Source organism: Pseudoalteromonas sp. DL-6 (assembly GCF_004328665.1).
Lineage (GTDB): Bacteria > Pseudomonadota > Gammaproteobacteria > Enterobacterales > Alteromonadaceae > Pseudoalteromonas.
In genome coordinates, this window is the sequence record NZ_CP019770.1 from 1,672,474 (window position 1) to 1,903,159 (window position 230,686).

Genomic DNA, 230,686 nt, shown 5'->3' on the forward strand with positions numbered 1-230,686 from the left:
CGCAAGTTAAATCTACATCAAGCTCTCGCGCTTTACGTCTAACCGCAGGTGAGGCAACTGCTTTTTCGTTAACAATCGCAGTTTGTGGTTGTGTTTGTTTAACCGGTGCATCGGTAGTTGCATTGCTTTGTGCTTTTACGACCGCTTGATTAACATCAACATATTCTTTTGCAGCTTGACCTGCTATGGTCATTTGAAACAACGGGCTGTGTACTTTGGCAATTTCACCTTTTTGATAATATAGCTTTTGTACAGTACCGGTATATTTAGCCGGTATCTGTACCAACGCTTTATCAGTCATTACATCACAAACAGCTTGGTCTTCTTCAATCTCATCGCCTTCTGCTACTAACCACTCTACAATTTCACACTCAACAATACCTTCACCAATATCGGGTAAGATAAAATCTTCTAAGTGTTCACGAGTAGATGTTGGTGCCGATGATGTTTCAGTCTTTTCGCTGGGTGCTTCCCCGGCAACATCCATTGCAAATAATGGCGCATGCACTTTAGCAATATCGCCTTTTTTGCAATGCAGCTTAGTGATCACCCCATCGTGTACCGCAGGAATTTGCACTAAGGCTTTATCTGTCATCACATCACAAATAGGCTGATCTTCTTTTACTGTATCACCTTCTTGTACCAGCCATTCGACTACTTCGCATTCAACAATGCCTTCACCAATGTCGGGTAATATAAAATCTTTAGCCATGGAAACCCCTAAAAGTTCACTGATTGTTTAATTGCGGCCATTACTTTCAATGCATCTGGAACATATTCTTTTTCAAGCGCCAGCGGGTATGGTGTATCTAAACCACAGACACGTAAAATAGGTGACTCTAAATGCAAGAAACACTCTTGAGCGATGGTTGCCGCAATTTCGGCGCCAAAACCATTAGTAATAGGTGCTTCATGACTAACAATAAGCCGACCCGTTTTTGTCACTGATTTAGCAATCGTTTCAACGTCCCACGGTAAAATACTACGAAGGTCAATCACCTCACAGCTAATACCTTGCTCGCTGGCTTGTTTAGCGGCTGCTTCTACGATTTCCATTTGTGCGCCCCACGCCAATAAAGTAACGTCAGTGCCCTCTTGAACTACCTCAGCTTTACCTAGTTCAATGCTGTAATCTTCTTCTGGCACTTCACCCGTAGATGCACGATATAAACGTTTTGGCTCAAAAAATAGCACTGGGTTATCGTCTTTAATACATGCGCGAAGTAAGCCTTTAGCTTGATAAGGGTTACGTGGCACGACAATTTTTAACCCTGGTGTATGGGCAAAATACGCTTCTGGCGATTGCGAGTGATACAAACCACCAGCAATACCGCCGCCGTAAGGTGTGCGTATTGTTAGATTACCCACGTTGAATTCATTACCACTACGGTAACGAAACTTAGCCGATTCATTCACTATTTGGTCAAACGCAGGAAAGATGTAATCAGCAAATTGAATTTCTGCAAGCGCGGGTGCACCAAATGCAGCCAAGCCATTAGCAAAACCTAGAATGCCTTGCTCTGTAAGCGGCGTGTTGAATACACGGTGCTTTCCGTATTTTTCTTGTAAGCCTGATGTTGCTCTAAAAACGCCGCCAAAATAACCCACGTCTTCACCAAAAATACACGCTTGAGGGTGTTCATTCATGGTGATATCTAAAGCAGAATTAATTGCATGTAGCATGTTCATTTTAGCCATTACTTAATTCTCCCTGCTGTTGTTGGATAGGCATCAGGATGAGCTTTTATATGTGTTTTAAGCTCATCATATTGGCGTTGTAAAGATGGAATTGGCGTGTCATACACATCAGAAATTAATTCTTCTAAGGCTGGTTTATCAATTACTTCAGCCCGTTTAAGCGCCGCTAAAATATCATCACGAATTGTTTCTTTGGCTTTTATATCTTCTGCATCATCTAACCAGTTTTGTTTCACTAGCCATTTTCTAAAGCGCTCAATTGGGCACGCTTTATAGTTTGCTTCTTCGTCTTTTGACCGGTAGCCACTAGGGTCGTCTGATGTTGAGTGCGCCCCTAAACGATAGGCTATCGATTCAATCAGTACAGGTTCACCTTGAGTTGCTGCAATTTCTCGGGCTTTTTTAGTTGCTGCATAAACAGCGAGTGCATCGCTGCCATCAACACGTATGGTTTTAATACCATACCCTACGCCACGCGATGCAATACCATCACCTTTAAATTGTTCATCAGCTGGGGTAGAAATAGCATAACCATTATTACGTGCAAAAAAGATAACCGGTGCCTTGTGCACTGCAGCCATGTTAAGACCTGCGTGAAAATCACCTTCTGAAGCGGCACCTTCACCAAAATAACAAATGGTGACGTTATCAATAGTGCTTGCTAGTTCACCTGTTTTAGCATCGATATGTTTTACTTTTTGACCGTATGCGTAACCGGTGGCCTGTGGAATTTGAGTTCCTAATGGCGATGAAATTGTCATGTAGTTAAGTGCTTTAGAACCATAATGGATCGGCATTTGACGGCCTTTACCAAGATCTAATTCGTTAGAAAACATCTGATTCATAAATTGGTCAAGCGTAAAACCACGGTAATGCAACGCCGCTTGCTCACGGTATTGCGCCATAATCATATCATCTTGATCAAGGGCTGCCGCAGAGGCTGTTACGGCAGCCTCTTCACCTAAACACTGCATGTAAAAGCTAACACGGCCTTGGCGTTGAGCACCCTGCATACGTTCATCCAATAAACGAATAAAACGCATGGTTTCGTATAATTTAATAGCGGTTTGTTTAGAAATGTCAGGTGCAGGAGCACTAGGATGAATGTCGCCGTCCTCAGTTAAAATACTAAGGGTTGGAATATTAAGCGCGTGGCCGTCGATGAACTCAAGCTCATGGTTAATATTCAGCGATACGTTATTGGGATTACTCATAACCTACCTTCTCTTGTTGTCGGTATCACAGTGCCCCTTTAAATTATTATTATGGGTGATTGTTGCTGAATAAACTTTGCAACATCTGCACTGTATTTAATTAAAGCTGCCAACACTTTACGTTAACGTAAAGTGTTATTCAACAAAACTGTGACCAAACAAAAGTAAATATTGAGCAAAAAACTGGCAAGTTAACTATACATAAAATTAACCACTTATTAATCAGTTGGTTAAACTTTAATAACAAGTGGTCTGATGTGTTGAATTAACTAAAGCGGCTGTCTACTTGCATAGGGACAACCGTTAATAGTGCACGTTGTCCAATAGCAACTTGTGCGTTAGGAAAAATAATCGCTTCCCCTTCTACGTCCGCATAAATTGCATTATCACCATCAGTTGCTAAAAGCTCACCCTTTGCAAAGCCTGTAAAGTTCTCGGCATCATCAGAAAACGGAAAGCTAAAGTTTTGTTCTGTTCGGTTAATTGTGCGATGAACAGAAAACAACTCAAAGTCATTTGCATTAAATTTAGGGTATTCCACTTCTTTTTGACTAATTAATGCAGTTAATGTTTGCTTGGTTTTTGCAAAGCGTGACATGTCGTTTTCACCAAAGGGTTTTACTTGCCCAAGCTCAACGGTAAACGAATCAGCCCCATGCACAAACGATGAATAGTAGCTAAACGTGGTAGCAGGTGATTTCATCATTAATACCGTATTCACACCACAACTTAATAAAAATTGCAGTTGCGACTTTTTCCACGGCTTACCATGTAAAAATGGGTAAACAGCAAACTTTTCATTTTTAGAACCACGAATAGCGGTATGTAAATCATAATGACAGCGATACGTGTCCTGCTCTGAGCGTGCATAAAAATCGCTAACGTAATGTTCAAGTTTTGCAGCACGAACACGTTCGTCGTTCATCGCAATGCCATCAACAGTATGGTAACCGTTAAACAAGCGGTTTAAGTTCTCTTCTACAAAGCGTTTACCAATATTAATTGACTGAGGGTTACCAAAAATAAATAAAACCCGTTGTTGTAATTCAAGTTGCCCACTAATAATGTGTTTAATCAGTTCATCGCAAATTTCAATGGGGGCTGTTTCATTGCCATGAATGGCACTTGAAAGCACCACATTCTTTGACGTTATACAATCAGGTTCAAACTCAATCACACCGGTATCATGCACAGTTACTTGCGTATTATTATTAAGGGTAAATTGGCCTGCATCCAAATGCCATTCATGGTTTCGAGAAAGGGTTAAAAAATCACCATCATGTTTTAATTGATTAATATATTCTGAAGTGGCTGACATCACTATAAAGCCCTTTTTGTTTTATAAATTGTAGATACAAAAACGGCTGAATAAATCAGCCGTTTTTAATTTTAATAGCAGATTAGCTAATTACTGAATCAACCAGTTTTTTAGCTTCTTTTTCTAATAAGGCTAAGTGCTCTTCGCCTTTAAATGATTCTAGATATATTTTATATATATCTTCAGTACCTGAAGGACGCGCTGCAAACCAGCCGCTTTCAGTTACTACTTTTAAACCACCAATTGCCGCATTATTACCTGGCGCATGAGTAAGTTTTTGTAAAATGGCTTCACCCGCTAAGGTATCTGCTTTTACGTCATTTGCACTGAGCGCTTTTAATCGTGATTTTTGCTCAGGCGTTGCCGGCGCATCTAAACGTTTATAAAGTGGCGCACCAAACTCTTGTTCTAGCTCTTTATATAACGCAGACGGTGTTTTACCTGTAACTGCAAGAATTTCAGCGGCAAGTAGCCCCATGATAAAGCCATCTTTGTCTGTACACCAAACGCTGCCATCAAAACGTAAAAAAGCAGCACCAGCACTTTCTTCACCACCAAAAGCCAATTTACCTTTATTTAACCCCTCAACAAACCATTTAAAACCAACCGGCACTTCTTTAACTTTACGGTTATTACGCTCAGTGACTTTATCAATCATTGAGCTAGAAACGAGGGTTTTACCAATTTCAACACTGGCATCCCAGTCACGATGTGTTAGCAAATAATCAATGGCTACCGCTAAAAAGTGATTTGGGTTCATTAATCCGTCTGGTGTTACTATGCCATGGCGGTCATAATCAGGGTCATTACCTATCGATAAATCAAAATCATCTTTAAGGGCAATTAAATTCGCCATTGAATAAGGCGATGAGCAATCCATACGAATTTTGCCATCTTTATCCAGCGGCATAAATGCAAAACGCGGATCAACACTGTCATTCACAACGGTTAAATCTAGATTATATTTTTTAGCAATCACTGGCCAAAAGTTAATGCCTGAACCACCTAATGGATCGATACCAATTTTAATACCTGCATCACTAATCGCTTTTAAGTTAACAATGTTTTCTAGATCATTAATGTACGGTGTCATTAAATCTTCATAGCGGATAAAACCAGAACGCGACGCTTTAGCAAACGGAAACAGTTCTACTTCAACTAGGTCTTCGAGTAAAAGCTGATTGGCTCTATCTTCAATCCATTTTGTTACATCTGTATCTGCAGGACCGCCGTTAGGTGGGTTGTATTTAAAACCGCCATCTTCCGGTGGATTATGAGACGGAGTAACAACAATGCCATCGGCTAATTCATTCGGGTGGTTTTTATTGTAGCTAACAATAGCGTGACTAATTACCGGTGTTGGTGTGAAGTCGCCATTTTCTTGGGTGATCACTTGCACTTCGTTAGCAACCAGCACTTCTATCGCTGAGTTAAAGGCCGCTTCGCTTAACGCGTGGGTGTCTTTACCTAAAAATAATGGACCAAATATATCGTTTTGCTTTCTGTAATCACAAATAGCTTGGGTAATTGATAATATATGTGACTCATTAAATTTCACATCATACGCACAACCACGGTGCCCTGAGGTTCCAAAGGCAACACAATGTTCTGGGTTTTGCTCTAGATCAGGCTCATTTAAATAATACGCAGACACTAGCTTTGGTACATTCACTAAAACCGATTGTGGTGCAGTTTTGCCTGCGCCGGAATGAATTGCCATGGTATTTCCTTAAAGATAATCACGAATTTTTTCAGCTTGCTCATTGCTATAGCCTAAGCTAAGTGCAACTTCATGCAGCATCATTTTTTTACGTGTAGTATTCGAATTGGTCATCACCCAATATTCACTGTCGGTGATGTTTTTAGGGTTCATACTACTGCCGCTATTGACTAAGTCTTCTTTACTGGTCGCAAAATAAACACGATCGCGGCCTTTTATATCTAGCACTGCTGAAAAGTCAGTTTTGTGCGTTCGGTAAAATGCACTTAATATAAATAAGAAACGACCAACAACACCTTTTTGCATTGCCAGTTCTTCTTTATTTAAAATATTAAATACGTTTGCATTCTTTTTATTTACTGGCGCTTTCGCCACAGAGGCTGGCTGTTCAACGACAGCTACTTGTTGTTCTTCAGATGAATTAGACACACTAACGGTTTCATTTTTATGATCAGTGTCTGATTTTGTGGTGTGAATTTTTTCGCCGCTGAGATTTAATAAACGACGTAAAATAGTCGATGCACTTTCACCAATACTCTGGGTATTGCTAGCAATGTACTGATATAACTCGTCGTCTATGTCGATTTGTTTCATGTTCTTCCTGTCATTACGGGTCACATTTTTCTTTCGATATGATTATACCCAATCCAGTTAGAAATGCGAGTTACAACCCACGCTACCCTAAACATATAATTAATAATGACCAAATAATCAGGGAGCTAGCTATCTTTGCATCCAGCGTTTAAATAATATCTGTATTTTTTGCTTTTTAAGTTAATGCTCGGCAAACTATGCGCAAAATTATGGGAGATGTTTATGCAATTAAATTACAAACAAATTGGTCAAGGTTCTGATGTTGTTTTGATCCATGGACTGTTTGGCTCTTTAGAAAATCTTAATGTGATTGCAAAGCCATTAAGTGAACACTTTCGCGTAACCAATGTCGATTTACGAAACCATGGTCTTTCCCCGCACAGTGATGAAATGGATTACTTAGCCATGGCCAATGATATTGTGCAATTAATGGCGACATTAAAAATACAAAAAGCACACCTTATAGGGCATTCTATGGGTGGTAAAGTGGCGATGCAAGTTGCATTAACCCATAGCGAGTTGGTTGACAAATTAGTGGTACTTGATATTGCCCCAGTTAGCTACCCGGCTCGTCATACCAAAATTCTTGAGGCATTAAATGCAGTAAAAAATACCGATATTGGTGATAGAAAGCAAGCTGATTTAATAATGCAACCGTATATAGAAGAGCTAGGAGTACGTCAGTTTTTATTAAAGAGCTTATATAAAAATGATGAAGGAAAATTTGTTTGGCGATTCAATTTATCAGTGCTTGATAATAAATATTCAACAATTACCGACAACATTAATGCAAATAATTCTTGTTTATGCGAAACTCTGTTTATTAAAGGTAATGACTCTGACTACATTTTAGCTGAGCACCGTGAAGCAATTAATTCGCTGTTTAAAAATGTAAGTGCAAAAATTATCCATGGTGCGGGTCATTGGTTGCATGCCCAAAAACCACAGGCTGTAAACAAAGCAATCAATGATTTTTTAACTGCAGTTTAATGTTATTTTTGTGGCGTGTTTTTGATTTATCACACTAAATAATTAAAGATTTATGTGCTATAGTACGCGCCGTTTAATTTAAAGGTTATACGTCGATGGTCAGTCAGTTTATTAACGAATTTGATACCTTAGGGTTGTATTTTGGCTTAGCAGGTATTTTTATTTTTATCGGCTTGGCAATAAAAGACGTACTGAAAAGCGGCAATGTGCCTAAATTTGGTCGTTATATTGTGTGGCTGGTACTTTTTTTAGGTTGCTCTGGCTTTATTGCCAAAGGACTTATTCAGGTATTTTGGCAAGGTGCGGGTGTAGGTTAAGCATGGCCAAGTCAGAAACAGATAGAACAACGCTTGATTTATTTGAATACGAGAAACGTCCAGGTAGACCAAAAACCAATCCCCTTCCACGGGATATGCAGTTAAAGGTCAATAAACGTAATCAAATAAAAAGAGATAAAGCACGTGGTTTAAAGCGTGTTGAATTTAAAGTTTCGTCACAGTTGTATCAGGCTTTGAGTGATATGGCAGATGCACAAAATATTAGCCGTAGTGCGTTGATCGAAACAATTTTACAAGAAAGATTGGCTATTGATAGATAAAAGGTTTAAATCCATGGCAAGTGTAGGCATTTTTTTCGGAAGTGACACAGGTAACACAGAACACGTAGCAAAAATGATCCAAAAAGAATTGGGTAAAAAGCTCGTTGCTGTGCATGACATTGCAAAAAGCTCTAAAGAAGAGATTGCTGAATTTGATCTGATCTTATTCGGTATTCCAACTTGGTACTATGGCGAAGCGCAGTGTGATTGGGATGACTTTTTTCCTGAGCTTGAAGAAGTAAGCTTTGAAGGTAAGCTAGTAGCTATTTTTGGCTGTGGCGACCAAGAAGACTATGCAGAATACTTCTTAGACGCTATGGGTATGATCAACGATATCGTAACAGAGCGTGGTGCCATTGTTGTTGGACATTGGCCAACAGACAGCTATGATTTTGAAGCATCAAAAGGTATGGCTGATGACAAGCACTTTGTAGGCTTAGGTATTGATGAAGACCGTCAGCCGGAACTAACAGAGCAACGTGTTAAACAATGGTGTGCTCAAGTATATGATGAGATGTGCTTAAGTGAGTTAGCAGATTAATCCCCCCTTTTTATGCTAACTGTTTAAAATATTATCAAACAGTTAGCATTTTCCGCGTTAATATTGATATAGATCAATTGTTCTTTGCACTTCCTGCTAAGGCACGTTATCCTAACTGTTATTGTGACGAGTACATCTTGCAAGATGTCTAGTATAACTAAATAAAATTGAGACAGATTTAATGACTGATCATAACTTGGAACTTAAAAAAGCCGGGCTAAAGGTAACTTTACCGCGTATTAAAATTTTAGAGATTCTTCAATCTCCAGATAACCAACACATAAGCGCTGAAGATGTTTACAAGGTTTTATTAGATCTAGGCGAAGAAATTGGTCTTGCGACTGTTTACCGTGTTTTAAACCAATTTGATGATGCGGGTATTGTAAGTCGTCATCATTTTGAAGGTGGTAAGTCTGTATTTGAACTTTCTGGTAGTACTCACCATGACCATTTAGTATGTTTAAAGTGTGGCAAAGTTGTTGAGTTTGAAGATGACTTAATTGAACGTCGTCAACTCGAGATTGCTGAAGAAAACGGTATTAAGCTAACTAACCACTCTCTTTACCTATACGGTGAGTGTGAAGATAAAGACGCATGTAAGGCGTTTGCACAAAACAACAGTTAATTTTTATTAATTGCATAAAAAAACCTGCTTTAAGCAGGTTTTTTTGTATCTAAAATAGAGCAGAATTACTTCTGTTCTATTTTAGCCCATGAGTCACGCAGACCTACAGTTTGGTTAAATACCACGCTCTCTGATTTAGTATCACGTGAAAAATAGCCGGTACGCTCAAACTGGAAACCTTGCGCAGGCTGTGAATTTGCCAGTGAAGGTTCTAGTTTTGCATTATTAATAACAACTAACGACTCTGGGTTTAATGTGCTTTCAAAATCTTCTGCTGCTGCAGGATTAGGAACACTGAATAAACGGTCATATAAACGTACTTCCGCCGTCACTGACTCAGGTGCTGACACCCAATGAATCACCCCTTTTACTTTACGCCCATCGCTTGGGTTTTTGCCCAATGTTTCAGGATCGTAAGTACAGTAAATAGTGGTAATTTCACCGTTATCATCTTTTTCAACACGTTCGGCTTTAATTACATAAGCACCACGTAAGCGTACTTCTTTATCAAGTACTAAACGTTTGAATTTATTGTTTGCTTCTTCGCGGAAATCTTCACGTTCAATAAAAATTTCACGGGTAAAAGGCACATCACGGCGACCCATTTCTTCTTTATTTGGGTGATTAGCAACAGACAATGTTTCAACGGTGTCGACTTGATAATTCTCAATCACGATTTTAACCGGATCAAGTACAGCCATCGCACGCGGTGCATTTTCGTTTAAGTCATCACGGATACACGCTTCAAGCATACCCATTTCAACCATATTTTCTTGTTTAGTAATACCAATACGTAAGCAAAATTCACGAATTGAAGCCGGTGTATAACCACGACGACGAAGACCCGCAATTGTTGGCATACGTGGGTCATCCCACCCTTCTACCTTATTATTTACCACTAAGTCATTAAGCTTTCGCTTTGACATAATAGTGTATTCAAGGTTTAAGCGTGAAAACTCAATTTGCTGAGGGTGACATTCAAGGCTGATGTTATCAAGTACCCAGTCGTAGAGACGACGGTTGTCTTGGAACTCTAATGTACATAATGAATGTGTTATGCCTTCAAGGGCATCAGAAATACAATGCGTGAAGTCGTACATTGGGTAAATGCACCACTTATCCGCTGTTTGGTGGTGATGAGCAAAACGAACGCGGTAAATAATTGGATCGCGCAACACCATAAATGAGCTGGCCATATCAATTTTAGCACGGAGAACACATTCACCCTCTTTGAATTCGCCGTTGCGCATTTTTTCAAATAATGCGAGGTTTTCTTCAACCGAGGTATCGCGATAAGGACTATTTTTACCTGGCTCTTTTAATGTGCCACGGTATTCACGTGCTTGATCGGCTGTTAAAAAACACACATACGCTAAACCTTTTTCAATTAGCTCAACTGCATAGCCGTAAAGCACATCAAAATAGTTTGACGAATATTTAATCTCACCATCCCAATTAAACCCTAACCACTGTACGTCTTCTTTAATTGAATTAACGTAGTTAATATCTTCTTTTTCTGGGTTTGTATCGTCAAAACGAAGGTTACATAAACCGTTATAGTCTTTGGCGATACCAAAATTTAGGCAAATTGATTTTGCATGGCCAATATGTAAAAAGCCATTTGGTTCTGGTGGAAAACGGGTATGCGTTGTGGCATGTTTTCCACTTGCTAAATCTTCATCAATTCGGGTTCTAATAAAGTTACTTGGGCGATTCTCGATTTCCGCCATAGGAGTATAAACCTCTGTATATTGCGTGATAACAAAACTAATGCATTATTACAAAAACCAAGCGTAACATACAGTAATAGATACGGGTTTATGCTGGTAATTAACAAAGTTTGTTTAATAAGGGATAGTTTATGAACAAAATTTGTTTTAGCGCAATATTTAAGTCATCAAAGCATTCTATAGTATAAAAATAAACCCAACTTACAGGAACGAAAGATGGCTTCATTAAATCAACACCGTGTTTATATCCCAAGCAACGCTAGAGCAAACCATTATTTATTAGCTGAAATCACGCCAAACGATGAGTTTTATAAGAGTTTTAGTAATATTAATGCGTGTTATCAGCGTATTGCTCGCCAACTATTTGCCGCTTGTGATGAATATGAACTTCACAATGTGCATTTACTCGCCAATGATAAACTGCCGGTCGTGCGATTTCATGATGAGTCTTATCAACTTGAAACCGATAAGCAAATGTTGTTTTTCTATAACCCTCGTTACCATGAAGCGCATAAACTTCATTACACAGAAGATCAGCAAAGCAAAAAGATTCGCTTACTGTTTTTAGCCACAGGGGATGATATTCGCGCTCACTCTGCACAATTTCATAATAATGTACAAAAAGTATTGGATCTTTTACAACAGCAATTATTTGTAGGCCAACCAAGCTTGAAATTGCGTGATCATCAGCATTTAACCTATGATTTATTCGCTAAAGAAAAAGGTAATAAAGAAAGTTACGGTTATAAATTAAGAAGTTTATATCCTCGTTATCAATCAAGACAATGCGAGATACCAAGTACACATGCAGAAATGACCTATGTTACGTTTTCGGTACCGGTAACACGTAATATTAAAACGCAGTTTCAAAGTGAAATTAACAGCCAAACTTACCAGCCGTTCTACTCTCACTTTTCAAAACTATTTACCCAGTTATGTGAAGATAATAAACTCACTCACGCTGCGATGGTTGCAAATGGCGCAATGCCAATAATTCGCAACAGCCAAGTAGATCGAAATGAGGGAAATGAGGAGCTACAAAAAATTAGTTTTGATATAGAAGATTCAACCCCGCAAATAAAAGTATTTTTTGAAGCCGATAAATTAGTCGAAACACTGCATTTTGTCATTGTGGCAGCTGAGCATAATAAACATGAAATTGGCTATGGTCGCTTTATGAACCAAGTAGAAAAAACTATTCATGGCTTATGTGATGAGTTAGCAATTAATAAGCAACGCCAAGACTTATCAGTACGCTTTTTTCAACATATAAGTTACCCGTTTTAAAATATCATAGGGCTATATGCTCTTGCTATAAATAACAAAAAGGCTCGCAATTGCGAGCCTTTTTTAAAGAATAAACGCTGATTACCAGCCTGTTTTCTCTTTAAGTGCTTTACCGATATCAGCCAGTGAACGTACAGTTTTTACGCCCGCAGCTTCTAATGCAGCAAATTTCTCGTCAGCAGTACCTTTACCACCAGCGATGATTGCGCCAGCGTGACCCATACGCTTACCTTCTGGTGCAGTAACACCAGCAATGTAAGAAACAACAGGTTTAGTTACGTTAGCTTTGATGTACTCTGCAGCTTCTTCTTCTGCAGTACCACCAATTTCACCAATCATTACGATTGCTTCAGTTTGTGGATCTTTTTCGAACAATTCTAGAACGTCGATAAAGTTAGTACCTGGAATTGGATCACCACCAATACCAACACAAGAAGACTGACCAAAACCAGCGTCTGTAGTTTGCTTAACTGCTTCGTACGTTAAAGTACCAGAGCGAGAAACAATACCTACTTTACCAGGCTTGTGGATGTGACCAGGCATGATACCAATCTTAGTCTCACCAGGAGTGATAACACCTGGACAGTTAGGACCGATCATACGAGTACCTGTTTGATCTAGTTTAACTTTAACGTCAACCATATCAAGTGTAGGAATACCTTCAGTGATACAAACAATTAGCTCGATACCTGCATCGATAGCTTCTAAGATTGCATCTTTACAGAAAGGTGCTGGTACGTAGATCACAGATGCAGTTGCACCTGTTGCTTCTACAGCGTCACGTACTGTGTTAAATACTGGAAGACCAAGGTGCGTTTGACCGCCTTTACCTGGGCTTACACCACCAACCATTTGTGTACCGTACTCAAGCGCTTGCTCTGAGTGGAAAGTACCTTGACCACCAGTGAAACCTTGACAGATAACTTTTGTATCTTTATTGATTAATACAGACATTATTTGCCCTCCGCAGCAGCAACAACTTTTTCAGCCGCGTCTGTTAATGATTCAGCAGCGATGATGTTAAGATCAGACTTAGCAAGTACTTCACGGCCTAATTCAGCATTAGTACCTTCTAAACGTACAACTACTGGAACTGTTACACCTACTTCTTTAACTGCGCCAATGATGCCTTCAGCAATCATGTCACAACGAACGATTCCGCCGAAGATGTTAACTAAAACAGCTTTAACGTTGTCATCTGAAAGGATGATTTTGAATGCTTCAGAAACACGTTCTTTAGTCGCGCCGCCACCAACATCTAGGAAGTTAGCTGGCTTGCCACCGTGTAGGTTTACGATGTCCATAGTACCCATTGCTAGGCCTGCACCGTTAACCATACAACCTACGTTACCATCTAGGGCTACGTAGTTAAGCTCGAAGCTTGCTGCGTGAGCTTCACGTGCATCTTCTTGAGATGGATCGTGCATTTCACGGATTTTAGGTTGACGGTAAAGTGCATTACCATCGATACCGATTTTACCATCTAGACAGTGAAGGTTACCTTCATCTGTGATTACTAGTGGGTTGATTTCAAGTAATGCGAAATCGAAATCGTTGAACATGTTGCCAAGACCCATAAAGATCTTAACGAACTGCTTCATTTGTGTAGGGTTAAGACCCAATTTAAAACCAAGCTCACGAGCTTGGTAAGCTTGAGGACCTACTAAAGGATCAATCTCAGCTTTGTGGATAAGTTCTGGTGTTTCTTCAGCAACCGTTTCAATTTCAACGCCGCCTTCAGTAGACGCCATGAACACAACTTTACGAGAAGCACGGTCAACAACAGCACCTAGGTACAGTTCGTTAGCGATGTCTGTACAGCTTTCTACTAAAATTTTAGCAACTGGCTGGCCTTTCTCGTCTGTTTGGTAAGTAACTAGGTTTTTACCTAACCAGTTAGCTGCAAACGCTTTAACTTCGTCGATAGTTTTAACTAGCTTTACACCGCCAGCTTTACCACGTCCACCTGCGTGAACCTGAGTTTTAACAACCCACATATCGCCGCCAATTTTTTCAGCAGCTGCTGCAGCTTCTTCAGGTGTATCGCAAGCGAAACCTTGAGAAACTGGTAAACCATATTCGGCAAAAAGTTGTTTTGCCTGATACTCATGCAAATTCATGATGCTTTATCCAATTTTTTATATTAAAAGAGCTGAATATTTATGCAAATAAACAACTATCCCAAATTGCGTGCCTAGTATAGATCTCATGGCGCTACATGAAAACCCCAGTATGACCTTAGGCGCAAAAAAAAAGCTGTGATTTTAACTCACAGCTTATATTTCATACTACTTAATTAAACATCTAGCAGTAAACGTGTTGGATCTTCAAGTAACTCTTTAATTGTTACTAAGAAACCAACTGATTCTTTACCATCGATTTGGCGATGATCGTAAGATAACGCTAAATACATCATTGGTAAGATTTCAACTTTACCATTTACAGCCATTGGACGATCTTGGATTTTGTGCATACCTAAGATTGAAGACTGCGGTAAGTTAATGATTGGTGTTGATAGTAATGAGCCGAATACACCACCGTTAGTAATAGTGAAATTACCGCCAGTCATATCGTCAAGTGTTAGCTTGCCATCACGACCTTTAAGGGCTAGTTCACGAATACCTTTTTCGATTTCTGCAACTGATAATTTGTCACAATCTTTAAGTACTGGCGTTACTAGGCCGCGTGGCGTAGAAACAGCAATACTGATGTCGAAATAGTTGTGATAAACAATATCATCGCCATCAATTGATGCATTTACATCTGGGAAACGCTTTAACGCTTCAGTTACCGCTTTCACATAGAAAGACATGAAGCCTAAACGGATACCGTGACGCTTTTCAAATACTTCTTGGTACTGCTTACGAAGATCCATAATTGGCTTCATATTAACTTCGTTAAACGTTGTTAACATTGCAGTTGAATTTTTCGCTTCAAGAAGACGATTAGCAATCGTTTTACGTAAACGTGTCATAGGCACACGTTTTTGAGTACGGTCACCCATTGGTGCTGCTGGTGCTGCTTCTGCTTTTGCTGCTGGAGCAGGTGCTTTTAAGAATTGATCTACATCTTCTTTAGTCACACGGCCATTTTTACCTGAACCTTTTATTTTTGAAGCATCGAGGCCTTTCTCAGCAATTAAACGACGCACTGATGGCGTTAACACATCTGAACTATCGCTTGAGCTTTCTTCTTTGGCTGCTGGTGCATCCGCTTTAGCTTCAGATTTAGCTGGTGCAGCGCCTGCTTTTACCTTACCAATTACTTGCTCACCAAGAACGGTATCGCCTTCGTCATGGATTATTTCACCCATAACGCCGTCTTCTTGGGCAACAACTTCAAGTACAACTTTATCTGTTTCAATATCTACCAAGTTTTGGTCGCGTGTTACCGCGTCACCTGGTTGAACATGCCAAGTAGCAATTGTTGCATCTGCAACTGATTCTGGAAGTACAGGTACTTTAATATCCACTTCTTTACCTTCTGATGCTGGTGCTGATTGCGCCGCAGGCGCGTCTTCTGATTTATCTGATGCTGAGTCATCTTCTTTTGACTCTTTAGTTGCCGGTGCTTCATCTGCATCGCCAATTAAACCGATCACTTGGTCGCCAAGTACCGTAGCACCCTCTTCTTGTGAAATTTCAGTGATTACACCATCGTTTTGTGCAACCACTTCTAAAACCACTTTGTCTGTTTCAATATCTACTAAGTTTTGGTCACGGCTTACTTTGTCGCCAACACTTACATGCCATGTAGCAACGGAAGCATCTGCAACCGACTCAGGAAGAACAGGAACTTTAATCTCTGTGCTCATTGCTTATCCTTTCTTTTCTATAGTAAGCGCGTCGGCAACGAGCGCTTGTTGTTCTTTAGTATGTACTGACATATAACCACATGCAGGTGATGCTGAAGCTTTACGACCAGCATATTTTAATTTTGCATCTTGTGGAATTGCATCAATAAAGTGATGTTGAGAACAATACCAAGCACCTTGGTTTTGCGGCTCTTCCTGACACCATACAAAATCAGTAACATGCTGATAACGCTCAATAATCGTCTTCATTTCGTCATGTGGGAACGGGTATAACTGTTCAACACGAACAATAGCAATGTTGTCTTGCTCAAGTTTACGACGCTCTTGTAATAATTCGTAGTAAACTTTACCACTACAAAATACAACACGTTCTACTTTCTTAGCATCAATATCATCAATTTCATCGATCACATTGTGGAATACGCCCTCTGATAGTTCTTCAAGCGATGATGTAGCTAATGGGTGACGAAGCAATGATTTTGGCGTCATAACAATCAATGGGCGACGAAGTGGTCTAACCGATTGACGACGCAGCATTGCATAAACTTGTGCAGGTGTAGATGGTACACATACTTGCATATTATGATCAGCACACAACTGTAAAAAGCGCTCAAGACGTGCAGAGCTATGCTCAGGACCTTGGCCTTCATAACCATGTGGTAGCAAACATGTCAGGCCACATAAACGACCCCACTTTTGCTCACCTGAACTTAAGAATTGGTCAAAAACTACTTGTGCACCATTGGCGAAATCACCAAATTGCGCTTCCCATAAAACAAGTGAGGTCGGCTCTGCTGTTGCATAACCATATTCAAACGCTAATACCGCTTCTTCAGATAGCACCGAATCAAATACTTCAAACGTACCTTGATCTTCACTAATGTTTTGTAGTGGCAAGTATGTTGCACCGTCTTGTTGACCGTGAACAACGGCATGGCGATGGAAGAAGGTACCACGGCCAGAGTCTTGACCTGTTAGGCGAATATCAGTGCCTTCAGCTGCAATAGTTGCATACGCTAAAGTCTCTGCCATACCCCAATCAAGTGCTTTTTCACCGGCTGCCATAGCTTTGCGATCATCGTATATTTTCTTAACACGAGATTGCGCTTTGTGGTCTTCAGGGTAGCTTGCGACAATGTTACCGAGCTCTTTAAGCTTCTCTACAGAAACGCTCGCGTCGTAGTCAACATTCCAATCATGGCCAACGTATTTAGCCCAATCAGAAGAATGTGACGTTTCTGGTTGAATTTCTTCAACTACACAGTTGCCATCATCTAAGCCATTACGATAATCATCAGCAAGTGCTTTCACTTCGTTTTCTGTGAAAGAACCTTCCGAAATTAACTGATCTGCATAAATTAAGCGAGGGACTGGATGTTTTTTAATCTTTTGATACATAACAGGCTGTGTAGCATTAGGCTCATCAGCTTCGTTATGACCATGGCGACGGTAACAAACAAGGTCAATCACAACGTCACGTTTAAACTGGTTTCTAAAATCAAGCGCTAACTGCGTAACAAACGCAACCGCTTCAGGATCATCAGAGTTTACGTGGAAGATTGGTGATTGAACCATTTTTGCAATATCAGTACAGTAATCAGTAGAGCGAACATCGTCTTGCTTGCTTGTTGTAAAACCAACTTGGTTATTAACAACAATACGAATGCTACCACCACAACTAAATGCATTAGTTTGTGATAAGTTAAACGTTTCTTGTACTACACCCTGACCTGCGATTGCAGAGTCGCCGTGAATAGTAATAGGAAGTGCTTTGCTGCCAGTTTTGTCGTTTAGACGATCAAGACGTGCGCGCACAGACCCCATAACCACAGGATTAACGATTTCTAAGTGCGATGGGTTAAACGCAAGTGCCATATGCACATTGCCACCTTTGGTCGCGAAATCTGAAGAGTAACCCATGTGATACTTAACATCACCAGAGCTTAAAGTATCTTTGTGTTTACCAGCAAATTCATCAAATAATTCTGATGGATTTTTACCAAGTACATTCACAAGTACGTTCAAGCGTCCGCGGTGAGCCATGCCGATTACGGCTTCTTTTTGGCCACTTTCACCCGCGCGGTGTATAAGCTCTTTAAGCATAGGAACTAACGCATCGCCACCTTCAAGTGAGAAACGCTTAGCACCCGGGAACTTAGCCCCTAAATATTTTTCAAGACCATCAGCCGCTGTCAATCCTTTAAGGATACGTAGCTTTTCATTTTTATCGAATTTTGGCCTAGACTGAACAGACTCTAAACGCTGTTGTAACCAACGTTTTTCTTCTGTTGATGTGATGTGCATATACTCTGCGCCAATAGAACCACAATAAGTAGTTTTTAGTGCTTGGTATAACTCACCTAAAGGCATAGTATCGCGGCCTACGGCAAACGATCCTACGTTAAATTCGCGGTCAAAGTCAGCATTTGATAAGTCGTGGTATTCTAGCTCTAAATCTCGTACACGTTCTCGTTGCCAAATACCTAGTGGATCTAGGTTTGCATTTTGGTGTCCACGAAAACGGAAAGCATTAATAAGTTGCAGAACTTTAACCTGTTTAAGGTCGCCGCCACTGCCCTCTGCTACCACTACTTCTCTATGCTTGTTTTTAGCAAGCGCCGCAAATTGTGAACGAACTTCTGAATGTTTTACTTCAACATCCACACCATCAACTTTTGGTAATTGTTCGAACACTTCTCGCCATTCTTCTGGCACCGAAGTCGCATCGTCTAAATACGCTTCATAAAGCTCTTCAACATAAGCAACGTTACCGCCGTTTAAATGTGAAGATTCTAGCCATGCCTTCATCACACCTTCGTGCATTTATAAGCCCTTTTTTTTAGCGCAGAAATTAATAGTTATATAACAAGATGGCTAATAAATATTAGCCATCTTTCGTCTACTAGAAATTAAACCGAGCGGTTTAATAACATAGATTTTATTTGCCCAATTGCTTTAGTCGGGTTAAGACCCTTAGGACAAACGCTAACACAGTTCATGATACTGTGGCAACGGAACACACTGAATGCATCGTCTAAGTCAGCTAAACGCTCTTCTGTTGCAGTATCTCGGCTATCAGCTAAGAAACGGTAAGCATGAAGAAGGCCTGCTGGACCTATAAACTTATCTGGATTCCACCAGAAAGAAGGACACGATGTAGAACAACATGCACATAAAATACACTCATAAAGCCCATCTAATTTATCACGCTCTTCAATAGATTGAAGACGTTCGCCTGCAGCAGGCTCGTCATTTATTAGATACGGTTTTACTTTTTCGTATTGAGTGTAGAACTGACTCATGTCAATAACAAGGTCACGAACAACAGGAAGTCCCGGTAATGGACGTACTACGATTTTACCTTTGCCATTTTTTTGTAGCGTAGATAAAGGAGTAATACATGCTAAGCCGTTCTTACCATTCATGTTTACACCGTCTGAACCACACACGCCTTCACGGCATGAACGACGGAATGATAATGTAGGATCTTGCTCTTTTAATAATAAAAGTGCATCCAATACCATCATGTCTTGGCCTTCCTCAGTTTGCAAAGTGTATTCTTGCATACGAGGTGCGTTGTCAACATCCGGATTGTAACGATAAACTGAAAATTGTACTTGTGCCATCGTCTCGCTCCTAGTAGGTACGTGCTTTAGGTGGGAATGCTTCACGTAGCTTAGGCTCGTAGTTTACTTTACGCTTGCTCATTTCATCCGTTACCGGATTAAATACTGAGTGACATAACCAGTTTTCGTCATCACGATCTGGGAAGTCAAAGCGAGAGTGTGCACCACGGCTTTCAGTACGGAAGTTTGCAGCTACTGCAGTTGAGTAAGCTGTTTCCATTAAGTTGTCTAATTCTAAACATTCAATACGCATGGTGTTGAAGTCTGATGATTTATCATCAAGACGTGCATGCTGTAAGCGTTCACGAATTTCTTTAAGCTCAGTAAGACCAGTTGCCATTGAGTCACCTTCACGGAATACCGAGAAGTTAAGCTGCATACACTGTTGTAGGTCTTTCTTGATTTGTACTGGGTCTTCGCCTTGACCAACTGTTGAGCTTTCCCAACGGTTAAAGCGAGCTAAAGACGCTTCTAAATCAGACTCAGAAGCCGCTTTAGAAATTTCAACGTCATTTAGGTATTTACCTAAGAAGTTACCAGCAGCACGGCCAAATACAACTAAATCAAGTAATGAGTTACCACCTAAGCGGTTAGCACCGTGAACAGATACACATGCAATCTCACCAACAGCAAATAAACCTTGTACTACTTTTTCGTTACCAGCGGCATCGATATTAAGTACTTGACCATTTACGTTAGTTGGCACACCACCCATCATGTAGTGACATGTTGGGATAACTGGAATTGGTTCTTTTGCAGGATCAACGTGAGCAAATGTTTTAGCAAGGTCGCATACACCTGGAAGACGTAAGTTAAGCGTTTCTTCGCCTAAGTGGTCAAGTTTCAACTTAAGGTGAGGACCCCAAGGACCATCACAACCACGACCTTCACGAATCTCTGTCATCATTGAACGGGCAACAACGTCACGAGATGCTAAATCTTTAGCGTTTGGTGCATAGCGTTCCATGAAACGTTCGCCATCTTTATTTAAAAGATAACCACCTTCACCACGACAACCTTCAGTTACTAGCGTACCTGCACCTGCAATACCTGTCGGATGGAATTGCCACATTTCCATGTCTTGCATAGAAATACCAGCACGAGTCGCCATACCAACACCGTCACCAGTGTTAATGTGAGCATTAGTTGTTGATGCGAAGATACGACCTGCACCACCAGTAGCTAACACAACTGCTTTTGATTTGAAGAAAGTGATTTCACCGGTTTCAATTTCAATCGCTGTACAACCTACTACATCGCCATTATCGTTTTTAACTAAATCAAGTGCATACCATTCAGAAAATACATTTGTTTTATTTTTAACGTTTTGTTGATAAAGAAGGTGTAATAATGCGTGACCAGTACGGTCAGCAGCTGCTGCGGTACGTGCAGCTTGTTCACCACCAAAGTTTTTCGATTGACCACCGAAAGGACGTTGGTAAACACGGCCATTTTCAAAACGAGAAAATGGTAAGCCCATGTTTTCTAATTCAGTAATAGCTTCTGGGCCTGTATTACACATGTATTCGATAGCGTCTTGGTCACCGATAAAATCGGAACCTTTAACGGTATCATACATATGCCATTCCCAGTTATCTTCATGCGAATTACCTAGCGCTACTGTAATACCACCTTGAGCAGATACAGTGTGTGAGCGTGTCGGAAAAACTTTAGAGATTAGTGCACATGTTTTGCCAGATTCAGTAATAGCAAGAGCAGCGCGCATACCTGCACCACCGGCACCAATTACTACGGCGTCAAATTCACGAACAGAATATTTCACTTAAACACCCCATAAAACGATTAAACCTACAGCTACGTAAGCGACAGCCATTAGGTTTAGTACAAAGCCTAAGAAAGCACGCAATTTAGCATTCTTTACATAGTCGGTTAGAACCTGCCAAAGGCCGATACGGGTATGAACCATAATGCAAACTAGGGTGATTAATGTCGCCCCTTTCATTGCTAGGTTAGAGAATAGGCCTGTCCAGGCGTCATATGTGACTTCTGGCATTGCTAAAAAATAGCCAATAATAAAAATTGCATATGCACTGATTATTAATGCCGTTGTGCGTAGAGATACAAAATCTTGTACGCCATCACGTTTAAGAGTTGCTTGATTTAAGACCATATCCACACCCCTGCCAATACAGCAAACACAACGCCAAGTGCCATCGCAATTTTAGCGCTAGTGTTGCCTGATTCAAGTTCTTCCCAATGCCCCATATCCATAATGATGTGACGGATACCACCGATAAGGTGATAACCCAATACAGAAAGGGTGCCCCAAGCTATAAATTTGGCAATGAATCCGTTAAACAGACCCTTGACGAATTCAAAACCTTCAGCTGAAGAAAGAGACTCTGACCAAGCCCAAATGACAAACGTTAAAGCAAAAAATAATGCAACACCGGTGACGCGGTGAAAAATTGAAGCTTTAGCCGTTGCCGGCATAGATATAGTTGTTAGATCTAGATTTACAGGTCTTTGCTTTTTCACAGTTACTTGCCCATCTTGCCCGCAGTGGGGCTCATCTACTTGTTTTTCTAAAACCCACCAAATGTTTCTGGTGGAACTATCAAAATAAACGTATTAATACTAATAAAGTTCACTTTTTATGAAAAATATTATGTAAAAAAAAGTTTACCCAAATACAAATCGGTTAAAAACCTCCGTTAGTATATATAGCCGGAGACTCTTTTACAATTCTTGTTTACTTTGAGTCGTTTGCGAATTAGCCAATGGTATAATATTCAATCTATACCGAATATTTATTATACATATGTGCATAATACTTATAAAAATTGACTTTATACCCCTCTTTCACGTTAAAATGTAAAGATGTGCTTAGAATAGATTTTAGAATATAAAAATCAGAATAGTTATCTTAATAGGAGATACATAGATGGCAGATAAGAAAGCCACAGTCCATATTGATGGGCTAGATCCAATCGAACTTCCAATTTATCAAGGTACTGCTGGCCAAGATGTAATTGATGTACGTACACTCGGCTCACATGGTCACTTTACTTATGACCCAGGTTTCATGTCGACTGGTTCTTGTGAATCTACCATCACTTACATCGATGGTGGTAAAGGTGTTTTATTACACCGCGGTTACCCGATCGAGCAGTTAGCAGAGAGCTCTAACTACGTTGAGTTATGTTACTTACTATTAAACGGTGAGTTACCAACTAAAGAGCAATACGATGATTTTGCTACAAAAATCACTCGTAGCACAATGCTAGATGAAAAAATCGCAAACTTCTTCCAAGGTTTCCGTTTTGATGCACACCCAATGGCAATGCTATGTGGTGTGGTTGGTGCATTATCTTCTTTTTACCATGAAGATCTTGATATCACTGATGCTGTTCAACGTAAGACAAGCGCTATTAAATTAGTTGCTAAATTACCAACGATTGCGGCAATGGCATACAAAACAAACATCGGTCAACCGTTTGTATACCCACGCAATGATTTAAGCTATGCAGAAAACTTCTTACACATGATGTTCTCTGTACCTGCTGAAGAATACAAAGTGAACCCAGTAACAGCTAAAGCAATGGATAAAATCTTTATGCTTCATGCTGACCACGAACAAAATGCTTCAACGTCAACAGTACGTTTAGCAGGTTCTTCTGGTGCTAACCCTTATGCATGTATTGCTGCGGGTATTGCATCTCTTTGGGGCCCTGCTCACGGCGGTGCTAACGAAGCATGTTTAAACATGTTAGAAGAAATTGGCTCAGTTGATCGTATTGACGAATACGTAGCAAAAGCAAAAGATAAAGCGGATCCGTTCCGTCTTATGGGCTTTGGACACCGTGTTTACAAAAACTTCGACCCACGTGCAACCGTAATGCGTCAAACGTGTCATGAAGTATTAGCAGAGCTAAACATTCAAGATCCATTGCTTGATATTGCTATGAAGCTTGAGCAAATTGCACTTGAAGACCCATACTTTGTTGAGAAGAAACTATACCCTAACGTAGATTTCTACTCAGGTATTATCTTAAAAGCGATTGGTATTCCTACTAGCATGTTCACTGTAATTTTTGCAATGGCACGTACTGTAGGTTGGATCTCACACTGGGACGAGATGCTTTCTCAACCTGGCCACAAGATCAGCCGCCCACGTCAGCTTTACACAGGTGAAACAGCCCGTGATTTCAAAGCAACTGACAAGCGCTAAGCTTTAAAGTTAGTTTAAAAGGCCGCTTTTGCGGCCTTTTTTATTACATGTTACTTGAGAATTATATTAAACCGATTACAATTCCTGCCCAAATTGATTAACTTTATGAGCCTATGTCTGTGTCCTCGTTTGATCCTAAAACAATCCGTAATGATTTCCCTACCCTAAATCAGACAATCAATGGCTACCCTTTGGTTTATTTAGACTCGGCAGCAACAACACAAAAGCCACAATGCGTGATTGACGCTACTAACGAGTTTTACACCTATCAGAATGCAAATGTTCATCGCGGCCGTCATACCCTTAGTGAGCAAGCTACAACGGCTTATGAGCTAGTACGTCAACGCGTTGCTGATTATTTTCAGGTAAGCGGTAATGAAATTGTTTGGACTAAAGGCGCTACTGAGGCGATTAACTTAGTTGCACATGGCCTAAGAAATACATTAACAACTGACGACACCATTTTAATTAGCCCAATCGAGCATCACGCGAATATTGTGCCATGGCAAGAACTTGCGGCATACACTGGAGCAACCTTAAAAGTGCTGCCACTCAATGACGATGCCACCTTTGATATTAGCCAGTGTTGTGACGTGATTAAACTTACCAAGCCTGCGCTGCTAGCTATTACACAAGCCTCTAATGCGCTGGGCAATATTACCGATTTAACTCCGCTGATAACCGCTGCGAAGGCAGTAAATGCGTTAACTTTAGTCGATGGCGCACAAGGCGCTCTGCATTTAAGACCTAATTTAATAAAGCTTGATTGTGATTTTTACGTGTTTTCAGCTCACAAAATGTTGGGGCCAACAGGATTAGGCGGTTTATATGGCCGCTACAGCGCACTTAATGCATTATCGCCTTACCAAACAGGCGGTGAAATGATTGAAAAAGTGACCCTAACGCAAAGCACTTATCGTGACGCTCCCGCTAAGTTTGAAGCAGGAACACCGAATATAGCCGGTGTTTTAGGCTTCGGTGCGGCGCTTGAGTATATAATTGCACTTGATCAGCAAACATTAAAGCACTATGAACAACAGTTGTTTATTTATGCAGCGAACGCACTGAATCAAATAGACGGTATTAGTATCTATAGCGACCTAAAATCGAACATTGGTACATTGTGCTTTAATTATAAAAATGAACATCCGTATGATCTGGCAACTTTACTTGACGGCTATGGTATTGCAGTGCGAAGTGGTCATCATTGTACCCAACCATTAATGACCCATTTGAAACTAAATGGCTCACTCAGAGCGAGTTTTGCATTTTATAATACGACTAAAGATGTAGACCAATTTATTACTGCGCTTAAAGAATGCATCGCTTTATTAGACTAATTTGGATAAATAATGACTCAGACATACCAACGGGTAAGTAAAAACATTGAAAGCAGTGCAAGCTGGCAACAGAAATACCGTGAAATTATGTTACTTGGCAAAACACTCCCACCACTTGCCGATATATTAAAAACCGACGATGCGCTCGTGCAAGGCTGTGAGAGTAAAGTGTGGATGTTTGTTGAATTTGACCTAACCGAGAATGCGTTGGTTGTGATTGGTGATTCTGATACGCGCATAGTGAAAGGCTTATTGGCGTTAATTTTAGCCCTGTATAACGGTTTAACACCCGAAGAGGTGTTAAACGTTAATGCCTATGAAGAATTTGAAAAACTTGGCTTAATTAGCCACTTAAGCGCTTCTCGCGGCAATGGAGTAAAAGCCATGGTTGAAAAAATACAAACCTTAGCCAAACAAAAAGCGCGTTAAGCGCTTTTTATAACAGTATAATAAGCAGCTTGTAGTTAAATATTTAAACGTGCACGCTTATCTAAATATTTTCTCACTGCTTTAGCGGCAACAAAGAATCCAAAACTTCCAGTGATCATCGTCACTGATCCAAAGCCATTATTACAGTCAATATTCATACTGCCATCTGCATTTTGTTTCGCATGACACACATTGCCATCGCTACCTGGATAAACAAGCTGCTCTGTTGAATATACACAGTCAATATTAAATTTACGTTTTGGGTTAGAGCTAAAATTATATTGCTTACGCAAAATATAACGTACTTTTGCAAGTAATGGATCTTGGGTGGTTTTTGCCACATCACCAAAAGTAATTTGACTCGGATCGGTTTGCCCACCTGCACCGCCCGTGGTAATTATAGGCAATTTATTACGCTTACAGTGCGCGATTAACGCCGCTTTTTCTTTTACCGCATCTATACAATCTATTACATAATCAAAGCCTTGAATATGCTCTTGAATATTATCAAGGGTAATAAAATCGTCAATCACATTCACTATACACTCAGGGTTTATCAGCTCGCAGCGCGCCTTCATGGCATCCACTTTAGCTTCGCCTATTGTACCTGTTAAGGCATGAATTTGACGATTGACATTGGTTGCGCAAATATCATCTAAATCAATTAAGGTGATTTTACCCACACCGGTACGCGCTAGTGCTTCAGCAGTCCAACTGCCTACACCACCAATACCCACAACACAAAAATGTGCTTGCTGTAACCACTCAAATTGCTGTTGACCATATAGTCGTTTAATACCACCAAAGCGGATATCAGTTACTTGTTCACTCATTTACCAATCCAATTTCCACGGCGTTTGCCAAGAATTAAAATCTTGATGTTTTATTAATTGCGCATACTCTTCACCAGATTGTGGCAACAGGGTATGTTGTATTTTTTGCCCTTTCCAATTAAAATCCAGCGCAAATGCATGTAAATAGGTACGCTCTGCAGGGCTCCCTGCATAACTCGCATCACCCATTATGGGGGCACCCAAACTCTTTAATGCCACCCTAAGCTGATGAGTTTTTCCCGAATAGGGTTTTAATAAGTAAGCTCTAAAACCGCTTTTAAAGCTAAACGAATAAAAACGTGTAATAGCAGGGTTACTTTGTGAGTTTAATAATTTATACGTGCCACGGCGAGACTTAGCCATATCACCTTTAACCCAGCCTTGCTTTTTTTTAGGCTTGGTATCACTGACCGCTAGATAAAACTTATTAATCGCATGCTGGGTAAATAATTGCGTAAATTCAGCTGCTGCCGCTTTGCTTCGCGCGAGTATAATCAACCCAGAGGTGACTTTATCTAAACGGTGCACTGCAAATAATTTTTCGTTTAACTGTTGCTCAGCTAGTACCACAAAACCGGGACCTTCCTCAGAGTGAAAATTGAGCCCTTGCGGTTTATTTATGATGTAAAAATCATCATGCGTATATTGCACTTTTAATACAGGCGTTTGTGTTGTGTTCACGCGCTTTTACTTTGAATATGGGCAACCACTTTAGCCAAATCTTCTGGTGTGTCGACTCCTGCATGAGGTGTAACTAATGCTTGCTCTATTTTAATTGTATAACCATGGTATAGCACGCGTAACTGCTCTAACGATTCAAGTAGTTCTAATGGTGAAACACTTAATTCAATATATTGCTTTATAAATCCTGCACGGTAAGCATAAATACCCACGTGACGTTGAAAAGGCGCTAAATTCAGTGGTTGCTGCTCTGCCATCATGGTACTCCTATCAAAAGGAATACTCGCTCTTGAAAAGTACAAGGCATTTTTATTAATGTCACTGACCACTTTAACCGCATTAGGATTAAACACTTCATCACGCTCTTCGATAGCAACACTTAAGGTTGCCATTGGTGCAATTGATTGCGCTAATAATGTCGCCACTTGCGATACGTTATCAGGGGATAACAAAGGTTCATCACCTTGTACATTTACCACGATAGTGTCATCGGCTAAATTAAGTAAATCCACCACCTCGGCTAAGCGCTCTGTACCTGATTGATGATCTTCACGTGTCATCAAAACGTTACTAGTAAAACGTTTAGCAGCATCAAACACTTTTTGATGATCTGTGGCAATAACCACCTTGCTAGCTCCTGACAAACAGGCTTTTTCATACACATGCTGTATCATTGGTTTGCCACAAATATCAGCGAGCGGTTTACCTGGTAAACGCGTAGAAGCGTAACGCGCAGGGATAACAACTACGAATTCCACTTTTCTACCTCTTCAAGAGACAATTCTCGGGCTTCGTTTTCAAGCAATACCGGAATATCATCGCGTACAGGGTAAGCTAGTTTTGCTGCAGTGCTGATCAGCTCTTGGTTTTCTTTATCGAAGCGCAACTTACCTTTACATACAGGGCAAGCAATAATTTCGAGTAACTTAGTGTCAAAGGCCATGATGGATCCCTTTTTCTTTTAATAATAAATTTAATGTGTTTATTACTGCTGCAGTTGGCTGAGCGTCAACTGGCAAGTAATACCAATTCGGCTTTGCAAAATCACGGCACTTAACCGCATCTTTTTCTGTCATTAATATACAGTCATCACCAAATTGAGCAAAATCATCAGCACTGTAAGCATAATGATCGCGAAAGTGATGCGTAGACAGTAACTTAATACCTTGTGCTTGCAGTGAAGCCTCAAAACGACCTGGGTTACCAATCGCACTTACCGCGTGCGCAGCCTTTAAGGGCGTCGTTATATCAGTATTATCGGCAACACGTTTAATAACTGATGGTTGCAAGCGATAACTAAATTCTTGCTCAGAGCCATTTTCAATCACTAAATCTACACTGTTTAAACGAGAGGCGGTTTCACGAAGTGGTCCTGCTGGCATTAAAAAGCCATTACCAAATTTTCTTTCGCTATCAACAATACAACATTCTATACTGCGCGCCATTTTGTAATGCTGCATGCCATCATCTGAAATAATCACATCAAGCTTGAAATGTTTATTGAGCATTTCTATATTGTGCTGCCTATTTGGCCCCACAACTAACGGACATTGTAAACGGTTAAATAAAAGTACCGGCTCATCCCCAGCCTCTAAAGTAGTCGTATTGGCAGTCACTAATAATGGGTAATGAGCTGCTTTCCCACCATAGCCGCGACTAATTAAACCAACGGATAAACCTTGGGCGATTAAGTGATCATGCAGCCATAATACAAATGGAGTTTTACCATTGCCGCCAACGCTTATATTACCAACCACAATAACCGGTGTTTTGCTGATAAACGATTTAAAAATGCCGAACTTGTAGCAGTATTTACGCAGCAAAGAAATACAGCCAAAAATAGCGGACAGTGGTAATAGCAATAACGTAATTAAACTAAAAGGTTTGTACCAGCTTTGCTCTATTTTACTCACCCCTGCTCACCAAACTGCATTTTACAAAGAGCTGAGTAGGTACCATCGTTAGCCAGTAATTGAGTATGCGTGCCACTTTCTATCACTGTACCGTTATCAATCACATAGATACGGTCACTGTTTTCAATAGTCGATAGCCTATGAGCGATAACAATAGAGGTTTTATCTTTCATTAATGTATCAAGGGCATGTTGAATAAGCTTTTCAGACTCTGTATCCAAGGCCGAGGTCGCTTCATCTAAAATTAAAATAGGTGCGTCTTTTAAAATAGCACGGGCAATCGCAATACGTTGGCGTTGACCGCCTGAAAGCATTACCCCGTTCTCACCAACCATAGTATTAAGTTGCTCGGGTAAGTCTTTTACAAACTCCCACACATGAGCTTGCTTCGCAACGGTGTGAAGCTCTTCGATAGAGATTTCTCGTTGTAAACCATAACAAATATTATTGGCAATCGTGTCATTAAATAGCACCACTTGTTGCGACACTAACGCAAATTGACGGCGAAGATCAGTAAGCTTATATTCATTAAGAGCAACGCCATCGAGTAAAATTTCGCTTGGCGCTTCTAAGTCATAATATCGGGGTAACAAATTAGAAATTGTTGATTTACCCGAGCCAGAGCGGCCAACAAGCGCAATACTCTCACCGGCTTTAATGTTCAGTGATAAATCGTTAAGCACCGCTTCATCCTTGGTTGGGTATTTAAAGGTCACGTTTTTTACCTCAATATGCCCTTTTACCTTATCAACCGGTAAAGTACCCGTGTCTTTTTCTATTTCTTCATCAAGTACTAAAAAAACACTCTGCGCAGCTGAAATACCACGCTGTAAATCGCTGTTAACATTAGCCAATTGTTTTAGTGGGCGCAGTAACATCATCATTGATGAAATAAGCACTACAAAATCACCAGAGCTAATACTGTCTATCATAGAGGGCATAGAGACAACCCATAAAATAACAGCCATTGCACTGGCGGCTAAAATTTGAATAATAGAGACACTTAACGCCTTAGTCGCATCCATTTTGATACGTTGCTGGCGATTATGATTATTAATTTTAGAAAATTGATCAATTTCTTGCGTTTGGCCACCAAAGCCATGGATCACCTTGTGACCACTCAGCATTTGCTCTGAGCTACGTGTTACCTGTCCCATAGCAGACTGAATATTTTTCGAGATATGACGAAAACGTTTAGATACCACGGCTACTATGATGGCTACCAGTGGGATAATCACTAAAAAGATTAACGATAGTTGCCAACTGGTATAAAACATCAAAGCGAGTAAAAACACCACAAAAGCGCCTTCACGCACTACAATAAGCAAAGCCTTGGTAATTGCTTGTTGGACTTGCTCAGTATCAAAGGTAATTTTTGAAATAAGATCGCCCGTCGAATTTTTATCATGAAACGATACCGGTAAATGTAATATATGCTCAAACAGCTCTTGGCGAAGCGCCCTCACTACTTGTGAGCCAACATAGCTTAAACAGTACGATGACATAAAGTTAAATACGCCACGCCCGATAACCAGCGCAATAACCACAAATGGCGCATAAGTAAGTACCTGACTGTTACGCTCATTTAAACCTTCATCGATAAACGGCTTCATCAGTTGAATGAATAATGCATCCATACCTGAGTAACCTATCATTCCAATAATCGCGACGATGGCAACCGTCTTATAAGCGCCAACGTAAGAAACAAGCCGTTTATAAATTTGTGTAGTACTTTGTTCCATAACACTCTCTAAAACCAGTAACAGCCCCTATTGTATCCTTAGCAACAGCAAAACAAAACGTCAATCTTTGATAAACCAATAACTTTCCGCCCCTCTTGCAGTAGTCAGCTCTAGGTGCTTAGCATAAAAATCAACCCGAATTTGTCCTACATCACCGGTGCTATATTGTTTTGCGTGTATTTCACTGTAACGCTTGACCACTGCTTTACTTGGAAATTGCCACTGACCTTGATACGCACTTGAATGAATCACAAATGTTGGGTTTACGGCCTTAATAAACTCGACACTGGAGGAACTATCACTGCCGTGATGAGGACTTAACAAAACGGTACTTTGTAAATCATCCCCTTTTTTAATTAATTTAGACTCCCTCGCCTTTGATATATCACCAGTGAGAAGCACACTGTGGTTTGCACTTGAGATTTTAACGACACAGGAATTATCATTACTGTTATTAAACTCCTCTTTTGCAAAGGTTTGAATACTCAAGCCTTGAAAGTCTATCGTTGTTGCTATGCAGTCGTTATATACACCACTTGGATGAAAATAATCAAAGCTCCATGCATAGCCAGCCGCTTTAAAATGCGTAACACCTCCGGCATGGTCGTTATCTTGATGACTCACAATCGCAGTACTTACCGTAAGATTATGGGCATCAATATAGGGTAGTAATATACTAGGCACACGACTAAAACGATTAAAGTAACTTGGGCCAAAGTCATAAATAAACGCGTGCTTGTCTTTTTCTATCAGTACCATTAGTCCATGTCCCACATCAAATACATTCAGCCGCCAAAGGCTAGTTTGCGTAAAGTAATGGTTAAACAGTAAAGTCAAAAGCGGAATGCACGCCAGTAAGCGAAGCTCAATAAAATAAAGTAACGGAACAGCACTATAAAGCAGCACCACGGTGGTTATACTTACCTGACCGACATTAAGCCACCGTATGTGCTGTGGTATTGCCTGCAACATTTGATAAATATAGGTCAGTGGCAAATCATACAACACAATAAATGCGTACCAATCGGTTAATAACCCCAGCAACACACTTAAAAATAAAGCGGGCATTAATACAAAAGATAAAATGGGAATAGCGACAAGATTTAAAACTAAACCCGCTAAACTCACGCCATTAAAAAAGTATAATGATAGCGGTAGCAAGCCAATAAATAATCCCAGTTGAATAACAACAAGAGTGCGAATATTGGCCAGTAGTGTATGACCTCTCAGCGGAAACTGCTTTAAAACCATAAAAATGATACATACCGCTAAAAATGAAAAATACAGACCAGGATTAAGCAAACTAAATGGATTAATCGCTAAAATAATAACCAACGCATATAAAATACTGCGCCACCTCAATGATTGCTTTGCCAAGTAATAAAGCAATAAATAACAGCCCAACATAATTAAAGCGCGGGTTGCGGAGATGATGAAATCACTCAAGTAAACATATAAGAATGCGACTATAAAACCAGCAGCACTATAAAAAATAGAAACATTTAAGGCTTGATTTAGTTCAGGTTTAACCAACTTAAGACAAAACCGTGTAACAAAATAACAAAAACCAAACACTAGAGAGATATGTAATCCAGAAATCGCCAACAAATGACTTAACCCAAGGCTCTGCATTAACTCTTTATGCTCGAATGTCATTAATGACTTATCGCCAGTTAACAGCACATAATAGAGCCAATTCAGCTCAGCATTATTTACCAACTTTTTGACATAGGCTCTATAAGCTGACACGGCATTACTTTTTTGAGAGCTTTTAATATTAAGCTGTTTATTGAGCACTGTACCTTTAAACGCTATCTTTTGGGTAAAAGCATAAAGCTGATTATCAAAAACAGTAAAATTCTTAATGGATCTATAGTTTTTAAGTCTCACTTGAGCATTAAAAGCATCACCAGATTGAATTGGTTGTGCAAAATTAATACTTAATAAGGCATAAGGTGCCCTAAAGTGACTATATTCTCTTTCTTCCAAACGCGTTATTTTAACTTTTACATATTGGGGAGGTGTAGCAGAAATAACCTCTTCGACCACAACACCGACAGAATAAGCATATTTTTCGTGCTGTTCAGGCAATTCAAATGAATAAAACAAGATAAAATGTGCTGCTACACAACAAATACCGCAAATAAAGCCTAACAATACAGTTAAAAACGGCTTAAAATACGTGCTCACAATGAGGATTGAAATTGTGATAACTGTAAATTCAAGGGTTTGATAATAAAACACGGTAACAACGACACCGACAACAAATCCAAGACTCATCCACACAGACGTAAATGGTTGCTTTAAATGGCTAAAAAAACGATCCAACGGTTTTTACCTGATCCAAATAAAATTAGACATCACAAATCACTAAAAATATTTGGTCGTCTTTTACATGATGCTAACCTTTGGCATTTAAATAGACGTTCAGCACGCGGTGCTTTTGCCGTTGGACTTTTCTTTGCATTCATCCCTGTTCCTTTTCAAATGGTGCTAGCAGCTGCCGCAGCCATAATCTTAAGAGTAAATTTACCTATTTCTGTTGCTTTAGTGTGGATCACTAACCCACTTACAATGCCACCTATTTTTTACGGCTCATACTTGGTTGGCACATTAGTACTTAATCAACCGGAGCAACATTTTGCGTTTGAGGCAAGTTGGGCATGGTTTATAGAAAGTTTAACGACAATTGGCCCCGCTTTTTTAGTCGGTTCACTTGTGTGTGCATCTATTGCTAGTGTTATTGGTTATTTTGGTATTGATTTGATTTGGCGCCGCTCGGTGAGACGAGCTTGGACATCGAGAAATAACTAGCGCCTACTCCATCAAGTGCTTCTGTTTATATTACTATAGACAAAAAAAAACCAACTTAACAAGTTGGTTTTTTTATAAACGAATAGCTGTAATTAGAAACGAAAAACGCGTCTTAATCCAACTAAAGGTAGCAGTAATAAACCAAACCATGAAAAACTGGCTGAGCTACGTTCATAAAACTCTGCATCTGGGGCTTTACAGTTTTCAACTTCACCATTAGGGATAGGCGAAAGCTTTACCGCCACTGCAACACTTTCATATTGAATATTGCCATTAATGTCGGTTACGACTTCGCCTAGTGAGTTTAGTTTTTCAACCGTTTTAGTTGCCACACCGAATACTTCGTTGCTTTCATTAATTGATTTCGCTTCGACCATTTTATAACTAAAACTAGTTTCACCATCACTGTCATAACACGGTAGTAGAGTATTCAAGTTAGTGATTTTGTCATCACCAATTTTATAAATAAATGCTTCAGAGCGTCTTGAACTCGCTGTTTCACCAACATCACCTTCACCTACAATGTAACCTTGATTATTAATATCATTTGCATATGAGCTTGAGCTAATAAAATAATCTTCAGGGAACACGGTCGTGTTTGTATTTATATCATGGTAGAAAAGTTTGTTTCTTAAGGAACCTTCAATACGTTTAGTAGCATAACCTGCAATAATGTCATTATCATTGATTGCAAATGCTTTACCTGCTTGCCAATCATCTTGCTGGTTTATAAAATCAACCACTTCACCGTCTTTAAAATACGTTGGCATAGTTAAAATAGTCGCATCGCGATCAAAATAACGAGTGTTAGAAAAACCGACTGCAACGCCATTTTTGTTAACCGCTAAGGCGTTACTAATAAACGGATTATTGTCTTCGTCTTCTTTTGGAGTAAGCGCTAAACCTAATAATTCTGTTGAAGTCACATTAAAAGCACTATCTAGAGTCCATTTAACCGCTGTTTTATTGAATAAACCACGCGTACTTCGACTGTTTAGTGATTCAATACAGGCCATTACTGGCTCATCAAGGCCGTCACAGTTATCAGTAATTGTGGTTTGTCTCTCAGCAGGAATACTAACTGATACATTACCAACAACGATATAACCTGTGTCAGTGGCAACAATATTAGAGGCTTTACTCGTTCCACCGTGTTCATTAAATTCTGGAACAAGCGGCACTTCCACACCACCTGCAGAGATTAAAATGCCACGTTCAATAAAGTCGCGAGTAAACCACGTTTCTTCAACTGTTTCACCATCCGGTGTAAAACTGATTTTTTCAAAAGGAGCCGTCCCCCAGCCAACGGTTGTTCCGTCTTCTGCAACACCCGTATAAAAATTACTTGTTGAACGTGTTAGCCCGTCGTAATCAACAGAAGCTATATCAAATAAAGGCTGCTCTGTAATTACACCACTATTGTAATTAGCAGCAACAATTGAACTGATTTTTTGATACTCAAAGTTAGATGATAAGTTTGATAAAAAACGAACCATAAAAGTATGCGCATCAGCATTAGTATAAATAGCGTCGTTATTTTCTATGTCATCAAGCGTAAAGGTAATCTCTTTATCGCTTAATTCAAATGCATTAACCTCATTGGTATACGCGTTTTTGATCAAACTATCTGTAAAATCAATATAGCTAATATCAATGGGTAAGTTATACAATCCGTTAGCTTGCCCTATAACATGTCCATTTTCACTCACATCAGTAACATAAGTATGTTTGGCAGCTTCAAAGTCACCTAATTCGGTTAACTGGTACGTTGCACTTAATGCTGATGTACTCAGTGTGGCTAAAACACTGGCCGCGAGTAATTTATATTTCATTTTATTCCTTACTACTGATTCTTTAATTCTTCAAGTTCTTCCCAACGCTCAAAAGCGGCTTCAAGGTCAGACTCAAGTTGGGCTAAATGGTTCAATTCCTTGGCTGTTATATCACTGTCTTGCTTGAAAAAATCTTCGTGACTTACTCGTTCTTGTTGTTTTTCAAGCTCAGCTTCAAGTTGTTCCATTTTATTAGGTAGTTGCTCTAGTTCAAGTTTTAATTTGTAAGAGAGTTTAATTGCTTTGTTATTGCTTTTAACTGGCGTTGGCTCTGTTTTTTCAACTTTTTTTACTGGCTGCTGTTGCTGCTGCTTTTGCTGCTCTGCTAAATAGTTGGTATACGCTTCATAATCACTGTAGCCGCCAACTATATCAGTGACTTTGCCGTTCCCTTCAAATGCCCAAACACTCGAACAGGTATTATCAATAAACTCTCGGTCATGGCTAACAATCAGCACAGTACCTTGATATTGATTAATAATATCTTCAAGGAGTTCTAATGTTTCTATATCTAGGTCATTTGTTGGCTCATCAAGCACTAATATATTTGAAGGTTTCAAAAATAGTTTGGCTAATAACAACCTGTTTTTTTCACCACCTGAAAGTGCTTTTACCGGTGTGCGAGCGCGTGCTGGCGGGAATAAAAAGTCTTGTAAATAGCCTAACACATGACGTGAGCGCCCGCCCATCATCACCTCTTGCTTACCTTCAGCAACGTTATCTTGAACGGTCGCTTCTTCATCAAGTTTTTCACGGTACTGATCGAAATAAGCAAACTCTAAATTAACACCTTGCTTTATTTCACCACTGTCTGCTTTTAAATCGCCAAATAGTAATTTTAATAGCGTTGTTTTACCTATGCCGTTAGGGCCTACCAAGCCGATACGGTCGCCACGCATTACTAAGGTAGAGAAGTCATCAGCTATCACTTTGTCTTTAAATGCATGATTTAAGTGTTTCGCTTCAAATACTAACTTACCTGAACGATCGGCTGTTTCAATATTGAAATCAGTTTTGCCTACCTGATCCACACGCTGTTTGCGTTCATTACGTAATTGTTTCAGCTCACGAACACGGCCTTCGTTACGAGTACGACGGGCTTTAACACCCTGGCGGATCCATGCCTCTTCTTCCGCTAAACGTTTATCGAACAATGCATTTTGTGTTTCTTCTACTTTTAAATCATGCGCTTTTTGTTCTAAATAAGTGGCATAATCACCAGGGTATGAAATCAGTTTACCGCGATCTAAATCTAAAATACGTGTAGCAACAGCGCGAATAAATGCACGGTCATGAGATATAAATACAATACCGCCTTTAAATTCTTTTAAGAATTGCTCTAACCACATAACACTTGTCATATCCAAATGGTTAGTAGGCTCATCGAGCAGTAATAAATCAGGCTCACTCACTAAAGCACGCGCTAATGCAACTTTACGTAACCAACCACCAGAAAGTGATTCTAGTTTCGCATCAGGGGTTAGCTCTAATTGAGTAAGTACAAGTTGAATTCGACTGTCAAAACGCCAGCCATCTGCCGCCTCTAATTTATTAGATAAACGCTCTAATTTATTTAATAGTTGATCAGTGCAATCTGTTTGCAGTTGTGTGCTTACATGATGAAAATCAATCAGTAAGTTAGCAATTTCAGGCATACCTTGGGCTACGTAGTCAAATACAGTACCGCTTGCCCCTTTAGGCGGATCTTGCTCTAAACGCGATATTTTTAAACTACCAACTTGGTTTATTTCGCCATCATCAAGTATTACTTGACCATCGAGTACTTTTAAAAGCGTTGATTTACCCGCACCGTTACGCCCTACAATACACACACGTTCGCCGCTTTCTATAACCGCATCTGCATTATCAAGTAGTGGGTGTGTACCGTAAGCTAGTTGTGCTTTTGAAATTCTAATTAAATCCATAGTTAATCTTTACTCTTATTCTGCTTGCGCTAAAAACTGCTGCGCCTGAGGTGCAGTAAAAGGCCAAAATAATTGTTGGCCTTGTTGATTTTTTAAAACCGGGATACTTATTTGATATTCTAAAATTAATGCGTCATCGCTCATAATATCAATAAGTTGTAATTCATCTGTTGATAAAAGTAACGGTTTTAACAGCTGCTGTGCTTGCTCGCACAAGTGGCAGCCGTCGGTGTGATATAAAACCCACTTAGCCATGTTTAATTAACCAGCTATTGTGAATTTTTTTATTACGTTTGAAGTCAGGGGATAAGGTTTTTTCAGAAATATTTTCTGCTTTTAAGCCTAAGCCCATTAAACCTACTTCGTCCATCACAAAGCCGCGTTTATTGTTAGAAAATATAAGCGTACCCGATGGGCTCAATATTTTTTTAACCCAAGTTAACAGCTTAATGTGATCATTTTGTACATCAAACGCATCTTTCATTCGCTTAGAGTTAGAGAATGTTGGAGGGTCTAAAAAGATCAAGTCGTATTGCCCTTGTGCATGCTCTAACCATTTTAAACAGTCTGCTTGCTCAAAACGATAGCGCGTATTGCTAATATCGTTAAGCGCAAAGTTATCTTGGCCCCACTTTAAGTAGGTTTTAGATAAATCAACGGTAGTAATCGCTTTTGCGCCACCAATGGCTGCATGTACTGAGGCCGTCCCTGTGTAAGCAAACAGGTTCAAAAAGCGCTTATCTTTAGCGTTTTCTTGAATGTAACGACGTGCAAGGCGATGATCTAAAAATAGCCCCGTGTCTAAATAGTCAAATAAATTAACTTTAAACTTAGCACCAAACTCTTCTACCACCATGGTTCTATTTTGCTTAGCCATGGGTGTATATTGCTCTTCACCCTTTTGCTTTTTACGTACTTTTACAGCAATGTTTTCAGGTGCAATATCAAGTTGTTGTGCTGTTAAGCTAATAACATCTTGTAAACGCTTCTCTGAGGTTTTTTCATCAATCTCTTTCGGTGCTGCGTATTCAAAAATAACCGCTGAATCATCATAAATATCAACAGCAACGTTGTATTCAGGAATATCTGCATCGTAAACACGATACGCATGGACTTGGTTTTGCTTAAGCCAATTTTTTAAACCTTGCTTGTTCTTTTTCAGGCGATTAGCAAACGCCATTGAACCTTCAAAATTTAAAGCGGGTTTGTCATCAGTGGTAAGGCTAACTTGCTTGTCATCTAACTGATATAGGTTTAATTCAACATCCAGGGGGCCATTTTTAAATTTATAGCGTTTTTGCTTTACTAATTTAAGCAATTTAAACAGGCTTTCATCCATACCCAGTAAAGCGAGCTTCCAATGATTAAAGTGCTTTTTAAAACCAACACCTAAACTACGATGCAAGTTTACAAGTTCAGCCATAGAACCAATACGCTCACCATAAGGTAAGTTTGAAATAACAACACCCGGTAATTTTGCAACGCTCGTCAGTTTTGTCGCATCGCTTTGCTTAAATTTAATCACCGTATCAAGCTCGGCGCGTTTTGCATTGGTAATCGCTTTATCAAGTACTTGTGCATCGTAATCATGGCCAATTAGCCATAATTTAGGATCAGTAATATTCGCTAAAAGTTGCTCTTTAAGTTCTTTGAATTTTGCCACTCTAAAGCTAGGTAAACGCTCAAACGCAAACCCTTCACGGAATAATCCAGGCGCTTCATTACGTGCCATACCTGCCGCTTCAATTAAAATAGTACCAGCGCCACAACATGGATCGAATAGCGGTTGATTGACATTTTCAAGCCAGCCACTGCGTTTTATTATTGCCGCAGCTAAATGCTCTTTAATTGGTGCTTTACCTTGGCCTTGGCGGTAACCACGCTCTGATAAACGCGGCCCTGAGTAATCAATATAAAGTGAAACACCGTGACGATTTAAACGGGCAACTACTCGCACATTGGCATCTTGCTTATCAACATTTGGGCGCTGTTCAAATAAATCGTTAAAGTAATCAACAATGGCATCTTTAATCACTAGACCTGAAAATTGGGTATTTTTAAGTGAATCGTTTGTGCCATTAAAGTCAACTGCAAAAGTTTGTGTTGGACCAAACCACTCTTGCCAAGGTTGCAAGCGTGCAAATTTATACAAGCTGTCTTTGTCATTTACGCCTTCTTTTTCTTCAATAAGCATAAGTACACGCGTAGCAAAGCGTGTTGATAAACACACCTTTTGCGCTAGCAATGAGTCAGCCTCAAAGCGAACAGAACCCACAGTTTGTTTTGAAACCGTAGCGCCAAGTTCTGTAAGTTCATCAACCAATAAATTTTCGATTCCGATAGAAGTAAGTGCGATAAATTGCAAAGTAAAAACCCTTAATAGCTAATTGCGCGGGATTATAACATAGGTTTGCGTACAAATACGCCATAAACAAGCCCTAGAGACTAAATTAGGCTAAGCTGTTTGACTATCGTACTGTGAGGTAATGAGGGGGAAAACACGATTGTTTAATACGCGGATCACTTCAAACTGGGCAAGTGATAAATTGCCGTCGAGTGCAAAAGTTTCGCTTAAATTTATACAAACAGAAGCATCAGGGCAATGCTCTACAATTAAGAACTCGCCTGTTTGTGACTCAGAGCTTAAGTTTATAACCGCTTCAGTACTGGGCGTACTACCGGTATATGGTTTAAAAAACCAACTTTTTGCTAACACGGGCTTTAGTTGAAATTTAACTGCCGTTGCATTAAGGGCTATTTGGCATAACTGAGCAGAGTTCCATAAATTAAACTGCTCAAGATAATAATAGACTTGCTCATAAAAAGCCGCATCTTCAAGGCTGAAGTAAGGATTTTTAAAAGCGCAATCAGTTAATTGTCTAAGCTTATAAGGTGTGCAAAGTTGCATATCGTCATTTAAATCAAGCAGTAAGCGGTTTTTCTCAGCGCATGCTATCCATTGCCATTGCTTTGACGCTTGTAACATTTGCTCCCCCCTACTTAGTACTTAAAAAAATAAAATAAGACAATAAGCTTAGAGTATAGCTGCTTTTGACCATTTTTAAAACGTCTTTTTAGAACATTTATCGAACGATCAAAAGCTTACATAACTGATCCTTATAAGTGGTTAATGATCGACTTTACCAATTGCGGTCCTTTGTATATAAAACCGGTATAAACTTGGACTAAATCTGCACCCGCATCAAACTTTTCTTTTGCTGATTGAGCGTCATCAATACCACCCACACCAATAATAGGTAACTGATTATTTGTTAAGCGCTTGAGTTCAGAAACAACATGGGTTGAACGCTCTCTAACTGGCGCACCGGATAAACCGCCAGCCTCATCAGCATATTGCTGACCTTGAACTAAACTGCGCTCTAAGGTGGTATTTGTGGCTATAACACCATCAATTTTATTATTTAATAATGACTCACTGACTTGTTCAATTTGAATTGGATCTAAGTCTGGTGCAATTTTAACCAGCATAGGCACTTGTTTATTATGCTTGGCAATTAAATCAAGCTGTTCATTTTTTAGACTTTGCAATAAATCATCTAATGCTGCGCCATATTGTAGGTCTCGTAGGCCCGGTGTATTGGGTGATGAAATGTTTACAGTAATATAGGATGCATGCTCAAACACTTTTCGCATACAGTGAATGTAGTCGTCTTTACCCTGCTCATTTGGGGTATCTTTATTTTTGCCGATATTAATACCTAAAATGCCATCGTACTTAGCTGCTTTTACATTATTAACTAAATTATCAACACCTTTGTTATTAAAGCCCATACGATTAATAATCGCATTTGACTGTGGCAATCTAAACATACGAGGCTTATCATTACCCGCTTGAGGACGCGGTGTTACTGTACCCACTTCAACAAAACCAAAGCCCATTTGGGCAAAGGCATCGATACACTCAGCGTTTTTATCAAGACCAGCAGCAAGTCCTACTGGGTTTTTAAATTCCAAACCTAAAAAATTCACCGGTTTATTAGCAACACTTTGTGCCCATGCCGCACTTAATGGCGTGTTAGCAAAGCGACGTAAGTTGTTAAGAGCAAAATCATGTGCCCACTCCGCATCACGGGTAAACATAAAACGGCGAGCTAAATCGTAGAACATGAATATAATCCTCTTAAAATTGTAGACAAAAAAATACCTCAGACAAGGCTGAGGTATTATATAACAAAAACTGTTTAACGATTAGTTTTAATCAATAGCAGTTTGTTACTTTGCTGATGTATCACAATTGTGACCAAGCAACATAAGCTCTCTTAATGCCACTGAGAACTTAGCAAAATCATGGCTTTGCGATGTTTTAAACTCTGTCAGCATTTGCTTCCAACGTTGAAGCAACAGATCTTGACTATCCATCCATTGTTCAATTTGGCCATCTACATCACTGTTTTCACCTTCAAAGCTGTTTAATACAACTTCTGACAAGGTGCGTTGCTGCCAATCTAACTCTTCACGATATGACGCACGCGCTAATGCCTGCCAATGGTTTGAAACAGGTTGATTAGTGATTTGGTCTAAGAACCAATGCAGTCCCATTTGCGCACCAAGTTTGAAGTAAGTGTGCGACACCATATCGATTTTACGATTAGAGTTTTGTGCAATTTGCGTTAAATCCATTACCGAGAATAAGCTTGATAACGATACAATACGCTGTGCAATATCAGCAGGTACACCGCTTTGCGTTAGTTCTTCACGCGCACTTACAATACGATCGCTTTCTGTTTTAACGATGTATTTAGTTAAGTTTTCACTTAAATCTGCAAATGTTGGTGAGAATATTTCGATCGCTTGCTCAATTGATTGTGCTTTGGTGCGATGACGCAGGAACCAACGTGTTGCACGGCGAACTGTACGGCGTAATTGGTATAACATTTCTGTTTGTACGCTCGATGGTATCTTATTATCAAGATCACTAATAGATAACCATGTTTCACGCATTTGGAAAATTTCACTTGCGATTGAGTAACACAATGCAATTTCAGCTTCATTTGCACCGGTTTCTTCATTCATACGCACCATAAAGTTTAAGCCCATATCATTAACAATATTATTTGCTAACTTAGTGGCAATAATCTCTTTGCGTAGCGGATGATTATCCATTGCATCATTAAATTTCTCACGTAATGGACGCGGGAATGATTTAACTAATAACTGACGGTAATACGGGTTTTCTGTAATTTCATCAGTGACTAATGACTCTTTGAGCACCATTTTCGCATAAGAAACCAATACAGATAGCTCAGGGCGCGTTAAATCTTTACCTGCGGCGGCGCGTTCTGCCAGCTCTTCATCAGTAGGAATAAACTCAATTGCACGGTCTAGCTTGCCATCTTTTTCAAGCGCATGGATAAAGCGAATTTTTTCTTTAAGCGTTGAGGTTCCTTTAGATTGAGTAATCGATAAAGTGTGCGTTTGACGATAACAATCTTTAAGTACTAATTCAGACACTTCATCAGTCATTGAATAAAGTAGTTCGTCACGTTGCTTACGTGTTAAGTCGCCTTCCGCAACTAAACCATTGAGTAAAATTTTAATATTTACTTCGTTATCTGAACACGCAACCCCACCTACGTTATCGATGAAGTCAGTATTTACGCGACCGCCTTGAGCTGCAAACTCAATACGACCTAGTTGGGTTGCACCTAAGTTACCACCTTCACCAAATACTTTAGCACCAAGGTCTTTACCATTTATGCGCAGCGCATCGTTTGCACGATCCCCAACATCGGCATCAGTTTCTTTAGAATGCTTAATGTAAGTACCGATACCGCCATTCCACAATAAATCATAGTTCATCATTAATGATGCTTTGATCAACTCATTTGGCGTCATGCTGGCTTTTTTAGTGCCTAACATCTTTTTCATTTCAGGCGTAAGCGTAATCGACTTAGCAGCACGCGAGAAGATACCACCACCGCTTGAGATTAACTCTTTATTGTAATCTTCCCATGATGAACGTGGTAATTTAAATAAACGTTCACGCTCTGGGTAAGAAGCTGCTGCATCTGGGTTTGGATCAACGAAAATATGTAAGTGATTAAATGCCACTTGCAAGCGAATATGCTTTGATAACAGCATACCATTACCAAATACGTCACCGGCCATGTCGCCGATAGCAACTGCTGTAAAGTCTGTTGTTTGGCAGTTAATATCCATTTCACGGAAATGACGTTTAACAGACTCCCATGCACCACGCGCTGTGATACCCATTTTTTTATGGTCATAACCTACTGAACCACCTGATGCAAACGCATCACCTAGCCAGAAGTTATATTCGTTTGCGATGCCATTGGCAATGTCAGAGAATGTTGCTGTGCCTTTATCCGCTGCTACTACTAGGTACGCATCGTCTTCATCATGGCGAGTCACATCAACAGCAGGTACTATTTCACCGCGGTCAATATTATCTGTAATGTCTAATAAACCACGAATGAAGATTTTATAACATTCTTGGCCTTCTTTAATAAACGCTTCACGTTCACTAGGTAGTTGTTTACATACAAATCCACCTTTAGAACCTACCGGTACAATAACGGTATTTTTTACTTGTTGCGCTTTTACTAAGCCAAGCACTTCTGTACGGAAATCTTCTCGGCGATCTGACCAACGCAATCCACCACGGGCAACTTTACCAAAACGTAAATGCACACCTTCAACACGTGGAGAATAAACAAATATCTCAAACGCTGGAACAGGTAGTGGGACTTCTGGAATTAAACTTGGCTGAATTTTAAGTGAGATGTAAGACTTAAATTTGCCTTCAGCATCTTTTTGGAAGTAGTTAGTACGCAGTGTGGCAACAATCATATCAACGTATAAACGGATAATACGATCATCATCAAGGTTGGCAACGTTTTCTAACTCTGCGTAAATTTCTAAGCCTAGCTTTTCAAGCGTTTTAGCACTTGCAGGGCTTTTTACAGAGAACTTTTTAGAGAATAAGTTTACAATTTTAGCGGCAATATGCGGGTAATTCGCAAAGGTGCTTTCAATATACGTTTGCGAGAAAGTAACCCCAATTTGGCGCATGTATTTTGCGTATGCACGTAAAATTGAAGATTCACGACCCGTTAAACCACCCATTAACACAAGACGGTTAAAGCCATCGTTTTCTAAGCGGTTTGCCCATACACTGGTTAACGCAGCACGAAAACGTGCAGAGATCTTGTCAAAATCAGCCATCCCTTTGCTATCAATTAGCATTGAGAAGTCCATGATCCAATTAACGCCACCATCACTGGTTTTAACCGAGTATGGCGTTTCACCTACAACACGTAAGCCAAAATTTTCAAGCATTGGCATAACATCAGATAAATGAATTGGCTCATCTTTATGGAATAAGCTTAAACGCACAATATTGCTGCTTGCTTCTTCTTGCGGGCGATAAAACAACATTTCTAGCTTGTTATCATCGCTTAGCATTTCTAGCTTTTCAATATCGACCACTGCAGCGCTAGGTAATACTTCTTCTTTGTATGAGCGTGCAAACGCATTGCAATATTTACGGTTTAATTCATTACCACGGGCCTCACCAGCAGATTCAAGTAAGGCTGATTGTAATTTATCTTCCCAAGTACGAGCGGCTTCTATTAGATTGTTTTCTATATCTTTCACGTTATATTCAATATTGTTGTCGGTCACACGAACAGTGTAATGGGTACGCGCCAGTGTAGACTCAGAGAAATAGGTAGTAAATTCGACTTTTACGTCAGAATTAAATGCGTTGGCTAAAATAGCCTGCGTTTCGCGGCGCAGCGCTGTGTTATAACGCTCACGAGGTACGTAAACCATGCATGATAAAAAACGGCCGTATGCATCTTTGCGCACAAATAAACGACACATATCGCGTTCTTGTATTTGCAATACGCCCATGGCAACTTCAAGTAACTCATTCTCACGAGCTTGTACCAGTTCGTCGCGTGGGTAAGTTTCTAATATATTTAATACGGCTTTGTATGCATGTGTCCCTTTAGCGAAGTCACACATATCCATAATACGATTAATTTTACTTTTAAGGACCGGTACATCAGCAGCACTATTGTTATAAAAGTTTGATGAAAACAAACCAATAAAACGGTCTTCACCAATAACATTGCCTTTGTCATCAAAACGTTTAACACCCACATAATCTATATAAGCTGGGCGATGAACACGAGACAATGAATTAGTTTTAGTTAAAATTAATAAGTTACTGCTTCGCGCTTCTCTTTGCGCTACTTCTGGCAGTTCAGAAAGCAAACGTGTGTGTTCAGCATCAGAGTTTTTCATTAACCCTAAGCTAGTCTCCATTTTGCCTTTTAATTGATAATCGCCCTGAACTGGTGACAGCTCATATTGACGGTAACCCATTAAAGTAAAGTTATCTTTTACTAGCCAATCTAAAAACTCAACGGTTTCGTTTATTTCATTATCATTTTTATCTTTATGGCTTTTAGGCAGATTTTTACTAACCGCTATGAGTTTTTCACGAATAGGCTGCCAATCTTCAACGGCAACCGAAACATCAACCAATACAGATTCAAGCTCTTTTTTGAAAGACTCAATAACAGATGCATCTGTTTGGCGGTCAATTTCTATAAAAAACACTGTTTTTGTTGATGTTGATTCTTGCTCTGCTTTTAAGCTTGATAACCCTGATATTTTTTCGTTTTTATCACGTTGAATTTTCAGTGGGCTATGCAATAGCAAGTGAGAGGCGATGTTTTCTCGTGTCATGGCCATACGTACAGAGTCGACTAAAAACGGCATGTCTTTAGCGATAATCTCTACAATGGTATGTGATGACTGCCAGCCATCTTTTGCCACTTCAGGATTGAAAACGCGAATAACTGCGTCATCTGATGTATTTTTTTCTAGCGAATTCCAAAGGCTGAGTGCAGCACCATATAAGTCACTGTCGTTACGATTAGCCAAATCCTCTTTAGACATATTGCTGTACAAGGCTTTGGCGAATTTCTCAACGAGTAACACATTATCAGCGCGAACTTTTTTCTGGATAAGCTTACAGACGTTATCTAAAATAACCGAGGCTTGGCCTTCATTTCGTGTCATTGTATGTTCCTTAATCTATCACTGCTAGTTTAGCAGAATATTTGTACAGCCATTTATTAGCGTGGAGTCAGCTAAATTCTAACCCTTTTGAAACTAATAAACAGCCTTTTCGATGAAAACATTTTAAGCATTTCAGCTATTTGGTCATCTATTCACAAAATATAGATATAAATGGCCATTACTGGCCATTTTGGAGCAAATTTATTCACCTTCTTTTTTCTGGTCAGTCCAGAGTAAGCTACCAATTGCAGGTAAAAGTAACACTGCGCCTAACATATTTACTAAAAACATAAAGGTAAGCAGAATTCCCATATCAACTTGGAACTTCAAATCAGAAAAAATCCACGTACTTACACCAATTGCTAACGTAATACCGGTAAATAACACCGCACTACCACGTTCAACTAATGCATTACGATAAGCAATACTCAACGGCACGTTTTGTTTTAACTGCCCCATCATCGATGACAAAATATAAATACCGTAATCAACACCAATACCTACACCCAAAGCAATTACTGGTAAAGTTGAAACAGTTAAACCAATTTCAAGCTGCACCATAAGCGCCTGTGCAAGGGTTGACACTATGTACAAGGGTAACACCACCGCAATAGTTGCTTTTACGCTCTTAAAGCTAAGTAAACATAAAATAATTACTGCACCGTAAACATAGAGCATCATAGGGATTTGCGCGGCTGAAACAGACTCGTTAGTTGCAGCCATTACGCCTACAGGGCCTGATGCTAATTTGAAAGCAAGTTTTTCTGTGCCCTCTTCAACAGCAAATTGTTTTACTTTTGCAATCACGTTATCAATAGTTTGTGCTTTGTGATCGTCTAAAAATATGATCACTGGCATTACTGAACAATCGCCATTGAGTAAGCCAGTGCTTGTTTCAACTCGAGAGGTTGATTGCACTAAACTGGCAGAATTGCGCGGCAAACTTTGCCATTTTAAATTACCCTCGTTATAACCGGCATTAACCGACTGAGCCACTGAACTTAGGCTCACAGCAGATTGTACACCGGCTAAATTTTCAACTTTATATTGAAAACGCGATATACGCTCCATTACATCATGTTCAGTACACGCTGCAGGGTAAGCCTCTACAATGACTTTAAGGATATCAGATGAAATTGTGTATTTGTCCGATATTAAGAAAGTATCTTGGTTGTAACGTGCATCTTGGTGTAAGGATGGTGCTCCCGCATGTAAATCACCAATACGCATTTTATCTGCTTGCCAATAGCCCAGTGCGAATAAAACCAGCGTGAAACCAATAATGATTTTTGCTGTTTTTGGGTCGGTTGCTTTAACTAACAAATCGCGCATAGCATCAAGTATATTCGGTTTGTTGGCATCACCTGATTGAATATGGATGCTGTTTTCAAAGCGCATATATGATGCCCACACTGGCAACAAAATCAGATTAGTAAATATAATCACCGCCACCCCTAAACTCGCAGTAATAGCAAGTTCACGAATAATACCGATATCAATGGTTAAAAGGGTTAAAAAGCCGACCGTATCCGATAACAGCGCAATCCCACCAGGTACGAGTAAAGCTCTAAAGCTTGATTGACAACATACTGATGTAGTTTTGCCCTCAGCAACCTTTTTGCCAATCGCATTAATCATTTGCACACCATGGCTCACACCAATAGCAAAAACTAAAAACGGCACTAAAATAGACATAGGATCAAGCCCAAAGCCTAAACTAGAGAGCAGTCCTAACTGCCAAATTACAGCAATAATTGAACACACAATCGGTAAAATAGTGAGCTTTAAGCTGCCACAAAATAGCCATACCATGACGAATGTAAACGCAATCGCGATGGCAAAAAATAAAACAACCCCTTTTGCACCTTCGGCGATATCGCCGGCCATTTTTGCAAAGCCGATAATATGAATACTAATATCGTCTGTACTGAGCGGCTCACGGATTTCGCTTTCTAACTTCTTTGCAAACGCGAGCGTGTCTAATTTTTCTTGTGTTTGCGGGTCGGTTTCTAATAGTTGCGCAGTCACCATGGCACACGAATAATCGCTTGCTATCATACGACCGACTACTTTGGCCTTTTCAATGTTTTCTTTTACAACGCCTAAGCCCTGCTTGTCTGCTTTAAAGTTGGCTGGAATGATAGGTCCGCCAGCAAAGCCGTCTTCAACAACTTCAACAAAACGAGCGCTGGGTGAAAAAATAGAATTTACTAAAGGACGATTTACCCCTGGAATAAAATAAAGCTGATCATGAACTGCTTTTAATTGGGTAAAAAATTCAGGGTTGAAAATATCACCACTGTCGTCACATACTGAAATTAAAATGCTATTAGCACCACCAAACTGTTTCTCATGCTTGGTGTAAACCTTCATGTATTCATGATTAAGCGGGATATTTTTATTAAATGACGCATCAAGCTGAATGTGTGTGGCTTTAAATACCAATAAACAGGTGATCAACACAAAACTTATGAGTACCACTAAGCGGTGTCTAAAAATCGCTTTTTCTAAAAAATCTAAAATTGCTTGCATTAAGGGGTCAACTCCTTCACTTTAATGCCGTTTTCTGTCGCCATGATAAGTCTATCTTTTACAATCACGCCATCAAGAATCGCTTTACCATCAGCCAATTGCTCGTATGAAAGCACATCATCCTTAAGATGAAAAATAACACCGCTATTAGCCAATAATAGCCATTGTTTATCGTTATAATTAATGATGCTGTTTACAGTAGCTGTTTTATCATTGTCTAAGTGCTGCCACTGCCCGCTGTTAGCCTCATTAACAAAAATATTACCGCGTAGTCCAGCTACAATATCTCTTGATGAATCTGATGCAAAACCAAAAAATGAACCAGGGTAAATTTCATCCAAACGTTGCCATGTTTGACCGTCGTCATCACTTTTTGCCATTAACCCCATCTCACCCACTAGCATTAAACCACTGCTAGTCGGTTCTATGCGGTTAAAATGAGGCAAAATAGACGAGGTTTCTATTTCATAACCTTCAGGATCTGTTTGTTTTAAATCATTTAAATAATCTCTATCTTCACTAAATAATAGCGAATCTAAAAAACGTTTTTGCCAATTTTTTCCGCCATCAGTTGTTTGATAAAACATACCATAGGCACCAACCGCATAGCCATGTAAGTCATCTTTAAAATAAATATCTAAACAGGGTTTATCTAAGCTCGGTTTTGCTTGTTGTAATTGCCAATTTTCACCACCATCGGTGGTATTGATAATTGTGGCGTCATGTCCACATGCCCAGCCATTAGAATCGTTGGTAAATTCAACCGCTGTTAATAATACTTGTGTAGGTACCGATTGCGCTTGTTGCCAGTCACTACCATCAACACTTTTAATCACTGTCCCGTGTTTACCCACAGCAATAAGCCCGGCTGAGGTTTGGGTAATATCGGTAAGGAGTGTTTTATCTGCATTAATTGCGCTAATCGCACTTTGAGGTGCGTCTTGTGCAAAACTCGCACCGCTTAGGATCAGGCTGGCATAGACCAAATACTTCATAAATTAAATTCGCCTTGAACTGAGGATTTGTTTGTCTGTTATAAGGAGGAAAACCTGTGCGTTAATAGACAAACGCGATGTGAAACAAAAAAGGCACCTAGGAAACTAGGTGCCAGCTTTTATACTATCTGCCTGCGCGGCGTAAAGCGCTCGATGTAAACTCATTGTCATTGAATGACTGAGAAAAATCATACATCTTTTCTTGGTTATCTAAACCAATGGCTAAGTAGCGACGTGAGTTAAGATCGTGATACACCTCAAGTGTACTCCACTGCGTCGGTACTTCGTAATAGTTAAGGCCATAAGCCATGGCTACACGATAAAGTTGATCACGATTATCGTAAATATCGGTAACATGCACTTGCCAGCTATCTTCATCGATATAGAACACACGTTTTTTATAAATATGACGGGTGTCATCTTTCAAGTTCGCTTCAACAACCCACACACGGTGTTTTTCGTAACGAGTGTGTTCTGGGTTAATGTGACCAGGCTTTAAAATATCGTCATAAGTTAGCTTGTCGCTGTGAAGCTTGTAGCTATTGTATGGGATATAAAGCTCTTGCTTACCTTTTAGCGTCCAGTTATAACGATTTGGTGAACCATTAAACATATCAAAGTCATCGGTTGTACGTAAGCTATCTGCTGCTGTACCCGGTGCATCATAGGCAACATTAGGCGCACGACGCACACGGCGCTGACCTGAATTGTACGTCCACGCTTGACGCGGCGTTAAAATTTGATCCATGGTTTCATGCACCAATAACGCAGTACCTGCTAAACGAGCAGGCTCAGTTACTTGCTGTTTAAACTTAAACAAGATATTAGAGTCTTGAAGTTCAGCCGGGGTAGCACTTGGATCAGAATATTTAACTAATAACTGCTCATCAAAACCAACATAGTTATATGAACCCGATGCCGTCGGTGCTGCCTGACCGCCAAAACGCTCAATTGATTGACCACGGTAACGAAGTAAATGGTTCCAAATTGCTTCTAAACCCGTTTTAGGGATTGGAAATGGAATACCAATAGCTGTGCTCTTAATACCATTACCGCCTTCAACTAATTCAGCAGTCGTTGCAAACTTTTTAGTTGCATCGTACACAAATTGTGGGAAAGACGCAGAACGGCGTGTTTCATACACTGGCATTTTAAACGTATCTGGGTACGCTTCAAATAATGCTATTTGCCCTGGGCTTAAGTTTTCTTTGTATTTATCAATATTACTTTTATCAATAGTGAATAATACTTTATCGGTTGCATAAGGGTCTAAGTGGTGCATACCCGGTTCATAACCAGCTGGGGCAGAAGTAATACCGCCATTCCATGCTGGGATTGAGCCATCAGCATTCGCTGCTTTTTCTGCGCCAATTGGGCTTAAGTCTTTACCAAGGCGCGCTGCTTCTTCTGGACTAATTTTAGCCAGCGCTGCGTGACTTGCAAACAAACTACAAAACGCTGTAGCAATGAGGGTAGGTTTTTTAATCATAATAATGTTACCCCTAGATAGAATATTTTAAGTTAAAAGAAACGTAATCTCGGTCAGAGAAAGTGTTGGTGTCGCCACCACCCCAAAATGAGTTGTAACTTACATCTAAAGACCATGCATTTTGGTAATTAAAGCTCATAGTAGCACCTAATGACTTACGATCTTCAATGAATAAGAACATTGGGTCCGGCGTATTACCATTTACATCATGCGAAAAAACAAAACGTGGTGAGAAGTTAATACCGTTGTAAAGGTTAAAGTAATCACCTTTAGCAATTAGGCGATAGCCCCACGATGAAGCCGTAGCAAACGATTTTTGCTCAGGGCCATTTGATAACGCCATGTGTAATGCAGAATAATCTGAACTACCTGGGCCTTGCATAATACCGCTTCGACCAGTACCAGACACATTTAAGCGCATTTCATCGTATTCAGGCATATTGTTGATGCGAACACCACCAATTTCACCGACAACTGCCCAACTATCAGCACCTAATGAAGGGCCGAATAAATGCGTTGCAGTAAACTGTAATTGTGACGTATTACGCTCAATATAACCTTTAGCTAGCTCGCCAGGGCCAACCACACTTGCTGCATCGCCTTTACTCATTTGCGAAATACCTGCAAACTCAGGGCGTAAACCAGCAATAGCTAACTGCTCAGGCATGGCTGCGTAAAGTAACTCTACGTCATCGATTTGCAGCGGTTCGTCTTCACGAAAAGTAAACTCACCTGCAAACGCTGTCTCGCCAAGCGAGGTGTTAAAGCTTAAACCGTAAAGTTTAATATCTTCAGGGTACTCGTTAGTTGCTTTAGCAAATGCTTTTAGATCTGATACATTATCAGAGGTAATTTCTGTGGTGGCAATCATCGCTAAATCTTGTTGTATTGATGCTTGCGTGAAGTTAGATACGCGACCCGAAATAAGTGGACGACGGCTATGGTAATTTACATGGTAAAGTGCCACTTCTGTATCGTTCCACTCGGGTAAGAACATGCCTAAACGTAAACCATATTGACCGCCATCATCTGGCTCTGTTTTGCCATCGTAGCCTTTGCCCTTTAGCGCGACCTTGGTCGGGTACGCTAAGTACATATTTGCCAGTAACTCTTGGCCAGCTGCGCTTGATGGATCAATGCCTTGGCTCGCAGCCACTTGGCCATATGTTGCCATCAGGTTATTTAAGCTATTTGTTAAAAACGCTAAATCGATATCAGGGTTTGAGGTAAAGCCTAGCTGTACGTTTTGTTGGTAACCGTTTTCTGCAGCAAAATCATTGGTAGAAAAATAAGTCCCTGCTGCTGGTAGGCGAGTTTCATGCCATTGATACTGATAGAAACCTTCTAAGGTCATATTTTCAGTAAGCCCTAGCGATGCCCATAACATACCAACCGGAATAAACGCTTCTTTTAGTTCAGCACCCGGTGCTTTTAAACGGTCAATATCCACCGGATTTACGTTAATACCATGAGAAATTAACGTACTTTCACCCCAGTTTACTACTTGTTGTCCCAAGCGAATTGACAACGGATTATAACCATCGTTTAAATCAAAGTTGGCCCATACGTAGGCATCAAGTAAACGAAGGTCGGCACAGCTTTGCTCTTTTGTATCATCGTCGTCACAAGGGTCTACGCCTTGCCCTGATGTTGGATTAACATAAGCACGATCGCCGTCCATTAATTCAAAATCATAAAAATACATAAAACGGGTAAATAAACCGTAGTTATCTTTACTTATTGAAAGGTCATGCGTGCCCTTTAATAGTTTGGAGAAAGACTCGCCGCTATTAAAGTTTAAATCACCGGCATCGCCATTGTTCGAGTAAGAGCCTGGTTGTGCCCAGACGTCTTGAGAAGTGTATATCGTATTGAGTGCTGGGTTATAGCCAGTCCAATCGAAAGATGGGTTATTACTTTTACCTATAATGCTAAAGTCACGGTCTTCAACACGAATACTTTGGCCATAAGAAAAAGTAGAATCGAAGGCGACATCAAAACCGCCTACCTCAAATGTTGCAGCCTGTGTCTGTGCTGCAGATAACCCCATAGCCGCAGCTGTTAAGCCGAGTACTATTTTATTTTTAACAAAAAGCGATCTTCTTATCATTTTGGTTCCCCCCTGTCGCGGGTAATTTTTGTGTGATCAAGTTATTGTTTTTAGTGTAATCGTAACGATAGAAGCGAATTAAACAAATTACAAATGGTCGCCTTCAATCAGTTATAAGTTTTTTATTTGTTTAACGTTTACGTATTGGTAAGACGTCATACCAGATAATTTATACACGTAAATTAACAATAGAACAAATCGAAATTAACAAAAAGGCAATATTTGTGTATATCTATATCATAAAAAACAACAGCTAGGCTACTCGTTCGAGACGGATGAACTTGTTTTCATTACTTAAAATAAGTCTAAATCGACCTCGGATCCCTAAACTCGAAATAAAAGGTCGAAGATAATGAGCGGAAAAACGAATTGTTTTACCGCTATCAGCTGTCACTTGGATTGAGCTATACCGCCCATGGTAATAATCCATGCACTTTGTATAGCTCAAATTCATACTAAAATAGTGTTCTATCATGATTTATTGTAAGGCTTTCTCGACCTTTTCAAATAGGTCGTCGCTTAACCCGTCTAAATTAGCTAATCGCTCTAATTGAGCTCTCATTGCAGTTGCACGCGTTTCATCATAACGACGCCACGACATAAACGGCGTTAACATACGAGATGCATTTTGCGGGTTAATCGCATTGAGCTTTATTAATAAATCGCCAAGTAATGTATAGCCCTTGCCATCTAAACGATGAAACTGTGCAGTATTAAAATGAGAAAAACTACCCACTAGTGCACGTACTCGGTTTGGATTTGAAAAATCAAAACAAGGGTGTGTATACAAAGCCTTTATTTTCTCAATAGCATCATCAGCAGAGTTCATTGCTTGCAGGGCAAACCACTTATCCATTACTAATACATCATGTCGCCATTGAGCGTCGAAATGCTCGAGTAATTTATCAGACAATGGATGTGCTGCTTTAACCACACTGCTCAATGCGCCGAGTACATTGGTCATATTTGTTGATGATGCAGCCTGCTCAATTAAATTTGCCGCATCAACACCGTCGGTTTTTGCCAAATAATGTAGGCACAGCTGTTTCAGCGCACGTATTGCTACCGCTTGCGCACTAACACTGCCATCATCGGTAATGGCTTGGTAACAGCTTAAAAATTCTCTGTGCAATTGCGTGGCAATTTGCTGTTCAAATAACTCAATATTAGCCGTTATTTGATCTACCGGTATTATTTCAAATTCAGCAGCTAAGGTATCAAAACTTGGCAACTTCAACAGTTCAGCAACCAGTGCTAAATCGCCCTCACGCTGAGATAACAATCCACGTAGTGCATCAATCACCTCCTCACTCAAAGGGGTCTTACTTGCTGAAGTAACATTGGCTTTAAGAGCGTTAATAAATAACTGCTGTTGTGCATCCCAGCGTGAAAAATCGCTACGCGCAAAACGCATAATATGTAATAAATCCGCTTCACTAATAGATTGATTTAAAATACATGGAGCTGAAAAATCTTCGAGCAATACAGCGGTTGGGTTGCTGTGAATATTATCAAAGTGAAATGTTTGCGAACTTTGCGTTACATCCAGCACATGATCAAGCTGCTTGCCTTGGTACTGTAATGCAATACTCTGCCCTTGAGAGTCTAAAAGCTCAATAGCAAAAGGAATATGTAACATTGCATTGTCAGGCTGATTCGCTGGTGCAAGCTGCTCTACGCTAAGCGAGAATGTTTTCGAAGCTTCATCATACTTTTTAGTTACGTTCAGGCGAGGTGTACCACAATGGTTATACCAACGCTTAAATTGTGATAAATCAATTGATGATGCATCACTCATTGCCGCAACAAAGTCATCGCAGGTAACCGCCTGCCCGTCATGGCGTTCAAAGTACAAAGCCATGCCTTTTTGAAAGTTTTCCTCACCCAACAATGTATGCATCATACGAATAACTTCAGCCCCTTTGTCATACACAGTAACGGTGTAAAAGTTATTCATTTCGATTACTTTTTCTGGGCGTATTGGGTGAGCCATTGGGCCGGCATCTTCGCTAAATTGATGAGTGCGCATCACTTTTACCGCGTCAATTCTATTTAGCGCACGAGAGCCTAAGTCACTACTAAACTCTTGATCTCTAAATACCGTTAAACCTTCTTTTAAAGACAGCTGAAACCAATCACGACAAGTTACACGATTTCCAGTCCAGTTATGAAAGTACTCGTGGCCAACAATAGACTCAATAGTATGATAATCTTTGTCGGTTGCCGTCTCTTGATTCGCCAACACACATTTGCTGTTGAAAATATTTAACCCTTTATTTTCCATTGCTCCCATATTGAAGAAATCAACGGCAACAATCATATAAATATCAAGGTCATACTCTAAATTAAAACGTGACTCATCCCAAGCCATCGCTTTTTTAAGCGACGTCATAGCATGCTCTGTTTTAGGTAAGTTTCCTTTATCGACAAATAACGCTAGGGTTACATCCTTACCACTGCGGGTAGTGTATTTATCGTGTAAAACATCAAAGTCCCCTGCCACTAAAGCAAACAAGTAACTTGGCTTTTTGAATGGGTCTTGCCATTTTACAAAATGACGTCCATCTTGCGTTTCACCGCTATCAACTTGGTTACCATTGGAGAGTAAATGCGCAAATGTCGTATCTGCAATTATGGTGACATCAAAAGTCGAAAGGACATCAGGACGATCCATATAGTAGGTTATTTTTCTAAACCCTTGCGCTTCACATTGAGTACAGTATGCCCCACCCGATAAGTATAAACCTTCAAGTGAAGTATTGGTTTGCGGTGATGTTTGCGTCACTATGCTTAGCTGACATTCATTAGGTAGATTATTAATGATTAATTGCTGATTTATAATTTTATAATCTTTGAGTTCTGCACCCTCTACCGACAAAGAGATCAAAGTTAAGTCTATGCCATCTAATACCAGTGGCGCATTTAAATCGCCAACGCGCTTAAGCGTTAATAAAGCATTTACCTGAGTTTTTAATGGCTGTAAATCAAATGTCAGCTCAGTGTGTTCGATTGAAAAATGAGGGGCTTGGTAGTCTTTTAGGTATTCTGCTTGAGGTTTTTGTAGTTCAGTCATGTTCACTCCAAAAAAATAGCCCCTTTTAATGATAAAAGGAGCTACTTAAATTAAGCCGTTTGTTTAGGTTTGATACGCAGTATCTTAATACCTAAGTAAGCGTAAATAACAGCTAAGAAAGGATTTATAAGGTTAAAGAAAGCATAAAGCGCATAATCAAACGGGTTGATTAGTAGCACACTTTGCATATACGCACCACAGGTGTTCCAGGGTATAAGCGGGCTGGTGATTGTGCCACCGTCCTCTAGCGTACGTGACAAGTTAACAGGCTTTAAACCACGCTTTTTATATTCTTCTTTAAACATCCGCCCAGGTACCACAATAGCAATATACTGATCGGCAGCAATAATATTGGTACCAATACACGTTGCAATGGTAGAGGCGATAAGAGAGCCGGTGCTTTTTGCTATTTTTAAAATACTTTTAACAAAGATATCAAGTAGTCCGGTTTTTTCCATAATCGCACCAAACATGAGTGCAGTCATGATCAACCATGTCGTGGTTAACATGCCAGACATGCCGCCGCCACTCAGTAACGAGTCCATTTTTGCATCGCCCGTGTTAATCGTGAAGCCATCAAAAAAGGTGGTCCAAACCAGTTTAAAGTAACCCACAAACTCGCCCTGAGTCATGTCTATTTGGCTAGCAATTAAGTCCGATTGAAATAACATAGCCCACACAGCGCCGATCACAGCACCAATTGAAATGGCCGGGAACGCTGGCATTTTTCGAATCGCGAGCACGAGTAATACAATTAACGGCACCAACATTTCTAAGCCAATATTAAAGTTTTGCTGAAGAATTGCAGTTATTTGATCTATTTGACCCGACTCACCCGCCGCTGTAGCGTTAAAACCCATGAAAACAAAGATAATTAAAGCAATCACAAAGCTTGGAACCGTTGTCCAAAGCATGTGATGAATATGTTCAAACAAATCAGCACCGGCAACGGCTGGGGCTAAATTGGTTGTTTCGGATAGTGGGCTAAGCTTATCGCCAAAATAAGCGCCTGATATTACGGCGCCAGCGGTAACTGTCGGCTCTAAACCAAGCCCAGAAGCTACACCAAGTAACGCGACACCTATAGTCGCTGCTGTAGTCCATGAACTACCAATACTCATTGCTACAATGCCACAAATTAAACAACTCGCGGCGTAAAACCAGCTAGGATTAATAATTTGTAGGCCGTAATAAATTAACGTTGGTACGGTTCCTGATAATAGCCAGGTTCCGATTAGTGCTCCTACCATGAGTAAGATCAAAATTGCACTAAGAGATAAGGTGATCCCCTCAATCATTGCATCTTCTAATTTTTTCCAGGTGTAGCCATTTTTTAAACCAATTAATGCCGCAGCGAATGTTGCAAACAACAAGGCAATTTGATTTGGTCCTGACGATGAGTCATCACCAAATAAGTACACAGCGGCACCTAATAAACAAATTAATACAGTAATTGGAATGAGTGCATCAAGAAACGAGGCACTTTTAAGTGGTTTTTCTTCAATTGGCTTCAAAATATAGACTCCTACACACATTCGATGCATGTTGATTATTTTTATTAGCACGTACGCGCATTTATTGAGCATGCTTGATCTAGCTCAACTTTTGGTAATCGGCAATTATAACAATTTAGCAAATTATCGATAGTAAAAAAGGCGCCTAAGCGCCTTTTTTTTACCGAGCTAAGCCTTAATTAGCGCTTAGCCATACGACCATATCTAATATAATCTTGCGTTATTAGTGCCGCTTCTTCAAGGAATGGGTCGAGCTCTTCAATCACCTCTGGTACATCGTCAAGGTTTTCTATTGGCTCTTTACCTAAACGTTTTAAACGCTCGTTAGTACGGGCTAATGCGCGTGCCTCGTTTTCTTCTTTTTCTTTAATACGTTTTTTCTCAACTAAAGAAATAGTTTTACGATCTTTTTCTTCGTTGTAACGGGTGATATCTTCAAACACATAATTAAATTCAGGCTCTGTTTTAATTCGCTCATTATGCTGTTTTTCCAGCACACTAATAACAGGATTTAAACGCCCTATTTGCTTATACTGCGCTTGTACTATGCTATCCCATGGTAATGCATTATCTTGTTTACTTTCACCCCATTCTGCAGGATCAATAGCCGATGGGAAGGTAATGTCTGGGATCACCCCTTTATGCTGCGTACTCCCGCCATTAATGCGGTAAAACTTTGCAATCGTATATTGCACACTACCTAAAGGATTATCGTATAAGTCATAAGCACGCGCTAAACCTTTATGCTGTTGCACGGTCCCTTTACCAAAGGTTTGCTCACCAATAATAACGGCTCGACCATAGTCTTGCATTGCTGCGGCAAAGATTTCAGACGCTGATGCACTGTATCTATCAACAAGCACTGTCAGCGGGCCATCATAATAGGTAATGCCATCACGATCTTTTTGTTCTTCAATACGGTTGTTTAAGGTATGAATTTGTACTACTGGACCTTGGTCAAAAAACAGGCCAGATAGCTGAGTCGCTTCATACAAAGAACCACCGCCATTTTGGCGTAAGTCAATAATAATGCCGTCAACATTTTGTTCTTTGAGTTTAGCCAGCTCAACTTTTACATCTTTAGATAAGTTGTTGTAAAAACCTGGTATTTCTATTACACCAATTTTACTGGTTAAATCAGAATAGCTGGCTTCAAAGACTTCTGATTTGGCAGCTCTGTCTTCAAGACGAATTTTATCACGAATAATTTCAACCACTTTTGGCGTACCGTGCGCATCTGCACCTTTAAGGTATTGCAAACGTACTTTAGTGCCTTTGGGGCCTTTTATTAAATCAACCACATCATCTAAACGCCAGCCAATTACATCAACAAATTCTTCGCCATCTTGAGCCACACCAATAATGCGATCATCAGCTTTTATTTGCTCAGATTGATCTGCTGGGCCACCAGGTACTAAACTGCGAATTACCGTGTAGTCCTCATCAGGGGTTAACACCGCCCCAATGCCTTCAAGTTCAAGATCCATATCCATTTTGAACTGTTCTGCACGACGTGGAGATAAGTATGAAGTATGTGCTTCAATACTACGTGCAAGTGAATTCATTACAATTTGAAATGCATCTTCAGATTTTGATTGTACAAGACGCTTCTCTGCGTTTTTATAACGCTTAGTCAACACGTCTTTTATGCCAGGCCAATCTTTACCTGTCATTTTTAAACGTAATGCATCATATTTCACTCGCTCGCGCCAAATTTCATCTAACTCAGCTTGCGTAGTCGCCCATGGTGCATCTTCACGGTCGTAAAAGTATTCGTCTTCTTTGTCAAACGTCATTTCATTTTCAAGTAACGAAAGCGAAAATTCATAACGTTCAAAACGACGTTTAAGGCTTAAGTTGAAAATATCAAACGTAAACCCTAACTTGCCACTAATTAGCGCGTTATCAAAACGCTCACGATATTGCTCAAATGAGTCAATATCGCTTTTTAAAAACACGCTTTTATTAAAATCAAGGGATTCGATATAACGATCAAACACTTTACTTGAAAGTTCATCGTTAAATCGAACAGGTGTGTAGTGCGAACGAGTAAATAGGTTAGCCACTCGCTTACTGGCTGTACCGTGCTGACTTTCTTGCTTTAGCAAAGGTAAGTCTTCTAATGTTACCGGCTCTACTGCAGCAAATAATGAACCTGAAAACAGTGCAGCAACTAACGGAATGAGCGTAAACTTTTTACTCATACACAACTCCTTAATTTTTTCGCAACTTAAATAATGTATAAGCTGTCGGCTTTGGTTTTTACTTGCATACCTGTCACTAATTCAACGTGAACATCGTCTTTGTTTACTTCAGTGATCACTGCATTAACAAGTGCTTGGCCAAGTTTAACCTTAACCTTGTTATTAACCTTGACCTCGCCTGCAGGCAAAGGTTCAACTTTTCCTGAACGCTTAGGTGCAGCGGCTTTTGCAGGTTTTGCTGCAGCCGATGAGTTTTTAGCCGCGTGAGCTGGTTTCTTTTTGAAAGATTTTGCATCTGAATCTTGACGAGGGCGTTGCTGCTTTTTGCGTTTTGCCATTTTGGCGCGGCTTTCTTCCAACGCTTTTTGTGCGTGGTCGATATGCTCTTGCTCAACTTTTTCGCCTTGATTTCCGTCAAGATCGATTCTAAATTCAGATTTAGTAACAGCTTCAAGGTAGCGCCAGTTAGATGTGTATTTTCTAAGTGCTTGACGAACTTGTGTCTTACTTACTTTCTCAGACCCTTCAATGCGCTCAGCGATATCTTTAAAAATACCAACTTTGAGCGGCTGAATACCCTCTTTTTGTTTAAAACATTGTGGAAATTCTTGGTATAAGAACTCCAATACTTCATTAATATCTTTTAGCTTGTTTGTGGTTTCCATTTTAGAACCTATTTAATCACATCTTTTCATCAAGGGCAGAATCAACATAGTGAATACTCCAATCGACTAACTCTTCAAAGTCAGCTTCGATTACAGCCATATCACCACGTAAATGTTCCCAAATACCATTTATAATTTCATCAATTGAATCACAGTCTAAATCATCAGGTAGACGATCCCATGCCATGTGAATCAAATCATTGAGCGTTTCCGCTACATGTTCTTCATCCCCTTCCCAATCACCAACATCTTGAACGGCAAAAAGGTAATCTTGAACATTTAGCAAATCTTTCATTACAGGCTAGCCTCTAAGCATTTTACAAGTGCTTCAAGCCCTGCTTGGTCATCAGTATCAAATCGGCCAATACTTGGGCTATCTATATCTAGCACCGCAAATACAGATCCGTTTTTCATGATAGGTACAACTATCTCAGAATTTGATGCTGCATCACAGGCTATATGACCGTCAAAAGCATGCACATCTGAAATTAACTGGGTTTGCTCGGTTGCCGCAGCAGTGCCACATACCCCTTTCCCTACTGGAATACGAATACAAGCTGGATTGCCTTGAAATGGACCAAGTACCAATTCTGTGGGTGAATCCATAAAATAAAAGCCCGCCCAATTCACATCTTCCAAAGAGGTAAATAACAGCGCGCTTATATTTGCCATATTGGCAATTATGTTTGATTCACCGCCTATCAGCGATTCAGTTTGCTTAACTAATGACTGGTAAAAATCGTGCTTTTGCATACCAAACTACTTCTTATTAAACATACAGTAGCTAAAGGTACTCTTTGTCACTAAAAATTGAAACCTTTTGCGGGTAAAAAAAAGGAAATTACATGGTTTTACGACGCACTTGATTAAATATTCTGCAATTAACTTTGTACCGATTTACGTAGACCGAATAAAAACAGCCCAGCAGTAAACCCTGACATCACACTATTGATTAAAAATATCTCACCTGTGGTGGCGCTCAGTAGGTAACTAAAAATAGCCCCGCCTAGCAAGCCTAGTGTTAATACACCAGAATAATTGACCTTAGAATATTTAAACATAAGTAAATAACCAGGCACAACAAACGCGGCCATGGTTAAGCCTACTATGTGCGCGTTAGCAATAGCCGTCATTAATAACCCTAAAAAAATAGAGACGGCATCACCACGCATTGTCAATGCATAGTAAATCCCTAACATACTGCCAATAATAACAGGAGATAATAATGAAAGTGCGACGCTTTTTGCGAGTTGATGTTTCATTGTAAGATCCTTAACACAAACGTAAATCTTTAATTTCTTAGCATGCACTAACCGCCGTAGCTTATAAATAGAGACTATGGTCGTATTTTTTAACTAAATATACTTGGCTTTGAAAAAGGTATAGCGAAAATGAGGCACAAAAAAGCCCGCAAAAAGCGGGCTTATCTGATAATGGTGGAGAGATAGGGATTTGAACCCTAGAGGGGCTATAAACCCCTGCCGGTTTTCAAGACCGGTGCATTCGACCACTCTGCCATCTCTCCGAAAGTGCATAAATTACCAGTAAGAGTGTACTTGTAATTATTTTAATTAGGTGGTGGAGAGATAGGGATTTGAACCCTAGAGGGGCTATAAACCCCTGCCGGTTTTCAAGACCGGTGCATTCGACCACTCTGCCATCTCTCCGCACGGCCTGAATAATAGGGAAACCCATGGGCTTTGTGAAGCTTTTTTTTCATTTATTTGTTCAAGTGATTAAAAAACAACTAATTTGTTTAAACATAAAGCAATAAGAGTAAATCCTAACCGGCGAATGAACTTTTATTTAAATTTAGTTGTCTATTGATCTACAAAGGTTTGCCCAAACATATAAGAGTTGGTAATCTAATTTTAGTTAAATTACAGGAACTACTTAGTTTCACTTACAGGAGCTCTACAATGGCGTTTAATCAATCGTACAATACTGCAAAGCCGGTAATGTCGACCATTGAAACAAACAAGGTGCTTAAAAACACTTATTTTTTACTTGCAATGACACTTGCATTTAGTGCAGTCACTGCCGGTATTTCAATGGCACTGCAATTACCTTATTTTATGGGACTTGTATTTACACTTGTCTCATTTGGTCTGCTTTTTGTTGTTAACAAAAAAGCAGATACAGCATCTGGCGTATTTTGGGTGTTCGCGTTTACAGGATTAATGGGCGCCGGTTTAGGCCCACTACTTAATCACTACGCACAATTACCTAATGGCCCGATGCTAATTATGCAAGCGCTAGGTTCTACGGCGTTAATTTTCTTTGGTTTATCTGCTTATGCACTTAACACTAAAAAAGACTTCTCATTCATGGGTGGTTTTTTAACTGTCGGTTTAATTGTGGTTATTGTGGCAAGTATTGTAAATATTTTCCTAGGTAGCTCGTTAATGTTTATGGTACTAAACGCAGCAGTGGTATTAATTATGTCTGGCCTGATTTTGTTCGACACAAGCAGAATCATTAATGGTGGCGAAACAAATTATATCCGTGCAACCGTATCTTTATACCTAAGTGTATATAACCTATTTACGTCATTACTTGCCTTACTTGGCGCAAATAATGACTAATTAAATAGTTCTGTTAAAATAGCCCCTTTATTGGGGCTTTTTTATTGGAATAGTTTTGGCACGCTTTGTACTTTCTTTACATACTCCACCATCAGATCACGATACCACACAACGTATTGTTAAATTTGCTCATGCCTGCCTAGCGCAAGGACATAGCGTTGATGCGTTATTCTTATACCAAGATGGTATTTATCACGCTTCAACTCATTTTGAGCTCGCCTCAGATGAGTTAAACCCTCCCTCACTTTGGCATCAGCTCGCAGAAAAAAACATAAAGCTTATGCTATGCGTTACTGCGGCTGAAAAGCGTGGCTTAGACATAAAAAATACTGGCGAATTTGCTGTGGCAGGTTTAGCTGAATTTGCCATGCTGGCCAGTGAAGCGGATAAATGGATACAATTTAAATGATTAATGTACTCGTAATTAGTCAATCAAGTCCATTTGATGACATGCACATCCGCGATGCACTTGATATGACCCTTATTTTTGCTGCCGTTGATCAAAATATTAGCTGGTTGTTTAGTGGTCCAGCCGTGTTAGCGCTGAAAAAAAACCAAAATCCAAATACCTTAGGCATCAAAGATTTTTTCAAAAACATTAAAACGTTAGAAATTTATGATGTTGAAAATATTTACGTCTGTGAGAAATCACTGATTGATTATGGTTTAAGTAAAAGTGAACTGCTCATTGAAGCAAACATAGTAAACTTTAACGCCCAAAAACAGCTAATTCACAATCAGCAGCATGTGGTGACCCTATGAGCACTTTACATATTTTTTCAAAACCACTGAATTACTACAGTACCCACAGCTTAGACAACCTGATTATGCTCACAGACAGTGTGTTACTCGTGGGTGATGCTTGCTTTGCGAAAGGGCAATACAGACAATTTGCTGACTCACTTTATATTTTAAAAGATGATGCAGACGCTCGCGATGTATCTTTAAATTTGAATGATAAAGCAATTAGCTATGATGAGTTCGTTACGCTTAGTTTATCATCTAAACAATCAATTACTTGGTGATCCATGCTGGAATTTAATAATCAAACAATAGACACTGATAAGCAAGGTTACCTGCTAGATCATACTAAGTGGTCAAAAGAGTTGGCCAATGTTATTGCAGAACAAGAAAACATTACGTTAACTGAGCAACACTGGGAAGTTGTGAATTTTGTGCGCGCGTTTTATCTTGAATACAATACCAGCCCAGCCATTAGAATGTTAGTCAAAGCCATGGCTAAAGCACTTGGTGAAGATAAAGGCAATAGCATGTACTTATACAAGCTTTTTCCTAAAGGGCCGGCCAAACAAGCGACGAAAATAGCGGGTTTACCTAAACCTGCACGGTGTATTTAATGAAACACAAATCTGAACATTCGCCCTCTTCAAAGGGCAAACGTAATACAGGTCGTACTTATTCTCGAACTGGTATTAATAAAAGTACAATAAAAAGGCCAATAAAGCCGCCAATAGCGCAAAGTGATAAAAAAGTCATTTTATTTAATAAACCCTATGATGTGCTTTGTCAGTTTACTGATGATAAAAATAGACAAACATTGGCTGATTTTATTCCCATAAAGGATGTTTACGCAGCAGGTCGTTTAGATAGAGACAGCGAAGGCTTGTTGTTATTAACAAACTGCGGCAAGTTACAAAACACGCTCACAGCGCCTGGTAAAAAAACCAACAAAACTTATTGGGTTCAAGTCGAGGGGATCCCAACACAAGCATCTATTGATGCTTTAAATAAAGGTGTTGAACTCAAAGATGGCATTACCTTACCCGCTAAGGTAACTTTAATGGATGAACCAACACTTTGGCCTCGGACACCGCCGGTACGAGAACGTAAATCAATACCAACCTCATGGTTGAGTATAACTATTAACGAAGGTAGAAACCGTCAAGTTAGACGAATGACAGCTCATGTTGGCCACCCTACTTTGCGTTTAATTCGCTACAGTATCGGTAAATACACGCTTGAGGGAATAAATAGCGGCGAATTCAAAGAAATTGATAATTAACCATCAACTTGTATTAATTATCTGTAGCTAAAGCAATACAATTTCTTCCTTGTTTTTTCGCGTAATAAAGTGCGCTGTCTGCTTGTTTAAAAAATTGCGCATGATCGCTATAGTGATCATGCTCTATGGTATTTATCCCCATACTGACAGACAATAGTCCTGTGAAGCTGTCTTTGTGGGGAATGGCCAATTTTTCAATCGATTTTTGTATTTGTTCGGCAATAAATAATGCCCCTTGCTTACCTGTTTGAGGTAACAGCACGACAAACTCTTCTCCTCCGAATCGCGCTACAAAATCTTCTGGCCTGCAGACGGTTTCAGCTAATTTTTGCGCAACTTGAAATAAACATTTATCTCCTTCGAGATGACCATATCGGTCGTTATACTTTTTAAAATTATCGATATCAATAATGATCATCGAAAGCTCACGATGCTCGTTCGATAACTTGTTAAATTCAGACGTTAGTTTTTCATCAAAGCGCCGCCTGTTGGCTATTTTAGTGAGTGAGTCTAAAAACGCCATATCACTGAGTATTTCTTGAGTTTTTAAACGCTCAGTAGCATCGTTGAATATAGCAATAAATTCTCCTTCAACACTGATACCAGAAACTTGCATCACAATTTCACTGCCATCTTTACAAGAAATCCTGTAATCATTAGCTGGAATATCATCATTATTTTGATTGGCTTGCTCAAGTGACTCCTGCCATAACGTTTGTGCAAATGTTCTGTAATCTTTTTCAGGGTAGGCTAATTTCCACCAAACATTAAGATTAGGTACGTCTTGTAACGTGTAACCAAACACATCAATAAAACGTTGGTTCACTTTTAAAATATCACCAGTTACCATACAAACATCACATACCGGTAAGGGTAGAATCGTGAATAACCGCGCATAATGACTCAACTCATGCTTGCGCATAGGGTGTTGGGTAGTGCTTATAACATTATAGTCTTGTTCTTTGTTTTCACGTTCAAGCGATACATTCATTGAAGCGACAAAATGCCACTCTACCCACCATTTCTCTAACTGGCTTAAAATTGCCTTTTGTGATGATTTTAAAGAGCCTAAAGAGGATTCTATAAGCCTAAACAGCTCAACAATCGGATTAGGCTCTTGATAAAGATAGGGAGCTGGCACAGTTATAATGTCATAAAATAACTTATAAGCTGATTCTTTGAATTGCTGTAGTGAATAATCGTCTTCAAAAGTAAGATTTGACACCGTTTTTTCGGACGCATCCAGCACAAATGACTTAACCAAATGTGATTGCGAGGCGTAATTCATATATTCATTCCATTGATTATATTTTAGGTTATTTAAGTATTTACGTATTTACGTATTTACGTATTTACGTATTTAGATACTAATTAAGATATGGTAGGTAATCTCAAATGTAAAGTTTTGTTAATGAAGAATAGCGTTACATAATTAAATACGACAAAAGCAACTTACAAAGTATGAAGTCATCAATATAATCCATCCCTTTTCATTAGCCTAAAAATGAGTAAATTACACACCAAACTACGCCTTACTAACCATTGGATGGAAAAAGTTACAACAAAATCTATTCAATCCCCCATCCTCTCTTTAAGCACCAACAAAATACATGCTATAATCGCGGCCTTTCCAAGTTAACAGTAATCTGTATAAGCGAAATTATTCATGAGCGAAAATAGTCACATTAAAGTCATCGTTGGTATGTCCGGCGGTGTTGATTCTTCTGTATCTGCATATTTATTAAAACAGCAAGGCTACCAAGTAGAAGGCTTGTTTATGAAGAACTGGGAAGAAGATGACAATGATGAATATTGCGCTGCTGCTGAAGATTTAAAAGATGCACAAGCTGTATGTGACAAGTTAGGCATTGAACTTCATACCGTTAATTTTGCTGCTGAATACTGGGATAATGTATTTGAATACTTTTTAGCAGAATACAAAGCGGGTCGTACACCCAACCCAGATATAATGTGTAATAAAGAAATAAAATTTAAAGCGTTTTTAGAGTTTGCTGCGCAAGCACTTGGTGCTGATTTTATTGCAACTGGTCACTATGTGCGCCGAGAGCTACGCGATGACAAATACGTAATGTGCCGAGGCCTAGACGATAACAAAGATCAAAGCTACTTTTTGTATACACTAAGCCATGAGCATATTGCGCAAACACTATTTCCTGTCGGAGATATTGCCAAACCAGAAGTACGCCGCATTGCTGAAGAACAGGATTTAATTACCCATGATAAAAAAGACAGCACCGGCATTTGTTTCATTGGCGAGCGTAAATTCAAAGATTTTCTGCAAAAGTTTTTGCCTGCACAACCTGGAGTAATTGAAGACACCGATGGTAACAATGTAGGTGAGCATGAAGGCTTGATGTATCACACCCTTGGCCAGCGTAAAGGTTTATTAATTGGTGGCATGAAAGAAGGCTCGGGCGAACCATGGTATGTGGTAGATAAAGATTTAGAGCGTAATGTTCTTGTTGTTGGTCAAGGTAAAGATCACCCTCGCCTATATAGTAACGGCCTTAATGCTAACCAATTACACTGGGTAGATCGTATTGGCCCGCAAGGCACCACTCGCTGCACCGTTAAAACTCGCTACCGTCAAGAAGACTTGAGCTGTACATTGCTCGTTGGCGAAGATGGTATGGCACGCGTGTTGTTTGATGAACCGCAAAAAGCCGTTACCCCAGGACAATCCGCCGTATTTTACGCTGATGAAGTCTGCTTAGGTGGTGGCATTATTGATTCGGTGATTAAGTAATGAATCAACATCAAGTCATGGCACTTGCTGCCATGTGTCAAGTAGCTAAACAAGTACAAAAGGTTGCTCAATACGGTCGTTGTGATGAGCACGATTTTTCGACGTTGTTATCAAGTATTGTGCAAACCTCACCCGCCTCCCCTGAGGATGTATACCAAGGCACACAAAATTTGCGTGATGGCTATAAAACATTAATGGCACAACTGAGTGCCGGTGCTCAAAAAGATGTTGAAATAGTTAAATACGTGGGGGGCTTGATGCAGTTAGAACGAGCCCTTAGCGCCAACAGTAAAAGTCTCAATGAATTAGGTAAACGTATTGATGATATTCATCGTCGTTTAGATCATTTTGCTATTACCGATGACAGTGTTGTTGCCGGTTTAGCAGATATATACTCGTCGGTGCTAAGCCCCCTTGGGCACCGAATCCAGGTTTATGGTAAACCCGAGTTATTAAAACAGCAACTCACTCAAAACAAAATCCGTGCGTTACTTTTAGCCGGTATTCGTAGTGCAGTGTTATGGCGACAAATGGGCGGCAAACGTCGTCATTTCTTTTTTGCAAAAAGAAAAATTCTCGCCATTGCTAAAACAAAAATTTAATTATCGTTCAAACTAAAATTTAGGAGTTATTATGGAGCTTTCAGCGTTAACGGCTATCTCTCCGGTTGATGGTCGCTACGGCAGCAAAACCACTGAACTACGCAGTATTTTTAGCGAATTTGGGTTAATCAAATACCGTGTAACCGTTGAAGTGCGTTGGTTGCAAGCGTTAGCTGCAGCAAGCGATATAACAGAAGTCCCAGCTTTAAGCGAGCAAGCAAACGGACTATTAAATGCTATCGTCGATAACTTCTGTGAAGCCGATGCGCAGCGTGTTAAAGACATTGAACGCACTACTAACCATGATGTAAAAGCTGTTGAATATCTACTAAAAGAAAAAGTAGCTGATAACGCTGAATTACATGCCATTAATGAATTTATTCACTTTGCATGTACCTCTGAAGATATCAACAATTTATCTCACGGTTTAATGTTAAGTGAAGCCCGTAACAATGTTATTTTACCTTATTGCGATGAGCTATTAAGCGCAATTAAAGAAAAAGCTATTGAATACAAAGCCATTCCAATGATGACACGTACGCATGGGCAACCTGCTACCCCATCAACAATGGGTAAAGAGTTTGCAAACGTATACATGCGTTTAAAACGTCAACGTGACCAAATTGCACAAGTAGAAATGTTAGGCAAAGTAAATGGTGCTGTAGGTAACTACAATGCTCACCTAAGTGCTTACCCTGATTACGACTGGCATACTCACGCAGATAAATTTGTAACTAGCCTAGGTTTAACACTTAACCCGTTTACTACACAAATTGAACCGCATGACTATATTGCAGAGCTATTTGATGCAATTGCGCGTTTTAATACTATATTGCTAGATTTTGACCGCGACATGTGGGGCTACATTGCGCTTAATCACTTTAAGCAAAAAACCATTGCCGGTGAAATTGGCTCATCAACTATGCCTCATAAAGTGAACCCAATTGATTTCGAAAACTCAGAAGGTAACTTAGGCTTAGCCAATGCTATCTTTGGTCATTTAGCACAAAAACTACCGGTTTCTCGCTGGCAACGTGATTTAACTGACTCAACTGTATTACGTAATTTAGGTGTTGGTATGGGTTATACTGTTATTGCATACCAATCAACACTTAAAGGTGTGAGCAAACTGGAAGTTAACGAGCAACGTTTAGCTGATGAGCTTGATCAAAACTGGGAGCTACTAGCAGAGCCAATTCAAACGGTAATGCGTAAATATGGTATTGAAAAGCCATATGAAAAGCTTAAAGATTTAACCCGTGGTAAACGTGTAAATCAAGAAATAATGGCTGATTTTATTGATGGTTTAGAATTACCAGACGCCGCAAAAGCAGAAATGAAAAAGCTAACACCTGCCAACTACATTGGTCGTGCTGTTGAGTTTATTGATGATTTAATTTAATAAATCAATACGACTAATAAAAAGCGAAAGGTCTCTGCCTTTCGCTTTTTTGTCATTTGGCTCTTAACGTTATAGGCATTCTATGTATCAACTAAAAATAAATGAATTATCTGAGCAAGCGTTTTTAAATCAATACTGGCAAAAAAAGCCACTATTAATCAAAGGAGGTTTTAGTGACTTTAAAGACCCTCTTGATGCCAATGAACTGGCAGGCCTTGCCATGGAAGACAGCATAGAGTCGCGTATTATTACCAACCATAATCAGCAATGGCAATCCCACCAAGGACCATTTGAAGATTTTGAAATACTCACCGATGAGCATGCTACTTTATTAGTGCAAGCAGTCGATCATTGGCACCCAGAAGCCGCCCAATTACTTGAGCCATTTCGATTTATTCCTAACTGGCGAATAGATGATTTGATGATTAGCTACTCAACCCCTGGCGGCGGTGTTGGCCCACACTTAGACCAATATGATGTATTTATTATTCAAGGAGAAGGCAAACGCCATTGGCGTGTAGGCTTACCTGATGCCTCTTTAAAGCAATTTGCTCAAAATAAAAGCTTGCTACAAGTTGAAGCTTTCACTGCAGTGATTGATTGCGTTTTAGAGCCAGGTGACATTTTGTACATACCACCAGGTTGCCCTCATGAAGGCTATGCAATTGAAAATGCTTTAAATTACTCAGTCGGATTTAGAGCTCCTAACCAACAAGATCTCCTGTCTAGTTTTGCAGATCATATTATTGACACAGAGAGTGGCCAAAAACGGTATACGGATCATACCCTCACTCTTCGAGATTCAAAAGGTGAGCTTACACAAAGCGAAGTCGATAAAGTCAAAACATTAATGCAGGCTTTAATAGAAAACGACAGCTTATTTAAAAATTGGTTAGGAAACACTTTAAGTCAACCTAAGCACGATATGGATTTAGCGCCCGAAGAAACGCCGTTTAGTTCCGCTGAAATTATGCAACAACTTGAAAGTGATATGACATTTGAACGTCTTGGTGGCACGCGCGCAATTTACCAATATATGGAGAGTGAGCTGCTTTTAAGTGTTAATGGCGAAAACTACCCTTTACCGTTATCTGATTTAAAGGCTGTAAAACAGCTAACTAATTTTATTGAATTTGATACCAACACGTTAAATTCAACCACACCTAGCCTAGATTTTATCGAAACTTTTACTACACTGGTTAATGAGGGTATTTGGTTTAGCTAGGAGGAGGTCATGGTTTATACTGTTGACAAAGTTGATTGGCAAAGTGAAAAAGATCAACTTCAACAAATAAGAGAGCGCGTTTTTGTTTACGAATTACATATTCCAAAGAATATTGAATTTGATAACTTAGATGCGCTCGCTCAACATATTCTGGTTACCGATAATATGCACTCACCTGTTGCCACAGGTCGATTATGTAATGATGGTTTAATAGGAAGAATTGCCGTACTACCGCAGCATCGCAATCGCAACGTTTATAAATCACTGCTTAATTTCATTGTAAAGCTAGCCACAGAGCAAGGTATTGAGGCTGTCAGTATTAACTGTATTTTAAATGAAGTAGAACGATTCAAAAATAACGGGTTTACAGTGCAAGGACACGTTTTTATGGAGGCTGGCATTCCAAGGCAGCGGATGGAATGCCCTGTTACATGCTTTAAAACACGGCCGTTTACTTTAGTGCATTAACTAAAAAACGAGCCAATTGGCTCGTTTTTTTACTTTATTCTTGTCGATAATCTTTGAAAAACCGCTGCATTTTCATCATCGCACTGCTCAAGTCATCTTTATTAGGTAAAAACACTAATCTAAAATGATCGGGATCTGGCCAGTTGAATGCACGTCCATGGACTAATAATATTTTTTCTGCCTTTAACAAATCAAACATCATTTGTTCATCATTTTTAATATTAAACAGTTTAGTATCAACTTTAGGAAATGCATACAGCGCCCCTTTTGGCTTTTTACAGCTGATCCCCTCAATGGCGTTTAATCCACGCCAAGCAATATCTCGCTGCTCGTATAAGCGACCACCTGGGTCAATTAAACTGTCAATGGATTGTACTCCACCCAATGCTTGCTGAATGGCATATTGAGCAGGGACGTTCGCGCACAGGCGCATTGAAGCAAGAATATCTAAGCCTTTTATTAAATCAGTCATTAACGCTGTACGACCGCTTAGCACCATCCAACCCATTCTAAGACCAGCGGCGCGATATGTCTTAGCTAAGCCGTTAAACGTAATAATGGGAATATCGTCGCACAATGCACCAATAGAAGTATGGGTAACGCCGTCGTACAGAATTTTCTCGTATATTTCGTCACTTAACAGTAAAAGCTTGTGCTCTCGGGCAATGTTGATCAATTCTTCAAGCAAGGCATCACTGTACACTGCCCCTGTTGGATTATTAGGGTTTATTAACACCAATGCTTTAGTTTTCGAGGTGATTTTGCTTTTAATATCATCAATATCAGGAAACCAGTCTTGCTCTTCATCACATAAATAGTGAACAGGGTTACCGCCTGCTAGCTTGACCGACGCAGTCCAAAGCGGATAATCGGGCGCAGGAATTAATACTTCGTCGTCATTATTTAGCAACGCTTGAGTGACCATTTGAATCAGCTCACTTACACCATTACCAATGTAAATATTATCAACGTCTAAGTTGTGTAAACCACGTTGTTGATAATGCTGATAAATAGCAACACGCGCAGAGTAAAGCCCTTTAGAATCACAATAGCCTTGAGCAGAATATAAATTACGGATAATGTCGCGGTGCATATCTTCTGGCATATCAAAACCAAATGCCGCGGGGTTACCAATATTGAGCTTAAGTACTTTTTGGCCCTCGTCTTCCATTTTTTTAGCTTGTACTAAAACGGGACCACGAATGTCATAACAGACGCCGTCTAATTTATGACTCTTTTTTATTTCTGACATTGTTACCTCTAAAGAGCAAGTTAGTCTTAAGACTAACTCAGTAAAGCCGTGAATTACTAGGGAAATTAAGCGCTTAAAACTGAAAAAAATTCACGTTAACACTTTATTTTGTTACTCATTAAATGGGGTTATCGTTGAGCTTGCCACGCGTTTAATTTTTCTTGCGAACCAGTCACTTGCGCCATTAAATTATTTGCTGCGTCTGCAGCCTGCTCATCGTTGCCATTATTTAAATTATATTCAATTAAACGTGCCACTTCGGCTAAACTTGCCGCCCCAAATTGAGCCGCATTTGATTTAAGACTATGAGAATGGCGAATGGCGGCCTCTTTATCTTGACCGAGCGCTGCGATAGTTTCGTTTCCTAAGCGCTCGAACTCTGAACAACAAAATTCCAACGTGTCTGGAAACTGTTCACCTAATAGCGACTCCATACTTTCTAATGCGGATTCGTCGATACTGATCTCTGTCATATTAATGCCCTTTAATGCGGTCCTGCGATTTCTCTTTCATCTCTTACTCTATATCTAAGCACAAAAAAAACCAACTTTATTAATGCAAAAATGTATAATTACGCTAAATGTATTAATCAAATGGTTAGCTTATGGCACGTGCTCTTTGTGAACGCTGTAATTTTTCGCTAAGCACCTGTATTTGCAACGCAATAACCTGTGTTGATAACCAAACTCAGGTTATTGTTTTACAGCATCCCAGTGAAGCAAAAGTGAGCAAAAATACAGCTCAGTTATTGGCATTAAGTTTAACGCGATGCAAAATAATTAAAGGCGAAAATAATCAAGATTTCGCTTGCTTGCAAAAGCTACCAATCAGCTCGACCGTGTTACTCTACCCAAACGAGGATGCAATTGAGTTAGATGTAGCCAATAACAGTAAAAACGTACAACCGCTTACGCATTTAATAGTGATCGATGGAACATGGAATAAAGCCTTTAAAATCTTGCAATTAAATCCGCTATTACAACAGTTTAAAACAGTAAGCTTTCGCCATATTCCTACAAACCGCTATGCTATTCGTAAAGCCCCAAGGGCAGACAGTTTATCAACCCTAGAGGCCGTAGCGCATAGTTTATCGCTTATTGAAGCCCTAAACCCGGCACCCTTGTATGGTTTGTTAGATGAATTAATAACCAAACAAACCCAACATATGCCCGCTCACGTAAAAGCACGTTACCTGTAATTAAAAATGAAATTACCAATGCGTAATACCCCTTCTAGATTAAAGCGCGGATTTTCACGCCAAGGCCCTGACTATCGTTTTGACGACCAAGTTGATTTTAGCGATATTAGAACGACTTTTGGTTTTCGTTCAATGGTCGTTGGTAAGTGGGTGACTAAAGAAGAGCGCTTTATTAGTGCCAATTTAATTTATGATGCGCTAGCTGATTTAGCGCAAATTTTACATTTACCACCAACGGCAATTGGCCTTCGCGGTAAACTTAACTTTGCCTTTGGCCATGGCGGACAAAAAGGTGTGCAAGCACACTATAATGCTTATGACCAAACTCTCGCACTGGCAAAAAACGCAGGCGGCGGTGCTTTAGCCCATGAGTGGTTTCATGCATTCGATCATCATATTAGTGAGCATTTATTTAAATCAAAAACCCGCTTTGGTTTCGCCTCTAAGTTATGGCTGTCAAACTCTCCTGATTTGAGCCATCCACTTAATGATGCACTTAATCAATTTTATAAGCAGGTATTTTTAGCGCAAAACGGTGAAGATGCGAATGAATTTGTCCAACGCTGTATCGCGTTTGATAAGGCACACAAGCAGCAATACATGAGTATGCCAGAGGAGCTTGCAGCTCGCTGTTTTGAAGCCTGTATAAATCAGCATCAAACAATAAAAAATAGCTTTTTGGTCAGTGGATTAAACAGTAATAATTTAATTTACCCTGAGCTTAGCCAAACGTTAAAAGCCAATGAAGCACTTAACCAATATTTTCAATTATTAGGTTACGCGCTTCATCAACAAGCATAGTAATCGTTTCTAAAAATCAGAATTACTATTTATCATCACTGATACGACTTGCCACCGCGCTATTTTGATCTTTATATTTTGCATCAACACGAGTGTTATATGGGTTTTCACATGGGCCGGTGAGCGTTTCAAAGCTCATTGCACCAATCTTCATCATGGGTCTTAGCGCCAGTGGCAATTTACCCGAGTTATAAAACTCTAGGACAATATTACCACTCCAACCTGGATCGATTCGGTGAGCGGTGACATGCACCATTAAACCTAAACGTGCCAGCGATGAACGTCCATCTAACCAGCCAACAATATCAGCAGGTAACGTTACTTTTTCATAGGTTATTGCTAATGCAAGCTCGCCGGGGTGTAAAAAGAATGCTTCGCCATCGTCTAATACAATTTCGTCGCTCATGATTGACTCTAACGCTTTATTAAGCTGAACTTTTGGTCCACTTAAGTCAACGTAAGCAGCATTATGAGCATGAAAAGTTCTAAACTTATTACCCAAACGAAGATCCGCAGTCACCCCTGAAATCATTTCACTGGTTGGCGCTGGCTCAATAACAATACGCCCATCGTTTAAATATTCTTTTATATGTGTATCTGAAAGTCTCATTTTTAATCTTCCGTAATCACAACTTCAATTGTGTTGTGATGTTGTTGATAATAAAGCGTACTGGCGATCAGCCGTGCGGCTGCACTGTAGGTTTCACTTATAGCAGCACTTGCATCATTGGCAATCAATTTACCTTGTTCAGAGGATTCTCTGATATTAATCGCAAGCGGAATATGCGAAAGCACAGGAACACCATGCTTCATGGCTAATTTTTGTGCGCCATCTTTACCGAATACATGATTAGCTTCGCCGCAATGTCCGCAAATGTAATGGCTCATATTTTCAATCAAACCAAGCACTGGCACGTTTACTTTATTAAACATAGCAATGCCTTTTTGCGCATCTGCCAGCGCTAAATCTTGTGGCGTAGTAACAATTACAGTGCCACTGGCAGGGACTTTTTGGCTCATGGTTAATTGAATATCGCCAGTGCCTGGGGGCATATCGACGATTAAGTAATCAAGCTCACCCCAATCGGTTTCATTTAATAGCTGACTAAGCGCGCCTGAGGCCATAGGACCGCGCCATACGGTAGCATCGTCGCTAGGCACTAAAAAGCCAATAGATTGCGCTTTAATGCCGTTAGCATTAAATGGTTGTAATTGCTTGTTGTCTTTAGTGACAGGCTCACTGCCTACCAAACCTAACAACATAGGTATAGAAGGACCATAAATGTCAGCATCTAAAATGCCGACTTTAGCGCCCTCATTTTTAAGCGAACCTGCAATGTTAACAGCCGTGGTTGACTTACCCACTCCGCCTTTACCTGAGGCCACTAAAATAATGTGCTTTATGGCTTTAAATTTTGCAGCCTCTTTAAGTGCCACCACCGCGCTTACATTTACTTCGGTTTTAAGTCGCTCGGTTAAAAATTTAGCAACATGTGGCATTTCAGATTGTGCTGCAAACGGAAGAGTGAGTTTAACAATAATTGATTTATCGGTGTTTTGAGTAATATCAGCGATAAAATCTTGCTCAATACCCACAGCGAAAGCGGCACTTCGATAGGCCGCTAAAGCAGAAATAATCGGTTGTTTTTGCACCGATTTAGCAGAGAATAGTTTCGACAGTCCAAACATAGCAATAAAATAGCGTTTCTTTGATGAAAAGTGCCACGGAATTATGTAACATTCAGGGCATTAACACCAGTCAATTAGTAAATATCCATAAGCAGTGTACTCTGTTACTACCGCGCTTATCGATAATGTAATAATTTTCATCTGTTCCTGACTAGGAACGCTTAATTCGGAATGATTATGGCACAGCGAAAGATCCTGATTACTAGCGCATTACCTTATGCCAATGGCCCTACCCATTTAGGGCATTTATTAGAGTATATTCAAACTGATATTTGGTCGCGTTTTCAAAAACTACAAGGCCACGAAGCATACTATGTGTGCGCCGATGATGCTCATGGCACACCTATTATGCTTAATGCGCAAAAGCAAGGGATCACGCCAGAGGAAATGGTTAAAAACGTTAGCATAGAACGCCAACGCGATTTTGCTGATTTTAATATCAAGTTTGATAACTACCACAGCACTCACAGCCAAGAAAATAAAGAATTTAGTGAGCTTATTTATAACCGCCTTAATGATGCCGGTCATATTAAAAAGCACACTATTTCCCAGTTATTCGATCCAGAAAAAGGCATTTTTCTGCCAGACCGCTTTGTTACTGGCACTTGCCCTACCTGTAAATCAGAAGATCAAAACGGTGATAGCTGTGATGCCTGTGGCGCAACCTATAGCCCAACAGAGCTAATCAACCCACGCTCTGTTATGTCGGGTGCTGAGCCTATTTTAAAAGATTCTGAGCATTACTTTTTTGACTTACCCGCTTTTGAAGGCATGCTTAAAGAATGGCTTCACTCTGGCACAATCCAACAAGAAATGGCGAATAAGCTAGATGAGTGGTTTGCCGATGGTTTGCAGCAGTGGGATATCAGCCGCGACGCACCTTATTTTGGTTTTGAAATTCCAAATGCACCGGGTAAATATTTTTACGTATGGCTAGATGCGCCTATTGGTTATATGGCAAGTTTTAAAAACTTATGTGACAAAAAAGGCATCGACTTTGATGCGTTTTGGCAAGAAGGCTCTGACGCTGAGCTTTATCACTTCATTGGTAAAGATATCATCTATTTCCACAGCCTGTTTTGGCCTGCGATGTTAGAAGGCGCTCAATTTAGAAAGCCTACTAACGTATTTGCCCATGGATTTGTTACGGTTAATGGCGCAAAAATGTCTAAATCAAAAGGCACGTTTATTAAAGCGCGTACTTATTTAGATAACCTAGACCCAGAATTTTTACGTTATTACTACGCAGCTAAACTAAACAGTGGCATCACCGATTTAGACTTAAACCTAGAAGATTTTGCACAGCGTGTAAATTCAGACTTAGTGGGTAAAGTAGTTAATATTGCGAGCCGTTGCGCTGGCTTTATTACTAAAAAGTTTGACGGTAAGTTAAGCGACACAATTATGGAACCACAGCTGCTTACTGAATTTCAAAATGCCTCAGCCACTATCACTGAACATTACGAAAATCGTGAATACAGCCGCGCAATCCGTGAGATTATGGCCCTTGCTGATAAAGCAAATCAATTTATTGATAATGCCGCGCCTTGGGTGCTTATTAAAGACGAATCAAAGCAAGAAGAAGCGCATCAGGTATGTTCGTTAGGACTTAACTTATTCCGCGTGCTGATCACTTACTTAAAGCCTGTACTGCCTGGTATGGCAACAAATGTTGAAGCCTTCTTAAATGATGAGCTTACATGGCAAGGTGTGCAAACTGCACTAATAAGCCACCCTATCAATAAATTTAAGCCGTTAATGCAACGTGTTGAAATGGACAAAGTGAATAAAATGGTTGAAGAATCAAAAGAAAGCTTAATCGCTGAAAAAGACAAAATCGATCCTAATAGCCCACTGGCAAAAGAGCCTATTGCAGCTGAGATTGAATTTGATGACTTTGCAAAAGTAGATTTACGCGTTGCTAAAATAGCTAAAGCAGAGCACGTAGAAGGCGCTGACAAATTGCTTAAGTTAACTCTTGATTTAGGCGGCGAAACACGCCAAGTATTTGCAGGTATTAAATCAGCCTACGCACCAGAAGACATCGAAGGAAAGCTAACTGTGATGGTCGCTAACCTTAAACCGCGTAAAATGCGCTTTGGAATGTCTGAAGGTATGGTACTTGCTGCAGGCCCTGGCGGTAAAGAAATATACATTCTTAACCCAGACGATGGTTCAGAGCCTGGTATGCGAGTAATGTAAGCACTGTGCTTGTTTAAAAAGCCGCTAAATATTTAGCGGCTTTTTTTATTGTTGACGTTATTTAGCTAAGGCGACTACTTTTGCCAAATGAATCACTAAGCATTGGGAGCTAATATATATAAACCAGTTTATATAGCGCACCTGAGGATAAAAACCTTGCCCTTGGTTACCATAAATCCAAAAAGCACCAATAATGGCATCAGCCAATGCAGCAAGTAAAAGCCCTAAGCTCACCCACATTATTGGTTTAGGTGCATAAAAACCACCATAAACAACAACCAACATCAGACCCATAAGTCCCACCGCAGTTACCACCACACTATAAGCGCCTGTCATGGCTAAAATTGGTATACCAGCTCCATCAAGATACATAGAGGCGAGTGACAAAGCACTTACAACCAGTACTACAACTATAAAACAGGTGCTTTTTAGTCGCGATATAGCTTGCTGCCTTTTATAGGCTAACACACAGGCTAAAAATAAAAGGCTGTAGCCAGGTGCAAACAATAAAATTGAATCAACTAAATAGTCATGCTTTATTAACGTTGCATAGCGGTGATAATGTTGGGATAGGTTAAAGTTAATCACATCCCCAACTGTACACAACATTAAAGCTGCGCTACAAAGAAGTGCTATAAAGCGTAACTGCTTATCTCTAAACCTATGAAATACCCAAGTAGTCATTGCCACACTATTAAACATCAGTAAACACAGCGAGCTCACTGTTAATAGCAATAAAATTTCTTTTTTATCAGGTGTAATTAGCCCTACTAACAGCACAACTAAAGCACATAGCCAAGCAATAAAAGAAATAACCTGATGAGGGTGTTTTATAGATAACGAATTGATTGCACTAGCCAAGGTTTAAAATTAATAAACTTAATTTAGCAAATTATTATCGCTTAGGGTTTATTTTTATTATGCGCAGTTTGCATTTCTTTTTGTGTTTTTAGCCGACATTGTGCTAACTGCTCAAGTCGAATAGCTTTAATTGCCGCCAAAGGATCATCCACACTGAGTCCACCAGCATCATAGGTGTTTTGTTGATCTATCACTTTATTGTCATCTTGTTTAGTATGCATATTATTCTCACTTGGAACTGTTTATCGATTTTAGGCGCGCTACATCAAATAAAAAAGTGCTGAAACACTTTACGATTTAGTTGAAAAACACCTGTTCCTCTGTATATTAGATATTACTAATATTGAGGAGTATATTATGCGCATTATTTTACTTTTTTCCAGTTTATTTATTTCATCCGCTGCTTTTGCTAGCAATACCGGCGAGGCACGACAAACCATCAAGGCATTTTCAACTGATTTAAAACAGGTACTCGTTAGTACTATGAAGCAAAGCGGCCCACTCGCGGCAATAAGTGTATGCAATACAGCAGCACCCGCTATAGCTTCACAACACAGCAACAGTCCTTGGCAAATTAGCCGCAGTGCTTTAAAAACTCGTAACTCAGATAATCAACCCGATGCATGGCTCAAAAATGTTTTATTAAACTTTGAACAACGTAAGCTCAATGGCGAGCCGGTAGCAAGCATAGAATATCAAGAGCAAAGACCGGATGGCTGGTATTTTGTAAAAGCGATCCCTACTCAAAAAGCGTGTTTGGCATGTCATGGCAGTGACATTGCCCCCGCAGTTTCTAAAAAAATAGCGACTTTATACCCTAATGATCAGGCAACTGATTTTAAATTGGGTGACATTCGTGGCGCATTTGTTGTTAAGAAAGCCATTGAAAATCACCAATGATAATCCGTTGACGATCAACTATTGAATTTTACCGCATCGGATGCAATACGTTTTTTACGCCTAACGTATAGAGTATGTGGCAGCATAAGTAATTGATTTAATAAAATAGCTAATACCAATGCAAACAACACTGCACTCGCGGTTAAAGGAATACCTAACTTAAAGTTATCAAGTGTATTTTGTAATCTGTCAAAGCGCTCTGGGGAGAACATATACAGCATTTTTTGCACTAAATTACCTTGTTCAAAAATAGCCATCCCTTTTTTTAAATCAGCAAATTGCAGTAATGTTTGTTGTTTTTGCTTTGCATCGGCTCTGACACTCGGTTCAGTGTTTGCTAAATGACGGTTTATCATTGCTTGTGTACTAGAAAAATTATATTGCTTTGCTGTATTTGCATAGCCATCAACTTGCCATTTTGTTGCATGGTATAAGCCCGCTAAATGTTGTTGGTAATGATCACTCAGCTGCGGTAGTTGCAATGAAACAATAAAAGCGCAAGCAAATATTAATTTATCGAACAGGTTAACGATCATAATAATCCCTTGTGCTGCGTTTAATAAAAGTGACTACCGTTAACTATAACAGGTAGTCGCTTTAGTCTAAATACCATGCGCTGCTGCGCTGTTAATCTGCTTGGTGAAATTGACGATGCAGGGCGTGAACCTGCTCAACAAGTGCTGGTACGGGCCCATAAACAGCGATATTAGGAGCAACCGCTTCAATAGGTAACGGGTTAACCGGCGACTTAGTCATTTTGAGCCCGCTAAGCCAGCTAGTTAATTGCGCAGATGAACTCACATACATAATTCGACCTAAACCTACCCATGCGTGTGCTGCGGCGCACATAGGGCAATGCTCCCCTGAGGTATACACAGTAGCCCCAGCGCGTTGTTCAGGTGTCATATTATTTGCAGCCCAACGAGCAATTTCAAACTCAGGATGACGTGTATGATCGCCACCCGCAACACGGTTGCGATCTTCCATACATACATTTCCTTTAGCATCAACAAGCACAGAGCCAAACGGTTCATCGCCTGCTTCTAACGCCTCTTTAGCTAGCGCTATGCTGCGTTTTAAGTGCTCTAAATCAGTCTCGTTCATAATCTGTAAACTCCTTTGACTATCACTTTTGGGGATATTTAGTAACGTGATCAGTTTTTCGACTGCGCTAACCATAACGCTTTGATCCCTGCTTTTGCAACACGTACATCCTCACTGCCATGAGCACCGCCAACTCCCACAGCCCCCACCACAGTATCGTTAATATAAATCGGCACCCCGCCATCCAGTATTAAAATGTTTTCATCTAAATAACGAAGGTCTGCTGGAATAGTGCCCTCTTTTATGCCTTTTGCTATAACTGCGGTTTCTCGCTTTTGCGAATTGGCGGTATAGGCTTTTTTATAACTGGCTCTAATAGTATGAACACCTGCAAAGTGGTCGCGCAGCACTGCAAGTGTTTGTCCTGATGCATCCACAACAGTAATAGAAACCGCTAAGTTATCTTTTTTAGCGGCAATAGCCGCCGCATTTACAATGCGCTGTGCCATATCACCCGTTAATTGTGCCACCATAGGAATAGTTTGCTGCTGTTGTTGATTAATAGTTACTTGAGTATCAGTTTGACCAGCAAAAGAAACGATTGATGAAAGAGAAGTAAATAGCACAGTAAAAATAGCCCGTTTTTTCATATTGTTTTTCCACGTTTTAATCAAAAAATAGAAAATACACAGACCGTATTGAGTAATAAAAGCTTTCATGTAATCACTAATTTACTTCACTATTTTCATTATGTAAGACGCATTTAATATCCATGCTAAATTTAGCTGATTTAATAAATGATCGCCTCTTAGCAACACTGCGTAATATTTAACCGATACCTAATCAATTTAAAGGAAAGTAACATGTTTAAAAAAATAGCGTCTGTTCTGACTTTTGTATTAGCAAGTTTAACCCTTTCTACAGCAGCGCATGCCGATCACCATGGTATGAAAAAAGATATTGTTGATGTGGCTGCTGCCAATGGTTCGTTTTCAACCTTGGTTGCCGCTGTAAAAGCCGCTGGCCTAGTTGATACTTTAAAAGGTGAAGGGCCTTATACTGTTTTTGCACCTACAGATGAGGCTTTTGCAAAACTACCCGCAGGAACCGTTGAAAATCTATTAAAGGCAGAAAATAAAGACAAGTTAGTAGCTATTCTTACTTACCATGTTGTATCGGGTAAGGTAATGGCTGCAGATGTGGTAACACTAACTAGTGCCGCCACTGTGCAAGGCCAATCTGTAAATGTAGCAACTAATAATGGCGCTGTTATGATTAATGACGCAACAGTAGTTAAGGCCGATGTAAAGGCCACTAATGGTGTTATTCATGTAATTGATACCGTTTTGTTGCCAAAAGAGTAACACCTTTCATTTCTCAGCGGAGTAAAATATCTACTCCGCTCTTTGTACCTAGCATAAAGTATTAATACCTTTTTCTAAATGCCCTCTTTAATACTAGTGATTTTTACACTATATTAAAAGATAATTAAGCGTCTGTTAATATTGAGAAAGAGTTTGTGGAAACGAATAACAATAATACCACTGTTGAAGAGAAAGCAACGGAAGAGCAAAAGAAGTTTTTCCTCGATTTACTTCCTGGGAAATTAATTGATATACAATTTAACAACCCTATTCAGGTTCGCTTTAAGCTCACTTTAATCGGTTACGACACCGGTAAATATCTAATATTAAAATACCCTGCTCAAGCAGGTAAAAACGATTACAGCGATATCTTAGTTGAAGGAAAAGGGGCTATTGTCCGTTATATCATCGAAGATGAACGCGGTGAATGTGTGGCTTTTTCAACCAGCATATTAGCAATTTCATTTCGCCCAGAACGATTAATTTATTTAGCCTACCCTAAAAAAATTGAAAGCCGCCAGTTGCGAGAAACAAGTAGACTACCGACTCATATCCCAGCTAAAATTAGTTTAAGTAAAGCTGATACCGATGCCGATAGTAAAAGCTTATTGCACGGGTTAATCATTGATATTTCACCCAGCGGGTGCCGCTTTGCAATACATGTGAGTTCTGGATTTGTTGCACTTAAAAAACGTCAAGTATTTGTGCATATCCTGTCGCCTATAGATAATAAGTCGGTGATAATTACGTCTTATATCAGAAACAACCAAATGAAAGGTAACCGCCTAAGTGTAGGTATTGAGTTTGACGCATCAGAGCAAACTAAACTTAACACGCTACTCGAAGCGTATTCAATTGATATAGATTAGAAAAACCACCAAACAAATTAAGGCTAACACCTGTATGGTTAGCCTTGCTAACAGCAGTTCTATTACTCTAAAGGTTTTAAAAACCTCTCTGTTCTAGGTAAATAATAGTTATCGTGATCAAGCGATACAATCACACGCTCGGCTTTACCTAGTAGTTCAGCACGTGGGATGAGCCCTATCACCCTTGAATCGGCACTATTGTCACGGTTATCACCCATGGCTAAATAGTAGTGTTCAGGAATTGTTATTTCGTCAAAGCTCGATAAACGTGATGGTGTATTGGCTACGCGGATTGAATGCTTATAACCATTTAAGTTTTCCATTTTATCTGAAGAAGTCGTATTACTTAGCAAATTTGTGTAATTAAGCTTTTCGCCGTTGATTATGAGTTCATTATTTTCAAGGTATCTCCAGGTACACCTATTACTCGCTTAATCAAACGGTTATCCGCCACCTTAGAATCAAATACAATAATATCGCCAGTTTGTGGGTCTGCCATTCTTAACAGGGATACATGCGTGAATGGTATACGTAAATCATACGCCATTTTATCGGTAAGGATTCGGTCGCCTTCTTGAATAGTCGGTTTCATTGAACCTGTTGGTATTTCATACCAATCGGCAACGGCACTACGAAACACACTCATTAAAATAATGAATACAATAGGGCCTGTTGATCTTTGCGGATTGGAATTTATTCAAACAAGGGGCGATTTAACCGCGGCGCGAGGTTTGTAACCTAGTGGGCTAAGTAAAAACCAAGTAACAAAGAGTTAATCGCCCCTTGGAAGAACCCTTTGGGCAATGGCTGTTTGGCATTGATGCTACGTTATCGCCTATTTATGGGGAATAACCACACCACATAGGCTCTGCCTTGCTTAAATACCAAACAGACTACTGCAAATTCAACCTTGAAAGGTTAACAGGCCCCAAGAACGATTATTTTTCCAAAATTTATAAAGTCGCTTCATGTTTTGTCTCTGCTATGGATTAAGTATTTATTTGACTGTATAAACGCAGAGCCGTTCAAAGGAGTGTGTAACAAAACATGTTTAATGATAGAGACATGTATAAAACATGCCTCTAAAGATGGTTTACTGCTGATTTAACTTGTCTTTCGCTTCTTGTACTTTTGCAAAATCAAGCCCTAATTCATCAGTGGCTTCTTTAATCAAATGCGGTTGAGTCATCACTACAGCCATTAGTTGCTGAAGTTTTTCTGGTGGTATACCTAGCTCTTGCACTAATGCCATGGCCATCATCGGGTTTTGGGTAAATGCTTCAAACAACGCGGCTACTTTTTCATCACTGACGTTGTGCTCTTTTAATATTGCAATAATTGGATTCATTATTTGCCTTAATATTTTATAGTGTCACTAAATTATATGGGCGCACAGCCTAATTAACAATATTAATCCTGCTGTGCTCGTGTATGTCACTCAACCAGCAACACCACTTTACCGGAATTCTCGTTGCGCTCTAAAATAGCATGAGCCTCACTGGCTTGCTGCCATGACATGGTTTTATAAATATTAAAGTCATAGTTGTGGTTGGCAATATCATCATAAAAACGCGCTACAAAAGCATCTCTCAGAGCACGTTTAAACTCAATACTGCGATTACGTAGCGTTGATGCATGAAACGAAATCCGTTTTTGTAATAAGCGCGCAAAGTCCACCTCTGCAAAGCGCCCGTCTAAAAATGCCAGCATAACAATCTGACAATCCATTGCGGCCACCTTGGCATTTTTATTTAGATAGCTGCCAGAAACAGGGTCAACAATTGCGTTTGCAGTTAGCTTATGTAATTTCATATAGTCAACAAAGTCGGTGGTTTTATAATTTATTACGTGGTCAGCCCCCAATCTTTTAGCATGTTCACATTTATCGTCCGAACCCGCGGTAATAACTACCTGCGCACCGGCACTTTTTGCCATTTGAATAGCTGCGCCACCAACACCACTGGCACCGGCATGAATAAGCGCCGTTTGCCCTGATTGTAATTTTCCTAATTCAAATAGCGCACCAAAGGCAGTCAAATACACCTCACTTATGGCGGCACCTTGGGCCATAGAAATATGATCAGGTAATGCCATTAATTGCTGCGCATCCACCGCCACATATTCACTATAAGCGCCACCAGCACATAAAGTAAAAATACGCTTACCTTGCCATTTTGGGTCTACCTCACTGCCAAGCTCACATACCGTGCCTGCACATTCCAGTCCTAAAATAGGGCTATCCCCCTCGGGAGCTGGATACTTACCTTGACGCTGCATACAATCAGCGCGATTAACTCCAATCGCCGCCACTTTTACCAGCACTTCATTGCTATTCATCTTCGGCTTATCAGTTTGCGAAAACGCTAACTGCTGATCTTGATGTGAAATGTACTGCATAAATCTCCTCGTATCCTTGTATTGGGTTTTATTTGATTTTTCGCCACACTTCGGCTTCAACTAGCTGACCATTTTCGGTAAGAGAATGATGCCATAAGTTTCCTGCAACTTTATAATCAAAAGCCATGGTTTTACCCATCAATGATGCAATATTGCCATACTTAAAGGTCTCAATAAATTGTCCATCGGTTAATTTATACTGGCCACCACCAGCATAACTAAATTGGCCATTTTTCTCTGTGATATAGCTAAAATGTGATGCGGTTACTAATTTGACTGAAGTTATCTCTGGGGCTTTAGCAGTGACAAACCCATTTTCTACCGCATATTTTCCTTGAACAAACTCCCACGTGCCTAATAAAGGGTTCGCAAACACTGAACATGACAATAAAGCTAAGCCAACGAATATAACAAATCTCATAATAATCCTTATCGTGTTAACTGTGCCTTAAGAAATCAACTCAGCGTTGATTTACTGACATAGTATTAAAACGCCAACTTTGCTTATAAGGATATACATCCGGAAGCTGACCTTGCTTAATATTTTGCTGGGTCATTTGCCAGTACTTTGCCGTAAATAAATCACTATGATAATGATTAAAATGGCTAAAGGCGCTGCTACTAGCACTAAAAAACACCTTAAATTGACTCGGAAATATATCATTTTGGTCAATATCAAAATAGCTGTGTGAGCTTAATTCTTCTAACGCGTTGTGTGTATTTGGCACGTCTCTAAAATTGCAATCGGTAAGAGGGCAAATTTCATCATAATCATAAAATACCACTCGGCCCCAACGTGTTACGCCAAAGTTTTTCATCAGCATGTCACCAGCAAAAATATTTGCATTGGCAAGCTCTTTAATCGCTTTACCATAGTCAATCATCACCTGCTGCAGTGATTTATTATTACACTGGTTAATATACAAGTTGAGCGGTGTCATTTTTCGCTCAACGTAAACATGTTTAAGTATTAATGCTTTACCGGAAATAATTAAGCTATCACCAATGTGTTTTTTCATCTGTATTAACAGTTCATCACTAAAGCGACTTAAATCAAATGCAAGGTATCTAAATTCATGGGTGTCGACTAAACGCCCTACTCTGTCGGCTTGTTTTACAAAGTTATATTTATCTTTTACTTGTTGTTTAGTGGCTGTTTTTGGTGCACTAAACTTATCTTTTATCACCTTGTATACATAATCTAGGCCATCAATGGTAAAAACCAACATCACCATACCTGGAGTCCCTGGCGCTAAATGATACGTGTATTCCTCGGGACTACTTTTAGTGGTATCCACTTTATAACGATAAAACTCGGTTTTGGCATGTTTGATAAAACCAATCGCATTGAATAATTCAAATCGTTGTTTGTGAGGCATTAATACACTGAGGTAATCAACGTAACGGGCAGGTTGGTCGGTATCTACCATAAAATACGTGCGTGCAAAGCCAAATAATAAACTAAGTTGATCAGCCCCCATCATTACTGCATCAATTGTAAGCCCATCGGGGGTATTTAAAATAGCAATTGCAAAGGGCATATTATCGCCATTTTTGGCAATACATCGCCCTATGACATAACATGCCTTATTGCGATAAAAATGCGAGTTAGCGTATTCAATATAACCGTCATTTAGGTTTATTAATTCGTATACTTGTCGACATTGCTGTTGAGCACCTTGTGTTAACGTTGTTTGTAGCTTAGCTAAATCACTAGTTAAATCTTTAAACGATACTCTAAACACTTGCTCATTTAATAAGGTTTTAATCGCCTGATCAAATCCTGCGGTTAAGGAAATTCGACTCACAAGCCCTTCATAGGAGCGCGGCTGTCCTCGGTATTTTGCTTTTAATACAAATAAATGAACCGTGCGAATTTTTTTATCATCCCAAATAGCGCCAAAAGTAGAATTAAAAAATGTATGCGCAATAGGCTGATTTTCATGTTCTTTTACCATTTCACCATAAATATTTTTAGCCCGTTGCCATGTTTGAGGGCAATTCAATTCATCATAAGCAATCACTCTAACCGCTTCACTTACTTGCTTTACTTGACGTTCATACACTTGTAAGCGCTCTCGCATTGCTGCTTGCACTTCATGATACTGGCGTTGTTCAAAGCGACTTTGTGCCCCTAAGGTGATATTTAAAAATTGTGCAAACATAGCCTCAAAGCCTGCAAATACCGCCCGGGCTAATTTAGTGGCGACCATGGCTTGTACCGAATGATGTTGAGAGGTTAATGGCGTGCTTGGCATGATATAGGCGCTTCTATTTTTAGCAATTATGCTGATTATTTTTTATTAGAGGTTTACACCTTAGCAAGCACACTTTAATTTAGGTAATTAATACAGCAAATAAATAAAATTGATCATATGAATATAAGAAATGTCGACCTCAATCTACTCGTCTATTTAAATGTATTAATAGATGAAAAAAGCGTATCAAAAGCGGCTAATAAACTCGCGCTTACCCAACCTGCAATGAGTAATGCGTTAAAACGTTTAAGAGATTTATTTGATGATCCTTTGCTAGTGCGTGCAGCTGGCTCTATGACTCCTACCGCCAAAGCGCTATCGCTTAAACCTGAAATTGAAGCTCTGCTTAAAATGGCCGAAGAGATCACCCAACCAAGTGAGCAGTTTAATCCAGCGACTGCACAAGTTACATTTCGTATTATGGCAAACGATTATTTAGAGTCGACCCTCATAGCCCCCTTTATTTGCGAGCAACTAGCTAAAAACCCGGGCATTGATTTTGATGTGCTAAGCCCCAGCGATGTAAACTTACAAGATATGGAAAAAGGCACAATTGATTTGGCAATAAATCGCTTTAATGGCCTGCCGCGCTCTTTTCATCAGGCTACTGTATGGCGAGATAACTATTGTTGTTTGACCCACCCAAATAATGCTTTTTTAACGGATGCTAACTTAAATCAATATCTACAAAGCGAACATATTTGGGTTAACCGAGCAGGCTGGGGGCCAGAGCCCGCGGTGACCAATAAATCAGGTAAACAGAAATTAGGCTGGGTAGATGAAGCTTTGTGGCAATTAGAGCAAACCCGTAAAATACGTGTATTTACTCGTCATTACATGATTGCCAGCTTACTGTGTCAATCTGAGCAACTCATAGCAACGCTGCCGCGTCGTCAAGCAAAATTATTAACCAGTCACACTAATTTAGTGATTAGCCCAGTACCATTTCAAATCGTGCCCATAGAAGTGAAAATGATTTGGAGCCCGTTATTACACCATACACCGGCGCATCAATGGCTTAGACGTGAATTATTAGCGTTCGCAAATACAGTGGTTGATAGGTAAAACATTAAAATATTGATTAAATCAATATCAGTTATTGAAAACAACAATTTCATTAATATTACACTTAGCGCTACAGTGAAGTTAAGCCAACAAACTAAGAGTAATAATTATGCAAACATCAGCAAGCTTCACACAACAAGACGGGCTATTCATTGATGCAAATTTACATCAATTCATTGAACAACAATTATGCCCAAACACACCGCTTGAGACGGGTCACGTTTACCAGTCACTTGCCACATTAGTTGATGAATTCGGCTGTAAATGTCGTAAAAATAAACATCAAGAAAACGATATTCTCGACGTAAACACTTTATTAAGTGCCTATCAACGTAAAAGCCATCCTCATTGCCATGTTGATGCACAAACAACTGCGGCCGTATTAGATGAATACTGTTGTCAAGTACCTGCCATTATTGTCGTTGCGTTAATGGATACCCTCAGCGGCACTGTATGTGATGAGCCAAGCGCACATGAGCTTTACCACAGAGCAGCAGAGCTAACAGAGCGCCCATGCGTTCATCGTCAAGCAACTGCTAACGCTTCAGCAGCTTAAAATGCAGTCGTTTAAAAATGCTCGATAACCTTATTAGCAAACTGTTTGCAGCTTAAGGTTGTCGAGTTATGGCTTGATTGGGCCAAATCAAAAGTTACCTGCCCACTGGCAAATGTCATTTCTAAGGCGTTTTCGATTAAACACGCCGCTTCATTCCATCCCATATACTTTAGCATTAACACTGCACTTAATAAGCTACTACTTGGGTTTGCCTTATCTTGACCTGCTATTCGTTCAAACGTGCCATGGGTTGGCTCAAAAAACGCCACTTCGGTATTTAAATTGGCTGCAGGCATAATCCCTACTCCCCCCACTTGTGCACTGAGCATATCGGCTAAAAAGTCACCATTTTGATTGGTGGTAGCCACCACATCAAATTGCGCGGGATCCATTAAGCATTGCTGCAACATATTATCGGCAATCACTTCTTTAATAATCAAAGGGGGGAGATTGGTTCGTTGTATTTCAAGCCAACGCCCATTTTCATGTTCATTAGCATTGTATTCTTGTTTGGCAAGCGCAAAGCCCCAGCGTTTAAACGCGCCATCGGTAAACTTAAGAACATTACCTTTGTGCACTAACGTAAGCGACTCCCTTTCGTTTTTAAGAGCATAATTAATGGCATAGCGTATTAACCGCTCTGACCCTTCTTTAGATATATTTTTAATCCCAATACCACACTCTTGAGTAAAACGAAGTCGGGTTACCCCCATTTCTTCACACAAAAAATCGAGCATTTTTTCACTTTCAACACTCCCCGCCTGCCATTCAATTCCTGAATATACGTCTTCACTGCTATCGCGCAGTACGGTAATGTTAGTGGTAAAGGGGTCTTTTAATGGCGAGGGTAAGGCACTAAAGCCTTTTATAGTGCGCATATTAACAAATAAATCCATTTCATGGCGAAGTGCAACATTAAGAGATCGAAATCCACCGCCTAGGGGAGTGGTTAGTGGGCCTTTAATCGCAATTTTGCATTCACGCACTGCATTAATGGTTTCTTGAGGGAACCAGTCGCCATCATAAAGCTTGGCCGCTTGTTCACCATTATACACCTGCATCCAATGTATCTTACGTTCCTTGCCATAACAATATTCTATGGCAGCATCCACTACTTGACGCATTACTGGCATCACATCTAAGCCAACCCCATCACCGTCAATGTAGGCAATAATTGGTTGATCCGGTATATGCCACTGTCCATGCTCATCAATGTGAATATGTTCGCCACTGTCTGGCACATTAATATGTTGATACTGCATACGTCCTCCTGCAAGAGAATATATTTAAGCATGCGCGGCTTTGCATGTCTTTAACATAAAGCTTATAGCGGTTATTCAACGATAAAATGTAATGTTTAAGATGCTTTTTGAACGTTTAAAATAACGTCAATCGCATTGAGTAGAGCCTCAACTTGTTGAATGTCGAAAGCGTCAGGTGAAGACTTTAAGTTTGTTTCAAAATCAACAGCCTGTTGATACAGCGCTTGACACTCAAACATTCCAGCCGTTCCTTTGATCATATGTACGCTGCGTGCAAAACCCGTTATATCACCCTGCTCAAATTGAGACACTAACGTGTCTTTTTGTTTATTTAACCCTTTAATATATTCTTGCTTGAGTAGTGAAAACTCCTCATCGGGTAGCTTAATGTTTTCGCATATATCAATATCAAGGTAACTTGCAATTTTACTACTAAAACAACTTCTATCTATAGGCTTGGCAATATGATCAATAAAACCTTGTTTTAAATAGCGATCAATTTCATGCTTCATCGTGTTAGCAGTGAGCGCCACAATGGGTGTTGTTACCCCTGTTGCTTGCATAATATTAATTGCTTGCTCACCATCCATAATTGGCATTTGAATATCTAATAAAATTAAATCGAAGCTTTCATCCATCGTAGCTTGCGCTGCATCTCGACCATTTTCAACAGCAACAACGGTTAACCCCATCCGCTCTAAAATCCGCTTAATAAGCTGACGGTTCTCTGGATGGTCTTCAGCCACAAGTACCCTACCCACTAAATTTCGCTGACTATTATTTGAAAATAGTTCTTTAGTTTGTGGCTTACGTATATCGTCGAATGTGTTAACCCATTGCGTATGTTCGGTTGTATTTAACTCCATAGAAAAACAAAATTCACTACCGCTTCCGACCACAGAAAAAACGGTAATATCGCCATTTAGTTTAGTTGCTAAGCTTTTAGAAATATTTAAGCCAAGGCCGGTGCCACCGTATTTACGAGAAATTGACGAGTCTGCTTGATGAAAAGGAGTAAAGAGGTCTTTTTGCTCGCTTTCAGTCATGCCAATCCCCGTGTCTTTTACTTTAATTATTAGCTGCTTTTGATTGCAACTCACCGTCAGCATTATGTAGCCCTGGGTAGTAAATTTAAGTGCATTGGTTGCTAAATTTAATAATATTTGTCTAAGCCGTGTTGGATCTGAGATTATCCAATCAGGTAATGGGAATTGATAATCAACTTGAAACTTTAAGCCTTTATCGCGGATTTGTTTTCCTAGTAATGATTCAATTTCAGCGATAGTGGCAAACAAATCTGTTTCAACTAATTCTATCTCTAAACGATTAGCCTCAATTTTCGACATATCCAAAATATCGTTAATTAAACCAAGTACATGGCGACTATTTTGTAAAATCACTCTGATCCCATGATTTCTTTCATGAGGCTGTATATCACCTAAAATTATCCCATCAGCATAACCAATAATAGATGTCATTGGGGTACGAATTTCATGACTCATGTTAGCTAAAAATCGACTTTTAGCTTCACTTGCATCACGAAGTTCTTCCGCTAATTGTTGTAACTCTTGGGTGCGCAGCTCAACCTTGTGTTCCAAGTTTTTAGTCAGCTCAACATTCTGATGATGCAAAATGCTAAATTTATTTGCGACTGCAAAAGCAAGTAATACCGCATCGAGTGCTGTGCCAATAAGCCCAAGTAAATAGAGATCCATTTTTATCGGATCGATGAGTCCTAAATTGGTTAAATTGCCGACCATATTAGGAATGGCCATAGCCAAATAAGCGAGAACAAAATAGCGAGCCGGTTTAAAGCCACTGATCCAACTTCGTATACCAACAATCATACCTAATGATAAAGTCGCCGCTGTTACTAAAGTGGCCCAGATAAAGCCAAAACCAGGCCAAAGCATTGCAAATGGAGCACCTGCGGTGGCAACAATGCCTAAGTAAATAGATAAGCGCGATAACCTAGGAGACGTCTCTTTTAATTTAAGTAAGCTGTTATAAAATAAAATATTTGTGATTGGAATTAAGGTGAAGCCTAACCAGTGAAAATGGGCGTTGTAAAAACCAAATATTTGATCCGGTATATGAAAAAACTGACTCCAAGCTAACACCCAGCAGGCCGTAAACATGGCGTAATATAGATGGGTTTTATCTCTATCACCCAAGTAAATAAGAAAGTTATATAAACCTAATGCAATGCCAACGCCAAAGCACAGCAGCATAATCATGTTGTCTGATGTTTTTTTTACAAAAAAATCGTCATAAGGTGAAAGCACTAATTTAGGGGGAGTATAAAAATATTCACTTTGAAATTTTGCAATTAACACATAGGAGCCATCAGGCGTAAGCTTCACTTTATTACCATAGTGAAAAGCAAACTCATTGGGATAAAGCCCCCCAGTTACATACTCCTTTATTGGCTCATCAAAGGTCGACATATCATAGATACGGGTTTCGATTTTTGAAAGCAGCGTGTTATACGGATAGAGCACCAGTTCATTTAAGTCAGTTTTATTTTCAAGTGCTATAACAAACCAAAAACTACCACCAAAAAAAGACGTTATTGATTGTGGCTGTTTATTTTCAAGCCACGTTTCAATTTCAGTATGGTTTCGGGGGAAAGCCCCATTCGTTCCCTGAAATACATGACCTTGACGGAGTAAATCAGTATCTTGTTGTTTTAAAGTATACGTAAAAGGAGCAAGTGTATCTGCCTGCGCTAAGTTGCTAAAGCACAAAAATGTACAATATAAAAATAGCTTTAGAACTGCCTTCATTGGCATACTTGGCACCTTAATTTAAAAACTGAAATTAAAACTGATAACTAACATCCAAACCAAAACGCCTGCCTTCACCTTTAAAGTCTTCAAGCATGCCTAGGAAAGAGCTTAAATCAAATTTTAAGTGACTATATTGCGTACCAAAAAGGTTTTTCCCCCAAATAGCGATCGCCCAGTTATCATGTTGATAATGTATGTTTGCGTTAAAAATACTATAGCCATCTTGCATCGCATAAGGGTTTTGATTCTGATCAAAATAATAGTCGGATTGATAATCAACTAATAATTGCGTTGTTAGTGGGTGATTAGCCAGCACGTGCGTGTATTCAATGCCTGCACTGAGATTCCATTTTGAGGTAAATGGTAAGCGATTATCAGTTAATGCGTTACCTAAAGGATCAACATATTCTTCAAACTCTGCATGGGGTATATAACCCATAGCAAACTTAACATTCAAATCATCGGTCATCCAATACTCAAAATCAGCCTCTAGGCCATATATAGTCGAGTCAGCCACATTTTCTAATAATTGAATAGGCGGGCTCTGTTCAGATACTGAAGGCTGATTCATAAACACTTGTTGATCATTATAATCATAATAAAATGCAGCCCAATTAAATCGCATGCCCAACTGTGGCCACCAAGACTTTGAGCCAATTTCATGTGAGTTCAATCGTTCTTTTTGATAATCAGCAAGCTGTGCTTGTTCAACTGATGATAAAAACCCACCGTTATAGCCTCCGCTTTTCGCGCCATTAGCAAATCGATAATAAGCATAGGTTGCATCATCCAGCTTAACGTTCACACCCAACTGACCAGAAATGCCATTGTCTGAATGCTCTCCCTGAACACGATAAAATGGCACCTTAACTCCGGTTAAATCGTTAGGATCTAAAATAATATTAAGTTGAGACGTTGAGTCGTAATCTAAAGACTCATAAGAATAACGAAGCCCAGCGGTAATTAGCCAATCTTGATTTAATTGATAGTCAAGTTGCGTAAACGCTGCAATGCTCTTTGTTTTTATCTCATTATCATAGAAAAAAGTAGCGGTTAAATCTGTCGGTAAAATGCCTCGATAATCACGTAAAATATCATTTACATTATCTTGAATAATAGACTCATCAGCATAGTAAATTCCCGTTGTAAGAAAATGCTCTGCGAGCTGAGATTGCAACCGAAATTCTTGCGTTACTAAATCAGTATTTAAATCTAAATTGCCTTCACATAACCGTGCTGGAGAGCCATCACAGTTAAAGGCATGATCACGCTTTAACTTGTTATAGCTAGTTAGTGAAATAAGCTCATTGTGTGAGTCCAACTGCCAATTTACATGGGCACTAACCCCCTTACCATCGGTTTTATGTGGCGAATTATTATTAACGCTTACAGTATAAAAATCATCACTGCCATCATTAAATCCAAAGTTATCAAAACAGTTGGTTGAACCTGCTTGTGCTGGCGAGCACCGCTCTCCAGTCAGCGGATTAGCAATAACTCCAATACTGCCAACAGGCTGAACTATGCCATCCCAATCGGAAATATGCCCTTTTATCAACAACTGCACAGTGTCAAAGTCAGCTAAAAAAGATACTCGACCATTTGTTTGCCGCATGCCCGCTGTTGGTGAATCAGCAAAAATATTGTTTGTAGAATAATCATAATTTTGATGGTTTAGCGCAACACGAACGGCTGTGTCTTCTCCAATAGCTGAATTAAACATAGCATCAACACTGGTTGCATTATTATTAGCAACACCTGTACTTAAATAACCACTTTGTTCAAACTCAGGGCGTTTAGAGCGGATTAAAATAGCCCCACCAGTGGAATTACGACCAAATAAAGTTCCTTGAGGGCCGCGCAAAATGTCAATCTGCTCAATATCAAATAAGTTAACAATTTGGTTACTGGCAGAGCCCACTGCTATTTCATCAACATACATAGCCACCGGCGATGTATTCGCGGTGTTGTAATCAACTAGCCCTACGCCACGAATATTAACCGCTGGCGGTGTACCTTCTGCTGCGTTTTGACTAATTTTTAAATTAGGGGCAAATACAGATAACTCAGTCGAATCTTTAACGTGTTGCGCTTTGAGATCCCCCCCTTTTATTGTGCTTACAGAAATGCCGACTTCTTCAATTTTTTGCGCTCTTTTTTGCGCATAAACCTCAATGATTTCCATATTCGGTTGGTCATCATTTCCACCCTCTACAACTACTTTTGCCTGCAGTGGCAGTAAAAAGCCTGGTAAGCATACCAACCATATGTTTTTATTAAGAAGCTTGCCTTTATTCTTCATCTCATGTGACCTTTACGCCTAACAAATGTAAACAACATGTTTAAGTATATACTAATCAACCGATTAAACTGTGCTGTAAAAATATTTTAATTTTTAATGGCTACAAATGTATTTTTTCCAGCATTTCCGTGGATACTGCGCAAACATAGCAAAATAATATTTAAAGATAGCCTCAGGTTAGGATTATAGAAAAAGACAGACTGCCAACATGGATGTTTTATACTATATAAAGTATTTTAATAAATTGCTTGCAAAGAAAAATGTTGTGGCGTATTATTGCTGCTTGGCTATAAAAAGCCCTAGCGGTTAACCTCTTTACCCTGATCCAGTAAGCCCCGCAAAACGTATATTTAAAAGCTAAGTTATTGTACGGCGAGAACCCCTATTAATACCTTGATGATATATTTGATATCATCGTAAAAGTGTCATAAAGATCGTCAACACTGTAATGAAGCTAAACACAATGTGATTATTTATCATCTGTAATGTGCTTTAAGAAAAAGCCCAGAATAAATAACAAAAATAAAGTGAGTTTTATTATGTCATACAAATATAACGGATCTATGATCCAAATAGCACATCCAGTGCAATCAATTTCGGTTAACAAACATCGTGTAATCTTTAGTGATACACAGGGTTTGAAAAATGCATTGTTTCAAAAAGCAAGTGATGCACGTCAATTTGTAAAATGGCTGAAAGCCAGCTAATTATTCATAAGTTAAACACTTATAAATAAATTTAAAATGCCAGCATAAAGCTGGCATTTTACTTTTTGGGATATTATTGACTACACTTAAACTCATGTTTAATTATTCGTTGTAGTGTAAATGCAGTTTTCGTGGTTAATACTATTCGTCTGTGTATTTTTGAGCACAACGTGTGATGCCAGAACAATAAAATGGTTAACACATGACTTTGCGCCCTATTACATTTTAAGCGGTCCGGATAAATCTCAGGGACGTGATGAAAGTATCATTTCGCTGTTAGAGCAACAACTCCCGCATATTAACTTTGAACGAGTCATTATCCCCTCTGGTAAAGTCATTCAGGAACTTGCAAACCAGCAATCTAATGCTTGTGCATTATCACTTTATAAAAACAAATACCGAGAAGAGCGTGTTTATTTCACGCATCAAAGCTCTACAGCAGGTCTTTCTCCCTCTATTGCCATGCATCAAAAGCTGAGTGCTGCGCTAGATATCGAAAGCAGTGAGTCGGTGTCATTAACTCATTTATTAGTGAAAAAACAACTCACCTTAGGTGTATCGATGAATCGCTCATACGGCAGCGAGATTGATAAAATAATTAATACCACACCTAATACAAACATCGTTATTAGACCCACTCGCGATACCCTGAGTACATTAACTTATATGCTTAATTTAGAGCGAATTGATATTTTGCTTGGTTATCCCAGTGAGCATTATTACTTAGCAAAAACGATGGGGTTTAGTGATAATTTAACGCAGCGTATGCTAACAGAAGCACCAAAAATTAGTTACGGTTATATTGGCTGCACTAAAAACGAGCAAGGCGCAGAAGATATTGCCACACTCAATCAGCAACTAAAAATGCTTAAACAAACTAATGAATATAAGCAGGTATTAACTCGGTGGCTGCCGAATGATTTAAAGCCAAAACTGACTCTACATTTACAGTAAAAAGCTAAGCGCGATCGCGCTTAGCTTTAACTATAAAACGGTATTATTGACGAATACCTTCAATAAATAACCCAATATCAACATGCGTTGACGCAGGGCCTAAGTCGTAATCAATACCATAGTCGGCCAACTTTAAGCTGGTTTCACCTTCAAAACCAACACGGTAACCACCCCATGGATCTTGACCTTCACCAATTTTATCTATTTCAAAGCTAATTGTCTTTGTAACACCATGAAGGGTAAACTCACCGGTTACTGTTGCTTCTTCACCGTCTTGATCAAACTTAATTGCAGTGCTTTTAAAGCTCGCCTGCGGGTATTTACTTACGTTTAAAAAATCATCACCGCGCAAATGTTTATCTCGTTCAGCATGGTTTGAATCCAGGCTCGCCGTATCAATATTTACACTGATTTGAGATGCGTTTGGGTTTTTAGCATCGTAGTTAAACTGTCCATCAAAGGTGTTAAAGCGCCCATGCAACCAGCTGTAACCTAAATGTTTAATTTTAAAATTAACAAAGGCATGTGCTCCTTTGGTATCAATAACATAATCTGCAGCGTTGGCATGGGTAGCCGTCATAAACATCGCTGCTGATAACGCTGAAGTTAATAATAACTTTTTCATTTTAAGCTTCCTTTTGTAATTTGATCATTCTGATTAATGTTTTATCTTTATCAATAAAATGGTGTTTTAACGCACCCAAAATATGCAGCACCACAAACCCTATCAGTAAGCATGCACTGTAATAATGGATCTGCCCTGCTATATCCGCCTGAGAATCAAAAGCAAAGTCGATGGCTTTCACATAAAACAAGCCAAACACTTCGATTGGTCGTCCATCAGCAGTAGAAATTAAATACCCAGACACCATAATGATCACTAAAAACAAATACATTAAAATATGTGCTGTTTGTGCCAGCTGGTTTAATTGTGTGTTGGTACCAATAGGGCTAGGTTTTACATTAAAACGACGCCATAACAGTCTAAAAACAAATACAGCGGCTAAACTTAGCCCTATGCTTTTATGTAAATCTAATGAGCCTTTGTACCAGCTATCGTAGTAAGTTAGCTCAACCATATATAAACCTAAACCAAACAAACCAAAGATGGTCAGCGCCATTAACCAGTGCAAAAGTATTGCCACCAGACCATAACCGGTTTTTGAATTTTTAATCATTGCTTATTGCCTATTGCCAATCTCTAATCTAGTTATAACACTACGATATAGTGGATCAGTGGCGATTAAAATAGCATATGCAAACACTCACCGTGCGTATACGCACAGAAAAGGCAGTAAATTTAGTATAATTGCAATAAATCTAAGGAAGGTTAACTTTCTGCTGACTCGTTAAGAGACACATATATTTGGCTATCAGACTCAACTTGCAAGCACGCAATTAAGCCCTCTTTGATTAGTTCTAACATGGCAATAAAACTAACAACAACTCCACTGCGGCCCTCTTCAAAGGTAAACAGTTGGGTAAACGCAACAGGTGCTTTTGCTTGGGATAGTGTGTGTAAAATTAAACTCATACGTTCACGAGTTGATAGGGTTTCTGCGCTAATTAAATGATGCTGAAATGTTTTAGCACGTGCCATTACGTCGCTTAGCGCTAACAATAGATCTTTGATTGCCAGTTCAGGTAAGGGATCTTTTTTTTCTTCTAACTCTGGGAAAGTTGCATTGGCGATAAATATATCGCGACCAACGCGGGGTAAAGTATCTATATTTTCGGCCGCTTTTTTAAATTGTTCATACTCTTGTAGACGTTTTATAAGTTCGGCGCGGGGATCTTCCTCTTCTTCTAATTCTTCATGCACTGGCAGTAACAGCCGCGACTTAATCTGCGCCAGCAATGCTGCCATTACAAGATATTCGCCAGCAAGTTCTAACTGAAACTCACTCATCATTTCTACATATTTTACATACTGCTCAGTAATGCTAAATATTGATAATTCGAGAACATCTAACTTGTGCTTTTTAATTAAATAAAGCAACAGATCTAACGGGCCTTCAAAAGTTTCTAAAATAACTTCAAGCGCATCAGGGGGAATATATAAATCTTCAGGCTTATCAACAACGGCTTTACCATGCAAAAATGCCAGTGGCAGCTTTTGCTGCACTGGCCTATCTGTAGGTATTAACGAAACCGTCTCAGGCTGTTTCATTGTTATTCAAATGGAGCCGTATCACCGCAGCCGACACGTAAAATTTGAATATCGTCTTCTGATAAATCAATTACCGTGGTTGCTTGCTCTGTGAGGTATCCGCCATGAATAATTAAATCGACATGCTTATCTAGACGATCCAAAATGTCATCGGGGTCCGCTTGCGTGTATTCATCACCCGGTAAAATAAGTGAGCATGACATTAATGGCTCACCCAATTCCGCAAGTAACGCACAAGCAATTGGGTGTTCAATAACACGAATACCTATGGTTTTTTTCTTATCGTTTAATAAGCGTTTAGGTACTTCTTTTGTGCCTTTAAAAATAAACGTATAAGGCCCCGGGGTATTATTTTTGATCAGCCTAAACATTTGGTTATCTACCCGAGCATAAGTAGAAAGCTCAGACAAATCGCGGCATACTAAAGTAAAATTATGGTGTTTTTCAATGCCGCGAATACGCTCTATGCGCTCTTTAGCTTGTTTGTTACCTAAATTACAGCCAATCGCATATCCCGAATCTGTTGGGTACACAACTACGCCGCCTTGCTTAATAATATCAACAGCTTGAGAGATTAGTCTAGGCTGTGGGTTATCCGGATGTATATGAAATAATTGACTCATAATGCAACTCCTTCGTGCTTTTCCCATGTTTGCCAAACCCCTTGGCAATCTTTAGGTAAGTATAAATTTTTTCCAAGTTCTAAATAACTAGTCGGAAAATGAAAATCAGAGCCTTGAGAGCAAAGCAAATCGTATTTTTGACTCAATAAGCCTAAAAACTGACGCTCACTCGGGGCCTGTTGGGGTTGGGCAACTTCCATTGCGTCACCGCCCACTGATTTAAATTCCACGAGTAGTTTACGCAACCATTTATTCGACATTTTGTAGCTACTTGGGTGCGCTAAAACAGCCACTCCACCGGCGGCATGAATCGCTTTAATTGCTGTTTGCATATCACACCAGTTACTCGGTACGTAACCGGTTTTTCCTCGTCCTAGATACTTTTTAAATACCCCAGGAAAGTTTTTAGCCACACCTCGCGCAATTAAGGCTCGGGCAAAGTGAGCGCGAGTAATTTGCGCATTTTCAGCCAGCTCGCGGGCTTGTTGATAAATACCTTCAAAGCCATTTTTAGTTAATCGGTGGCCTATTTCAATTGCACGGGTTTCGCGCTTTTGCTGTTGCTCGGTGAGTAATGTATGCAAAGTGCTATCATTGGTATCAATATTTAGCCCAACAATATGAATTTCAAAACTCTCCCATTTAGTTGATATTTCAACCCCATTAATCAGTTTAAGCGGCAAGTTTTCGCGTTTGATAAAAGCCTGCGCAGGCTCAATTGCCGCCACAGTGTCGTGGTCGGTAATGGCAAATACATCAATTTTTTTATCGACTGCTCGCGCTAATAATTCCTCAACCGTTAAGTGCCCGTCTGAGTGCGTTGTATGGCTATGTAAGTCGTATTTTATCAAATGGAAACTACTTTAATTAATGGTTTAAGGGTGTTTCACACAGTATAACAAGTTTTTTAACGAAATTGTTTTAAATAAACACTTGACACAAAAGCAGTTGATACGTTTTACTGTAGCCACTTTTAGACATTAAAGAATAAATAACAATGAAAAATACAATTCAAAACATCATTTGGTGGTGGCACTCTTAAAACAAAGGGTGATGAATTGTCGTGTCTAAACAAAAAATTCTAACCCGCTACCCATGCGGGTTTTTTTATCACTAAATTTTGCAATACAAGATTAACAGGAATTAAAAACATGAATAACGTAAACACTCTTACACATCATTGGTGGTGGCGCCTGGCATAGCGGGACGGTAATGGTCTATCTATAATTTAGACATCGTTATTCAAACCCCGCACTGCTTAGCATTGCGGGGTTTTATTTTTTTAGGGGATGAGGTTTGATTTTTAGTCATATAACAACAACACCAGGTGAAGTGACCAGCATAACGCAAGTAAGAGACTACATAAGTAGCCCACTTGCCTTGTATGCGGCACTTGATAAACCTAACTCACTATTGCTTGAATCTGCAGAGATAGATTCAAAAGATAGCGTAAAAAGCTTAATACTGGTTGATTGTGCATTACGTATTGTTTGCCAAGGCAACCAAGTGAGCATCAGTGCACAATCAAACAACGGCCAACAACTACTTAACTATTTGCAAGCTAATGTACAAAACTGCGCTTCACAGTTAACCGATACCACACTCACACTTGAGTATCACCCAGCCGATGACACCATTGACCAAGCTAGCAAACTGATTGCAGATAACGCTTTTAGTGCACTACGCACTTGTTTAAATAGTATTAAAAGCACCACTGACAATCCGTTCTCAGTGTTTTTAGGCGGCGTATTTGCCTACGACATGGTGGCTAACTTTGAACAACTAACCGATGTACCCGACGGTGAAAACACCTGTCCAGACTACGTATTTTATTTAGCAGAAACACTGGTTGTTATTGATCATCAAAAACAAACAACCGAGTTAATTGGCAATGTGTTTAATGGCCCAGATGTTCACGCAAACTGTTTTGAAGTGGGCAAACAATTAGAACGCCTAAATACATTGTGCGACCACGCCGCAGATTTTAGTGCCCCAAGTCAAACGGGTGATTGCCCTGTAAATGTTGATATTAGTGATGAGCAATACTGCCAGCAAGTGATTAAGCTTAAACAACACATAGTTGATGGCGATATCTTTCAAGTGGTGCCCTCTCGCACTTTCTCATTGCCGTGCCCTGACTCATTACATGCTTATAGCCAGCTTAAAAAGCAAAACCCAAGCCCGTACATGTTTTACATGCGTGATGAGGATTTCTCATTATTTGGCGCTTCTCCAGAGTCTGCGCTTAAGTATGAGGTTAAGTCTCAACAAGTTGAGGTTTATCCGATTGCAGGTACTCGTCCACGGGGTAAGTTTGCAAATGGACAAATTAACCCCGATTTAGATAGCCGTATTGAACTTGAGCTCAGAAACGATCAAAAAGAACGTGCCGAGCACTTAATGCTGGTTGATTTAGCACGTAACGACGTTGCTCGTATTAGCGTGCCTGGTACTCGCCATGCCAAAGAGCTATTAAAAGTAGACCGCTATTCACAAGTAATGCATTTAGTATCACGCGTAGTTGGAACATTAAAACCAGAACTAGATGCCCTGCATGCTTATCAAGCCTGTATGAACATGGGTACCTTAGTGGGTGCACCCAAAGTACGTGCGGCAGAATTAGTGCGTAAAACAGAAGGCAAACGTCGCGGTAGCTATGGTGGCGCGGTTGGTTATTTAACTGGTGACGGTGCCATGGACAGCTGTATTGTTATTCGTGCCGCCTTTGTTAAAAATAATATTGCTTATGTGCAGGCCGGTGCTGGGGTTGTATTTGATTCAGACCCAATGTCAGAGGCAAACGAAACGCGCGCTAAAGCCCAAGCGGTGATCACCGCAATTAAATCGACGTATAAGGCAGTATAAAATGAGTGAAGCACACCCTATTAAAATTTACTTTTTAGATAACTTTGACTCATTTAGCTACAACCTTGTCGATGAGCTAACAATGCTTGGGGCTGAGCTAGTGGTTTACCGAAACAACATTAGCGCAGAGGTCATATTCGAAAAAATGCAGGCAGAGCGTGGACAAGTACTGCTGGTATTATCACCAGGTCCTGGTGCGCCTAGCGATGCAGGCTGCCTTATGGAGTTAATTAACCTGTGTAAGGGTCAATTTCCAATGCTTGGTATTTGTTTAGGTCAACAAGCGCTAACACAAAGTTATGGCGGAGTAATCGGTCATGCTGGTGAAACCGTACATGGTAAGTCATCAATCATAGAATTAAATGATCACCCTGTATTTTACGGCATGGGTAGCACTATGCCGGTGGCACGTTATCACTCATTAATGGCAACAAAAGTACCTGATAACTTAGCTGTTATTGCCAAGTATCAAGATATACCAATGGCTATTTATCATCATCAAGACAATGCACTGGGCTATCAATTCCACCCAGAGTCAATTTTAACGCCCAATGGCGCAATGCTACTGCAACAAAGCGTTGCTTATTTAACACGTGCCAAATAAAAGGAACATTATGACTAATCAATTACACAGCCCGCTTAATGTTCAACACGCTATTGAGCATATTATTGCAAAGCAGTCACTTAGTTACGCACAAGCAAAAGAGCTGTTTGACCAAATTATGCAAGGCAATATGAGCGATATTGAACTCTCTGCGCTGCTTATTGGCCTTAAAATGAAAGGTGAAGTAAGCGATGAGATTGCCGGTGCGGCCGCTTCAATGCGTGAAAATGCCGTTCCCTTTATCACTAATAAAACGCAACTTGCTGATAGTTGCGGTACTGGTGGCGATGGTTCAAACACTATAAATATTAGTACCACCGCCGCGATTGTAGCGGCAGCAGCTGGTATTAATATGGTAAAACATGGCAATCGCAGCGTGTCGAGTAATTCAGGGTCTGCTGACTTGCTCAAAGCACTGGGGATCAATATCGATATGACCCCAGAGGTCGCTGCCCGTTGTTTAGAGAGCACAAGTTTTACCTTTTTATTTGCACCGCACTACCACAGTGGTGTGCGTCATGCGATGAACGTGCGTACCAGTTTAAAAACCCGAACTATTTTTAATATTCTTGGGCCACTGGCTAATCCAGCCGCTCCTGAGGTGCAATTACTGGGCGTGTACGATGAGTCTTTATGCATGCCTATGGCACAAACGCTTAATACTCTAGGCACTAAACGCGCTATGATAGTACACGGCTCTGGTACTGACGAAATCGCCTTACATGGCTCAACACAGGTTGTAGAGCTTAATAATGGCAAAATCACCCAGTACACACTCAACCCAAGTGATTTTGACCTTGCAAACTATTCACTTGAACAATTAGCCGGTGAAGGCCCACAATACAATGCAAACGCCAGCCTTGCTATTTTACAAGGTAAAGGCACTGAGGCACACAACGCTGCTATTGTTGTTAATGTAGCCGCATTGCTGTACTTAACCGGCCAAGCACAATCGTTAAAACAAGGTGCGCAAATCACACACTCTTTATTACGTTCAGGCAAGGCCATGGACACACTAAATGCAATTATTGAGGTAAGTCATGGCTAATGTATTAGATAAAATTATTGCTGATAAAAAAATAGAACTCATTGAGCGTAAGGCGGTGCGGCCGCTGGAGAGCTTTAAACATCAAGCCAAACCAACAGAGCGTAGTTTTTACAAAGCTCTGGCAGCGCCAGGCACACAGTTTATTTTAGAATGCAAAAAAGCATCGCCCTCTAAGGGGTTGATTCGTCAGCCATTTGATTTAACAGAAATCACCCAAGCGTATAAGCAATATGCCACTTGTATGAGTGTACTAACTGACGAAAAGTACTTTCAAGGCAGTTTTGATTACCTTGAATTTGTGCGCAGCCAAGTAGAACAGCCGCTTATTTGTAAAGACTTTTTTATTGATGAGTACCAAGTTTATATGGCACGTATATATGGCGGCGACGCTATTTTACTGATGCTATCAGTGCTTGACGATCAGCAATATAAAGCACTGCATGCCGTGGCCGACTCGTTAAATATGTCAGTATTAACTGAGGTAAGTAACGAAGCAGAAGTGCACCGTGCGCTGGCACTTGATGCGCAAATAATTGGCATCAATAATCGCGATTTGCGAGACTTAAGCACCGACTTAGCCACTACAGAACGACTACGTAAGCTTATTCCTAGTAATAAAGTGGTTATTTCTGAGTCAGGTATTTACACCCATCAAGATGTAAAACGCTTAGCCCCTTTATGCAATGGCTTTTTAATTGGCAGCTCATTAATGGCTGAAGCTGATTTATTACAAGCATGCCGCCGCGTAATATTAGGCGAGAACAAAGTGTGCGGCTTAACCCGTAATCAAGACGCTATGGCAGCCTATAACAATGGCGCTGTGTATGGCGGGCTGATTTTTTACCCTAAATCCCCCCGCTTTGTCGATTTAGATTGCGCCAAAGAAATCAGCCAAAGTGCGCCTTTAAAATTTGTCGGTGTATTTGTTAATGCCGCTATATCTGACGTGGCTGAACACGTTAAACAACTTAAATTATCAGCCGTTCAATTACATGGCCAAGAAGATGAACAATACATTGCGTCGTTACGTAATGAATTACCACGTAATTGTGAAATTTGGAAAGCACAGGCGATAAAAGATGTTTTACCACAACCTGTTGCAGGCGCAGATCGCCATTTATACGACACCCACAGTGATTCACAGGCTGGCGGCACAGGCAAAACATTCGATTGGTCAGTGCTTCGCGATGCTACGACCCCCTTTATGCTTGCTGGCGGCTTAAACCCAGACAATATTAGCGATGCACTTTTTCAAGGTGCTCTTGGACTTGATTTAAATTCAGGTGTTGAAGAGTCTCCAGGGAAAAAGTGTGCAAACAAACTACATCATGCTTTTACAAGTATCAGAAATTATTGAGGTTAAAATGCAAAATCCAGCTTATTTTGGCGAGTTTGGCGGTATGTTTGTACCGGAACTGCTTGTCCCTGCGCTTAAGCAGTTAGAAAACGAATTTAATAAAGCACAAAAAGATCCTGAGTTTCAGGCAGAGCTAAGTAAATTACTTAACGAGTATGCGGGTCGCCCTACGCCGCTTACGCTAACGCGTAACTTAGTTAAAAACCCAAAAGTAAAACTGTACTTAAAGCGTGAAGATTTACTACACGGTGGTGCGCACAAAACAAACCAAGTATTAGGCCAAGCACTGCTTACCAAACGCATGGGTAAAAAAGAAGTCATAGCAGAAACCGGCGCCGGCCAACATGGTGTAGCCACTGCACTTGCCTGTGCATTGCTTGGCTTAAAATGCCGTATTTACATGGGTGCAAAAGATGTTGAACGCCAGCAGCCAAACGTATTTAGAATGAAACTCATGGGCGCTGAAGTTATTCCAGTAACGGCAGGCTCGGGCACATTAAAAGATGCGGTTAATGAAGCATTACGTGACTGGTCAGCAAATTATCAAGACGCTCATTACCTTTTAGGTACAGCCGCGGGTCCTCACCCATTCCCGACTATTGTACGTGAATATCAAAAAATAATTGGTGAAGAAGCAAAACAACAAGTACTTAAAGCCGAAGGCCGTTTGCCTGATGCGGTTATTGCGTGTGTAGGCGGTGGGTCAAACGCCATTGGTATGTTTACCGATTTTATTGATGAGCCAAGCGTTAAGCTTATTGGCGTTGAACCTGCAGGTAAAGGGTTAGACACGCACGAGCATGGCGCAACCATCTGTAAGGGAACAAAAGGTATTTTGCACGGTACTTACACTTATATTATGCAAAATACAGATGGTCAAATTGAAGAGTCTTACTCTGTATCGGCGGGACTAGATTACCCTGCTGTAGGGCCACAACATGCCTTTTTACACGAAACGGGCCGTGCTCAATATGTAGGTATTACCGACACCAAAGCACTTGATGCCTTTCAAGCATTGGCTAAACACGAAGGGATTATTCCTGCGCTTGAATCAAGTCATGCGCTAGCCTACGCCCTCGAATATGCAGAAGAGCAAACGCAGGACAGTATTATTGTTATTAATTTAAGTGGTCGTGGCGATAAAGATTTAGCCCACGTACACAAGGTATTATCAGAGGAAGGTCAACTATGAGCCAAGTAAAAACTGACCGTTACGGAAAAATGTTTGCCGCGCTTAAAGAGCAACACCAGGGTGCTTTCGTACCGTTTGTAACCATTGGCGATCCAGGTAAAGCGCAAAGCATCGAAATTATTAAAAGCTTAATCGATGGCGGCGCTGACGGACTGGAATTGGGTATTCCGTTTTCAGATCCGATTGCCGACGGCCCTGTTATTCAACAGGCCAATATTCGTGCTTTAGATGTACACATTAATACACAAGATTGTTTTGATATTATTAAAGAAATACGCCAGTACAATGCCGATATTCCAATTGGCTTATTGTTGTATTCAAACTTAATATTTAAACGTGGCTTAGAAAAATTTTACACTGATGCAAAAGCAGTAGGCGTTGACTCTATTTTGGTGGCTGATGTGCCATTGCACGAGTCGAAAATGTTTAGAAAAGCCGCCATGGCCAATGGTATAGACCCAATTTTTATCGCCACGCCGAACGCCAGTGACGATACGCTACGTGAGTGTGCATCGTACGGTCGCGGCTATACCTACTTACTGTCTCGTGCAGGGGTAACAGGCACCGATACTAAAGCACAAATGCCTGCAACCCATGTGGTTACACGCCTGCAAGAGTACCACAGTGCGCCTGCATTATTAGGTTTTGGTATTTCAACACCTGATGATGTAAAAGCCGCGCTTAAAGCCGGTGCTGCGGGGGCAATTTCAGGCTCTGCAGTCGTAAAAATCATTGAAGCAAACTTAAATGATTTAGACGCGATGACATCACAGCTAAAAACATTTGTAAGCGAGATGAAAGCCGCAACAGCGCTTTAATCAACGATTTTTTAACCACTAAAAAAGGGCATGTAACATGCCCTTTTTTTGTAGCGCTAACTTAATGCGCTTGATGCTTACCTTCAAGGATCTCTTCAATAAATTTAGCATTAAACGCGTCTAAATCTGCAGGGCTGCGGCTAGTCACTAAGCCTTGATCAACACAAACCTCTTGGTCAACCCAGTTAGCACCCGCATTAATTAAATCGCTTTTAATACTAGGATACGAAGTAACCTTTTTGTCTCTGAGCTTATTAATTTCAGCGAGTAACCACGGCGCATGACATATAGCGGCAACGGGTTTGTTTTTCTTTGCCCCAAAAAAGCCGTTTACAAATGCCTTAGCGTCCGAGTCTTGGCGTAAGCTATCGGGGTTAAACAAACCACCAGGTAGTAAAAGCGCATCGTAATCGGCGGCATTTGCATTGGCTGCTAATTTATCAACAGCAACTTTTTCACCCCACTTGTCTTCATCCCATGCGGTGATCTGCCCTTCTTTAATAGAAACAACCTCTATATCGGCGCCCGCCTCAAGTAATGCAGCCTGTGGCGAGAGTAACTCGCTTTGCTCAAATCCATCGGCGGCTAAAATGGCAATTTTCTTACCTTGTAAACGATTACTGTTATGTAAGTTACTCATTAAATACTCCTTATTTCATTCAATACATAACTGTATTTGCATATCACATACCAAATATAACACGCTGAATATAATAAGTTTTTATAAAAATGAATAAGCAAGCAATGTAAATTATTTACACTGATTGCAGATACTACAGACAAAGGTAATAAAGCAAAGAGCCTGTAAGCTAAATGTTGGCTTTTAGGGGAGAAGCGAACTTACAGGCATTAAAATTTTAAATTAAAGACGCTCTTTTAGCGCTTTTGCTGGTTTAAATACGGCTTTATTAGCCCCTTGTATTTCAATCGTTTCACCAGTTTGTGGATTACGACCAGTACGCGCTGGGTAATAGCTTAGTGCAAAAGTGCCAAAGCCTGATATTTGTACCTGATCGCCTTCAGACAATGACTTTGTAATCACTTTTTGTAAGCTGGTTAACGCAGCTTGTGCGTCTTTTTTTGTTAATTCACTCGCATCCGCAATGGCTGCAACCAGTTCTGCTTTATTCATTTTTTGCTCCTAAATACACGCCTAGGCTTAAACCCATTAGAGTGGCAATACAATGATGTAAAAATAAAAGCAGGCAGGCTAAGGGTTGCAAGGGGGTAAGTCAACCTTAACCGAGGGCTAAGAGCCTTAGTAAGAGTCAGTGGGTTTAAATATAATCAGCTTGGCTGTTTTATGGTCATAAAGATGACTTAATCGTTTGCTAGGGTGAGATAAAAATCACCGTGAGCAAACGTGAACGCTAATCAATATCGCTGGTTTGAATTTGCCTTTATTTTTATTATTCTGCCTTTAATTGGCTTTAATATTCGCCAATATTTATCTAACTGGCTTATTCCGGCACTGATCATCCTCATGAGTGTGTGTTGTATGTTGCTACTAAACGACACTCACTTTAAACGTTTTAGATTAACTAGCTTGGGGCAGTTTTCTGCTGTGAAGCGCCGTATGTTTAGCTTTTTCTTTATTGGCGCGTTATTTTCGGGGGTATTTTACAACTTACTTTACCAAGGACACTGGTTTACTTTACCTCGAGAAAACCTCGCCGACTGGCTGATGCTATTACTGCTCTACCCTTTATTGTCGGTGATCCCGCAAGAATTAATATTTAGAACCTACTTTTTTCATCGTTATAAACGCATTATGCCCAGTAAATGGCTACGCATTATTGTCAGTGCGAGTGTATTTGCACTGGCACATATTGTTTACGCTAATTGGGTTGCAGTAAGTTTATCGTTTATAGGCGGGTTACTATTTGCTTATACCTACGCACAAAGCCGCTCAACCTTTGCCTGTGTTCTTGAGCACAGTTTATGGGGCATATGGATGTTTACCCTAGGAATGGGTGACTATTTAGACTCTGGTGCACTGAATTAACGAAAAGCAATAAAAAAGCCGCGACAAGCGCGGCTTAATAAATTTAGCTTAAATTAATTTAACTTAAAAACCAAAAATACTGATATCAAAAAACTTCGTCGCAACGGTATTTACAAAAATGATTAATAATATCGCTGGAATAAAGGTTTGCAGTGAAAAGTTAACGTACTTTTCCATAAAGCTATTAGCATAATTAGGAGAGCCCTGTCTTAGCTCTTCACTTAAGCGAACTTTTTTCCATTTATACATTACAAACAAACACACCATTAAACCATTTAAAGGCAATATTGTGTCGTAGAATACGTCATAAACAACATCAAAAAAGCTCTTATTACCACTACCGTAGCTAGTAAAAGTAGTTAGGCTGTCAATCATACCAAACGACATAATACACAAAATAGTTAATATACCAGTTGATAAAGTAAGTATGCCCAACGCTTTTTTACGGCTAATGCCTTTACGGTCGCTTAGTGTTGCAGTTGGTACTTCAACAATAGATACCAATGATGTGATCGCAGCAAAAAATACCAATAAGAAGAAAATAAATGCCACGGCTGATGCGCCAAGGTAACCAATATCATTTTGTAGCGCTAATAAGATTTTTGGAAGATAGACAAAAATCATTGAAACTGACGAGTCAGATAACTTAGCCGGATCGGTATTTGGGTCAAAGCTAAAAATAGCCGGTAACACCATTAAGCCTGCTACAAACGCAACCAGTGAGTCGGTAATAGCGACCATTTTAGCACTGCCTACAATGTCATCTTTTTTCGAAATATAAGAGGCATAGGTAATTAAAATACCCATACCTAACGACAATGAGAAAAACGCTTGGCTCAGTGCACCGTTAAGCACGCTGGCATTCATTTTACTAAAATCAGGAATAATGTAGTACTTAACACCCGCCATTGCGTTATCAAGGGTGAGTACATAACCCACCAGTATAATTAGCATGACAAACAAAGCAGGCATTAAAAATTTAGCCGCTTTTTCTATGCCGTCTTTTACACCACCGACCAAAATAAGGTTAACAATAACCACAACCAGTGCCATATAACCAAACACGGTGTAGCTATTTATAAACTCACCAAAATGCCCAGGGTTTGCCAGCATATCTAAATTACCCAGTGCGGTTTGGCTTAAGTAACCAAAAATCCACACCGTGATCACCATATAAAAAACAGCAATCATAAATGGCGTTAATACTGCTAAAAAGCCAGCAAACTTCCATTTTTTGTCGTTATTAGCTAATACCTTGTATGCACCAAGCGGGTCTTTTTGTGCATGACGACCCATGGCCATTTCGGCCATCATTACAGGTAAACAAATGAATGCGACGAACAAAGCATAGACGAGCAAAAATGCACCACCGCCATTCTTAGTCGCAGAAACTGGAAAGCCTACTAAGTTACCAATACCCACAGCAGAACCTGCCGCTGCCAATATAAATCCTAAGCGGGAGCTAAAGTGCTCTCTATTTTCACTCATGTAATAACCTTGTTATTATTTATCTTATCCAAGGGACTCTACCAGTGTTACGCAACGCTTTTCAAGCAATTACCGTGTAAAAAAACATTCTTGCTGTAAACATCACCATAAACACTTTTAATTCACCATTTATCAACGCTATGCTAGTATGCAGTTAATTAAATTTAACAAGTTTTGAGAGTATTTTTATGTTGTATATGATTTATTCAACAGACGTCCAAAATAGTTTAGAGCACCGTAAAGCGGCACGCCCAGCTCATTTAGCGCGCTTACAAATCCTAGAAGACGAAGGCCGACTATTAACCGCAGGCCCTCTTCCGGCCATTGATAGTGAAGACCCGCAAGACGCAGGTTTTACGGGTTCTTTAGTGATTGCTCAATTTAATTCTTTAGAAGACGCCAGAGAATGGGCCGCAGATGATCCCTATGTTGCCGGTGGCGTATATGAAAATTCTATCGTTAAACCATTTAAAAAAGTGTTCCCTGCTTAATTAAACTGTGACCCCTGTTTAACTGCAACCAGTAATTCAGGGTTTGTTCACTCATTTTTAATTAAACTTTGCCTTATAAAAACTTAAATACACGTCGTGGTATTAAAGTTTTAGTGGCTTAGTTTCTGAGCTAAGCAGGTCTGTTCTAGGAGTTTCGCAATGCGTGTATTATTAATACTCAACTTAATCGCGGTAATGTGTTTGGCTAATTTTGCCCATGCAAACAATACCAAAAGCAAAGCCGATAAAGTTGAGGTAAGCAAAAAGAAAGCAGTAATACTTGCAAAGCAAACTACAGACGGTACAACGTTAAAAATTTCTGAAGAAACACTTTTTTTTACTGTACGAATCTTAAAAGCTGACGGCCACGTCGTCGATTTGAAAATAAACAAGAAAACTGGCGAAGTGAAAAAGGATTAACCAATGCGAATTTTAGTAATAGAAGATGATTTACATTTGGCAGACAACCTGCGCAATGCATTAGAAAAAGAGCGTTACAGCGTTGATTTATGTCACGATGGTGAGGCTGGCCTTTTTCACATCACTGAATACCCTTTAGACATGGCTGTAGTTGATTTAGGCCTACCTAAAATAGACGGTATTGAGCTAATAAATAAAGCACGTGCCCAAGGGATAACTATCCCTATTTTGATCTTAACCGCGCGCGATCGCTGGCAAGACAAAGTAGAAGGCCTAGATGCCGGTGCCGATGACTACCTAACTAAGCCGTTTCATGTGGAAGAGCTAATTGCTCGCTGTAATGCGCTTATTCGTCGCAGTGCAGGTAAAGCAAACCCTGAAATGACAGCAGGCCCTATTAAAATTCATACCCGTTCACAACAAGTATGGGTAAACGACAAAGAGCTGAGCTTAACCGCGTATGAGTACAAAGTACTTGAATACTTAATGGTTAATCCACAAAAAGTAATTTCAAAGTCTGAGCTTACAGAGCATATTTACGATCAAGACTTCGACCTTGATTCGAACGTTATTGAAGTGTTTGTACTACGTTTGCGTAAAAAACTCGACCCAGATGGCGTGCTTAACCCAGTGGAAACATTACGCGGACGTGGTTACAGGCTTAAAAGCCAGTGGTAGCACCGCAAATTTCGTTAAAAATAAGGCAAGGTTTTATCCTTGTCTTTGTTTTGTTAGTCGCCCTACCCATTTTGTTTTACTCTATAGGTAAGGCATATTATGCGTCACTTGTTGATGCCACCGAAAAAAACCTCGAAGCACACCTGTATTCACTTATTTCCGAAGTTGATTTTACCGAGCGCGGTATTATTATGCCCAGCTCTATATTAACCCCCGAACTCAACAATTTAAACTCAGACACCTACGCCATGATATACCGTGACGACGTGCCTATTTGGCATTCTGAGTCGGCGGTTAACGTTAACTTTGTTCCCCAATATATAGAGCCCAAAGCAGGCGCCGCCGACTTTAGACGTGTGGTGTATAACAACACCGCCTATTGGCAGTTAAGTTTGACGGTAATACTTAATAATATTGACCAATCAGAGCAAGCTCGCTTTATTTTATTAAAACGTAACGACGCCCTACTGCGTTTAATGGACGGCTTTAAACAAACCTTAGTCGATTGGATGTTTATAATGGGGATTGCCATTGCAGGTTTAATGGCCATTGGTTTTATTTGGAGTGCACGACCTCTGCAGCGCCTAGATAAAGAAATAAAAGCCATTGAATCAGGCGATATTCAAGAAATTAAAGGCTTATACCCCGTTGAACTGCAAACGATTAAAGCCGACCTAAATTTACTGTTAGAGTCGCAGCAACGTCAAAAAGAACGATACCGCGCCTCTCTTAGCGATTTAGCCCATGCACTTAAAACGCCGTTAGCTGTTTTAAAATCAAGCCCACTCGCTAACGATGCAGATGCACAAGAACAACTCGACAGAATTAATGTGATGATCGAGCACCAATTAAAACGTGCCGCCACGGGTGCTTCCGATACATGGAAAAAGCAAACCCCTATCAAACCAGTTATCGATTCTATCTTAAGCGCAATGAGTAAAGTATACCGCGATAAAGACATTATATTTAATTGCCAAATGAGCGATAAAGATTACTTTTTAGGTGATAAAACCGATTTAATGGAGTTATTAGGCAACTTAATAGATAATGCCTGTAAAGCCTGTCGCTCCCAAGTCAGTATTAACGTTTCACAAGCTAAAACGCTCAGTATAAGTATTTGTGATGACGGCCCGGGCATTAAGCCAGATAAACGCGAATCATTGTTACAACGCGGTACGCGCCTAGATACCTACGAAAGCGGCCACGGTGTTGGTATGGCTATTGTATCTGACTTGGTTAAGTCATATCACGGGCTGTTAACTATATCTCAGTCGCAACGTTTAGGCGGTGCAAAATTTATTCTCGAGTTTAATTACCATGAAAAAAAATAACTACATCCTTTTTTTTAGCTTAAGCCTTTTATTTTTATGGGCGCAGCAAAGTATGGCTGCAGTGCAAGAGTGTACATTGCAAAACAATGCCCTACCCGAGCAAATTAAAGATTACACACAATGTTTAGATGCCAAATTAAATAAAGTGCAACAGCAACAAGACAGCTGGATCCAAAAGCGCACCTTTGAACTGGCCGAATTAGAAAGTGAAACCGGTAATACCGTCATTTTGTCACTGTTTAAACAAAGTCTTAACGCCAAAGATAAGTACATTCAAAAAAGTTGCCAGTGGCGTTATATGTTAAAACAGCCTAATTCACCAGAAGCTGTAGTAACTTATAAAGAGTGTGAAATAGCAATGATAGAGCAATTCATTCAGCAGCTTAAAATGGGGCTTTAACAAGTTCAAAAGTAAGCGACATGTATTCTGGCTTGATATTTTAAAGGTTAGTTTATTAGTGTTTTGGGAAATGCAGCCTTAAAGGCTGCATTTTTACATCCTTATTATTTCTATCGTGCAACATGGCTAAGTGTACAATTAGCATTGCGCTCTAAATGCTCAAAATGTGCAGCTGCATGACCACCTGATTTATGCGCTCGAACGGGTTGGTGGCACTCTGGGCACCTAAAATTTGGTCTTGATGATGAGTTATCCCTTAGACTAATAGCTTCTTCGATTGAAATAATCTGTTCGTTTAGAGTGGCTGATGTCATTGTTGCCATTTTCTGCTCCTTAGTTAGGTAAATATAACACTGCGCTCAGCTTACTAAAATACTGGGCCAAAATGTATAGCAGATCGAACCCTAACCCACTTTTTTAGTTACGTCTAAGTAAATTATTATAAGTTTTTATCTGATTTTATGGTAAGCATGACTGTTTTCACTGCAGGTTTGATAAACTGGACTTCCCAGCTTTCACTAGACAGTTTTTAACTCAGAATTTACGTCATACGGAGAGGCGTACCAAGTCAACCTAAACACACGCTGAATAGTATCTTCGGAAGCAATAGGCTTTCCTTTTTGATAGAAAATTCTGTACCCGTCATTATTTTCTATATTATCTTTGAGGAAATTGTGGACTTCCCATAGTTTAGTATTATGCGCCATCCGCACATATCTATACCAGCGCTACGTTTAATTTTTCTACTAGATATAGTTTTAACAAATTAGCTAACATATTACTATCATTAAGTTTTTATTATTTTAAAGCGTAATTAATTAACACTCTGTTCCCGCTTCGCTCATTTTCCTGAATATAGAGGCGTACTCAGATTATTCACTTAGTCCATAAAACGTTTTGACAAAACTGCACAAAAACCACAAACTACCTACCAGTAGATTGACTTAGCTAAAGTGATTTTAAAATGCATAAACCTGTGGTTATTATTGGTGGTGGCTTAGCTGGCTTATATGCTGCTTACAGCCTTAAAAAACGTAACATTCCGTTTTTATTATTAGAGGCCAAAGCCAGTTTAGGTGGCAGAATTGCGTCTCATTATTTACCGACCAACAACACCATTGGCCACGATTTAGGCCCTACCTGGATATTTCCGCATCAGCCTAATATTCAACAGTTAGTTGCCGCTTTAAACATCCCTGTGTTTGAGCAATACACCCAAGGCGATGTGTTATACCAAGCATCACACACAGTGCCTGCCCAGCAAGTTGCAGGGGCTGGCGAAATGCAGTTATTTAGAATACAAAACGGTATGGACGAGCTTATTGATGCGCTTTATCATCAGCTTGAGCCAAACACCGTTAAATTAGAGCACGCTGTTAGCGAAGTAAAAAAGCTCTCCGATGGCTGGCATATAAGCGCTAATTACCAAGGGAGTACGCAATACTATACTTGCGATCAGTTACTGTTGGCGTTACCCCCTAGAATGATCAGCCAACATTTAACCCCGCATTTATGGGCTAATAATGTTTTAGCACAGCGTTTAGCGTCGGTGCCTACGTGGATGGCAGGCCAAGCAAAGTTTGTTGCCACCTTTGAACACGCCTTTTGGCGAGATAAAAATTTATCGGGGCAATGTTTTAGCCGTGTAGGCCCATTGGTAGAAGTTCATGATGCGTCAGCCAGTGAGCATTCTCACTCTGCTTTGTTTGGCTTTATTGGCGTGCCTTACTTGCAGCGCAGTAAAGTAACTCGCGAGCAATTAACCCAAGCTTGCCTTGATCAGCTCAGCTATTTTTACGGTGAGCAAGCCTATACAGCGAAAAGCTGCATTATAAAAGATTGGGCTGAGGATGAATTTGTTGCCAACAAAGATGACCAAATAGGTGTATCGCAGCATCCTGAATTCAATTTTTCAGGGCTTAGCGAGCAGCTTAAACAGTTACAAGTGCATTTTGTGGGGAGTGAGTTTGCACAGCAAGAAGCAGGATATTTAGAGGGATCTATAAATGCTGTAGATAGCGCTTTAGCTAATTTAATAGTTGCTTAGCTTTCTAAAAGGCGTGCTATGAAGGCACGCCTTTGTAAGGTATTAGTCTTCTGATTTGATAACGGGTTCTTCACCTGTGCCAAGCATAGTAGCTAACCAACGCCCTTCGTCACTGGCTTCTAGTGCTATTTTTACAATCATGGTTAACGGCACTGATAGCAGCATACCCACAGAGCCTAATAACCAGCCCCAAAATATTAATGACAAGAACACCACCAAGGTAGAAAGCCCGAGGCCTTTACCCATGTATTTTGGCTCTACAATATTCCCCATAACGGTATTAATAGTTAAATAACCAGCGCCGACGAGTCCTGCCACTAATGGGCCTTGCGTAATAAGCGCCAGTAACAGTGCTGGCACAGCCGCAATGATTGAACCAATGTTAGGAATGTAATTGAGCATAAATGCCAATACGCCCCATAGTACAAAATAATCAACATCGAGTATCCACAGGTAAAAACCAGCAATTACACCGGTAGCTAAACTCACTAAGGTTTTAATGGCTAAATAAGAGTTAATAGAGTCTAGAAAGCGGTCAATTTGCTTGATTTTGCTGTCGGGATCGTCCAGTGCTAAATGAATTTTTTTGCCAAGTATCGGCCCTTCAAACAGCATAAAAACAACTGTTAAAATAATTAAAAACATATTGGCCATTACGCTACCTAAACCCGTTAGCATATTGGTGGCAACATCAACCATTTTGCCAGGATCAAACATAGACAAAATTTGTTCTTTATTAATTAAAATATTGTATTGCGAGGCCACATCAACCAACCATACAAATTCTTCTTTTAATTGTGCTTTATATTCAGGTAATTGTTTTGAAAAATCGTTAACCGACTGACCTACTAAACCGCCTAAGCTAACCCCTAAGCCCATAATAATAAGCACTACAAGCACTACCGCTATGCCTTTTGGAATACGGTAACGAGCAAAAAAATTAATGAGTGGGCTACAAATTATGGCTATAAATGCTGCCAAAATAAACGGAATAACAATAGCGCTTGCGGCTTTAACACCCGCTAGCACAATTACCAAAGCGGCAAAAATTATTAAGCTTTTATTTACCCCAGTTAAACTTGCCAATACCATTATCCTATTGCTGTTATTTGGCTTTAGTGTAAGGCAAAAGCTAATAGAATGAAATATTTAAGGGTCTGTTGGCCTTTCAAGATTAGATTTGCAGCCGTCTTTTTGGTACTAAGACAAGGCAGAGCCTATGTGGTGTGGTTGTTCCCCATAAATAGGCGATAACGTAGCATTAATGCCAGACAGGCGCTGCCCAAAGGGTTCTGCCTAGGGGCAATTAACTCTTTGTTGCCTACATGGATGTAGGTAAGGAGCGTGAGCAGGACGCGGAAGCTTTGCTCGGTTTTTACTTATTCTTACATGGATGTAAGCCAGTAGAATAACGCAGGAGCAGTTATCGAGCCCACTAGGTTACAAACCTCGCGCCGCGATTAAATTGCCCCTAGTTTGAACAAATATTAATCCGCAAAGACCAACAGACCCTAGGTGATCATAAAAATTATTGGTACGTATAAATTTGCAAATCGTTGAGCTGGAGAGTATAAATTTTAAACATCCTGCTTTATTTATAATTTTGGAGTTGCAATGCATATATTTTTTACTGGCGCCACAGGCTTAATTGGTAGGCACCTTTGCCCCTTCTTGTTGCATCACCACGACGTTACAGTGCTAAGCAGAAACCCAACCAAAGCAAAAGTATTGTTAGGGCATCAGGTTAACGCTATTGATAGCCTTGAGGATGTTGATTTTAATACCGTTGACGTGGTTATTAATTTAGCCGGCGAGCCTATTGTTAATAAACGTTGGAGTGATAAACAAAAAGCGGTTATTCGCGATAGCCGAATTATTGTCACGCAAGCAATTAGTGATGCTATAAATCAATGCCATACTCCGCCGCATACTTTTATATCTGGCAGTGCAATTGGTTATTATGGTCGCCAAGGCGACAGCCTAGTTGATGAAAACAATACCGAGCCTCACGATGAATTTAGCCATCAACTTTGTAAAGATTGGGAGCAAGCAGCTTTACAGGCTGAATCTGACGACACCCGTGTGTGCTTATTGCGTACCGGTATTGTACTGGCTAAAAAAGGCGGCGCGCTGGGTAAAATGCTACCTGCCTTTAAACTTTGCGTAGGTGGGCCAATTGGCCATGGTGAACAAGGTATGTCTTGGATCCACATTGATGACATGGTGCAACTGATTTTATTTTTAATTCGTAATAGTGAAATATCTGGTGCTATCAACGCCACAGCTCCTGAGCCGGTAAGTAACAAGCAGTTTAGTAAATCATTAGGAAAAGCATTATCACGCCCTGCGTTTATGCCTATGCCAGCTGGGGTGCTTAATATATTAATGGGTGAAATGGCTGACTTACTTACTACCGGTCAGTATGTGGTGCCTAAAAAAGCCTTAGACCATAACTACCGTTTTCATTTCACTAAAATAGACGCTGCATTAAAAAGTTTAGTCTAGCCACTGGCCTTAACGGGTTAAGTTTGTAGTAGGGGATAAAAGTTAATACTTTTTACCCCCTTGCTATTTTAGTGTTACTACCTAATACTTACTGTTGTATAAACGCCTTCCCTTAGCTAAAAGAGCCCCTTTAACATGCTTCATTTACCTACATTAATTAGCCTCTGTTTTATTCTTAACTTATTTATTGCGGTGTTCTTTTTTTCTGTTTATAGATACAAAAAGCAACCTTGCTATTTTTATTTTGCTTCTGCCTGTTGCTCATTTATTACCGCTATTGCATTAATAGGTTTAAGAGACTTTATTGACTTCCCCCTGTTAACCCACTTTTTTGCTTACGTTTTTATTATTTTAAGCCCATTACTGGTTATTTTAGGGTTAATACCACAAAGCCAAGCGCCCGCGATAAAAGTAACGCCTTTATACTATGCCTGCGCCATGTGCTGTACGCTTTTACTTGCAGTGTACCTTATTGATGCAGGGCAAATTATTACCAGTATTATTACTGCTGTGTTATTTAGTTACGCTGCGTATTTAATGATTAAAACCCCAAGTGTTGCTGTAGTACAACAACGCTTACTCATAGCCTGTTTTGCACTTCACAGTGTGGTAATGCTGTTGCAAGTTGTACTTCTTGTTTTGCTCTACTCAAGCAAAATCAGTCAAGCCAGCCTAGCGTCAGGTTTACAGCTGTTATTAGTAACGCATTTATTTTTAACCACCGCCAGTGCGCTAATTTTGCCGTTTATTAAGTTTGCTAATGCTGAATCTAGACTAATTAATCTAGCGAATCACGACCCGTTAACACAGCTTTTAAATAGGCGTGGATTTTTTCGTTTATGTAAAAAAATTACTAAAACCGCGCCTCTTAACAGCAGAGTGTCGTTGATCATGCTCGATATTGACCTATTTAAACAAGTGAACGACCAATACGGCCATGAAACCGGCGATGAAGCGATAAAGTGGATTGCACAACATATTAACGAATTGTTTTTTGAGCTTGGTGTTACTGCTCGTATTGGCGGCGAAGAGTTTGCTATTTTTCTTAATCAACAAAACTTAGCGCAAGCTAGGCAGTTAGCTCAAAAGCTTTGCAGTAGTATTAATGAATACCCGTTTTATTTTAATGGCCACAGCATTGCACTGTCTGTAAGTGCTGGGGTAAGTAGCATGTTAGTGCGCGAGCTAGATATGCAAGCCCTGTTGTTACAAGCCGACAAACGACTTTATCTTGCTAAAGAAACAGGCCGAAATAAAGTGGTCACCCATGATGAAAAAAGCCTATTAGCAAAAGCCCCCTCTGCCATCATTTAGTCATAAAAAAAACGGCATCATAATGGATGCCGCTTTTATACGTTTACTATTTTTATGGTTACTTACTGATCCAAGGCGTTACTTTAACAACCTCGTTAATATCAGCTAATACGGTTGTGTTATCTTCCCAGCTATCGGTTACTTCAAAATAGCACACTGACTTTTCGCACGTTATACGCTCATCATCAAATTGCTTTGGGGTTTTAAAGGTAACAACCACGCCTTTTTGTTCAGGCAATAAAAACCACATTAGTTTGCTAACAAAAAAGCCAGATAGGTCTGTTAATAGCTCTTCAAGCTCATTATTAATAACTAATAACGATTGCTTTGATAACGCTAGACCCTCAAGCTCGTTAGCTTCTATTTGTAACTTTAACTGACAATCGTGAACCGGATTTTGTGGCTGAACCACAATCACGGCTTTATCGGTATCTAGCTGTTTATCGAACGGTAATAGCAATTGTGCTTTGTCGGTATAATTAAGCGGGTACTCATTCTTTTCAGTTAAAATAGTACCGCTTTTAATACTACATACTTCGTTAGTACCAATATCGCTAATGTAAAAGTTTACTCGGGCGTACTGAAAGTCCCCTTTGTTCACCACTTTTAAACGGTCATAAAAACCGTCATACGACATCACAAATTCTTTAGCAACCGCACTACTAGCCGCTACTGCTAAAAAGCTGGCTGTCACTAATTTTAATACCATTTTATTCATCAAAGTACGCTCGGTTTTGATTAATCATGGTATTTAGTTCTTCAATGTACGCTTCACCACGTTCAGAGTAAGACATTAAACCATACGTTAATTTAGTCGCTAAAATTGGCTTTTGCTGTGCACGTAAGTCTTCACGAATAGTACGTAACTCTTTGTAAGCATTGTGAGTATTAATATTTCTAAAATAAGAGCTTACTGCTGCGCGAACCGATTTAAATGCCGCCACTTCGTGTTCTGCATCGCTGTTGCGTCTTCTTGGCACCATGCCACAGCCTTTTTTATAGCACCATTGGCCAAAAAAGTTTAAGCCAATACGGGCAAAACGTGAAGTACCCCATGCCGACTCATTGGCCGCTTGCATTAAGGCCATTTCTTTAGGAATAATATCTACGCGGCGCAGTGCTTGGCTGAGGGTAATGGTATCTAAGGTTTCAGATAAGCCGTACGATTTAAGTATTTTTTTAATATCACTCGCTTGTTTTTTACTAAGCGGCTCGTCGTGCTCTAGCATCATGCGTGCAATTTCAAGATTTGCACGTTGCTGTAAAATCTTTTTGTTTTCGGCTTCTACATGGGGCTTAATAAAGTTAAAAAACGCATGCTTTTTCTCTTTCACATCAGTGAATTCTGAGAACTTTGGCAACTTAACGCTGTGCAATGGTTTTTCTTTCTTCTTCTGTTTTTTAATGTCGCTAGTGCTGGTTTGTTCATCTGAAACCAATCCATCTGTATCAATAAACGGATGAGTAAGTGCCCAAATAACAACGGCGGCTAACAACAACTGAAAAATAGTTTTTAACATGTATTATCTCAATTAAACTCTAAGTTATGTATGGTTTAGTCACATACATACGAAACAACATTATACCTAAGCCACTTTATAAACGCGAATACCGAACAACTGAATAAAATTCATACGCCTATTGTAGGCTATTTATAATATACTAAGCATTAAAGTCGTAAATGAAATGATAGGTTGTGACATGGATAAACAGTGGCAAAATAGAATAATTGAGCAATATAAGCACCGCCCTAACGATAACCGCTCTGCTTGGCAAATAGACCGCTCACGAATCATTCATGCTGCCGCATTTAGACGCCTTCAAGCTAAAACCCAAATAATGGGCATTGGCTTAAACGACTTTTACCGCACTCGCCTTACCCATTCTTTAGAAGTATCGCAAATAGGCACTGGTATATTACGCCACTTAAAAGCTCAGCATCCAAGCTTTGCGCATTTTCCATCAACCGGATTACTCGAAACCTTATGCTTAGCCCACGATATAGGCCATCCACCGTTTGGGCATGGCGGCGAAATTGCACTTAACTATATGATGCGTGATCATGGTGGCTTTGAGGGTAACGCACAAACACTGCGCATTGTGGCTAAGCTAGAGCCCTACAGTAACGGCTACGGCATGAACTTAACTAGACGCACCTTGTTAGGGTTTATTAAGTACCCAGCTTTTATTGATAACCTTTGGCATAATATCCCACAAGAAAATAAACAGCGTGCATTTATTAAAGCCGATGACTGGCGACCAGCCAAAGGTATTTACAATGACGATGCCGCGATATTTAATTGGATTATTGAGCCTCTTAGCGCAAGTGATAAAGCGTTATTATCTAGCCAAGAACACGCAGATGCTTATCGCGCTAAAACCCGTTATAAATCAATCGACAGTGCCATTATGGAACTGGCTGATGACATTGCTTATGCCGTTCATGATCTTGAAGATGCCATAGCTACCGATGTGCTCAGTTTAGACGATTGGCTAACCCATGCATTACCGCATTTACAAGCACTTGACTATGACTGGTTAAACACTTTGCTGGAGTCACTCTCCAAGCGGTTATTTTCAAAGTATGAACATGAGCGAAAAGACGCCATAGGCGAACTGGTGAATACCTTTATTATTCATATTCATTTAGATACCCAAAACGATGAATTTGAGTGCCCTATTTTAAAGCACACCGCAAAATTAGATCAGCAATACGAAAATGTTTTACAGATCCTCAAACACTTTGTATTTCAGCGTTTAATACGCGACCCACAAATGCAGCAAATAGAATTTAAAGGGCAAAACCTACTCATAGAATTATTTACTGCGTTTGCCAGCGATCCGCTGCGGTTATTACCGGAAACCACGCAGGCCCTGTACCTTGAAGCTGAAAAACATAATCAAGGCATGCGTATTATTTGTGACTATTTAAGCGGTATGAGCGACGAGTACGCTTATAAAACCTATCAACGGTTATTCTCCCCCATACAATAGATTAGCTAATCTGAATTCAGGTTAGCCAACATAAAAAAGCCGAGTCACTTTCGTAACTCGGCTTTTCGTTAGTTTATAAAATCACACTACAGTGATTTAATGCCCATGTTGTAAAGCGTAAAACCGTACATGTCAGCATAAAGGTCAATAATTTTACTGGTTGGTGTACCTGCACCATGACCTGCATTGGTTTCAATACGGATAAGCGTTGGGTTAGTACCCGCTTGATTCGCTTGAAGCTCAGCTGCAAATTTGAATGAATGCGACGGTACAACGCGGTCATCATGATCGCCTGTAGTGATCATAGTCGCCGGATATTCAACCCCTGCTTTTACGTTATGAATTGGCGAGTAGCCTTTCAAGTAATCAAACATTTCTTTACTTTGGTCGCTAGTACCGTAATCGTATGCCCAACCAGCGCCCGCTGTAAATGTATGATAACGAAGCATATCCAATACGCCTACCGCAGGTAACGCAACTTGAAATAGGTCAGGTCGCTGGGTCATGACAGCACCCACTAATAACCCACCGTTTGAACCACCACGCAGTGCTAAGCGCTTTTTAGAGGTGTACTTTTTATCTTGTAAGTATTGTGCGGCAGCAATAAAGTCGTCAAATACATTTTGCTTTTGCAATTGTGTACCCGCTTTATGCCACTCTTTACCATACTCACCGCCACCACGAATATTAGCCACCGCGTATACACCGCCTTGCTCAAGCCAAGCCGCTGTTGTAGAGCTAAAGCGAGGTGTTAAGCTAATATTAAAGCCACCATAGCCATATAAAATAGTTGGGTTGCTACCATCTAATTTAATATCACTTTTGTAAGTGATAATCATCGGTACTTTCGTGCCATCTTTAGAGGTATAAAATACTTGCTCAGAGGTATAGTTATCGCTATTAAAGTCAATCCCCGATTTACGGTACACTTTTGACTCACCGCTTTGCACGTCAAAGCTGTAAGTCGTACCTGGCGTTTTGTAGTTAGTAAATGAGTAATAAAGCGTAGTTTGCTCTTTTTTACCGCCAAAGCCACTCGCTGTACCAACACCTGGTAAGCTAATTTCGCGGATCAATTCGCCTTTTTTGTTGTACTGTTTCACTTTAGAAATAGCATCAACCATGTAGTTGGCAAAAAACGTATTTCCGCCAAGCGTTACATTAAGTACGTTTTCAGTTTCTGGGATAAAATCTTGCCAGTTTTCAGGCTGTGGATTGCTTGCATCAACCGTCACTACTTTTGTATTTGGTGCATTTAAATTTGTGACCAAAAATAGCTTGCTGCCTTCGTTGTCAATCACGCTGGTATCAGAGTCTGTATTACCCACTACAGTAACAAATTCGCTATCTGGCTTAGTTAAATCTTTAATAAATAACTTATTACCTGAGGTCGATACGCTGGCACTAATAAATAAGAAACGACCATCTTTGGTTGCTTTAGCGCCCACATAGCGGTGTTTTTGTTCTGCTGTATCGCCAAATACTAAAGTATCTTCGCCTTGCTCTTGACCTAACTTATGGTAATACACTTTATGTTGATCAGTTTTTGCAGAAAGCTCACTGCCCTCTGGCTTATCGTAGCTTGAATAATAAAAACCGTCATTTGCCAGCCAGCTAACGCCACTAAATTTAACATCAACCAGTGCTTGTTCTACCTGCTTTTTGGTCTCGGTATTAATAACAATGATTTTACGCCAATCACTACCACCTTCTGATATTTGGTACGCTAACAATGAACCATCTTCTGAAAATGATAAACCCGACATTGAAGTGGTGCCGTCTTCACTAAAAGTATTAGGATCTAAGAACACTTCAGCTTCACCGCCGTCTTTGCTGCGGTATAAAACGTACTGGTTTTGCAGGCCATCATTTTTATAAAAATAGGTGTAATCACCTTCAGTAAACGGCGCGCTGATTTTTTCGTAGTTCATTAGTTTTTCAAGGCGCTGTTTAAGTGTATCTCTGTAAGGCACTTGCTCTAAATACGAAAAGGTAAGCTTGTTTTGTGTTTTAACCCACTGAGCCGTTTCTTCACTCATATCATCTTCTAACCAGCGATACGGATCAGCCACGGTTTCGCCAAAGTAAGTGTCAACCACAGCGCCTTTTTTAGTTTCAGGGTAATCTAGTGAGTTAACTGCTTTCATAGCTGTTTTTACTTCATTTTGAGTAGTGTTTTCTGCAGGTTGTGAACAACCCGCAAGTGCGATTACAACCGCACAGGTCAGTGTTTTTTTAAGCATTGCTTTACCATTATTTTTTTATAGTCAGCCTAAGTTATTAACTTTCTGTTTGTTTGTCTATCAACTTGCGGTAAACGTCATTTATTGCTGTTAACCTGCACCTAGTTGCGCTTAAATAGATGAACAACTTTTAAACACTAACAGGTTGAGTAATGACAGAAACTGAATCTTTTACCAGCTTTAAACGCTTTTACCCTTACTATCTAAAAGAGCATCGTAATAAAACTTGTCGCAGGCTGCATTTTATTGGCAGTAGCTTAGTGTTGCTCTTGACCGGCTATGCGTTTATTAGCTCACAATTCGTATTGTTATGGTTATTACCGCTGATTGGTTATGGCTTTGCATGGGTTGGGCATTTCTTTTTTGAAAAAAACCGCCCTGCCACATTTAAGCACCCGTTTTACAGTTTATGGGGCGATTGGGTCATGTTTAAAGATATACTGATTGGCAAAATCAAATGGTAAATGGCTACTTACGCTATCGCTATAATAAACGCCTCTGCTTACTCGCTGTAAATAAATTGTAGATTGAATGTAATTCAATTGACCTCGATTGTAGAAATGGTCTACCTTGACAACAGTAATTTCAATTAGTTCATTAATTTAAAAAGATTAAATTGAAACCACCTGTAAAGCATCGAATGAGGGAAATTAGTCATGCAACTTACACCACTATTTACAGCAAAAAAAACCATCTCTTTAACAATAGCAGCTGCACTTGTTGGCTCATGGACGGTTAACGCCGCTGAGCAAGAGACTCAGGCGCAAGAAAACATTGAACAAATTAGTGTGATTGGCTCTCGCCGACTAGGTCGCACGGTCGAAGATAGCCCTGTTCCCATAGATATTATTAGTGGCGACGCCTTAAAAAGTTCAGGACAAACAGAAACTAATGCGCTGTTAAGTACGTTATTACCAAGTTTTAATTTCCCACAGCCATCAATTACCGATGGCAGCGACCATGTGCGCCCAGCTCAACTGCGTGGCTTAGCTCCTGATCACACCTTAGTGCTCGTGAATGGTAAACGTCGCCACAGTAACGCGCTACTTAATTTAAACGGCTCAACGGGTCGTGGTTCGTCATCGGTTGATTTAAACGCCATACCTGCAAACGCGATTGAACGCATTGAAGTATTACGCGATGGTGCCGCAGCTCAATATGGCTCAGACGCTATCGCCGGGGTGATTAATATCGTCCTTAAAAGCAATAGCAGTGGCGGTAGTTTGGGTGCCGTTTATGGTGCAAATATTACCGATATGGACGGTGTCGCGCAGTTACAATCGGTTTCTGAGGACGCCAATGGTGACTTAGCTTTTACTGAGGGCGGCGACCGCTCGCTTACCGACGGCCAAACTTTAACTCTGCAAGGTAATATGGGGTTTGAATTAGGCGATAACGGCTTTTTGAGTATTTCTAGTGAATATCGCGATCGCAGCTCAACCAACCGCTCTGATTACGACCAACGCGAAAACTATCCTCGTTTACCTGATGGCTCTCTCGACCCACGCGAATTCACATGGGATCGTTACAACCATAACTTTGGTAACGGCACTGTTGAAGACTTTGCGTTGTTTTACAACGCAGGTTATCAGCTAAATAACGATGCTGAGCTCTATTCGTTTGGCTCATACAGTAAACGTGAAGGTGAAGGCGGTGGCTTTTATCGTCGCGCCCAAGACAGCCGTAACGTTACAGAAATATACCCTGATGGCTTTTTGCCGGTGATCACCTCAGACATTGATGACTTTTCATTGGCTTTAGGTGTGAAAGGCTTTGCTAATGAATGGAACTACGATGCTTCTGCTGTATATGGCCAAGATGCCTTTAACTTTGGTGTTATTAATAGTTTAAACACTTCATATGGGCCAAGTAGCCAAACCAGTTTTGATGCCGGCACGCTTACTTACGATCAGCTGACTATTAACCTTGATTTTAGCCGTGAAATTGATGCTGACTTTTTAGCCAGCGGAATTAACGTGGCAGTGGGCGCTGAGTATCGCCGCGAAGGCTACGAAATTCAAGCGGGCGAAGAAGCCTCTTATGCGCGTGGTAATTTTGGCCCAGGTGGTGCCGTGACCGATCCGGTTAATGGCCCATTCGGCTCTGCAGGTTCACAAGTGTTCCCTGGGTTCACACCTGAATCTGCGGGTGATAACAGCCGCCACAATGTCAGCCTTTACGTTGACTTAGAAGCCTTTATTACAGATAACTGGAATGTTGCCATCGCCGCGCGTTACGAAGACTACTCTGATTTTGGCGACACGCTTAATGGTAAAATTGCCACCCGCTATACACTTACAGAAGACTTAGCACTACGCGGCTCTGTATCAACTGGGTTTAGAGCGCCCTCTCTACAACAGCAATACTTTACCTCGGTGGCGACTGTATTTGTAGATGGCGAACCAACACAAACAGGTACCTTTGCGCCAAGCAGCGATGTTGCCGTTGCATTGGGTTCACCAGGTTTAGACGCAGAAGAAGCTACTAACTACGGGGTAGGCTTTACGTGGTCAACCGACTTCAACTTCAGCTTATCGGTGGATTACTACCAAATATTAATTGATGACCGTATTGTGTTATCAAATAACTTATCGGGCGCAGGCGTTGCAAGCTTACTTGAGGGCACCGGCGCTAACCAAGGTCGATTTTTCTTAAACGCGATCGATAGCAAAACCCGTGGCGTTGACGTCGTCGCTTCTTATAATTTAATCACCGACAATTACGGTGATGTAGCGTTTAATTTAGGTTACAACTACGGTAAAAACCAAGTCACCGATATTATTGACCCACCAGCACAATTACAAAGTGTTGGGGTTGAGCAAGATAATTTGTTCTCGGGTAATGAGCTACGTCGTTTTGAAGTGAGCACACCGCGTAATAAATACAACCTTAGCGCAACATGGATACTTAACGAATGGCGCACCACACTACGTAGTACTCGTTATGGTGAAACACAAGACCCGTCTGAAAATCCAGAGCGTAACGAAGTGTTAGAACCTAAATGGATCACCGATTTAGATGTGGCGTATGCACTTAATAATAACCTTACTCTGAGCTTAGGCGCTAATAATGTGTTTGATGTATACCCAGATCCAACTCGAGAGCTGGTGAGTGATGTCACCACTTTCTCTCGCTTGTTCTCGTACTCGGGCTTTTCACCATTTGGTTTTAATGGCCGCTACGTGTACGGCAAAATTGAAATGAAGTTTTAAGCTGTAGCTTAAACCAAAAAGCCACACTAAATAGTGTGGCTTTTTAATAGATTAGGGTCTGTTGATCTTTCAAGGTTAAATTTGCAGCAGTCTGTTTGGTATTTAGGCAAGGCAGAGCCTATGTGGTGTGGTTATTCCCCATAAATAGGCGATAACGCAGCATCAATGCCAAACAGGCGCTGCCCGAAGGGTTCTGCCTAGGGACGATTTACTCTTTGTTGCCTACATGGATGTAGGTAAGGGGCGTGAGCAGGACGCGGAAGCTTTGCTCGGTTTTTACTTAGCCCACTAGGTTACAAACCTCGCGCCGCGATTAAACCGCCCCTAGTTTGAACAAATTTTAATCCGCAAAGGTCAACAGACCCTAGAACCCGATTAGATTTTAGTTAACCAACCGTGTTTATCTTCGCTTTTACCCCATTGAATATCGTTCAATGCTTGGCGCAAACGTGCCGTAGTTGGCCCTGGTTCACCGTTACCCACTTTGTATTCTTTATCGTTATGGATAAACGTACCTACTGGGGTTAATACTGCCGCAGTGCCTGAAAGTGCTGCCTCAGTACCTGGTTTTGCTGCGCGCTCTAAAAGCTCAGTGACAGTAAAGTTGCGCTCGCTAACCGTCATACCTAAATCTTTAGCAATGGTTAAAATGCTATTACGCGTTACACCATGTAAAAATGTGCTATCAAGTGCTTTAGTAATGATTTCGTTGCCATCAATTAAAATAAAGTTTGCCGCGCCGGTTTCTTGCACATCACCGCCTGGGCAAAATAAAATTTGGTCGGCTTTATATTTAGTGCGTGCTGCTGAAATTGGGCCAAGCGCGCTGGCATAGTTACCACCACTTTTGATCATGCCCATGTGCGGTGCACAGCGCATACCATCTTCTTCAAGTAAAACACGTAACGCAGTTGCGCCACCTGAAAAATAATCACCCACTGGCGATAATAGCGTGTAAAGCAATGAACTCATTGACGGTGCAGCCGCTTTACCAATGGCAGCTTCCGTACCAATGTGGGTTGGGCGAATATACATAGAACCTGGAGGAAGCGGCGTTTCATCGGCGTATTCACGTACAATATCGATGATCATTGTTTTTAGCATCTCGCCATCAACAGCAGGTAAACTCAACAATTCAGAACTTTGCTGCATACGCGCAATATTAGCGTCCATTCTAAAAATATTAACCGAGCCATCTTCGTGGCGAAAGGCTTTTAACCCTTCAAAACATGTACTTGAATAATGAAGAACGTGTGCACCTGCATGTAACTCAAGCTTATCGCAAGGAACAATTGAGCTTTCGCCCCACTGGTTGTCAGAAAACTTAGCTTGAATCATCTGCGGCATAAACACAGTACCAAATGCTGCCATTTTTATTCTCTCTTGTGTGGTCTATTTTTCTCCATTGTATGACAACCAGCTACTATTTAACCATAGCAAAACGAGCTGTTTTTAAATTAATTAGAAGAATTTTTTGCATGTGCTGATGATTATTTAATCAAAAAAGCGCTTGCTAACTCTTTAATGCAATAATCAGCTAACATATTAAGGTTAGCTGATTATTTAATGCATACATTATAGTAGCGGATATTTTATTAACCTCTATTTAAACGAATAACGCAATATGCGTTTTAACACTGAGGTGTATTGCTGAAAAAATCCGCCAGTATTATAAGCAATCCCCTGCTTTTGTAATGCAGCTTGTACTTTAGGCGCAATTTCTTGATAACGCGACGACGGCATATCAGGAAATAAATGATGCTCTATTTGAAAGCTCAAATGCCCAGTTAAAATATGAAACCAACGTGCCCCTTTAATGTTTGACGAACCCAGCGCTTGGCGATAATACCACTGCCCTTGGCTTTCGTTTTTGCAGTCTTGCTCATAAAAAGTATGGGTTTGCTCAGTAAAATGGCCACAAAAAATAATGGTTGAGGTCCACAGGTTACGAATTAAGTTTGCCAAAAAATTACCGCTTAATACCCATAAAAACAGTGGTCCCGCCAAAACTGGAAATAACACATAGTCTTTAATTAGTTGGCGCGCCCCTTTACTAAAAAAGCGCTTTTTTAAAGTGCTATGCGCTACAGCGCCTTTACGGTTTGGTTTCTTTTTACCTATAAAGACTCGTTCGCCTGCGAGCTCATGATACGACACGCCCCACTGAAACAGCACGCTTAAATTTAAATAGGTAATAAACTGCCATGTATTTTTTAGCCTCCATTTAAAGTCGTTGCTCAACCTTAATAAGCCATAACCAAAGTCACGATCTTTTCCGATAATGTTAGTGTAAGTATGATGTTCAAAGTTATGAACGCGGTTCCAGCTTTGGCCATCGCAGGCTATATCCCACTCGTAGCTTTTAGAGTTAAGCTGTTTATCGTTCATCCAATCGTATTGACCATGCATTACATTGTGGCCAATTTCCATGTTGTCGAGAATTTTAGCCAAACCAAGAAGCAACACACCCGCTACCCACAATAATGGCTGCACAAAGCCAAGCATCAATAAAATCCGTCCGCCTATTTCACAAAGCCGCTGCTTACGCACAATAGAACGAATATAATTTGCATCCTTTTGCCCTACTTTCGCTAATGTCGACATTTTAATTTCATCTAAATCATCGGCTAACTGTTGATAATTTATAGTTGTCATAGCTGTAACTCCAAATCGCTAACGGCTTGGCTCACACACAGTTGAATTAACTGCTCGCCAGTATCTGATAATTGATTAGTTTTTAAATTACGCACCACTCCCGACTTTTTAATGCACTGACATTGATGACAAATACCAATGCCGCAGCCTCGCTGCACAGGGAGTTTTTTTGCTTCAAATTGGCTTAGTAACACGTCATTACTAGTCACTACGTGCGTGTCTTTGTTTATTTTCACTGAAAACTGGCTATCGTCAGTCAATTTGGGCAAGGCTAGGCCAAAGGATTCTTGAAAGTAGCCAAGCTTATGCTGCTTAGCAAAATCGGCAATTTGCTGCATAAAACCACCAGGGCCGCAGCAATAAATATCTGGCTGCGCATCAAGGTTTATGTGCTGTGTTAACGGTGTTAATGCATCGCGTGTGAGTAATGAAAAACTAAAATGCGCAAAGCGCTTTGCCAGTGCCGTAAGTTCATTTGTACACTGGTGTGCACCCGCCTTAGCAAAGTACAACAATTGCATCGGGCTATTTGTATTGCCAAGTTGCTGCTCAAGCATGGCAAGCATTGGGGTAATGCCAGAGCCACCCGCTACAAAAACGCTAGGCTTGTGCCAACTTTTAAATACAAAGTCGCCACGAGCTGGCGATATATTACACCGCGGCTGCAAACTTAATGCCTGTTGTAACTGGCCGGTAAACTGCCCTAGTGAACTGGTTTTTATGAGTAAGCGCACTAACCCTGTCGCTTTAAAATAGTCAGGACTACTGGCAAGGGTAAACACTCGGGTTAATAATCGTCCATTAACCTCAACCGTTAAACTAATATGCTGGCCAGCAATATGCGAGCGCCACTGTTTACTTGGTTTTAAGGTAACACTCAAAAAATCGTGGCTACAAGGGCTTACCGCTATAACTTTTGCGCTGAAAAATCCTGCACGCCATGCTGGTTTAAACACCTGCATAATTGGCTCTATGTAAGCGGCAAAGCTTTGATGATGTAAAAACAATTTTGAAAATTGGTTTAACGCCTTAATAAACATAGTGATTGTTTCTCTATTTAAATCTATATCCCAATGAGCGCGTTAAGCAACACGCCTCAATTAGGTTAATTATTTGAGCCTACACGTGTAAGCTCAACTTTCAGCGCACAAGTGTACGCTGACATTTTTAAATTTCAAGCCTAATAGAGTAATTATTCGAATTTTTTACTGGCAGGTATTTAACAAGCAAGCAATATCCCCTTTAGTGACGGTTGTTTTTCATTCAACTTAAATATTTAACATTATGATTAATAGCATGCTAGGCTGGTTGGAATTGTTAATTTTGGAAGCCATTATGAACAAACTTAAAACACTAAAAAAACGCGCACTAATCACAACGGTAACAACAAGTTTATTGCTTGGTGCACTGGGCAGCCTTAATGCTCATGCTGTTGATTTTAAAGAACTAGACTCTTTAACCCTGAATATAAAACCCATGACAATTGCTAAAGGGATCGCTGTTCCTTGGGCAATTGAACCACTACCTAATGGCGACTTATTAATTACTGAGCGCAGTGGCACCTTGTATTTACTGCGTAAAGATAGTGAAGCACTAATAAAGGTTACAGGATTACCCAAAATTGATGCCAACGGCCAAGGTGGCCTGCTCGATTTAGCATTGCACCCTGACTTTGCAAACAACCAGTGGTTATACCTTACCTACTCAAGTAGTGAAGGTGATGGCGAAGGCAGCAACACCGCACTTATGCGTGCAAAGCTAAGTAACGATCGCAGCCAACTGCTTGAGCCACAACAATTATACAAAGGGGAACATAATTCTAAAAAAGGCCAGCACTACGGCAGCCGGATTGTATTTGATAACCAAAACTATGTGTATTTTTCGATTGGCGATCGTGGCTCGCGCGATGTTAACCCACAAGACTTAAGCCGTGATGGTGGTAAAATTTATCGCTTACACGAGGACGGTAAAATTCCTACCGATAACCCGTTTGTTGCGCAAAAAAATGCAAAACCCGCCGTTTGGTCATATGGCCATCGTAATCCACAAGGTATGTGGTTTGATCAACAAACAACCACCCTATGGTCGCACGAACACGGTCCACGCGGTGGCGATGAGCTTAATATAATTAAGCCTAACACCAATTATGGCTGGCCAGTGGTGAGTTACGGTATTAACTACAGCGGTACATCATTTACTGATTTAACCGATAAACCGGGCATGCAAGCGCCAGTTTCGCAATGGACTCCCTCTATTGCCCCCTCTGATATGCTCATGGTTAAAGGTAATAAATACCCTGAGCTGAAAGGAAAAATGCTACTTGCTTCAATGAAGTACGCCTTTGTTAGCGTGCTTGAATTAGCCGACGGCAAAGTGGTTAAGCAACATAAACTACTTGAAGGCGTTGGCCGCATTCGCAGCTTAGCTCAAGGCCCTGATGGTACTCTTTATTTAGGCTTAGATGGTCAAGGCATTGTTCGCCTAGATCCAAAGTAGCCATTTAACACACCTAATTACAGTAACAGCAAACTTTTTGCAGCTTAACTGCGTACTGTTACTGTAATTAGCTAATAAACAACGAGGGTGTTGATGTTTTCATTTTTAAAGCCAGATCCAATCAAAAAATTACGTAAAGAATACGACGCAAAATTAGAGCAAGGTATGCAAGCTCAAAGAAAAGGCGATATTAAAAGCTATGCGATGTTAACTGACGAGGCTGAAAAAATCTGGAGTGAAATAGAAACACTCGAAGCCAAAAAAACTAAGTAAACATTTCACCAAATAAGTTTGAACCTACCCCCGCATTAACAGTGCGGGGGTTGTATTTCCCCGACTAAATAACTTCTATAAACATTTACCCAACTTGGAAAATTAAATACAATTCTTATAGGTTTAATTTGCATTTTCCCCATCACGTTATTACAGCCCTATTAATGTATACTTAAAAGCCATTTTATTTCTCGCATAATCAGTTGTTTACATCAAAGTTAATTAGTGGAATTATTAACCAATAGTTATTTTCCTCTGCTTGAGGGATATTCATTTTTAGCTCATGGGATGTTTATGGAATTTAAGCAAGCGCAAAAAGACATGGATTTCGCCTATTTTGGTGGCGCAACAGGTGTTGTTATTTCTGGATTAATTTGGTGTTTTGCAGGTTTAATTGCAGTACTGTATTCAACTCAAGCAAGTATGCTTACACTGTTTATTGGAGGTATGTTTATACACCCACTGGCTATGTTGCTATCAAAAGTACTTAAGCGCCCTGGACAACATGACTCAACCAACCCATTAGGCAAACTTGCTTTAGAAAGTACCGTTATTTTATTTGTTGGTTTTTTCATCGCCTTCTATGTTTCTAAGCTGCATCTACAATGGTTTTATCCAATAATGCTGTTGGCAGTAGGTGTGCGTTATTTAATTTTTAATACTTTATATGGCGCAAAAGTTTATTGGCTTTTAGGTGCTGTGCTTATGCTAGCGGGAGTAGTTTGTATCTTATTAAATGCTAACTTCGTCATTGGTGCTTTTGTTGGCAGCATAACAGAAGTTATATTCTCTATCGTGATCTTCAATAAATCAATAAGTCGGTCGTAAAGACCCATAATAAATTATTATCAACAAGGAGAGTGACCAATGAAGGTGTTGTTATTTAGTTTTTTATTACTATGTTCACTATTTTCATCTGCATCTGATTTAATCTTAGCGAAACAAATTACGTTAAAGTCAGACTCACTAGGAGAAGACAGAAACTTATTAATTAAGCTTCCAAATCAATATTATGAGAATAGCGCTACCTACCCTGTGTTATACGTATTGCACGCTCAATGGGATATGCTTTCGACCTTAGCAACGCTTGATTTGTTAGCAGATCAGATCCCAAATTTTATAGTTATAGGTGTACAAAGTAGCGGAAAAGAGCTGAGCCCTAATAAGGGTAAGGTAACACCATTTGCTGAGTTTATTTCGCAAGAAGTCGTCACCTACGTCAATGCTAATTATCGAATAGCACCGTATAGCATTTTGTCTGGACATTCGAACTCAGGACGTTTTGTCTTGGATTATTGGTTAAATAATCCCGCTGCTTTTTCAAGCTATTTTGCTTTTAGCCCCTCTGTTGATGATGGCTATATTGTCGATATGATCTCTCAATCAGACATTGAGTCTTTAAAAAGTAAAGCACCGCTAGCAATAACAATTGCAAATGAAGGTGAGCATATGCAACAGCCTTTTAGTAATTTAACGCAAAAACTGAGTGGTCTAGCTAAAGAGAAATTTGTATTTAAAAAGTTCCCCGAGCAAACCCATAGAACAACAAAGCACCCTTCAATGCAGTTTGCGCTGCAGTCTACATTTACCAATTGGCAGCCAAGCTATGAGGTAAAAATTGCCGGATTGGACAGCCTAAAAAAGCACTACACTCAATTATCTAAAAAGTATGGCTTTACAGTCAATGTACCCAACGAAACATTGCAAAGACTCACCGCACATTATGCAATATCAAAAGATGACAACGCGATTGAGCAATTGCGTAAGCATATTACTTTTACTATTAATCAAACTCCCGAAGGGCTTGATGCCTTGTTTGAAATTGCTGAATATTTAAGTGCTAATGATTATGAAAGTGCCGGTGAGCGCATTTTTAATAAACTATGTGCTCAAGCTAAAAACGTGTCTCAGTGTACTGGCAAGCGTGCAATATAATACAAAAGTTATAATAATTTAAGATTATACCGAGGAATACAGATGTACACAGGTAGTTGTTTATGTGGCTCAATCAACTTTTCAATTAATGGTGCTGTTACTGATATTATCCATTGTCACTGCTCGCTTTGTCGTAAGGCCAGTGGCAGTACTTTTGCTACTAATGGATTTATTAATGCGAGCGATCTGATATTAACTGACAAAAACGGCACACTTACTTTTTACCAAAGTAGTGAAGGTAAACGTAAGTACTTTTGTAAAACCTGCGGCGCACCAATATATAGTGCTAACGCTCAATCACCTCAAAGGTATCGCCTTCGTTTAGGCGCTTTGACCTGCGATATAACAGAGCGCCCCATATCGCATAATTTCATCACCTCAAAGGCAAATTGGGAGGATTTAGATGCTCAGCTTCCTCGTTATGAGAGGCATGAGCCAGGGCGTAAGTAAATTCATATAAATTTATCTATTTTTTGTAGTGGGAGTTTGAATGAAACTGAATCAAGTAACTTTGCCAGTCAAAGATATGAATGAAGCGGTGAGTTTTTATCGCACACTTGGCTTTACCCAAATTGTTGATACACCTCATTATGCACGTTTTAGTTGCCCTGAAGGTGACTCTACATTTTCATTGTCTTTAGAAAGTGAATTTTTTGAAAATCATTCTGTAATTTATTTTGAGAACGATGACCTTGAACAATTGTGCCAGCAGTTAATCAAAAAAGGGATCGTATTCGAACAGCAACCCACAGAGCAAAGGTATCTATGGAAAGAAGCGGTTTTAAAAGACCCTTCAGGAAATAAAATTAAACTCTACAAAGCTGGAGAAAATCGATTAAACCCACCTTGGAAGGTACAAAAACAGCCATAAAGCTAAGCACGAACCAGCATTGCGCTAAGCAGCTAAATGCTGGCGTTTAAGTACTGTACTTAGTTATTTATATTCCACCTTAGCGGTTAAGCGATTAAATAACCCAGGGAAAAACCGTTTTATAAACGGTGCCCAACCACTTAACCCTTGACCTATCACAACTTCGTCTTTTTTATTGTAGATTGCAGTGAGCATTTTTGATGCGGCCACATTTACGTTCATACCATTTTCTATTGAAGGTTCAGGTTTGTTTTGCGCCTCCCCTTGCTCGTTTAATGAGTTATGGGCAATCGCCGTTTTAATTGAGCCTGGGCAAATAGTTAAGCAATGTATATTGTGCTCTGCTACTTCGGCGCGTAAGCAGTCCATAAAGCCTACCACAGCGTATTTACTGCCTGAATACCCGGTTCTAAACTTAGAGCCTACTTTGCCTGCGACGCTGCTTATAGCCACTATTGAACCACTTTTACGCGTTACCATTGACGGCAATACCGCTTTAGTGAGTGCAATTAAGCCAAAGTAGTTTACTTCCATAAGTTGGCGATACACTTTAAAGTCGTTTTCTAAAAATAAGCTACGCTGTGATACACCGCCGTTATTGATTAAAATATCAATGGGGCCTAAGCTGTCTATTTGTGCTGACACATCCTGCAATACGGTTTCTGGCATTGATAAATCAAGCGGGATAACACGATGCCCCTCGCCTTTTAATTCAGCTTTTACTTGGTTGAGTTTATCCACATTTCGCGCTGATAAAATGACCTTTGCACCTTGCTCTGCAAATTGCTTGGCAAGTTCTTCACCAATACCTGATGATGCACCGGTGATCCACACTGTTTTATTATTATAATCCATGGTTTACCTTATATTATTAATTATGCTTTAGTTGGACCAGCTATTTCATTAACTTGGTGTTCTAAATCTTTATAAAAACCCATTAAAAATAACAGCTCAACAGTGACATACAAAGGGCCAATAATTAAGCCAACTAAATCATCAACAAAAGCGGGCTTTTTACCTTCAAAATAATGACCAATAAATTGTAATACCCAGCCAAATACAAACACCCCAACTCCAATTGTTAACCATGGCACCAAAGCCATAGCGGCAATTGGTTGTGCAGCTACCAGTAATAAAGTAAAAATAATGCCCATTATCAAACCAAGCGAAAAGCTCAGCATAAAATAGTAAACCACAGAGGCTAATACAAAAATTTGCGCACCATCAATGCTAAAGCTGGCGATAGGAATTTCAATTCGTGCAAGTAAACATAAAGCGGCAAACACAATAAGTGGAATACCAAAAAAATGGGTTAATACATTTCGTTTAGAACGATGGTACAAACCATACTGGCCGAGCTGTTGTTCAAGGGTTTTCATGGCGATGTTCCTGTTGTTATTTTTATAAGCAAAGTTCACCTTATAAAAAAAGCCACATAATAACAACTGATAACGAGAGTTAATCAGTAAAACTAAGTAAGTAGTAGTTTAATGCGTTATTGCTATAAATTAGGTAAAGTCATCGTTAATAATTAACGTGATCATCACGAGGACGTTTGCATGTTTTTAAAGGCACTCGCCGTTGGCCTTTTGCTCGCTTTGGGTGAGGTCGTTAACGGCAATATTAGAGTAAGGATCTTACATAAATGTTACGCTCTAAAGCGCGCTAAAACGCTCAGCTTATTTTCCGGCACTGCGATTATTTATGCCATTGCGTGGATCACTTTGCCATGGATTAACCCTATTTCGTACTTAGATTGTTTAAATGTGGGCTTAGTTTGGCTAACAATAATGCTTAGTTTAGATATTGTTGTGGGCAGATATGTATTTAAATGTAAGTGGCACAAAATTCTTGATGATTTTAACCTCTTCAAAGGTAACTTACTGAGTGTAGGGATGCTGTTACTTTTTATAAGCCCCAGCTTGGTATTTTGGTTACAGATGAAAGTTATGGTCTAGTACACTCCTCTAATAGCGAAGCGTCTTTTCGCCCTCTTTGTGCATAATTCACTAAACCCTATTTGAACACAGAGAAGCGAATGAGGAGTAAATGAGAAGCCATAAAAAGTTATCGTGTAGTACACTCCTCTAAAAGCGCAGCGCCTCTTTGCCCTCTTTGTGCATAATTCACTAAACCCTATTTGAACACAGAGAAGCGAATGAGGAGTAAATGAGAAGCCACAAAAAGTTATGGTCTAGTACACTCCTCTAAAAGCGCAGCGTCTCTTCGCCCTCTTTGTGCATAATTCACTAAACCCTATTTGAACACAGAGAAGCGAATGAGGAGTAAATGAGAAGCCACAAAAAGTTATGGTGTAGTTCACTTCTCTAAAAGCGCAGCGCCTCTTCACCCTCTTTGTGCGTTAATCACTTAAAATCTATTTAAAGTCAGAAATAAATAAGCTTTCAACATACCGCTATCTAAGCTAATGCGGTTACCAGCTTGCCTTTTTCATGTGTGGGTTGCATTGCCATTCGCTCCGTGCCTTTTTCGAATTCTTGCTCTAACATTTTTTGTAGTTCGGCAATCTGCTCTTTTATAGCGTCTACATCAGCACCTTGCTCTTCTAGTTTTTCTGCCAACGCTGCTATTGCTGCCTTTAGCTCAGCTATTTTTTCTTTATCAACACCTAAGCGTTGATAAATTAATGCCTCTTGCGCATTTTCTAAAAAGCTTTTGTCTGCTGGCTTAGCGATAAAATTGGGGGGTGCTTGGTTTTCAGCGGCACTGGTTGTTGCCACAGCGGCAGACGTCGGCACAACATCACTCGTTTTTGCCGCTTTGTTAACGGGGCTGTTATAACTACTAAATTGATTTTTAAAGGTTATTGATGTCATTAGCTGAAATCCATTTTGCTTAACTGCAATAACACAGCAACTTTGATACCAATTGATATTTTTATTATGTATAAGGCTTATTTTTATTTCAAATTAAGCCCACTTAGCTCATTTCGCACCCATTTTTTATCTAAATATTGCTCTAAGTGTTGCTCGGCAAACTTTAAAAAACTGCGTGCAGCATGTGATATGTGTCGGTCTGTACGCACCACAAAATACCAATGACTGGCTAAAGTAGTGTCGGTGACATTGAGTACTTTAAAGCTATTATCACCTTTAGGCAGCACATGCTGAGAAAGCACCGCAATTCCCATACCTGAAGCTACCGCCACTCTAATGGCTTCGTTACTGGCCATTTGCACACTGTCACTTAATACCAAGCCTCTACTTTGCAGCTCGCTCTCAAATAACATGCGCGTTGCGGAGCCTGTCTCGCGTAGTAAAAAACGATACGGAACTAAATCAGCCAGTGTCAACGCGGTTTTATCGGCTAACGGATGATTTAGCGGCACTATAAACACTAAAGGATTATGTAAAAACCTAGCTGCTTGGGCATGCTCTAATGATGGCGGGTGACTAAATACATAAATATCATCTTCTCCGCGTTCAAAGCGTGCTAAAACAGCAGAGCGATTACCTATTTCAAGTGGCAGCTCTACATGCGGGTGTTCATTACTGTATGGTCCTAGCAACTTAGGTAGAATATATTGGGCGGTATTAACCATGGCAATTTTACATCGTCCACGTTCCCCCCCTTTTAGCTCCGCTAGGTAATCTTGGTAGTCTTCAAAATGACCAAAAACCTGCTGACAGGTTCTAAACAAGGCCATGCCGGCTTCGGTTATTTGCAACTTTTGTTGCTGCATAATTATTAACGGCTCACCTACCGCTTCTTGTAAGCGTTTAATTTGTAAAGAAACCGTAGGCTGAGTCAAATGAAGCCTGCGCGCCGTTTCGCTTATAGAGCCGGTTTTTACTACACTCATAAATACTTCAAGTAGTCTAAAAGAAAGTTGCCTTATGTTCATACACACCTCATAGATTTTTATCTATAGGATGGTAGCATTCATTTTATTATTTACTATATAAAGATTTGCCTATAATGGCGCCGCTCAACAAAATGAATTAGTAACAACGAAAACAAAGAGGAGAACAGCGTGCCTGATATTGTAGTGATGTTTTTTATTTTAGGATTAGCGGCGGGTATCCTTCGCTCTGATTTAGCTATACCCAAAGCTACATATGACACCCTCAGTTTGCTACTCATGCTTACCATAGGCCTAAAAGGTGGTATGGTCCTTCATGGCAATTTAAGCTGGCAATTACTGCCCGAAATGGCCTCGGTAATGTTACTTGGTGGGCTTATTCCACTGACTTTATACCCTATTTTAAAATACGTTGTTAGGCTAAGCGTAGCTAATAGCGCCAGCATTGCGGCTCACTATGGTTCGGTTAGTGCAGGTACATTTGCGGTAGCCTTAGCGTATGCAGAATCGGCTAAATTAGAAGTGGGCGCAGAAGTTACCTTGTATCTGGTGATGCTTGAATTACCCGCTATCATTGTGAGTTTACTGCTGTATCGTAAGCTCGACAAAGCACACAGTGAAAACACTAACTTATCGTTAAAAGCGCTGTGGCACGAAACGCTCACCAATAAGAGTGTGATTTTGCTCGTTGGCGGTGTAATTATTGGTATGATGTATGGCACCCAGCAAGGTAGCCAAGTTACCAGCTTGCTCACCAATAGCTTTAAAGTGGTACTGGCATTGTTTTTGCTAGAAATGGGCTTAGTAGCTGCACAAACGCTTCGCCCTTTCCCTTGGCAACAATGGAAATTGGCTGCTTTTGCCATTATTACACCATTATTTTTAGGCACCATTGGCGTTATTGTTGGCACCTGGCTTAATTTAGAATTAGGCTCGGTGGTTATACTGGGCAGCTTAGTGGCGAGTGCCTCTTACATTGCCGCACCTGCTGCTATAAAAGCCGCTATTCCCAAAGCGGACATTGGTCTTGCCATGCTTAGCTCGTTAGGTGTCACCTTTCCATTTAATGTTATTGTGGGAATTGGTTTGTATCACCAACTCGCCGTAGCCATAAGTTAAATAATATAAACTCTGGATAATAAATCTCTTATCTAGAGCTCAGGTTAAATAGTCTTTATCAAAAAAGCCCAAAGTGGGCTTTTTTGGTTTTACAAGCAGTGTTATTTAATTTAAAACAAGGCTTAAAAATATAACAATTTTAAAACAATAAAGCTAACTTACTTCTACAAAAAAATAGCATGTAAGCGTTTAATTTACGTAAAAAAACATTTTAAATACTATTTTCATTTAGCAATTAAAAATCTCTTTACTTCGTTGTCAAACCAGCCTACATTCGCCGCAAAATTAACCTGCTTAAAATAATTGCTTTATCTATCCCCCTAAAGTCAGTAATTATTTAACCCCCTTTTATCGGAACAATCTAATGGTGGAACTTGCCGCTGATAGTAAATCAAATAACCCCTTAGCGCCGGTTATTGGCTTATCGTTTTTTGCTATTGCGTCGGGCTTTTTAATGAGCCTGATCCCGTTATCACTTAATGCATTTAACTTAAATATTGATTTAGCTCCATGGCTTGCCAGTGTGTTTTATTTGGGCTTACTGATTGGTGCTTTATGTATAGAGCGCGTAGTGGTAAAAATCGGTCATAGGTTGGCTTTTATCGGGTTTTTAGCCTTACTAATTGTTAGTGTTATTGCCCAGTTGATCAGCCCAACTGCCACTATGTGGTTAGTCGCGCGATTTGTGGCTGGCATGGCAGTAGCTGGCGTATTTGTGGTGGTAGAGTCGTGGTTGTTAATGGCCAACACCGCAAAAGCGCGAGCAAAGCGCTTGGGGTTATATATGACCTCCCTATACGGTGGCAGTGCCGTAGGGCAACTTGCTATTAAACCATTAGGAACGACAGATGCCGTGCCCTATTTATTTGTTATTGCTTTGTTAGCTGTTGCGATTTTAGCGCCGCTATTAATTACCCAAGGGCAACCTAATACGCAAAATTTACAAAAACTACCCCTTAAAGAGCTTAAAACCCTGAGCCGCCCCGCTATTTTAGGCTGTTTAGTGTCGGGATTATTACTTGGGCCTATTTACGGCTTACTGCCTATGTATATTGCGGCGCAATCAGAGCAGGCACACTATACTGGGTTACTTATGGCGGTGATTATATTAGGTGGCATGTTAGTTCAGCCTTTAGTGAGCTATTTATCAACCCGCATTATTAAAAGCTTATTAATGGCGATTTTTTGCTTTATTGGCACCGCCAGTGTAGTGGGTATTTTACATACAAATAGCTTTGCAGCTTTAGTGAGTAGTTATTTTATACTGGGTGCATGCAGCTTTGCACTTTACCCTATTGCTATTACGTTGGCGTGCGACTCACTGCCTATGGCAAAAATAGTCTCAGCCACCGAAATAATGCTATTAAGTTACAGTGTGGGCTCGGTTCTTGGGCCGCTTATGGCCACCCACTTTTCAGATAAAAGCCATGGTGTGCTTATTTACTTAGGTGGCTGTTTAATTACTACCTGTATTTACATGCTTATAAAAAGTATGAAAAAAATACCCACAGGTAACACTCCGGTTGCTGGCTAGCTAATACTAAAAGCCGCTTAATGCTGGTTAAGGTATTAAGCGGTTTGCACTTGAGTAATCGCTTTAGCGACTGCTTTATTTTTTAACTCAAGTACTTCAATTTTATGCTCGTTTATGAGTTCATCAACAAAGCTGCTGCGGTTACTATCATCAGTTATTATGTACACTTTATGTTTAGCGCGAGTCAGCGCTACATAAAATAAGCGACGCTCTTCGCTGTGTGCGAAATTATCTTTAGCAGGTAATAATGCCTTTAAAATTTGAGACGTTGGCTTAGTGCTTGGAAATCCAAACGCCCCGCCATTCATTGCTAATATAATGACATAATCGGCTTCTTTTCCTTTTGAGCCATGAAACGTATCACACTCAATATGCAGTGCTGAAAATTCTTGCTGTAAAGCATTTATATCGGCCTGTAAGGGTAACTGAAAGCGAAACCGTGCAAGTAAATACACCGTGGCAGGCTTGCCAGAATTGGCCTTAATCCCCTTTAGTAAATACTTAATTGCGCCATTGTTTAGCTCCGCTATTTTTTGGTTTTTAGCTGAGCCATTATTTAGCGTTTTGAGCACGCTAACAGCTGGCTTACTCACCTTTGCAACTGAGCGAATATCTTTAGCTAACTGCGCAGGGTTTTTCATAATAAAACCTGCGGCAACCTCACCAATTTTATTATTAAACCGAAAAGTCTTATCTAAGAGGGTTTGTGTTGTAAAACCAAAATGTGCGGCAAACTCGGTGGTAAGTCGCATATCTGCGCCACTAAAACGGTAAATAGCTTGCCAATCGTCTCCTACTGCAAACAGTGAACTATTCGATTTATTATCGCGCAGCGCTTTTACAAGTGTAGCTCGCAGCGGCGATATATCTTGAAATTCATCCACCATGATATAACGCCAAGGCGATGTAAATTTTTTTGTGTTTACATAATCGAGGGCTTTAATGATCATGTCGTCGAAGTCTATTTCGCCTTGTGTGCGTAAATAATGGTTGTAGTTGGCTAACAATGGCTTTAATAATTTCCACGCTTGCTGTATCTGCTTTGAATCGCTCTCAAGTGTTATATTTGCGGTTTTATACACGCTGATTAATTGGCTAAATAAAGTCGCTAACTTGGTTAAATGACCACTGGCTTTTATCTCTTTTAAAAGCGCTATATGGTTAGGCTTTGCAGCACTAAATTTTAAATCGCTTTTAACGGCATAAAGAGTGTTATTAATGTAATTTACCAATGCTTTAGCATACTGTGGTTTGGCATTGGCTAGCGATTCAAAACACCCTTCAACCCACTTTATTTTAGCTTTTTCGTTTTCAGCAAGTTTAGATATTTTAGGTGGCTTGCCCTCAACCTCGCTAATAATAGTTAAACCCACACTATGAAACGTGGCGGCTTTAATAGACTCTGTACCTAATTTCAGTTTAATTCTTTCGTCCATTTCGCAAGCGGCTTGCTTACCATAGGCGAGTAATAAAATATCGTTGTAATTAGCCTGTTTACTGTTAACCAAATAGCCCGCTCGAGCCACTAACACACTGGTTTTTCCTGTACCTGCCCCTGCCAGCACTAAGTTATTGTCGTCATCTATTATGCAAGCTCGGCGTTGTTGCTCAGTGAGTGGATTTTTTTCAACGCCATTAAAAAAATCGTGGTAGCGCTTTAATTGTGACTGTGTGTATTTATGCTGAAAAAAACGCGTGAGTGAATCGCTCCACTGGCTGTATTGCTCAAGCAATTTTATTTGTGTGCTGACTGGTGCTAAAACATCACTGCTTTTTATCCAAGGTAGCCAGCGTTTATATTGCTCATCTACCTGTTTTTTTATATAAGCCACATATGATTGGCGCAAAAACTGAGTATGAGCAAATTGGTTTATTTCACTCAACACCTCATTAAGCACAGCAATATTGCTTTTAACCCACAGCATATCGGTATGCGCTTTAAATACCCTATTACTGCCATAGGCCCTCATCCAAATACGATACTGCTTAGACTCGGTATTCAAGCGCAGTGTTTGCCCAAGCACACCGTATTCATAGCGAATGGGCGACGTTAAATCACGCCAACTCAGTGTGGTTGTTTGTGTTTTGTTGCTGAGCACTAAACCTTGTGGGTTTATGTCTAAAAAGCGATGCGCAGTAAAAATGCGGCCAAATACACTAGGCTGAATAGAATTCATTTACGGCAGAATTCCTTTATAAAAATGAACCAATTAGCCGTATTTTAAGGGAATAGTGTATGTAAGTGTAATAAATATAAAGATAAATAATGATGCAGTAGCTGCTGCATCATTATTTGAGTTTTAATTAGGCTTAATAATTAACAAGCCGCTTTATTAAGGCCTAATTTTTCGTATCAATAATAATCAGTTCACATTCAGTAGTTGCTGTTAAGGTGATGTTTTTAACCTTTGTAACTTCTGCGCCATCACCTTCGTTCATATTAATTGAGGCTGACTCATCATTAATAATAAACTCCCCTGCCGATGCCAATACGTAGGCTTGATAATCAATCGGCTGTGTTATTGACGTGCCTTTTGCCAGCTTTCCACCGTAAATACGCGTCTGCTGATTAATAAACAGTGCACTATCGGCATCTTTTGGATAACCCGAAACCAGTAAGCTAAGGGTGCTTGCCGCTTGTGTAGGAAACTTCTTGCTTTCCCAGCGAGGCTCAACATTATGTTGATTACTCTGAATCCAAATTTGATAAAACGTAAGTGGTTCATCTGTTAGGTTATATTCTGAGTGGGTAATGCCGGTGCCTGCACTCATTACCTGCACCTCACCTTGCTCGGTGATCCCTTTGTTGCCCATACTATCTTGATGAGTAATGGCACCACTGCGGATAAAACTAATAATTTCCATATTTCTGTGCGGGTGCGCACCAAACCCCATACCTGGGGCTACCCAGTCATCATTAACTACACGTAAAGTGCCAAATCCCATACGCGCAGAATTATAGTAATTCGCAAAACTAAAGTGGTGCTTTGACTTAAGCCAACCATGATCAGCATGGCCTAAGCTATTTTTTGGGTAATGAGTAAGCATATTTTTTCCTATACGTTATTTCTGCGTCATTTAATACTGACGCTCACGATCATGGGCGGCATCAAAGGTGTGTTTAGCACCTAAAGGCACAATTTGCGTCGGGTTAATGGTTACATGACTTACGTAGTAATGAATTTTTGTGTACTCTAAATCGACCGTTTCCTTTACTCCAGGTACTTGGTAAAGCTCATTAATGTAGTTACTAAGATGATGAAACTCGCTTAATTTTTCTCGATTACACTTAAAGTGCCCGTGATACACCGCATCAAAGCGAATAAGTGTGGTAAATAATCGCCAATCGGCTTCAGTGAGAGTGTCGCCTACTAAATAACGCTGTTTTGCTAATCGTGCTTCTAACCAATCTAAGCTATCAAACAAGGCAATATAAGCTTCGTTATACGCTTCTTGAGTTGTAGCAAAACCGGCTTTATACACCCCATTATTAATGGTGTTATAAACACGGGTATTCACTATTTCTATTTCTTCACGTAGCGCATCTGGATAATAATCGTCGGTGTTACCTGTAAGCCCATTAAACGCGCTATTAAACATGCGAATTATTTCTATTGATTCGTTGTTTACAATAGTCTGCGTTTTTTTATCCCATAAAATAGGCACGGTAACACGCCCTTCATAGCTAGGGTCGGCTTTTAAATACAATTGGTAAGCGTAATCTAAGTTATAAAGTGGATCGCCCTGCTCGCCAAATTCCCAGCCGTTTTCCATCATGGGAGCTTCAACAATGCTCATAGAAATAATGTCTTCGAGCTGCTTTAATTTACGAAAAATAATGGTGCGGTGCGCCCAAGGACAAGCCAACGACACATATAAATGATAACGACCCGCTTCTGGTTTAAATTTACTGTTTTGCGCTGATGAAATCGTATCTCTAAAGCGGCTATCTTGGCGTACAAATTTACCGTCGCTTTTATCGGTGTCGTACCATTTATCGACCCATTCACCGTTAACAAGTAATCCCATGTCCGTCTCCTTAGTTTATAGAATGTGCCAACCTTACGCAGATTGGCAGCTTAAAGTTTAATCACTTATGTGATCCGCTTATTAATTTAATTTGTTATGAATTTTTCCATCAACAGATAGCTTTCCAGCTCCTTGGATCAGTAGAGCTAGGGTAATGGCTAAAAGCGATAACGCAAATTCATAACCGTTATTGCTCATAAATAAACCGTTATCTATGTGCGTGGTAAAAATAGCAACCACCATAGTGATAGCCAGTACAAAACTCGCAGGACGCACCAGTAAACCAACGATGAGTAGTAATCCACCAAAAAATTCTGCGCCACCGGCCATTAATGCCATTAAATAGCCCGGTGCTAAGCCAATCGATTCCATCCATTGCCCCGTGCCCTCTAATCCGTAGCCACCAAACCACGCAAACAATTTTTGAGCGCCATGAGCACTAAACACTAACCCCGCAATGAGCCTTAATGGTAGTGTTGCAAAAGACTGTTCAGTTTTTGTGATGGCAGCTGTGATATTTTTAATCGTCATAGTTTTAACCTGTATTGTTCCAATTGAGTATGCAGCTATTGTATAAGTTGAATTAAAATTAAATAACTCCTATTATTTGCTCTATATGTTCAAATATTTTGAACAGTTAATTTTGGGTATCATTATGAATACACCCCCTATCAGCATAGAAGCTCTATTGGTATTAGACGCCATTGAGCATCGTGGCAGTTATGCAGCCGCCGCTGAGCAACTTAATAAAGTGCCCTCAGCCTTGTCGTATATTGTTAATAAACTTGAAGAGCAATTAAATGTAACTTTGTTTCAGCGTCAAGGTCGACGCGCGGTTTTAACCCCCGCAGGTAAACATTTACTGATCGAGGGGCGTAAAGTACTCAATGCTATAAATAATTTATCGGAGCAAACACAAACTATAGCTAATGGCTGGGAGCCTCGAATACGTATTGCTTATGACTCTATTTTTGAAATAAGTGACGTATTTAAAAACTTACAGTTATTTTTAAATGAGCATAAAAATATTGAGATAGATATTAAAGAAGAAGTACTTAATGGCACTTGGGAGGCTTTAATTGAGGATGACGTTGACTTAGTGATTGGCGCACCGGCCCCTGTACCTAATCAAAAGGGGATCAGAGCGGTAAAAATAGCCGATATTCAAAATGTTCTGGTGGTTCACCCTAGCCACCCGCTAGCGCAACTAAAAAGGCCTATTGAGCCCAGCGAACTTGGTCAATACACTACGGTTATAGTACATGATTCTGCAAAACAAAGTATTCCGTGGTCAGCTAATTTAATCGAAGGTAATCAACGTTTTTATGTAAGTTCTGTAAGCCAAAAGATAACCGCTATTTTATCCGCTATTGGCATTGGTTATTTACCTGCAAACCTTATTGCTGAACATGTAAAAGCTAACAAACTGCATGTTGTGGAACTTACCGAACCACGCCCTATTCAAGACTTATACCTTGCATGGAAAATAACAAACAAAGGTAAAGGCTTAAAACAGCTGACCCAAATTATACTAAATAATATTTAACCCTTAAAAACGCAAAAGCCCATGCTAAAACAGCATGGGCTTTTTGAATCAGTAATAAATATTACAGTGCGAGGTCTTGCTTAGCGCGGGTTAAGTTGTGCGACACTAACTCGTTACCAGACATTTGTTGTGCTTCGTAAAAGTCTGATAATGCAGCCGTTTCGTTTTTAGCCATTAAACGTCCTACACCACGGTTACTTAAAGCAAATGACGTAAGCTCACGTACTTTAAAGCGTGGGCCAGTGCTTTGTTGTAATAAAGTAATTGCTTTTGAGCAGATTGCTTCAGCTTGGCTGTAATTTTTTGATTTTACATTTAATGCGCAGTCGTTAAATGCAACTTCGAATTCTTGAGGGGCTGTTTTAGCCTCTTCAATAACCATTAACTTGTAATCACTTTGATCAGCCATTACAGCAGCTGAGCAAGTTAATAAAGAGCCAAGAGCGATGGTTTTGATAAGTGAGCGTTTCATGATTAATTTCCTATTTGGTTAGTCGTGCTTGTTGCCGACAACTGAACTTTAGAGTTTTTACTTCATTTCGACAAACGATTAAAAACAAACCAATAAGTGAAAAAAACTAACCTATAGACTTTACCCTGATAAAAAGCGTTTAACAGTTCAAAAAATCAATCACCTCTTCTTGCACATCAATATAATCATCTTCTGACATATTTAGTGTTGCTAATACCTGTTTTTCTATATCATCCCAATCTTTGGTGGTGTCACCGCGTAAAACACTATTGACCAAATTTTCAGACATTTTTAAAACGCAATAACACAATTGTTGGTTACTACCGGTTATATTATTTAACATACTCATGTCGTGATGCCGCAGAATAAGCTGGCAAATATCTATAGGTAGATGCCAGCTGGACGCTAAGTAGTAACCCACAGTCGCATGATTAGTTCCATATAAACGCTCTTCTATATCTATCAAGCTTTCTCTGTGGGTATTATTTGAAGTATGCAAAGCACTCACGTAATTATCGAATTTAATTGCCATCGGCACGATGCCACAATCATGGAACAAACCAAGGGTATACAAGTATTCTATTGGCACTTTTTCTTTTATACATTGGCCAACAATCATATTTACCTCGGCAATTTCGGTGGCGGTATCCCAAAAGCGCTCTAAGCTAATGCAGCATTCTTTTTGGGTGAACATTTGCTTTAATTTTAAGCTTGGCACTAGCGCCTCAATTCCGTTCCAACCTAAAAACATAATGGCCTGTTTAATATCAGACACACTGCGCACTAAGCCATACGATGGTGAATTAATAATTTTTAGAATAGCCGATGAAATAGCCACATCTTTAGCAATGATCTCTGCGGCGTCTGAAAGTGAGGGTTCTTGAGCAGATGCTAATATTTCAAGCTCATTTAAGATTTGTGGTTTTGGTGGAATAATAAAGTTTTTATTTACATCAGATAAAACCTGCTCATTAACTACAATCATTAATTTCTAGCCTCCGGCTAAGCTTTATGGATTATTTATTTAAGTCCATTTGAACTTTTATACTAGAAGTTGATTACTCAATATTCAATATTTTATCTGTTTTTAAAATTAACGATTTGGTGACTCAGCCTTTATTTTTCATTACTAATGCAACCTAAAAAACGGCCAATAAAAAAGCCCTCAATTGGTTGGTTAGAGGGCTTAGGAACTAATTTGAACACTTGAAATGGCAGTTAAGCTATACCATGTATCTCTTTCCAATTACCTGGATGAACAACATAACCAAACAATGCATGTCCGCCATATACCAACTCTGTTCCTTCTGGTATCCAGAGCATTTGCCCTGGCTTTACATGATGGGTTTCGCCATTTGCGGTTAACTCGAAGCAGCCTTCTATGACAAATACAACTTCATCATAAAGTACTGTCCACGCTACTTTTGCACCTTCCCATTTCGCAAAACCAACACCAATATTTGGTGATATTTCAGGGCTAAGTGCGCGAGCTACGTAGGCCATACCAGGTGTATCTCCACGTACATTAAAGTCGAGTAATTTACTGTCTACTAATTTAACCTGTTTCATATTTCAGTCCTACTTTGCCATTTGGCAAGTTTAATTCGGCTTTTTACCCCTAAACCAAGCAATGGCTCTGGTGGATTTAAACTTGGCATACCCGTTACCTGTTGAATATCATCGAGCGACTGCGATGTTGCCCCCATAACATAATCAGCAAGCAAAGTACCCGATACAGTTCCCCAAGCAACCCCGACACCGTTATCACACGCGCTGGCAAACACTCCATCATCGAGTTGGCCAAAGAAGTTAGTGAAGTTTCGCGAAATAGCATAAGTGCCGCCCCACGAATGTGTAAAAGGCACATCGACTAGTTGTGGATAGCGAGCTAAAAAGACTTTGCGATGATCGTTTTGAATTTCCTGGCGCAACTTATCACTAATACTGTTGCCATATTTAGCTACATGTTGATAGGTATTACGAATAATAATGCGACGGTCAGCGGTCATCCTAAGCGTTGTGCCAGCGTGATCAGCGGGTGTAAGTCCCCAATCAAGTAAGCCTGTATACTGCTGCATTTCTTTATCGGTTAGCGGCCGAGTCCAACTGGCAAAAGTCATTACAGGAAGTAATCGATTTTTTAAAAAACCAAACTCACGGGTAAAAATACTAGTACCTAGTAATAACTTAGGTGTTTTAATACTGCCGTGCTCCCCTTGCAACAGCCACCCGCCTTGCTCTTTCTCCAAGCGCACAATAGGCGAATGCTCAAATACCTCTATGTTTTTTGGTAAGTTCGCACCTAAACCACAGGCTAGTGCAGCGGGTTGAACCAAGTACCCCCCCGGAGTGTAAATAGCACGGCTGTAGTAATTAGTACCTAGTACTTTTGCCAAATCAGTGCCAGTAACATGCTCAAAGGGTTCGCCTAAATCAGTCATAAGATGTTCGAAGTGATCAAGGTAAGCTTCACCCCTTGCGCCTACTGCACCTTGGTATTTACCCGCAGCCGACCACTGGCAATCAATGTTATATTTAGCGACTAAAGAAGCAAGCTGATCAATCGCGAAACGGTTAAGTGACAATAATCTTTGCTTATGTGCAGGATCTGGGTGCTCAAGAGAGAACTTATGCGGTAAGTCAATCACAAACCCTGAATTACGCCCTGAGGCACCTTGGCCTATTCGCTGTGCATCAATTAGGGCAATTCGTGCATTTGGCGCGTGCTCAGCTAAACGACGTGCCATAGCTAAACCAGCAAAACCAGCGCCTAAAACCACGTAGTCAGCCTTTTGTGCCCCCGTTAAAAGCGCTTGCTTAGGTTGCTTTGGTAAAGCGTTATACCAGCCACAGGTATTATCATCATGCGGTAAATGAATCATGCTTTACTCCGTTGCTGCTAGGTTATTTAAACTTATTTGCTCTAACCAATAACTGCGATTAGCTTGTACTTGTTTACCTAACAGGGCAAAACCAAGTACTTGCTCATTTGCATCATTAAATACAGCCACTAACTCTTCACCTTGTTGTTTTATATGCCACTGACCTTGAGCCATAGGTGGCACAGGAAAAACAGTTAACGGCATAACAGGGGTTTTAACAATAACGGGGCTGGGCAAAAATTCGGCGTTAGTTACATTACCCAACAGACTATTGACTAAAGCAGGTAAAATTTGATTTATGGGTGCAATATATGGTTGCCATCCTTGCGATGTTTGCGCACAGTCACCTAATGCGAAAATAGCAGGGCGACTGGTTTGGCCATAGTCATTAACTTTAATACCACGCTCAACTTCAAGTCCAGCTTGCTCAGCAAGCGTTACATTTGGCACTAATCCTACTGCAGATAGCACCACGTCAACTTCAATCACTTGACCACTATTTAAGTGTAATAATGAACCAGAGTCGTTGACTTCAACACGGTTGATACTATCTTCTAAGTACCATGATACCCCCAAGTCTGCTAACTTTTGCTGTAAGGCTTCGCCGACTACTTGTGGGATCAGTCGATACATTGGCCACTGCCCTAAACCAATAACACTCACTTCATAACCCTTGGCGCTCAAGTCATTTGCAAATTCACATCCAATTAAGCCATCGCCCAAAATAGCAACTCGCTTTTTAGTATCAAGTTTTGCTCTCAATTGTGCATAATCTTGCAAATCATTCACACTTAGTACTTCTGAGGCGTCTCCAGAAATTGGAATTTTAATTGCTGACGCGCCTGTGGCTAGCACTAAACGTCTATACTCATAACGCCCTATGCTGGTGATTAGAGTGTGATTATCTGCATCTATTTGTTCAACACGTGTATGCGGATAAACACGAATATTAAGACGCTGCTCCCACTCAAGTGCGGCTTCGTTTTGTAAATCAGTAGCGCTTTTCCCCATTGCAAAAGCATTTGAAAGTGCAGGTTTGCTGTAAAGTGAACCGTCATCAGCGGTGAATACAGTAATAGCTACCGTTGATGATTGTTTACGTAATGCAGCCGCTACTTGATAGCCGCTGTGACCACTACCAATGATAACAATTGGGCCTTGCGGTTCATCAACAATGGTCTCAGAAACACGAGTATGTTGAACAGCAGCCGGTTCAGTTACTTGATCTTCACTTATTTCGATCATTTCAAAATCGGCTTTGCCTACTAAACAATCTGGACATACCCAATCCTGTGGTACATCCTCCCAAAGAGTGCCGGGAGGAATGCCATCAGCAGGCCAACCTTGGGCCTCATCGTAAATGAGGCCACAAATAATACAGAGCCATTTTTTCATTTCTCTCATCCTAATGATTTGAGTTTAACCCTACGGGTTATCTACTGCAGCAAGTTACAAATAGATAAACCGTAGGTTTTATAAACTGAGTCGTTGCCACTCGTTATAAACGTATAGCAATATTGCGTGTTTGCATGTAGCTGTAGATGGCCTCTTGACCTTTTTCTCGGCCAAAACCAGACAGTCCTACTCCGCCAAATGGCGTTTCTATACCACCGGCAAACCACTCATTTATAAAAACTTGTCCACCCCGAAGTTGCTGGGCCACTTGTAATGTTTGACTAAGTGCTTCACCAAATACACCTGCTACTAAACCAAATTCAGTGCCATTAGCTATTTTTACAGCCTGTTGCTCATCTTCAAATGGCATAATAACCAGAACCGGACCAAATACTTCTTGTTGAGATATAGACATATCAGGGGTTGCTTCGATCACAGTTGGAGCAACATAGTAACCTGCCAAATCAGGAGCGTAGCCACCACATAAAATAGTTGCCCCCTCTTTTTTAGCTTGTTCAATCATTGCCAATACACTGGTTTGTTGCGCCTGAGAAACTACTGGCGTTAAATCGGCCTGCTCTTCACCTGAGCCGATTACTAAACTTTCTGCCATAGTAACCACTGCTGCTTTAATCTCTTCGTAACGTGCTTTATCCACCAGTAAACGCGACATTGCAGAGCACACTTGTCCAGCATTAAAGAAAATACCTGTTTGCACACTACTGATAACTTTCTCAGTAGCCGCATCTTTAAGAACAATAGCCGCCGATTTACCACCCAATTCCATTACAGAAGGCGTTGCACGCTCAGCTGCACCTTTTAGAATACGTTGCCCAGTGGGCACTGAACCGGTAAACACAATTTGATTAACATCGTTGTGCTCAACTAGGTGACTGCCCACTACTGAACCCTTACCACACAATAGATTAATAGAGCCTCTTGGAAAGCCAACACTCTCGAGTGCTCTTACTAAATACACCATACCAATAGGCGAAATTTCGGGTGACTTAATAACTACTGCATTACCCGCTGCCAGCGCTGGAGCTAAAGAGCGAGCACAGATTGAAACCGGGAAGTTCCAAGGGACAATTTGTACCGATACACCCATAGGCACATATTGCGTAAAATCAATATAGTTTTTACCTAAAGGAATCGACGTACCTTCGAGTTTGTCGGCCATGCCGCCATAGTATTCAAAATAACGAGCAGCCTCTAAAAACTCATCTTTTGCATCCGCTAAGGTTTTACCGTTTTCTCTGCACAGAGCTAAAGCGCCTTCATCAGCTATCTCTTTAATAGCTTTTGCTGCATCAAGCATCCACGTTGTGCGTACAGCGGGACGTATATCGCTCAATAGTCCACTGCTGATGCATTGTCTAGCGGCGAGCATCGCATTGTTTGCATCATCAACACTGGCACTTGCAATCGTGCTATATTCCTGTGCCGTGGCAGGGTTTATTACCGAAATATAAGTGTGAGAGTCACACCATTGGCCATTTATGTAATTAAGATAATGAGTCATAATTAAGCCTCCGTTACAGATTTCACTTGTTTGGCAAGCCAAATTTGAAAAAAGTGTGTTGGTGTATCCATTTCAGGTGAAAAAGCCCCACCACCAAAACCAGGTGAGTATCGTCCTTGTTGCATCCCTTCAACTGCGCCAATATCTTCACCAAATACGACACGCCATGACTCAAGTGTTGCAGTACGACACGCCGCATACTCATCTTTAGTTGCTTCATCACCAATATAGAAAATACGTAAACGTTCGATAGTTTTATCTGTACTAATTGGGTCGATCATCATTGCAAAAGCGTGATCAGCTTGAATACCAATAAGTACATTTGGAAATAAAGCAACATATTCAGCATGGCGTAGCTTTTCCTCAGGCCAGCTTGGGAATTTCGGTAAGTGTGTACCAGCAGTATCAGAAAGGTTATATTTATAGCTACCTTGACCAGAAAAACGCTCATCAAACATGATATTGTAGTGATCTTCTAATTTAGAATAAGTATTTAACGCTGGATGTACCCAAGGTAAATGATAGGCTTCACAGAAGTTTTCTATGGTTAACTTCCAGTTACTTTTTACTTCAATTTCTAAGTGTCCGCCCATATTGGCACGACGTAATAAACTCAAACCATCGTCACCTAAAAACTCTTGCCAACGCTGTGTTAAAGGAGCTATATGCTCATCGAAAGAGCTCGCCTCGCCAGATAGATTAATGAATACCATATCCATCCAAATAGCTGAGCGGATTGCTTTTAGCCCATGCTTTTCACATGCAAAACGTTCATCGTTATGTTTACCGATGCCACCTAAATGTGGAGTCCCTTTTAAGCTTCCATTTAAATCATAGGTCCATGAATGATACGGGCAGCGGATCATGCCTTGCACTTCACCTGCTTCATGTACTAACTTCATCCCTCGATGGCTACACACATTATGAAATACCTGCACTTCGCCTTGGCGACTCTTCATCATTAATAAAGGCAAGTCCATAAAATCAATTGGCATAACATAACCATTTTTGATTAAATCTGATGCAAAACCAACGCATACCCATGTGTTACTAAAAACATGATCACGTTCAAAATTAAAGTACTCAGGATTGGTATATGCCTCGTTAGGCATACCTGTTGCATCATGTATCGGGTTTAGTACACGATCAATTTGCTTAATAGGAATTATTGTTTGTTTTACAGTGCCCATGCTCATTCTCCGAACGGTGTGTGTTTTAAAAAAATTTAAAGAGCAAAGTTCAATAATTAAAACCCATAGTTTTAACATTAACCTCACGCCCCAAACCCGTAACAACATTCTGTTATCAGATGTGTTGATTTTGATTAACAACAAAGCACTAAACAAACGATAATTTAGCATCTCACTCATGAGTTTTTGTAATGGTTAAGAGTGCAATAATATAAATATTGCTTACTGGTTATAAATAAGCGGCAACATCGCATAAGCAAAGCTCATGGATTGATGAGGATTAATCATTTGTAAATTGCCGGTTAATTTTTTAGTTTCTTACCACTTATTTAACAACAACAAAAAAGACAACGGAGCACACACATGAAAAAATCCGTAATTTTGGCTAAGTCTGGTTTTTTAAAGGGATTAAATCCGACGGTGACCATCGCATCGAAGGTAATTCTAATCGCCTTTATTTTATTCATAGTCATACTTGCAAATAAAGCAGGGCAGTATTTTGAAAGCCTTTCGACTTTTTTACTCTACAATATGAAATGGTTTTCTATTGGCTTAGTAACTTTAGTCGTTGGTTTTTTACTTTATTTGATGGTAAGTCGATACGGCCATATTCGACTGAGCGAAAATGACGACGATCAGCCTGAATTTAGTTTTTGGGCATGGATAGCCATGTTATTTTCTGGGGGGATGGGTATTGGACTGGTTTTTTGGTCTGTAGCAGAACCCATGTGGCACTATGCTGCAAACCCATTCACCGAGGGGTTAACGAATGAAGCAGCGTCAATGTCAATGCAGCTTACTTTTTACCATTGGGGACTCCATCCGTGGTCGCTTTTTGTAATAGTTGCCTTAGCCTTGTCTTATTTTTCTTACCGTAAAGGCCTTCCTTTTACCTTTCGCTCTATTTTACACCCACTGGTGGGCGATAGAATTTATGGCCCTATAGGACATGTTGCCGATATTATCACGGTAGCCGTTACAGCCTTCGGCATCGCGCAAACCCTGAGCCTTGGAGTTATTCAAATTAACTCTGGATTACAACAAACGTTTGGGATAGAGGTTAGCCTTGTTACTCAAACTGTGCTTATTATTGTGCTATGTACCATTGCTGTAGGCTCGGTTTTATCGGGCGTTGGTAGAGGAATACGGCTACTCTCACAATGGAATATGCTGCTGTCGTTATTATTAGTATTGATAGTACTTGCAGTGGGTCCGACCCGTTATATTTTAAATGTATTTATGGAAACATCAGGGAATTATATACAAAATTTAATTTCGATGGGGCTGTGGACTGATTCGCAAAATGACTCAGGATGGCAAAGCTCTTGGACCGCTTTTTATTGGCCATGGTGGTTAACTTGGGCACCGTTTGTAGGTATGTTTATTGCGCGAATTTCAAAGGGACGTACCATTCGCGAACTTATTGGTGGTGCTTTGGTGGCCCCAACTGTTATTGCCTTTATTTGGCTTTCCGTATTTGGTGGTAGCGCTTTAAAAATGGAGCAAAACGAACGAATTGCTGCACAACAACAAACCGTTGTAACACAAAACAAAGTTACAGAAACAAACGCAGAACCCTTTAGTGGTGGTGTTGTGTTACAAGCAACCAAAGCAGATAGTACACGTGCCCTCTTTACCTTATTGGATAATTTAGACAGTAACTTATTAGGTAAATTACTGAGTGTATTAGCCTGTATCTTACTTGCTACTTATTTTATAACCTCAGCCGACTCGGGCACATTAATATTGTGTATTTTAGATGCTGCAGGTGATACTGAACCACCAACCTCTATTCGTATTTTATGGGGTATAGTTATTGCTATTATTGCATGGGTACTTATTTATGCAGGAGGCCTGCAAGCAATAAAGTATGCGTCAATCATCATTGGCTTCCCTATTTCTATATTTATTTTAATGATGGGTGTCACCTTGTTTTATAGCATTCGCCGTGAACCAAAACCGTGGGCAATGTTGCCGCAGCACGTACATCCATGTAAAGAAAAACTAGATGGCCCTGTAGAGCACTAAATCAATATAATGAGACTAATAAACAAAAACCCTGCTAGTTAGCAGGGTTTTTTATTGCAGTGTAATTTATACTAAACCAGTATCACCTACTTCTTCAGGAAGTTGTGTTAATAACCATTCTCTAAAATACTTTACACTCGCAGGTATGCGGCCACCGTTATCTGGCTCTAGTAAAGAAAACTTAGATTCAGTGGCTAATACATGCTCGGTTGGACGCACTAATGCACCACTTTGTAAGTATTCATCAGCCAGAGAACCCCACGCTAATGCAATGCCTTGACCATTAATTGAGGCTTGCAACAACATAGGGTAATTATTTATGTTGATGCGACTTTTTGGGGCTATCTGCTCAAGTCCAACGCCTGCAAACCACTCATCCCAATTAACCCATCCCATTTGTGTTTCATCTAAAAATAAAATTGTTTTATTAAAAATATCTTTCGGATCGTTCGGATTACCAATTTTTTCAAGATAGCCCGGACTACAAACTGGAAACACTTCTTCGCAAAACAAAGTGGTCACCTTCATATTAGCTGGAGGCGTTCGACAAAAAAACAATGCTAAATCGCATTCTAAACGGTTTAAATCAACTACATTATCAGACGCTAATATTCTCAAATCAATGTCATCATATTGATTTTGAAACTCAGCAACTTTTGGCAATAACCACAATGATGCCATTGCATTAGTTGTAGCTACGGTTACTTTTTTATCACCTTGCCATTTTTTTACCTCTCCTGTTATATCTGCAATATCTAATAAGGAGCGACTTATAGACTGATAATACTGCAGACCAGCTGAGGTTAAATGAATACTGCGGCTTGCACGAGTAAATAAGGCTTTACCTAAATACTCTTCTAACTGTCGTATTTGACGACTTATCGCACCTTGAGTAACGTTAAGCTCATTTGCTGCAAGAGTAAAACTTAGGTGGCGAGCAGATGCTTCAAATGCAACTAAACTGTTTAGCGGTGGTAATGGACTAATTTTCATATAATTTCCTACTGCGTTTCTATCAAAGAAACTAATAACCAATCCATTGAAGGTAAAAGTAAGTACTGAATATATTTTTAAACATTGAGTTAATCAATTACAAATTTGGCAAGGGTTTTAGCGTGGGTAATTAATTAGTTTGTTTGTGAAGACATATAAGCACACGCCCAATTTTTAGGCGTGTGCTTTGAATATTGGCTTAGAAATAATAGCCAATATTAATGTTAAAGCGACGCTCAGTTTCGCTGCTGTCGCCCGCTAATGAACCGCCAACAAACGGCATATTTTTACCATGAACTAAGTCAAAGTAAGTGAATAAACCACCTGCAGCTACCGAGAAACCAGTTACGTTCATCCAGGTATCTCTGCTGTTGTCAGATTTGTCGTAAATAGCACTGTAGTCGTTGTAAAACTGTAAGTTTGTCACCGCGCCCCACTGTACCGGTACGCTGTATGCTACGTTTGCACTCGACATTGTTGCCTCTGCCGCCATGCTGTCGTAAAACGAGTAAGCGCCTACAGCAATACGGTTTACGTTATCAATATCGTAATTGTATTCGCCATGCTGTAGTTGTAAGTTCCATGGACCCATATTACTGTTTAAATGTAATGCCCATGCGTTGTAGTCACCTGCGCGGTCAACACCATCATGTAAGCCACCAGCAAGTGCTGATACACCAATTTCAGTTTTACCACCTTCATGTTCTAGGTGATAGCCGTAACGGCCTGAGAACGTATTGTACTCGCCTATAGCATTAGTTGGCTCAGCATAAACACCATCCCCGGCTTCTCTAAAACCAACAATGTCGTAAGAATAACGATCGCTGCGGTTATCTACATAACCATCAACACCACCTAATTCATCATTTTTGAAAAAGCCCAGATCAAGCTGCCAGTTATCAGCAATGTTACGCTTAAATAACACCCCTAAATCGTGATCGTCTTCAAGGCCAACATAATAGTTAGTGCTGAAAAAGTAGTTATGTGAATTGTAAGGCCAGTTACCAAAAGGAACCTTAGTAATACCTGCTTGAACTTGCCAATCATCAGCAAAATCATAGGCGGCATAAGCGTATTTAACGGCAGTCATGTAGTCAAAAAAGCGAATTTCAGCGTTTAATTTTACATCACCAACGTCGCCTGAGAAATTTAGACGAAAAATATCAAAATCAAAATCGCCACCGCGATTTTTATTGTCGTCATCATACGAGGTATGGCTGTAGTTGGTTCGCACAGCGCCGCCAACTTTAATCCCCTGTGGCTTGTGATCATGCTTTGCCACTTGAGTTTCGGCTATATCTTCTTTCTCTTCAATGGTGCGGTCGATTGATTTTTCACTTTTTTGCTCTGCTTTTGCAAGTTGCTTTTGCAGCATTTCCACTTGTTTTTGTAAGCTGCTTAATTGCTGCTTTACTTTATCAAGATCTGTATCTGCATGTGCCGGATGTGAAAATACAACCATAGCCACTGCCAGTGCTAAAGGTTTCATAGGTGTCATAATTTGTCCTTGCTTGCCTTGTTGATATTATTAACTCGAACTTGGTCAGCGTGAGCTAAGTACCTGCTTGATTTTACATGTTGTTTTACAATGATAACGTATTTTTACAACTCTTCAATTACACTTTATGATTTTGCGCAACAGATCAGTAACACACAAACTACTTTTTAGCTGGGTAACCATGAGAATTAATCATATTTTTATAAATGAAAGCAGTAAGTTGAAAAAATTAAAGTTGGAAAAGTAACAGGATGCTAATGTACCTATTATAGTGTGCTATTATTTGCAAAAATCATACGTAAATCAGCAAGCTTGCTGCTAAAAAATACATTAAGGACTTCCAATAATGAAAAATAACGAAACCTTTAACACCATTGCTACGTTAATTTTTAAGCATCTTTATAATAATTTTCCAAGCCCAAGTCAGTTAGATCCTAAACAAGTAATAAGCGATGCCTCAGATCAACAAAGTGAAGAAATTAAAGGCACTATTGCCTTTCTTATTCATGAGGAGTATATATTTTCAACGCCCAGCGCTACCTTTTTGCTAACTGAAAAAGGCTTTAGCCACGCTTTGTGTCCAAAATTTTGATCTAACTTTACTTTTAAACACTAAAGCTTAAGTGAATTACTGTTAGGAGTTATAACAATGAGTGATTTTATTTGGTTACTTCCAGCTGTGGTACTCACTATCATTTTAATTAAACTGATCAAACAATCTAAAAAACTAACTTAGCTTTTTATTTAATGAGTACGCTTTAGCAATTTTTGGATTTGTGCGTTCACCATCTCAGGCTCATCATTTTGTGGGTAGTGGTAACTTTTAGTTGTTAGCACTATCTCACCTTGAGGAAAAGCGTTAGCCCAGTTTGTATGCAGTTCCCCCCACATTTCACGCCCTTTATCAGTAAAAAATAACACCGATGGATTTTCATATTTTTTAACTGAGGCAATAACCGTCACGGGAATATCTGCTATTTGTGGATAATCGGGCAAAGGTCGCTTCGACCAAAAGTCTAAATACTGATTCGACATGCCGTTTTTCATATCATCACGTTTTATAGCGGCAATTTCTTTTTCAGCGCGCGGTAAATCAATCTTACGCATAATATCAACATCATGCTCTGAGGCGGGTTCAATTAACATTAACGCTTTAATTTTATCGGGGTAGCTTGCTGCAAATACCCTTGCGATAGAAGCACCATAAGAATGCGCCACATAAACTACTGGTTCATCAATTTTTAGCGCTTTAAGTAATAGTAAAGCCTCAGTAGCATACTGCTCTGAGCTATAGTTTTTCTTTATTTGCGAAGAGCCGCCATTGCCAATTCGAGAATAGCGAATTACTTTTGCATACTTAGTAAGCGAGTTATAAATGGGATCCCAATCACTAAGCCCTGCAGAGCCACCCGCCTCGAGTAAAATAGTGTGTTTGCCACTACCCGCCATTTCATATTCAATATCAAAGCCATTAACTTTAGCAAGCTCAGCAAAGGCAGCAGTTGAGGTGATTAATACCCAAAATAGAATCGTTTTTATTATTAGTTTCATAATGTTAAAGCTAATTGGTAGTTAGTTTAAGTTTATAACATTAAGCACTATGTTTATAAATAAATTCTCTAACGCAGAACCTCAGATATAAGTAATCACTTCAATCACTCTTAAATTCGTGTTTTGGCTGATAGATTTCCTTATTCAAACCTATAAACCTCTGTGACCCTATGCCATAATCTAAATAATTCATAAATTTAGTAACTTGGCGGTATATAAACCGTTTCAAGCTAACTTATAGGGTTTTTTAATGGCTTATCAAGAGCAAAACCAAGCAACAATCTATTGGCACGACTATGAGACCTGGGGGGCAAGCCCGCAAAAAGATAAGCCGAGCCAATTTGCAGGTGTACGCACCGATCTTGATTTAAATATTATTGGCGAGCCGCTTATTGAGTACTGTAAGCCACAAGCGGATTACTTACCCCATCCCGAAGCGTGTTTAATTACCGGTATTACCCCGCAAGTGGCAATGCAAAAAGGCTTAGTTGAGGCTGAGTTTATAGCTAAAATTCATGCAGAATTTAGCGTACCCAATACCTGTGTAGCTGGTTATAACAGTATTCGCTTTGATGACGAAGTAAGCCGATATAGCTTTTATCGTAACTTTTACGACCCGTACGAGCGTGAATATAAAAACAATAACAGTCGTTGGGATATTATAGATTTAGTGCGTGCCTGCTATGCACTGCGCCCTGAGGGTATTGAATGGCCGTTAAAAGAAGATGGTAGCCCTAGTTTTAAGCTTGAGCATTTAACTGTCGCTAATGGTATTGAACATGCCGCTGCGCACGACGCGTTAAGTGATGTAACGGCTACCATTGCCTTAGCAAAGCTAATTAAAGAGAAACAGCCTAAACTGTACCAGTTCTTTTTTAGTCTTCGTGGTAAAAAAGCACTCGCTGAAATGGTTGATGTGTTTAATATGACCCCATTAGTGCACACCTCGTCTCGTATTCCAGCTACCCAAGGCTGTACTACCTGGATAGCACCAATGAGTTTTCACCCGGTAAATAAAAACGCAGTTATTTGTTTTGATTTAACCCAAAACCCGCAGGTGTTACTTGATTTAAATGTAGAAGAATTACGCAAGCGTTTATACACCAAACGTATAGATTTAGCTGAGGGTGATTTACCGGTAGGTTTAAAACTAGTGCATTTAAACAAGTGCCCTATTTTAGCACCTGCTAAAACGCTGCTGCCTGAAAACGCTGCTCGCTTGGGTATTGATCGTGAGCAATGCTTGGCTAATTTAGCCATTTTAAAAGCAAATACCGAGCTTCGCGATAAAGTCACTGAGGTATTTAATGAGCAAGGCGATTACAGCGCGACCACGAACGTGGATTACTTATTGTATGATGGCTTTACTAGCCATGCTGATAAAGCTAAATTTGCGATTATTCGTGATGCAAAACCTGAAGACTTAGCAAGCTTAAAGCTTGAATTTGAAGATCCTAAATTTAATACTTTGCTGTTTAGATACCGCGCCCGTAACTGGCCACAAACGCTAAACCAGCAAGAGCTTGATCAATGGCGTCAATATTGCCAAAGCAAGTTAATGCATGGCGAAGATCAGCCATCAATCAGCGCACAAGATTTTATGATCACTCTTGAAAACCTAGCGCATGAACATGACGACAGTGAAAAAAACCTTACAATTTTAAAAGCGCTGTATAACTACGCTCAAAGCATGTAACTTGCTGTAGTTTATATAATGCATAAAAACGCGACACTTTAGCAATAAAGTGTCGCGTTTTTTGTTACTAGGTAAAAAACCAAAAAGCTATCTCAATAAGAGAGGTAAATGAGAAAACATAAAATCAACATTCATTTTTTATGTTTATCACTTCCTCTAAAAGCGCAGCGCTTCTTATCCTCTTTGTAAATAATGTACTTTTACCAATTACATTACTTTTTATGCATTGCTTCGATACGTGCTAATAAGCTTGAAGTATCGTATCGTCCGCCGCCAAGGGCTTGTACATCAGCGTAATATTGATCAACCGTTGCTGTCATTGGCAGTGTTGCACCATTATTTTTAGCTTCATCGAGTGCAATACCTAAATCTTTGCGCATCCAATCTACAGCAAAACCAAACTCGTATTCGCCTGCCCACATTGTTTTGTAGCGGTTTTCCATTTGCCACGAACCAGCTGCGCCTTTAGAAATGGTTTCTATTACTTTTTCGCCATCAAGCCCTGCTTGTTTAGCAAAATGTAAGCCCTCAGCTAACCCTTGCACCACACCTGCAATACAAATTTGGTTAACCATTTTACATAATTGCCCTGAACCCACTTCGCCTAAAAGCTGACTAAAACGGCTAAATGCCGCCATGATAGGTTGTGCTTTAGCAAATACCGCTTCGTTGCCACCGGCCATTACGGTTAATACCCCATTTTCGGCACCAGCTTGACCGCCCGATACTGGCGCATCAATAAAGTCGATATGCTGTAAAGCCGCTTTTGCCGCAACTTCACGTGCCACTTCTGCTGAGGTAGTTGTGTGGTCGATTAAAATTGTGTTTTCCTGCATGCCTGCTAGCACACCGTCATTGCCGTATACCACTGAACGTAAATCGTCGTCATTGCCTACACACATAAAAACCATATCGGCACCATTTGCGGCTTCACGCGGGGTAGGTGCAAAACTGCCGTTAAAATCTTCGACCCATTTTTGTGCTTTAGCTGCTGTGCGGTTATAAACACATACGCTGTGCCCTGCTTTTGCTAGATGCCCTGCCATTGGGTAACCCATTACGCCTAAACCTATAAATGCAATTTTAACTGACATAAAAATGACCTATTTAACTGATAACTTAGAAACATAAGCTCGATTATGTCAATCGGCCGCTAAAAAAGCGAATGAAAGTCTTTTAAAATTTCCCTGATAAGGAAATTAGGTAGGTAATCTATGGATAGCATTTATCAATTTAACGCACCACTTTGTAATAACAGTGATTTTCCTTTGAGCCAGTTAAAAGGAAAAACGGTTCTTATTGTAAATACAGCAAGCAAATGTCATTTTTCGACGCAATTATGTGCGCTTGAAAAGCTATACCAACAATACAAAAGCGATGGGTTTACTATTCTGGCCTTTCCATGTAATCAGTTTGATAAAAACGAACCATTAGAGGGTATGGCAATTAAAGACTACTATCAAAAACACTTTGCGATTAATTTTGAAGTATTTGATAAGGTTATGGTGAATGGCCCCGATACTCACCCCTTGTTTAGTTATTTAAAATCACATACGCGTGGAATTGCACAAAACCGTGCAATAAAGTGGAACTTCACTAAGTTTTTAGTTAATGCCCAAGGACAACTAATTGCACGTTATGCGCCGCGCACTAAACCGGAGTCACTTCATAGTGTAATTAGAAGTAGTTTAGAGGCAACACCGATTATAAAAACAGCAAATAGTCGTTTTAATACCACAGCAATATTAAAGTGATAAGGCATCTATAATAAAAATGGTTTATGGTTGATGTAACTAGATTAGTTGGATTGTAATAAATGAAGATTGCTTTTTTTAGTGCTCAAAAATACGAGCGCCCTTTTTTCGAACAAAGCTTAACTGGCTTTTCTAACATCGCTATTACCTATTTTGAGCAAAGTTTATCGATGCACACTGCGGTTTTAGCTAAAGAATTTGATGCTGTATGCGTATTTGTAAACGATTCGGTAGATAAAGCGGTTATTGAGCAACTGGCTATATTTGGGGTTAACACCATTTTACTGCGCTGTGCGGGCTTTAATAATGTAGATTTAGCAGCCGCTAAACAGCATAACATGCGTGTTTTGCGCGTTCCGGCTTACAGCCCTGAGGCAGTCGCAGAGCATTGTATTGCACTTATGCTTACGCTTAGTCGTAAAACCCATAAGGCTTATAACCGCGTACGTGAAGACAATTTTGACTTAAACGGCTTACTTGGCTTTAACTTACATAATAAAACGGTGGGTATTATTGGTTGCGGTAAAATTGGCCAAGCATTGTGTAATATATTAACCGGTTTTGGCGCTCACATTTTAGTATGCGACCCTAATGCACAAGCTGGTAATTACACTATTACCGATTTAAACACCCTGCTTACACAAAGCGATATTATTTCTTTGCATTGCCCGTTAAACGAGCACACTCATCATTTAATAGACGATGACGCATTTGCGGCCATGAAAACAGGGGTTATGCTAATAAACACCTCGCGCGGTGCCTTGGTTAATAGTAAAGCGTGTATTAAGGCACTTAAATCACAAAAACTAGGTTATTTAGGGCTTGATGTGTACGAGCAAGAATCAGAGCTGTTTTTTAAAAACCACAGTGACGATATAAACCAAGACGATATTTTCTCTCGCTTGGTAAGCTTTAAAAATGTATTGATCACCGGCCATCAAGGCTTTTTTACTCAAGAAGCGCTTACAGAAATTGCCAATATCACCTTACAAAATGCATTTGAGGTTACTCAAGGAAAAAGCTTAACAAACGAGGTGCTATAGCGCTGCTAAACAAAAAACAAAAAACAAAAAAGCGAACAAAAAAGTTATCAATAACACATGGCACAAGCCGGAGAGGTCAAACCTTGACTTCAGACATTAAAACTCCTGAGTGTCTGCAATTGGCAGGCTTCTGATAGTTGCATTTTTCGGATAACATTTAGTTTATTGACCTTATTGAACACGCCTAAATCGAACAGTTGCTGTGCGCTGGATTTGAGCAATTGGGTTTCGGCGGGCGTTCTATGCTCTTTAATGATTAAGTTTGCATAGTAAATTTGTAGCCGGTTTATTACACGGGTTCTCTTTCGGCATCCAAAGCATTTGATAGCATGTGCATCAATCCAAAACTTTAACTCTTCAAACCAATATTGCTGCTCTTTAGCAAAAAATATAAATAGCTTGTGACAATCGACACATTGCTCTTCTATATCAACATAGAGTTGCCTTGGATATAAACTGTCATATTGTTTTTCTATTGCTGCGGGGATTGCTGTTTCTGGAAAATAACGCACACTTTTATATCGCCAATGAGCATCTTCTATTTCTTGCTTTGTGTAACTATTTTCAGAGGAAATTGGTTGGCTGCCATATATTGGGTGATTTACATAATTGGCCATCTAAGCTATATGCCCAGCACAAAAAGGATAGCTAAAGCGCCGATTGCTAGAGCAATAATTAAACTTTTATTTAGTTTACTTAACCAAGGTGAAACAATAACGTAATTTTCTGAGCTGTTTACCCGCGGTTGAGGCTGTTGAGCTGTCGGTCTTGCTGGCATATCGCTGTCTGCAAGCTGCTGCATAGTCATCACAACTTGCTCAGTATTAACATGGTCACCATTGACAATCGTTATATTCTCAATAATGCCATTGCAGTCAGCCATGACTTCTAAAACGATTTTTTCAGTCTCAACATCAAATAACACATCGTCTAAATAGACTAGTTGACCTTCATTAACATAAAGGTTAGTAATTTTTGCCGTTGCTACCGAGTCAGGCAAAATCGGTATTTTAATTTCTCTGCTCATAATCCCTCCTTGGATGTATTACCACTCAAACCTAAAAAACTGACGGCTGACGGCTGACGGCTGACGGCTGACGGCTGACGGCTGACGGCTGACGGCTGACGGCTAAACTATTACCCAAACGCAACGTTTGCAAATACTAAGGTCATTAGCACTGGGCAGACAAAACGAATGTACTGAGCAAACCAATAATGTGCACCAGAACTTGCTTGATGAAGCTTATTACCACGCTGCCATAACCAGCCTACTGTAACAAAGTAAAATAGTCCCATCAGCGGTAGTTGGTATTGGGTAAATACCATAATAACCAAACCAAATAGCCAATCAAAATTAACAATAATAGTACTGGCACAAATAAGTACAATGGCACTAACAGTCCATGTGGCTTTGGTTCTATCAACACTGTGGTTTTCTACTAAGAATGCCACCGGAATTTCAGTCGATGAAATGGTTGATGTAACTGAAGCAATCGACATCAACACAAAAAATAGTAAGCCAACTAATAAACCAATTTCACCCATCGTGCCAAATAACTCAGGTAATATGGCAAAAATAAGCTGGCCTTCACCAATTAATTTACCATTGCTAAATACTTCAACACCATTGAACTGAGCCACATAAATAGCCGGTATAATTAATAGTCCTGCTAAAAATGCCACGCTGGTGTCGAGTAAGGCAACACTTGCAGTCAGTTTTGGTAAGTTAGCGCCGGGCTTTAAATAAGAGCCATAAATCATCATACAGCCCACACCCAGTGATAATGAGAAAAACGCTTGCCCCATTGCGGCAATAATTAAATCAGGGTCGAGTATTTTGCTAAAATCAGGCACTAAATAGGCAGCAAACCCTTCGCTGGCACCCTCTAAGGTGGCAATGTAAGCAATTAGACCAACCAATAAAACAAGTAATAATGGCATTAAACGGCGCGACCAGGTTTCAATTCCTGATTTAACACCTTTTAAAATAATGCTGGCGGTTAAAATAAGCATCAGCGGCGTAAATATAAAATTACGTAGCATAGAGTCGCTATGTAAAAACTCACTCAAGCTCTGCATACCTAAAAAGGTGGTTATAGGCTCTATGGCGTAAGAAAGCATCCAACCTGCCACTATTGAATAAAAGCTTAACATGACAATTGCGCCAGCTAAGCCTATATAACCTGCAGCAGCGCCTACTTTAGGCGCATGGTCTTGCCATGCTTGGCCTAAGGCTTTAACCGGATTAGCTTGGGCTTTGTAGCCTAAATACAGCTCGGTGTATAACGCGGGAAGCGCTAGCAAAAAAATAACAATAAAGTACACCAATAAAAATGCGCCGCCACCATGGTTAGCAGCCTGTGTAGGAAAACCCCATATATTGCCTAAACCAACCGCAGCACCGGCTGCTGCCAATACAAAACCAAGTCGACTTTGAAAACCATCACGCACTTGTGTCATACACCTACAAATCTGTTATTATTTTATCGAATGTGAATTAAACCATATTTAAGGGCGACTGAGTAATAAAAATGTACTTAGCGCGCATAACAGCAAACAACCGCTCACAAACTATCCAGCTTATAACGATAACTATGTAATCGGTATTCACTTTTAACGAGCAATAATGAGTTCAGCTTACTTCGACAATCAGTTATTACAAACCCCGCTTGCTGAGAATAATAACCACACCATTTTATTATTTGATGCCAGCCAATTGCTGGTTGATGAACTAACACTTACACAGTTTTTAAGCCCGTTTGAATTAAGTGTCATCGCGCGTCGTAAAACGCCCCAAGCAAAGCAAGAATATGTAGCAACGCGGCTGTTACTAAAATATTTAGTCAAAAGTGTATTACCTAGCAGCAGTAATATAACGCTTGATAAAATCAGCTCTGAATTTAATCAACAAACCAGTAAGCTTGAGCTAAATATAAATAACAACCAGGTTTATAGTTGCTGTGTGTCACACTCTCATGGTTTGGTAGGCGTGGCCCTAAATATTAATAATTCGCTATTTGGTTTTGATATTGAAAAAATCAGTTTAAAACGGCCATTTGAAAAACTCGCAAAGCACTTTTATGATGCTGCAGAAGTGGCTCTTATAACTAAGCAACCATGCACAGCTTCTAAAGCGGCGACATTTTTTAGACTTTGGACTTTAAAAGAGGCGTTAGCAAAAGCAACCAGCCGCCCTATTGCCCAGCTATTAAGCCCCAATGTATTTTGTGAGCTTGGCAACTCGCAATTAAGTGCAACTAGCACCGCATTAACAAACGATGTAAACGAGCAGTTTGATATAAGCGTTGTGGCAAAAAAAAGCACCGACTGGCGGTGCTCATTTATCTCATTGAAAGCGTTAAGCAGCAAGCTCGCCTTCAAGTAGTCGGCTATGAATAGCTTGAACCACAGCATCGGACTCATTTTGCTCAACTAAAAAGCACAGGTTATGTTTACTCGCACCATGGCAAATAAGACGAATGTTAAATTCGCTCAACACCTGCATTAAATTCATTTCGTGCTGACGCAATACAATTTCAGACCCAATAAGTGCTACTAGGGTTAGATTGTTCTCAACCGATACATGGCAAAACTCAGCCAGTTTATCTAAGCACTCTTGATCTAGCTCTGGGCGTGATGCATTTGGCGCATTATCAAGGGTAATTGCTACACTAATTTCAGAGGTGGTAACCAAATCTACCGAAATATTGCATTCACTTAAAATAGTAAAGATACGCGCTAAAAAACCACTCGCTAATAGCATTTCAGGGCTTTTTAAGGTCAGTAGTATTTGGTTTTTACGTTGCGTGACCGCACGAATACCAGGTAGCTGCGATTTTTCACGTTCAATCCAGGTGCCACCACGCTCTGGCTCTGTGCTTGAGCCAACAAACACATTTATATGGCTACGACTGGCTGGCAAAATTGTAGCCGGATGCAGCACTTTAGCGCCAAAAGTGGCCATTTCTGCCGCTTCATCAAAGCTTAAACGCGCAATAGGTGTGGCTTTAGCACACAAACGCGGATCAGTGCTAAAAATCCCCACTACGTCGGTCCAAATATGCACACTTTTAGCGTTAATTGCTTCAGCTAACAAGGCGGCACTGTAATCAGAGCCACCGCGACCTAGTGTGGTGGTTACATTGTTTTCATCGCTGCCAATAAAGCCCTGAGTAACAATTACATTGTTCTCTAGTAAAGGAATTAAATGCTCTTTAGCTGCAAGCGCTGTAGCGGCTACATTTGGCGTGGCTTTACCAAATTGGCTATCGGTTTTAAGCACCTGGCGAACATCAAAACGCTGCGAATTTAAGCCTTTTAAGCGTAATACTTGAGTAAATAAATACGACGATAAACGCTCGCCAAAGCTAAGTAGCTCATCGTGTTGTTGCTCTGTTGTCAGTATCTGATTTGCCAGAGTTTGAAATTCATCGAGGGTGTTATTAAAACCAAGCGCTAAATCATTATCTAGGGTCAGATCAGTTAAAATTGCCTGCTGAATCGCAAGTACACCATCAATATGCTGTTGACGTTCTGCGGCATCAATATCGGCTTTGCAAAGTGCCACCAAGTGATTAGTTACACCGGCACTGGCGCTCACTGCAACAATTCGAACGCTGTTATCGTTTACAATGATTTCGCTACAACGGCTCATGGCCTCAAAATTAGCCACGCTGGTGCCACCAAATTTGGCAACAATGTAATCTGATTTTGTGCTCTGTAAACCTTGTGGCACTGATTGGGTAGTCATTTCGTCTCCTTTCGCGGCATCCAAACCGCAATAAAACAAGAAGAACTTGGCAGGAAATAAAGATAAGAAAAATCTACTGCCAGAAGCTCTCCACCTAAATTGGTGACAGTTTTGAGGATTCAGCCCCATAAACCGAAAAACAATAGTAACGACCCATTGTTTTCCTCGGCGAGTACTTCCCTCCTCAATGGTCGCAGGCTGTCGTTGCCTCACATTAAGTACCTAAGTATCGCACCTCTTCTGAATGTATTATTAACCAGTGGCTAATAAAACAAAACCGCACTAAGAGTGCGGCTTTGAAAGTTATCGTTTAGACGTCTAGCTGTCAAGTCGTTTTATTATAAAATCAAATAAAACTACCCATAAAGTAAGAGCCAGCATAACCAAAGGTGTAACACACTAACAAATACAACGACAAACGAAGGTAACTTGCAAAAGTAAGTTCTTTAACCTTACTCATAGCAATAATACCAGCCGCCGAACCAATGATCAGCATTGAACCACCCACACCGGTTGCATACGTAAACGACAACCAATGCTGTTGACTCATTACAATGTCGGCTTTTAGTAGCGCAGCCGTTAGTGGCACGTTATCAACACCTGCGGATAAAATACCCATTAAGTAGTTTGCGTACTCTGGCGCCATTACTGTATACAAATTAGTAAATTGGCTCAGTACCCCAACTTCTTTTAATGCACCAACAAGTAGTAACACACCCACGAAAAACAATAAGGTGTCGTACTCTATGTCACGTATGAAATCGATCATATCTTTATTGATGTCTTTTTTACGCATTAAAAATTGCGCGACTAAAAACATAATAGACAGGCCGAGTAAAAAAGTAAGTAATGGCGGCACACTATATAAAACACTTAAAGTGAGGGTAGAAATAACCGTAGTGAAGAAAATAACAGCAATAGTAATGTCGGTTTTTTCGATGCGTTTGAATTTAGTCTTTTTAAACTCTAACTGCTTGTTCATACCAATTGATAACAAGGTAGCCAGTAATAATACGCTTAATAACGCTGGCACAATTAACAGTAATAAGTGACTAATGGTGACTTTACCATCAAGGAAAATCATTAACGTGGTTACATCGCCCGTTATAAGTGAAACACCGCCGGAGTTCACTGCAAATACAATTAAGGTGGCGTACTTAACTAGTTTTTTGGCTTCGAGCTTTAATGACATAATCACTGCCAAGGAAATCAATGTGGCTGTAACGTTGTCGGAAATAGATGAAAATAGAAACGCAAAACTCCCCACCAAAAACATCAGCTTTCGCTCACTAATGCTGGTTGGCATAATCCGGTTCACAACATTTTCGATAAGTCCTTTGGAGTTTAAATAGGCGACAAAGGTCATTGCGGCCATTAAAAACAGCCATAAGGAAGCAATTTCTAAAATATTGTGGTCAAGGAGGGTTTGAATCGTTTCGGGGCTTTGCCCATTAAGAGGAAATATAAAGGAGATAATCCAACAAAGTGTACCAAAAAATAATGTCGTTTTTGCTTTGTTTACGTGAATCACATCCTCAATAACGATAAGCAAGAATGCAATCGCTATCAGCGTCAGGATAATCGAGGAAACCATGATATTAAACAACCTTCGGGGTTAAGTAAAAATTGAAACCATGTAAAAAATATACCCACATATTCTATGTGCCTATATTCGGCGCGGATACTATCACTATGTGGGTGTAAAAACTATTATTAAATCGTCGCAAAAACGAATACCATATAAGTTCAAGAAATATAAAATAACGAATACTAGGATGTTGTAACGCCTTATGATCCCAGCTAAAAAGCTACTTAATACCCTCACTGAGCATTGGGGTGTATTAGAGCTATTATTTAAACGCTTTAAAATGGCCGACTTTAGTATTAAAGATTTACAAAATGCCATAAAACAAAAGCAACCGACATGGAATAATGAGCGTATTTATAAAGAAACCAATCGGTTATTAAATCAAGAAATCATTATTCCCTTGGCTAAATCGTCACAACTAGAAATTAACCGTGCAATTGCGGACTTTGCTACCTTTTTACTTCAAGAAGAACATTTAGGCTTAGCACAAGAAATAAGCGTATTGGTTGATGATTTAGCTCGCTTAGGTAATCGGCTGTCTAATGCCGGTGAAATGGAAGATTTTGATGATTTACGCCGCTTTAGCCGCATTATGGATGATCGGGTTCGTAAAATAATTAAGCTGTTTTTACACAACGAAAACGCCATTTTAAATATTGTTGAGCAAGCCAAATCAAATAACGCGGTGCAATCGCTGCAAAAGCGCTACAAAGCCGTCATAGAAGCGTTTGATGAATATATAGAACCCATGCTGGAAATGGTCGATATTAGAGGCGACTTTCATGCCTGTTTTACTCTAATTGAGCAACAAATTAGCACCCAAATAGAACATATTGAACGCTCAGGTAAAGCGTACAGTGATAAACGTATGCTTGAGCAATTACGTACCCGTATTCTCGAAATGCACCTAGTTGGTCGGACAAGCTTACGTAAAAGTGCCGATATGCTAATGCCACTGCGTGAAGAGTTGCGCCGTAATAACCTTATTACCCGCCAAGCGGCAAAAGTTTTAGGGCTAATTCGTAAAAACGGGGTGGATAATATGCTCAGCGCCGTGCAACCCCATTTTGTAAGCGATGCGCAAAAGTATTCACTGGGTCAACAGCGTCATATTGTTGCCTATATGGCAAGCCTAGCTGAGTTTGAACACCACGAATATCAGCTACCAGAACAAAATGATGTGCCCGCGTTTGTCACGCCAAACATTCCTGACTACCACGATGTAAAAGCGCAATTTACCAAACGCTTTAAAAAGCAGCGTAAAAAACCACAGCCTTTGCTGCAATTTTTAGACGAAAGCTACCCTGAACTTGAAGCCGATGAAATGTTGTTTTTGTATCAAAAGTTGGTAAGCGATAACACCCTAGAAATTAGCCAAAGCGATAAAAAAGCTCGCGTTAACATTGCAGGCCAGCACTTTAATTTATATCCCTTTAATTCAGAGCCTCAGGCTGATAAAGCCGAGCACGAGTAATCACCATGACCCATATAAACTTAGATGAGCTTTCTCACTTACAAGCCATTAATAAAAAATTAGTCGCCGGTTACCACATTTGCGAACAAGACACCGTAATGTGGCAAGAGCTTGACCAACAAATAGACGCTTATACTGCCTTATTTACAGCACTAGGCCACGAGTTAAAACACGATAGCCGTGGTTTTTATTATTTTGCCAGCGATGAAAGCACCCCAAACATGGGTAAGATTTCCCGCGCTGTAGCGCTCACTATTTACATTTTAATAGAGCATTTTGCCAATACAGGTAAAGACCCAATGCGCGCATTATTTGACGAGCCAAACGATTTAGAGCTCATGCAAACCTTGGTGCAACTTAATAAACATTTATTTGATCAGCTTGAGATATTCTCGGGTTCTGACTTACGAAAAGATGTGTATTTACGCATGGTACGTTTAGGCCTTGCCCGCGAAGTAGAAGGTGGCTTTATGTTGCAAGCCCCTATTCACCGCTATATTGATGCCTTAATGGAAGTAAACGAAGAGACCTTTATTAGTGAGGACGAGCAATGAAAAATTTATACGGACTGAGTAAACTCGCCCTACTAAATACCGCAGGCTATGCAAAATGTGTGATCCCACTGGATAAAAGTAGCTCGATTTGTGCCCCTAACAACACAGGTAAAAGCTCAGTAATTAATGCACTGCAGTTTCCGCTAATTAACGATTTACGCCTAACCGAGTGGGATGGCCACGATTTAGATGAAACCCGTAAGTTTTATTTTTCATCAGATCAATCGTACATTTTATTGCAAGCCGATTTACCTCATGGCTCAGTCGTCATTGGCGTTGCTGGCTTAGGTAAAATTGCCGGTTATGCGCACCAATACTTTTGCTATCAAGGTAAGCTTGATTTAGCCCAGTACACCCAAGGCAATACCATTATTAAGTTTACCAAGCTGTTTAACCACTTAAAGCAGCAAGGTTACAACCCAATAGAGCTTAAGGCACAAGAATTAAACGCCCTTCTGACAGGCGGAGCAACGCAATTTGACGGTGAGATCAATTTAAAAATGATCCCCCTTAACAACGTTCAAGACTCTGCAATATACAAAGAAATATTTCGTCGTATTCTTAATTTACATAAATTAGGCGCAAACGACGTTAAGCGTTTTATGTTGCGTGTGTTTGAGCGCCATATGTCAAATTCTAAGGTCGACTTTTACGAGGTTTGGCGTCGGTCGTTTGATAAAGTAAACCGCGCAAAGCGTGAATTAAAAGCGCTAGAATCAATGCAAGAGCCTATAACTGCCCTTGAATCGATGCTTGAAAACCAAACCGTGCTTAAAGGTAAACTAGCAGCATATGCGCCGAAGATTGACCAAGCACTGATTGACTTTGATGCTTACCAAGAAGAGCAGCTTAGTGAGCTCAACATCGCCCTTGAAGACATTGAGCACGAAAAGCACGAGTTCGAACAAAAGCAAGGACTATACGTGCAACAATCGCGCGATATAGAGCGCAAGCAAACTCAAATTGAACAATGGTTTTTAGATTTCAACGCCCTTAAAAGTGAATTTGAGCTGGTTAATAAAGCCACTCTCAAAAGTAACCTAACGCAGTTAAAAAATGACTACGAGTCGTTGTCACACTCTATTACGAGTGCACAAGGGCAAAGCCTGCACACCCTTGATTACCGTATTGGTGAAACACAAAAACAAATTAAAAGCTTAAAGTTACAACTTAAAAACTTAGAATTTAATTTATTCACCCGTATGCGTGAAGACTTATCACTGAAAGAAGTAGAAGAAATATCGCGGCTATTAAACCCCGACATTCTCTCCTTTGCCACCACCAGCAATGGCGATATAACCATTGATGACGAAGACGCCTTTGGTGAATTTTTAGCACAGCTGAGCGAAAATGTTAAAGGCGGTGTACTCACCCTACCCGGTGCCAGTATTAAACTTAAAAAGCTCTCACCAGTACAAATGCAAAGCGGCGAAAACAAAGAGCAACTGAGCGCTCAGTTAACCGCGCTTGAGCAATCATTAAAAGAGTTTAAACAACAGCGCGAAGTGGCCGCCAATGTTGCAGATAAGCAAAAAGAAAAAGACGCGCTATACGAGGAGCTTATGAGTGCAGAAAGTGCACTTAAACGCTTAGAGCAATTTGAAGTGATGCAACAATCGGTTGACGCCCAAGCGATGCTAAAAGAGCAGCTTTTAGCCGAGCGCGAACAAGTTGACGATTACCTACAAGATATTCAAAAAAACAGTGGCTCAATTGCTGATAGACGCTCACTAATTAAATCTAAGCAGGCGCAAATTAATCGTCAAACAGAGCGCTTACGCCAAGTTAAAACCGAGCGTATTGACCACACATTAGATTTATACAGTGGTAAAGTGACGCCTTACATGATTGATATAAAAGTCGATTTTGATAATTTAAGCGATTTAATTCATCACTTTAATAAGGACTGCCAAGAGCTACGTAATTTCGATATAAATGTACGTAATACCTATATGCATATTTATAATGCCGGTATCACCAAGTTTGATAACGAAAACGATGAGTTTAGTAAATACCAAAAACTTATTAGCGCGTTTCATAACATTGATAACGAGCGTGATGCCGTTGAGCGCCAAGGTCGCGTTGCCCTTACCGAAGTTGCCGCCACGATTAAAGGCTTACGTGAAGATTTAGATCGCCTACGCCGTGAAATGAATAGCTTTAATAAAGGCATTAGCCAGCATCGTATTTCAAACCTGCAAGCGTTTAAAATTAATATTATCCCGCGCAAAATGTTGGTAGATAGCATTGATACTATTATCAGTACCTCTAACCAATTTGAACAAGGCGATACCCTGGATTTACTCAGCCAAGAACCTTACAGCGAAAGCGCGGTAAACGACGCAAAAGATCATTTAATTAAACTCGCCTCAGACAAAGCAGGCCTTACATTAACTGATTTATTTGATATTCGTTTTGAAGTGGTTAACCGTGCAGGTGAAACCGAGCACTTTGAAAAAATAGACTCGGCTGGCTCAAATGGTACGCGTATTACTATTAAGCTGTTATGTGGCATGTTGTTTATTCGATATTTATTAAGCGATCAAGAACAAAACTTATACCGTATACCTATTTACATAGATGAAGCGGCTGATATCGACCCGCAAAACCAAAAGGCAATTATAGAAACTGCCCTGAGCTTTGGCTTTGTGCCAATATTTGCCTCGGTTAAACCGCAAATAAGTTGTGATTATATTGTGCCAATTCGTTCAGTAAAAGACGGCGCACAAAACTGGGTAGATGAAAAAGATTGGATTGAGGTTGAACATAAATAATAGTTAATTGGCTATTCATCTTAGTCAGTTACACTTATTTTAAAGATTTTAAATTACCCCCGCCCATGGTAGTTTAAACAAACGCACTTTATTGGAGCAAACGTAATGAAACATATATTTATTGTCGCAGCACTGGCATTACTAACCGCCTGTACACAAACACCCGATTGGGATTACGATAAATCAGCAAACTTTAGTAACTACAAAACGTTTGCCTGGGTAGAAAACGCGAGTCTAACCAAAGACACGAATAACTACCAAATCAGTGGGCTTATGGAAAAACGCGTTCGCAATGCGGTAAACAACCAACTAAGCCAACAGTTAGGTATGCAATTGGTTGACGTAGCGCAAGCTGATGTACTGGTTAATTACCATGCAAGTGTAGATAAAGAGCTTGAAGTTGACAGCTTTAACGTAGGCTACGGCGCACGTTGGGGTTACTGGGGCACAGGCTTTAACCACGATGTAAGCGCGCGTGAGTACGAAGTAGGTACGCTGGTGATTGATATTATTGACCGTGAATCAAACCAACTAATTTGGCGTGGTGCTAAAGATGGTCGTTTAAAGAAAAAACAAACCCCATCACAACGTGAAGCCACCATTAAAGAAACAGTTGCCAATATTTTAAGCAACTTCCCGCCGAAAAAGCAGCAGTAAGTTTTAATTAATATTTAAAAAAGCTCACAGTATGTGAGCTTTTTTCGTTTTTTGAGAGCTTTTAAAATAATTACGCGATTCGTCCGTTATTTCATCAACAAATTTACGATTTATACTTGTGCAATAAATCAATTGGGATATGGCAATAATCATCTGGGTGATTGGTTAAGCGGTCTTGATGCTCGGGATCGCTAGGGACATAATTAGTCAGTGGCGCTACTTGTACCGCTATTTTTTTGGCATCATCCCGCTGGCTAATATACTCTCTGGCGATGTTTAAATGATTGCTGTCTTGGCTAAAAATGGCGGTACGGTATTTTTCGCCTACATCGTTACCTTGTTTATTGATACTGTATGGGTCAATAATCTCAAAAAAATAGCCGATTAATTCATTTAAGGTCACTTCTTGGGCATCAAAGATGACTTTAACGCACTCGGCATAGCCATCGTATTCACCTTGTGTTGTGTTACTAGTGCCATTGGCACGCCCCGCCTCAGTAGTCACTACTCCAGGTAAATACTTCATAAATTCTTGCACGCCCCATAAGCAACCACCAGCAAAATAAAGTGTGTGCTGATTTAATGAATGACTCGATTGTTGTGTTTGCATAATAAAGTGACCAATGTAAATAATTTATAGGATGCAGAGTTACTATTTTGTAACGCTAGATTTGATTATCAAATGCAGTTTTTTATCATTAATGTACAATAGCGCCCAAAATCACCCTAGCTTAGTGAGCTTACCTTATCATGTGATAAAAAGTGATAGGTATTTAATTGTTAGCGCCATTGCATAAAATGAGAATAATGATATGAATCGTGCCCCGCACCTTATTATACCGGCCGTACTAGCCAGTATTTCAACTGTTGCTTATGCAGAGCAGAGTAAAGAAACAGCAACCATAGAACAAATAACAATTGAAGTGTCACCCACTGCCAATAACTTACCTGTTGGTACATTTGATTCACCTATTTCAAATTTAGAGTACGATCCGCGTGTTGACTTGCAATCACGCAATATGGCTGAAGCACAAGCTGATGTAACGATACGCGGTGGTATTTTTGAAAATACCGGCTTTAGAATCGGCAGTGCAACTCTACTCGACCCGCAGTCTGGTCACTACTTTGCAGAAATTCCTATTGCACCACAAATGCTAACGGGTGCCAGCGTATTAACCGGAGCCGATAATGCACTTAATGGCATGAATAGCTCAGTAGGTACTGTGTCATTTGCTTGGAAACCAATAACAACTGGTGGCAGTGTCTCTTTGGGCGCTGGCTCAAATGACTTCAACCTACAAACAATTCATGCAGGTGTGAGTACTCCACTTGAAGCAAACGCTAATTGGCGTATTGGTTTTGAAGGTGAATATTCGCACTCACAAAGTGATGGTTCAATTGATTTTGGCGATCATGACTTTACCCGTACTTCTGGCAGAGTGCAGTTAACTGGGAGCGATTCACAAACTGATTTATTTTACGGCTTGCAAGATAAATTTTTTGGTTGGCCAAACCTTTATACCCCATTTGGTGTAAATGAAACCGAAGACTTAGAAACTCAATTATGGATGCTAAACCATAAACAAGCGTATGCAACCAACAGTGAATTTGAAGTATCGGCTTATTACCGCAAGCATAACGACCATTATGTTTATTCAAGAGAAAACCCAAGCGCATTCCAAGCATTTCATGAAACACAAGTAAAATCATTGGTTGTTTCGGGTCGTCATGCGCAAACAGAGTCAGTTGCGGTTAATTACTCGGCGCAATTTATAGAAGATAGTATTGACTCCACTACCCTTGAAAATAACTTTACTTCACGTAACTACTTTAAGCTTAGTGTATTACCAGAATACACGACTGCGCTTGCAAGCGATCAGCAACTAACGGTGCGTTTAGGGGCTGCATTTGATAACACCAGTCGTGATGATTCTGAGCTATCATTGATTGGTGATGTTAGTTTCAATACCCAAAATAACGATGGCACTGAGCGAACATTGTATTTATCGTATGCCGAGACAAGCCAAGTAGCAGGCTACACCGCCATTGGTGGTAGTGAGTCTGGGGGTTTGTTTAGAAGTAATGCTAACCTTGAACGTGAAACCACCAAAAGCTTAGAGCTGGGCTTATTGCTTGAGCAACAAAGCTGGCAGCTTAATTCCGCGCTTTTTTATCGTAAAGATAACAACCTAACCGATTGGACATTTAACTTTGATTCAAGCTCAGCACGATTTGCACAGCCGGTTGATATTGATACCACAGGCCTTGAATTTTTAGCTACTAAACAATTTGATAACGCAGAAATTATTGCCAGCTATGCGTACTTACATAAAACAGAAACCTACGGTGCTGAAAATATTGATGCTAGCTTTTATGCCTTAAATTTTCCTGATCATCGTGTAACACTCGGTGCAATTTGGAACCCAACGGATATATTAGAGTTTCGAGTAGATAATGAGTGGCGTAAACAACATAAAAATGCGCTGCGCCGTTCAGGTGACGAGGCGTTATTTACTCAGCTGACGGTAAAAATAACTCCACCAGCCCTGCCTAACTTCTTTATTAGTCTTGCAGCTGATAACTTATGGGATGAGTCGTTTGAAGAAATTCCAGGTACGCCAGGGCGCGGCGAGCAATATACGCTAAGTGCCACGTATAGCTGGTAACTTTATCGCTCAGCGAGGGCTTACCCCACGCTGAGCTTATCTTTTAAGTTGAAATAAGAAACAGACCAGTAGAAAGCTGAATCAGAAACTTCATTTCTCAGCCCTTCCTAAGTATTCTAAAAGCGCAGGCCTCTTCGCCCTCTTTGTGCATTGATAATTTAAAAATTATGAACTGAAAGAATTGAATGAGAAGTAAATGAGGTAACGCTAGCGACAATGCTAAGTGGATACTTAATTGTCTTCTCTGAGTAAGGGTTTTAGAAACACAAAGTCAGTGTCTAACCTGAACTCTGGTTAAGAAATTTACTAACATATCGAATCAAAATGATATTTATGTTTATTTTCTCAAGCTAGAGATTTTTAGTGAAAACAAGGCGAAATTACGCGTCGAAAGCTCGCCTATTGCAAGTAAATTCAACGCAGTTAGCGCTGCAAATAGCTGCTTGAGATGGATTTATTACCCGGAGTTCAGGTTATCAACACTTTTCAAGCATATTAATTGTAAATATATGTGTATTTAATACAATAAATTAGGTTAATTGCTCTAACTCGGTAATTAACGTTAATGCTTGTTCATTGGTCGTTCCGCATACATCTAACGTGGCGCTAAAATCACTGCACACTTTTGGGCGTGACTCATCACCAAATAGCTTACATAAATTACGCTCATCCAGCTGAATACAACGTTCTCCGGCCTTTTTACCGTTTGGCATACCTGGTATTGGCGAGCTAATACTTGGCGCAATACAACATGCTCCGCAGCCTAAACGGCACGCCATTGATTGTGTTTTCATTCTAACCTCAGTAATAAATTTCAATTATATTGTTGCTGCTTTGTACATAAATAGCGCGCTTCGTTCTATTTGTAACCGCTTTGTGCAATGACTTGTTACATCTTCAAACACACTGTAAACACTTTATTGCGTATCATTAGCCCATCAGCACAATTTATTAAGGGATGCCCTGTGGCGACTAAAAAACAAATAATACTTCCTATCGCAGTCCTTGTTGGTGGCATTGGCCTCGCAGCAGGCTTTTCTGCAATGAAAAAACCACCAGAAGAAAAACCAGTACAAGATACTCGCCCTTTGGTTGCAGCACAACCAGTTCATCTTGATGCAATTACCCTCGATGTGAAATCGTACGGTATTGTGCAACCAAAAGACCGTACTGAGCTAATTGCTCAGGTAAGTGGCCAAGTTATTTCAGTTGCAGGACAATTTGTTGAAGGTGCCTTTGTAAAGCAAGGTGACATTTTAGCACGAATTGATCCAAATGATTACGAAGCTGATTTAATTGAAGCTCAGGCAGGCCTTGCCCAAGCAAGCTCAGCACTCGAAATTGAACGCGCGCAAGCGCATGTTGCTAAAGCCGAATGGGAACGCATTAAAGCCGACTCAAGTGATATCACCGCCTCTGCGCTGTATTTGCGTAAACCGCAATTAGCCGAAAAAATGGCGCGATATCGCTCAGCACAAGCGAGTGTAAAACGTGCTAAACGTAATTTAGAACGCACTTATATTAAAGCCCCCTACGATGCGATTATAAACGAGCGTAGCATTAGTTTAGGCTCGGTAGTTAATCCTGGTAATAGCTTTGGTTCTCTTAGCTCAACTGAGGTTGCCGAGGTGCGTCTACCGGTTACCGATAAAGAGCTGCAATACCTTAATAAGGGTGGCATAGGTGCAACAGTTAAGTTTAATGCGCAATATGCAGGTAAAGAAACCACATGGCAGGCTAAAGTGGTTCGCAGCGAAGGTGTGATTGATCAGAAAAGCCGTATGAGCTATTTGGTTGCTCAGCTTCAAACCCCGTATGAAGGGGCTCAGCCACTTCGTTTTGGCTCATACATTAACGCTACTATTGAAGGCCGCGCCGTTAATGGCGCTATTGTAGTCCCTCATCATCTGGTTAAAAATAATAAAATTGCAGTGCTAAACGATGATTTAACTCTGTCATTTAAAACACTCAATATTATTCGCGAACAAGATGGCATGGTCATCGCAAATCAAGGCTTAGCAGAGGGAGAGCAACTAATTACTTCTGCACTTGAATACCCAACCGAAGGAATGGCAGTAAAAATAGAAGATACAGTGACAAAGCCAGACGTTACTCAACTTGCGTTAAAAGGAGAGTAAACGATGACCACAACTGATGAAAAAGGGTTAATTGCGTGGTTTGCGCGTAACCCCGTTGCTGCTAACCTAATCATGATTTTTGTCTTGATTGGCGGGTTGTTAACCGCGCTGACAATTCGTAAACAAGCCTTTCCTCAATTTGAAAGTAACTGGGTAAGTATACAAGCTATTTACCCTGGTGCTGCACCACAAGAGGTGGAAGAAGGCATTACTATAAAAATTGAAGAAAACCTCGAAGGTACTGAGGGTATAAAGCGTTTAATCACTTATTCTAACCGAGGCTATGCACAAGCCTGGGTTGAGATTGAAGAAAAATATGACGCCAAAGAAGCGCTTGATGAAATAAAAGCGCAAGTAGATTCAATTAATACGTTTCCTGCAGGTATGGAGCGCCCTGTTGTTCAGCGTGACAAGTTTCAACAGGAAGTAATGATACTCGCGCTTTATGGTGATATGAGTTATTACCAATTAAAAGAGCTTGGCAATGATATTAAGGATGAATTACAAAACCTTCCTCACGTAAACCTTGTTGATTTTTACAGTGGCTTAGACTACGAAATTGGCATTGAAATTAGCCCTGATAAACTTCGCGAATACGGACTCACGTTTAGAGATGTATCTAATGCGGTACAAAGCTTTTCTACTAATATGTCGGCGGGGCAAATTCGCTCTGACACTGGCTACATCTCGATGCGTGTCGAAAAGCAAGCCTATCGTGGCGGCGAATTTGAAAAGTTACCGCTAATTACATTACCAGACGGTGCTCAAATTAAATTAGGCGATGTAGCCACTATTAATGATGGCTTTGAAGAAGGCCTACTTTACTCTAAATACAATGGTAAAAATTCATTAACGTTTGAAGTTGATGCCTCAAAAGATCAAGACATTACCGTTGTCGCTAAAGTTCTTAAAAAATACCTAGCCGACAAAGCCGATCAACTTCCTGCAGGCGTTAAGCTCTCACCCATCGTTGATTTAACCTACTACCTTGAAGGCCGACTCGACATGATGGTCGATAATATGGTGTGGGGCGGTATTTTAGTTATGCTGGTATTAGCGCTATTTTTACCACTTAGATTAGCGTTTTGGGTAATGATGGGCCTCCCAGTGTCTTTCTTAGGGGCATTCTTATTTATGCCTATCGGCTTTTTAGACATTACTATTAATATGGTGTCTTTATTCGCCTTTATTATTGTTCTGGGGATTGTGGTTGATGATGCCATCGTAGTAGGTGAGTCGGCCAGTGCTGAAATTGAAAAACATGGGCACTCACTTAACAACGTTATTCGTGGTGTAAAACGTGTTGCCATGCCAGCGACCTTTGGTGTACTTACCACTATTGCTGCATTTTTACCTCAAGCAATGGCTTCAGGCCCAAGCGCTGCGTTTTCGAAAGCAATTGGCGTTGTGATTATTTTATGCTTAATTTTTTCATTGATTGAATCAAAACTAATTTTACCTGCACACATTGCAGCAATGAACCCGCGTAAGCCTAATCCTAAAAATCCATTACACAAATTACGTAATGCAGTTGATTGTGGCTTAAAGCATTTTGTTGAACATTATTACACTCCATTTATCGGTCGTTGTATCCATTATCGCTATACCGTGATTATTGGCTTTTTATGTATTTTAATTGTCAGTGCAGGACTCTTTGCCGGTGGTATGGTTAAATTTGTACCAAACCCTAAAATTCCGCATGATTTTCCGCGCATATCGCTAGAAATGAACCTTGCCTCTTCTGAGCAAGCCACGCTTGAAACAGCGCGTAAAATAGAAAATGTATTACTGAGCGTCGACAAAGAACTAGAGCAGCAGTATGGCCAATCTATGATCCGTGATTTGTCTGTTAGTCTGCGTGGTCGTACTAATGCGAGTATTATGGCCATTTTAGTAGAGCCTCACTTACGCCCAATCGATACCTTTGAGCTAAGCACTATGTGGCGTGAAAAAATGCCGCCGCTACCGGGGCTTAAAACTCTCACCATTCAAGATAGTATTTTTGGTGGTGGTCGTGATGATGGCGACGTTAGCTTTAGACTCGAAGGAAAAAATGCCGACGAGCTAAAAGAAGTATCTAGCAAACTAAAAGCTAAGTTACAAAGTATGGAAGGCGTGGGTGATGTAAATGACTCACTACAGAGTGCCACCGACGAAGTACAACTTGATTTAAAACCACTTGCTTACAGTATGGGCTTAACCCTTGCTGATGTGGCCTCTCAAGTAAGCTTTAGTTATTACGGTCTTGAAGCACAGCGTATTCTGCGTGAAGGTGAAGAAATCAAAGTAATGATTCGCTACCCACAAAGCGAGCGTAACTCAATAAGCAACATCCAAGATACGCGTATTATCACCCCTGCGGGCGCTGAAGTTTCTTTAAGTGAAATAGCTATAGTCAAGCTAGTTGACGGCGTAAGCAGTATCAGACGTGAAAACTCAAACCGTACTGTCAATGTGTGGGCTGCGGTCAATAGTGACGAAGTAGAGCCATTTGCCATTGCACAAGAAATTCGTGATGTTTACTTACCTGCACTGCTTAAAAACTACCCTGGTGTAAAAAGTAATGTTGCTGGGCGTATTCAAGAAGAGATGGAAAGTGCTAATGAACAACTACGTGATTTTGCAATCTCATTAATGATTATTTTTGCGCTACTGGCCATCCCGCTTCGCTCATACTCTCAGCCACTGATCATTATGTCGGTGATCCCATTTGGTGTTGTGGGTGCTATGTTCGGTCATATGGCTTTAGGTATGACCATGAGCGGGCTATCAATGTTCGGCATTATCGCTGTGGCCGGTATAGTGGTTAATGATTCACTTGTTATGGTGGATTTTGTAAACAAAGCCCGTGCAGAAGGTGTGGCAATAAAAGAAGCGGTAATGCAAGCCGGAGCGCGACGTTTTAGAGCGATATTACTAACCTCAGTCACTACTTTTATTGGCGTAATGCCGATTATTATGGAAACCAGTTTACAAGCAAAAATTGTAATACCTATGGCAGTATCACTCGCCTTTGGTGTGCTGTTTGCCACAGTAATAACGCTTATTCTTATACCGTGTCAGTATGTTGCGCTTGAGGATACAAAACGTCTGGTCCGCAAATGGCGCGGTAAAGACCCTATCGTCGATGGCCAACCAGCAACGACCAATAGTTAATTCAGTAAAATCCCAACCAAAAAAGCTCGGCATAATTATGCCGAGCTTTTTATTTATAAATTAAACTGCTCGTTTTTTATGCCTTTTACGTTATGGTATTAAATAATCATAATAAAATAAGGCACAACTATGACATCCCCTCAGTCTGAACACATTCCTCAAGAAGCATTTGATTGGTATGACGAATACGCTCATGGTTTAATTGATAGACGCACGTTTATGAAAAAGCTCGGCGGCTTAGCCGCATTGGGCTTTTCAATGACGGTGCTTACAGGTGCATTATTACCTAATTACGCTCAAGCTGAGCAGGTCTCATTTAACGACGATGACATAAAAGCCACTTACCAAGAATTTGATTCGCCTGATGGCCATGGTTCGGGCAAAGGCTATTTAGTGGTTCCAAAAAATACACAAGGCAAGCTACCTGTTGTATTAGTAATTCACGAGAATCGCGGCTTAAATCCGTATGTAAAAGATGTTGCAAGGCGACTGGCTAAAGCCGGCTTTATTGCCTTTGCCCCTGATGCGTTGCACCCACTGGGTGGCTACCCAGGCAACGACGATGAAGGTCGAGCCATGCAACGTACCCTTGATCGCACTAAAATACAAAATGATTTTGTAGCCGCTGCGCACTTTTTAAAAGCACAGCCAAATAGTAATGGTAAATTAGGCGCCGTTGGTTTTTGTTTTGGTGGCTATATTGTTAATTATTTAGCCTCAGTAGACAGTAACTTATTGAGTGCGGGCGTGCCCTTTTATGGCACACCTGCAAGTGAAAGCTTACACAAAAATATAAAAGCGCCGTTAATGATTCAATTAGGTGAACTTGATAAACGGGTTAACGCTACATGGCCTGAGTATGAGCAAAGCTTAAAAGCTAACAATGTTGAGTTCACCATGCATATGTATGAAGGTGCAAACCATGGTTTCCACAATGACTCAACTGGCCGTTACGATGAAAAAAATGCCGAACTTGCTTGGCAGCGAACCTTGGCGTTTTTTAAGAACCATTTAAGTTAACGTTACTAAACGTGTATTTGTTACTCGTTAATTAATACACGTTTATCAACAATCCCCTGCTTTACTAGCTGATTCAATAAGTGAGCGGTTTTTTCTCTGCACACATCACGCAATAGTCGTACAGCGGGAGTAATCGATTGCCTACTTGGGCAAATGAGCCAAAGCTCACCTTGGGTGTGCTGATAGTTAGGCATCACAGTAACAACGCGTTTATTTAATAAGTCATCTGCAATATCTAACGCTGATTTAACCGCTAAACCTTTACCTGCAACACACCAACGTCTGACTAAATCGCCATCGTTTGAAGCTCGTCTACCCTGCATTTTTACTTTGTATTTTTTTTGCCCGTCGGTAAATTCCCACACATTATTGATAATATCTTGCAGCTGATAAAATAACCCATGATGCTGCGCTAAATCATCCGGGTGATCTGGCTCACCATATTTAGCTAAATAAGTTGGCGTAGCACAAAGTAGTCGCGGTACATTGCAAATTTTAAACCCATAAACACTGCTATCACTTGGGGAGCCATAACGCAGTGCTATATCAACCGAATCACGAAAAAAATCGATATTACTATCGCTAATGTGCGTGCGCAAACTCACACTTGGGTACTTATCCATAATGTCATCAATCCAAGGGATCACTAAGTTACGGCCTAAATCAGATGAGGTAGCTACTCGTAATTCGCCTTCAATGGCGTCATGTTCTCCTTTAAGGTTTTGCCTTGCCGTTTCAAGCACAGCCAGCGCTTGTTCGCATTGGGGGATGTATCGCTCCCCTGCACTGGATAAACGCAAATGGCGAGTTGTTCTAATAAATAATTCACAGCCAAGTGCTGACTCTACACGCTTAATAGCAGCACTGGCCGTTGCTGTGCGCATATCTAACTTGGCTGCTGCTAGCGTAATGCTTCGACACTCAGCTACTTTTAAAATAAGTTTTAAGTCATCAATCTGCATATTATCTATTTTTATTTGATAATGATTCAATAATTATGCTGTTTATTTTAAATAAAGCAAATTGTATTATGCTGCTCATACACTCAGTAAATACTGTTTATCAACCCTTTTTTATTATGGAGAGACGATGACTCACCCTATTATTCGCGATCTTGAAAGCCGCCATACCGCTAAACGTTACGATGCTTCCAAGCGTATTTCTCAAGACGATTTAGCGGTATTATATGACGCGATGCGTCTTTCTCCTTCGTCTATTAATTCACAGCCTTGGAAATTTATTGTGATTGAATCTGAAGCCGCAAAAGAGCGTATGCACAGTACCTTTGCTAATAAATTTCAATTTAATCAACCACACATTAAAGCGGCGTCGCACATCATTTTATTTGCTCATAATCCACAATACACCCGTGAAAATTATGGCCAAGTAATTGATGCTGATATAAAAAATGGTCGAACTCAAACAGAAAACCGTGAGCAAGCTTTTGGCGCCTTTGCATTTGTTGATTTAAATACCGATGAGCAAGGCAATAATGCCGCCTGGACCAAAGCACAAACCTACATTGCTTTAGGCAATACTATGCATGCAGCAGCACGCTTAGGGATTGATACCACTCCTATGGAAGGCGTTGATGCACAACTGATTGGCGAAGAGTTCGCAAACGAGTTAGACGGCTATGTGTGTGATGTAGCACTTGCGCTGGGTTACCATGACGCTGAAGAAGACTACAATGCTAAATTGCCAAAATCACGTTTAAGCAAAGAACAAATTATTCAGGTTTTATAAGGCATCGCTGCTCACTCATATTGGTAAGTGAGCAGCTTATCTTGCTATGCTAGTTTTGTGACCACAGACGCATTGGTCACTTTGCCATGCTCAACATCTGCGGTAAAAGTGCATAATGCACCATTAATTAAATTTAAATTAGGGGGAATGTGGCCAATATCGGCATCTATGATCACCGGAAATAAACACCCGCCAAAAGCGGCATTTAAGCCTTGGCGATAATCAAACCCTGGATCTTGCCCCTGTAAGGTCACATGACGACCAATAATCACCCCGTTTATATCATCAAACATACCCGCCAATTTAAGTGACAATAAAAACCGTGCAACGGTCGCTGGCGTGAGCTCGGCACTTTCTAAATAAAGCACAATACCTTGCGATGCATTATGCTTTTTAAACTCATGCAAAGCTAAAAATGGTGAATCTAACAATAATCCAACCGTATCAAGACACCCACCAAACAACCGCCCTGACATTTCGATACTGCGCTTATCGGTATAATTTAAACACTGCCACTGGGTAGGTACGCTATGATCAAATAATGCACTCGGGTTTTGTGCGTAATCAGGCTTGCTATGTTGATGGTAAGTCGAGGAGGCTTGCTCAAACTCACTGTTAGCTTCATAACTTAGGCTTTCAAATATTTGTAAACAATATGGGTCTTTTTCATCAGGGTGTAATTGAATCAAATTAGCGCTATGCAGTGTTGCCCAGTTACATTTTGCTGTCAGTGCACAAGCAATCGTACTGACATCTGAATAACCCACTAACCATTTAGGTTTGGCATTTTTAATTGCGCTAAAATCAAGCAGCGGCAATATTTCCATTGCTAGTTCACCGCCCATTGGCGGCATAATTGCATCTATTTCATCATCTAATAAAAACTCCATTAACTGCTTAGCATGCTGCTTTGCTGTAAGCTGAGTTCGCGGTTCGTTTTGCCGTAAAAACTCCCCCTCCACAACCTGATAACCTCGATGTTTTAAGCCATTAATGACGATATCTAACCGTGGATGGTATTTTGATTTGATCCCCGCAGATAAAGAACACACGGCGATTTTAGAACCCACCTTTAAAGGTGCTGGATACTGTATATTTGCCATACTATTTCCTTATTGAAGAATAGGTTAGTACCATAACAACATAGCCTACATTTACAAACAATGAATAATAATTAACCGGTTCTAAACCAAATATAAAAACCAAGCATAAAAAAACCAGTGCTTATTACTAAGCACTGGTTTTTATAAAACGTTAAAGTGAGTTAACTAATTAAATATACTCAACCTCAATGATTTCGTACTCTACATCACCCTTTGGCGTTTTGATAATCACAGCGTCATCCGCTTGTTTGCCAATTAAGCCGCGAGCAATCGGTGAATTAACAGAAATTAAATTACTTTTAATATCTGCTTCATCATCGCCAACAATCTGATATTTAACTTCAGCGTCGGTTTCAACATTAACGATGGTTACTGTAGTACCAAAAATCACTCGGCCTGTATTAGGCATCTTTGTTACGTCAATCATCTGCATGTTTGAAAGTTTTGCTTCAATTTCTTGAATACGGCCTTCACAAAAACCCTGTTGCTCACGCGCAGCGTGATACTCAGCATTTTCTTTTAAGTCACCGTGTTCACGTGCATCAGCAATATCAGATACAATTTTTGGACGGGTAACAGTTTTTAATTCGTTAAGCTCATCGCGCAATAATTTTGCGCCACGAACTGTCATTGGAATTGATTGCATACTTTTCTCACTTAATCCCAAGGCCATGGTTATGGCCTTGGCACATTTCCTTAGTTCAATCGCAGGTGTAGTTCTTGAACAGACGTCACTTTACTGCGGTCATCTGCTTGGTTAGCAGTACAGTTAGCAAATGCCGCATTCAATGTCGTAGTATAATTGGTTTTGTGCTGCAATGCACCACGACGTAACACCTTCGAATCTTCAATCGCTTGGCGACCTTCGGTGGTATTAACGATATAGCTATACTCGCCATTTTTGATTCTATCAAGAATGTGCGGACGACCTTCGTATACTTTATTTACACGGCGAACCGTAATTCCAGCATCTTCAAGTGCAGCAGCTGTCCCACCTGTTGCGTCTAGCTCAAAACCAAGGTCTGTCATAGTTTTTGCTAGTTCTACAATACGTGGCTTATCGCTATTACGTACAGATAGTAACGCGCGACCACCACGTGGTAAAGTGTTGCTTGCACCTAATTGTGCTTTTGCAAACGCTTCGGCGAAAGTATCACCAACACCCATTACTTCACCCGTTGAGCGCATTTCAGGTCCACGGATAGGATCCACACCTTGGAACTTAGCAAATGGCAATACCACTTCTTTTACGCTGTAGTAAGGTGGAATCACTTCTTTAGTAATGCCTTGGCTTGCTAAAGATTGACCCGCCATACAACGCGCCGCTACTTTTGCAAGTGCTACACCCGTTGCTTTAGATACAAATGGAACTGTACGTGCTGCACGTGGGTTTACTTCGATTAGATACACTTTGCCATCTTTAACCGCAAACTGCGTATTCATCAAACCCACTACGCCAAGTTCAAGTGCCATATCAGTTACTTGCTTACGCATCACATCTTGCACTTCTTGCGTTAGCGAGTGAGCTGGTAATGAACATGCTGAGTCACCAGAGTGAACGCCTGCTTGTTCAATATGCTCCATGATGCCGCCAATAATCACTTGCTCGCCGTCGCAAATTGCGTCAACGTCAACTTCTATCGCGTTATCTAAGAAACGGTCTAGTAATACTGGCGCTTCATTTGATGCAGATACGGCTTCGGTCATGTAACGACGTAAGTCTTGCTCATCGTATACAATTTCCATCGCACGACCACCTAATACGTATGAAGGACGTACTACCAGTGGGAAACCAATTTCAACTGATTTAAGTAGTGCTTCTTCAGTAGAGGTAACCGTCGCATTTTCTGGTTGCAGTAAGTCTAAACGCTCAACAAGTTGTTGGAAACGCTCACGGTCTTCTGCACGGTCAATGGCATCAGGTGAAGTACCAATTACAGGCACACCGTTAGCTTCAAGCTCACGCGCTAGTTTAAGTGGTGTTTGACCACCGTACTGCACGATAACGCCTTTTGGCTTTTCAACACGTACAATTTCTAGTACGTCTTCAAGCGTAATTGGTTCGAAGTATAAACGGTCTGATGTGTCGTAATCGGTAGAAACCGTTTCAGGGTTACAGTTAACCATAATAGTTTCGTAACCGTCTTCGCGAAGCGCAAGCGCTGCATGAACACAACAGTAATCAAATTCAATACCTTGACCAATACGGTTAGGTCCGCCACCAATTACCATGATTTTATCACGGTCAGATGCGTTAGCTTCACACTCTTCATCGTAAGATGAGTACATGTAAGCCGTGTCTGAGCTAAATTCTGCAGCACACGTATCAACGCGTTTGTACACAGGTACAATATTGAGTTGATGGCGCTTTTTACGAATTTCAGCTTCTGATACACCGGCAATTTCTGCAATACGCGGATCGGCAAACCCTTTGCGTTTAAGTTTACGCAAGAAGTCTGCATTTAAGCCAGCCATACCGACTTCTGAAATTTTAGCTTCGTCTTTTAAGATATCTTCAATTTGTACTAAGTACCAAGGGTCAATCTTAGTCAGTTCGAACACATCTTCAACACTCATACCATGGCGCATTGCATCGGCAATGTACCAAATACGCTCTGCACCTGGCTCACGTAATTCACGAATGATTTTTTCTTTTGCTTTCGGGTCGTCAAGCGCCACAATTGGGTTAAAGCCCGTTGCGCCTACTTCTAAACCACGTAATGCTTTTTGTAATGACTCTTGTTGGTTACGACCAATCGCCATTACTTCGCCCACTGATTTCATTTGCGTTGTTAAACGGTCGTTTGCACCGGCAAATTTTTCAAAGTTAAAGCGAGGAATTTTTGTTACCACGTAATCGATTGAAGGTTCAAACGATGCTGGTGTTTTACCGCCAGTAATATCGTTTTGAAGCTCATCAAGGGTGTAACCTACAGCCAATTTTGCTGCAATTTTAGCAATCGGGAAGCCTGTTGCTTTAGATGCAAGCGCTGATGAACGTGATACACGCGGGTTCATTTCAATGATAACCATACGACCATCAACAGGGTTTACACCAAATTGTACGTTTGAACCACCGGTTTCAACACCAATCTCACGCAATACGGCCATAGAGGCATTACGCATAATTTGGTATTCTTTGTCGGTTAATGTCTGTGCTGGTGCAACCGTGATTGAGTCACCTGTGTGCACACCCATTGGGTCAAAGTTTTCAATAGAACAGACGATAATACAGTTGTCTTTTTTGTCACGAACAACTTCCATTTCGTATTCTTTCCAACCAATTAACGACTCATCAATTAATAACTCGCTGGTTGGTGAAAGGTCTAAACCGCGCTCACAAATTTCTTCAAACTCTTCCATGTTGTAAGCCACCCCGCCACCGGTGCCGCCCATTGTGAAAGAAGGACGAATAATACACGGTAAGCCGATTCGGGTCATGGTATCGCGAGCTTCATCCATTGAATGGGCAATTTCAGCACGTGGACATTCAAGGCCGATGTTACGCATAGCAACATCAAAACGCTCACGGTTTTCTGCTTTATCGATTGCATCGGCTGTTGCGCCAATAAGCTCAACGCCATGCTTTGCCAATACACCGTGCTTATCTAAATCAAGCGCACAGTTTAATGCCGTTTGACCACCCATTGTAGGCAGTACAGCATCTGGCTTTTCTTTTTCAATAATTTTTTCTACCACTTCCCAGTGAATTGGTTCGATGTATGTTGCATCGGCCATTTCTGGATCAGTCATGATAGTGGCTGGGTTTGAGTTAACTAATATAACTCTATAGCCTTCTTCTCTTAGTGCTTTACACGCTTGAGCACCAGAGTAGTCAAATTCACAAGCTTGACCAATTACAATTGGGCCTGCGCCTAAGATAAGAATGCTTTTTATATCGGTACGTTTTGGCATTATTACTCCGGTTAAATTAGTGGTTACGCGCTTGCATCAAGTCGATGAAGTGGTCAAATAATGGGGCTGCATCGTGCGGACCAGGACTTGCTTCAGGATGACCTTGGAAGCTAAACGCTGGTTTATCTGTACGGTGAATACCTTGTAATGTACCGTCAAATAACGATTTGTGCGTAGCACGTAAGTTATCTGGTAATGTGGCTTCATCTGCAGCAAAACCGTGGTTTTGTGCAGTGATCATTACAACATCGCGGTCAAGATCTTTAACTGGGTGGTTACCACCATGGTGGCCAAACTTCATTTTTACTGTTTTAGCACCTGAGGCAAGTGCTAGTAGTTGATGCCCTAAACAAATACCAAAAATTGGCGTGTCGGTTTCTAAAAAGGTTTTAATTGCATCAATGGCATAAGTACATGGCTCAGGATCGCCAGGGCCGTTTGATAAGAAAATACCATCTGGGTTTAAGGCTAGTACGTCAGCGGCAGAGGTTTGTGCTGGAACAACCGTCAGTTTACAGCCACGATCAACAAGCATACGTAAGATATTACGTTTAACACCAAAGTCATAGGCTACAACATGAAACTTTTCATCATCAGCGTGTAAGGTTTTAAACCCTTCGCCTAATGTCCAGCTTGATTCGCGCCACTCAAAATTTTCCTTGGTTGAGACAACTTTTGCTAAATCCATGCCTTTTAAGCCTGGGAAGGCTTGCGCAGCTTCAAGCGCTTTTTTCTCGTCTAGTTCGTCACCGGCAACGATACAGCCATTTTGTGCGCCTTTATCACGCAAAATACGGGTTAGTTTTCTGGTGTCGATGTCCGCAATACCTAAAATATTACGTTCTTTTAAGTAATCATCTAACGATTGCTCGTTACGAAAATTACTCGCTAGCAGTGGCAAATCACGGATCACTAGGCCTTTAGCCCAAATGTGACTCGCTTCTTCGTCTTCGCTGTTGGTACCCGTATTACCGATATGTGGGTACGTCAAAGTTACGATTTGTTCCGCGTACGATGGATCAGTCAAAATTTCTTGATAACCAGTCATAGACGTATTGAATACTACTTCACCGACTGACATGCCGTCAGCGCCGATTGCAGTACCGCGAAACACTGTGCCGTCTTCTAGGACTAACAGAGCGGATTTAGTCAAGTTAAACCTCCTAACAGTAAAAAACGGGAGTAAGCAAATTGCTTAACACCCCGCCAATACCCAAATAATTGGTCAAAACCTGATTTCTGTGAGCTTAAATTGTTTTACGCAGTCTTAAATGATGCCGATGTAAACCACTAAACCTTCATTCATTTTTCTTGCCTAAAACTCTTTTCATTCCCACACAAACCCCGGTTTTGCTAACCACATGAGTATAATTGGAAACACGCATTTAGTAATTTTTGGCAAATTGGCTGCATTCTACATGAAGTTGGCTTTTAGGTCTAACGCTAATTAGTAAATTGCAATAAATAAGTGGTTATAGCAAAAAACCACCCCAAAGCGTTAAAAAAGGAACTTAACTACTTCAAATCGAGTACATCTTGCATGTCATAAAGTCCTGCCGGTTTATTTTTCAACCACTGCGCAGCTCTTATAGCACCTAGTGCGAAGGTCATTCGCGAACTTGCTTTATGGGTTAATTCGAGTCTTTCGCCCATTGTAGCGAAGTAGGCCGTGTGTTCACCTACTATATCGCCGCCTCTTAGCACCGAATAGCCAATTTCATTTTGTGATTTGGCTTGCTCTATATTGTTACGATCATAAACAGCAACCTCATCATGATCCCACCCTTTTGCCTGTGCAATCGACTCGCCAATAGCTAATGCTGTGCCCGATGGCGCATCTATTTTATGACGATGATGCGCTTCAAATATTTCTATATCTAAATCATCACCTAATTTTGTCGCTGCCGTTTGCACTAAGTTAAGCAGTAAATTTACACCCACGCTATAATTACGCGCAAATACAATCGGGATATGTTTAGCGGCATCAGTTAATAGCGCCATATCGTCGTGAGTTAAGCCAGTGGTGCCAATTACCATAGGTGTTTTTTGCGCAACGGCTGTTTTTAAATGATTTCTCATGCCTTCAGGCAAAGTAAAATCTATAAGCACATCTACATTTTCAACCTGCTGTTCACTGCTAAACTTAATCTCTTTTGCCGCTGCGCTGTTAAGCTGATTAACTGGCAAGTCTAATAACGGTGACTGACTGCGTACATAGGCCGCAGCTAATTGTGAATTTTTATTAATTGTTGCTGCTTCTACAAGTGCCAGTCCCATTCGACCATTTGCACCAAATACACCTACTCGATTCATCTTTTTACAACCTATGTATTTTTTAGTTAGCTAGATTTTATCTAAAACTCATGTAATAGTCAGGAAAGCTTATTAAAAAGCTTCGATTATTTTAGGGTCTGTTGACCTTTGCGGATTAAAATTTGTTCAAACTAGGAGCGGTTTAATCGTGGCGCGAGGTTTGTAACCTAGTGGGCTAAGTAAAAACCGAGCAACAAAGAGTAAATCGCCCCTAGGCAGAACCCTTCGGGCAGCGCCTGTTTGGCATTGATGCTGCGTTATCGCCTATTTATGGGGAACAACCACACCACATAGGCTCTGCCTTGCCTAAATACCAAACAGACTGCTGCAAATTTAACCTTGAAAGATCAACAGACCCTCATAATAATAACAGATAGTCTTTGCATTTAGCCATCTATACATTTAAACTTCCTTTTTTGCGCCGATTTGGTCTTTGGCTTGCGGGCGCTGTTGAGTTACTTATCTGGTTAGATAGTAAAACAAACAACTAAATTCAGCTAAAAGAGGGATGCTTTGGCTGTTTAATATATCAATCGGTTTCGATTGCTATGAATAATTAACGAGGATTATGATGCAGCCATCATTTGATAAAAATAAAGCAAGATTTTCTTTGCTCCCCCTACTCACCTTTGTTGCTATTTTTTTAGGCTCAGGCTTATATTTGCAATCTCAAGGGGTTGATTATGCATTTTATCAACTCCCAGCACCGGTCGCTATTTTACCCGCGATTGTTTTAGCCTTTATTTTAAATAAAGCCAGTATTAATCAAAGTGTAGAAACCTTTATTAAAGGTGTGGGTAATAACAATATTATTACCATGTGCCTTATTTACTTACTAGCGGGTGCTTTTTCGGCGGTTGCAGGTGCAACCGGCGGTGTGGATGCGGTTGTTAATGCTGGTCTTTCACTTATACCTCCTTCATTATTACTGCCTGGTTTGTTTTTAATAGCGGCGGTTATTTCTACTGCGATGGGTACGTCAATGGGAACTATCGGTGCTATTGGCCCAATTGCCTATGCGGTATCCATAAAAACAGGAATTGATCCTGCTTTAATGGCCGGTACCATTGTATCTGGCGCTATGTTTGGTGATAACTTATCAATAATTTCTGACACCACGATTGCTGCTACCCGTACGCAAGGTTGTGAAATGAAAGATAAGTTTAAAGAAAACCTTAAAATTGCTGTTCCGGCCGCTATCCTTACTATTGCATTGCTATTGTTTTTAACGCCTGCAGCACAAGTAGTTGATACCAAAGACTACGATATTTTATTAGTACTTCCTTATGCCTTTATTTTAGTCTTGGCGGTAATGGGCTTTAATGTGTTTGTAGTGCTATTAAGCGGTATTGTATTTGCCGCACTAATGGGCTTTACCGGTAGCTATGAAGGTGCCAGCTTTGTAAAAGATATTTACAAAGGCTTTAGCGAAATGCAGGAAATATTTTTACTGTCTATGTTTATTGGTGGCCTCTCTGAGTTTATTCGTATTAATGGCGGCCTCGACTACATCGCGCAAAAAATTCAAGCGATTACTAAGGTCATTGCAAAATGGCACCGTAAAGTGGCTGATCAGTTAGGGATAGCTGCATTAGTACTAACCAGCAATATGTGTATTGCTAACAACACAGTGTCTATTATTGTAACAGGCCCGATTGCTAAAAAGTTAGCTGACGATGGTGAAATTAGTGGTAAACGTTCTGCCAGTTTATTAGATATTTTTGCCTGTGTAACGCAGGGGTCTTTGCCTTATGGCGCACAGGCATTATTACTCGGTGCTACATTTAAAATTAGCCCATGGGATGTTTCAACCTCATCTTACTACTGCTTTATTTTAGCTTTTACCGCGATTGCGGTTATTTGCTTACGTCGTAATAAAGCTTAAATCTTGTTTAAACAGTGTATTAGCTGCATGCTAATACACTGTTTATAACAATAAATAATTAACAAATTAACCGTGTTTGCTATAATGTGATATTCAGCGTGTCACATAAAATATGGTTATGAAAATTAAAAACTTACTTCCTCTCGTTGCACTAAGTGCATGTGCCTTAAGTTCAACAGCTACCGCAGCTAATTGGAGCAACACTGCGCTTCATATTAACAACGGCAGTCACAAAAACCCGTTCACTGAACAAAAATCTAGCACCACGGTTTACTCAATCGAACATGCTTCTGGCCATGATTATGGCGATAACTTTTTCTTTATTGATTACAGTACCGACAGCAACGATGATGGCTTCCAAGATCAAGACTTCTATTTTGAAGGTTACTCTACGCTTAGCTTATCAGCCGTTATGGACGAAAAAGTAGCGTCAGGGGCGCTTGTTGATGTTGGCCTAACTATGGGTATTAATGCTGCAGGCAATGCTAAAGTTGTTAAATATTTACCGGGTGTGAAATTAAGCTGGGATGTACCAGGTTTTAATTTCTTTTCAACTCTTATTAGTGCATACATTGATGATAGCGAAGGCGTTGCAAAAGGCGGTGCACCTATTGAAACCAATAGCTGGATGTTTGATGTAGCCTTTGATTACCCGTTCATGATTGGCTCGCAAAAGTTTAACGTAAAAGGCCATGCAGAATATATTGCTGAGCGTAAAGATGAGTTTGGTAATGATGTACGTGCTTGGTTTTTAGCCCAACCTATTATTGTATGGGATATGGGACATGCGCTAGAAATGAAAGAAAATACTTTACTGTTAGGTATGGAATGGCAATACTGGCACAATAAATTTGGTACTGATGTTAGCGAATCAGTACCGCAAATTCATTTAGAATGGACCTTTTAAAGAACAAAACAAATTAAAAAGTGCGAACCATTTCGCACTTTTTAAGTTCAAAAAAATACATGTTTTATCCAAGCATTAACCTACCGGCAATTAACTGAGAAGTAGTCGTCCCCGCTCTTTACTTCTAACTCAGGAAAGTGAGTTAGAAGACGATCATAGCTTTTTTTAGAGTGGATTTTGAGGGCAAATGCAGCTCGAAGGTGTTGCGATTCAATGTGAGCTCCATTGCGAGTAAAAAAGTTTATAAATGCTTTATTTTTCTTATTTTCATAGGTCATTGGATCACCGGAATGAATAGAAAGTTCTGAATAATTTTGGATAAAGAAATAAAGAGGATCCAATTCATTTTTATTATCATAAGCAACGCCACCCAGCCTAGTGTTTAATATAGCGAAGGGTTCAAAAACGCCTTCAGCTGAAAACCTATTCAATAAAATCTGCGCATCCTTTAACTGCTCGAAATTTAATGAATTAAGCCACAAAGTTAATCCTTTTAATCCTGCGAATCCTCCTAACAATTCCGAATGACTACTTAACGGTTTCAAACCAACATTACTTAGTCTAGCTATAATTTCTTGCTCATTTAAGCTAGTTGCTTGGAGGTAATCTCGAGCAATAATAACTGCTAATATAGATTTTGTTTCAGGTAACAAAGCAGGTAAATCTAAGGTTTCTAAATCGAGTTCTTGCAATGAGGTGTTTTGATTACCAATTGCTTGATTAATTATCTTACTCGCTGCAGTAAATTGACTTTTTATTAACGGTAGGTTTTGTAAAGCTTGTTTATTTTTGCAGTGCTTAAACTCAGGTGAAGATTTTATCTTTGCAATAAAAGGCTGGTCTTTAAATGTTTCAATTTCATTGGGTGTTAATTCACGGCTTGTAAACCAATCCTTCGTTGATTGACACTTCTTGAGGTCCAGTTGTTGCTCGTCAGTTAAATTGTTTTCTTTTATATTCAATTGCAATATAGGGTTCGGTTTCTCTATGTCATCGATTAAAGCGATTTTAATGACGATCCCTTCGTTATTTAATTTCTCAACCCCCTTATTGACCTTTTCGTTACTAAACCAAGGGTGTGTGATTTTTTGATAAAAAACCTGCTTCTCTAATAACCCTAAAAGAGTTAGGAACAATTTATGCTCTGTTGGATTAGTAATTTCATAATCTTCACCACCTATAATAGTGAGAAAATTCAATGCTAATTTATTATCAAAGCTTACATCTGATAACTTTAAATCAGGGTAACGCTGCAAAAGCATGATAGCGGATTGTAGCTGCTGTTTAGTCAACAACAGATTTAAAATTGAATTTAAAGGAGAAAGTTGATTATTGTTAAGTACATCATATGGGATTTCTGAAAAAGTCCGTTCAATTTCGTTAAAAATTTCAACGGCAGAGGTATTTGTTGAGCTGACCTTTTTGTAAATCGTATCTGTGGGCAAGTTTTTCCAAAGTATATCCAAAAGGTCAGTGTAATCAACAACAGTTGTTATGTTTAAGTCAGGTGCGTTAACATAATCGTATTGAGCGATTAATCTTTCACTATTCGGTATTGATTGTAAAATCGGAAACAACTTTTCAACTGACTCTGCTAATGCTGCTTTATCGTACCAAGTTTTAGCCACTGACCAGTAACTCGAAAACCATATTGCCTCGGCGACCTGCTTTGCTGTATACCCGTTTTTAAATGCTTGTGATGCTTTTAGCTCAATATCACGTTCATTATTATCTCGTAACTTATACTGCTTATAATTTAGCTCTTTGCATTGTTCCTCATTCGGGATATCAGTAGGAAATGGCTGTTTAACATAAATGTTTTTGGCGTTTATGTTATTCCCGAAATTAGCTTTTGGCTTTTTAATATCAACATTGGCTTCTGTTGGTGCAAGCAGGATTGAATTTTGACGCTTACTGGGTAATATACTAAAAAATATAACTAAACTGATCAAAACAACGCTAATGATTACAACTATTTTTTTCATCCTTGAATCTTCCTATTTTTGGCCTACTTCAAACCACATGTTTTCATTTACAAGTTAGTTTGATTAAGCTCGCAAACTAATGTTAAACGAGCTTATAAGGTTTTGTTAAAGCTTACACTGCGGGTTATTACCTTTTGCCTTAGCTGCTTTTTGCTCACTAAGCGCTTTACTCATTTGAGACTGTAAATTTGCAATACGGCTCGTTGGTGCTGGGTGAGTTGATAAAAACTCTGGCGTTGCCCCACTGCCCGCTTGACTCATATTTTGCCAAAGCGTAACAGACTCTTTAGGGTTGAAACCTGCTTGCGCCATTAAATCTAAACCAATAACGTCAGCTTCTGTCTCATGAGAACGACTAAATGGTAAAACAACACCATATTGAGCGCCTAGGCCTAGGCCTTGCATAATTTCATTGCGGTATTGCACGTTGCCCATTTCAAGCGCAGCACTGCCTAATTGCATTCCTGTTTGTAAAATAGAGCTTTGTGAAACGCGTTCATTTGAGTGCTCTGCAATCACATGACCGACCTCATGGCCTAAAACAGTGGCAACCTGATCTTGGTTTGTGGCTATTTTTAATAGCCCAGTGTGCACCCCAATATAACCGCCGGGTAGTGCAAATGCATTGGCTGATTCATCTTCAAATACCACCACTTCCCAATTTTGAGATGCATATTGAGAAGGTAGGACAGCCACTACTTTTTCAGCAATACAATTGACGTAACTATTTACTTTTGGGTCTTTGTTTACCGGCTGCGTTTTTTTCATCTCTGCAAAACTGGCAGTGCCCATTTGACTCATTTGTTGATCTGAGTAAAGCGCAATTTGCGTACGCCCAGTTGGTGATGTTTTACAACCTACTAATACTGCACTGGCAAGTACTGCCAAAACCAATTTCTTCATTATGTTACCCTAGATCATTGTTTTATTAAGTATAGAATAGCAAACGCGGTGTTAGTTTAAAATCTTTGCTTTTTGCGATTAAACAATTAAGTTAGCAGGCGAACTAAGTTTATCCAACGCCATTGCCCTGCTATACTGCCCACCCTATATTCGTTGTTTTGAGTTTTTAAATGAGCGCTTCGGCTTCTTCTTTTAATACCCGTATTTTATTGCCTTTATTAGCCAGTATTGTGGCAATCACGCCTTTAGCCATCGATATGTACTTACCGGCTATGCTGGTAATTGCCAACGATCTCAATACTAGCATGCCAAATGTTCAAATCTCGTTGAGTATCTATTTAGCAGGTTATGCACTGGGCATGTTGTTTTTTGGCCCTATAGCCGATCAAATTGGCAGGCGTAAACTAGCGCGAATAGGACTCAGTTTATTTGGCTTAAGTTCACTCGCATTGGCATTTACCACTGAAGTGCATACTTTTTGGGTGCTACGGGCTGTACAGGCATTTACTGGGGCAGCTGCCACGGTTGTGGTTCCGGGGATAATAAGGCACATATATCAAAAAAATACTGCTAAGGGTATGTCGTACGTGTCTATGATCATGATGATAGCCCCATTACTTGCCCCCTCTATTGGCTCTGTTATTTTAGGCTTTTCAGTTTGGTCGACTATTTTTATTGTTTTAGCGGCTTATAGTTTTATAATTTTACTTTTTGTGCAGCGTTACTTAATTGATATCCCGATATTTAAAAATGATCGAAAAGGGTTAGCGCTATTCTTTTCAAGTTACAAAGTAGTATTAAGTAACCCACATGCTCGCGCTGATATTTTAAGCTCGATGTTTGTGTCGTTTGGCTTTTTTTGCTTTTTAACCTCGGTGCCTTATATCTATCTCGACTTATTTAAAGTATCAGAACAATTGTTTGGCCTGCTATTCGCTTTTAATGTAATGGCGCTGATGTTTGGTAACTTTTTAAACACTCGCGTTGTACCGCGTATTGGCTCTCGTAAAATGCTTTATTACGGCTTAGTGTGTGGTTTTATCTCAGGTGCGGCATTATTGAGCTTTAGTGCATTACATTTGTCGCTTTACTTTATTGTGGCTGCAATTGCTCCTTTAATGATGAGCTTAGGTATTATAGCCAGTAATGCAGACTCTTTAATTTTAATGAAGTTTGAACAAAACACAGGAACTGCAACCGCAGTTATTGGCACACTGCGTTTTGGAAGTGGTGCATTAGTAGGCCCTATATTAGCTATTCTGCACGCACAAAGTGCCGTTCCATTTTCTAGTTTAATGTTTAGCGCGGTGGTACTCACAATACTGGTGCAGTTAATACATTACTTTACGGACAAAAAAAATGCCTCGTAATGGGGCATTTTTTAAATCATAGTCTTAATTAAGCGTCAGCGGCTTTAGATACCATTACCATTGCAGGGCGTAATAAACGACCATTTAACGTGTAGCCTTTTTGCATTACTGCTAAAACAGTATTTGGGCTTACATCGTTGCTTGGTTGAATTGACATTGCTTGATGAAAATCTGGATTAAACTGTTCACCTTGTGGATTTACAATTTCAACGCCAAATTTAGCCACCGCATCGTTAAAGCTTTTCACTGTCATATCAATGCCTTCTAGTAAAGGCTTAAGCGTTTCATTTTCTTTATCAGAAAACTCAATAGCACGCTCTAAGTTGTCAATAACAGGGAGTAATTCATTAGCAAATTTTTCTAGTGCAAATTTGTGTGCTTTTTCTACATCTTGTGCAGCGCGACGGCGCATATTGTCCACATCTGCAGCAGCGCGAACTACACTATCTTTTTGATCTGCAATAGTTTGTTTTGCAGTTTCAAGCTCAGCATATAACATAGCAATTTCTGCTTCAGGGCTTTGCTCTTGCTCAGCATGTTGTTCTGCTGCTTCAACTGCCGCCTCAACGTCGGCTTCCATTTGCGCCACTTCTTCGTTCAGTTCTACTTCTTGCTCTGGGTTTTGTGTCTGCTCAGACATAAAATATATGCTCCAATTCTTTACAACTGCGGTAATTATGGGGATTGAATAAAAAGATTCAAGAGCTCAATGGCTCTAATAATTTAAATTCTTGGATTATTTTCTCTAATTGCGCTGATTTTGGACAAATAACACAAAAACGACTTTGATATTCTTGGTTTTGAAAGTACGGCACACTGATCACAATGAGATCATCGCAGCTACTAAACGGTAAGTTTTCAGCACTGAGAATAGAGACCCCATTTTTAAATGCGAGTTTATCTTCAACAAAATTCAAAAATGACACACCGATATTGAGGCTTTGCTCACAATCTATTTTTTTATAAAGGTAGTTTTCGCCCACCACTATACTGTTATCTGAGCCTAACTTTTGACTTAGTTCACGCGTCCATTGAGTTAAAGAGTCATGACAATTGCGCGGTGCCGTATTCGACATTGCCTGCATTCGATAAAGCCCTTCAATTAAAGATTGTTGGCTAAAAACCGTATTAAGCCAAGTTGCAAACTCGTATCGTTGGTTATCACTAGGATCGTGAGGCTTATTAATGCAAATATTGTGGCTCTGCCCTGCTCTGTCTAATAACAATACAAGCCAGTTATTTGCATCGAAGTCGAGCACTTCTACTCTAAATACTTGCTGCGTTCTAACTTGCGGTAACCCCACACAACAACATACTTGGTAACGTTGGCTCAAACCATGCGCCAGCTCAACCAATTGTGCTTGTTCAGGTTGCCAATAATTAGCAATATCATTGAGTGTAAAAAACTCATCAAACCAATAGTCAAATCCATCATTGGTAGGCACACGGCCAGCAGATGTATGCGGTGAATACAACAAGCCTATTTTTTCTAGACGTGCCATTGCGTTACGCACAGTAGCAGAACAGACCGCCATACCTTTTTGCTTTGCAATTTTTGTTGACGGCACAGGTAAGCCATCGCCGTTACAGTACATACTCATAACAGCGGCAAATATTTGCTGATCTCGTGGATTTAGTTTCATGTTATCTACATCTTTATGCATGACTGTTATATCGGGGCTAGGTATTATTATTTCAAGTATAAAAAATACAATAAATCTAAATTTTACAGTGAATTAATTAAATCCGCTGGGTATTACTAAAATCCATGTTTTCAAACACTTCTGTTTTAGGTTACTCTACAAATATTAGAACTTTCAGTGTATTTATTATGGACTCTCCCTTTAATACTATCGGCTTGATCGGTAAGCCAAATCACCCTAATGCAGCCGCTACTCTACAACGATTACATACGTTTTTATTAGCTTTAGGCTTTGAGGTGATTGTTGAAAAACGTACAGGGAGCCAACTTAGTGATGTACCGAGCGACAAACTCGTAAAGCTCGTTGATTTAGGCGAGCGTGCCGACTTAGCGATTGTGGTCGGGGGCGATGGCAACATGCTTGGTGCTGCACGGGTTCTCGCCCGCTTTGATATAGCCGTAATTGGTGTAAATAGAGGTAATTTAGGCTTTTTAACCGATTTAAATCCAGAAGGATTTGAGGGCAGTTTAGAGCAGGTACTCAGCGGCGATTACATTGAAGAAAAACGTTTTCTATTAGAAGTTGAAGTGTATCGACATAACGAACTTAAAAGCGCTAATTCTGCCGTAAACGAAGCAGTGCTCCATGCTGATAAAGTAGCACACATGATTGAGTTTGAAGCTTTTATTAACGATGATTTTGTATTTTCACAACGCTCCGATGGATTAATTGTATCAACACCAACAGGGTCAACGGCCTATTCTTTATCGGGCGGTGGGCCTATTTTAACACCGGAGCTCAATGCAATGTCACTGGTTCCGATGTTTCCACATACTTTATCAAGCCGCCCTTTGGTGGTTGATGCTGATAATGAAGTGCGTTTAAAACTTAGTTTAGAGAATACGGATAGCTTACAGGTAAGCTGTGACAGTCATGTTGTACTTGCCGTATTACCTGGTGATGAAGTCGTTATACGCAAAGCAGATAAAAAATTACGCTTAATTCACCCAAAAAATTACTCTTATTATAATGTGCTACGTAAGAAGCTTAATTGGGGTAGCCGTTTATATTAATGTTATTGCCAAACATGCAACTTTAGCGCAAAATACTGGGCTAGATTTTTTAAACACCATCAGGAAAAAGTAGTAATGACTTATGTAGTATTTCTTGCTTTATTATTATTAATTACTTTACTTGGCAGTTACTTGCTAATTGAGAGTAATCGTAAAAAAACCATTGAAGCAAAGAAAAAGCTGTTTAACGAGCGCGTGGCAAGTACTCAATCACGTTTAAAAATAAAACTAAACGAGTTACTTGATGCAAAAGTCATCAGTGCTAAACACCTCCCTCGAATTCAAGCCGTTGTAAGTAACTTTTTTGTGGTACAGGCACATACCGATGAAAATTTAGTTAAGTTGGAGTCGTTATGTGACCAACTTATTAATATACTCACCGAAGAGCTTATAAAAACCTACAAAAATAACAATAGCCAAGCATTTGCCGATAGCACTCAATATTTTATAGCTGAGTTGCCAGCTCAAGGTATTTTATACAATAAAAACTTTTACCAAGAAGTCCTTCCTACGCTAATTTTAAAGTTAAAAACTGAAGATATTATACAACCAGTTGATAATATTGATCTTAATGCTGAACTCCTCCCTATTGATGAAGAAAAAAAAACACTAACTGAGTCGAGCATTGCTTAAAATGTAGAAATTTAATTTGCAAAAAACCAAAACACTGTATAAATTAACAGTTAATTCACTGGATGGATGAACAGTATGTTAATTGGTTTAGAAATTAAAAATTTTGCAATCGTAAGTAATTTAAGCACAGAATGGCATTCGGGTATGACCGCTATTACCGGTGAAACGGGTGCGGGTAAATCAATTGCTATTGATGCTTTGTCACTGTGCCTTGGAGAGCGAGCAGAAGCGTCTGCTGTGCGCCCAGGCACTGATAAAGCAGAGGTAAGTGCGCAATTTGATTTAACCAACTTGCCATACGCTCATGCCTTTTTAGAAGATAACATGCTAAATAATGACGATAACGAATGTTTGCTTCGTCGAGTTGTTTGCAAAAATGGCCGCAGTAAAAGCTATATTAATGGTAGCCCTGTTACCGCCGCACAGCTAAAAGAGTTAGGTCAATATTTAATTTCTATACACGGTCAACATGCTCATCAGCATCTATTGAAAGCAGAGCACCAATTACAGCTACTTGATGCTTACGCAGGCCATCATAATCTTGTTAATGCTGTAAGCCAACGCTATAAACGTTATGCTGACTTACAAAAAGAATTTAAGCAGTTGGAACATCAGCAGCAGCAACAAGCTGCGCAAAAACAGTTATTAGAATATCAGGTGGCGGAGCTTGATGAATTTGCCTTACAAGCGGATGAATTTGAACAAATAGAAGCTGAGCATTATAAGCTCAGTAACAGCCAAACTATTTTGCAAGCTTGTCAGCGCGAGCTACAACATTTATACGAAAGTGATGAGCAAAATGCATGCTCTCTTTTACAACACAGTGCACAGCAATTTAATGAGCTTGCGCACTATGATGAAAGCTTAGCCAGTGTAGCTGCATTACTAACTGAAGCCGCTGTTCAAGTTGAAGAAGCAAGCCGAGAAGTACGTAATTACACTGAACAAGCCGACTTAGATCCTGCTCGCTTAACCGAAGTAGAAAACAGGCTCAGTGGCGCTATGGATTTGGCAAGAAAACACCATATAAAGCCACAAGAGCTAGTGGAATTTCATCAATCTATAACACAAGAGCTAGACTCAATCAGCAGTAACAGCTCACGTCTTGAACAGCTTGAAGGGGAAATTGCAGATGCCCTTGAGGATTATCAAACGGCTAGTGAAGAATTAAGCGCCAGTCGTCATCAATACGCCAACACGCTAAATGGCTTGATCAGTGAAAGTATGGCTAATTTATCCATGGAAAATGGCGTATTTGAAATAGCCCTTACAGCGCATACCGATCGCTCTGCAAATAGCTTAGGTTTTGATAATGTATCGTTTTTAGTATCAACTAATCCTGGGCAACCATTGCAACCCTTAGCAAAAGTAGCCTCAGGAGGGGAGCTATCACGAATTAGTTTGGCTATTCAGGTTATTATTGCGCAAAAAGTCACGACCCCTACACTTATATTTGACGAAGTAGATGTCGGTATTTCTGGCCCAACAGCCGCTGCTGTTGGTAAACTACTGCGCCAACTAGGTAAGTCTACGCAAGTAATTTGTGTGACCCATTTACCGCAAGTGGCCAGTAGTGCTCATCAGCAGTTTTTTGTTGCCAAAGAAATCGCAGACGGTGAAACGTTTACGCATATGCTGGCATTGAATAAAGATGGCAGGGTTAATGAGATTGCTCGATTACTGGGTGGTGATAACATTAGCAAAACAGCTAAAGCAAATGCGAAAGAGCTTATAAAAGCGCACGGATAAAGTTAATCGCTTTATAGTGCGTTACCTTGATACGGTGAGGATACCTTAATGCAAACGACGGTCATTTATTTTGGCTTAGCAATTAACTGGCTGCTACTGATAGTCAGTATACTTTTAGCCGTGTTTAGTAAATTTAAACACACACAATTTAAACAAGGCTTATATCGTTTTTTAAATATGGCACTCATAATCCAAGTTGTTATTGCCATTGCGTTAGTTTTTAGCAGTACAGCTATTAGTGGCTTAATAACACTTAGTTGGTTGGTTATTGGCCTACAGCTTGTTTGTAACGTTATCTGCTATAAAAGTGTGAAACGTCGACAAGCCAGAGTGAAACCGAGCCTTGATCACTTCTCGATGGATTAACTAACAGCACGTTTAAAAATGCCCGCAATCTATGTATAGCGGGCATTTTTATATGTAAAATCTCATAATTGCAAATAGCTAGTTCAAAATCTATGTCCCTTTTATAGACCTTAAACAACGACTATGTGAACCATAAATATTTACCCTTGTTTTTAAAACTAAGAGAATAAAAAAAGCAAACCCGAAGATTTGCTTTTGACTCCATTCTAACAAAAGAATTTTTTACACTTTTAAATAATCCATAATGCCTTCTGCCGCGTTACGACCCTCAAATATAGCGGTAACCACCAAATCTGAACCACGAACAATATCGCCACCAGCAAATATTTTAGGATTGGTAGTTTGATGAGTAAATTCACCTTGCTCGGGTGCATTAATACCGCCCCAGTGGTTAATTTCTACATCGTATTTTTCTAACCAGTCCATTTTATGAGGCTTAAAGCCAAATGCCATAATCACTTGTGTGGCTTCAATAATATGCTCTGATCCGGGGACTTCTTCAGCACGACGACGGCCGTTTTCATCTGCCTCGCCAAGCTGAGTTTTTACCATTTTAACGCCAGCAACTGCGCCTTTATCATTAAGGACAATCCCTTTTGGCTGAACGTTATAAGTAAAAATCACGCCCTCTTCTTTGGCATTTTTTACTTCACGTTTTGAGCCAGGCATGTTTTCTTCATCACGACGGTACGCACAGGTCACCTTTAATGCATTATGACGAATGGAAGTTCGCACACAATCCATTGCAGTATCACCACCACCTAGCACAACGACTTTTTCATTTACCATATCAATACACGCTTGCTTAGACTCATCGTAGCCCATTACGCGGTTGGTGTTACCTATTAAGAAAGGCAGTGCATCATGCACACCCGGCGCATCTTCGTTTTCAAGCCCCGCACGCATACTTTGATAAGTCCCCACTCCCAAAAATACGGCGTCATACTCATTAAGTATTTCATCCATGCTAATGTCTTTACCCACTTCAACATTTAGCTTAAATTCAACACCCATTTCAGTAAATATTTCGCGACGTTTTTGCATTACTTCTTTTTCTAATTTAAAAGAAGGAATACCAAAGGTTAACAGTCCACCAATTTCTGGGTGACGGTCAAATACCACAGGCTTTACGCCATTACGTACTAAAATATCAGCACAGCCTAACCCTGCGGGCCCAGCACCGATAATCGCCACTTTTTTATCTGTCCATGTCACATAGGACATGTCCGGTTTCCAGCCCATTTTGAACGCGGTATCGGTGATGTATTTTTCAATATTACCGATTGTTACCGCACCAAACTCTTCATCTAATGTACATGAGCCTTCACATAAGCGATCTTGTGGGCATACTCGACCACACACTTCTGGCAAACTGTTAGTACGATGCGATAGCTCAGCCGCCTCTAAAATGCGCCCTGTACGGATCAGTTTTAACCATTGTGGAATGTAGTTATGTACTGGGCATTTCCACTCACAATAGGGGTTACCGCAATCAAGACAACGATCTGCCTGTGAATTAACCTGATTTTCTGAAAAGGGTTCATAAATTTCTACGAACGATTTTTTACGTGACGAGATTGGTTTTTTGCGTGGGTCTACACGCTGCACGTCTATAAATTGATATACATTTTCGCTCATACTGCCCCCTTATTGCGCCTGAACTCGAAGTTCGGCGCTACTGCGAGCACGATGCCCGAGTAAACTTTTTACGTCACTTGATTTAGGTTTTACTAATTTGAACATCGGTAAATAAAGTTCAAAATTAGCTAAAATAGTTTCTGCTCTGCATGAGCCTGTTAGTTCTAAATGATCAGCAATTAAGCCGCGTAAATGCTCTTGATGTGAACTCAAATCATCTAAAGTAACCACTTCAACCAACTCTGGGTTAATGCGTTTCTCGAAATCACCTCGTTCATCTAAAATGTAAGCAAAACCACCGGTCATACCTGCACCAAAGTTAACCCCTACATTACCAAGTACACATACCACGCCACCGGTCATATATTCACAACCATTATCACCAACGCCTTCAACCACCGCTTGCACACCCGAGTTACGTACAGCAAAACGCTCACCTGCACACCCTGCTGCAAACAATTTACCGCCAGTTGCACCATATAAACAGGTATTGCCAATGATTGTTGCCTTATGGCTTTCAAATGACGAACCCAGTGGTGGGCGAATAACTAGCTTACCGCCGGCCATCCCTTTACCAACGTAATCGTTAGCATCACCTACTAAAGTCATTTCAAGGCCGCCAGCGTTCCATACACCGAATGACTGACCAGCGGTACCATGAAGCTCAATCACTACGGGATCTGCAGCCATGCCTTGATTACCGTGCTTATCAGCAATATAACCAGAAAGCATAGCGCCAACCGATCTATCGGTATTACATATACGGCTCACTAATGAAATACCGCTTGAGTTATCAATTGCCTCTTGTGCCTTGCCGAGTAAGCTCTCATTTAACTCACCTAAATAGTGCGAGCTATTTGGTGCACTGCAAAACAATGTTTCACCCGTAGGGTTGTTTGGCTGAGCGATAACCGCTGATAAATCTATTTTTTGCTGCTTGGCTGTTTTGCCTTCAATGGCTTCGAGTAAATCTAAGCGACCAATCAAATCGGTTAGGTTTGCAACACCTAAACTTGCCATAATTTCACGCGCTTCTTGAGCTATAAACTTAAAGTAGTTCATCGCCATTTCTGGTAAGCCATGATAGTGCTTTTGACGCAATGTATCGTCTTGAGTTGCTACACCGGTAGCACAGTTATTTAAGTGACAAATTCGTAAGTATTTACAGCCTAACGCCACCATAGGTCCGGTACCAAAACCAAAACTTTCAGCGCCTAAAATGGCTGCTTTGATGATATCAAGCCCGGTTTTTAACCCCCCATCTGTTTGCAGGCGAATACGATGACGAAGGCCATTTTCGACAAGTGCTTGTTGCGTTTCAGCAAGGCCAAGCTCCCATGGGCTGCCTGCATATTTAACCGAGGTTAAGGGACTTGCACCTGTGCCACCATCGTAGCCTGAGATAGTAATTAGATCGGCATACGCTTTTGCAACACCGGTTGCAATTGTTCCTACGCCCGGTTCAGATACCAGTTTTACTGAAATCAGTGCCTTTGGATTTACTTGCTTTAAATCAAAAATAAGCTGGGCTAAATCTTCAATAGAGTAAATATCGTGATGCGGCGGCGGTGAAATTAGTGTCACGCCTGGTACAGAGTAACGAAGCTTAGCAATATAAGGCGTTACTTTTTCACCCGGTAACTGCCCGCCTTCCCCTGGCTTAGCGCCTTGAGCCACTTTTATTTGAATGACATCCGCACTGCGTAAATAATGAGGTGTTACACCAAATCGACCGGAGGCCACTTGTTTAATCCGTGAATTTTTTTCTGTACCGTAACGAAGTTTATCTTCGCCACCTTCGCCAGAATTTGAGCAACCACCTAAACGGTTCATAGCAATGGCTAGTGCTTCATGAGCCTCTGGTGATAATGCACCAATACTCATCGCTGCAGAATCAAAACGTTTATAAAGCTCAGTGGCAGGCTCTACGTCATCAATGCTTATACCCTTTTCTGGCAGTTTTAAAGCCAACATATCGCGCAAAGTCGCGACTGGACGGTTATTAACTAGCTTTGCGTATTCGCTGTAATCACTATACTCGCCGCTACGTACTGCTTTTTGTAACGTTTGAATCACATCAGGGTTGTAAGCATGATACTCGCCGCCGTGAACGTATTTAAATAAACCGCCATGGCTTAATAATTTACGTTTACTAAGCGCCAGTTTATGCAAGCTTTGCTGATCATCATCAAAGTCGCTGAAACACGCCCCTTTTATGCGACTTGCAACGCCCTTAAAACACATCTCAACAATCGCGTCAGATAGACCAACCGCTTCAAACAACATCGAACAACGATATGAAGCCACGGTGCTAATACCCATTTTCGACATGATTTTGTACAAGCCTTTATTAATTGCTTGACGATAAGCCAGTGTCACTTCGCAGTATGACTTATTAATTACCTTGCTATCGCTCATGGCCACAAGTGACTCATACGCTAAATACGGGTAGATTGCGGTTGCACCGAAGCCAAGTAGAACAGCAAATTGATGCGCGTCACGAACGCTACCGGTTTCAATAATGATGTTAGACTCACAGCGTAAGTTATTATCTACCAAGCGTTTTTGTACCGCACCCACCGCCATAGCTGCAGGAATAGGTAATTGATTGTCATCAAAGTTACGATCCGTTAATACCAGCATAATGCAGCCTGATGCTGCTTTTTCTTGTGCTTCATCACAAACACGCTTAACGGCGTTTTCAAGTCCTTCTTCTATGGTGTAAGTAATGTCAATCTTACAGTAACTGTAGTGTGCTTCATCGGCATTGAGTAGCTGCTGCATGTCAGCATACATTAAAATAGGGGTATCAAATTGCAGGCGTTTAGCATGCCCTGTAGTTTCATTAAATACGTTTTGTTCACTGCCAATACACGTTGCCAACGACATTACATGATTTTCACGTAACGGATCGATTGGCGGATTAGTCACTTGGGCAAACTTCTGGCGGAAATAATCGTAAAGTGAACGATGCCCTTCGCTTAGTACAGCAAACGGCGTATCGTCACCCATTGAACCGGTAGCTTCTTGACCATTTTCACCCATAACACGAATAACACTGTCTAGCTCTTCATTAGTATAGCCAAACATCTTTTGATATTTGGCTAGAGTTGCATCATCGAATGAGCGATTACCTGCATCTTGCTCAGTCAGTGCTTCAAAAGGTGTTAAGCGCTTAACGTTTTCTTCTAACCACGATTTATAGGGGTGGCGTGATTTTAAATCTTGGTCAATTTCATCTGAATGCCAAATTTTTCCGAGTTTGGTATCAATAACGAGTAGCTCGCCTGGGCCAACACGTCCTTTTTCTACCACCTCGTCAGCGGTGTAATCCCAAATTCCCACCTCAGAAGCTAAAGTAATAAAACCATCTTGAGTAATAATATAACGCGCTGGACGCAAACCATTACGGTCTAGGTTACAGGCTGCAAAGCGCCCATCAGACATAACAATGCCTGCAGGGCCATCCCACGGTTCCATATGCATAGAATTAAAATCATAGAACGCACGTAAGTCGTCATCCATAGCTCGATTTTTTTGCCATGCTGGCGGCACTAGCATGCGCATCGCACGGAATAAATCCATACCACCAGCTAAAAATAGCTCCAGCATATTATCAAGGCTAGATGAGTCAGACCCTGTCTCATTAACAAACGGCGCTGCGCTTTGTAAATCAGGAATAAGTGGCGAAGCAAATTTATAAGAGCGTGCACGTGCCCATTGGCGATTACCTTCAATAGTATTAATTTCACCATTGTGCGCTAAATAACGAAATGGTTGCGCTAAAGGCCAGCGAGGCTGTGTGTTTGTAGAGAAGCGTTGATGAAAAACACAAATAGCACTAGTCATGCGAATATCCGCAAGATCAAGATAAAAATTAGGCAAGTCAGCAGGCATCATTAAGCCTTTATAGATGGTGACTAGCCCAGATAAGCTCGCAATATAAAATGCCTCATCATCCATTAGACGCTTTTCTGCACGACGACGTGCAACATACAAGCGGCGTTCTAAATCTTTAGAACGCCAACCTTCTGGCGCACTAATAAAAATTTGTTCAAAACCTGGCAATTGTTTTAGAGCAATAGGTCCTAACATTGATGGATCAGTTGGAACCACACGCCAGCCCAAAATATTTAGCGTTTCTTTTTCTAGTTCTTCGCTTAAAACATCTTTGGCTGCTTGTGCTAGTACCGGATCAGCATTGAGAAAGATCATCCCAACGGCGTAATTTTTACCTAAATGCCAATTATTCTCGGCAGCAATAGCCCGAAAGAAGCTGTCTGGTTTTTGTAATAACAAGCCACAACCATCACCCGTTTTACCATCAGCAGAAATACCACCGCGATGCTGCATGCGATCTAAACCGGTGATCGCCGTACGAATGAGTCGGTGACTCGCTTGGTTATTAACTTGGGCTATTAAGCCAAAGCCACAATTATCTTTTTCTAGTTTTGAGTCATATAACATGGACTCCTCCCCTTGCTGCGCTGTTAACGTGGATGAACGGCTCGACGATTTGCTAACAGACGATCAAAATTAGCGTTATTCCGCTCTTGAGTCAATATTTTTATGAATACATATTCATTATATTGAATATATTTCAACTTAATTAAAAATCATAAAACGATGCCAAATATTAACATCTGCATGGATATCGAATCGAAAAATAGATTGACACCGGTGTTATTTTTAAAAACTTGTAAACAAAAGACATGCGCAGCGAGCAGTTTACGTAAACGTAAAGCTAGCTAAAGGTGAATAACTATTCACTATATGCCATTTCCTCTTTTGTGCTGTATTAGTAATTCATCTGCACACGACATTTAATTACAGCGGCTTCTATTAGCGCATAGTTTATTCAATGGATTTACACGTTATCCTGATGTTATGCATTAATTAACAACTTGCTTTGCTTTACGTTGAGGTAACCCACCTCCCCCATAGACAAATCAAAAAAGTGCCCGCAGCGGACACTTTTGATGTCTGCGGACATGTAAAACAGAAAGGATAAAGTTAAAAAAACAATAAATTCAATAAGATAAAAATTGACATGTTATTCAAAATACAACATCACATGAAAACTTTAAGGTATTCGAGTGTTTACTATTGGCTTATTTTTAATTTCACTGATCAGTATTTGCTTTGCCAACGGTGTGATTTGTTATTTTAATAAGCATTAGCGTTAAAGCTGCCAGGTAATAAAAGACAGCCAACATAAAATACTCAAGTTATAAAAACTAACCTTTGTAATAAAAGCTGAACCCTGCTTGTTATTTTTATCGACTTAAATGCTTTATACGAATGGCTTGAAATTAAAATCAAAGTGGAGGTGTTAATTGATAAAGTAAGCATACAAATTAAAACTCTTGCTAACTAGCAGTTTACCTTTGATATTGCTGATGATGAGACGTTTTTATAAAATATTATTCGAGCAGCTCACTAAATTAAACTCCGGCTTATCTTTAAAGAGAGTTTATTTAGGGCTTTATAGAATGAGTTTATGCATTCAAAAATTAGAAGCTAAATACAAAAAAAGCTGCAAATTGCAGCTTTTTTTAACCTAAACGCTTATTCAGCGTCTGCAGGTTTATGCTTTGCAGCTGTTTCAGTGATCAACGGTTGTAATTCACCACGTTGAAACATCTCAATGATAATGTCACAGCCACCAATTAACTCACCTTCAACCCAAAGTTGTGGGAAAGTAGGCCAGTTAGCGTAAGCAGGAAGCTCCGCACGAATGTCTGGATTAAGTAAAATATCTACATAAGCAAACGGTTCACCACACGACATTAACGCTTGTGATGCTTGTGAAGAAAAACCACAATTAGGCAGTTTTGGTGATCCTTTCATGTATAAGATGATTGGGTTTTCAGCAATTTGCTGTTTAATTTTATCGATGGTTTCCATTTACAACCTCAAAATGACGATAGCGAACACATTAGGCCTTGAAAAAGTTTCACTGTGGCCTCAGATATATAGATTAAAATAGGCAATTAAAGCCTCAATCTTAAATAGCTTTAGCAATAGCATTGCTGTTTGCTAAAACTTGAGTAAAATACTCAACAATTATAGTAACACTATATTCCTGTTTGGTATAGATAAGTGCCCTGTTTGTGCAGGCATTACGTATTACTAAATAGACTATCAACCAAAAGAAGATGGAGATAAAAAATGGCATTTGAACTACCGTCACTACCGTATGCAATTGATGCACTTGAGCCACATATTTCACAAGAAACGTTAGAGTTTCACCATGGTAAACACCACAACACTTATGTGACTAAACTTAACGGTTTAATTCCAGGCACTGAGTTTGAAGGTAAATCACTTGAAGAAATCGTTTGTTCTTCAGAAGGCGGTGTTTTCAACAACGCTGCTCAAATCTGGAACCACACTTTCTACTGGAACAGCCTATCTCCAAATGGCGGTGGCGCTCCAACAGGTGCAGTTGCTGATGCAATTAACGCGAAATGGGGCTCATTTGACGCATTTAAAGACGCGTTAAACGACAAAGCAGTAAATAACTTTGGTTCAAGCTGGACTTGGTTAGTTAAACTAGCTGATGGTTCACTAGACATCGTTAATACATCTAACGCTGCAACACCGTTAACAGATGCAGGTGTTACTCCAATCCTAACTGTGGATTTATGGGAACACGCATACTACATTGATTACCGTAACGTGCGTCCAGATTACCTTAAAGGTTTCTGGTCACTTGTTAACTGGGAATTCGCGAACGCTAACTTCGCATAATTAGTTTAATACTAGTTTTTAAAAAAGACGCTTAGGCGTCTTTTTTTATGCCTACAATTTGCATTAATCGCGTTTATACGTAGGTTGTTTTATAAAAGCGCATCATGATCATTTTTCATATAAATTTTTAATTTTATTGCACAAAAAATTAAATTCGTGACTAGACTTTAAATAGTGAATACATTTTCCAAGTAGGTTTCGGAGGTCATTATGACTATTTTTGATCACTACCAAGCACGTTATGAATCAACACAAGAAGAAGAGTACAGTGTTGCTGAATTTCTAGAAATTTGTAAAACCGATAAGTCTGCTTATGCCAGTGCATCTGAAAGATTACTGATGGCCATTGGCGAGCCTAAAATGGTAGATACTGCTACCGATACTCGCTTAAGTCGCTTATTTTCGAACCGTGTTGTTGCACGTTACCCCGCATTTGCCGATTTTTATGGCATGGAAGACGCTATTGAACAAATTGTGTCTTATTTAAAACATGCTGCGCAAGGCTTAGAAGAGTGTAAACAAGTGCTTTATTTACTTGGCCCTGTTGGTGGCGGTAAGTCATCGATTGCTGAAAAATTAAAGTATTTAATGCAACAAGTGCCTATATACTCAATTAAAGGCTCTCCTGTTAATGACCATCCATTGGCATTATTTGACCCCATTGAAGATGCAAACCTGCTCGAAAAAGAATACGGAATTAAGTCTCGCTACCTGAAAACGGTAATGTCGCCATGGGCTGCAAAACGCTTACAAGAATTCAACGGTGATATTAGTCAGTTTAGAGTGGTAAAACGCTTCCCATCAATTTTAAATCAAGTGGCAATTGCCAAAACAGAACCTGGTGACGAAAACAACCAAGATATTTCTGCTCTTGTAGGTAAAGTAGATATTCGCCAGCTAGAACATTTTGCACAAAATGATCCTGATGCGTATGCCTATTCAGGCGCATTATGTTTAGCTAACCAAGGCCTAATGGAATTTGTGGAAATGTTTAAAGCACCGATAAAAGTGTTACATCCGCTTTTAACAGCTACCCAAGAAGGCAACTATAATGGCACAGAAGGCATAAGTGCCTTGCCATTTAGCGGCATGATACTCGCCCACTCCAACGAGTCAGAATGGCAAACCTTTAAAAACAATAAAAACAACGAAGCTTTTTTAGATCGTGTCTATATTGTTAAAGTCCCATATTGCTTAAGAGTAACTGAGGAAATTAAAATTTACGATAAGCTGATTGAGCACAGTGAATTATACAACGCTCCATGTGCGCCAGGAACACTTAAAATTTTAGCGCAGTTTACCACCCTATCACGATTAAAAGAGCCAGAGAATTCTAGCATTTACTCTAAAATGCGGGTCTACGATGGTGAAACACTCAAAGACACCGATCCAAAAGCTAAGTCGTATCAAGAATACCGTGATTACGCAGGAGTAGATGAGGGCATGACAGGTCTTTCAACCCGTTTTGCGTTTAAAATTTTATCCCGCGTATTCAACTTTGACACCACCGAAGTGGCCGCCAACCCTGTACATTTGTTTTATGTGCTTGAGCAACAAATTGAACGTGAACAATTTAGCGCTGAGGTTGAAGAGCGCTATTTAAGCTTTTTAAAAGGCTATTTAATCCCACAATATGTTGAGTTTATAGGTAAAGAGCTTCAAACCGCCTATCTAGAGTCATACTCAGAATACGGACAAAATATATTTGATCGCTATGTAATTTATGCTGATTTTTGGATTCAAGATCAAGAATACCGAGATCCTGATACCGGCCAACTATTTGACCGTGATGCGCTTAATGCTGAGCTCGAAAAAATTGAGAAACCTGCGGGCATCTCTAATCCTAAAGACTTTAGGAATGAGATTGTTAACTTTGTACTGCGTGCTCGCGCTCACAATAATGGTAAAAATCCGCTGTGGACGAGTTATGAAAAACTACGCACTGTTATTGAGAAAAAAATGTTCTCAAACACAGAGGACTTACTCCCAGTCATTTCATTTAATGCTAAAACGTCAGCTGAAGATCAGCAAAAGCATGAAGACTTTGTTAACCGTATGGTTGAAAAAGGCTATACCCAAAAACAAGTGCGCTTACTATCTGAGTGGTATTTACGGGTTAGAAAATCGCAATAACCTTCATAATTGCAGTTTTTAGGAGGTCATTATGGCGCATTTTATCGACAGGCGTTTAAATGGCAAAAATAAAAGTACGGTTAATCGCCAGCGTTTTATAAGGCGTTATAAAAAGCAAATTAAAGAAGCGGTGTCTGATGCGATAAACAAACGCAGCGTCACCGACTCTAGCTCTGGGGAGAGTATATCTATTCCGCAGCGTGATATTAGTGAGCCTACTTTTCATCAAGGCAAAGGTGGAAATAGAGAGCAAATACATCCAGGTAACGATCAGTTCTCTACTGGGGATAAAATAGAGCGACCTAAAGGTGGACAAGGCGGTGGTGCGGGCGAAGGCGAAGCGAGTGACTCTGGCGAAGGCCAAGATGATTTTGTTTTCTCTATTTCTAAAGATGAATACCTTGATTTGTTATTTGAAGACTTAGCGCTTCCTAATTTACAAGAGAACCAGCTCGATAAGCTCGTACAGATGAAAACGCATCGTGCTGGGTTTTGTAGTGATGGTATGCCCAGTAATATTGACGTAGTGCGTTCATTACAAGGCTCTTTAGCTCGTAGAATTGCAATGACCGCAGGAAAAAAGCGCCGCCTTAGTGAACTTGAAGGACAACTCGCATTGCTACTTGAGCAACCGCACTGCGACAAAGCTGCCGTGGCATTATTGCAAAAAGAAATCGACATACTCAAACAGCAAATTAAAACGGTGCCGTTTATTGATAACTATGATTTACGTTTTCGTAACTACAATAAGCAGCCGCACCCAACCAGTAAAGCGGTGATGTTTTGTATTATGGATGTATCTGGTTCAATGGATCAGGCCACCAAAGATATGGCTAAACGCTTTTATATTTTGCTTTATCAGTTTTTAACTCGCAGTTATAAAGACATTGAGGTTGTATACATTCGCCACCATACCCAAGCAAAAGAAGTTGATGAACAGGAATTTTTTTACTCTCAAGAAACAGGCGGTACTATCGTTTCAAGTGCACTTAAGCTGATGAACGAAATAATAGCAGAGCGCTATAATGCTGATGAATGGAATATATACGCCGCGCAGGCATCCGATGGCGATAATTGGGCAGATGACACCCCACAATGCGGGCATATTTTGCGAAACAAACTATTAAGCGCAGTGCGATATTTTGCTTATATAGAAATTACCACCCGCGCCCATCAGAGCTTATGGCGCGAGTATCAAAACATTAGCCAAACTCACAGTAATTTTGCCATCCAACATATTCAAGGTGTTGAAGACATTTACCCTATATTTAGGGAGCTATTTAAAAAAGGCCGTCAACAGCAAGGGGCTGCATAGCCAAAGCGAGGTAGCAATATGAATAATAAGCGAATGAGTGATGGACCAGATTGGACCTTTGAATTACTTCAGCAATACCAAGATGAAATTGCGCGTGTTGCTGAGCATTACAAGCTAGATACCTACCCTAACCAAATTGAAGTGATCACCGCAGAGCAAATGATGGATGCTTATTCAAGCGTAGGCATGCCGATTGGTTATACTCACTGGTCTTATGGTAAAAAGTTTATTCAAACAGAGCAAAATTATAAACGCGGTCAAATGGGGCTTGCGTATGAAATTGTAATTAACTCAGACCCCTGTATTGCCTATTTAATGGAAGAAAATACTCTGCCGATGCAGGCGCTTGTGATGGCGCATGCGTGCTACGGACATAACTCTTTTTTTAAGGGGAATTATTTATTTAAAACCTGGACTGATGCGGGCTCAATAATTGATTATTTGTTGTTTGCTAAAAACTATATTAGCCGCTGTGAAGAAAAATACGGTATTTCTGAAGTAGAAAGCATACTTGACTCTTGCCATGCGTTAATGAGTTATGGTGTTGACAGATACAAACGTCCGCAGCGAATTTCGTTATTTGAAGAACAAAAACGTCAACAAGAACGTGCTGAGTACTTACAATCACAAGTTAATGAGCTGTGGCGTACTATTCCCTCTCAGCAGCAAGAATCAAAAAAACGTGAGCGCCACTTTCCGCAAGAACCGCAGGAAAACATTCTGTATTTTATTGAAAAAAACGCCCCTTTACTTGAGTCATGGCAGCGAGAAATTGTACGTATCGTGCGAAAAATATCGCAGTACTTTTATCCGCAAAAACAAACACAGGTTATGAATGAAGGTTGGGCCACTTTTTGGCATTACACTATTTTGAACCACTTATATGATGAGGGAAAACTAACCGATTCATTTATGTTAGAGTTTTTACAAAGCCATACTAATGTTGTGTACCAACCTCCCTACAATAGCGATTATTATTCTGGCATAAACCCTTATGCGCTGGGTTTTAATATGATGGTAGATATACGTCGTATTTGCGAAAACCCAACTGAAGAAGACAAACGCTGGTTTCCTGAACATGCTGGCAGTGACTGGCTAGAGACCCTGCACTTTGCAATGCAAAACTTCAAAGATGAAAGTTTTATTAGCCAATTTTTATCGCCAAAACTGATCAGAGACTTTAAATTGTTCACTATAGTAGACCATGCTAGCAACCCACATTTAGAAATAGGCGCTATTCACGACGATAATGGCTACAAAGCGGTTAGAGAAGCGCTTTCTGCACAATATAACCTTAGTAATCATGAACCTAACATACAAGTTTACAATGTTGACTTACGAGGCGATCGCTCATTAACTCTGCGATATATCCCTCATAATGCCATTCCACTGGCCAACTCCCATGGGGAGGTATTAAAACACCTTTACAGGCTATGGGGCTTTAAGGTAAAACTGGAACAGGAGTCAAATTCTGGTGAGATTTCAACCATTGGTCAATGCCCAATCGATGATTCACGCCATACAATAGAGTAAAAATAATGGATAGAAAAAAGCTGCTTGTACTAATTGATTCGGTTGAATTTGCAAAAACCTCTTTGCAACATGCGAAACAAAAGGCACTTCAAGGCGATAAGCATATTGATATTGTTGCCTTTAGCTTTGAAGAAACCGGTAACATTTTATTCTCTCTGTCACCAGAACAATTACTTGCGCTGCAAGATAAATGCCTTTCATCATTAAGAGCACAGTTGGAGCCACTCATTGCAGTGGAACTAGCCGGGTGCAGTTATACCTTTCAAACCGCATGGCATGAAGCCCCAGAGCAATGGCTTAACGAAGATATTGACACCGATGATTATGAAATGGTGATAAAAACCCGCCATATCGATAGCGATAGCCAATTTAGCGAGCTTGATTGGCAACTTATTCGCTTTACACCCATCGCACTGTATTTGGCAGCAGATAATAAATGGCGCAAACATACCAACATACTCGCCGCACTTGATTTAGCCAGCGAAAAGCCTGCAAAGCATAAACTTAATCAAGCGATTGTTAAATATGGACTAGCGTATGCAGAGCGAACAGGTTGTGAATTTTATGCAGGCTACACTGTCTATATTTCTCCAATATTAAGAGATTTAGGCTTAGTTTTTTCTGAGGAGCAGCTAGTTAACGCGTTTGAGAAACTACCGAAATCGCAGCAGGCCCTTATAACAGATAACAACTTACGCGATAAGCTTCACATTAAAGCAGGATTACCCGAGCAGGTGATCCCAAGCTTAGCAGCTAAGTTTAATGCTGATTTAGTGATTATAGGTTCTGTAGGAAATGTTGGGATTAAAGCAAAGCTGATTGGTAATACTGCAGAGAAAATAATGCTTTTACTCAAAACTGATTTACTAATTTTACCTCCCAATTAAAAAATGATGCTTATGCATCATTTTTTATATCAGCGTATACCGACACTCTATTTCGTCCATTTTCTTTTGAGTGATAAAGTGCTTTATCGGCAGCTTCAATCCAACGTTCATGATCTTTAAATTCGTTGTCAAAGCAAGCAATACCCACACTAATGGCCATATGTACTGTATGCTCTTTGTATTTAGCGGGTGAGGTTTCAATTAATTGGCGTAAGCGCTCAGCAAATACAATCGCCCCTTGTTTATCGGTATCTAACAAAGTAACAACAAACTCTTCACCACCGTAGCGCCCAGCAATATCTGTTTCACGCAATGCAGTTCTCAGTAAACTCGCTATATGACGAAGTGCTTCATCTCCTGCACTGTGGCCAAAGTCATCGTTTACCTTTTTAAAGTGATCAATATCAAAAATTAATAACGAACAACAGCCTTCACTGCGCTTAGTACGTAAAAATTCTTGGTGCAACAAATGCTCCCAATGTCCTCGGTTTGCAAGCTGGGTAAGGCTGTCGGTTTGACTAACTCGCTCTAATTTTTTGTTTAACTCTTCAAGCTCTTTTTTGTTCACCGCAATATCAGTCACGTCGTAGAGAATAATGCAAATATGCGCCACTTCGCCTCGCGTGTTGGTCAGCGGGATAAATGTTGCGTTCTGATACATGTAATCTGCTTTACCAGTAATAGGTCGATAGTTTTTAAAGCGAAAAATATACGGCTGTTGTTCCCAAATAGTAAATGAGCGATTTTTTAATACAAACACGGATTCTGCTTTACTCTTAAACCATTTTTCATCAATGGCTGGGAATAGATCAAACAAGTCTTTATCTTTTACAGCACTGGGTAACAGCCCTGAATGATTTTCCATAAAGCCATTCCACACGCACACCTTGTAGTCTCTATCAAGCACTACAAGGCCTACATCAACCGTATTAAACATGTCCATTAACCAATGGATTTCATTTAAATCTAAATCAGCAGGCATAAATATTTAATCTTCCAGCAGATAGGCAACTTTATATTTTAAAGTTTTGAGTGAATCTTCAGTAAAGAGCAACATTAAATCACAACTAATATCATGATTTTCAATACCGTAACTAATTTCTATGGCGAGTGTTCGCTGCCAACGATCTTTATTTGATTTTACCAGCTCTGACACGTCACGATGCTGCCCCAATACAATTGGGTGGCCTTGAGAGAAAGTCATATCAAGCTGCTTTGAAAAACCAGTTAAAATAGCACCTATCAGAATATTACTAATATCCATTAACAGCTCTAACTCAACCTTATCGTTAAGTTCACCGTCGTAATTCATTAAAGATGCAATTTCTTTAAAACTAGAGTCGTTTAGTAGCAGTAACGCCTCACCAGAGACACCGCCCCCAATAAAACCTTGGCAGATGCCCGATGTAGTGCTGCTGTTGTCAACTGAACGCAACGCCATATCGAGTTCGCTAACTTCTAAAACATTTACATTAGGTATAGGTAATTTAACGAACACATTGAGCAGTCTTGCAAGTAGGTCTCCCGCTTGCCCCATAGCAACATTAGTGAGTTCTTGGTAGACGTCACGTACATCAGGGTCAACTTGCTCACCAAGCGCATTGGAGAGCCGCTCTCGTAAAGCTTTATCTTTAATACCATGGTGTTCAATGATGGCGGCGAGCTTTTCGGAGGAACATGGCTTTTGAATAAAATCTATGGCGCCAAGTTCAAGTACACGTTGATGCGCACTCGGTTGAATGTCGCCAGATACCACTACAGTTAATACATTGAGTCCCTGATCTTTCATGGCCGTTAATACTTCATAACCATCCATTTCTGGCATATTTAAGTCAAGGAAAAGAATTTCAGGGGGAGATTTAGTGAGCTGTTTTATGCAGTCGACACCATCATATGCAAATTCAACTTTAATATCCCAATCATCGGGTAAGGAGCGAGCCAACTGACGTCGTGCTAATTTTGAATCATCACATATTAAAACCGATGTTGACATACAATCTCACTATTTTAAAACGGGGTGTAATTTTAAGCGTATAAAACAAGCCACAGATACATAAAACAATACCTATTTCTTATATATAGTAATCAATGTATTGCTTATTTACAATTTTAGGCAAAATAAAGCTATGGATTATTCTGCTTGGTTACTTATCTACATTATAATACACTCACAACTATTACGTTAATTTAAAAGGAAAAAATTCCATGCGTCGTACATTAGCTTTTGCATTAAGCCTATTTTGCTGTGCCAGTTTTGCCGCAGACTTACCAGAAAACACACTCGATGCAGGAAAAGTAACCGCACAAGGTAAGCCAGTGACATTATTAGGTAAAGGCCTTATCGTAGGTGAAGATGCCCCTAATTTTAAAGTAGTTAATGACAGTTTTACTGCAGTTACGTTAGAAGATTATAAAGGTCAAGCAGTATTAATTAGTGTTGTTCCAAGCTTAGATACCGGTATTTGTAGCTTACAAACTAAGCACTTTAATGAAAAAGTCGCCCAGCAATTTCCTGGTGTAGCCATGCTCACCATTAGTGCCGATTTACCGTTTGCGCAAAAGCGTTTTTGTAAGGCCGAAAATATCGATAAAGTGACGACGCTTTCTGATTCTGTATGGCGTGATTTTGGCCAAAAGTATGGCTTAATAATTAAAGATATGGGCTTACTTACCCGCGCGGTGTTTATTTTAGATAAAAGCCATAAAGTTATTTATAAGCAATTAGTTAGTAGTTTATCAACTGAGCCTGAATACGATAGCGTTATTGAAAAGCTTAAAACGCTCTAAGGGTCGAATTTCAAATAATAAAAAAACCGCTATGAAGCGGTTTTTTTAATTATGTTTTTAATTTTAGATAAAAATTAACCTAAAAGCTCAGCTAGTTGCTTGCTTACTGCTTCAACCGCTTGTGTACCGTCTAGTTTATGGTACTGCGTGTTACCCGCTTTCGCTTCCGCTTGGTAGTAGTCAACCAATGGCATTGTTTGCTCATGGTAAATACCTAAGCGTTTACGAACTGTCTCTTCGGTATCATCTGCACGAATAATAAGTTCTTCACCTGTTTCGTTGTCTTTACCTTCCTCTTTTGGTGGATTGTAAACAACATGGTAAACACGACCAGAACCTGGATGAACACGACGTCCGCCCATACGCTCAACAATAACTTCATCAGCAACATCAAATTCAATAACGTGATCAACCACAACGCCATTTTCTTTCATAGCATCAGCTTGTGGGATTGTACGTGGGAAACCATCTAGTAAGAAGCCTTTCTCACAATCTGGTTTTGCAATACGCTCTTTAACAAGGCCAATAATAATATCGTCAGAAATAAGCTGACCTGCGTCCATTACTTTTTTTGCTTCTAGGCCAAGTGGTGTGCCTTCTTTAATTGCAGCTCGTAGCATATCACCGGTAGAAATTTGTGGAATACCGTATCTATCCATTAAAAACTGAGCCTGAGTACCTTTACCTGCACCCGGCGCGCCCAAAAGAATAATGCGCATATCATTGTCCCCTAATATGAGAGTTTATTTTAAAGTCTGAATTCTTCCATAAGCGCTGCAGATACTCAAGTAACTTATACTAATTGTCTATACAGCAGCGCATAAAAAAGGGAACAGACGTTCCCTTTTTATTCAATCATTGATTTTTAATACTTATTTGCTTAAATCAAGCATAAGTTTATTTAAGCGAGTTACAAATCCAGTTGGATCTTTAAGCGTACCGCGCTCTGCAAGCAAGGCTTGGTCTAGTAGTACATGTGACCACTGTGCAAACTTATCTTCGTCTTGCTCATCATTTAAGTGCTTAACCAGTTGGTGCTCTGGGTTTAATTCAAACACAGGCTTAGCTTCTGGAACAGCTTGACCTACTGACTCCATTAGCTTTTGCATTTGCGAGCTCATGTCGTTGTCATCGCTCACTACACACGCTGGTGAGTCAGTTAAGCGGTGAGTAAAGCGTACATCTTTAACATCATCACCTAATGCAGTTTTGATGCGCTCAACTAAGCCTGCAACTTCTTTTTCAGACTCTTCTTGTGCTTTTTTAGTTTCTTCGTCATCTAGCTTACCTAAGTCTAAATCACCACGGGTAATTGACTGAAATTGCTTTTCGCCAAATTCCGTTAAATGGCTCATCATCCACTCATCTACACGGTCGCTAAGTAATAGTACTTCAATCCCTTTTTTGCGGAAGATTTCTAAGTGTGGTGAATTTTTAGCAGCAATAAATGAGTCAGCAACCACATAGTAAATTTTATCTTGGCTGTCTTTCATGCGCTCAATGTATTGCTCAAGTGAAACATCTTGAGTTTCTGAGTCGGTGTGCGTTGATGAAAAGCGCAGTAATTTAGCAATGCTTTCTTTGTTGGCCGCATCTTCAGCTGGGCCTTCTTTCATTACCTGACCAAATTCATTCCAAAATGTTTGGTAATCATCGGCTTTGTTTTTAGCCATACGCTCAAGCATTTTAATAATACGCGACGTACACCCCTTACGAATAGCTTGGGTTACTTTGTTGTCTTGTAAAATTTCACGCGATACGTTTAGCGGTAAATCGTTTGAGTCTAATAAGCCTTTAACAAAACGTAAGTAGCTTGGCATAAACTGTTCAGCGTCATCCATAATAAACACGCGTTGCACATAAAGTTTTAAACCACTTTGGCGCTCACGGTTCCATAAATCAAAGGGTGCTTTTTTAGGAATGTATAACAAACTGGTGTATTCAGTTTTACCTTCAACTTTGTTATGTCCCCAGCTAAGCGGATCTTCCCAGTCGTGGCTTACATGCTTATAAAACTCTTTGTATTCGTCCTCAGAAATTTCTGATTTGTCACGTGTCCACAATGCAGTTGCACGGTTAATGCTTTCCCACTCACCTGGAACAGCTGGGATTTTTTCACCATCTTCACCTTCAGACTCAGGTACTTCTGCCTTGTACATTTGTACTGGTGTAGAAATATGATCAGAGTATTTAGTGACGATACTGCGAAGACGCCACTCATCTGCATATTCATTTTCTTCTTCACGAAGATGTAAAATAATGTCTGTACCACGGCCTTCTTTTTCGATTTCTTGTAGCGTGTACTCGCCTTCACCTTTTGACTGCCATTCAACCGCTGTAGTCTCTCCTGCTTTACGAGTACGAACAGTCACTTCATCAGCAACAATAAATGCTGAGTAAAAACCAACACCAAACTGGCCAATAAGCTGTGAATCTTTACTTTGATCGCCTGTTAAGTTTTTGAAAAATTCAGCCGTACCCGACTTAGCAATGGTGCCTAATGAGCT

204 protein-coding genes, 2 tRNA genes, 2 pseudogenes and 1 riboswitch (2 of these 209 running past the window's edge) are annotated in these 230,686 nt (G+C 40.1%); of the genes and pseudogenes, 87 read left to right on the forward strand and 121 right to left on the reverse strand.

Annotation, left to right across the window (positions count from 1 at the left end; genetic code table 11):
- The 6 genes from B1F84_RS07710 to seqA form a co-directional block, all read right to left on the reverse strand.
- Window positions 1-712, reverse strand: the 5' end (the start) of a protein-coding gene (locus B1F84_RS07710) for a dihydrolipoyllysine-residue acetyltransferase (RefSeq protein WP_131691072.1). 863 nt of this gene lie to the left of the window's left edge; the window shows 712 of its 1,575 coding nt (coding positions 1-712); it begins with the start codon at window positions 710-712; its stop codon lies off the left edge, out of view.
- An 8-nt stretch (window positions 713-720) separates the two neighbouring features.
- Window positions 721-1,698: a transketolase C-terminal domain-containing protein gene (locus tag B1F84_RS07715; protein WP_010390106.1), complete on the reverse strand. Its 978-nt coding sequence runs from the start codon at window positions 1,696-1,698 to the stop codon at window positions 721-723.
- The gene (locus B1F84_RS07720; RefSeq protein ID WP_008466734.1) at window positions 1,698-2,912 is read right to left on the reverse strand and encodes a thiamine pyrophosphate-dependent dehydrogenase E1 component subunit alpha; all 1,215 of its coding nucleotides are present in this window, start codon (window positions 2,910-2,912) and stop codon (window positions 1,698-1,700) included. Before B1F84_RS07720 ends, B1F84_RS07715 begins: the two co-directional genes overlap by 1 nt.
- Before the next feature lie 265 nt (window positions 2,913-3,177).
- Window positions 3,178-4,230 (reverse strand): succinylglutamate desuccinylase, encoded by a 1,053-nt coding sequence (gene astE, locus B1F84_RS07725; RefSeq protein ID WP_131691073.1) that lies wholly within the window; start codon window positions 4,228-4,230, stop codon window positions 3,178-3,180.
- 82 nt (window positions 4,231-4,312) lie between these two features.
- Window positions 4,313-5,950, reverse strand: coding sequence for a phosphoglucomutase (alpha-D-glucose-1,6-bisphosphate-dependent) (gene pgm, locus B1F84_RS07730; RefSeq protein WP_131691074.1), 1,638 nt, complete (start codon window positions 5,948-5,950; stop codon window positions 4,313-4,315).
- A 9-nt stretch (window positions 5,951-5,959) separates the two neighbouring features.
- Window positions 5,960-6,544, reverse strand: a complete 585-nt coding sequence (gene seqA / locus B1F84_RS07735) for a replication initiation negative regulator SeqA (protein WP_131691075.1) — start codon at window positions 6,542-6,544, stop codon at window positions 5,960-5,962.
- Window positions 6,545-6,766: 222 nt separating this feature from the next.
- On the opposite strand from seqA, the gene B1F84_RS07740 reads away from it, so the two are divergent.
- The 5 genes from B1F84_RS07740 to fur all read left to right on the forward strand — a co-directional run bounded on the left by B1F84_RS07740 (window position 6,767) and on the right by fur (window position 9,298).
- Window positions 6,767-7,534: an alpha/beta fold hydrolase gene (locus B1F84_RS07740; protein ID WP_131691076.1), complete on the forward strand. Its 768-nt coding sequence runs from the start codon at window positions 6,767-6,769 to the stop codon at window positions 7,532-7,534.
- A gap of 95 nt (window positions 7,535-7,629) precedes the next feature.
- Window positions 7,630-7,851: a DUF2788 domain-containing protein gene (locus B1F84_RS07745; protein WP_008113777.1), complete on the forward strand. Its 222-nt coding sequence runs from the start codon at window positions 7,630-7,632 to the stop codon at window positions 7,849-7,851.
- A 2-nt stretch (window positions 7,852-7,853) separates the two neighbouring features.
- Entirely contained in the window at window positions 7,854-8,132 is a 279-nt protein-coding gene (gene ybfE, locus B1F84_RS07750) for a LexA regulated protein (protein WP_008113775.1), read from the forward strand.
- 13 nt (window positions 8,133-8,145) lie between these two features.
- A complete protein-coding gene (gene fldA / locus B1F84_RS07755; RefSeq protein WP_008113772.1) occupies window positions 8,146-8,673 on the forward strand; it encodes a flavodoxin FldA in 528 nt (175 codons plus the stop codon).
- 181 nt (window positions 8,674-8,854) lie between these two features.
- On the forward strand, window positions 8,855-9,298 hold the full coding sequence (fur, locus tag B1F84_RS07760; protein WP_010390113.1) for a ferric iron uptake transcriptional regulator: 444 nt from the start codon (window positions 8,855-8,857) through the stop codon (window positions 9,296-9,298).
- A 65-nt stretch (window positions 9,299-9,363) separates the two neighbouring features.
- On the opposite strand, the gene glnS is transcribed toward fur, so the two are convergent.
- On the reverse strand, window positions 9,364-11,028 hold the full coding sequence (gene glnS / locus B1F84_RS07765) for a glutamine--tRNA ligase (protein ID WP_131691077.1): 1,665 nt from the start codon (window positions 11,026-11,028) through the stop codon (window positions 9,364-9,366).
- Between the two features lie 216 nt (window positions 11,029-11,244).
- Between glnS and B1F84_RS07770 the strand changes: the two genes are divergently transcribed.
- The gene (locus tag B1F84_RS07770) at window positions 11,245-12,315 is read left to right on the forward strand and encodes a DUF3083 family protein (RefSeq protein ID WP_131691078.1); all 1,071 of its coding nucleotides are present in this window, start codon (window positions 11,245-11,247) and stop codon (window positions 12,313-12,315) included.
- Window positions 12,316-12,396: 81 nt separating this feature from the next.
- On the opposite strand, the gene sucD is transcribed toward B1F84_RS07770, so the two are convergent.
- From sucD to sdhC, 8 genes are all read right to left on the reverse strand, one after another.
- Window positions 12,397-13,269, reverse strand: coding sequence for a succinate--CoA ligase subunit alpha (gene sucD / locus B1F84_RS07775; RefSeq protein ID WP_010390118.1), 873 nt, complete (start codon window positions 13,267-13,269; stop codon window positions 12,397-12,399).
- Window positions 13,269-14,435 carry an ADP-forming succinate--CoA ligase subunit beta gene (sucC, locus tag B1F84_RS07780; RefSeq protein WP_008464053.1) on the reverse strand — a complete coding sequence of 389 codons (1,167 nt, stop codon included), beginning with the start codon at window positions 14,433-14,435 and terminating at the stop codon, window positions 13,269-13,271. Before sucC ends, sucD begins: the two co-directional genes overlap by 1 nt.
- 176 nt (window positions 14,436-14,611) lie before the next feature.
- On the reverse strand, window positions 14,612-16,129 hold the full coding sequence (odhB, locus tag B1F84_RS07785; RefSeq protein WP_008112094.1) for a 2-oxoglutarate dehydrogenase complex dihydrolipoyllysine-residue succinyltransferase: 1,518 nt from the start codon (window positions 16,127-16,129) through the stop codon (window positions 14,612-14,614).
- Between the two features lie 3 nt (window positions 16,130-16,132).
- On the reverse strand, window positions 16,133-18,952 hold the full coding sequence (gene sucA / locus B1F84_RS07790; protein WP_075169173.1) for a 2-oxoglutarate dehydrogenase E1 component: 2,820 nt from the start codon (window positions 18,950-18,952) through the stop codon (window positions 16,133-16,135).
- Window positions 18,953-19,038: 86 nt separating this feature from the next.
- Window positions 19,039-19,755, reverse strand: coding sequence for a succinate dehydrogenase iron-sulfur subunit (locus B1F84_RS07795; protein ID WP_010390121.1), 717 nt, complete (start codon window positions 19,753-19,755; stop codon window positions 19,039-19,041).
- Between the two features lie 10 nt (window positions 19,756-19,765).
- On the reverse strand, window positions 19,766-21,538 hold the full coding sequence (gene sdhA, locus B1F84_RS07800) for a succinate dehydrogenase flavoprotein subunit (RefSeq protein WP_008112088.1): 1,773 nt from the start codon (window positions 21,536-21,538) through the stop codon (window positions 19,766-19,768).
- On the reverse strand, window positions 21,539-21,886 hold the full coding sequence (gene sdhD / locus B1F84_RS07805) for a succinate dehydrogenase, hydrophobic membrane anchor protein (protein ID WP_131691079.1): 348 nt from the start codon (window positions 21,884-21,886) through the stop codon (window positions 21,539-21,541).
- The gene (sdhC, locus tag B1F84_RS07810) at window positions 21,877-22,254 is read right to left on the reverse strand and encodes a succinate dehydrogenase, cytochrome b556 subunit (protein WP_010390126.1); all 378 of its coding nucleotides are present in this window, start codon (window positions 22,252-22,254) and stop codon (window positions 21,877-21,879) included. The genes sdhD and sdhC overlap by 10 nt, the downstream gene beginning before the upstream one ends.
- Before the next feature lie 406 nt (window positions 22,255-22,660).
- Between sdhC and B1F84_RS07815 the strand changes: the two genes are divergently transcribed.
- From B1F84_RS07815 to B1F84_RS07825, 3 genes are all read left to right on the forward strand, one after another.
- Window positions 22,661-23,947 carry a citrate synthase gene (locus tag B1F84_RS07815; RefSeq protein ID WP_131691080.1) on the forward strand — a complete coding sequence of 429 codons (1,287 nt, stop codon included), beginning with the start codon at window positions 22,661-22,663 and terminating at the stop codon, window positions 23,945-23,947.
- A 113-nt stretch (window positions 23,948-24,060) separates the two neighbouring features.
- Window positions 24,061-25,287 (forward strand): SufS family cysteine desulfurase, encoded by a 1,227-nt coding sequence (locus B1F84_RS07820; RefSeq protein ID WP_131691081.1) that lies wholly within the window; start codon window positions 24,061-24,063, stop codon window positions 25,285-25,287.
- A 12-nt stretch (window positions 25,288-25,299) separates the two neighbouring features.
- Entirely contained in the window at window positions 25,300-25,716 is a 417-nt protein-coding gene (locus tag B1F84_RS07825; RefSeq protein ID WP_008112079.1) for a SufE family protein, read from the forward strand.
- Window positions 25,717-25,751: 35 nt separating this feature from the next.
- Here B1F84_RS07825 and tcdA read toward each other — a convergent pair whose 3' ends face one another.
- From tcdA to B1F84_RS07860, 7 genes are read right to left on the reverse strand one after another with little or no spacing between them, the layout of a single operon-like run.
- Window positions 25,752-26,549, reverse strand: coding sequence for a tRNA cyclic N6-threonylcarbamoyladenosine(37) synthase TcdA (tcdA, locus tag B1F84_RS07830; RefSeq protein WP_131691082.1), 798 nt, complete (start codon window positions 26,547-26,549; stop codon window positions 25,752-25,754).
- Complete coding sequence (locus B1F84_RS07835) at window positions 26,550-27,230, reverse strand: TIGR01621 family pseudouridine synthase (protein WP_076918659.1); 681 nt, start codon at window positions 27,228-27,230, stop codon at window positions 26,550-26,552.
- The gene (kdsB, locus tag B1F84_RS07840) at window positions 27,227-27,988 is read right to left on the reverse strand and encodes a 3-deoxy-manno-octulosonate cytidylyltransferase (RefSeq protein ID WP_131691083.1); all 762 of its coding nucleotides are present in this window, start codon (window positions 27,986-27,988) and stop codon (window positions 27,227-27,229) included. Before kdsB ends, B1F84_RS07835 begins: the two co-directional genes overlap by 4 nt.
- Window positions 27,976-28,173 carry a Trm112 family protein gene (locus tag B1F84_RS07845; protein ID WP_008112074.1) on the reverse strand — a complete coding sequence of 66 codons (198 nt, stop codon included), beginning with the start codon at window positions 28,171-28,173 and terminating at the stop codon, window positions 27,976-27,978. The genes kdsB and B1F84_RS07845 overlap by 13 nt, the downstream gene beginning before the upstream one ends.
- Window positions 28,163-29,143, reverse strand: a complete 981-nt coding sequence (lpxK, locus tag B1F84_RS07850; protein ID WP_008112073.1) for a tetraacyldisaccharide 4'-kinase — start codon at window positions 29,141-29,143, stop codon at window positions 28,163-28,165. The genes B1F84_RS07845 and lpxK overlap by 11 nt, the downstream gene beginning before the upstream one ends.
- Entirely contained in the window at window positions 29,140-30,885 is a 1,746-nt protein-coding gene (gene msbA / locus B1F84_RS07855; RefSeq protein WP_008112072.1) for a lipid A export permease/ATP-binding protein MsbA, read from the reverse strand. Before msbA ends, lpxK begins: the two co-directional genes overlap by 4 nt.
- A gap of 60 nt (window positions 30,886-30,945) precedes the next feature.
- Window positions 30,946-33,213, reverse strand: a complete 2,268-nt coding sequence (locus B1F84_RS07860; protein ID WP_131691084.1) for a DNA internalization-related competence protein ComEC/Rec2 — start codon at window positions 33,211-33,213, stop codon at window positions 30,946-30,948.
- On the opposite strand from B1F84_RS07860, the gene B1F84_RS07865 reads away from it, so the two are divergent.
- The gene (locus tag B1F84_RS07865; protein ID WP_008112070.1) at window positions 33,193-33,699 is read left to right on the forward strand and encodes a DUF2062 domain-containing protein; all 507 of its coding nucleotides are present in this window, start codon (window positions 33,193-33,195) and stop codon (window positions 33,697-33,699) included. The two genes, B1F84_RS07860 and B1F84_RS07865, sit on opposite strands and share 21 nt — an antisense overlap.
- Window positions 33,700-33,791: 92 nt before the next feature.
- Here B1F84_RS07865 and B1F84_RS07870 read toward each other — a convergent pair whose 3' ends face one another.
- The 21 genes from B1F84_RS07870 to B1F84_RS07970 all read right to left on the reverse strand — a co-directional run bounded on the left by B1F84_RS07870 (window position 33,792) and on the right by B1F84_RS07970 (window position 62,780).
- Window positions 33,792-35,531 (reverse strand): DUF3466 family protein, encoded by a 1,740-nt coding sequence (locus tag B1F84_RS07870; RefSeq protein ID WP_131691085.1) that lies wholly within the window; start codon window positions 35,529-35,531, stop codon window positions 33,792-33,794.
- Window positions 35,532-35,542: 11 nt separating this feature from the next.
- A complete protein-coding gene (locus B1F84_RS07875) occupies window positions 35,543-37,456 on the reverse strand; it encodes an ABC transporter ATP-binding protein (RefSeq protein ID WP_131691086.1) in 1,914 nt (637 codons plus the stop codon).
- 15 nt (window positions 37,457-37,471) lie between these two features.
- Window positions 37,472-37,711: a glutaredoxin family protein gene (locus B1F84_RS07880; protein WP_131691087.1), complete on the reverse strand. Its 240-nt coding sequence runs from the start codon at window positions 37,709-37,711 to the stop codon at window positions 37,472-37,474.
- The gene (gene rlmKL / locus B1F84_RS07885) at window positions 37,704-39,821 is read right to left on the reverse strand and encodes a bifunctional 23S rRNA (guanine(2069)-N(7))-methyltransferase RlmK/23S rRNA (guanine(2445)-N(2))-methyltransferase RlmL (protein ID WP_131691088.1); all 2,118 of its coding nucleotides are present in this window, start codon (window positions 39,819-39,821) and stop codon (window positions 37,704-37,706) included. The genes B1F84_RS07880 and rlmKL overlap by 8 nt, the downstream gene beginning before the upstream one ends.
- Before the next feature lie 90 nt (window positions 39,822-39,911).
- On the reverse strand, window positions 39,912-40,442 hold the full coding sequence (locus B1F84_RS07890; RefSeq protein WP_008112062.1) for a cell division protein ZapC: 531 nt from the start codon (window positions 40,440-40,442) through the stop codon (window positions 39,912-39,914).
- A 131-nt stretch (window positions 40,443-40,573) separates the two neighbouring features.
- Window positions 40,574-41,584 (reverse strand): quinone-dependent dihydroorotate dehydrogenase, encoded by a 1,011-nt coding sequence (gene pyrD / locus B1F84_RS07895; RefSeq protein WP_076918651.1) that lies wholly within the window; start codon window positions 41,582-41,584, stop codon window positions 40,574-40,576.
- Between the two features lie 105 nt (window positions 41,585-41,689).
- On the reverse strand, window positions 41,690-46,531 hold the full coding sequence (locus B1F84_RS07900; RefSeq protein ID WP_131691089.1) for an NAD-glutamate dehydrogenase: 4,842 nt from the start codon (window positions 46,529-46,531) through the stop codon (window positions 41,690-41,692).
- Between the two features lie 201 nt (window positions 46,532-46,732).
- Complete coding sequence (locus B1F84_RS07905; protein WP_033103387.1) at window positions 46,733-49,063, reverse strand: MMPL family transporter; 2,331 nt, start codon at window positions 49,061-49,063, stop codon at window positions 46,733-46,735.
- A complete protein-coding gene (locus B1F84_RS07910; RefSeq protein WP_131691090.1) occupies window positions 49,063-50,058 on the reverse strand; it encodes a YCF48-related protein in 996 nt (331 codons plus the stop codon). Before B1F84_RS07910 ends, B1F84_RS07905 begins: the two co-directional genes overlap by 1 nt.
- 124 nt (window positions 50,059-50,182) lie before the next feature.
- Window positions 50,183-51,547, reverse strand: coding sequence for a DUF1329 domain-containing protein (locus B1F84_RS07915; protein ID WP_131691091.1), 1,365 nt, complete (start codon window positions 51,545-51,547; stop codon window positions 50,183-50,185).
- A 13-nt stretch (window positions 51,548-51,560) separates the two neighbouring features.
- Window positions 51,561-53,657, reverse strand: a complete 2,097-nt coding sequence (locus B1F84_RS07920) for a DUF1302 domain-containing protein (RefSeq protein ID WP_131691092.1) — start codon at window positions 53,655-53,657, stop codon at window positions 51,561-51,563.
- 253 nt (window positions 53,658-53,910) lie between these two features.
- The gene (locus B1F84_RS07925) at window positions 53,911-54,132 is read right to left on the reverse strand and encodes a DUF2835 domain-containing protein (RefSeq protein ID WP_010390154.1); all 222 of its coding nucleotides are present in this window, start codon (window positions 54,130-54,132) and stop codon (window positions 53,911-53,913) included.
- A gap of 3 nt (window positions 54,133-54,135) precedes the next feature.
- Window positions 54,136-56,730: an aminopeptidase N gene (gene pepN, locus B1F84_RS07930; protein WP_131691093.1), complete on the reverse strand. Its 2,595-nt coding sequence runs from the start codon at window positions 56,728-56,730 to the stop codon at window positions 54,136-54,138.
- 50 nt (window positions 56,731-56,780) lie between these two features.
- Window positions 56,781-58,244, reverse strand: a complete 1,464-nt coding sequence (nhaC, locus tag B1F84_RS07935) for a Na+/H+ antiporter NhaC (RefSeq protein ID WP_175611392.1) — start codon at window positions 58,242-58,244, stop codon at window positions 56,781-56,783.
- Window positions 58,245-58,423: 179 nt separating this feature from the next.
- Window positions 58,424-60,448, reverse strand: coding sequence for a carboxy terminal-processing peptidase (prc, locus tag B1F84_RS07940; protein WP_131691094.1), 2,025 nt, complete (start codon window positions 60,446-60,448; stop codon window positions 58,424-58,426).
- Between the two features lie 26 nt (window positions 60,449-60,474).
- The gene (gene proQ / locus B1F84_RS07945; protein WP_131691095.1) at window positions 60,475-61,113 is read right to left on the reverse strand and encodes an RNA chaperone ProQ; all 639 of its coding nucleotides are present in this window, start codon (window positions 61,111-61,113) and stop codon (window positions 60,475-60,477) included.
- 16 nt (window positions 61,114-61,129) lie between these two features.
- Window positions 61,130-61,408, reverse strand: coding sequence for a hypothetical protein (locus tag B1F84_RS07950; protein WP_076918642.1), 279 nt, complete (start codon window positions 61,406-61,408; stop codon window positions 61,130-61,132).
- Window positions 61,408-61,866, reverse strand: a complete 459-nt coding sequence (locus tag B1F84_RS07955) for a GAF domain-containing protein (protein WP_033103380.1) — start codon at window positions 61,864-61,866, stop codon at window positions 61,408-61,410. Before B1F84_RS07955 ends, B1F84_RS07950 begins: the two co-directional genes overlap by 1 nt.
- A 128-nt stretch (window positions 61,867-61,994) precedes the next feature.
- Window positions 61,995-62,375: a hypothetical protein gene (locus B1F84_RS07960; RefSeq protein WP_131691096.1), complete on the reverse strand. Its 381-nt coding sequence runs from the start codon at window positions 62,373-62,375 to the stop codon at window positions 61,995-61,997.
- A gap of 172 nt (window positions 62,376-62,547) precedes the next feature.
- Window positions 62,548-62,638, reverse strand: a tRNA-Ser gene (locus B1F84_RS07965).
- A 51-nt stretch (window positions 62,639-62,689) separates the two neighbouring features.
- Window positions 62,690-62,780 (reverse strand) — tRNA-Ser (locus B1F84_RS07970).
- Between the two features lie 252 nt (window positions 62,781-63,032).
- Here B1F84_RS07970 and B1F84_RS07975 point away from each other — a divergent pair.
- The 6 genes from B1F84_RS07975 to B1F84_RS08000 are packed head-to-tail and all read left to right on the forward strand — an operon-like array spanning window position 63,033 to window position 65,721.
- On the forward strand, window positions 63,033-63,698 hold the full coding sequence (locus B1F84_RS07975; RefSeq protein WP_008112034.1) for a Bax inhibitor-1/YccA family protein: 666 nt from the start codon (window positions 63,033-63,035) through the stop codon (window positions 63,696-63,698).
- Window positions 63,699-63,753: 55 nt separating this feature from the next.
- Window positions 63,754-64,107, forward strand: coding sequence for a sulfurtransferase complex subunit TusD (tusD, locus tag B1F84_RS07980; RefSeq protein ID WP_076918641.1), 354 nt, complete (start codon window positions 63,754-63,756; stop codon window positions 64,105-64,107).
- Window positions 64,104-64,460, forward strand: a complete 357-nt coding sequence (gene tusC, locus B1F84_RS07985; RefSeq protein ID WP_131691097.1) for a sulfurtransferase complex subunit TusC — start codon at window positions 64,104-64,106, stop codon at window positions 64,458-64,460. Before tusD ends, tusC begins: the two co-directional genes overlap by 4 nt.
- The gene (locus tag B1F84_RS07990) at window positions 64,457-64,723 is read left to right on the forward strand and encodes a DsrH/TusB family sulfur metabolism protein (protein ID WP_131691098.1); all 267 of its coding nucleotides are present in this window, start codon (window positions 64,457-64,459) and stop codon (window positions 64,721-64,723) included. The genes tusC and B1F84_RS07990 overlap by 4 nt, the downstream gene beginning before the upstream one ends.
- A gap of 3 nt (window positions 64,724-64,726) precedes the next feature.
- Entirely contained in the window at window positions 64,727-65,056 is a 330-nt protein-coding gene (locus B1F84_RS07995) for a TusE/DsrC/DsvC family sulfur relay protein (protein WP_131691099.1), read from the forward strand.
- Window positions 65,056-65,721: a pseudouridine synthase gene (locus B1F84_RS08000; RefSeq protein WP_131691100.1), complete on the forward strand. Its 666-nt coding sequence runs from the start codon at window positions 65,056-65,058 to the stop codon at window positions 65,719-65,721. The genes B1F84_RS07995 and B1F84_RS08000 overlap by 1 nt, the downstream gene beginning before the upstream one ends.
- Before the next feature lie 13 nt (window positions 65,722-65,734).
- On the opposite strand, the gene B1F84_RS08005 is transcribed toward B1F84_RS08000, so the two are convergent.
- Window positions 65,735-67,009: a diguanylate cyclase gene (locus tag B1F84_RS08005; RefSeq protein ID WP_131691101.1), complete on the reverse strand. Its 1,275-nt coding sequence runs from the start codon at window positions 67,007-67,009 to the stop codon at window positions 65,735-65,737.
- 378 nt (window positions 67,010-67,387) lie between these two features.
- Here B1F84_RS08005 and mnmA point away from each other — a divergent pair, with 378 nt between their 5' ends.
- The 5 genes from mnmA (at window position 67,388) to B1F84_RS08030 (ending at window position 72,185) form a co-directional block, all read left to right on the forward strand.
- On the forward strand, window positions 67,388-68,488 hold the full coding sequence (gene mnmA / locus B1F84_RS08010) for a tRNA 2-thiouridine(34) synthase MnmA (RefSeq protein WP_131691102.1): 1,101 nt from the start codon (window positions 67,388-67,390) through the stop codon (window positions 68,486-68,488).
- The gene (gene hflD, locus B1F84_RS08015; protein WP_131691103.1) at window positions 68,488-69,090 is read left to right on the forward strand and encodes a high frequency lysogenization protein HflD; all 603 of its coding nucleotides are present in this window, start codon (window positions 68,488-68,490) and stop codon (window positions 69,088-69,090) included. The genes mnmA and hflD overlap by 1 nt, the downstream gene beginning before the upstream one ends.
- Before the next feature lie 31 nt (window positions 69,091-69,121).
- Window positions 69,122-70,492 carry an adenylosuccinate lyase gene (purB, locus tag B1F84_RS08020; protein WP_131691104.1) on the forward strand — a complete coding sequence of 457 codons (1,371 nt, stop codon included), beginning with the start codon at window positions 69,122-69,124 and terminating at the stop codon, window positions 70,490-70,492.
- A gap of 82 nt (window positions 70,493-70,574) precedes the next feature.
- Complete coding sequence (locus B1F84_RS08025; protein WP_131691105.1) at window positions 70,575-71,717, forward strand: cupin domain-containing protein; 1,143 nt, start codon at window positions 70,575-70,577, stop codon at window positions 71,715-71,717.
- A gap of 9 nt (window positions 71,718-71,726) precedes the next feature.
- Window positions 71,727-72,185, forward strand: a complete 459-nt coding sequence (locus B1F84_RS08030) for a GNAT family N-acetyltransferase (RefSeq protein WP_076918631.1) — start codon at window positions 71,727-71,729, stop codon at window positions 72,183-72,185.
- A gap of 34 nt (window positions 72,186-72,219) precedes the next feature.
- On the opposite strand, the gene B1F84_RS08035 is transcribed toward B1F84_RS08030, so the two are convergent.
- Together B1F84_RS08035 and B1F84_RS08040 are read right to left on the reverse strand one after the other, a co-directional pair.
- Entirely contained in the window at window positions 72,220-73,437 is a 1,218-nt protein-coding gene (locus B1F84_RS08035) for a pyridoxal phosphate-dependent aminotransferase (protein ID WP_010390182.1), read from the reverse strand.
- A 128-nt stretch (window positions 73,438-73,565) separates the two neighbouring features.
- Window positions 73,566-73,910 carry an Hpt domain-containing protein gene (locus B1F84_RS08040; protein WP_076918629.1) on the reverse strand — a complete coding sequence of 115 codons (345 nt, stop codon included), beginning with the start codon at window positions 73,908-73,910 and terminating at the stop codon, window positions 73,566-73,568.
- A gap of 131 nt (window positions 73,911-74,041) precedes the next feature.
- Here B1F84_RS08040 and B1F84_RS08045 point away from each other — a divergent pair, with 131 nt between their 5' ends.
- Both B1F84_RS08045 and B1F84_RS08050 read left to right on the forward strand, forming a co-directional pair.
- Window positions 74,042-74,635: a tRNA-uridine aminocarboxypropyltransferase gene (locus B1F84_RS08045; RefSeq protein ID WP_076918628.1), complete on the forward strand. Its 594-nt coding sequence runs from the start codon at window positions 74,042-74,044 to the stop codon at window positions 74,633-74,635.
- Window positions 74,636-74,653: 18 nt separating this feature from the next.
- Window positions 74,654-75,436 carry a CLCA_X family protein gene (locus B1F84_RS08050; RefSeq protein ID WP_008113600.1) on the forward strand — a complete coding sequence of 261 codons (783 nt, stop codon included), beginning with the start codon at window positions 74,654-74,656 and terminating at the stop codon, window positions 75,434-75,436.
- Between the two features lie 25 nt (window positions 75,437-75,461).
- Here B1F84_RS08050 and dcd read toward each other — a convergent pair whose 3' ends face one another.
- Window positions 75,462-76,046, reverse strand: a complete 585-nt coding sequence (gene dcd / locus B1F84_RS08055) for a dCTP deaminase (RefSeq protein ID WP_008113601.1) — start codon at window positions 76,044-76,046, stop codon at window positions 75,462-75,464.
- Window positions 76,047-76,048: 2 nt separating this feature from the next.
- A complete protein-coding gene (gene apbC / locus B1F84_RS08060) occupies window positions 76,049-77,125 on the reverse strand; it encodes an iron-sulfur cluster carrier protein ApbC (RefSeq protein ID WP_131691106.1) in 1,077 nt (358 codons plus the stop codon).
- Between the two features lie 177 nt (window positions 77,126-77,302).
- Between apbC and metG the strand changes: the two genes are divergently transcribed.
- Complete coding sequence (gene metG / locus B1F84_RS08065) at window positions 77,303-79,327, forward strand: methionine--tRNA ligase (protein WP_131691107.1); 2,025 nt, start codon at window positions 77,303-77,305, stop codon at window positions 79,325-79,327.
- A gap of 57 nt (window positions 79,328-79,384) precedes the next feature.
- On the opposite strand, the gene B1F84_RS08070 is transcribed toward metG, so the two are convergent.
- A complete protein-coding gene (locus B1F84_RS08070) occupies window positions 79,385-80,188 on the reverse strand; it encodes a hypothetical protein (RefSeq protein WP_131691108.1) in 804 nt (267 codons plus the stop codon).
- A 41-nt stretch (window positions 80,189-80,229) separates the two neighbouring features.
- Window positions 80,230-80,409 carry a hypothetical protein gene (locus B1F84_RS08075; RefSeq protein ID WP_008113605.1) on the reverse strand — a complete coding sequence of 60 codons (180 nt, stop codon included), beginning with the start codon at window positions 80,407-80,409 and terminating at the stop codon, window positions 80,230-80,232.
- A 136-nt stretch (window positions 80,410-80,545) separates the two neighbouring features.
- On the opposite strand from B1F84_RS08075, the gene B1F84_RS08080 reads away from it, so the two are divergent.
- A complete protein-coding gene (locus tag B1F84_RS08080; protein ID WP_008113606.1) occupies window positions 80,546-81,088 on the forward strand; it encodes a DUF3365 domain-containing protein in 543 nt (180 codons plus the stop codon).
- A gap of 14 nt (window positions 81,089-81,102) precedes the next feature.
- Here B1F84_RS08080 and B1F84_RS08085 read toward each other — a convergent pair whose 3' ends face one another.
- The 3 genes from B1F84_RS08085 to B1F84_RS08095 form a co-directional block, all read right to left on the reverse strand.
- Entirely contained in the window at window positions 81,103-81,624 is a 522-nt protein-coding gene (locus B1F84_RS08085) for a DUF2937 family protein (protein WP_131691109.1), read from the reverse strand.
- Between the two features lie 91 nt (window positions 81,625-81,715).
- Complete coding sequence (locus B1F84_RS08090; protein WP_131691110.1) at window positions 81,716-82,192, reverse strand: nucleoside deaminase; 477 nt, start codon at window positions 82,190-82,192, stop codon at window positions 81,716-81,718.
- A gap of 50 nt (window positions 82,193-82,242) precedes the next feature.
- Window positions 82,243-82,782 carry a heme-binding protein gene (locus B1F84_RS08095; RefSeq protein WP_240701990.1) on the reverse strand — a complete coding sequence of 180 codons (540 nt, stop codon included), beginning with the start codon at window positions 82,780-82,782 and terminating at the stop codon, window positions 82,243-82,245.
- A 213-nt stretch (window positions 82,783-82,995) separates the two neighbouring features.
- Between B1F84_RS08095 and B1F84_RS08100 the strand changes: the two genes are divergently transcribed.
- Window positions 82,996-83,496, forward strand: coding sequence for a fasciclin domain-containing protein (locus tag B1F84_RS08100; protein ID WP_131691112.1), 501 nt, complete (start codon window positions 82,996-82,998; stop codon window positions 83,494-83,496).
- Between the two features lie 155 nt (window positions 83,497-83,651).
- The gene (locus tag B1F84_RS08105) at window positions 83,652-84,365 is read left to right on the forward strand and encodes a flagellar brake protein (protein ID WP_131691113.1); all 714 of its coding nucleotides are present in this window, start codon (window positions 83,652-83,654) and stop codon (window positions 84,363-84,365) included.
- 62 nt (window positions 84,366-84,427) lie between these two features.
- Here B1F84_RS08105 and lepB read toward each other — a convergent pair.
- From lepB to aceK, 5 genes and pseudogenes are all read right to left on the reverse strand, one after another.
- Window positions 84,428-85,011 (reverse strand): annotated as a pseudogene (gene lepB, locus B1F84_RS08110) (signal peptidase I).
- Window positions 85,012-85,458: 447 nt separating this feature from the next.
- A complete protein-coding gene (locus tag B1F84_RS08115) occupies window positions 85,459-85,713 on the reverse strand; it encodes a DUF2999 family protein (RefSeq protein ID WP_008113615.1) in 255 nt (84 codons plus the stop codon).
- 86 nt (window positions 85,714-85,799) lie between these two features.
- Window positions 85,800-86,762 carry a zinc-binding dehydrogenase gene (locus B1F84_RS08120; RefSeq protein WP_076918618.1) on the reverse strand — a complete coding sequence of 321 codons (963 nt, stop codon included), beginning with the start codon at window positions 86,760-86,762 and terminating at the stop codon, window positions 85,800-85,802.
- 28 nt (window positions 86,763-86,790) lie between these two features.
- A complete protein-coding gene (locus B1F84_RS08125; RefSeq protein ID WP_076918617.1) occupies window positions 86,791-87,183 on the reverse strand; it encodes a hypothetical protein in 393 nt (130 codons plus the stop codon).
- A gap of 40 nt (window positions 87,184-87,223) precedes the next feature.
- On the reverse strand, window positions 87,224-89,020 hold the full coding sequence (gene aceK, locus B1F84_RS08130; RefSeq protein WP_131691114.1) for a bifunctional isocitrate dehydrogenase kinase/phosphatase: 1,797 nt from the start codon (window positions 89,018-89,020) through the stop codon (window positions 87,224-87,226).
- Between the two features lie 117 nt (window positions 89,021-89,137).
- Between aceK and B1F84_RS08135 the strand changes: the two genes are divergently transcribed.
- Together B1F84_RS08135 and B1F84_RS08140 are read left to right on the forward strand one after the other, a co-directional pair.
- Window positions 89,138-90,085, forward strand: coding sequence for a LysR family transcriptional regulator (locus tag B1F84_RS08135; RefSeq protein ID WP_131691115.1), 948 nt, complete (start codon window positions 89,138-89,140; stop codon window positions 90,083-90,085).
- 109 nt (window positions 90,086-90,194) lie between these two features.
- A complete protein-coding gene (locus B1F84_RS08140) occupies window positions 90,195-90,641 on the forward strand; it encodes a hypothetical protein (RefSeq protein ID WP_131691116.1) in 447 nt (148 codons plus the stop codon).
- Window positions 90,642-90,652: 11 nt separating this feature from the next.
- Here B1F84_RS08140 and icd read toward each other — a convergent pair whose 3' ends face one another.
- From icd to B1F84_RS08155, 3 genes are all read right to left on the reverse strand, one after another.
- Entirely contained in the window at window positions 90,653-91,903 is a 1,251-nt protein-coding gene (gene icd / locus B1F84_RS08145; RefSeq protein ID WP_131691117.1) for an NADP-dependent isocitrate dehydrogenase, read from the reverse strand.
- Between the two features lie 95 nt (window positions 91,904-91,998).
- The gene (locus B1F84_RS08150; RefSeq protein WP_131691118.1) at window positions 91,999-94,695 is read right to left on the reverse strand and encodes a 7TM diverse intracellular signaling domain-containing protein; all 2,697 of its coding nucleotides are present in this window, start codon (window positions 94,693-94,695) and stop codon (window positions 91,999-92,001) included.
- A 28-nt stretch (window positions 94,696-94,723) separates the two neighbouring features.
- Entirely contained in the window at window positions 94,724-96,994 is a 2,271-nt protein-coding gene (locus tag B1F84_RS08155; RefSeq protein WP_131691119.1) for a TonB-dependent receptor, read from the reverse strand.
- A gap of 539 nt (window positions 96,995-97,533) precedes the next feature.
- Between B1F84_RS08155 and B1F84_RS17940 the strand changes: the two genes are divergently transcribed.
- Complete coding sequence (locus B1F84_RS17940) at window positions 97,534-97,701, forward strand: hypothetical protein (RefSeq protein ID WP_007375427.1); 168 nt, start codon at window positions 97,534-97,536, stop codon at window positions 97,699-97,701.
- A gap of 120 nt (window positions 97,702-97,821) precedes the next feature.
- Complete coding sequence (locus B1F84_RS08160) at window positions 97,822-98,655, forward strand: TIGR02285 family protein (protein ID WP_131691120.1); 834 nt, start codon at window positions 97,822-97,824, stop codon at window positions 98,653-98,655.
- 43 nt (window positions 98,656-98,698) lie between these two features.
- On the opposite strand, the gene B1F84_RS08165 is transcribed toward B1F84_RS08160, so the two are convergent.
- The 5 genes from B1F84_RS08165 to B1F84_RS08185 form a co-directional block, all read right to left on the reverse strand.
- On the reverse strand, window positions 98,699-99,280 hold the full coding sequence (locus B1F84_RS08165) for a YceI family protein (protein ID WP_131691121.1): 582 nt from the start codon (window positions 99,278-99,280) through the stop codon (window positions 98,699-98,701).
- Between the two features lies 1 nt (window position 99,281).
- Entirely contained in the window at window positions 99,282-99,833 is a 552-nt protein-coding gene (locus B1F84_RS08170) for a cytochrome b (protein ID WP_131691122.1), read from the reverse strand.
- A 152-nt stretch (window positions 99,834-99,985) separates the two neighbouring features.
- Window positions 99,986-100,825 (reverse strand): ScpA family protein, encoded by an 840-nt coding sequence (locus B1F84_RS08175; protein WP_131691123.1) that lies wholly within the window; start codon window positions 100,823-100,825, stop codon window positions 99,986-99,988.
- Between the two features lie 2 nt (window positions 100,826-100,827).
- Entirely contained in the window at window positions 100,828-101,448 is a 621-nt protein-coding gene (locus tag B1F84_RS08180) for an L-threonylcarbamoyladenylate synthase (protein ID WP_010390225.1), read from the reverse strand.
- On the reverse strand, window positions 101,445-102,299 hold the full coding sequence (locus tag B1F84_RS08185) for a PHP domain-containing protein (protein WP_131691124.1): 855 nt from the start codon (window positions 102,297-102,299) through the stop codon (window positions 101,445-101,447). The genes B1F84_RS08180 and B1F84_RS08185 overlap by 4 nt, the downstream gene beginning before the upstream one ends.
- Window positions 102,300-102,744: 445 nt before the next feature.
- On the opposite strand from B1F84_RS08185, the gene B1F84_RS08190 reads away from it, so the two are divergent.
- From B1F84_RS08190 to trpA, 6 genes are read left to right on the forward strand one after another with little or no spacing between them, the layout of a single operon-like run.
- The gene (locus B1F84_RS08190) at window positions 102,745-104,313 is read left to right on the forward strand and encodes an anthranilate synthase component 1 (RefSeq protein WP_131691125.1); all 1,569 of its coding nucleotides are present in this window, start codon (window positions 102,745-102,747) and stop codon (window positions 104,311-104,313) included.
- 1 nt (window position 104,314) lies between these two features.
- The gene (locus B1F84_RS08195) at window positions 104,315-104,917 is read left to right on the forward strand and encodes an aminodeoxychorismate/anthranilate synthase component II (protein WP_131691126.1); all 603 of its coding nucleotides are present in this window, start codon (window positions 104,315-104,317) and stop codon (window positions 104,915-104,917) included.
- A gap of 10 nt (window positions 104,918-104,927) precedes the next feature.
- Window positions 104,928-105,965, forward strand: coding sequence for an anthranilate phosphoribosyltransferase (trpD, locus tag B1F84_RS08200; RefSeq protein WP_131691127.1), 1,038 nt, complete (start codon window positions 104,928-104,930; stop codon window positions 105,963-105,965).
- On the forward strand, window positions 105,958-107,322 hold the full coding sequence (gene trpCF, locus B1F84_RS08205) for a bifunctional indole-3-glycerol-phosphate synthase TrpC/phosphoribosylanthranilate isomerase TrpF (protein WP_131691128.1): 1,365 nt from the start codon (window positions 105,958-105,960) through the stop codon (window positions 107,320-107,322). Before trpD ends, trpCF begins: the two co-directional genes overlap by 8 nt.
- Window positions 107,323-107,329: 7 nt before the next feature.
- Window positions 107,330-108,514: a tryptophan synthase subunit beta gene (gene trpB / locus B1F84_RS08210; protein ID WP_076918693.1), complete on the forward strand. Its 1,185-nt coding sequence runs from the start codon at window positions 107,330-107,332 to the stop codon at window positions 108,512-108,514.
- Entirely contained in the window at window positions 108,511-109,332 is an 822-nt protein-coding gene (gene trpA, locus B1F84_RS08215; protein ID WP_131691129.1) for a tryptophan synthase subunit alpha, read from the forward strand. Before trpB ends, trpA begins: the two co-directional genes overlap by 4 nt.
- A 61-nt stretch (window positions 109,333-109,393) precedes the next feature.
- Here trpA and B1F84_RS08220 read toward each other — a convergent pair whose 3' ends face one another.
- Window positions 109,394-109,972 carry a type 1 glutamine amidotransferase domain-containing protein gene (locus B1F84_RS08220; RefSeq protein ID WP_131691130.1) on the reverse strand — a complete coding sequence of 193 codons (579 nt, stop codon included), beginning with the start codon at window positions 109,970-109,972 and terminating at the stop codon, window positions 109,394-109,396.
- A gap of 222 nt (window positions 109,973-110,194) precedes the next feature.
- Window positions 110,195-110,464, reverse strand: coding sequence for an HU family DNA-binding protein (locus B1F84_RS08225; RefSeq protein ID WP_131691131.1), 270 nt, complete (start codon window positions 110,462-110,464; stop codon window positions 110,195-110,197).
- 231 nt (window positions 110,465-110,695) lie between these two features.
- Here B1F84_RS08225 and B1F84_RS08230 point away from each other — a divergent pair, with 231 nt between their 5' ends.
- Window positions 110,696-111,337, forward strand: a complete 642-nt coding sequence (locus tag B1F84_RS08230) for a CPBP family intramembrane glutamic endopeptidase (protein WP_131691132.1) — start codon at window positions 110,696-110,698, stop codon at window positions 111,335-111,337.
- A 63-nt stretch (window positions 111,338-111,400) separates the two neighbouring features.
- On the opposite strand, the gene B1F84_RS08235 is transcribed toward B1F84_RS08230, so the two are convergent.
- The gene (locus tag B1F84_RS08235) at window positions 111,401-112,825 is read right to left on the reverse strand and encodes a sodium-dependent transporter (protein WP_131691133.1); all 1,425 of its coding nucleotides are present in this window, start codon (window positions 112,823-112,825) and stop codon (window positions 111,401-111,403) included.
- A gap of 188 nt (window positions 112,826-113,013) precedes the next feature.
- Between B1F84_RS08235 and B1F84_RS08240 the strand changes: the two genes are divergently transcribed.
- The 5 genes from B1F84_RS08240 to B1F84_RS08260 all read left to right on the forward strand — a co-directional run bounded on the left by B1F84_RS08240 (window position 113,014) and on the right by B1F84_RS08260 (window position 116,145).
- Window positions 113,014-113,316, forward strand: a complete 303-nt coding sequence (locus B1F84_RS08240; RefSeq protein ID WP_076918598.1) for a YciI family protein — start codon at window positions 113,014-113,016, stop codon at window positions 113,314-113,316.
- A gap of 159 nt (window positions 113,317-113,475) precedes the next feature.
- Window positions 113,476-113,736, forward strand: a complete 261-nt coding sequence (locus B1F84_RS08245) for a PepSY domain-containing protein (RefSeq protein ID WP_008109182.1) — start codon at window positions 113,476-113,478, stop codon at window positions 113,734-113,736.
- 3 nt (window positions 113,737-113,739) lie between these two features.
- Window positions 113,740-114,414: a response regulator transcription factor gene (locus tag B1F84_RS08250; protein ID WP_008109187.1), complete on the forward strand. Its 675-nt coding sequence runs from the start codon at window positions 113,740-113,742 to the stop codon at window positions 114,412-114,414.
- Entirely contained in the window at window positions 114,408-115,745 is a 1,338-nt protein-coding gene (locus tag B1F84_RS08255; protein WP_131691134.1) for an ATP-binding protein, read from the forward strand. Before B1F84_RS08250 ends, B1F84_RS08255 begins: the two co-directional genes overlap by 7 nt.
- Window positions 115,746-115,797: 52 nt before the next feature.
- Window positions 115,798-116,145, forward strand: coding sequence for a hypothetical protein (locus B1F84_RS08260; protein WP_240701991.1), 348 nt, complete (start codon window positions 115,798-115,800; stop codon window positions 116,143-116,145).
- 110 nt (window positions 116,146-116,255) lie between these two features.
- Here B1F84_RS08260 and B1F84_RS08265 read toward each other — a convergent pair whose 3' ends face one another.
- A complete protein-coding gene (locus B1F84_RS08265) occupies window positions 116,256-116,468 on the reverse strand; it encodes a hypothetical protein (RefSeq protein WP_075169129.1) in 213 nt (70 codons plus the stop codon).
- 641 nt (window positions 116,469-117,109) lie between these two features.
- On the opposite strand from B1F84_RS08265, the gene B1F84_RS08275 reads away from it, so the two are divergent.
- The gene (locus tag B1F84_RS08275) at window positions 117,110-118,192 is read left to right on the forward strand and encodes an FAD-dependent oxidoreductase (RefSeq protein WP_131691137.1); all 1,083 of its coding nucleotides are present in this window, start codon (window positions 117,110-117,112) and stop codon (window positions 118,190-118,192) included.
- A gap of 42 nt (window positions 118,193-118,234) precedes the next feature.
- Here the strand turns inward: B1F84_RS08275 and B1F84_RS08280 are convergent, their stop codons facing one another.
- Window positions 118,235-119,278, reverse strand: coding sequence for an AI-2E family transporter (locus B1F84_RS08280; protein WP_131691138.1), 1,044 nt, complete (start codon window positions 119,276-119,278; stop codon window positions 118,235-118,237).
- Window positions 119,279-119,806: 528 nt separating this feature from the next.
- Here B1F84_RS08280 and B1F84_RS08285 point away from each other — a divergent pair.
- Together B1F84_RS08285 and B1F84_RS08290 are read left to right on the forward strand one after the other, a co-directional pair.
- On the forward strand, window positions 119,807-120,697 hold the full coding sequence (locus B1F84_RS08285) for a TIGR01777 family oxidoreductase (protein WP_131691139.1): 891 nt from the start codon (window positions 119,807-119,809) through the stop codon (window positions 120,695-120,697).
- 135 nt (window positions 120,698-120,832) lie between these two features.
- The gene (locus tag B1F84_RS08290; RefSeq protein ID WP_131691140.1) at window positions 120,833-122,011 is read left to right on the forward strand and encodes a GGDEF domain-containing protein; all 1,179 of its coding nucleotides are present in this window, start codon (window positions 120,833-120,835) and stop codon (window positions 122,009-122,011) included.
- A gap of 58 nt (window positions 122,012-122,069) precedes the next feature.
- Here B1F84_RS08290 and B1F84_RS08295 read toward each other — a convergent pair whose 3' ends face one another.
- Entirely contained in the window at window positions 122,070-122,729 is a 660-nt protein-coding gene (locus B1F84_RS08295) for a DUF2987 domain-containing protein (RefSeq protein WP_274377837.1), read from the reverse strand.
- The gene (locus B1F84_RS08300) at window positions 122,722-123,531 is read right to left on the reverse strand and encodes a glucosaminidase domain-containing protein (RefSeq protein ID WP_008109205.1); all 810 of its coding nucleotides are present in this window, start codon (window positions 123,529-123,531) and stop codon (window positions 122,722-122,724) included. The genes B1F84_RS08295 and B1F84_RS08300 overlap by 8 nt, the downstream gene beginning before the upstream one ends.
- Window positions 123,532-123,712: 181 nt before the next feature.
- Here B1F84_RS08300 and B1F84_RS08305 point away from each other — a divergent pair, with 181 nt between their 5' ends.
- Entirely contained in the window at window positions 123,713-125,005 is a 1,293-nt protein-coding gene (locus B1F84_RS08305) for an anti-phage deoxyguanosine triphosphatase (protein ID WP_131691141.1), read from the forward strand.
- 86 nt (window positions 125,006-125,091) lie between these two features.
- Here B1F84_RS08305 and B1F84_RS08310 read toward each other — a convergent pair whose 3' ends face one another.
- Window positions 125,092-127,248, reverse strand: coding sequence for a prolyl oligopeptidase family serine peptidase (locus B1F84_RS08310; protein WP_131691142.1), 2,157 nt, complete (start codon window positions 127,246-127,248; stop codon window positions 125,092-125,094).
- 152 nt (window positions 127,249-127,400) lie between these two features.
- On the opposite strand from B1F84_RS08310, the gene B1F84_RS08315 reads away from it, so the two are divergent.
- Window positions 127,401-127,712, forward strand: coding sequence for a DUF962 domain-containing protein (locus B1F84_RS08315; RefSeq protein WP_076918586.1), 312 nt, complete (start codon window positions 127,401-127,403; stop codon window positions 127,710-127,712).
- Window positions 127,713-127,904: 192 nt separating this feature from the next.
- Window positions 127,905-130,460, forward strand: coding sequence for a TonB-dependent receptor (locus tag B1F84_RS08320; RefSeq protein ID WP_131691143.1), 2,556 nt, complete (start codon window positions 127,905-127,907; stop codon window positions 130,458-130,460).
- A 375-nt stretch (window positions 130,461-130,835) separates the two neighbouring features.
- On the opposite strand, the gene B1F84_RS08330 is transcribed toward B1F84_RS08320, so the two are convergent.
- The 3 genes from B1F84_RS08330 to B1F84_RS08340 form a co-directional block, all read right to left on the reverse strand.
- Window positions 130,836-131,837, reverse strand: coding sequence for a branched-chain amino acid aminotransferase (locus tag B1F84_RS08330; protein ID WP_304644689.1), 1,002 nt, complete (start codon window positions 131,835-131,837; stop codon window positions 130,836-130,838).
- A 225-nt stretch (window positions 131,838-132,062) separates the two neighbouring features.
- Window positions 132,063-133,115 (reverse strand): acyl-CoA desaturase, encoded by a 1,053-nt coding sequence (locus B1F84_RS08335; RefSeq protein WP_131691144.1) that lies wholly within the window; start codon window positions 133,113-133,115, stop codon window positions 132,063-132,065.
- Entirely contained in the window at window positions 133,112-134,155 is a 1,044-nt protein-coding gene (locus tag B1F84_RS08340; RefSeq protein ID WP_131691145.1) for an FAD-binding oxidoreductase, read from the reverse strand. The genes B1F84_RS08335 and B1F84_RS08340 overlap by 4 nt, the downstream gene beginning before the upstream one ends.
- Before the next feature lie 295 nt (window positions 134,156-134,450).
- Here B1F84_RS08340 and B1F84_RS08345 point away from each other — a divergent pair, with 295 nt between their 5' ends.
- The 6 genes from B1F84_RS08345 (at window position 134,451) to B1F84_RS08370 (ending at window position 138,690) form a co-directional block, all read left to right on the forward strand.
- The gene (locus B1F84_RS08345) at window positions 134,451-135,611 is read left to right on the forward strand and encodes a PQQ-dependent sugar dehydrogenase (protein ID WP_131691146.1); all 1,161 of its coding nucleotides are present in this window, start codon (window positions 134,451-134,453) and stop codon (window positions 135,609-135,611) included.
- Window positions 135,612-135,704: 93 nt separating this feature from the next.
- Window positions 135,705-135,884 (forward strand): DUF6435 family protein, encoded by a 180-nt coding sequence (locus B1F84_RS08350; protein WP_008109224.1) that lies wholly within the window; start codon window positions 135,705-135,707, stop codon window positions 135,882-135,884.
- Window positions 135,885-136,109: 225 nt separating this feature from the next.
- Complete coding sequence (locus B1F84_RS08355; RefSeq protein ID WP_240701992.1) at window positions 136,110-136,712, forward strand: hypothetical protein; 603 nt, start codon at window positions 136,110-136,112, stop codon at window positions 136,710-136,712.
- A 39-nt stretch (window positions 136,713-136,751) separates the two neighbouring features.
- Window positions 136,752-137,819: an alpha/beta hydrolase-fold protein gene (locus B1F84_RS08360; protein WP_008109227.1), complete on the forward strand. Its 1,068-nt coding sequence runs from the start codon at window positions 136,752-136,754 to the stop codon at window positions 137,817-137,819.
- Window positions 137,820-137,861: 42 nt separating this feature from the next.
- A complete protein-coding gene (locus B1F84_RS08365) occupies window positions 137,862-138,269 on the forward strand; it encodes a GFA family protein (RefSeq protein ID WP_131691147.1) in 408 nt (135 codons plus the stop codon).
- A 40-nt stretch (window positions 138,270-138,309) separates the two neighbouring features.
- Window positions 138,310-138,690 carry a VOC family protein gene (locus B1F84_RS08370; protein WP_010390281.1) on the forward strand — a complete coding sequence of 127 codons (381 nt, stop codon included), beginning with the start codon at window positions 138,310-138,312 and terminating at the stop codon, window positions 138,688-138,690.
- Between the two features lie 63 nt (window positions 138,691-138,753).
- On the opposite strand, the gene B1F84_RS08375 is transcribed toward B1F84_RS08370, so the two are convergent.
- Window positions 138,754-139,545 (reverse strand): SDR family oxidoreductase, encoded by a 792-nt coding sequence (locus B1F84_RS08375; RefSeq protein ID WP_131691148.1) that lies wholly within the window; start codon window positions 139,543-139,545, stop codon window positions 138,754-138,756.
- Window positions 139,546-139,565: 20 nt separating this feature from the next.
- A complete protein-coding gene (locus B1F84_RS08380; protein WP_131691149.1) occupies window positions 139,566-140,069 on the reverse strand; it encodes an Mpo1-like protein in 504 nt (167 codons plus the stop codon).
- A 180-nt stretch (window positions 140,070-140,249) separates the two neighbouring features.
- Between B1F84_RS08380 and B1F84_RS08385 the strand changes: the two genes are divergently transcribed.
- Complete coding sequence (locus tag B1F84_RS08385; RefSeq protein WP_131691150.1) at window positions 140,250-140,648, forward strand: hypothetical protein; 399 nt, start codon at window positions 140,250-140,252, stop codon at window positions 140,646-140,648.
- 462 nt (window positions 140,649-141,110) lie between these two features.
- Here the strand turns inward: B1F84_RS08385 and B1F84_RS08390 are convergent, their stop codons facing one another.
- Together B1F84_RS08390 and B1F84_RS08395 are read right to left on the reverse strand one after the other, a co-directional pair.
- Entirely contained in the window at window positions 141,111-141,527 is a 417-nt protein-coding gene (locus tag B1F84_RS08390) for a hypothetical protein (RefSeq protein ID WP_131691151.1), read from the reverse strand.
- Window positions 141,528-141,610: 83 nt separating this feature from the next.
- Window positions 141,611-142,555, reverse strand: a complete 945-nt coding sequence (locus B1F84_RS08395) for a LysR family transcriptional regulator (protein WP_131691152.1) — start codon at window positions 142,553-142,555, stop codon at window positions 141,611-141,613.
- 129 nt (window positions 142,556-142,684) lie between these two features.
- Between B1F84_RS08395 and B1F84_RS08400 the strand changes: the two genes are divergently transcribed.
- Entirely contained in the window at window positions 142,685-143,632 is a 948-nt protein-coding gene (locus B1F84_RS08400; protein ID WP_131691153.1) for a sodium-dependent bicarbonate transport family permease, read from the forward strand.
- A gap of 364 nt (window positions 143,633-143,996) precedes the next feature.
- Window positions 143,997-145,166: an MFS transporter gene (locus B1F84_RS08405; protein ID WP_131691154.1), complete on the forward strand. Its 1,170-nt coding sequence runs from the start codon at window positions 143,997-143,999 to the stop codon at window positions 145,164-145,166.
- A gap of 35 nt (window positions 145,167-145,201) precedes the next feature.
- On the opposite strand, the gene helD is transcribed toward B1F84_RS08405, so the two are convergent.
- From helD to B1F84_RS08425, 4 genes are all read right to left on the reverse strand, one after another.
- Complete coding sequence (gene helD, locus B1F84_RS08410; RefSeq protein WP_131691155.1) at window positions 145,202-147,343, reverse strand: DNA helicase IV; 2,142 nt, start codon at window positions 147,341-147,343, stop codon at window positions 145,202-145,204.
- A gap of 163 nt (window positions 147,344-147,506) precedes the next feature.
- Window positions 147,507-148,214, reverse strand: coding sequence for a pirin family protein (locus tag B1F84_RS08415; RefSeq protein WP_131691156.1), 708 nt, complete (start codon window positions 148,212-148,214; stop codon window positions 147,507-147,509).
- 30 nt (window positions 148,215-148,244) lie between these two features.
- Entirely contained in the window at window positions 148,245-149,195 is a 951-nt protein-coding gene (locus tag B1F84_RS08420) for a glutathione S-transferase family protein (RefSeq protein ID WP_131691157.1), read from the reverse strand.
- Window positions 149,196-149,276: 81 nt separating this feature from the next.
- The gene (locus tag B1F84_RS08425; protein WP_008109247.1) at window positions 149,277-149,726 is read right to left on the reverse strand and encodes a DoxX family protein; all 450 of its coding nucleotides are present in this window, start codon (window positions 149,724-149,726) and stop codon (window positions 149,277-149,279) included.
- Between the two features lie 124 nt (window positions 149,727-149,850).
- Here B1F84_RS08425 and B1F84_RS08430 point away from each other — a divergent pair, with 124 nt between their 5' ends.
- The gene (locus B1F84_RS08430) at window positions 149,851-150,741 is read left to right on the forward strand and encodes a LysR substrate-binding domain-containing protein (RefSeq protein ID WP_131691158.1); all 891 of its coding nucleotides are present in this window, start codon (window positions 149,851-149,853) and stop codon (window positions 150,739-150,741) included.
- A gap of 61 nt (window positions 150,742-150,802) precedes the next feature.
- On the opposite strand, the gene B1F84_RS08435 is transcribed toward B1F84_RS08430, so the two are convergent.
- The 8 genes and pseudogenes from B1F84_RS08435 to B1F84_RS08465 form a co-directional block, all read right to left on the reverse strand.
- The gene (locus B1F84_RS08435; RefSeq protein WP_008109249.1) at window positions 150,803-151,213 is read right to left on the reverse strand and encodes a hypothetical protein; all 411 of its coding nucleotides are present in this window, start codon (window positions 151,211-151,213) and stop codon (window positions 150,803-150,805) included.
- 139 nt (window positions 151,214-151,352) lie between these two features.
- Window positions 151,353-152,198 carry an HDOD domain-containing protein gene (locus B1F84_RS08440; protein ID WP_131691159.1) on the reverse strand — a complete coding sequence of 282 codons (846 nt, stop codon included), beginning with the start codon at window positions 152,196-152,198 and terminating at the stop codon, window positions 151,353-151,355.
- A gap of 233 nt (window positions 152,199-152,431) precedes the next feature.
- On the reverse strand, window positions 152,432-152,782 hold the full coding sequence (locus tag B1F84_RS08445) for a cupin domain-containing protein (RefSeq protein WP_010390305.1): 351 nt from the start codon (window positions 152,780-152,782) through the stop codon (window positions 152,432-152,434).
- On the reverse strand, window positions 152,779-154,095 hold the full coding sequence (locus B1F84_RS08450; protein ID WP_131691160.1) for an FAD-dependent oxidoreductase: 1,317 nt from the start codon (window positions 154,093-154,095) through the stop codon (window positions 152,779-152,781). Before B1F84_RS08450 ends, B1F84_RS08445 begins: the two co-directional genes overlap by 4 nt.
- A gap of 3 nt (window positions 154,096-154,098) precedes the next feature.
- Window positions 154,099-155,340 (reverse strand): FAD-dependent oxidoreductase, encoded by a 1,242-nt coding sequence (locus tag B1F84_RS08455; protein ID WP_240702027.1) that lies wholly within the window; start codon window positions 155,338-155,340, stop codon window positions 154,099-154,101.
- A pseudogene (locus B1F84_RS18010) lies at window positions 155,326-155,490 on the reverse strand (rubredoxin); the annotation flags it as partial. The gene B1F84_RS08455 and the pseudogene B1F84_RS18010, both read right to left, overlap by 15 nt.
- A 103-nt stretch (window positions 155,491-155,593) precedes the next feature.
- Window positions 155,594-157,012 (reverse strand): aldehyde dehydrogenase family protein, encoded by a 1,419-nt coding sequence (locus B1F84_RS08460; RefSeq protein ID WP_131691162.1) that lies wholly within the window; start codon window positions 157,010-157,012, stop codon window positions 155,594-155,596.
- A gap of 2 nt (window positions 157,013-157,014) precedes the next feature.
- A complete protein-coding gene (locus tag B1F84_RS08465) occupies window positions 157,015-158,202 on the reverse strand; it encodes an aromatic ring-hydroxylating dioxygenase subunit alpha (RefSeq protein ID WP_131691163.1) in 1,188 nt (395 codons plus the stop codon).
- Between the two features lie 363 nt (window positions 158,203-158,565).
- On the opposite strand from B1F84_RS08465, the gene B1F84_RS08470 reads away from it, so the two are divergent.
- The gene (locus B1F84_RS08470; protein WP_240701993.1) at window positions 158,566-160,230 is read left to right on the forward strand and encodes a BCCT family transporter; all 1,665 of its coding nucleotides are present in this window, start codon (window positions 158,566-158,568) and stop codon (window positions 160,228-160,230) included.
- Window positions 160,231-160,296: 66 nt separating this feature from the next.
- Here B1F84_RS08470 and B1F84_RS08475 read toward each other — a convergent pair whose 3' ends face one another.
- Both B1F84_RS08475 and B1F84_RS08480 read right to left on the reverse strand, forming a co-directional pair.
- The gene (locus B1F84_RS08475; RefSeq protein ID WP_010390313.1) at window positions 160,297-161,223 is read right to left on the reverse strand and encodes a LysR substrate-binding domain-containing protein; all 927 of its coding nucleotides are present in this window, start codon (window positions 161,221-161,223) and stop codon (window positions 160,297-160,299) included.
- 199 nt (window positions 161,224-161,422) lie between these two features.
- The gene (locus B1F84_RS08480) at window positions 161,423-162,721 is read right to left on the reverse strand and encodes a porin (RefSeq protein ID WP_131691164.1); all 1,299 of its coding nucleotides are present in this window, start codon (window positions 162,719-162,721) and stop codon (window positions 161,423-161,425) included.
- Between the two features lie 346 nt (window positions 162,722-163,067).
- On the opposite strand from B1F84_RS08480, the gene B1F84_RS08485 reads away from it, so the two are divergent.
- Window positions 163,068-163,313, forward strand: a complete 246-nt coding sequence (locus B1F84_RS08485) for a hypothetical protein (protein WP_008109253.1) — start codon at window positions 163,068-163,070, stop codon at window positions 163,311-163,313.
- 152 nt (window positions 163,314-163,465) lie between these two features.
- On the opposite strand, the gene B1F84_RS08490 is transcribed toward B1F84_RS08485, so the two are convergent.
- On the reverse strand, window positions 163,466-164,272 hold the full coding sequence (locus B1F84_RS08490; RefSeq protein WP_131691165.1) for an alpha/beta hydrolase: 807 nt from the start codon (window positions 164,270-164,272) through the stop codon (window positions 163,466-163,468).
- A 250-nt stretch (window positions 164,273-164,522) separates the two neighbouring features.
- On the opposite strand from B1F84_RS08490, the gene sbcB reads away from it, so the two are divergent.
- Window positions 164,523-165,968, forward strand: a complete 1,446-nt coding sequence (gene sbcB / locus B1F84_RS08495) for an exodeoxyribonuclease I (RefSeq protein WP_131691166.1) — start codon at window positions 164,523-164,525, stop codon at window positions 165,966-165,968.
- Between the two features lie 212 nt (window positions 165,969-166,180).
- On the opposite strand, the gene B1F84_RS08500 is transcribed toward sbcB, so the two are convergent.
- Window positions 166,181-167,062, reverse strand: coding sequence for an NAD(P)-dependent oxidoreductase (locus B1F84_RS08500; protein ID WP_131691167.1), 882 nt, complete (start codon window positions 167,060-167,062; stop codon window positions 166,181-166,183).
- 120 nt (window positions 167,063-167,182) lie between these two features.
- On the opposite strand from B1F84_RS08500, the gene B1F84_RS08505 reads away from it, so the two are divergent.
- Together B1F84_RS08505 and B1F84_RS08510 are read left to right on the forward strand one after the other, a co-directional pair.
- Window positions 167,183-167,722, forward strand: a complete 540-nt coding sequence (locus tag B1F84_RS08505; protein ID WP_131691168.1) for a redoxin domain-containing protein — start codon at window positions 167,183-167,185, stop codon at window positions 167,720-167,722.
- A 62-nt stretch (window positions 167,723-167,784) separates the two neighbouring features.
- Complete coding sequence (locus B1F84_RS08510) at window positions 167,785-168,765, forward strand: 2-hydroxyacid dehydrogenase (RefSeq protein ID WP_131691169.1); 981 nt, start codon at window positions 167,785-167,787, stop codon at window positions 168,763-168,765.
- An 89-nt stretch (window positions 168,766-168,854) separates the two neighbouring features.
- On the opposite strand, the gene B1F84_RS08515 is transcribed toward B1F84_RS08510, so the two are convergent.
- The 3 genes from B1F84_RS08515 to B1F84_RS08525 form a co-directional block, all read right to left on the reverse strand.
- Window positions 168,855-169,382 (reverse strand): zinc-ribbon domain containing protein, encoded by a 528-nt coding sequence (locus B1F84_RS08515; RefSeq protein ID WP_131691170.1) that lies wholly within the window; start codon window positions 169,380-169,382, stop codon window positions 168,855-168,857.
- 5 nt (window positions 169,383-169,387) lie between these two features.
- The gene (locus B1F84_RS08520) at window positions 169,388-169,792 is read right to left on the reverse strand and encodes a biotin/lipoyl-containing protein (RefSeq protein WP_131691171.1); all 405 of its coding nucleotides are present in this window, start codon (window positions 169,790-169,792) and stop codon (window positions 169,388-169,390) included.
- 110 nt (window positions 169,793-169,902) lie between these two features.
- A complete protein-coding gene (locus tag B1F84_RS08525) occupies window positions 169,903-171,225 on the reverse strand; it encodes a sodium-dependent transporter (RefSeq protein WP_131691172.1) in 1,323 nt (440 codons plus the stop codon).
- Between the two features lie 166 nt (window positions 171,226-171,391).
- On the opposite strand from B1F84_RS08525, the gene B1F84_RS08530 reads away from it, so the two are divergent.
- Window positions 171,392-172,150, forward strand: coding sequence for a 4'-phosphopantetheinyl transferase superfamily protein (locus B1F84_RS08530; protein WP_131691173.1), 759 nt, complete (start codon window positions 171,392-171,394; stop codon window positions 172,148-172,150).
- Here the strand turns inward: B1F84_RS08530 and lysC are convergent.
- Both lysC and nhaD read right to left on the reverse strand, forming a co-directional pair.
- A complete protein-coding gene (gene lysC, locus B1F84_RS08535) occupies window positions 172,124-173,515 on the reverse strand; it encodes a lysine-sensitive aspartokinase 3 (RefSeq protein WP_205988811.1) in 1,392 nt (463 codons plus the stop codon). The two genes, B1F84_RS08530 and lysC, sit on opposite strands and share 27 nt — an antisense overlap.
- Window positions 173,516-173,590: 75 nt before the next feature.
- A riboswitch (Lysine riboswitch) is annotated at window positions 173,591-173,763 on the reverse strand.
- A gap of 98 nt (window positions 173,764-173,861) precedes the next feature.
- Window positions 173,862-175,109: a sodium:proton antiporter NhaD gene (gene nhaD, locus B1F84_RS08540; RefSeq protein ID WP_008109270.1), complete on the reverse strand. Its 1,248-nt coding sequence runs from the start codon at window positions 175,107-175,109 to the stop codon at window positions 173,862-173,864.
- 196 nt (window positions 175,110-175,305) lie between these two features.
- Here nhaD and B1F84_RS08545 point away from each other — a divergent pair, with 196 nt between their 5' ends.
- From B1F84_RS08545 to B1F84_RS08560, 4 genes are all read left to right on the forward strand, one after another.
- The gene (locus tag B1F84_RS08545) at window positions 175,306-176,577 is read left to right on the forward strand and encodes a hypothetical protein (protein ID WP_131691174.1); all 1,272 of its coding nucleotides are present in this window, start codon (window positions 175,306-175,308) and stop codon (window positions 176,575-176,577) included.
- A gap of 5 nt (window positions 176,578-176,582) precedes the next feature.
- A complete protein-coding gene (locus B1F84_RS08550) occupies window positions 176,583-177,131 on the forward strand; it encodes a hypothetical protein (RefSeq protein WP_010388659.1) in 549 nt (182 codons plus the stop codon).
- Entirely contained in the window at window positions 177,128-179,905 is a 2,778-nt protein-coding gene (locus B1F84_RS08555) for an ATPase (RefSeq protein ID WP_131691175.1), read from the forward strand. The genes B1F84_RS08550 and B1F84_RS08555 overlap by 4 nt, the downstream gene beginning before the upstream one ends.
- Window positions 179,906-180,010: 105 nt before the next feature.
- On the forward strand, window positions 180,011-180,562 hold the full coding sequence (locus tag B1F84_RS08560; protein WP_076918559.1) for a DUF4136 domain-containing protein: 552 nt from the start codon (window positions 180,011-180,013) through the stop codon (window positions 180,560-180,562).
- Between the two features lie 103 nt (window positions 180,563-180,665).
- On the opposite strand, the gene B1F84_RS08565 is transcribed toward B1F84_RS08560, so the two are convergent.
- Entirely contained in the window at window positions 180,666-181,172 is a 507-nt protein-coding gene (locus B1F84_RS08565) for a peptide-methionine (S)-S-oxide reductase (protein ID WP_076918558.1), read from the reverse strand.
- Between the two features lie 202 nt (window positions 181,173-181,374).
- Between B1F84_RS08565 and B1F84_RS08570 the strand changes: the two genes are divergently transcribed.
- The gene (locus B1F84_RS08570) at window positions 181,375-183,228 is read left to right on the forward strand and encodes a TonB-dependent receptor (RefSeq protein ID WP_131691176.1); all 1,854 of its coding nucleotides are present in this window, start codon (window positions 181,375-181,377) and stop codon (window positions 183,226-183,228) included.
- Window positions 183,229-183,758: 530 nt separating this feature from the next.
- Here B1F84_RS08570 and B1F84_RS08575 read toward each other — a convergent pair.
- Window positions 183,759-184,022 (reverse strand): YkgJ family cysteine cluster protein, encoded by a 264-nt coding sequence (locus tag B1F84_RS08575; protein WP_041708812.1) that lies wholly within the window; start codon window positions 184,020-184,022, stop codon window positions 183,759-183,761.
- Window positions 184,023-184,193: 171 nt separating this feature from the next.
- On the opposite strand from B1F84_RS08575, the gene B1F84_RS08580 reads away from it, so the two are divergent.
- The 3 genes from B1F84_RS08580 to B1F84_RS08590 all read left to right on the forward strand — a co-directional run bounded on the left by B1F84_RS08580 (window position 184,194) and on the right by B1F84_RS08590 (window position 189,542).
- The gene (locus B1F84_RS08580) at window positions 184,194-185,366 is read left to right on the forward strand and encodes an efflux RND transporter periplasmic adaptor subunit (RefSeq protein WP_131691177.1); all 1,173 of its coding nucleotides are present in this window, start codon (window positions 184,194-184,196) and stop codon (window positions 185,364-185,366) included.
- A 3-nt stretch (window positions 185,367-185,369) separates the two neighbouring features.
- Complete coding sequence (locus tag B1F84_RS08585; RefSeq protein ID WP_131691178.1) at window positions 185,370-188,522, forward strand: efflux RND transporter permease subunit; 3,153 nt, start codon at window positions 185,370-185,372, stop codon at window positions 188,520-188,522.
- A 129-nt stretch (window positions 188,523-188,651) separates the two neighbouring features.
- Window positions 188,652-189,542 (forward strand): dienelactone hydrolase family protein, encoded by an 891-nt coding sequence (locus B1F84_RS08590; RefSeq protein ID WP_131691179.1) that lies wholly within the window; start codon window positions 188,652-188,654, stop codon window positions 189,540-189,542.
- A gap of 20 nt (window positions 189,543-189,562) precedes the next feature.
- On the opposite strand, the gene B1F84_RS08595 is transcribed toward B1F84_RS08590, so the two are convergent.
- Entirely contained in the window at window positions 189,563-190,504 is a 942-nt protein-coding gene (locus B1F84_RS08595) for a LysR family transcriptional regulator (protein ID WP_165489693.1), read from the reverse strand.
- Between the two features lie 127 nt (window positions 190,505-190,631).
- On the opposite strand from B1F84_RS08595, the gene B1F84_RS08600 reads away from it, so the two are divergent.
- Window positions 190,632-191,288, forward strand: coding sequence for a nitroreductase family protein (locus B1F84_RS08600; RefSeq protein WP_131691181.1), 657 nt, complete (start codon window positions 190,632-190,634; stop codon window positions 191,286-191,288).
- Between the two features lie 44 nt (window positions 191,289-191,332).
- Here B1F84_RS08600 and B1F84_RS08605 read toward each other — a convergent pair whose 3' ends face one another.
- From B1F84_RS08605 to dapB, 5 genes are all read right to left on the reverse strand, one after another.
- Window positions 191,333-192,391: a S66 peptidase family protein gene (locus B1F84_RS08605; protein WP_131691182.1), complete on the reverse strand. Its 1,059-nt coding sequence runs from the start codon at window positions 192,389-192,391 to the stop codon at window positions 191,333-191,335.
- Window positions 192,392-192,560: 169 nt separating this feature from the next.
- Window positions 192,561-193,037: a transcription elongation factor GreA gene (gene greA / locus B1F84_RS08610; protein ID WP_054201101.1), complete on the reverse strand. Its 477-nt coding sequence runs from the start codon at window positions 193,035-193,037 to the stop codon at window positions 192,561-192,563.
- Window positions 193,038-193,087: 50 nt separating this feature from the next.
- Window positions 193,088-196,306, reverse strand: coding sequence for a carbamoyl-phosphate synthase large subunit (gene carB / locus B1F84_RS08615; RefSeq protein WP_055012948.1), 3,219 nt, complete (start codon window positions 196,304-196,306; stop codon window positions 193,088-193,090).
- 16 nt (window positions 196,307-196,322) lie between these two features.
- Window positions 196,323-197,459, reverse strand: a complete 1,137-nt coding sequence (gene carA, locus B1F84_RS08620) for a glutamine-hydrolyzing carbamoyl-phosphate synthase small subunit (RefSeq protein ID WP_008113125.1) — start codon at window positions 197,457-197,459, stop codon at window positions 196,323-196,325.
- A gap of 362 nt (window positions 197,460-197,821) precedes the next feature.
- Complete coding sequence (dapB, locus tag B1F84_RS08625) at window positions 197,822-198,619, reverse strand: 4-hydroxy-tetrahydrodipicolinate reductase (RefSeq protein WP_054201103.1); 798 nt, start codon at window positions 198,617-198,619, stop codon at window positions 197,822-197,824.
- A gap of 571 nt (window positions 198,620-199,190) precedes the next feature.
- On the opposite strand from dapB, the gene B1F84_RS08630 reads away from it, so the two are divergent.
- Both B1F84_RS08630 and B1F84_RS08635 read left to right on the forward strand, forming a co-directional pair.
- Window positions 199,191-200,504, forward strand: coding sequence for a Na+/H+ antiporter NhaC family protein (locus B1F84_RS08630; protein ID WP_131691918.1), 1,314 nt, complete (start codon window positions 199,191-199,193; stop codon window positions 200,502-200,504).
- A 118-nt stretch (window positions 200,505-200,622) separates the two neighbouring features.
- Window positions 200,623-201,411, forward strand: a complete 789-nt coding sequence (locus B1F84_RS08635; protein ID WP_205988814.1) for a nucleoside-binding protein — start codon at window positions 200,623-200,625, stop codon at window positions 201,409-201,411.
- An 80-nt stretch (window positions 201,412-201,491) separates the two neighbouring features.
- Here B1F84_RS08635 and B1F84_RS08640 read toward each other — a convergent pair whose 3' ends face one another.
- Both B1F84_RS08640 and B1F84_RS08645 read right to left on the reverse strand, forming a co-directional pair.
- Window positions 201,492-203,396, reverse strand: a complete 1,905-nt coding sequence (locus B1F84_RS08640; RefSeq protein WP_131691184.1) for a hypothetical protein — start codon at window positions 203,394-203,396, stop codon at window positions 201,492-201,494.
- Window positions 203,397-203,501: 105 nt separating this feature from the next.
- On the reverse strand, window positions 203,502-204,299 hold the full coding sequence (locus B1F84_RS08645) for a M48 family metallopeptidase (RefSeq protein ID WP_131691185.1): 798 nt from the start codon (window positions 204,297-204,299) through the stop codon (window positions 203,502-203,504).
- Between the two features lie 170 nt (window positions 204,300-204,469).
- Here B1F84_RS08645 and B1F84_RS08650 point away from each other — a divergent pair, with 170 nt between their 5' ends.
- The gene (locus B1F84_RS08650; RefSeq protein WP_131691186.1) at window positions 204,470-205,669 is read left to right on the forward strand and encodes a Bcr/CflA family efflux MFS transporter; all 1,200 of its coding nucleotides are present in this window, start codon (window positions 204,470-204,472) and stop codon (window positions 205,667-205,669) included.
- A 28-nt stretch (window positions 205,670-205,697) separates the two neighbouring features.
- On the opposite strand, the gene grpE is transcribed toward B1F84_RS08650, so the two are convergent.
- Window positions 205,698-206,309, reverse strand: a complete 612-nt coding sequence (grpE, locus tag B1F84_RS08655; protein ID WP_131691187.1) for a nucleotide exchange factor GrpE — start codon at window positions 206,307-206,309, stop codon at window positions 205,698-205,700.
- Window positions 206,310-206,367: 58 nt separating this feature from the next.
- Window positions 206,368-207,333 (reverse strand): HrcA family transcriptional regulator, encoded by a 966-nt coding sequence (locus tag B1F84_RS08660; RefSeq protein WP_131691188.1) that lies wholly within the window; start codon window positions 207,331-207,333, stop codon window positions 206,368-206,370.
- Between the two features lie 167 nt (window positions 207,334-207,500).
- On the opposite strand from B1F84_RS08660, the gene nadK reads away from it, so the two are divergent.
- From nadK to B1F84_RS08680, 4 genes are all read left to right on the forward strand, one after another.
- The gene (nadK, locus tag B1F84_RS08665) at window positions 207,501-208,385 is read left to right on the forward strand and encodes an NAD(+) kinase (RefSeq protein ID WP_008464501.1); all 885 of its coding nucleotides are present in this window, start codon (window positions 207,501-207,503) and stop codon (window positions 208,383-208,385) included.
- Window positions 208,386-208,460: 75 nt separating this feature from the next.
- Window positions 208,461-209,018, forward strand: a complete 558-nt coding sequence (locus B1F84_RS08670; protein WP_131691189.1) for a hypothetical protein — start codon at window positions 208,461-208,463, stop codon at window positions 209,016-209,018.
- 75 nt (window positions 209,019-209,093) lie between these two features.
- The gene (recN, locus tag B1F84_RS08675) at window positions 209,094-210,767 is read left to right on the forward strand and encodes a DNA repair protein RecN (RefSeq protein WP_131691190.1); all 1,674 of its coding nucleotides are present in this window, start codon (window positions 209,094-209,096) and stop codon (window positions 210,765-210,767) included.
- A 48-nt stretch (window positions 210,768-210,815) separates the two neighbouring features.
- A complete protein-coding gene (locus B1F84_RS08680) occupies window positions 210,816-211,133 on the forward strand; it encodes a hypothetical protein (RefSeq protein WP_131691191.1) in 318 nt (105 codons plus the stop codon).
- Between the two features lie 222 nt (window positions 211,134-211,355).
- Here B1F84_RS08680 and B1F84_RS08685 read toward each other — a convergent pair whose 3' ends face one another.
- The 3 genes from B1F84_RS08685 to B1F84_RS08695 form a co-directional block, all read right to left on the reverse strand.
- A complete protein-coding gene (locus B1F84_RS08685) occupies window positions 211,356-212,771 on the reverse strand; it encodes an FAD-dependent oxidoreductase (RefSeq protein ID WP_131691192.1) in 1,416 nt (471 codons plus the stop codon).
- 9 nt (window positions 212,772-212,780) lie between these two features.
- On the reverse strand, window positions 212,781-217,238 hold the full coding sequence (gene gltB, locus B1F84_RS08690; RefSeq protein ID WP_131691193.1) for a glutamate synthase large subunit: 4,458 nt from the start codon (window positions 217,236-217,238) through the stop codon (window positions 212,781-212,783).
- Window positions 217,239-218,339: 1,101 nt separating this feature from the next.
- Entirely contained in the window at window positions 218,340-218,678 is a 339-nt protein-coding gene (locus B1F84_RS08695; protein WP_008113155.1) for a Grx4 family monothiol glutaredoxin, read from the reverse strand.
- Window positions 218,679-218,942: 264 nt separating this feature from the next.
- On the opposite strand from B1F84_RS08695, the gene B1F84_RS08700 reads away from it, so the two are divergent.
- From B1F84_RS08700 to B1F84_RS08720, 5 genes are all read left to right on the forward strand, one after another.
- Window positions 218,943-219,524: a Fe-Mn family superoxide dismutase gene (locus B1F84_RS08700; RefSeq protein WP_008113157.1), complete on the forward strand. Its 582-nt coding sequence runs from the start codon at window positions 218,943-218,945 to the stop codon at window positions 219,522-219,524.
- A gap of 210 nt (window positions 219,525-219,734) precedes the next feature.
- A complete protein-coding gene (locus B1F84_RS08705; protein ID WP_131691194.1) occupies window positions 219,735-221,657 on the forward strand; it encodes a PrkA family serine protein kinase in 1,923 nt (640 codons plus the stop codon).
- Window positions 221,658-221,688: 31 nt separating this feature from the next.
- Window positions 221,689-222,972: a YeaH/YhbH family protein gene (locus B1F84_RS08710; protein ID WP_008464498.1), complete on the forward strand. Its 1,284-nt coding sequence runs from the start codon at window positions 221,689-221,691 to the stop codon at window positions 222,970-222,972.
- 18 nt (window positions 222,973-222,990) lie between these two features.
- A complete protein-coding gene (locus B1F84_RS08715; protein WP_131691195.1) occupies window positions 222,991-224,505 on the forward strand; it encodes a SpoVR family protein in 1,515 nt (504 codons plus the stop codon).
- A 5-nt stretch (window positions 224,506-224,510) separates the two neighbouring features.
- Window positions 224,511-225,392 carry a universal stress protein gene (locus tag B1F84_RS08720; protein WP_131691196.1) on the forward strand — a complete coding sequence of 294 codons (882 nt, stop codon included), beginning with the start codon at window positions 224,511-224,513 and terminating at the stop codon, window positions 225,390-225,392.
- Between the two features lie 10 nt (window positions 225,393-225,402).
- Here the strand turns inward: B1F84_RS08720 and B1F84_RS08725 are convergent, their stop codons facing one another.
- A complete protein-coding gene (locus B1F84_RS08725) occupies window positions 225,403-226,374 on the reverse strand; it encodes a diguanylate cyclase (RefSeq protein ID WP_076918535.1) in 972 nt (323 codons plus the stop codon).
- Between the two features lie 6 nt (window positions 226,375-226,380).
- On the reverse strand, window positions 226,381-227,385 hold the full coding sequence (locus B1F84_RS08730) for a response regulator (RefSeq protein ID WP_076918534.1): 1,005 nt from the start codon (window positions 227,383-227,385) through the stop codon (window positions 226,381-226,383).
- A gap of 212 nt (window positions 227,386-227,597) precedes the next feature.
- Between B1F84_RS08730 and tpx the strand changes: the two genes are divergently transcribed.
- Window positions 227,598-228,179 carry a thiol peroxidase gene (gene tpx, locus B1F84_RS08735; RefSeq protein WP_008113169.1) on the forward strand — a complete coding sequence of 194 codons (582 nt, stop codon included), beginning with the start codon at window positions 227,598-227,600 and terminating at the stop codon, window positions 228,177-228,179.
- A 74-nt stretch (window positions 228,180-228,253) separates the two neighbouring features.
- On the opposite strand, the gene adk is transcribed toward tpx, so the two are convergent.
- Together adk and htpG are read right to left on the reverse strand one after the other, a co-directional pair.
- Window positions 228,254-228,898 carry an adenylate kinase gene (gene adk / locus B1F84_RS08740; RefSeq protein WP_008468042.1) on the reverse strand — a complete coding sequence of 215 codons (645 nt, stop codon included), beginning with the start codon at window positions 228,896-228,898 and terminating at the stop codon, window positions 228,254-228,256.
- Window positions 228,899-229,051: 153 nt separating this feature from the next.
- A protein-coding gene (gene htpG, locus B1F84_RS08745; RefSeq protein ID WP_054201119.1) for a molecular chaperone HtpG crosses the window boundary here: on the reverse strand, window positions 229,052-230,686 show its 3' portion. 279 nt of this gene lie beyond the right edge of the window; the window shows 1,635 of its 1,914 coding nt (coding positions 280-1,914); its start codon lies off the right edge, out of view; it ends in the stop codon at window positions 229,052-229,054.

Coding starts and splice junctions, on each gene's coding strand:
- dapB (WP_054201103.1), bottom strand. CDS start 198,619: ATGAATCGAGTAGGTGTATTTGGTGCAAATGGTCGAATGGGACTGGCA.
- gltB (WP_131691193.1), bottom strand. CDS start 217,238: ATGTTATATGACTCAAAACTAGAAAAAGATAATTGTGGCTTTGGCTTA.
- B1F84_RS08605 (WP_131691182.1), bottom strand. CDS start 192,391: ATGGCAAATATACAGTATCCAGCACCTTTAAAGGTGGGTTCTAAAATC.
- B1F84_RS08080 (WP_008113606.1), top strand. CDS start 80,546: ATGCGCATTATTTTACTTTTTTCCAGTTTATTTATTTCATCCGCTGCT.
- B1F84_RS08650 (WP_131691186.1), top strand. CDS start 204,470: ATGAGCGCTTCGGCTTCTTCTTTTAATACCCGTATTTTATTGCCTTTA.
- B1F84_RS08515 (WP_131691170.1), bottom strand. CDS start 169,382: ATGGCCAATTATGTAAATCACCCAATATATGGCAGCCAACCAATTTCC.
- B1F84_RS08460 (WP_131691162.1), bottom strand. CDS start 157,012: ATGACTCATTATCTTAATTACATAAATGGCCAATGGTGTGACTCTCAC.
- B1F84_RS07910 (WP_131691090.1), bottom strand. CDS start 50,058: ATGAAGTATTTGGTCTATGCCAGCCTGATCCTAAGCGGTGCGAGTTTT.
- B1F84_RS08295 (WP_274377837.1), bottom strand. CDS start 122,729: ATGAATAAAATGGTATTAAAATTAGTGACAGCCAGCTTTTTAGCAGTA.
- pyrD (WP_076918651.1), bottom strand. CDS start 41,584: ATGTTCTACGATTTAGCTCGCCGTTTTATGTTTACCCGTGATGCGGAG.
- B1F84_RS08630 (WP_131691918.1), top strand. CDS start 199,191: ATGCAGCCATCATTTGATAAAAATAAAGCAAGATTTTCTTTGCTCCCC.
- B1F84_RS08550 (WP_010388659.1), top strand. CDS start 176,583: ATGACCCATATAAACTTAGATGAGCTTTCTCACTTACAAGCCATTAAT.
- B1F84_RS08135 (WP_131691115.1), top strand. CDS start 89,138: ATGAATATAAGAAATGTCGACCTCAATCTACTCGTCTATTTAAATGTA.
- pgm (WP_131691074.1), bottom strand. CDS start 5,950: ATGGCAATTCATTCCGGCGCAGGCAAAACTGCACCACAATCGGTTTTA.
- B1F84_RS08360 (WP_008109227.1), top strand. CDS start 136,752: ATGAAGGTGTTGTTATTTAGTTTTTTATTACTATGTTCACTATTTTCA.
- B1F84_RS08240 (WP_076918598.1), top strand. CDS start 113,014: ATGTTGTATATGATTTATTCAACAGACGTCCAAAATAGTTTAGAGCAC.
- B1F84_RS08040 (WP_076918629.1), bottom strand. CDS start 73,910: ATGACAGAGATCAGTATCGACGAATCCGCATTAGAAAGTATGGAGTCG.
- B1F84_RS08165 (WP_131691121.1), bottom strand. CDS start 99,280: ATGAAAAAGTTATTATTAACTTCAGCGTTATCAGCAGCGATGTTTATG.
- B1F84_RS08525 (WP_131691172.1), bottom strand. CDS start 171,225: ATGACACAAGTGCGTGATGGTTTTCAAAGTCGACTTGGTTTTGTATTG.
- icd (WP_131691117.1), bottom strand. CDS start 91,903: ATGCAGTATCAACATATTAATGTGCCAGACAGTGGCGAACATATTCAC.
- B1F84_RS07925 (WP_010390154.1), bottom strand. CDS start 54,132: ATGATAGAACACTATTTTAGTATGAATTTGAGCTATACAAAGTGCATG.
- B1F84_RS08430 (WP_131691158.1), top strand. CDS start 149,851: ATGAATACACCCCCTATCAGCATAGAAGCTCTATTGGTATTAGACGCC.
- B1F84_RS08565 (WP_076918558.1), bottom strand. CDS start 181,172: ATGCAAACACAACAATCGAGTCATTCATTAAATCAGCACACACTTTAT.
- B1F84_RS08170 (WP_131691122.1), bottom strand. CDS start 99,833: ATGATTAAAAATTCAAAAACCGGTTATGGTCTGGTGGCAATACTTTTG.
- B1F84_RS08560 (WP_076918559.1), top strand. CDS start 180,011: ATGAAACATATATTTATTGTCGCAGCACTGGCATTACTAACCGCCTGT.
- B1F84_RS08365 (WP_131691147.1), top strand. CDS start 137,862: ATGTACACAGGTAGTTGTTTATGTGGCTCAATCAACTTTTCAATTAAT.
- astE (WP_131691073.1), bottom strand. CDS start 4,230: ATGTCAGCCACTTCAGAATATATTAATCAATTAAAACATGATGGTGAT.
- B1F84_RS07845 (WP_008112074.1), bottom strand. CDS start 28,173: ATGGCCTTTGACACTAAGTTACTCGAAATTATTGCTTGCCCTGTATGT.
- B1F84_RS07820 (WP_131691081.1), top strand. CDS start 24,061: ATGTCTGTGTCCTCGTTTGATCCTAAAACAATCCGTAATGATTTCCCT.
- B1F84_RS08475 (WP_010390313.1), bottom strand. CDS start 161,223: ATGAAAATTAGTCCATTACCACCGCTAAACAGTTTAGTTGCATTTGAA.
- B1F84_RS08090 (WP_131691110.1), bottom strand. CDS start 82,192: ATGAACGAGACTGATTTAGAGCACTTAAAACGCAGCATAGCGCTAGCT.
- sucD (WP_010390118.1), bottom strand. CDS start 13,269: ATGTCTGTATTAATCAATAAAGATACAAAAGTTATCTGTCAAGGTTTC.
- carB (WP_055012948.1), bottom strand. CDS start 196,306: ATGCCAAAACGTACCGATATAAAAAGCATTCTTATCTTAGGCGCAGGC.
- B1F84_RS08335 (WP_131691144.1), bottom strand. CDS start 133,115: ATGACAACTATAAATTATCAACAGTTAGCCGATGATTTAGATGAAATT.
- B1F84_RS08445 (WP_010390305.1), bottom strand. CDS start 152,782: ATGAAACAGGTTAAATTAGTAGACAGTAAATTACTCGACTTTAATGTA.
- B1F84_RS08485 (WP_008109253.1), top strand. CDS start 163,068: ATGAAAAATAACGAAACCTTTAACACCATTGCTACGTTAATTTTTAAG.
- odhB (WP_008112094.1), bottom strand. CDS start 16,129: ATGAGCACAGAGATTAAAGTTCCTGTTCTTCCTGAGTCGGTTGCAGAT.
- B1F84_RS08160 (WP_131691120.1), top strand. CDS start 97,822: ATGCAGTTTTCGTGGTTAATACTATTCGTCTGTGTATTTTTGAGCACA.
- B1F84_RS08260 (WP_240701991.1), top strand. CDS start 115,798: ATGGCTGCAGTGCAAGAGTGTACATTGCAAAACAATGCCCTACCCGAG.
- B1F84_RS08180 (WP_010390225.1), bottom strand. CDS start 101,448: ATGAGTCAATTATTTCATATACATCCGGATAACCCACAGCCTAGACTA.
- B1F84_RS08480 (WP_131691164.1), bottom strand. CDS start 162,721: ATGACACCTATGAAACCTTTAGCACTGGCAGTGGCTATGGTTGTATTT.
- B1F84_RS08380 (WP_131691149.1), bottom strand. CDS start 140,069: ATGAAAACCCTTGAACAACAGCTCGGCCAGTATGGTTTGTACCATCGT.
- tpx (WP_008113169.1), top strand. CDS start 227,598: ATGCGTCGTACATTAGCTTTTGCATTAAGCCTATTTTGCTGTGCCAGT.
- B1F84_RS08390 (WP_131691151.1), bottom strand. CDS start 141,527: ATGACATCAATAACCTTTAAAAATCAATTTAGTAGTTATAACAGCCCC.
- fur (WP_010390113.1), top strand. CDS start 8,855: ATGACTGATCATAACTTGGAACTTAAAAAAGCCGGGCTAAAGGTAACT.
- adk (WP_008468042.1), bottom strand. CDS start 228,898: ATGCGCATTATTCTTTTGGGCGCGCCGGGTGCAGGTAAAGGTACTCAG.
- B1F84_RS08555 (WP_131691175.1), top strand. CDS start 177,128: ATGAAAAATTTATACGGACTGAGTAAACTCGCCCTACTAAATACCGCA.
- B1F84_RS08680 (WP_131691191.1), top strand. CDS start 210,816: ATGCAAACGACGGTCATTTATTTTGGCTTAGCAATTAACTGGCTGCTA.
- B1F84_RS08570 (WP_131691176.1), top strand. CDS start 181,375: ATGAATCGTGCCCCGCACCTTATTATACCGGCCGTACTAGCCAGTATT.
- B1F84_RS08075 (WP_008113605.1), bottom strand. CDS start 80,409: ATGCATACTAAACAAGATGACAATAAAGTGATAGATCAACAAAACACC.
- B1F84_RS08395 (WP_131691152.1), bottom strand. CDS start 142,555: ATGAACATAAGGCAACTTTCTTTTAGACTACTTGAAGTATTTATGAGT.
- B1F84_RS07825 (WP_008112079.1), top strand. CDS start 25,300: ATGACTCAGACATACCAACGGGTAAGTAAAAACATTGAAAGCAGTGCA.
- B1F84_RS08585 (WP_131691178.1), top strand. CDS start 185,370: ATGACCACAACTGATGAAAAAGGGTTAATTGCGTGGTTTGCGCGTAAC.
- sucC (WP_008464053.1), bottom strand. CDS start 14,435: ATGAATTTGCATGAGTATCAGGCAAAACAACTTTTTGCCGAATATGGT.
- B1F84_RS08045 (WP_076918628.1), top strand. CDS start 74,042: ATGGCACGTGCTCTTTGTGAACGCTGTAATTTTTCGCTAAGCACCTGT.
- B1F84_RS08320 (WP_131691143.1), top strand. CDS start 127,905: ATGCAACTTACACCACTATTTACAGCAAAAAAAACCATCTCTTTAACA.
- B1F84_RS08050 (WP_008113600.1), top strand. CDS start 74,654: ATGCGTAATACCCCTTCTAGATTAAAGCGCGGATTTTCACGCCAAGGC.
- B1F84_RS07920 (WP_131691092.1), bottom strand. CDS start 53,657: ATGATAAGAAGATCGCTTTTTGTTAAAAATAAAATAGTACTCGGCTTA.
- B1F84_RS07770 (WP_131691078.1), top strand. CDS start 11,245: ATGGCTTCATTAAATCAACACCGTGTTTATATCCCAAGCAACGCTAGA.
- B1F84_RS07890 (WP_008112062.1), bottom strand. CDS start 40,442: ATGTTACAAGCGTCAAAGCAATGGCAATGGATAGCATGCGCTGAGAAA.
- proQ (WP_131691095.1), bottom strand. CDS start 61,113: ATGGAAACCACAAACAAGCTAAAAGATATTAATGAAGTATTGGAGTTC.
- B1F84_RS07990 (WP_131691098.1), top strand. CDS start 64,457: ATGAGCACTTTACATATTTTTTCAAAACCACTGAATTACTACAGTACC.
- B1F84_RS07870 (WP_131691085.1), bottom strand. CDS start 35,531: ATGAAATATAAATTACTCGCGGCCAGTGTTTTAGCCACACTGAGTACA.
- pepN (WP_131691093.1), bottom strand. CDS start 56,730: ATGACTGAACTACAAAAACCTCAAGCAGAATACCTAAAAGACTACCAA.
- B1F84_RS08150 (WP_131691118.1), bottom strand. CDS start 94,695: ATGCCAATGAAGGCAGTTCTAAAGCTATTTTTATATTGTACATTTTTG.
- seqA (WP_131691075.1), bottom strand. CDS start 6,544: ATGAAACAAATCGACATAGACGACGAGTTATATCAGTACATTGCTAGC.
- B1F84_RS08530 (WP_131691173.1), top strand. CDS start 171,392: ATGAGTTCAGCTTACTTCGACAATCAGTTATTACAAACCCCGCTTGCT.
- B1F84_RS08695 (WP_008113155.1), bottom strand. CDS start 218,678: ATGGAAACCATCGATAAAATTAAACAGCAAATTGCTGAAAACCCAATC.
- recN (WP_131691190.1), top strand. CDS start 209,094: ATGTTAATTGGTTTAGAAATTAAAAATTTTGCAATCGTAAGTAATTTA.
- B1F84_RS08005 (WP_131691101.1), bottom strand. CDS start 67,009: ATGAATTACGCCTCGCAATCACATTTGGTTAAGTCATTTGTGCTGGAT.
- B1F84_RS08285 (WP_131691139.1), top strand. CDS start 119,807: ATGCATATATTTTTTACTGGCGCCACAGGCTTAATTGGTAGGCACCTT.
- B1F84_RS08720 (WP_131691196.1), top strand. CDS start 224,511: ATGGATAGAAAAAAGCTGCTTGTACTAATTGATTCGGTTGAATTTGCA.
- B1F84_RS08505 (WP_131691168.1), top strand. CDS start 167,183: ATGGATAGCATTTATCAATTTAACGCACCACTTTGTAATAACAGTGAT.
- B1F84_RS08590 (WP_131691179.1), top strand. CDS start 188,652: ATGACATCCCCTCAGTCTGAACACATTCCTCAAGAAGCATTTGATTGG.
- B1F84_RS08125 (WP_076918617.1), bottom strand. CDS start 87,183: ATGAGATTTGTTATATTCGTTGGCTTAGCTTTATTGTCATGTTCAGTG.
- B1F84_RS08490 (WP_131691165.1), bottom strand. CDS start 164,272: ATGAAACTAATAATAAAAACGATTCTATTTTGGGTATTAATCACCTCA.
- B1F84_RS08340 (WP_131691145.1), bottom strand. CDS start 134,155: ATGTTTATTAAGGCGTTAAACCAATTTTCAAAATTGTTTTTACATCAT.
- B1F84_RS08715 (WP_131691195.1), top strand. CDS start 222,991: ATGAATAATAAGCGAATGAGTGATGGACCAGATTGGACCTTTGAATTA.
- B1F84_RS07995 (WP_131691099.1), top strand. CDS start 64,727: ATGCTGGAATTTAATAATCAAACAATAGACACTGATAAGCAAGGTTAC.
- nadK (WP_008464501.1), top strand. CDS start 207,501: ATGGACTCTCCCTTTAATACTATCGGCTTGATCGGTAAGCCAAATCAC.
- B1F84_RS08465 (WP_131691163.1), bottom strand. CDS start 158,202: ATGGGCACTGTAAAACAAACAATAATTCCTATTAAGCAAATTGATCGT.
- B1F84_RS08310 (WP_131691142.1), bottom strand. CDS start 127,248: ATGCTTAAAAAAACACTGACCTGTGCGGTTGTAATCGCACTTGCGGGT.
- B1F84_RS08235 (WP_131691133.1), bottom strand. CDS start 112,825: ATGAGTGAAAATAGAGAGCACTTTAGCTCCCGCTTAGGATTTATATTG.
- B1F84_RS08415 (WP_131691156.1), bottom strand. CDS start 148,214: ATGCTTACTCATTACCCAAAAAATAGCTTAGGCCATGCTGATCATGGT.
- B1F84_RS08350 (WP_008109224.1), top strand. CDS start 135,705: ATGTTTTCATTTTTAAAGCCAGATCCAATCAAAAAATTACGTAAAGAA.
- fldA (WP_008113772.1), top strand. CDS start 8,146: ATGGCAAGTGTAGGCATTTTTTTCGGAAGTGACACAGGTAACACAGAA.
- tcdA (WP_131691082.1), bottom strand. CDS start 26,549: ATGAGTGAACAAGTAACTGATATCCGCTTTGGTGGTATTAAACGACTA.
- B1F84_RS08385 (WP_131691150.1), top strand. CDS start 140,250: ATGTTTTTAAAGGCACTCGCCGTTGGCCTTTTGCTCGCTTTGGGTGAG.
- B1F84_RS08085 (WP_131691109.1), bottom strand. CDS start 81,624: ATGATCGTTAACCTGTTCGATAAATTAATATTTGCTTGCGCTTTTATT.
- B1F84_RS08030 (WP_076918631.1), top strand. CDS start 71,727: ATGGTTTATACTGTTGACAAAGTTGATTGGCAAAGTGAAAAAGATCAA.
- mnmA (WP_131691102.1), top strand. CDS start 67,388: ATGAGCGAAAATAGTCACATTAAAGTCATCGTTGGTATGTCCGGCGGT.
- B1F84_RS08175 (WP_131691123.1), bottom strand. CDS start 100,825: ATGAAACAGCCTGAGACGGTTTCGTTAATACCTACAGATAGGCCAGTG.
- B1F84_RS07745 (WP_008113777.1), top strand. CDS start 7,630: ATGGTCAGTCAGTTTATTAACGAATTTGATACCTTAGGGTTGTATTTT.
- msbA (WP_008112072.1), bottom strand. CDS start 30,885: ATGGAACAAAGTACTACACAAATTTATAAACGGCTTGTTTCTTACGTT.
- B1F84_RS08705 (WP_131691194.1), top strand. CDS start 219,735: ATGACTATTTTTGATCACTACCAAGCACGTTATGAATCAACACAAGAA.
- hflD (WP_131691103.1), top strand. CDS start 68,488: ATGAATCAACATCAAGTCATGGCACTTGCTGCCATGTGTCAAGTAGCT.
- B1F84_RS08730 (WP_076918534.1), bottom strand. CDS start 227,385: ATGTCAACATCGGTTTTAATATGTGATGATTCAAAATTAGCACGACGT.
- B1F84_RS07815 (WP_131691080.1), top strand. CDS start 22,661: ATGGCAGATAAGAAAGCCACAGTCCATATTGATGGGCTAGATCCAATC.
- sucA (WP_075169173.1), bottom strand. CDS start 18,952: ATGCACGAAGGTGTGATGAAGGCATGGCTAGAATCTTCACATTTAAAC.
- B1F84_RS08670 (WP_131691189.1), top strand. CDS start 208,461: ATGACTTATGTAGTATTTCTTGCTTTATTATTATTAATTACTTTACTT.
- B1F84_RS08725 (WP_076918535.1), bottom strand. CDS start 226,374: ATGCCTGCTGATTTAGATTTAAATGAAATCCATTGGTTAATGGACATG.
- B1F84_RS07715 (WP_010390106.1), bottom strand. CDS start 1,698: ATGGCTAAAATGAACATGCTACATGCAATTAATTCTGCTTTAGATATC.
- B1F84_RS08640 (WP_131691184.1), bottom strand. CDS start 203,396: ATGAAAAAAATAGTTGTAATCATTAGCGTTGTTTTGATCAGTTTAGTT.
- B1F84_RS08685 (WP_131691192.1), bottom strand. CDS start 212,771: ATGAGCGAAAATGTATATCAATTTATAGACGTGCAGCGTGTAGACCCA.
- trpD (WP_131691127.1), top strand. CDS start 104,928: ATGACTAATCAATTACACAGCCCGCTTAATGTTCAACACGCTATTGAG.
- glnS (WP_131691077.1), bottom strand. CDS start 11,028: ATGGCGGAAATCGAGAATCGCCCAAGTAACTTTATTAGAACCCGAATT.
- B1F84_RS08545 (WP_131691174.1), top strand. CDS start 175,306: ATGATCCCAGCTAAAAAGCTACTTAATACCCTCACTGAGCATTGGGGT.
- ybfE (WP_008113775.1), top strand. CDS start 7,854: ATGGCCAAGTCAGAAACAGATAGAACAACGCTTGATTTATTTGAATAC.
- nhaD (WP_008109270.1), bottom strand. CDS start 175,109: ATGGTTTCCTCGATTATCCTGACGCTGATAGCGATTGCATTCTTGCTT.
- B1F84_RS08520 (WP_131691171.1), bottom strand. CDS start 169,792: ATGAGCAGAGAAATTAAAATACCGATTTTGCCTGACTCGGTAGCAACG.
- dcd (WP_008113601.1), bottom strand. CDS start 76,046: ATGAGACTTTCAGATACACATATAAAAGAATATTTAAACGATGGGCGT.
- trpB (WP_076918693.1), top strand. CDS start 107,330: ATGCAAAATCCAGCTTATTTTGGCGAGTTTGGCGGTATGTTTGTACCG.
- B1F84_RS08120 (WP_076918618.1), bottom strand. CDS start 86,762: ATGCAGTACATTTCACATCAAGATCAGCAGTTAGCGTTTTCGCAAACT.
- B1F84_RS07740 (WP_131691076.1), top strand. CDS start 6,767: ATGCAATTAAATTACAAACAAATTGGTCAAGGTTCTGATGTTGTTTTG.
- B1F84_RS08220 (WP_131691130.1), bottom strand. CDS start 109,972: ATGAGTAACTTACATAACAGTAATCGTTTACAAGGTAAGAAAATTGCC.
- B1F84_RS08115 (WP_008113615.1), bottom strand. CDS start 85,713: ATGAATCCAATTATTGCAATATTAAAAGAGCACAACGTCAGTGATGAA.
- B1F84_RS08470 (WP_240701993.1), top strand. CDS start 158,566: ATGAAAAAATCCGTAATTTTGGCTAAGTCTGGTTTTTTAAAGGGATTA.
- B1F84_RS07720 (WP_008466734.1), bottom strand. CDS start 2,912: ATGAGTAATCCCAATAACGTATCGCTGAATATTAACCATGAGCTTGAG.
- B1F84_RS08440 (WP_131691159.1), bottom strand. CDS start 152,198: ATGATTGTAGTTAATGAGCAGGTTTTATCTGATGTAAATAAAAACTTT.
- B1F84_RS08645 (WP_131691185.1), bottom strand. CDS start 204,299: ATGAAGAAATTGGTTTTGGCAGTACTTGCCAGTGCAGTATTAGTAGGT.
- B1F84_RS08375 (WP_131691148.1), bottom strand. CDS start 139,545: ATGGATTATAATAATAAAACAGTGTGGATCACCGGTGCATCATCAGGT.
- tusC (WP_131691097.1), top strand. CDS start 64,104: ATGATTAATGTACTCGTAATTAGTCAATCAAGTCCATTTGATGACATG.
- purB (WP_131691104.1), top strand. CDS start 69,122: ATGGAGCTTTCAGCGTTAACGGCTATCTCTCCGGTTGATGGTCGCTAC.
- B1F84_RS08575 (WP_041708812.1), bottom strand. CDS start 184,022: ATGAAAACACAATCAATGGCGTGCCGTTTAGGCTGCGGAGCATGTTGT.
- B1F84_RS08635 (WP_205988814.1), top strand. CDS start 200,623: ATGAAAATTAAAAACTTACTTCCTCTCGTTGCACTAAGTGCATGTGCC.
- B1F84_RS08155 (WP_131691119.1), bottom strand. CDS start 96,994: ATGAAGAATAAAGGCAAGCTTCTTAATAAAAACATATGGTTGGTATGC.
- helD (WP_131691155.1), bottom strand. CDS start 147,343: ATGAATTCTATTCAGCCTAGTGTATTTGGCCGCATTTTTACTGCGCAT.
- B1F84_RS08100 (WP_131691112.1), top strand. CDS start 82,996: ATGTTTAAAAAAATAGCGTCTGTTCTGACTTTTGTATTAGCAAGTTTA.
- aceK (WP_131691114.1), bottom strand. CDS start 89,020: ATGCCAAGCACGCCATTAACCTCTCAACATCATTCGGTACAAGCCATG.
- B1F84_RS08405 (WP_131691154.1), top strand. CDS start 143,997: ATGGTGGAACTTGCCGCTGATAGTAAATCAAATAACCCCTTAGCGCCG.
- B1F84_RS08450 (WP_131691160.1), bottom strand. CDS start 154,095: ATGATTCATTTACCGCATGATGATAATACCTGTGGCTGGTATAACGCT.
- B1F84_RS08095 (WP_240701990.1), bottom strand. CDS start 82,782: ATGAAAAAACGGGCTATTTTTACTGTGCTATTTACTTCTCTTTCATCA.
- B1F84_RS07955 (WP_033103380.1), bottom strand. CDS start 61,866: ATGCAAAAGCACGATTTTTACCAGTCATTAGTTAAGCAAACTGAATCG.
- B1F84_RS08600 (WP_131691181.1), top strand. CDS start 190,632: ATGACTCACCCTATTATTCGCGATCTTGAAAGCCGCCATACCGCTAAA.
- sbcB (WP_131691166.1), top strand. CDS start 164,523: ATGGCTTATCAAGAGCAAAACCAAGCAACAATCTATTGGCACGACTAT.
- B1F84_RS08420 (WP_131691157.1), bottom strand. CDS start 149,195: ATGGGATTACTTGTTAACGGTGAATGGGTCGATAAATGGTACGACACC.
- B1F84_RS08510 (WP_131691169.1), top strand. CDS start 167,785: ATGAAGATTGCTTTTTTTAGTGCTCAAAAATACGAGCGCCCTTTTTTC.
- B1F84_RS08315 (WP_076918586.1), top strand. CDS start 127,401: ATGACAGAAACTGAATCTTTTACCAGCTTTAAACGCTTTTACCCTTAC.
- B1F84_RS08710 (WP_008464498.1), top strand. CDS start 221,689: ATGGCGCATTTTATCGACAGGCGTTTAAATGGCAAAAATAAAAGTACG.
- B1F84_RS08195 (WP_131691126.1), top strand. CDS start 104,315: ATGAGTGAAGCACACCCTATTAAAATTTACTTTTTAGATAACTTTGAC.
- B1F84_RS08250 (WP_008109187.1), top strand. CDS start 113,740: ATGCGAATTTTAGTAATAGAAGATGATTTACATTTGGCAGACAACCTG.
- B1F84_RS08035 (WP_010390182.1), bottom strand. CDS start 73,437: ATGTCAGAAATAAAAAAGAGTCATAAATTAGACGGCGTCTGTTATGAC.
- B1F84_RS08000 (WP_131691100.1), top strand. CDS start 65,056: ATGAAACACAAATCTGAACATTCGCCCTCTTCAAAGGGCAAACGTAAT.
- B1F84_RS07960 (WP_131691096.1), bottom strand. CDS start 62,375: ATGAAACATCAACTCGCAAAAAGCGTCGCACTTTCATTATTATCTCCT.
- apbC (WP_131691106.1), bottom strand. CDS start 77,125: ATGTTTGGACTGTCGAAACTATTCTCTGCTAAATCGGTGCAAAAACAA.
- B1F84_RS08275 (WP_131691137.1), top strand. CDS start 117,110: ATGCATAAACCTGTGGTTATTATTGGTGGTGGCTTAGCTGGCTTATAT.
- B1F84_RS08595 (WP_165489693.1), bottom strand. CDS start 190,504: ATGCAGATTGATGACTTAAAACTTATTTTAAAAGTAGCTGAGTGTCGA.
- B1F84_RS07865 (WP_008112070.1), top strand. CDS start 33,193: ATGGCTAAAAAAACGATCCAACGGTTTTTACCTGATCCAAATAAAATT.
- B1F84_RS08025 (WP_131691105.1), top strand. CDS start 70,575: ATGTATCAACTAAAAATAAATGAATTATCTGAGCAAGCGTTTTTAAAT.
- B1F84_RS07975 (WP_008112034.1), top strand. CDS start 63,033: ATGGCGTTTAATCAATCGTACAATACTGCAAAGCCGGTAATGTCGACC.
- B1F84_RS07915 (WP_131691091.1), bottom strand. CDS start 51,547: ATGATTAAAAAACCTACCCTCATTGCTACAGCGTTTTGTAGTTTGTTT.
- B1F84_RS07950 (WP_076918642.1), bottom strand. CDS start 61,408: ATGAAAGATTTGCTAAATGTTCAAGATTACCTTTTTGCCGTTCAAGAT.
- metG (WP_131691107.1), top strand. CDS start 77,303: ATGGCACAGCGAAAGATCCTGATTACTAGCGCATTACCTTATGCCAAT.
- B1F84_RS08225 (WP_131691131.1), bottom strand. CDS start 110,464: ATGAATAAAGCAGAACTGGTTGCAGCCATTGCGGATGCGAGTGAATTA.
- B1F84_RS07900 (WP_131691089.1), bottom strand. CDS start 46,531: ATGACACGAAATGAAGGCCAAGCCTCGGTTATTTTAGATAACGTCTGT.
- B1F84_RS08425 (WP_008109247.1), bottom strand. CDS start 149,726: ATGACGATTAAAAATATCACAGCTGCCATCACAAAAACTGAACAGTCT.
- trpA (WP_131691129.1), top strand. CDS start 108,511: ATGAGCCAAGTAAAAACTGACCGTTACGGAAAAATGTTTGCCGCGCTT.
- B1F84_RS08700 (WP_008113157.1), top strand. CDS start 218,943: ATGGCATTTGAACTACCGTCACTACCGTATGCAATTGATGCACTTGAG.
- B1F84_RS07875 (WP_131691086.1), bottom strand. CDS start 37,456: ATGGATTTAATTAGAATTTCAAAAGCACAACTAGCTTACGGTACACAC.
- B1F84_RS08435 (WP_008109249.1), bottom strand. CDS start 151,213: ATGAAACGCTCACTTATCAAAACCATCGCTCTTGGCTCTTTATTAACT.
- B1F84_RS08290 (WP_131691140.1), top strand. CDS start 120,833: ATGCTTCATTTACCTACATTAATTAGCCTCTGTTTTATTCTTAACTTA.
- lysC (WP_205988811.1), bottom strand. CDS start 173,515: ATGACTACCCAATCAGTGCCACAAGGTTTACAGAGCACAAAATCAGAT.
- B1F84_RS08370 (WP_010390281.1), top strand. CDS start 138,310: ATGAAACTGAATCAAGTAACTTTGCCAGTCAAAGATATGAATGAAGCG.
- B1F84_RS08660 (WP_131691188.1), bottom strand. CDS start 207,333: ATGCATAAAGATGTAGATAACATGAAACTAAATCCACGAGATCAGCAA.
- B1F84_RS08245 (WP_008109182.1), top strand. CDS start 113,476: ATGCGTGTATTATTAATACTCAACTTAATCGCGGTAATGTGTTTGGCT.
- B1F84_RS07905 (WP_033103387.1), bottom strand. CDS start 49,063: ATGCAAGCAATTTTAGATTTTTTAGAAAAAGCGATTTTTAGACACCGC.
- B1F84_RS08265 (WP_075169129.1), bottom strand. CDS start 116,468: ATGGCAACAATGACATCAGCCACTCTAAACGAACAGATTATTTCAATC.
- B1F84_RS07880 (WP_131691087.1), bottom strand. CDS start 37,711: ATGGCTAAGTGGGTTTTATATCACACCGACGGCTGCCACTTGTGCGAG.
- greA (WP_054201101.1), bottom strand. CDS start 193,037: ATGCAATCAATTCCAATGACAGTTCGTGGCGCAAAATTATTGCGCGAT.
- trpCF (WP_131691128.1), top strand. CDS start 105,958: ATGGCTAATGTATTAGATAAAATTATTGCTGATAAAAAAATAGAACTC.
- B1F84_RS08455 (WP_240702027.1), bottom strand. CDS start 155,340: ATGATCGAAATAAGTGAAGATCAAGTAACTGAACCGGCTGCTGTTCAA.
- grpE (WP_131691187.1), bottom strand. CDS start 206,309: ATGTCTGAGCAGACACAAAACCCAGAGCAAGAAGTAGAACTGAACGAA.
- B1F84_RS08300 (WP_008109205.1), bottom strand. CDS start 123,531: ATGTTAAAAACTATTTTTCAGTTGTTGTTAGCCGCCGTTGTTATTTGG.
- B1F84_RS08140 (WP_131691116.1), top strand. CDS start 90,195: ATGCAAACATCAGCAAGCTTCACACAACAAGACGGGCTATTCATTGAT.
- B1F84_RS08345 (WP_131691146.1), top strand. CDS start 134,451: ATGAACAAACTTAAAACACTAAAAAAACGCGCACTAATCACAACGGTA.
- B1F84_RS07795 (WP_010390121.1), bottom strand. CDS start 19,755: ATGGCACAAGTACAATTTTCAGTTTATCGTTACAATCCGGATGTTGAC.
- B1F84_RS08500 (WP_131691167.1), bottom strand. CDS start 167,062: ATGTCAGTTAAAATTGCATTTATAGGTTTAGGCGTAATGGGTTACCCA.
- prc (WP_131691094.1), bottom strand. CDS start 60,448: ATGAGTAAAAAGTTTACGCTCATTCCGTTAGTTGCTGCACTGTTTTCA.
- B1F84_RS08305 (WP_131691141.1), top strand. CDS start 123,713: ATGGATAAACAGTGGCAAAATAGAATAATTGAGCAATATAAGCACCGC.
- B1F84_RS17940 (WP_007375427.1), top strand. CDS start 97,534: ATGTCATACAAATATAACGGATCTATGATCCAAATAGCACATCCAGTG.
- sdhD (WP_131691079.1), bottom strand. CDS start 21,886: ATGGTCTTAAATCAAGCAACTCTTAAACGTGATGGCGTACAAGATTTT.